The organism is Chryseobacterium sp. CCNWLW53 (assembly GCF_037083525.1).
Lineage (GTDB): Bacteria > Bacteroidota > Bacteroidia > Flavobacteriales > Weeksellaceae > Chryseobacterium > Chryseobacterium lathyri.
The window spans coordinates 1-230,686 of the sequence record NZ_JBAOJR010000003.1 but is presented as its reverse complement, the minus strand read 5'-3'; the positions used below and the strand labels follow the sequence as shown (position 1 = coordinate 230,686).

Sequence of the window (230,686 nt, the reverse complement as noted above, 5' to 3'; positions counted from 1 at the left end):
CAGCATCTCCTGACGACATGCTAAACCCTGCATTAACACCAATTCCTAAGCCAAACCATCTGTCAGACGGACCTTTTAATACCAAGGTTACTGTAGATGTTGTATTGTCAAGAGTAAAATTTGCAGTTATCCCATTATTAGGGGACAAAGGTACATCACCTGTAGTTTTTTGCTGCGAAATGCCCAAAAAACTGATTAATAAGAAAGAAAAAAGTACAATGTTTTTCATATTTTAATTTTTTAGCTGGTTGATAAGTTCTGAATTTTTTGATAAAACGGCATATTCAAAGGCTGTATTTCCCTGTTTATCTTTTACTGTTTTATTTGCTTTATATTTAACAAGAAGTTTCACCATTTCTGTATTTCCCAATTTCGAAGCAAAAATAAGCGGTGTCGTTCCTTGTGAATCTGTTGTATTGATATCCGATTTATGATCTAATAGTTCCTGAGCTAATTTTAAATCACCTTTAAATACTACTGCCATCAGTGCAGTTCCCATTGAAGAGTTATAATTGATATCTTTTACTTTATCCATCAAAAAATCAGCCACTTCGGCATTGCCTCTGTAGCAGGCGAGGATAAGAGGCGAAAAGCCACTTTCATTGGTTTTGTTGATGATATCCGGATCCTGTTTCATGAGCTCCTTCACTTCAGCTACCGTTCCGCTTCTGGCAATATCAAATATTGATTTTACTTTTTCCTGGGCAGACAGTGCAGAAAAACTCAGGAAAATACTTATGATGAAGATAATATTTTTCATTATTTTGTCATTACATAATTGTATTCTACATTGACATTTTCAGCGATCTTTTTAGTTACTACTTTTGGGATAGTCACCTTGTGATCAGCAGGTTTTGCCACAAAGCTTCCCTGCATATAGATCTTCCCGTCTTTGCTGTAAATGGTAGCAGCAGAAGAAACAGCCTTATCTACACCATGAAAATTCAGGGTTCCCTGAACGGTATACTTTTGTGGCGAGGCTGTAAGTTTTGTTTTATCAAAATTCAAAATCTTTCCTTTGAAGGTTGCCTTAGGATATTTTGCTGTTTCAGCATAATTTTCATTAAAATGCTCTTCCATTAGTTTGGTTTTAAAATGAAAGTTTTTCACGGCAGAAACTGAAGCTATTTCCCCGTTATCTGTATTGATGACAACAATATTCTTATCATCTTTAGCATATACGTCTTCGAACAGCGGCACGGATGCCTCAAAGGTTACACTGCCTGTTTTGGAACTGTACTTCTGGGCTGAAGCAAAACCTGTAAAAAACAGGACACTAGTTATTACTATTAATCTTTTCATATCGGATATTTTAATTTTCAGCAAGCCCGTCGGCTTTCCATTTTATAAAGGTGTTAATCTGAGTCTGAGATAAAGATCCGCCCTGCGGCATTTTTCCCGGATCTCCGTTGGGTCTTTGTATCCTGTCTAGAATGCCATCAATATTATTTTTTACGTCTGTATAGGTTGTAAAAGGCTTAAAACTTCCTGCAGAATGGCATCCGATGCAGTTATTATCAACAATTGATTTTACGTCAGAGTTATATTTTACAGTCACTGTAATTGGGGTATTATCCGAAATCTCCTCATAGGTCCTGCTGTCACAAGCAATAAACAGGGCAGCTGATGATAATAGGTATAGTATCTTTTTCATCTTAAAAAACTCTGTAAAGGTTAAACCCAAAGAATATCTGTCCTTTCCCCCACTTTCCTACTGCATTGGAAAGATATCCTATATCTGAATTGATTTGGGAATTGGTAAATAAAAGCTGGAACACATGTCCCCCGGTTTCTATATCCATCCCCAATGAGAGAGGATTTTTATAGAAGCTGTGATCATCGAAATTCACAAAATATTCTGCGTTAATAGAAATTCTTTTAGAAATTTTATAGCGGCCGCCTAATCCGGCCAAAAACTGGTTTTTATCTTCAATAGCGGGATCATAAAGATTTTTATGAATATATGACGGAGTCAGTTGCAAAGAAAATTTATCATTAAATCTTCTTGAGATCAAAGCCTGCGTAAGATAGGAAAGCCTGTCGCTGAATCTGAGATGGGGATAATTGTCCTTATCTAGGTCCGTATTTAAAGCCATTACATTATAGCCTACGATCTCTGCCGGAAAACTTTCAGTCTGCTTTACAAGCTTGTATTTTACAGCGCCTTCGAATGTTTTCATGTTTGTCTCCCTGGAAAGACTGACTGAAATACCGTCTGTAACACCGTAAATAACCCCTAGTTTGGTAGAAGCATCGTCCAGACCGAAAAAATTTTTAAATCCTGTACTGATGTCTCCGAAACGGTGAGCCACCACAATGTACCATTCATTTTTGGCAGAGAGTTTTGTGGATTGTCCTGTGACGATCTGCAGGGCTTTAAAAGCTGGCTGTGAAGTTGATGTGGTTGTTTTGAGAGTGTCAATATCTTTTAGCAGATCTTCCTGTGCTGAGACAAGACCTGAGGCCAATACCGACAAAAATAAGAGAGTTTTTGTCATATACAATTTGAATTAAATTATGATATGACAAACTTATTGAGTTATCGATCTAAAAGTGTGTGATAAAAGTCACCATAAAAATTGTTTTTATCAATGATAAAAACAATTTAATTAAAATATCATATATTAGACAGGTCTAACATTTTCATTAACAAGGATTTTGATTCCTTCCTTAGTCTGAAGAATTTCACCTTCGTTTTCAATCTTTTTAAGAACCCTGCTTATAACTTCTCTGGAGGTACCTAAATTGTTGGCTATTTCACGGTGTGTAATTTTTAAAGGACTGTTTCCTGTGGCTGAAATCTGCTGGCGAATATAGTTCAGAACTCTTTTATCAAGTCTGTGAAATACAGCATCATTTACCATATTCATGACGTCTGAGAAACGTTTATCATATTCATGATAAAATACCTTGTTGATTTCCGGAAAACGGATCAGCCAACTGTGTATAACAGATACAGGAATGAGAATAACTTCAGATTCTTCTTCTGCAACAGCATATACCCTGCTGGTATAATCTGTAAAAATGGACGAAAAAGTCATCAGGCAGCTATCATTGGGTCTTATATAGTAATAGATCAGTTCTCTGCCATCATTGAGGGTAAAGACTTTTATAGAACCTTTAATGAGAAAAGGAACGTATTTATTTTTTTGCCCTTCCCTGATAACTTCTGTTTTTGATTTTATTTCAGTAATAATCGCATTTGCATGCATTTCATTTAAAAAATCATCTCCTAAAAATCCAAATTTATTGAGAATAAATTGATTATTTATCATATCTGTTATATCATATCTAAAAACAAATTTAGAAAAATATAAATATAAGAATGAATAAAATTATTTTAACAATTGATTATTTTAAAAAAACTGCTTCACTTTTGTGAAACAGTCTTTTGTAAAATTTATATTGAGTTCTGAAATAGCGATACAATCATTATTTAACTTCAGATGCACAGACCATCAGAAATCATTACACCTATAAAAAGTATTTGATCTGCATCGGGATTTTTCAGAACTAGTCATTATAATCTGTATTTTAAATTCAAGCCATAAAAGAAATACGATTTGTTTGGACCAGGATTAAGATCCGTGGCGAGTCCTTTTGGGTAACCATTACCTGTATCCGAATCATTAATACTGTTTCCTAAGAACAGGAATGTATAATTGATTTGATTGGTTAAGTTATTTCCCATTATATAAGCATCCACATCAAATTTTCCAAAAGTTTTTTTATAACCTAATTTAGAATTAAGTAAGCCAAAACCTTTTACGAGATTGGTATTTGCAAAATCTGTGTATACATTGCCCAGGTAATTATAAGTATTTACGAGATAAAAGCCAGGTTTTGTATATAAATCCAAACCGACAGCATATTTATTTCTAGGAACCCCGACAACAGTTTTATGATCGTAAGTTTGTTCACCGCCCAATAACCTTGTTTTAAAATCTTTATATTTTGCATCGTAATAAGAAAGATTTACAAAGGGAGCAATTCTGTTAAGGAATGAGTTATCATTTTTATACAGGTAACCAACACTTACTTCCAGACCACTATTTTTCTGACTTCCTGTGTTTGCCCAATAGGTCTGGTTATTAGAATTAGGTATTGTCAGCTGAGTTAATTTATTAGAATAATCTATTCTGAACAAAGAAACCTGATAATCCAGCTTGGTATCTAATAAAAGTCCATGTACACTGAAATCTACCATTTTAGCACGTTCTGCCTGCAGATCATTATTAGCGGTATTCGTATAATTTATAAAAGATGAACTTGCAGTAGGGGCATTGTATCCTTCACTATAGCTTAGATTAAAAATCTGATGTTTCCATTCTTTCTGTAAAGCAAAATGCGGAGTATAAGCCGTCTCATATTGTTTTCCGAAAGACTGATCTTTTTTTCCTGCAATTAATCCGGGAAGCGCATACAAATCTTTTCTGTCATAATTAGTTTTATTTGCGCTTACTCCTGCAAGTAATGTTAAGCCCCAAGGTTTGTATGTTAAATAATCTATTGCAAAATAAGTGGCCTGATTATTATTGTATTTAAAATAAGTGGCTCCGGATATTCCCGTAGTTTCCAGCGGATTTGTAATCAAGCCTGTAAAACGGTAGCTTGATGCAGTAGACATTGAATTCTGAATTTCTGCCCCAAAATCCAGCCTGTTCTCGAAGTCTTTGAATTCATTTTTTAGGGTAAATGTGGAACGCAATCCTACATTTGGTGCGCTTGATACTCCGTAAGCTCCTGCAGAAATACTTTCTGTATTTCCATTATAGTAAAATATCGTCGTGTAATTTCTAAGGTTTGGAAGAATATTAACAGAGTTGCTAAGCCCCACTCTGGTAGATTTTATTTTTGTTCCTGAATTTTTACGAATATAGGCAGGGTTTCCGTTATCGATTCCTGCATAATAATCGTCATAAGAAATCTGTCCCGACGTGTGCTCGTAAGAATAGGCCTGGCTTCCAAAGAAACTTAACTGATCATTTTTTCCAAGCTTTACTGTTCCGTTTACGTTAAAAAAGTTTTTTAACCCACTTCCGTTCGGTCTGTAACCATCAGTTTCAAGATGACCGTAAGCTGCATTAACCGAATAGTTTTCATCAGCAACATTCAGCTGAGTACGGGACTGAAATGTTTTAAAAGCACCTACCAAAACATTTTCGGAAACTGTAATGCCTTTTGTAAAATCAGGACGTGTATAAAACCGAACCACTCCGCCTACTCCGCCACCATACATTGTTGCTGCAGGACCTTTGATAACCTCAACATTATTGACGTACGCAAAATCCAAATCATCCAAAATGGTAATTCCTTCAGCATTTGTTAATGGCATATTATTCCAATAAGCTTTAACCCCCCAGTTGTTAAACTTCTGATCGTTTCCATACCCACGAACAACTAATCTCTGACCTCCAAAATTAGTCCGTTTATCAACTTGTAATCCGGACATTGTAGATAATGTCTGTTCAATTGCAGCAGGATTGTTCCTGTTTAATTCTTCTTCCGAAAGTGTTTCTACAGACTGTGCATGTCTTTTAAATTCTGCACGTTCCTGCTTTATTTTTTTTCTTCCCTGGATAGCAACTTCTTCTATATTACTTCCTGATGATTGTTGGGCATTTGCAATTACACAGCTAAGCAAAGCTGCAATGCATATATATTTTTTCATTGATTAAAAATTAATTATTGGTCGTTTAAATGTTTTTATAACAGGTTAAAAACATCTTCCGGAGGCGGAATTATAATTGACAAACAAGATGTACTTTTTAATCTTTTTAAATATTCTGATCTTTGTTTTAAATGAAATATATTGAAAACCCGCAATTCTCCACCCTCAAAAAAAATAAAAGAGTTGGAAATTTTTACGATCTTCTTCCCTTGTAAAGGCACACCGAAATGTCGCCATGCAACTATTTTCTTGGTAACGAAAAAGGCAGAGAAATTCAATATAGAATTAAGAACGATGTCTTTTTTATCCAGATAACAATAAAAATATTTAGTCCCGTTTATAAAATTAATGTTGATCACATCATAAGAAAAACCATTGAGGATAAATTCTTTTTCCTCTTTCCATTCGGCTTTTACTAAATCTTTTTCAGAAAAACAGATCGTTTCAGACGTATTAAATTTACGTTCTAAAATATGAGATTGTGTTTTTTTGGATACTTCAGTTTTAATATAAGAAATGACAGGATGAATCATATTAAAAAATACAATTACTAAAGGAATAAATAAAAATATAAAGAATAGTTTTTTATGCAAATGAAGAAAATTATTGTCTTTGAGGAATTAATTCTCCCTCAGGTTCTGCCGAAACAAATCCTGATATATATATTCTGTGAATTTTTTTGGAATTGTTTGCCGTGTACTCTATCCAATTATCTTTTGAATCTGGAATAAGAGATTTTTTAGGACTTTCTACAGGTGTTCCGGAAGGTTTATTTTCAAAATTATCTGCCTGATCTGTACTTTGCAAATTACCTTTTATAGTAATTAAATTGCCAGAATTGGTTTGAGTAAAATTGATGGTATTTCCTTCTGCTTTCAAAGATTTAACACGGATATTATCTTTGTTATTTTTTGATTTTAATATAACTGTATAAACCGTTCCTCTCACTCCTGGCCTTCCTCCAAACCAGTCTTTTTTTTCTGCGGAAACTAAAATTACACGATCCTGATATAATGAGGAAACCGGCGCTTTACAGGAAAACGCCAGTATCCAAAATATGATTATAAATAATTGGTTATTCATTTTTAATCGTCTTCTCCATCATCAGTTACTTTGCCTAAAACCAAATAGTTTCCACTGTAAATAACTTCACCTTTGGATTCAGCTTTCAGTACGTAATTTCCAGGAGTTAATCTTTGACCAAATTCTTCATCAGATTTTACATTTTTCTTACTGTAAATCACTCTTCCCGATGCATCAAAAATACTGATGTCTACAAAATTGTATTTAGCAGAATCAAATCGTAAATGCGAAATTCCTTTTGAAGGATTCGGATATACTTTTGTTTCGTCTTTTTTAGATTTTACCTCTCCTGTTGCTAGTGCAACTATTGTGTTTTGAGTAGTCCAAGCCCCTCTTCCGTAAGTAGAAACCAAAACTGTTCTTGTTGCAGGCCGGTAATCTAAATTGGTAATTCTTATATTCCCAATATTTCCGCTAATGGAAGCCCAGGTCGGCGATGCAGAAAGGAAATTGGTTGTTCCCCATACTCCCATTTCTGTTCCTACAATTATTTCATTGGCATCGTCAGGATTTCTTAAAACCGTTCTTACCGGCATATCAGGAAGATTTCCTTCTTTATTCTGCCATGTTACTCCGCCGTCTGCAGAATAGAAGATACTGGTAAGATTATAGTTGGATAATGTTACAATAATTTCGTTTTCATTGGCTCCAAATTCGATATCAGAAATTGTTCCTACCGCTGGTGTTGTTATTGCTGTTGTAACATATGAAGTTGTATTAGCATTTGTTATTTTAAAGATTCTTCCCAGGTTAGTCCCAACAAACAAGGTTGTAGATGCAGTTGTGTAAGGAGAAACCTTCAGCCAGGAAATTTGCTCGTTTGTTTGTGCCGTTCCTACTGTAACAGTGTTATTGGTAAATGTTGTTGCTGTAGCAGATAATCCACTTGTTCTGAATAAAGTTAATCCTGAACGGTAAGAATAGAAAACATTGTTTATCCTGTCTAAAGCAATCTCATTTACAAAGTGCCCGTAAGCATTTCTGTTGGCACTTGAGATAAGATAATAGGCATTGTTTGTCAATAAATAATGATTATTGTAAACATAACTTGCAATTTCATAATTATCCTGATCGTCATATTCTGTGTACATTCCATCTCCGGAAGTTGCAAGTTGGCTCGTTAAGAAATTGTTCGCCTGCGGAACGCCATACAACCACCAAGAACCATTATCCTGAGCACCAGCCAAAATTTCTTCATTAGAAGGAGTTTTAATAGGATTCAACGTTGCACTATAAAACTGTGTAACATTGTATCTTGTATTTCTAGCAGAAAAACCTCCTATTGTTCCAATTGTATTTTTATTACCTGCAAAATAAATTCCGCCGTCATTTCCAAACAACATCTGGTTGGTAGAATAGTTATTAAAAGGATTAAAAACTATTTCATGCTGGTCTGCATGTACCTGAGAAACCTGCAGGGCTGCCATATTGTTATTATTCGACCATTTTGAAATCTGTGTCCAGCTCACACCTCCGTTTGTAGATTTAAACAGATCAATTCCTCCGATATAAACGGTATTGTCATCTAAAGGATCAGCAGCAATCACAAGGTCATAGAACGACTGTCCTCTTGTAAAATCGTTTGCAGCAATACTTGTGTCCGCGGCTGTAGGAAGTGTAATAACCGGTGTTGCATCGTTAGTAGCCTGCCAAGTTGTACCACCATCCATAGATCTTGCAATACGAATTGGCTCCGAAGTATTGTTTACTCCCTGCATGAATGCATAAATCTTATTTGCATCGGTTCTGGAAAGTGTGAAATTTACTCTTGAACCCGTATTTCCCACATTATAAATTTCGCTAAAAGTATTTCCGTCTGTAGATTTGAAAATTCGCCCTCCTGAATCTATATTTGAGAATCGGGAAGATCTGGTAGAAATCCACACTGAATTATCCGCTCCTATTTCTATTTGCTGGATAGAGTATCCTGTTGTACTGGTTGTACCGGTAGTTGTATTAAGGGCAAGCAAGTTGCTGTTCTTGGTAAATGTTGTACCACCATCTGTAGACTTGTATAATCCGGCCTGGCTTAGTCCCTGCCATCCGTCATTAAAAGAAATCCCTACATAAGCACCACTTACTCCGGCATATACTTCCGAAACACCATTATTATTTCTTACTTTAATATCATTAATATAGAAATTACCATTTCTTACTCCTGAAGAGGAATAGGTAACCGGAATGGTGAAGATCTGCGTCCATGTCGTTCCTCCATTAGTCGATTTCCATATTCCCGAGCCTACCGCATCAGTAGTTGAAGATTCTCCAGTTCCAACATAGAAGGTTTGTGGATCATTTGGATCAGAAGCCATACAGGCAATGGAAGTATTTGCCCAAAATGTACTTAACGGCGTCCATTCATTGGTACTTACGGAAGGGTCCTGGTTTACCCAAAGACCACCTGAAACACCGCCTGCAAAGACCCTTTTACCTGTTGGATCATTGGGATCAAACAGTATAGTCCGGGTTCTCCCTCCTACGCTGTAAGGTCCTCTTTCTACCCATGGCTCATTTACTATTTTTGCTGTAGAAGATCCGGATCCGTCTGTAGTGATAAAAGACAGCGGTTTTGTAGGAGCATATCTTCCTTGAGCAATCTCCTGATTCAGTTTGGCAAGCTTATAAAAATTAGTTCCTCCTGTAACCGGATCCATTGTTCTTTTATAATCTTCCTCATTATAAAGATCGGGAGGAATTCCTGCTGTTTTTGAATATTTATGCTGTTTTTTTACACTTTTATCATATTTAGAATATAATTCCTGAAGGTGTTTTTGATTAGCATGAAGTGTATTATCTTGCGCATAAAGACCTCCGGATATGCACAACATAACACCAAAAATAATATATCTTTTCATTTTTTATATATTTCCTACAAATATACTCAAATACAACAACGATTGTATTAATTTGTATAAAAAATTACAAATTACACAAAATAACAGCTTTTAAAGTATAAAAAATTCATTATTATGTTAAATGAAGACATAAAAAAATGCCTCAAATAAATTTAAGGCATTCTGATTTATTTTGAAAAAAAATCTTAAGCTTGTACGTTGTTACCTCCTAATACGAAAGGCTCAACTTCTTTGATTTCTCCAAATTGCTGCTCGTAGTTAGTGATGTTTTGTTGAAGAGCAGAAAGTACTCTTTTAGCGTGAAGCGGAGCAAGAATAATTCTTGATCTTACTTTAGCCTGTTGTACACCTGGCATTAATTGGATGAAATCTACAACGAATTCAGATGGAGAGTGGTTTACTAATGCTAAGTTAGCATATACTCCAGCAGCTACCATTTCGTTTAATTCGATGTTGATGTTTCCATCTTGAGGATTTTGATTGTTGTCCATTGTTATAAATTATGTTTTTTAAATTCGAAATTTGAGATTGTGAAAATATAAAAATAAATCCAAACCTCAAATTTCAAATCATTAATTTTAGTTAAGGTCTTCAAATTCTTTTTTAGAACCTACAATTACATTCTGGTATTCTTTAAGACCTGTACCTGCAGGGATTCTGTGTCCTACAATTACATTTTCTTTAAGACCACTTAAGAAGTCTACTTTACCAGCAACAGCTGCTTCGTTCAGAACTTTAGTGGTTTCCTGGAATGATGCTGCAGACATGAATGACTTAGTCTGAAGAGCTGCTCTTGTAATACCTTGCAATACAGGCGTTGCTGTAGCAGGAAGTGCTTCTCTAACTTCAACTAAAGCTTGATCTTCACGCTTCAACTTAGAGTTCTCATCTCTTAATTCTCTTGCAGTAATCATCTGACCTGGCTTGAATTCTTTAGAATCACCAGCTTCAACTACCACTTTAAGACCGAACACTCTGTTGTTTTCTTCCAAGAAATCAAATTTATGCTCTAATGCACCTTCAAGGAACTGAGTATCACCTCCGTCTACGATAGATACTTTCGTCATCATCTGTCTTACGATAATTTCGAAGTGCTTATCATCAATTTTTACCCCCTGAAGACGGTAAACTTCCTGAATTTCGTTTACTAAATATTCCTGAACTGCAGTTGGGCCTTTAATTCTTAAGATGTCATCCGGAGTAATTGAACCGTCAGAAAGCGGCGAACCAGCTCTTACGAAGTCATTCTCCTGAACAAGGATCTGGTTGGAAAGTTTTACAAGGTAAATCTTTCTTTCTCCAGTTTTAGCCTCAACAATAAGTTCACGGTTACCTCTCTTGATTTTTCCGTAAGAAACTACTCCATCGATTTCAGTAACAACCGCCGGGTTTGAAGGGTTTCTTGCTTCGAATAATTCGGTAACTCTCGGAAGACCTCCGGTGATATCCCCTGCTTTTGCAGATTTTCTTGGGATCTTGATCAAGACTTTACCAGCCTTAATTTTTTCACCATCGTTTACCATTAAGTGGGCTCCTACCGGTAAGTTGTAACCTTTTTGCTCAACTCCTTTAGAATCTACCACTTTCAGAGTAGGTACGGCTTTCTTATTTCTGGATTCAGAGATTACTTTCTCTTCGAATCCTGTCTGTTCGTCAATTTCAAGCTGGAATGAAATACCCTGGATGATATCCTCGTATTCTACTTTACCAGCAGTTTCAGCAATGATTACCGCATTATATGGATCCCATTTCGCAATAAGATCACCTTTCTTCACTTTATCACCAGATTTAACGACTAACTGAGAACCGTAAGGTACGTTAGTAATCATTAATGGTGTTCTCTGCTCATTATCGGTAACCAATCTGAATTCTGTTGTACGGGAAACTACTACTTCCGCAGTATTACCGTTTTCATCTTCAGAAGTAATTGTTCTTACTTCATCCAATTCTACGATACCGTCTCTTCTTGCAACAATAGATGGGTTTTCTGAAACGTTCGTGGATACACCCCCTTGGTGGAAGGTTCTCAACGTAAGCTGAGTACCTGGTTCCCCAATTGATTGAGCTGCAATTACACCTACCGCTTCACCCATGTGGATCATTTTACCTGTTGCTAAGTTTCTACCGTAACATTTCGCACAGATACCTTTCTTAGTTTCACAAGTAAGCGGAGAACGAACTTCAACAAATTCTAACCCTGCTGCTTCAATTCTCTTCGCTAATGCTTCATTAATTACCTGGTCTGCTTCAGTGATTAACTCATCTGTTTCAGGATCATAGATGTTGTGAAGAGAAACTCTACCTAAGATTCTTTCGGAGATCTTTTCAACGATCTCATCATTTTTCTTAAGGGCAGTCACTTCAGTACCTCTTAAAGTACCACAGTCGTCTTCTGTAACGATAACGTCCTGAGCAACGTCTACCAATCTTCTTGTTAAGTAACCGGCATCGGCTGTCTTAAGAGCGGTATCCGCAAGACCTTTACGGGCACCGTGAGTAGAGATAAAGTACTCAAGGATGGAAAGACCTTCTTTAAAGTTTGCCAGGATCGGGTTTTCAATAATTTCCGCACCGGTAGAACCAGCTTTCTGCGGTTTTGCCATCAAACCTCTCATCCCGGATAACTGACGGATCTGTTCTTTGGAACCCCTCGCCCCGGAATCAAGCATCATATATACAGAGTTGAATCCACCTTGATCGGTTTTCATTCTACCCATGATCATTTCAGTTAATCCGGCGTTGGTATTAGTCCAAACGTCGATTACCTGGTTATAACGTTCTGTATCTGTAATCAGACCCATGTTATAGTTGGCTCTAATTTCGTCTACTGCTTCAATGGACTGAGCAATCATTTTTTTCTTCTCAACAGGAACTACAATATCTCCAAGTGAGAAGGAAAGACCTCCTTTAAATGCATTTGAATATCCTAAATCTTTCATTGCATCCAGGAACTTCACGGTTGTAGGGAAGTCGGTATCAGCAAGGATCTTACCGATCACATTTCTTAATGATTTCTTAGTCAGAAGTTCATTGATATATCCTGACTGTTTAGGAACAATCTGGTTGAATAAGATTCTACCTACGGAAGTTTCGATCAATCTTGTTACTAATTCTCCGTTTTCTTTAACAGGCAGTCTACATCTTACTTTAGCGTTTAATGATACTCTTCCTTCAGCATAAGCGATTTCCGCTTCTTCCGGAGAATAGAATGCAAGGCCTTCACCTTTTACTTTCATATCTTCTGTAGAGCTCAATTCTTTGGTCATGAAATAAAGACCAAGAACCATGTCCTGAGAAGGTACAGTAATAGGAGAACCGTTTGCAGGGTTCAAGATGTTCTGAGAACCTAGCATCAATAACTGAGCTTCAAGGATCGCTTCAGGGCCTAACGGTAAGTGTACCGCCATCTGGTCACCATCGAAATCGGCGTTGAATGCTGTTGTTACCAACGGGTGAAGCTGAATTGCCTTACCTTCGATCATCTTAGGCTGGAATGCCTGGATACCCAGTCTGTGAAGAGTAGGTGCTCTGTTCAGTAGAACAGGGTGACCTTTCATCACGTTTTCAAGGATATCATATACTACAGGCTCTTTTCTGTCGATGATTCTCTTTGCAGATTTCACAGTTTTTACAATACCTCTCTCAATCAGTTTTCTGATGATGAACGGTTTGTAAAGTTCTGCTGCCATATCTTTAGGAATACCACATTCGTGAAGCTGTAAGTTTGGACCTACAACAATTACGGAACGCGCAGAGTAGTCTACCCTTTTTCCTAGTAAGTTCTGACGGAAACGACCTTGTTTACCTTTCAATGAATCAGAAAGTGATTTCAATGGTCTGTTTGATTCAGATTTTACGGCAGAAGATTTTCTTGTATTATCGAATAATGAATCTACTGATTCCTGAAGCATACGCTTCTCGTTTCTCAAGATTACTTCCGGAGCTTTGATCTCCAACAGTCTTTTCAGACGGTTGTTTCTGATAATAACTCTTCTGTAAAGGTCATTTAAGTCAGAAGTTGCGAAACGTCCTCCATCCAATGGAACCAATGGTCTTAGCTCTGGTGGTATTACTGGAAGCACACGCATAATCATCCACTCCGGTCTGTTGATCATTCTTGTATTGGCACCTCTTAATGCTTCTACAACGTTCAATCTTTTAAGAGCTTCAGTTCTTCTTTGCTTGGAACCTTCATTGTGAGCTTTGTGTCTTAAATCGAAAGACAATGCATCAAGATCGATTCTTTTTAACAGATCTTCAACAGCTTCAGCACCCATTCTGGCGATGAATTTGTTTGGATCAGAATCATCAAGATACTGGTTTTCCACAGGAAGAGTGTCCATGATATCAAGGTACTCTTCTTCTGTAAGGAACTCCATATTATCGAAGTCAGAACCGTCTAATTTTTTAGCAATACCCTGCTGAATCACTACATATCTTTCGTAGTAGATGATCATGTCTAATTTCTTAGAAGGAATTCCTAAAAGGTAACCGATTTTGTTCGGTAATGAACGGAAATACCAGATGTGCGCAATAGGCACTACAAGGTTGATGTGTCCGATTCTCTCTCTTCTTACTTTTTTCTCAGTAACTTCTACTCCACAACGGTCACAAACGATCCCTTTGTAACGAATTCTCTTGTATTTACCACAAGCACATTCGTAATCCTTTACCGGACCAAAGATTTTTTCACAGAACAAACCGTCTCTTTCAGGTTTATGTGTTCTGTAGTTAATAGTTTCCGGTTTTAAAACTTCCCCTCTTGATTCCTGAAGAATCGATTCCGGTGAAGCTAAACCGATGGTTATTTTATTAAATCTACTTGATTTATTTTTATTTGACATTTTTTAGATTTTAGATTTTGGATTATAAATTTTGGATTATAAATTCTGAATTGATTCAAAATTCAACACTCAAAATTTAAAATTATTCCTCAAGTCTTACATCAAGTCCAAGTCCTTGTAATTCGTGAAGTAATACATTGAATGATTCCGGAATACCTGGTTCAGGCATCGATTCACCTTTTGCAATTGCTTCATAAGTTTTTGCTCTACCAATCACGTCATCCGACTTCACAGTCAGAATCTCTCTCAGGATATTTGATGCTCCAAATGCTTCAAGAGCCCAAACCTCCATCTCTCCGAATCTCTGACCTCCGAATTGAGCTTTACCTCCTAACGGCTGCTGAGTAATCAATGAGTAAGGACCAATAGAACGTGCGTGCATCTTATCATCAACCATGTGTCCTAGTTTCAGCATATAAATAATACCTACTGTAGCAGGCTGAGTAAATCTTTCTCCTGTACCACCATCATAAAGGTGAGTGTTACCGAATTTCGGAAGACCAGCTTTTTCTGTATATTCAGTGATCTGATCAAGGCTTGCCCCATCGAAAATTGGTGTAGCGAACTTCAGACCCAGTTTCTGACCAGCCCATCCAAGAACTGTTTCATAAATCTGTCCGATGTTCATACGGGAAGGTACCCCAAGTGGATTCAATACGATATCTACCGGTGTTCCGTCTTCAAGGAATGGCATATCTTCTTCACGAACGATTCTTGAAACGATACCTTTGTTACCGTGACGTCCTGCCATTTTATCCCCTACATTCAACTTACGTTTTTTAGCGATATACACTTTTGCCAATTTCATGATTCCTGCAGGAAGCTCATCTCCGATAGAAATAGCGAACTTCTCACGGTTTTTAACTCCCTGGATATCATTGAACTTGATTTTATAGTTGTGAATTAACTGTTTTACCAATTCATTCTTATCGTTATCTACAGTCCAGTCTGCACCGCTTACGTTTACGTAATCTTCAACTGAAGTCAATAATTTATGAGTGAACTTCACACCTTTACCGATGATTTCTTCATCAAGGTCATTGGTAACTCCCTGAGAAGTTTTACCGCCTACCAGTGTGTTTAATTTTTCAATTAAAGTGTTTCTCAACTCATCAAACTTAGCCTTGTAAGTGTTTTCAATCTCTTCAAGCTTAAGTTTTTCTTCAGTTCTTTTCTTTTTATCTTTAATATTTCTGGAGAACAATTTTTTATTGATCACAACACCTCTTAATGAAGAATCTGCTTTCAATGAAGCATCTTTCACATCACCAGCTTTGTCACCAAAGATGGCTCTAAGAAGTTTCTCTTCCGGAGTTGGGTCAGATTCACCTTTTGGCGTAATCTTACCGATCATAATATCACCAGGCTTCACTTCAGCTCCGATTCTGATCATACCGTTCTCGTCAAGATCTTTAGTTGCTTCTTCAGAAACGTTAGGAATATCTGCTGTCAGTTCTTCCATACCTAATTTGGTATCACGAACTTCAAGTGAATACTCATCAACGTGGATTGAAGTAAACCAGTCTTCACGTACCACTTTTTCGTTGATTACGATGGCATCCTCAAAGTTATATCCTTTCCAAGGCATGAAGGCTACCACTAAGTTTCTACCAAGAGCTAATTCTCCGTTTTCAGTAGCATAACCGTCGCAAAGTACCTGTCCTTTATGCACTGTTTCACCTACTCTTACGTTTGGTCTCAGTGTAATTGTTGTACTCTGGTTGGTTTTTCTGAACTTAGTAAGGTGGTAAGTTTTAGTAGCAGATTCAAACTGTACTAAATCTTCGTCAGCGCTTCTTTCATATTTGATGGTGATCTTATCAGCATCTACATATTCTACAAGACCTGTACCTTCAGCATTGATCAAGATTCTTGAATCTTTGGCAACCTGCTGTTCCAGACCTGTACCCACGATTGGAGCTTGTGGCTTCAATAGAGGAACTGCCTGACGCATCATGTTGGATCCCATCAATGCACGGTTCGCATCATCATGCTCCAGGAACGGAATCAATGAAGCTGAAATACCAGAGATCTGGTTTGGAGCTACATCGATAAGGTTAACCTGAGATGGCTCAACTACCGGGTAGTCACCATCTAGTCTTGCGATAATCCTGTCTGTTAAGAAATCACCGTTATCAGTCAATTCTACGTTCGCCTGAGCAATTACTTTATCTTCTTCGTCTTCTGCATTCAGATAAATAGGATCTGCAGTAAGGTCTACTTTACTATTTTCTACTTTTCTGTATGGAGTTTCGATGAAACCTAAGGTATTGATTTTAGCATAGATTCCTAGAGATGAAATCAAACCGATGTTTGGTCCTTCCGGAGTTTCAATCGGGCAAATTCTTCCGTAGTGGGTATGGTGAACGTCACGAACCTCGAAACCTGCTCTTTCTCTTGATAAACCACCAGGCCCTAGTGCAGAAAGTCTACGCTTGTGCGTGATCTCTGAAAGCGGGTTGGTCTGGTCCATGAACTGAGAAAGCTGGTTGGTACCAAAGAACGAGTTAATTACTGATGTTAATGTTTTTGCATTTACAAGATCTAGTGGAGTAAAGATTTCGTTATCTCTAACGTTCATTCTTTCCTTGATTGTTCTTGCAATTCTTGAAAGACCTACACCGAACTGTCCTGCCAATTGCTCACCAACAGTTTTAATTCTTCTGTTTGATAAGTGGTCAATATCATCAACCTCAGCTTTAGAGTTAACAAGCTCGATCAAGTGTCTTACAATAGCAATGATATCTTCTTTTGTAAGAACTTCAGTTGTAGTTGGAATATTAAGACCTAACTTTTTGTTTAGCCTGTAACGTCCAACTTCACCAAGAGAATATCTTTGCTCAGAGAAGAATAATTTTTCGATAATTCCTCTTGCTGTTTCCTCATCTGGCGGATCTGCATTTCTTAACTGACGATAGATGTACTCTACCGCTTCTTTTTCAGAGTTGGTAGGGTCTTTCTGTAATGTATTCTGGATGATAGAGAATTCATTGCTGTTTTCTTTGTGAATCAGGATAGATTTCACACCAGCATCAAGAATAAGATCTAAATGTTCTTTTTCAAGAATTGTTTCTCTGTCCAGGATGATTTCGTTTCTTTCGATAGAAACTACTTCACCTGTATCTTCGTCTACGAAATCCTCGAACCAAGTGTTCAATACTCTCGCAGCCAATGTTCTTCCTTCTACTTTCTTAAGGGCCGCTTTAGAAACTTTCACTTCTTCAGCAAGGTCGAAAATCTGAAGGATATCCTTATCAGATTCGTAACCGATCGCTCTTAACAGGGTAGTTAATGGTAACTTTTTCTTACGGTCGATATACGCGTACATAACGCTGTTGATATCGGTCGTAAATTCCATCCAAGATCCTTTGAAAGGGATAATTCTTGAATAGTACAGTTTAGTTCCGTTTGCGTGGTAAGTCTGTCCGAAGAATACACCAGGTGAACGGTGAAGCTGCGTAACAATAACTCTTTCAGCACCATTGATGATGAAAGATCCACTAGGCGTCATATAAGGAACCGGGCCTAAATACACATCCTGAACCACAGTTTGGAAATCCTCGTGCTCAGGGTCTGTACAATACAATTTAAGTCTTGCTTTAAGAGGAACTGAATACGTCAATCCTCTTTCCACACACTCGTTAATTGAATAACGTGGAGAATCTACCAGATAATCAAGGAATTCCAATACGAACTGATTTCTAGAATCGGTGATCGGGAAGTTTTCCTGGAAGGTTCTGTATAAACCTTCGTCTGTTCTGTCTTCTGGAAGGGTATCAAGCTGGAAAAAATCTCTGAAAGACTCTAACTGGATATCCAGGAAGTCAGGAGTGATAATTTTTCCTTTAGCTGATGAGAAGTTAATTCTCTGATTCCCCCTTGTAGTTGCTGTTGTTTTACTCATAAAACTTTTAAGAAAGGGTTAAAAAATATTTTGATTCATTAAAAAATATCAGGAAAGAAAAAGAAAAAGAGAGAAAAGATAAAAGACTTCATAATGTTTGGCGCTATTAGAAATCGTCTTTATTCTTTGTTCTTTATTCTTACAATCTAATCCTAACTGCAACGCTGGTATATCTTTTCACAGCGTAATGCAAAATATTTTTATTTACTTTTGAGGCAGAACTAGCCGCAGTATCTATATACGAGAAATCCCTTTCATTATTTTCCATGAAAGAGTTGATTTTCAATATTTTATAGATTTACAAACAATTATTCGCGCCAAAAGAGGGACAAAGGTACGAAATTACATTCATATAGACAAATAAAACCTCTTCATTTTGAGAGCATTAAAAGTTTTCAAATAAAAAAGGCCGTCCCGAAGGACAGCCTTTCATTTTATAAAATGTGAAAATTATTTTACAATGATCTTATAAGATTTCATTGTTGATTTAGTTTCTATTTTTACAATATAAACACCTGCCGGTAGTGAAGCTGTATTAATTTCAGCATTACCAGAGAATTTATCTGATTTGATTAATTGCCCTTGAGCAGAGAATAGTGTATAAGTTCCTGCTTCTCCAGATTTAACGTTTAAATTTTCACCTGATTTAACCGGGTTAGGATACACACTAATATCACTTGCAGTTGAAGTAACATCTGAATCAGCTATTCCTTTACCTGACTTCGCCAAAGCACTCTTTAACTGAGCAGCGTAAGGAGATAATGGAGAATCAGGTGCTCCTCTCTTTACAAGATCTGTATCCACAACAGCCTGAATACCATCTTTATCCACATCATTGATTCTGGAAATAAATCCTGAACCAAGGTCATCCAGGTTACCTTTACCAATAGCATATAAATCGAAGCTTGCACCGTTTGAGGTAAGATCTACAAAATCAAGATCAGCATCTCCATCAGTATTTTTAGTAGCATATTTCAATACACCTGAATCCGGAGAAGTTTCCAAAATATCAGCAATACCATTAGCACCTACAGCCACACCTAAATCTATAACACCATTATGATCTGCATCAATCTGATCAATTACTGATGTTGGAACACCTGATTCAAATAAATCAAGAATACCATCATTATCAGAATCTAAATCCAAATAATCAGCAATACCATCACCTAAAGTAGGAATAACAAAAAGATCTCCTTCTACGTCATCATTCTCAAATAAGCCATCATGATTCAAATCTTCAACAGCATCCAGAATTCCATCATTATCAGAATCAAGGTCACATGCATCCACAATTCCGTCACCATCTGTATCAATAGTAGGAGATTTGTCATTGACCGCTGTACATCCTTCTGCACAATCCGGAATACCGTTACCGTTATTATCAATACTGTCATTACCGTTAGGACACTGATCGAAGCAGTTTGGCACTCCATCATTATCATCGTCTCTGCTTGCAAATGCATTATAGATATAGTAGTTCTGAGGAATACGCACCCCTGTACCACTATAGAACGTCACTTTAATACGGTTGAAAGGTTTGGTCGCCTTACCTCCTACATAAAATTTATTGGAATCTGTAGTGAAGAAATTTCCACTAATTAGGCTTCCTGTACTTGTGAAAATGTCTGTCTGAGTATTATTATTGTAAAGGGTTACCGTAATATTTTCAAGAACACTCACCCCGATCAGATTCGCAGCTTTTTCCAATGTAAATCCAGCATACGTATTAGCAGGAAGTAAGCTATTGGTACTTACAGTTGCATATGCTGAGAAAATACTTAACAATGAAGCAGCAGGAATAGTTGCTGTAGCATAATTAGATGTATTGGTATCTACAATAGCCGCTGGGTTTACCATTTTCGCTAAAATAAGACCAAAAAGTCCAGGACCGGAAGTCCAGTTAGTTCCTGATACCAGGTTTCCCTGAATTGCAGAACCACTTGTCTGGATTTTATCATTACATTCACAAGATGCAGGCTCCTCAAATGCATAATATACTTTTAAAGATCCCAGATTAACACCTAAAGTCTGCGTAACTTTCAAACGCACTTCGTTAAAAGGCTTAGTTGTTGTCACTGAAACTTTTTGTTTTCCGGTACCAAAGCCCAGAACTTTAATGTTAATTAAACCACCACCATCAGATAATGTCCTAGAATCCTGAAGCTGGCCATATAAATAAGTTTCTACTGTAATATTCTTTAAGAACTCTGCACTTAAAAGTTTTCCTTCATCGTCAGGAGAGATCACAAAACCTGCTTTGTTTCCTGCCGGATAAACCTGATTTTTATCCAATACTCCTACTGAGTAAGATCCAAGAAGTCCAGCCGGCAATACAATTGATCCGTAAGAATTCTTATCTCCGTCCCCTATTCTTTCTCTGTTTTGAACAAAAGAAAGCGGAGCAATGAAGCTGCTGCTTCCTGATACGTTTCCATCTACACCACTTCCCGCAATAATATCATCACAGATTCCATTGTTATCAACAGGAACTTTAGTAGGATCAAATGCAAAGGCATAATATACATTCAGTGCACTGAATATAGACAGTACATTGGTTTGGTATAGTCTTACTTCGTCAAATTCTCTTGTCGTTTTCATATGCAGGAAAATTCTGTTTTTGCTTCCTCCGAACGCAGGAACAGACAATAAGGTACTGCTTGTAGTAGATTCCTGAAGCACTCCATTTTTATAGGTACTGATTCTTAATGAACTTAACAGGTCTACTGTGATAAAACTTGTCCCCAAATCCACATTAAAACCTGTAATGTATCCTGCAGGATAAGTAGTATTTGTGTTTTTCACAGATATACCGTTTCCACTTACTAAAGAAGCAAAGTTCCCCATACTTACACTATTATCCAGATTCGCATCTATTACAGGATTCATACTCCCGTTATAACACGCCAAACAAATACCTGAATTATTTACAGGTTTAGCTTCTACCCCCATCCCTCGGATAGGCTCATAGCCTTTTTGAGCAGATACTGCCGCTGACATCATAAATATCATCAGCATGACTGCAAATTTCTCGAATAATTTTTTTGCCATTTTTTTTGTTTTTGTTTTTATTAAGTTTTGTGTTTATTTTAAATTAGAATGCCTTCCAAATTGTGCCATTGCAGCCTTCATGAGCATGTATAGTAATATTATATCGAATTGCTCCTTCTTCGGCTGAAGTACAAGATGTACCCGCAGCAGCAGCAATTCCTTTCATCTGAATAGCCGCTCCGGTTGAAGATGCCGCTGTAGGAGCCATATTTATTCCTACAACCGTGTTAGTAGCTGTTGATTGCCCGAAAAAAGCATGCTGAGTATTAGCATATATAGTCTGGTTAGCTGTTGTTGCCTGCGCTCCAATACCTATCGCCATAGCCGCACCTCCTGAAGCAGTCACTGTGTTACTATTTCCAAAAGCGTAATTACTACTCGTTACATTATTTGATGATCCCAAAACAAAGCCCGCGAAAGTATTATTATTCCCCAAGGCAATACCAGAAGTACTACCCGCAACAGCCGCATTGAGATTACCCATTGCGAATTGATTGGATCCATTCAGATTATTATTATTACCAATTGCTTTTGCTCCGTTAGTAGTTGTATTACCCGAACCTATAGCAACACCTGGAAAATTAGGCCCCTGTGCGGAAACCGTATTATCTTTGCCCAGAACAACACTAGAAGATAATGTTGTATCTGATATTGTATTGTTTGATCCCCATACAAGAGAAGCATATGGACCGGCAGCTGTGGTATTTCCACCACGTAAAGTACCATCAGTATATAAAATTCCTTTTATTGCACCAGCCGTAGCAATTACCAAATTCTGAGAATCTTTTGTTCCTAAAAAATTTCCGGAAGAAATTGTACTTCCCACTACACCGGCGGCGGCGGTTGTCCCTGAGTTCCCAGTAGTATGCCAGTCTGAAGGCGTAGTAAATATCCATACTGTTCCATCAAAATAATAATATCCCGGAGTTGCTACATTAATCGTTGAACCAGCAGGAGTAGCGTTAATAGATGTAACATATACCAAAGCCCCCGTCTGAGCTGCAGCGTACGTTTTAGCAGCCAATTGGCTCAATGAAAGCCTTGGTGCAATAATTCCATCAGGCTTATTGATATTTGTTGGAAACCCGACTACATCCAATGTAGCCTGGGGAAGACCAGTATTAATTCCAACTTGTGCGTTTATGAGATATCCTGTAAAGGATAAAACAGCAAGTGTTAATAATTTGTTTTTCATTAAATTGATATTTGTTGTTTTTTTATGTTTTATGTTTTTTTTATACTATTGAACTCAAATACTGTATAGCTTAACATGTATTAATTCCAACCTGTGCGTTTATGGGGTGACACTCATAAAGGATAAAGCTATTACTACTAATATTTGTTTTCGTTAAAGCAATTGGAAGATGTACGATTAAGATAATTTATCCGGAAACTTAATGACAAAGTCAAAACCTGCCTCAATTTTAGGATCTTCAACAGAATGTCTAGTGCATTTATACTGTTGCACAATTCCTGCGTCTCTGCATATGAAGCTCAGATGCCTGATACCAGCATACCGCTTACTCATTTCTATAGAAGCCTTACTAAGAACGGGAATCTTATCTTTTTGTGAATATTTTGTAAACTCACCAGTTTTATAAAGAGAGCATGATACAGTAGAATTCTGTACTGCTAAAGATGTGGCGCCGGGTTTTCCTATCTGCCATGCAAACAACATATTGATACAATATGCTATAGCACAGCTATAGAAGATAAAGTAATTTATTTTCAATGATGTATGTGTTTTTTTTCGGTACAAATATAGTAAATTTTCAATTAAAACAACTTTTTAATATTAAATTTTAACAAAAAACAAACATTTAAGCAAATAATAAACATTTAATTATGTTAATTTTTACGATATACACAACAATAATCAATTATCAAAACATACATATCAATAATACTTGATTATTTTAACAAAATACATTGATTTTTAGAATGTTATAAAAACAAAAAAGCCCGGACATTGCTGTCCGGGCTTCTTATTTTATAGTAAATTGAATTATTTCAATTCTACTTCAGCACCAGCTTCTTCTAATTGCTTCTTAAGAGCTTCAGCTTCGTCTTTAGAGATTCCTTGCTTGATAGCAGCAGGAGCTCCGTCTACGATATCTTTAGCTTCTTTAAGACCAGCACCAGTTAAATCTTTTACCAATTTAACGATAGCCAATTTAGAAGCACCTGCAGACTTAAGAATTACATCGAATTCTGTTTTTTCTTCAGCAGCTTCACCTGCACCACCTGCAGCAACTACTACAGCAGCAGCAGCTGGCTCAATTCCGTACTCATCCTTAAGGATAGTAGCTAATTCGTTTACGTCTTTTACTGTTAGGTTTACTAGCGTTTCAGCTAAATTTTTTAAATCTGACATTGTTGTAATGTTTTTGTTGATTATTTATTTAATTTTTTGAGTGTAATTATTCAGCAGCTGGCGTTTCGTCAGTGCTTTCTGCAGCAGGAGCTTCCGGAGCCTCAGCAGCAGGAGTTTCTTCTACAGCAGGTGCAGCTTCTTCAGCCGCAGTTTCTACTGTTTCAGATTTGTTTTGAAGAGCAGAAACAACTCTTTGAATTGGAGACTGAAGCAATCCGATGATTTCACCGATCATTTCTTCTCTAGACTTAATGCTTACTAAGGCATCAAGATTGTTGTCACCAACATAGAAAGTTTCCTGTACAAAAGCAGACTTTAATGCCGGCTTCTCTTCTTTTTTTCTGAAGTCTTTAATTAATTTTGCTGGAGCGTTAGCTGTATCAGCAACCATTAATGCAGAGTTACCTTTGAATGTTTGGAACATTTCAGAGAAATCTACTCCGTCAATCTGCTCCATTGCTTTCTGTAAAAGTGTATTTTTTACTACTTTCACTTTAATATTCTGCTTGAAAGCCTGTCTTCTGAAATCAGAAGATTTAGCAGCGTTCAAACCGTCTAAATCTGCTACATAAACTACTTTCGCATCCTGAAGCAAATCTTTGATCTCTTGTATTGCTACAACTTTTTGGTCTTTTGTCATTGTCTTAAGGATTATTATTAGTTAACAGATTTACTATCAATTGCAATACCCGGGCTCATTGTAGAAGACAAATAAATGCTCTTCACATAAGTACCTTTAGCAGCAGTTGGTTTCATTTTGATCAATGTAGAAATTAATTCCTGAGCATTTTCTTTGATTTTAACAGCATCGAAAGATACTTTACCAATACCAGCATGGATGATACCATACTTGTCTACTTTGAAATCAATTTTACCTGCTTTTACTTCAGTTACTGCTTTACCAATTTCCATAGTTACAGTTCCTGATTTAGGGTTAGGCATAAGACCTCTTGGACCTAATACTCTACCTAATGGACCTAATTTACCCATAACAGCTGGCATAGTAACGATAACGTCAACATCTGTCCAACCTTCTTTTATTTTTTGTAAATATTCGTCAAGACCTACATAATCAGCTCCAGCTTCTTTTGCTTCAGCTTCTTTATCTGGTGTAACCAATGCCAAAACTTTAACATCTTTACCAGTACCGTGAGGAAGAGATACAACACCTCTTACCATTTGGTTTGCTTTTCTTGGATCTACACCCAATCTTACAGCGATATCTACAGAAGCATCAAACTTTGTAGTGTTTACTTCTTTTACAAGAGCAGAACCTTCTTCAAGGTTATAGATTCTTCCTTTTTCTACTTTGCTTAAAGCTTCCTTTTGCTTTTTAGTCAATTTTGCCATTTCTATTAGTTTTAAGCGTTAAAAGTTGGTTTAGTTCCTGTTACTCTTAATCCCATAGATCTAGCAGTACCTGCAACCATAGAAACTGCAGAATCCATTGTAAAGCAGTTAAGGTCAGTCATTTTATCCTCAGCGATTTTCTTTACCTGATCCCAAGATACAGAACCTACTTTGTTTCTGTTTGGTTCTCCGGAACCTCCTTTGATCTTAGCCGCATCCATTAACTGAATTGCTGCAGGTGGAGTTTTAATAACGAATTCAAAAGATTTGTCTTCGTATACTGTAATTACTACAGGTAAAACTTGCCCTGGCTTATCTTGGGTTCTCCCGTTAAATTGCTTACAAAACTCCATGATGTTCACACCTGCAGAACCCAATGCTGGACCTACTGGTGGAGAAGGGTTAGCCGCGCCACCTTTCACCTGAAGCTTTACCATTTTAAAGACTTTCTTAGCCATTTTTAATTTTTTTAGTTTGAATAATTAATGAGTTTGGAAGCATTTATTATTCAGCAGATTACCGACTCACATACAGTAAATCTACTTTTCGGACTGCAAAATTATGAAATATTTTTGAATTAGCAAATGGAAAGTGCTGATTTTTAGAAAAGAATATGAATATTTTTTTATTTACATTTATAAAAGACAAAGCTCCATGGGACTGAAATTTTTTAGTCTTGGGTATATTTTTAGTGTTTTATTGTCTTATTAAAATCTAAAATGAGTTTATTACAATATGGAAACCAAGCAATACAAACTTACTTCCAATATTAAGCATATCCAATCAAATTCTTTTAAAGCCCCTGTGTTTCACCAATCTTTTTCATAACTGCCCTTTTAACAAAAATAAAAGAACAAAAAAAACATAATCATAAAAAAAGACTGCCGAAACAGCAGTCTTTATATATTTTAAAAGTATGAATTATACCTTTTCTACTTGCATATAGCTAAGCTCCATTGGAGTTTTTCTACCGAAGATCAGTACAGAAACTTCAATTTTCTTCTTGTCTTCAAGAATTTTTTCAACAGTTCCGTTGAATCCATTGAAAGGTCCGTCAATTACTTTAACGTTTTCACCTACAATAAACGGAATCTCAACATCGGTTGCAAATTCTGAAAGCTCATCCATTCTTCCCAGCATTCTGTTGACCTCAGATTTTCTCATCGGAACAGGATCACCTCCTTTTGTTAAGCTTAAGAAAGATATTACTCCCGGAATGTTTTTAATTGCGTGAGGAATTTCTCCCATCAGATCAGCTTCGATCATTAAGTATCCAGGATAGTAAGGTTTCTCTTTAGGAACTTTTTTTCCGTTTCTGATCTGAATAACCTTTTCCATAGGAATAACCACTTGAGTAACGTACTGCTCAAACCCTAAACGTTTGATTTCTGTCTCAATATAGTTTTTCACTTTATTTTCCTGTCCGCTGATTGCTTTCAGCACATACCATTTCAATTCGCTCATTATGGGAAAATACTTTTTTAGTTGAACACGTTAATTAGCATTCCAATTATGTTGCTGATTGCTTTTGAAAACAATTCATCAACTCCAAAGGTAAACAATGCCAAAATCACTGTAGCAATAGTTACCACAATAGTAGAAGACTGAAGATCAGCCCACTTTGGCCATTCAACTTTATGTCTGAATTCGTTATAAGAACCTTTTAAAAAATCGACAAATGAACTCATAATTAATATTTGCACGGGCACAAGGATTCGAACCCTGATCAACGGTTTTGGAGACCGGTATCCTACCATTGGACGATGCCCGTAGATAAAAAGCTTCCGAGAGTTTCCTTCCGGAAGCTTTATTTATTTTAAGATGATTAGTCTAAGATTTCAGTTACCTGACCTGAACCAACTGTTCTACCTCCTTCTCTGATCGCAAATCTAAGACCTACGTTAAGAGCGATTGGCTGTAACAATTCTACAGTGATCTCTAAGTTATCACCAGGCATTACCATTTCTACACCTTCTGGTAAGAAGATCTCACCTGTAACGTCAGTAGTTCTTACGTAGAACTGAGGACGGTACTTGTTGTGGAATGGAGTGTGACGTCCACCTTCTTCTTTAGAAAGGATATAAACTGATGCTTTGAATTTTTTGTGTGGCTTAACAGAATCTTTCTTAGCGATTACCATACCTCTCTTGATGTCAGTTTTTTCAATACCTCTCAACAATAGACCTACGTTATCACCAGCTTCACCTCTGTCAAGGATTTTTCTGAACATCTCAACTCCTGTAATAGTAGAAGTTAATTTTTCCTCACCCATACCGATGATATCAACAGGATCACCTGTATTGATAATACCAGCTTCGATTCTACCAGTTGCAACAGTACCTCTACCTGTAATAGAGAATACGTCTTCGATTGGCATCAAGAATGGCTTATCAGTATCTCTTGGTGGCTGCTCGATCCAGTTATCAACAGCATCCATTAATTCTTCAACGCTCTTGAACCACTTGTCTTCAGTATCAGGAGTAGCTGCTGTAGCTGCTGTAAGAGCACCTAATGCAGAACCTTGAATTACTGGAGAGTTATCTCCGTCAAAATCGTAAGTAGATAATAAGTCTCTAAGCTCCATTTCAACAAGCTCTAACAACTCAGCATCATCCACCATGTCAACTTTGTTCATGAAAACAACGATTCTAGGTACATTTACCTGACGGCAAAGTAGGATATGTTCTCTAGTCTGAGGCATTGGACCGTCAGTTGCAGCACATACTACGATAGCTCCGTCCATTTGAGCAGCACCAGTTACCATGTTCTTTACGTAATCCGCGTGACCTGGACAGTCAACGTGAGCATAGTGTCTTTTTTCAGTTTCGTATTCGATGTGAGCAGTATTGATAGTAATACCTCTTTCTTTTTCTTCTGGAGCAGAGTCAATTGCAGAGAAGTCTTTTTTCTCAGCAAGACCTTTGCTAGCTAGTACAGCAGAAATTGCAGCTGTAAGAGTAGTTTTACCATGGTCAACGTGACCAATAGTACCAATGTTCAAGTGTGGTTTGTTACGATTAAACGTTTCCTTTGCCATGATTTAAAATTATTTATTTTATTATTTTTCAATTTTTCGGTGTGCAAATATAATGATTTTTTAAATACTAAAATCTTTTTTATTTAAAAAAGTTTCAATATTCAATCAAAGAAGCACAAACCTTATATTTCAATGTATTGAGACTGCAAATTTACACAAATTTCCGGATTGAAAAAAATCATTATAAACGTTTTTATTTGAAAGCATAAAGTATGTGACTAATTCTGAATAATATAGGAAGTAAAAAAATATTTGCAAATAAAATTACACTATAAAAACCGCCATTAATATTTCCTCGTATATATAATAGAATACAATAATATTATGAGAATCTTTATCCTTCTTTTAGATGTTAATTATTCTAATATTTTTCCGGGCTAACAATTTTTGAAGATAATATAATACCCGAAAATATGGTCCAGGAACTTTTAACAGGATTGTGGCTTAAGAAAACACATGATTATTTTGATGCAAGAAGCGCGGAAAACATAGTTTTCCGCGCCTCACATAATATATAGATAGAAGAAATATTAAATCTGTTGGGACTTTTTCGTCCTGTTGAAGATCCAGAAAATAATCGGGAAGATCAACAATGTTAATATAGTTGCTGTAATTAACCCTCCGATAATCACGATCGCTAAGGGTTTCTGAGATTCCGAACCGATACCTGTGGACAATGCGGCAGGCATCAATCCTATCGAAGCCATCAGAGCTGTCATGATAACAGGGCGGGTTCTGGATTTTACCCCGTTTAATATGGCGTTATCTAAAGTGAGTCCGTTCTTGACATTCTGATGAAACTCAGTAATAAGGATGACTCCATTTTGGATACAGATACCGAGCAAAGCAATCATTCCCACTCCGGCTGAAATTCCGAAATTCATTCTGGTAAGATGCAGGGCAATAATCCCTCCGATCAGTGCAAAAGGTACGTTCGCCAATACCAGCAATGAGTCTTTCATATTTCCAAAAAGGATGAACAGTAAGAAGAAAATCCCCAGAATGCTGATCGGAACCACCTGCGCTAGTCTGTGTGAAGCTCTCTGCTGGTTTTCAAACTGACCTGTCCAGCCAATGGAATAACCGTCCGGAAGATCAATATTGGCCACTCTTTTCTGTGCATCCGCAATGGTACTTCCTAAATCACGGTCACGAATCGAGAATTTCACCCCGATGTATCTTTTAATATCATCTCTGTAAATAAATGCAGCTCCGTTATCTTTTACAATGGTACTGATTTCCTTCAGCGGAATCTTTGCCCCGTCTTGTGTAGGAACCATTAAGGAAGCAATATCATTTTCATCTTTTCTGTATTCCTGGGAATACCTGAGACGAATCGGGAATTTTCTTTCACCGTCAAACATTTCCGATGCTGTTTTTCCTCCAAAAGCCATTTCCAGTACAGACTGTGCGTCGTCGGGCATTACTCCGTAAGCCGCCATTTTATCCCGGTCCAGCACGACACTTACTTCCGGCTGACCGATATTTTTAATGATCCCCGGATCTTTTACTCCGTCTACGTCTTTGATCTGTTTTAAAACCTCATCCGCCAATTTATCCAGGGTTTCCAGATTATCACCATAAATTTTGATTCCGTTCTCCGCTTTGAAACCAGCTACGGCTTCTGCTACATTATCTGAGATGGGTTGGGAATAATTAAAAGTAATTCCCTGGTAGCTTCTGAGCTTTTTATCTATTTCCTCGATCAGTTCTTCGTAGCTGATCTTGCGTTTCCATTCGTCTTTAGGCTGAAGATTGACGGCAAACTGCACAAATCCAAATCCGTTCGGGTCTGTTCCGTCATTACTCCGTCCGGTTTGAGCCAAGACATCGGTAACTTCAGGAAAGCTCATAATGTCTTTCTTTAAAAGGTCTGCGGTTTTCAGAGATTCTTTTAATGATGAACTCATCGGCATTTCTGCAGTAATCCAAAGTGAACCTTCATTCAGCTGGGGCAGGAATTCTGTTCCTAAAAATTTTCCTGAGAATAACGTCACTACCATGAAAGATATGGCAACAATTAAACTCATTCTTTTATGTTGAAAAGTATAGTTGAATCCTTTGAGTACAATTCTATCCCAGAAATTAACAAACGGGTTATTTTTTTCTTTTACATTCTTATTTAATAAAATGTGGGAAAGAACGGGAACCAATGTCAGAGTGAATACCAATGCCCCTATCAAAGCAAATCCTAAGGTAAATGCTAATGGTGAAAACATCTTCCCTTCCACTTTCTGGAAAGAGAAAATAGGGATTAACGATGTAATGATGATTAATTTTGAAAAGAAGATGGCTTTTCCTAAACCTGTTCCAGTCTGCTTGATCCAGCCTCCTTTTGACAGTTTATTGAATTTTTCTGTTCCATATTTAAGCGCTTTATGATCGAGCATGACAAAAAGTCCTTCCACCATGACGACAGCTCCGTCAATAATAATCCCGAAATCTACCGCACCCAGCGAAAGCAGGTTGGCACTCATCCCGGCAAGCTTTAAGCATAAAAATGCGAACAACAGGGACAGTGGAATAATAATGGAAACAATGAGCGTGGTTCTCCAGTCTGCCATAAAGATCAGAACAATCACCGTAACAAGAATGATTCCCTCGATCAGGTTGTGCATCACGGTGTGTGTCGTGAAGTCCATCAGGTTGTCACGGTCGTAGAAGGTTACCATTTTGACATCTTTCGGAAGAACCTTTTCATTAAGCTCTTTGATTTTGGCTTTCACTCCAACCAGAACTTCCCTTGGGTTCTCCCCTTTTCTCATTACAACAATTCCTTCAACGGTGTCTTCATGATTATTCAATCCGGCTTGTCCGACTCTCGGCATTGAACTTTCGTGAACTTCGGCAACATTTTTAACCAAAACAGGATTTCCGTTGTCATTTTGAATGGTAATATTCCCTATATCATTAATGGATTTAACCAAACCGATTCCTCTTACTACATAAGCCTGACCATTTTTCTCAATAACATCACCTCCGACATTTAAATTGCTTTTGGTAACGGCATCATACACCTGAAGCGGCGTCAGATTGTATTTATCCAAAGCTCTCGGATCAATACTTAATTCAAAAACCTTGTCCTGGCCTCCGAAAACATTGATGTCTGCAACTCCCGGAACGCCTCTCAGTGCGCGGTCGACTACCCAGTTCTGTAAAGTCAGCAGTTCTCTGGAATCTTTCGTTTTACTTTCCAGGGTATATCTGAAAATTTCCCCGGTAGGCCCGTAGGGTGGCTGAACTTCCGGATCCACCTCATCAGGAAGGCTTACGGTTCTTAATTGGTTATTCACCTGATTTCTGGCGAAAGTATCATCCACCCCATCGTCGAAAAGAATTTTAACGATAGAGAGACCAAACATCGTGGTACTTCTCACACTCGTTTTCTTCTGCACCGGGCTCATGGCCAATTCAATGGGCGTAGTCACAAAACGTTCCACTTCTTCTGCGCTCCGCCCATTCCATTGGGTTATAATAACAATCTGGGTATTGGTAACATCCGGGAAAGCTTCAATGGGCATATTTTTGAAACTGATAAAACCCGCAATGGCCAAAATAGCAACCCAGATAAAGGTAAAGGCTTTATTTTTTAGCGAGAAAGCAATTATATTTTTAATGAATTTATTCATAGTAGAAATTAGATGTTAGACTTTAGATATTAGACTAATAACTAAATGTTTAATTGTTGGGACAATTTTAAAGATGTTAATTAAAAAAATTGAAGGCTTTTGAACCATTAAGTTTTTATTTTAGGATTTAAGATTATGAAGCAGTCGCAGCCGAATTTGGGTAAGAGGAATGCTTAAGAATATCTTCAGATGTTTTTCTTAATTCAGCTTAACTTCTTCCTTCAACATGAGCAATAACTCTTAATGGTTCAAAATCAATTTTAATTATTCAGAGAGCGGTAAATTAAAAGTTGATTATTAGTGATTACTTCTTCTCCTTCAGACAAACCTTCGGAAACATAAGTGATATCTCCGGTCTGCTTTAAAATCTTTATTTCTTTAACCTTAACATCTGTTCTTGATTTAAAAATCACTACAAAACTTCTGTTATCATCAAAAATCACAGCTTTGGAAGGAACTGTAAGGGCCGTATTATTTTCTGAGCTTGTCACTTTTATGGTTGCCTTACTTTCAGGAATTAATAATCCGTTTGCATTGTCTAAAACAACTCTTGCCTGCATTGCATTGGTTTGCGGATCAATAATTTTAAATATTTTATCAATTTTTCCATCAAAAACTTTGTCCGGATAAGACAATGTGGAAACCTGGGCTTTCATTCCGAGACTTATTTTTTCGATGTCTGATTCGTTAACATTCATGATCGCCCAAACATTGGTCGTATTCGCCACATCAAAAATATTATCACTTCTGTCACTTCTCAACTGCATATCTTTATTGATATTCTTCTGAACGATATAACCGCTGATCGGAGCCACAACACTGTAAATATTTCCTTTCTTTACATTATAAACCGTACTCACCGCACTTGCTCTCTGCATTTGGTCCTGAGCCTTCTGCAATTGGCTCTTGGCTTCCAGTACATCTCTTTCAGTATTCAGTTTTCCCTCGTACATTTCCTTGGCAACACGAAGATTTTTTTGAGCAACAACCAAATCCGTTTTTGCATCGCTTACATCTTTCTGAACTTCCGCCAACTCCGTACTTCTGATGGTCGCCAAAATCTGTCCTTTCGTCACATGATCTCCCAACTCTACATTTACACTTAAAACATTTCCTCCAACCAGCGGATAAACATCGATATAGCTGTTTTTATCTGCGGATATTTTCCCGTAAAAATTATAATCGTCTTCTATATTTTTTTTCTCAACTTTTGCTAAAGAAATCGACTTCAGCATTGTGTTGCTCAGTTCAAAGCCTTTTTTTGCCTGTGGTTTAGCCTCTTCCTCTTTTTTTGAGCAAGACAGGACTGACAAAACCACCATTGTTAGGGTTATATATTTTTTCATGTTTAATAGAAGATTTTCGTTTGTACTAGTTGATTAAGCTGTTCTGCCGATTGTATAATTTCATTCTTCATATCGAAGATCTGGAGAGCCGTTTCTCTGTAACTGTCCATGAAATCTGTAAATTCTATAAGGCTGACATTTCCTTTTCTGAAGTTTTTCAGCATTCCATCGTACACAATCTCCATATTGCTAAGGTCTGTGGTTTTAATTTCTGCAAGCTGGTCGTACTGATTTTTCCATGTTTTGTAGGCAGCCTGAACTTTAGTTTCAAGGTTCAGTTTCTGATAATCTGCATTTTTCTGGTTCTGTTGAATGGCATAATTGGCTTTTTCCACATTTCCCTGATTGGATTTCCATAATGGCAGTGGAATCCCGATCATAAGATTTACCTCATTTTTAAAAGTCCCTCCATTCTGGTCCCATCCTGCTCCTACATTAAGGTCCGGAACATTCAGAGATTTCTGCCACTGTGCATATAATTTGCTGTTGTCAATTAATTTCAGGAAATATTGATAATCAGAATTATGTTCCAGTGCTTTTCTCTTTAGCTCATCTTCGTCTCCGAAGGGCTGGGCTGCAAGAATTCCTTTTGCATCAGCGTCAGAAAGCTGCGGCTCTATTTCATCGGAAATTCCGGTCAGCACTTTTAAATTTTGTTCAAATTCAAGGATGTTTTTATTAATTCCCAGTTTATCATTATTAAGCTGGATCACGAGACTCTGCAGCCTTACTTCGTCTTTAAGGGAAACGTTACCTTTGGCAGACTGTAGGCGGTAAGCATTTAACAGGTCATTCATATACTCCAGCTGCTTATTGGTATTGCCAAGCTTCTGTTTCTCATAATATAAATTGAAATAAGCAGCACGAAGCTGAGCTCTCAGGTCCACTAAAAGCTGCGAAAACTGAAGCTGGGCAAGTTCTTTGTTCGATTTTGCAAAAGCAATTTCATTTTTCTTTTTTCCTCCCATATAGATCAGCTGGGTGATCTCCGCTCCTTTGGCATGGCCTATATCAAAAGCTTTTTTACCTTCAGGATTGTAGGCATTGATCTGACCGCTCAGCTGTGGCAGTTCCCAAATCTTAGCCTGCAGAATATCTGCATCGGCCATATTGATGTTATATTGTTCTGCAAGAAGCTGAAGATTATTTTTCTGAAAAGCCTCTTCACAGTCCAAAAGTGACATCTGCTGCTGTCCTGCCATGAATGAGGAGATGGCAATAAACAGCCCTGCAATTTTGTTCATTCTATCTTTATTTATGATACAAAATTGCCTTTACATGATTAAAAGGGCCTTAAAGAAGCCTTAAAAAAAAATTAAATTTGGTTTAGGAACACGAAATTTATTTAAAAACTTACCCTTTTAAACCATATTAAGGTTGAGAATAGGAATAAGTATGTGTTTTTACAACTATAGATTATAAAAAGCGCAACTAAGGCTGTTTATTAAATATGATGCTGAATTTATTTGTACTTTCAGCCGGAGAAGAATATTTGATTCTTGCGTTGTGATACTCCAGGATTCGTTTAACAATTCGAAGTCCAAGACCCGAACCGGAAATATTTTGAGAATTATTACCTCTCATAAAAGCTTCAAACAGTTTTGCCTGCTCTTCTTCAGGTATGGTATCTCCATGAGAAATAACATCAACCGTAAGCTGATCATTGGTTTCTGTTATCAAAACATCCACTTCTGCATCATCAGAATATACGGCTGCGTTTTTAAAAAGATTGATAAAGACAATGACTAAAAGAGAATGGATGCCACTAATCGTAAGCAGTCCGTTTTCCAAAGTATCTTCAGAGATCAGAAAATCCAGCTTCAAAGTGGGATAACTTTTTTCTACTGCTTCGAAGGCTTCAAAAATAACTTCATCAATCCTTACTTCTTCATAAATGCTCTGAATATTCTCTTTGTCGAATTTTGTAAGCAATAAAAGGGAATTGGTAAGATCCGACAACTGATACACATCCCGTTGAATCTGTTTTAAAGAAGCAAGGGTTTCAGGAGAGTGCTTTTCAAATTTGATCAGGTTTTCCAGCTGAAATGCCATTCTTGTAATAGGAGTCCTGATTTCATGTGATGCACTTGCCGTAAAATCTTTCTGTGACTGAAAGACATCATCCAACCTTGCAATCATGGTATTAAAGGATTTGGCTAAAACATTAATCTCATCATCAGACTCCTGGACCGGGATCTGTGTGGTAAGTTTATGAGCAGTAACTTCGGAAATTTCGGTATTCAGATCTTCCAACGGACGCAGGAACTGCCCCATGAAATAATAACTGAAAAAACCGATGAGAAGGGTACTCATTACATAAGCTGTGATCAGAAGATATTTAAGGTATTCGAGTTTCGATTTCCCATTAGTATCAAAAGCACTGGTAAGAATGTAGTAATTCTCCCCATTGATGTTTCGAAGTGCTGCATAGATCTCCGGAACAGTTTTTTCACTGTATATGATCTTCTTTTCATCCAGCTCTTTGAGAAGCGCATTATCCCAGGTTACATTCCGGTCTTTGATTGTACTGTAGACCAGTTCTTTGTCTGCATTGAAAATTAAGATCGTTTCATTGAGAAGGATATTGTCTGAATTTTCGTTAAAAAAAATAGGTGCTTCTTCTTCGAAATTCCTGGACTTTGAAATGAAGTGTGAAGTAAATTCAAGGCGCTGCCTGAATCTTTCTTTGAACTCATCTCTTCTAAAATCATTAAAAGATAGATAGATCACCGCCATCACCATTGCAAAAAGCAGGGAAAAAGCGATACTTAATGTTAATGCTATCTTTCTTTTTAAAGACATTTATAATGGGCTTAGGTAATATCCGAAACCAGAACGGGTGTGGATAAGTTTAAGTTTAAAATCCTTATCGATCTTTTTTCTCAAAAAATTGATGTAGACTTCTACCGTATTGGTATTCGTATTAAAATTATGTTCCCACACATGTTCCGTGATCTGCTGCTTGGAAACGGTTCTTCCTTGCGCCTCTGCAAGATAGACCAGAAGCTGAAATTCCTTAAGAGTAAGGGCTATTTCATTGCCTGCTCTATAGACTTTCTGTTCAGTTTTATTGATGATAAGGTCGTCTACCCTGATGATATCCTGGTCTGCAGCATCGGACGGGGACTTTCTCCTTAGCAGCGAATTGATTCTCAGCAGCAGCTCTTCAAACTGGAAAGGCTTCACCAGGTAATCATCTGCAAGTCTGGTAAACGCATCTTTTTTATCAGAAATGTCTCCGTAAGCCGAGATAATGATGATGGGAGTATTTTTATCGAAAGAACGGATGGTCTGGCAAACGTCAAGCCCATTTATCTTGGGAACATTGATGTCGAGCAGATACAGGTCATACGTATTGTTCTTGATTTGCCGGAGAAAGGTTTCGCCATCATAGATCTTATCACAGGTGAAGCTGTTCGATTCTAAAAACCGGCAAAGCTCCGCCGAAAGAATGAGGTCGTCTTCCAATAAAAGAATATTCATCAAAATCTTATTTTATACGAATTTAACGAAATTTTTATGTTCCTGTATTATCCATTGAAGGCTGATGGACAGATTTAATTAAATTTTAAGGTAAATTTTTACAAAAAAAGGAGTAATTATTGTTTTTTTTGTTGCTGAAGATTTCTGGGAGGCATACTATAAACCAGACTTAAAACTAGATTTTAGGGTAAAAAAAATCCCGAAAAGATTCGGGAAATATAGAGAGCCAACTACGGGACTTGAACCCGTGACCTCTTCCTTACCAAGGAAGCACTCTACCGCTGAGCTAAGTCGGCATTGAAGCAAAAAAATCACACTAATTAGCGTGATTTTCTTTGAGCGGAAGACGGGGGTCGAACCCGCGACATTCAGCTTGGAAGGCTGACGCTCTACCAACTGAGCTACTTCCGCAATTTTGTTTCCAAAACTATTGGTAACGCTGTGCAAATCTAGGAAAATCCTTTTAAATCTACAAAACTTTTTTTATTAATATAAATGTGGGGAGAGCAGGATTCGAACCTACGAAGCCGAAGCAACTGAGTTACAGTCAGTCCCATTTAGCCACTCTGGAATCTCCCCTCATGTTATATTAAAATTGAGCCTCCAGAGGGATTCGAACCCACGACCCCGAGATTACAAATCACGTGCTCTGGCCAACTGAGCTATGGAGGCAATTTTAAAATGTAAACTGAAGGCTTTAGAGAGAATCTACTCTATGCTTTTCAGCAGTTAAAAAAAAATCACCCTCTAGCAGAGTGATCTATTTTGAGCGGAAGACGGGGGTCGAACCCGCGACATTCAGCTTGGAAGGCTGACGCTCTACCAACTGAGCTACTTCCGCAATTTTGTTTCCAAAACTATTGGTAACGCTGTGCAAACTTAGGAAAAATCCTTTAGATACACAAGTTTTCATCTAATATAAAATGTGGGGAGAGCAGGATTCGAACCTACGAAGCCGAAGCAACTGAGTTACAGTCAGTCCCATTTAGCCACTCTGGAATCTCCCCTCATGTTTATAAAAAGAGCCTCCAGAGGGATTCGAACCCACGACCCCGAGATTACAAATCACGTGCTCTGGCCAACTGAGCTATGGAGGCATATAAAAAAGAATTCAAAAGATCGCTGTTCCCTTTTTGCGAGTGCAAATATAGAACGGATTTTTTGAATTCTCAAACTTTTCTATAACTTTTTTAAACTTTTTTTACTACGCCATTTCTTTTTTCTTGATTAATAGCTTTTTAGCAGTATCAACACATAGGTCTAAACTTTCTTCAAAAGTTTCGGACGTCTTTTTTACAACGATATCGTCGCCTGGGACGGCTAAAATAAGCTCGGCAGTTTTGTTGTTTCTATCAGAGTTATTTTCAACTTTTAAGAACACCTTACACTCATGAATTTTATCATAAAAGGTTTCCAATTTGCTTACTTTTTTGTCAATGTGTGATTCTAATGGTTCGTGTGGAGTTAAACCAATTGATTGAACTGTGATCTTCATAATTCTTCTTTTTTAGATGCTCGAGGATGAGCCTGATTAAACACTTTTTTCAATTGTTCAATATTAGCATTCGTATAGACTTGAGTACTTGCAAGACTGGAATGCCCTAATATTTTTTTTACTTTGGAGATCTCCGCCCCATTATCCAAAACGTGTGTAGCAAAGCTATGCCGAAGGATGTGAGGACTTCTTTTTTCTTTCGTTGTTACAAGACTAAGGTACTTATTAACTACCACATAAACAAATTTTTCATTGAGTTTTTTACCCTTTTTATTAATGAAAAAATAGGTTTTATATTCGGTATCAGGTTTCCTTATTTCCAGGTAACTTCTAAGCAGATTTGAGAGGTCTGCGGAAATGGGAATAAAACGTTCTTTATTTCCTTTTCCTATTACCTTGAGCTCATTTCCTTCTAGGTTAACGTGTTCAAACATCAGGCCACAAAGCTCAGCTTTACGCATTCCGGTCTGGTATAATACCTCTATAATACATTTTTCCAGAATATCGGGTTGATCTATCAGAACACCGTCACTGAGCGCCTGCATTTCTTCCTGTGAGATAGGAATCTGTTTTTCAGCGTAAAACTTAAGGGAAGATATACTTTCTGTGGGAGAGACTTTAATTTCACCGACCTTTAAAAGGAATAAATAAAAACTTCTGAGGGATGATAATTTTCTATTGATGCTTCTTTTTGAAATATTATTTTCGCTCAATTCGACGATAAAATTCCTGATTACTTTTTTATCAGCCTTGGAAATATCTTCAGAAGCTTCTGTTTTAAGGTAGAAATGGGAAAAGTCTTCAAGATCTTTTCGGTAACTTGTAATAGTGTGAGGCGAATACCTCTTTTCGAACTGTAAATATTCTAAATACTTATCTAACATTACATAAGGTATAAAAACAAAAATTCACCTCTCAAATATACGTATTTAAGAAGTGAATTTAGTATGTGGTTAAGAAAAATCTTAAGCCTGCTCTTCCTTGCTAAGTCCTCTTTGTTTGTAAGCGGCCTTTAGTCTAGCTTGTCTTAAAGTTACAGAAGGCTTAATAAACGCTTGTCTAGATCTCAATTGACGAACTGTACCCGTTTTATCAAATTTTCTTTTATATTTTTTTAAAGCTCTGTCGATGGATTCCCCATCTTTTACTGGAATTATTAACATATTTTACATCTCATTTTGGATTGCAAAACTAGACATTTTTTATTAAACTGCAAAATTTAGCTCCACTTTCTTTAAAAAACACATTATAAGTTATCCACAATCAGATACAATAATGTGGACAAGTATACTATTTTTTAAATTTTGAATCCCCTCTATTATCGGTTATACTACTAATAACAGCACTATAAACATACTGGGGATTATCTGAAAAGTATGTCATATTATGAACTATATGTAAACAAAAATTCCTATCTTTGTAGCTACTTTATTCATGGGGTTGACTGGTTTCGACAGCAAGATCAATGGGTAAGTAAGCATGCAGAGAACCGTAGCGCGATCTCTTTAATCCCTTGCTACACAACTTTAACTGGCAACGAAGAGTTCGCTCTTGCAGCTTAATATCGAAGTATAGTAGATCAAGCGTTTTCCTGAAGATAGTAAGGAAGCAAGATATCTCACAAATGCTCTGTTCTGCGGCGTTTGATTCTGGGATATAGGAATGCAGGAATAAGGTTTCAGATGCTTTGGCTGAAACTCGAAAACTTCAGAAGATAAGCTGGAAGTTGGGTGTCTGCCCTCTGCCTCCAGTCCAAAACCAATGGTAGAATAAGCATGTAGAAATCTTATGTATTGCTTGTTTGGACGAGGGTTCGAATCCCTCCAACTCCACTTTTAATAAAAAAGGTCCTTTTCCAAGGTCCTTTTTTTATTTTGTTATACCATATAGATATTAAAACGAAATTTTCAAAATTTCATCATCCAGTTATTGAGGTCTTCATGCGAAGGAATATCCAGTTGTTTCCTTAATCTGTTTTTTTTGGTTTCAATTCCCCGAATAGTCAGGTGATTATAATGAGCAATTTCCTTAGTAGAAAAATTGAGACGGAGCAATGCACAAAATTTAAGCTGTCCTGAAGTGAGAAAAGGATACGTTTCTGATAGTTTTTTATAAAATTCCGGATAAATCTCTTTAAATCTTAAAAGAAAAGCAGGATCATCTGATTTTGCTAATTGAACTACTTCTTCAAAAGCATCATTCATTTTATCTTCCAAATCAGAAATCACCACTTCCTTTTGTTTCTTCTCCTTTCTTTCTTTTCGGTATCTTTTAAAATATCTTACTGCATAATAGACCATGATCAATAAGACACTTAAAATAAGCCCTAAAATAATATAAAATCTACCGGATTGCTGTTTACTTGTTTCGTTATCCCGTATTGATTCTTTATTTACAGCCATTTTTTCGACATTGCGCAAGCTGTCATCAAGTTTTTTATATTTATTTCTGTAAAACAAGGAATTTTTATAATCTTTTTGTTTTTCATAAACAAGAGCAAGATTATCATAAACATCCTTCAATTGATAAGGTCTTGCACTCAATTTTGTAATAGGTAAAGCTTTCTTTAAATAGAAAAGAGCACTATCCTGTTCATCACTCTTATAATAATAAGAACCCATATTACTAAAAATAAAACCCACATTTACCGTATCTTTTCTTGAAATGGAAAGCCTCAATGCTTTGCGGCTATAGTAACGTGCAGAATCAAGTTGATGAACTTCGGAAAAATACATCCCTATATTAGAGTACATTGGAATTAAGGATATTTCTTTTTTATCTTTATCCTGCATTTTATTATACCACTTCAAACTTTCTTTAAGATAAACTAATGTACTTTTATCATAAGATAATCTCATTTCACTTTTGAGGATAACCAGATCACTAAATAATGATCCTTTTCCCGCAAACATCTCATCTCCTTTTAGTTTTGAGGCTTTTTCAAGGGCTTGCTTCAACAAACTTTCCGATTTATTATAAACTCCCAACTTCATATAAGATATTGCCCTCATACGAATAGCCAGCATTTCAAAAAACGGATAACCAAGTTTATGAGCATAATCTTCCAGTCTTAGAGAATATTCTATTAGTTTTTCGTATTCTGCCATATCATAATAAACAGTTAAAGCACGATACATTGCATACATTTCTTCCTTCTCATACCCATTTTCACCAGCAATATCAACGTATTTAAAAAGCAGTTGTAAAGCTTCCTTTTTATTGGTCATACTAAAAGCTGCTATTTTACCAAGACTATCTATTTCTTTTGGGGTATATTTTTGTCCTAAAAGATGTACAGAAACAGAAATTGTGAAAAGCAGAAAAAGTATTTTTTTCAACATAGTATTAATGCATATTTATGATGTAAGTAAAGTTAAAAAAAAGACTTCACTTTAATTAAATAAAACCATATCATTTAATTTGCATTCTAAATAATGTATAGTAAATCATTATAATGAATCTTTCAGAGATTTATTGATTGTATGTAAATTACCCTCTGTCATATACTGTAATACAAAAATTTGGATTACCACTTTTTCGGCGGCTTTACTATTAATAAAAATCAAAAGTTTTTTTGTTGCAAAATCCACTTTGGCAGAATGAATTTCAGTTAAAGGGATTTCTACCTGCCTGTAAAACATCAACAGGGATCCTATACGTATTGGATAAAATTCTTTTATACTGAATACTGCTTCAGAATTTTCTATTTCAATATATCTCAGATTAAGCAGCAGAAACAGAAAAAAAATGATTAATAAACAGATAACAATCTGAATACAATATAAGTATAAGAAACTTACACAAAGTAAATAGGACATTATCAATATAAAGAATTCTAATAAAATACTGAAAAAATAAAAATACATCCAGCGATCAACCTTTTTTTTATTATTTATTCTGATCATAGTTTTGTTTAGAATTTAAAATAGTGGCTGCTGTAGCAGCCACTATTCAAATACACATATGTAAAAAATGAAAAAAAAATCTAGAATTAGTGTACCACTTTTAGAAAATCACCTGTTCTGTACAACGCCCCAATAGGTAACCCAGCTGCAATGGCTGCTGCGTTATCTGGAAGGTCACTACATCCCTCAATAATTGCAGGCGTAAGATCTGAAGCCTGCTTTACTACATGAAGTGGTGCAGCGGGAGCATTAACCCCGATACCTACTCTTCCTTCGAAATAGTTTTTGGTACTCACTCCTTTAGAATATAAGTTGTAACTAGTCGCAGCTGTTCCTCCGGAAAAAGTAAAGTCGTCAATATAAATACCATATGCATTAGCAGGAGTAGCATTCCTAGAAGCTCTATTGATGTGAAGCCCATAAAGATTGGTAAACTTATTATTGGCCGCAGTACCCATCAAATTAATCTGGCTTCTCAATCCTGCTCCATAAGTAATATTTCTGACTCCTGCATCCTGAGTATACAAAGCTCCATCAAGACCAATAGCTTCAAAAGAGGTTATATTACCCGCTCCTGCAAGAGTTACGCGCAATTGTGCACCTTTTATATCTCCGCTTACAGTAAGTGATTTTCCAGCAGAAGCACTTGCAATTAAAATGGTATTATAAGATCTTAAATACGATGCTGTAACATCATTAGTGTTTGCAGTAATAGTTGGCCAAGTACTAAAAGCATACATTTGAGATATATTCCTATCACTAAGGTTAATCGAGTTATTCACACCATAATAAGAAGAAGACCCTGAAGATGCCGGTGATGCAGTAATAGAGTTATTCAATCCATAGGTTGAAAATGATCCGGATGTAGAGCTGTCATAGATTTGATTATTGAATCCAAACTTAAATCCTAACTTGTTACTAATTAATGTATTGTCAACACCTGTTGAATTTCCCGTATCTCCTGAGCTTATAGTTTCCATAATCTGAAGATTAGCAGCCGGAGAAGTTCCGGGATTAACCCCAATTCCTACTTTGCCCATCTGATAAATGTCTTGGGTATTGGCAGAAGCCTGGGTATTGGTTCCAGAAATGTTCCAGGGCTCTTGACCTCCGCTTGTTAAGGCTTTCCATAAACTACCATCAAAATAATAATAACCAACAGCAGTCACATTGGCTGTTTTTGTTGTTGTATCAACAGGGAGTAATGCTTGGGTAACATAAATAATGGTTCCGGTTTGTGGAACATCATAATTGGCATCTTTTGCTTTCAGTTCAGCTCCTGTTAATCTTGGAGCAATAAAACCATCAGCTTTTGTAAGATCTGCAGGCGTGGATGTTACATCCAGCGTTGCTTTAGGTGTTGCCGTATTGATTCCGACCTGTCCATACGCAATAGAGGAGACAGCAATAGTTGCTGCTAATAATAATTTTTTCGTCATAGTGTTTGAAATTAAAAGTTATTAACTAAACTTTTTTGTTTGAATAATTTTTGGCAAAGTAAATTTCAAATCCGGACAACATGCAAAAAAAGCGCTACTTCAAATCTACGCCAGTTCTACAACTATCTGGAAATCAAAACAATTATTCACTAACACACAACATTGACCAACTCATTCAAAATGATAAACTTTTCTTATTATTATTAAAATTGAACTTTAAAAATCTAGAATATAAGATTATTTCAGAAGCTTATATTTTCATTAAAAATGGATTTTTTAAATTAAAAAGCAGATTTACACTACTGCATAAGAAACAGAATAGTATCTTGAATAGTATATAAGTTTTATGGTAAAACAATGCAAGCTTTAGAATTACTGAATAATTTCAATTTAATAAGATGCTGATAAGTAAGGAAAATAGGAGCTTAAAAAATGAATGGAATTATTTTAATCAATGACTTTTCAATTTCGCATCAGCAGACACCCTAACATAACCATCTGAAAACTAAAAGACTAAAACCAAACAAACTAAAATGAAAGCTTCTAGTCCACAAAAAAGACTAAAAAAATGTTTTATCGTGAAGAATTTTATATATTTGCACCATCTAACAATTAAAAAAATAATTTACTATGTCAGACATTGCATCAAGAGTAAAAGCTATCATCGCTGATAAGCTTGACGTTGAAGAAACAGAAGTAACTCCTGAAGCTAGCTTCACTAACGATTTAGGAGCTGACTCATTGGATACAGTTGAGTTAATCATGGAATTTGAAAAAGAATTCAATATTCAAATCCCTGATGACCAGGCTGAAAAAATTACTACTGTAGGGCACGCTATCGCTTACATCGAAGAAGTAGTAAATAAATAATATTCTTCAACAAAAAAGAAAATTTTAAAAGTTTATGGAATTAAAAAGAGTAGTTGTAACCGGTTTTGGCGCAATAACACCGATTGGAAATAATGCAAAAGAATACTGGGAAAATCTTCTTAAAGGTGAGAGCGGTGCTGCTCCGATTACTCTTTTTGATGCCAAAAACTTTAAAACTAAATTCGCTTGCGAGGTGAAAGGCTTCGATCCATTACAGCATTTCGATAAGAAGGAAGCTAAAAAAATGGACCGGAATACCCAGCTTGGGCTGGTAGCTGCAAGAGAAGCGGTAGCACACTCCAGGATTATGGAAGACAATGTAGATAAAAACAGAGTCGGTGTAATTTGGGGGTCAGGAATCGGAGGTTTAGAAACTTTCGAAACTGAGGTTTTAGGATGGGCGAACACGGAAATTCCAAGATTCAACCCATTCTTTATTCCTAAGATGATCGCGGATATCACTCCTGGACATATTTCAATAGAGTATGGCTTTCACGGGCCGAATTATACTACGGTATCTGCCTGTGCATCTTCAGCCAACGCTTTAATTGATTCCAAGATGATTATCCAGCTTGGAAAAGCAGATGTTATTGTATGCGGAGGCTCTGAAGCAGCCGTAACAGCAAGTGGTGTCGGTGGATTTAATGCGATGATGGCACTTTCTACAAGAAATGACGATCCTAAAACAGCTTCAAGACCTTTTGACAAAGACAGAGATGGCTTTGTGTTGGGCGAAGGAGCAGGATGTATCATCCTTGAGGAATATGAGCACGCAGTAAAACGTGGTGCTACAATTTATGCAGAATTACAAGGTGGCGGGATGAGTGCAGATGCACATCACATGACTGCCCCGCATCCTGAAGGACTGGGAGCTTATCTGGTAATGAAAAACTGTTTGGAAGACGCAGGCTTAACTGCTGATGAAGTAGACCATATCAACATGCATGGTACCTCTACTCCATTAGGAGATATTGCAGAATCCAACGCAATTTCAAAATTACTGGGCGAGCACGCTTTTGATATTCAGATTAATTCTACAAAATCAATGACCGGACACCTTCTGGGAGCTGCCGGAGTAATTGAAGCTATCGCTGCATTAGGAACTATTATTCATGGTATTGTTCCGCCTACCATCAACCATTTTACTGATGATGAAAATATTGACAGCAGACTGAATTTCACATTCAACAACGCTGTTAAGAAAGATGTGAAAGTAGCCATGAGCAATACTTTTGGATTTGGCGGGCATAACGCTTGCGTTCTATTTAAGAAAATCTAAATTCAATGAATGGAGTTACAGAAATACTTTTCTAAATTCCTTCTCAAACAAAGAAAAAGAAAATTAACGGAGAGAGACTATTTCCTTAGTACCGAGCTGAAAAAAATGCTGGGTGCGGAGGTTCAGAATATTGCTCTTTACCGTGAAGCTTTTTCTTTAAAAAGTTCTTCTAAAAATCAAGACTGCAATTACGAGAGGCTTGAATTTTTGGGAGATTCTGTTTTGGGTACAATTATTTCCTGTCATCTGTTCCAGACCTATCCTCAGGCTAATGAAGGATATCTGACACAGATGAAATCTAAAATTGTTAATAGGAAGAATCTTAATAAATTAGGAGAAGACCTGAAGCTTATCGATCTTTTGCAGAAGCAAGGATCCGCAGCATTGGGAGAAAACATTTCCGGAAATTTATTTGAGGCACTTATTGGTGCTGTTTATCTGGACTTTCATTATGATGCCTGTAAGAGGATCATCTTGGAAAGATTATTGACTCCTAGTGAAATTAACAAGCTTGAGAATAAAATTGTAAGCTATAAAGGTCTTCTGCTTGAATGGAGCCAGAAGAAAAAAGTAAATATAAAATACGAGACCTGTGAAGAGGTCCAGGCCAATAAAGCGGTGGTATTCAGGTGCCATGTCTGGCTGGGAGAAGAAAAGATCGCCAATGCGACGGAAACTTCCAAAAAGAAAGCGGAAGAAAAGGCAGCACAAAGAGCATTTTATATTTTAAACAAAAAAGAAAACATACTTGGAAATTCAAAAACTTTATGATCTGGATGATATAGAATTTGAAGATATTGCCATAGGATTGGTAAGATTAGCAAAAGATATACCTGCTCATGAGTTTTTCTACAAAATAAATCAAATCAACGGCCTTACCTTTTCCAGAAAGAAAGATGTGATCATTCACGGGGCTTATTATGATTATTATTTCCCGAGATTTGAGGCTTATCATAAGTTTACAAAGACATGTTTTACATTTATTTCGAACCGATCCTCGGAAAGTACGCAAAAAAAACTGCAGACCGAGCTCTTTACAGGAGAAGAAAACATTAAATTTTTATTAAATAATCAGGTAGATGTAGAATATATTCTGCATACTTCGGAACAAATTCCTGATTTTTCCGTAATTTTGCTCCCGGAAAATCTTGTATTTCCGATACAAGACTATACACTAGGTTCTGAAGAAGAACTTTATCAAATTATCCAGTATTATGAATAAGTATTTAAAGAAGACAAAAATTATTGCAACACTAGGGCCTGCTTCATCGTCGAAGGAGGTAATGTTAGGACTCATGAAAGCAGGTGTTGATATTTTCAGAATAAATTTTTCACATGCAGATTACGAATTAGTTCGAAATAATATTGAAATTATCAGAGAGCTTAATCAGGAATACGGTTTTTCTGTGGGTATCCTTGGAGACCTTCAGGGCCCGAAACTGAGAGTAGGTGTCGTAAAAGAAGGTTCTTACCTGAACCCCGGCGATATTCTTACTTTTACGAATGAGAAAATAGAAGGTGATTCCACTAAGGTTTACATGACGTATCAGCAGTTTCCTCAGGATGTAAAAGTTGGGGAGAGAATCCTTATTGATGACGGAAAGCTGATGTTGGAGGTTATTGAAACCAACGAAATAGATACGGTAAAAGCAAAGACTATTCAAGGGGGACCTTTGAGCTCTAAAAAGGGAGTAAACCTGCCGAATACCAATGTATCTCTTCCTGCTCTTACGGAAAAAGACGTTCAGGATGCCAATTTCATGCTTGACATGGAGGTTGACTGGATTGCGCTTTCTTTCGTACGACACGCACAGGACATTATCGACCTGAAAAAGCTGATCGACAGCCATCCAAACGGAAAATTCAAAACTCCGATTATTGCTAAGATCGAAAAGCCTGAAGGTGTTAAAAATATTGACGAAATTTTATTGGAATGTGACGGACTGATGGTTGCCCGTGGTGACCTTGGGGTGGAAGTTCCGATGGAAGAAGTTCCAGCTATCCAGAAAAACCTGGTAGAGAAAGCAAGATTTTACTCAAAACCGGTAATTATTGCTACACAGATGATGGAAACAATGATCAACAGCCTTACGCCGACAAGAGCAGAGGTAAATGACGTTGCCAACTCTGTATTGGACGGCGCGGACGCAGTAATGCTTTCCGGAGAAACTTCTGTAGGAAGATATCCGGTTCAGGTAGTTGAAAACATGTCAAAAATTGTACAGAACATAGAGAAGACACATTTTTATCAGCATAAAAATGAACCTATCGAAAAAGACTATAACTGTATTGATGAAAGATTCATTACCAACAGGGTATGTCTTGCAGCAGTAAGAATTGCTAAAACTACCAATGTTTCTGCTATTGTTACCCTGACGCATTCGGGATATACAGCATTTCAGCTGGCGGCACACAGACCGAATTCCCATATCATTGTATACAGCGGAAACCGAAGAGTGATCACAATGCTGAACCTTCTTTGGGGAGTTCATGCCTTTTATTATGACATGAAAAAATCTACCGATGAAACAATTATCCAGGTAAATATGCTGACACACAACCATGGTTATATTGAAAGCGGAGATTTTGTAATCAACATCAATGCTACGCCATCTTATGAAGGCGGAAAGACAAATACATTAAGACTGACAACAGTTTAGATAATAAGCAATAAGCAAAATTACTTAGCTACTATATAAAAATCCCGGAAATAGATGTTTCCGGGATTTTATTTTTTATATTGTTAACGTAGGTTTACACAAATACATTATACTTTATACTTTATACTTTATACTTTATACTTTATACTTTATACTTTATACTTTATACTTTGTACTTTGTACATTATACAAATCAATTTCCTACAATTGTTCTTGCTGTTACAAACTCTTTTAAAGCCAATAATGATAACTCCGTTCCATATCCTGAAGCCTTGCTTCCACCGAATGGAAAACGCGGGTCAGAGCTTGTCATTCTGTTGATATTTACCGTTCCTGATTCCAGGTTTTCGATGAAAAACAGCTGACGTTCTTTATTTGCAGTCCAAACAGAATTTGAAAGCCCAAAAGGAATATCATTCGCCATTTGTAAAGCCTCTTCATCACTTTTAGCGATCATGATCATCCCAAGAGGTCCGAAAAGTTCTTCTTTTAAAATAGGGTTTCCTTCCTGAACACGAATTAAACCGGGTTTAAATTCATTTTCAGAAATTCTTTCCAAAGGAATAATAATTTCAGCCCCATTTTCCAATGCTCTGTTGAATTGAGCTTCCAGCTCATCGGCCAGGTCCGGTCTTGCCATTCCCGCTAATTTAGTTTCCTTATTTAAAGGATCTCCAACTTCATAAGTTTTATATTCTTCAATGAACTTCGGCAAAAATTCATCCTCAATTTTTTCATCAATAATAAATCTTTTAGCGGCAGTACAAGTCTGTCCGCAATTTTGAAGTCTGGATTTTACTCCTGCTTTTGCTGCATCATCTAAATCTGCATCATCGAAAATAATGAAAGCATCACTTCCACCTAATTCCAATAAAGATTTTTTGATATTCAAACCAGCAATTGAAGCTACTTCTCCACCAGCTTTTCCACTTCCTGTAAGACTTACTCCTTTTACAGCATCATGCTCAAGAATTTCTTTTACGGCTTTATGTCCCACTTCCAGATTCTGAAATACACCTTCCGGAAAACCTGCCTCTAAAAGGACCTCTACAATTGCATTTCCACTTCCAAAACAAATTGAAGCGTGTTTCAGAACTACTGTATTTCCGGCTAAAATGGCTGGAACAGCAAACCTCAATACCTGCCAGAAGGGAAAATTCCAGGGCATTACTCCTAAAATTACCCCTTTCGGAACATAATGAACTTCAGAATAAGCAAATTCAGATTCAACTTTTTCAGGTTTTAAAATATTTTCAGCAACTGCATAGTAATTCATCATTAAAGCGCACTTTTCAACCTCAGCAATCGACTCTGAAATCGGTTTATTCATTTCAGCAGTAATAATTCTTCCGAATTTTTCTGAATTGTTCTTTAAAATTCCTGCCGCTTTTGCGATCAGCTTCTGCTTTTCTTCAAACGGTACTTTTCTCCATTCTGAAAATGTCTTATCTGCTTGAATAAGCTTATTTTCAATTAACTGTTCCATAATATAATTTCTGTTTTAAATTCACAAAATGAATTTATTAATGCCTTTATTCTAAAAGCAGTATGAAAGTAACAAATTCTATTCCTTAAGGCTAAATAAAGTAATGATTTTTCTCTATCGAAATAATATAATTTATTCTCAGACCATAAACCATTCATTCACAAGACATGCGGCCAGCCTGGCTGTTCTGTCCTGAATATCCAGGGAAGGATTAACTTCTGCAGCATCAAGTGCTATCAGTTTTTTATTTTTTAAAATATGTCTGTAAAAATGCATAAAAGGGGTATCTGCAAAGATCCCATTATAAGCGGAAGCGGAAACTCCGGGAGCAATGGATGCATTGAAAACGTCCATGCAGATGGTAAGATAAGCAAAATCTACAGTCTCCATCAGCTCATCGATACGCTGGTAGATGGAAGGAAGATTTTCAAAAAAGAGTTCATCAGCAAGGATATATTTCATCCCGTACTGATGGGCTGTATCAAAAAGCTTCAGAGTATTTGAGTTTCTCTGGATTCCGACATGAAGTGAGTTGATCTGCCCTTCCTGTGCAATTTGCCAGAACCCTGTTCCGGAGCTTGCCCCTACTCCTTTTTCCGGCTGCCTGTTATCAAAATGGGCGTCTATATTGATGATCCCAATTTTCTGTTCCGGAAAAGCCGTTTTCACGCCTAAATAATGCGCATAGGTTACTTCATGGCCTCCTCCTAAAACAAGTGACTTTCCTCCTTTCAGCAAAACTTTTGAAACATTTTTCGCAAGGCTGTTCTGGGCATTTTCAAGATCGCCGTCTTCACAGGTTATATTTCCAAAATCAAGAAGGGAGAAATCCGGACGGATCACAGGGAAATTAGACATATTTTTTCGGATTACATCAGGGGCATCTTTGGCACCCTGCCGTCCTTTATTTCTTCTGACTCCTTCATCTACGGCAAAGCCATGCAGAACAAAATCATCTGCTTTAATATTGTCGTAATTATGTTCTTCCTTAACTCTTTGAAATATTCTGTGGAAAAGAGGTTCTTCTCCGTCTAATCTGCCTTGCCAAGTGTCCTGAAACATAGATCTAAATTAAATTTTAATTACTGCGTTTTATCCAGTAAATCTAAATAATATTGTTTAGATATTAAAACGCTCCTGTGTTCAATTTCAAAAATGCTCCATGACTTCTGTCATTCCTGTAATATGCTGATCTTAAATTATTTTTTTTTTTGATTGGCGTTACTGCTTATGAACATTTCATTTCGCTCTTCTGAAACAATTTCCAGGAATCGTTCATAATGCTTGAGTACATCAGAAATCAGTTCATTCTTTGTAAAGTATTGCACATCATATCCTTCTCTTCCGTCTCCGAAATAGGATCTCGGATAATGGGTTTTCTTATCTTCGAGATCGGGAAGGTTTTCTTCATTGATCATGTATTCCGAAACAGTTTTCACTCTATTTTCAATTCCATAAATAAAATTATTGACGATTCCCTGGTGAATCTCTATTTCTATTCTGGCAGGATTTTCATAATGATTTATTTTGGCTTCAATTCCGTTCGCTGCAAATTCCTGCTGCAGATCTGTAAAGGCTTCTTTTGTTTTGATCTGAATAAAATGATCTACCGAAGAGTTATCTTTAAAGGAAACAATATTTTTTAAACGCTCTTTCCAAAACTCGCCTGACCAGGGAACGGTAGAAGCAGAAAAATTGGTATCATAATATTTCTGATCAATGATAAGCCCTTTCATCAAGCTTACTATAAATAAAAGTATGATGACTGAAAAGGGTAATGCCGTAATTAAAGTCATACTTTGAAGTGCTTTTAATCCCCCGGCGTTTAATAACAAAAGGGAAAGTACAGCGAGCAAAATACCCCAGAATACAATCTGCCATTTGGGAGATTTTTTAGCATTTTTGGTAGCGATACTGTTCATCACAAATATTCCCGAATCGGCGGAGGTCACAAAGAAAATAATAATGATGGCAATAACGAAAAACCCGGTCAGTGTTGATAAGGGCATATATTCTAAAAACCGGAACATCAATGCATCAGGATCGGACGCCAGTTGACTCAATTTTCCATTTGCAATATTTAAATCAAACCAGATAGCACTGTTTCCAAACACAGACATCCAGATAAAATTGAATAATGTAGGAAGTACTAAAACTGCCAGAATAAATTCTCTGATGGTTCTTCCCTTGGAAATCCGGGCGATAAATAATCCTACATAAGGCGACCATGAAATCCACCATGCCCAATATAAAATAGTCCAGTCATAGAACCATGGCAATGCATTTTTTTCGTAAACATGGGTATTGAAAGTAAGATTGAAAAAATTATTGATATAGTTTCCCAATCCATCTGTAAAACTTCCTATCAGATATACCGTCGGGCCCAATATCAGTACAAAAAGTAAGAGTACAATGACGCTCATTACATTGATATTGCTTAAAATCTTTACCCCTTTATCCACTCCGCTAATCGCTGAAAATACAGAAAGAGTAATAAGACTGATCACAATAATCACCTGATTGGTAAAACTGTTTTCCGCGGTAATATGAAGTATATTTAATCCTGAACTGATCTGTACCACTCCAAATCCTAAAGTAGTAGTCAATCCGAAGAAAGTACAGCATAATGCAAATACATCAATTGCATTCCCCCATTTACCATTAATCTTATCTTTCAGCAATGGATAAAAACAGCTTCGTAATGAAAGCGGCAGCCTGTACCGGTAAGCAAAGTACGATAAAGAAAGTCCTACCACTCCGTAAATAGCCCAGGCATGAACTCCCCAGTGAAAAAAGGTATACAATTGTGCCTGCTTGGCTCTGCTAACGTAATGATTATCGGCAAAAACTTCGGAAGAATAATGCTGCATAGGTTCTGCCACACTAAAATAAATCAGCCCGATTCCCATTCCTGCTGCAAACAGCATTGAGATCCATGAGAAAAAGGAGTATTCAGGTTTGCTGTCGTTAGCTCCCAGCTTTATATTCGCATATTTACTGAACAGCAGGTAAACTAAAAAAATCACAAACAGAGTGACCGCCCATACATACACCCAGTTCAGATTAATAAATATAAATTGTTTAATCTCGTTTAAAATATTTTCCGTCGGCTTAGGATAAAGAGCCGAAAGAAAACATGTTCCGATAATAAAAATGAGACTTGGAATAGTAACACCTTTGTTGAAAGTAGACTTTAGATTTTCAAATTTCATCAAGTTTATTTTTTCGTATTAATATTGACAGACACCTGGCATAGCCCTGGCAGAAGTACTCAAAGAATAATATGACTGCGTTATTTTCCTTATCAAGGAGTGTACTTAAGAACTATAGAAAATTACTGTTTTATACAATGAATCAACAGTAATGGGGTCACAATATAAGAAAACTTAAATAAAAAATAAAAGTCTGAGGCTGTATTCCGCCTAATTTGCCTTGTAAAAAAAATGTATCTTCTTTAATTTACATTGTAGTGTTCAAAGCTCTGCCAGTACTTATCTTTATAAATTTCAAGTGAAATTTTATACTGAGGATTGTCTTTTATGATCCGATCAAAAACTTTAGAAGGCTGCCTGAAGTCCTTGCTTGCAAAGTAAATGCTTTTGGAATTGTCTGCGGTTTCCCTGCCGATATACAAATGACCATCTTTTTGGCCAAGAAGTTCTATTGCATAGTCTTCAATGACATTCATTGTATTGTAATCCGTTTCTTCCGGAAAACCATTATTGTTCTTTCCATCGTAAGAAATTTTCAGGGCAGAAATCCACGGATAAGAGGCTTTTGCATCATATTTTAACAGAGAAGCATTGACTGTGGCCATAAGCGGCATTCCGTTTTCCAGAGTGGCTTCAAGAAGAGAAAACTGATCTTCACTTTCCAAAACCTGCCGGTCTTTATACTTTTCTGTAAATTCTCTTTCTCTCCACAGAAGAAATTCTTTTAGTTTTTCTATGGGAATAAGTTCCTGCTCCGCTTCACTTTTACCTATAATGCTGAAAGTATCAATTTGGGTGGCAAAATTCAACTCGCCCAGGAAATTATCCAGAAAAATACAGATTCCCGTCGTGGCCGATTGTCTGTTTTCTTCGTTTAAGTTTTCATAAACAAACGCCAGATCAATCTCATCCGGATAACCTTGTATTTCATTGGAGTAAAAATAGATATTGTTTTTTGTAAATTCTAGGTCCCCCATTCTCAATCCAATATTTTCAATATTCGTTTCGGGTTTGAGGGCTGTAAATTTCCAATGATCAATCTTAGGAGCAGCGGCAATAAGTTCTTCTGCAAAAATTATTTTTTTTACATCACCTTCTACCGTAATGATAAGTTCGGCTGTATCTTCATCACACATTCCTGAGAGGAAATAGTAACCGTCATTTATCTTAGTAAGTTCAGGAGATATGATATCAAAAAACTGTTCTTCAATATGTTCTCTGCCTTTTACAACTTCAAAAAAAGTTTTCTCTTTTATTAAAAACCAGTCCCAAAAGTCCTTATAGGTTTTGGTTTCTTTCTCCGGCTGTTTTTTGCCTAAGATCTTATCAAAAATACCCATTTTCTATTGAATTTGAGTTCCGCTGATATACACATGTTCTGCATTCAGGCTTCCCTGATTGTAAAGAACGTTCTGAAAATTATCGGTTTTAAACGTTACAAAATCTGCTTTTTTACCCGTTTCCAGTTTTCCTATATCTTCAAGACCTAATGCATAAGCAGCACGGAATGTTATTCCCGCTAACACTTCAGCAGTTGTTAATTTTTCAAATGTAGCCAAAATAGAAGCTTGGGTAATTAAGTTTCCCATCGGTGCAGATCCCGGATTCCAGTCGCTGGCAATGGCTACAATAGCTCCGGCATCCAGTAATTTTCTGGCCGGAGTAAATTTTTCACCTAATCCTAAGCTTGCTCCCGGCAATGCAGTAGCAACAGTATTCGACTGTGCTAAAAACTCAATATCTTCATCAATGGTGGCTTCCAGATGATCTGCAGATTTTGCTCCTACTTCTACTGCGATCCTTGAACTTCCTGGTGTAAACTGGTCTGCATGAACCGTTATATCAAAACCTAAATCTTTAGTTTTAAGAAGGAAATCTTTACTTTCTTCAGGCTGAAATGCAGATTTTTCTATAAATATATCTACACGCTGTGCTAGTTCTTCTTCTTTTACTTTTGGCAAAATCTCTGTAAGAATATATTCTAAATATTCCTGATTGGTTCCGTCAAAATCTCTGGGCTTCAAATGAGCAGAAAGACATGTAGGAACCAGTCTGGCTTTTGTCTGTCCCTGTGCTTTTTTAATGATTCTGAGCATTTTCAGTTCATTTTCCATATCTAATCCATAGCCACTTTTTATTTCAATGGTCGTAATTCCTAATGAAACTAAAAAACTGATCCTTTCTACCAATGTTTTTAATAATTCTTCTTCTGAAGCATTTCTCGTGTGCTGTACGGAGCTCCAGATTCCCCCGCCGCTTTCTGCTATTTCAAGATAGGTTTTTCCTGCATTACGCATGGCAAAGTCATTGGCGCGGTTTCCACCGAAACAGATGTGGGTATGGGAATCTACAAATCCGGGAAGAGCAATCTGCTCTCCTTCAATAGATTCCGTTTCTGTATCCGGATTTTCAGTCTTTAGCATCTTAAAGTTCCCAACTTTCTTAATCAAGCCATTATCAACCAAAATTCCTCCGTCTGTAATAATATCCATTTGCTCATCAGATATTTTTCCTCTTAACGGAAGGTCTGCCAACGTAATGATCTGCTTGAAAGGTCCTATTAATTTCATTTGTTTAAGATTAAAGCTACAGCTTGTTTGCAATTAAATTTTCTTCTCAAAAATACTTAAAATATCTCAATATACTAAATTCAAATTGGCTTCAACCTCAGCTATTGTAGTTATCTTTGCCTTTACCTCTGCCTTACAACTCTCCTTTTTGAATCCCTGAATTTTCTCAATCTAAACCTCAACCTTAGTCTAAATTTCCTATCTTTGAAGTAAATGAAATGAATTAATGCCAGACTTTTTACATCCAGATAAGGAAAACTACTCACATGAAGAACTTATGCAGGAGGAGCAGATCCGTCCGCAGAGTTTTAAGGATTTTGCCGGACAGAGAAAAACTTTGGAAAACCTGGAAGTTTTTGTCAGTGCTGCCAAAAGACGTGGTGGTGCTCTTGATCATGTTCTTCTGCATGGTCCGCCGGGTCTGGGTAAAACAACTTTAGCCAATATTATTGCCAATGAGCTTGGTGTTAACTGTAAGATTACTTCTGGTCCTGTTTTGGATAAGCCGGGAAGTTTAGCCGGCCTGCTGACGAATCTGGAAGAAAACGATGTTCTTTTTATTGATGAGATCCACCGGCTATCGCCTGTTGTGGAAGAATATCTGTATTCTGCCATGGAGGATTATAAGATAGATATTATGCTGGAAAGCGGTCCTAATGCGAGAAGTGTCCAGATCAGTCTGAATCCTTTCACGCTGGTAGGAGCAACCACAAGAAGCGGAATGCTTACAAAGCCAATGCTGGCAAGGTTCGGGATTCAAAGCAGGCTTGAATATTATTCGGTTGAGCTTTTATCGATGATCATTCAGCGAAGCTCAAGGGTTTTGGGAAGTAAGATTTATGAAGATGCAGCGATAGAAATTGCCAGAAGAAGCCGCGGAACACCAAGGATTGCCAATGCTTTGCTAAGAAGAGTACGTGATTTTGCCGAGATCAAAGGAAACGGAGAAATTGAGATCAATATCACAAAGTATGCATTGAATTCTCTTAATGTTGATGAGTTTGGCCTGGATGAAATGGATAATAAGATCATGCGGGTCATGATTGAAAACTTCAAAGGAAAACCGGTAGGGATTTCCGCCCTTGCTACCTCAATTGCTGAAAACCCTGAGACCCTGGAAGAGGTGTATGAGCCTTTTCTGATTCAGGAAGGATTTATCATCAGAACACCAAGGGGAAGAGAAGTTACCGACAAAGCTTATCAGCATTTAAAAATATCCCGTCCAAAAAATCCGGGAGAATTATTTTAACAGTCTATGTTTATTCCAAAATTATACAGAAGTGAAGATCTTGATCTGATGAAAGAAATCATCAGAGACAATGCATTTGCCCTGCTTATTTCCTCCGTTGAAAAAATAAGAGCTACCCATTCCATGATGATGCTTAATGATAATGATCCTGAGAATGTCTATGTGGAAACTCATATTTCCAGAGCCAATCCTCAGGCAAAAACATTAAAGGACGGGGATGAAGTCCTTTGCGATTTTCTGGGAGCCCATACTTATATTTCGAGCAGCTGGTATGATCATCTCAATGTTTCGACCTGGAATTATGAAGCTGTTCAGGTGTATGGGAAAGTACAGCTTATGAATCATGACGAACTTTATAAGCATCTTGATAAATTAACTTCAAAATATGAAAATTTCCAGAAGTGTCCTGTCATGGTAAAAGATATGGGAAGGGAATTTGTGGAAAAAGAAATGAAAGGTGCTTTCGGGCTGAAAATAATCCCAACAGAAATATTCATCAAGCAAAAGCTTTCTCAGAACAGAAAAGATCATGATTATCAGAACATTATCTCTGAGCTTGAAAATTCGGATGAGAATGGAAGAAAAATTGCTGAGAAAATGAAATTAATAAAGAAATAATAATCAAAATATATATGAAGCTATATCCAATACAATGTGGAAAATTTAAACTGGACGGCGGTGCCATGTTTGGAGTCGTCCCAAAGAGTCTGTGGGAAAAAACCAATCCTGCAGACGAAAGAAACCTGATTGAACTGGGAACGCGTTCCCTGCTTATAGAAGACGGCAAGAAACTGATTCTTGTAGACTGCGGTCTCGGAAATAAACAAGATGATAAATTCTTCGGGCATTATTCGCTTTGGGGAGATGATAATCTTGATAAGAATTTAAAGAAATTCGGTTTTGTAAAAGAGGATATTACGGATGTATTCCTTACTCACCTTCACTTTGATCATTGCGGAGGTGCTATTGAATGGAATGATGACCGAACGGGATACAGACCAGCTTTTAAAAACGCTCAGTTCTGGACGAACGAAAACCACTGGCAATGGGCTACAGAACCTAATGCAAGAGAAAAAGCCAGCTTTCTGAAAGAGAATATCCTTCCAATGCAGGAAAGCGGACAGCTTAACTTTTTGCCTCTTCCTACAACGGGAAATTACGGTTTTGCTCCAGACTTAAAAATGGATGTGATATTTGTAGACGGACATACAGAAAAACAGATGCTTCCGGTGATTCAATATCAGGAAAAAACAATTGTTTTTGCTGCGGATCTTATTCCTACTGCAGGACATATTAACCAGGTTTATGTAATGGGATATGATACAAGACCTCTTCTGACATTGGAAGAGAAAGGAAAATTCCTGAAACAGTGTGTAGACAATGAATATCTTCTGTTCTTTGAACATGATGCCCACAATGAACTGGCAAGTCTTAAAATGACTGAAAAAGGGGTAAGATTAGACGAGATTCACAGTTTTAATGATGTTTTTGGATATTAATTTTTGATTATGGAAGATTTACATTCAGAAACACAGAAAGCAGAACCGGAACCGGCACCCAAGGTGATCGGACTTACCGGTGGTATAGGTTCAGGAAAGACTACTGTAGCTCATTTTATAGAAGACTTTGGATTTCCTGTTTATTATTCCGATGACAGGGCGAAAGCCATTGTGAATGAAAGTGAGGATTTAAAGGTAAAAATAATAGATTTACTAGGCAATGAAGCTTATGATGCGAACGGACTGTATGACAGAAAATTTGTTGCAGAAAAGGTTTTCAGTAATAAGGAACTGCTTCACGAGTTAAATGAGATTATTCATCCTGCGGTACGTATTGATTTTGAAGAATGGCTTAAAAAACAGACAAAGTATTTGGTCTTTAAAGAGACGGCCTTATTATTCGAATTAAAGCTGAACCGACAATGTTATAAATCTCTACTGGTTACTGCTGAAGATAATATCAGAGCCAAAAGAGTAATGGACAGGGATGGAAAAACCTACCGAGAAGTAGAATCTGTCATGGAAAAGCAAATGCCTGAAAAGGATAAGATAAAACTTGCAGACTGCATTATCTATAATAATACCAACCTAGAAGATCTTAAGGAACAGACCGAACAGATCATCTTTGCTATTGAATAAAAAAAACCTCGTTAGAAAAATTCTAACGAGGTTTTTCAATATAGATTTTCTAAACGAAAAACTTTCAACAATAAATAAGCCCTCATTTCTGAGGGCTTATTTGTATTTGAAATTTAAATATTATTCTTTAATAAATTTCTTTTGAACCGTTACGCCATTGTCATCGATATCTATTACATAAATACCATTGATCAATTTACCAACGTTGATCTGGTTGTTAAGCAGAATACCGTCAGCGATAACCTGTCCTGCAGAATTGTAGATCTTATATTTAGCTTTTTTGCTGATATTCTTCACATACAATACTGAGCTTACCGGGTTAGGGTAAATCATGATCTCGGTCTGGTTAAGAGAGTTTGGTACTCCCGGTTTAGAGATTCTTACTGAGTAATCCTCTACCTCACCATTTGCAAAATTAGTACAGTTCACAGGAATTCCGTCTCTCATCATTGCCACTCTCATTACTACATACTTATAATTCGTCATGCTTATATAAGCATCTACAGGTACGTTGAATGTTCCTGTAACAGGACTTGTAGTGTTCGGAGGTGATGTAAATACTCTCTCATCAAGATCAAAGTATCCGTTTCTGTTGAAATCTATCCATACTGCGATTCCTTCATCATGGTTTGTTCCGTTCCATTTTTTCTCAATCGTGATCTGATTTCCTGTAGATCCCTGAACCATTTCTATGAATGTATCAGGTACTCCTGTATAATTTGTATAGCTAGAAGGTCCTGAAGCATTTTCCATTTTAGGTCTTCCATTTGGAACTACCGTAACTTTGGAAATATGTTCATTAACAGCATTTTGAGAACTCATCTGGCAGTACGTCACTGTAGGTGTTGTGAAATAGTATGGAGGTGTGTATGTACCCGGCGTACCGCTACAAATGTTTACAACCTGCATTTCATATTTCGTTTCTTCCAGTAATCCTGTTATAGTATAAGTATTCGTTGTTAAAGGAACATTTGTCCAGCTCGGAATACCTACTTTTCTATATCTCAGAACATAAGTTGCCCCAGGGAAACCTTCCCATGTAACTTCAGCCGATGTAGGAGTAAGCTGAGTTATAGTTAATCCTGGAGGAGGAAGCTCACATGTTCTTTCCGTAGTAAATACTTTCGGATTTGAGTACGGGTTAAGAGTATTTTCTCCAACACATTTATTTGCAACTCTTACTTCATATTTTGTATACGGATCTAAACCTCCTAATAAATAAGTATTGGTAGGAGGAGCAATGTTAGGAACCTGATTCCAGGTAGGAGCTCCTACTTTTCTCCATTCCAATGTATACGTAGAGCTCGCTGCAAGCGGTGCCCAAGTAATCAGTGCGGAGTTAGTTGTAATATTGCTTACTGTAACATTCGGAGGCGTAGGATCACATCTTGTTACGAATGTTTTGATCGGTGTAAATGTACCTGCAACATCTCCACAAACAGCAGCTACCTGCACTTCATAGATTGTAGCCGGAGTTAAACCGTTCAATACAAGTGGAATATTATTTAGCAATGTTGAAGCATATACTTCTGTCCACGCTCCTGGAGGAGGTCCCTGAGTTCTATATCTTACAAGATAAGTAACGGTATTCGGTACTCCTGAGAAAGTAAGTGTAGCAGAATTATGAGTCGCTGTAATTCCAGGCTGGTTAGGTATACCATTACTACATGGTCTGATTCTTACCGCATAATCTTCAACCTCTCCATTGACTGCATTCTGACACAATACTGGAGCACTGGTACGTTTAAGCACGACTCTCATTGTGGTTGTAAGCGGACCTGTATAAGCTGCTCCCGGAACAGCAAAGGTTGCAGTAACAGGAGTTGCAGTATTCGCTGCTGTATTTAAGATCTGTTCTGAAGTTTCAAAAACTCCGTTTCTGTTGTAGTCTATCCAAACAGATACTGCATCATTACTCGTTGAACCTGTCCATCCCTTTGCTATAGAGATTTTATTATTTGCAGATCCTGCATCAAGAGTGATTAATGTTGCAGGTGTTGTATAGCTTGTATAGTTATTCTGTACAGTAGTATTGCTCATCACCGGAACTCCAGGGTTGGAAGATGTAACGGTTACATTTGAAATGTGGTCGTTAGTTCCTGTACCTGTCATCGGACAGTATGAAAGCGGCGGTGTTGTAAACTGTACTGTTGTAGAATATGGTCCTGTAGAACCTCCACATGTAGTAGAAACCTGTACATCGTATTTAGTCTGCTCAGCAAGCCCAGGAATAGTATAATTATTTACTCCCGGTGCCAAAGTTACAGGTGGGATTGTAAATGTTCCAGCAGTAGCTAACTTCCATCTAATGGTGTAAGTAGCATTCGCAGCACCCATCCAATAAACCGTAGCTGTAGAAGCTGTAAGGTTTGTAACGGTGATATTTGTAGGCGGCGCAGTAGTACAAGCAGGCTGATCAATCAGTTTCACTGCATAATCTTCTACTTCCCCCCAGGTGAAAGTTCCACAAGGAGCTGCTGTAGCGCTTTCTCTTAATGCTACACGCATACGTGTATTCAGATTTCCCGTATACACTCCCCCAGCAACGTTCGGTACGCTGAAAGTTGCAGTAACAGGAGTTGTAGTATTACTTGGTGAATTCAATACCTGTTCAAAAGTTTCAAAAACCCCGTTTCTGTTAAAGTCAATCCATACTCCTGTTCCGAATGACCATTGTGTTCCTGGCCAGGTTTTTTCAATAGTAACAGTATTAGCTCCTAAACCTCTTACTAAAGTAATAAGTCTTGCAGGATCTGTAGTATAATCTGTATAATTACTGAAATCTGAAGTACTGGTCATTGGTATTGCAGCATTCGGAGTTACAACAACTTTACTGATATAACCATCAATAGTGGTACTTGTAGAATTGGAACTACAATAAGAAATAGCAGGAGTCGTAAAGGTAGTGCTTGTAGAGAACGGTCCTTGTGTTCCGCCACAGATTGTAGCAATCTGAACTTCATACTGCGTTTGCTCCGTAAGGTTGTTTATTGTATAACTGCTCGCAAGAGGAGTGGTAATATTTACTGTATTCCACGTTGGTGCAGTTACAGCTTTATATCTCAGTACATAAGTAGCACCTATTGAAGGCATCCAGCTCACAAGAGCTGTAGTCGGTGTAATATTGGACACTGCAATATTACTTGGAGGCGAAGTAGTACATGGTTGTAAAGCGATAACATTTAATGTAAAGTCAACAAAATTACCCCATGCTGCAGGTCCACATGAAGTATTGGCTCCAATAAAGGATGTCGATGTTCTTACTCTGTAATTACCAGGTGCCTGTGTTCCAGGGATGACAATTGTTGCTGTTCCGTTTGTAACATAACCAGGAGTTGCCAGAATGGTTTCACCCGGATCATTAAAACTCATGTTATTATTCCAGTCAACCCAAACATAATAATTATAAGTGCTGGTTCCACTGTTCAAATTCATGGTTATCGTATTGGTTGGTAACCCTGAAAAAACTGTGGCTGAATTATTAACATATGCCGTATAGGAATTAGCTGAATAATTTAAATTGGTAATTCCTCCTGTTGTGGTTATCGTTTTCAGATAATACGAAGTTGAGCTGGAACCTCCCGTAGGTGTACAATATCCTGTAAACACATTCACAGGTCCTATCCATGTACTCTGATTCGTTCCACTGCATTTTGATCTTACCCAAACATAATAAGCAGTATTGGCCGTCAATGGAGAAAGTGTTACACTTGTTCCTGTAGTAACTGTCTGTGAAGGTACGGTTGCAGATGTTGGTGCTGTAGCAGATGTACTGTAATATACATCATAACCTCCTGCAGGCACAGATGAAGGAGCAGTCCAGCTGATTGCCGCACTCGTTGGTGTTACTGTTCCTAACGTTAATCCGGAAGGAGGCAAACACGAAGGAGCAGCTCCAAAAGTCAACTGAACATTGGGTCTGTTGGAGGTAATTGTTCCAGTAGCTGTTGCTGAAGCTGAATTATCTTCTTCGATATACATATGTCTCGATGCAGCATTAGAGTAAGTAAAAGCACTTCCACTTGTACTTCCTGTCCCGGTACCACCATAGCTTACCTCGACTAACACCACTAGATTTTCTGTCCCGTTATAATAAAAAGGGCTTTGCAGGGTGATTGTATTCCATCCTGTAGTTATATTATTGATCGTTCCGGTATACACTAAGCTGGCTCCGGCAGTTGCTGTAGGCCAGTCTTGTGATGTAAGAGTAGTTGTTGCAGCTGGAACAGATTTCAAATAAACCTTTACCGGAGTAGCTGCACTTGTAGCTGTTGTTGCATTCCATGCCACTGACATTACACTTCCGCCAGCAGGCAGATTGATTTCTGCTGCAGTATAAAGTGACGCATCTCTTTGATATCCATAGTAAACTCCCAAAGGATATCTCTGAGTAGCTGTTCCTGCACCAATAGTAATTGTTTGTGCCTGTGAAAACAGTCCGAAGACCATACAAAGCAATGTTATGAGCACCCTAAAGGGCCTGCTCATTTTACAGAGTAAAAATCCACTCATATTTTTTAAATTTAGTTATAATAACAATAGTAATAAGTATAGTATTTCGTATTTGTTGGTGTTCAAATGGATTCTTGAACATCCATTCTACAGATAATCTGTATTGAAAAAAATAGTTTTTTAATTCATACGCTCATATTTTAATAATTACACAAATCTAATAATTTTTTCACTATTAATGTATTCATTCAAATATTTTTTTGTAAAAATTTCACAATAATAACACATTCTATACATTAAAATACAAAATCCTCAGGAGAGCCTGAGGATTTTATATTATTATTAATTACTGTTATTTCTTGATAAATTTGGATCTGAACTGATCTTTTCCTTTTTCATCAATCGTGATGATGTATCCGCCTTTCACAAGAGATGAAACATTGATCTTTCCGTCATTAATATTTCCATTTCCTACCAGCTGACCGGCAGTATTGTAAATTTTATAGGCCGCTTTATCTGAAACTTTAGTTACATTCAGAATGTCGCTTGCAGGGTTAGGATATAATTGAATTCCGTCCTGAGGATTAGCAATGTCTTTTGTTCCTAAAGCAGCTGTAACTACAACATTATAATCTTCAAACTCTCCATAGGTGCCATATGCGCCACAAGCATTTCCAATATATTGATTAGCAGTGGTGGTATACAACATTCCCACACGCATTCTAAGGCCTAAACCTGTAACTGCGGTTGCAGGCACCGTGAACATAGCCGTAACAGGACTTGCAGTAGTGGTTGTAGAAGTCAGAATTCTTTCTGAATCTTCAAAATTTCCATTTCTATTAAAGTCGATCCAGGCTGAAGTTGCCCCAGAATATGGTCCAGTTCCGCTTAACCATCCTTTTCCAACTGACAGAGTATATTGAGTACCTGCTACTAAGTTTACCTGTAATGCAGGATTGGTAGAATAATCTGTGTATAAACTAGCAGAAGAAGTATTATTTAAGTTTGCCAGGGTAACGTTTGCAATATGATCGTCAGTGTCATCATCAGAAGATACTGTACAATAAGTAAGCCCAGGTGTTGTAAAGTTTGAAGAAGCAGAATAAGCTCCAGGAGTTCCTGAACAAACAGCAGCTACCTGAACTTCATAAGCCGTACCATCAGTAAGATTCGGTAATGTTATATTGCTGCTTGGCGTAGTAATTTGTTGCCAAGTAGCTTCTGATACTTTTTTATAACGGACAATATAGGTTGCGCCAGTAATAGGAGCCCAGCTTACACTCGCACTACTTGTCGTCACATTACTAACAGCGACTCCAGTTGGAGCAGAGCCGTCACATGCAGCAAAAGTAGTAACCAAAACAGATTTAATGGCATAGAATACATTCCCGATAGAAGAGATTCTTAATTTAATTGTCTGTCCGTTCAATGAAGAAGGGAAAGTTATACTTTCGGAGCCATCATTAGCAGTAGTAGCCAATAATGTTGTCCACGTTGCACCATTAGGATCTGTAGTGTAATCAATTTTCACATTTGCTACACTGTACGGCGCAGCTGTAGTATTTGCTACATCCCATTCAACTGTAGTAGCTGCATTAGATGCGGCATATTGAGTATTGATTTTAAACGGTCCGTCATTACCTACAACAATAGTTTGTTCAGCAAACTGAGTTTGCTGTTGAGCAGGATCAGGATTATTATCTCTTACCGTTACAGCATATTTACTATTTCTAGGAACCATAGAAACCGACTCCCATCCATTATTTGAGTTATTTAAAACTCCTGCTAATACGGAAGATAATTTAGGGAAATATCTTGTTGGGTTTGTTGTTGGTGCTAAAGACCTGAATGAAGCCCCAGCAGTGGTAGTTCCCAAATTAGTTTTATTAATTGTAGTAGTTGCATTATCAACTTGTTCCCATGTATAAGTCATAGGATTGTTTTCCGCATCTGTAGCTGAAGCTGTTAATACGAATGCAGTTCCTTTAGGAATGTTGTATGTAGGTAAGGCAGCAATTACCGGTGCATTGTTTGCAATTGACGTTTCTATATCACAAGTTTTATTAATCAGATTTGCCTGAACCTGCTTGATACTTGCAATATGGAAATAGGCATCAGAGTGTAGCTGAACATCTGTATTTGCCCCTGTAATACCTGCATATCCCATAATGGTGGATCCTGACCCTGGCTCAACATTTACGCCAGACCCTTCAAGAGCATGAGAGAATGTATGGTTAGCTCCTAATTGATGACCCATCTCGTGAGCTACATAATCAATATCGAAATTATCACCTTGAGGAATACCATCTGCAGGTGACGTATATCCTGAACCTTTAGCTTTAGTAGTATTTGTTGCAGGGTTTACACAAACGCAACCAATACAACCTGCATTACCACCACCACCGGAAGCTCCGAATAAGTGTCCGATATCATAGGCAGCATTTCCTACGTTTGCTGTTAATGTTTGCTGTAATTCCAAATTCCAGGCTCCACCTGCTCCAGTTGATGCTGCCGAATAAGGGTCCGTAGCCGCATCAGTATAAATTACATTCGGAAATTCCTGTAAAATCAGATGTAGTGCAAAATCTTTTTCAAACACACCATTCACTCTCGTTAATGTTGCATTAATAGCTGTAAGTGCACCAGCAACAGTTCCTCCGTGAAAAGCAGTATACTCACCGGTCACTGACATTACCAGCCTCATAGTTCTGTACTTCTTATCAGACATTTTTGAGAAATCAGTTGGCTGATTGGTAAATGTTTTACCATTTTCATACATCTGGTTGATTTGGTTTACAGCAGCTGGGCCCTCTTCAGTACTACAAACAAAGCTCTTTCCTGCTGTTGGTTTTGTCTTAGGATGAACCCCATATACAGTTTTATCTGCATTTTGCGGCTCTATAAACTCATAATTTCCGTCTTTTATAATCATCGACTGGAAGTCATTGTTTGATAAAGAGAATCTCAGATATTTAGAAGGATCATTAATTCCAACTCCCACATAAGATCCCAGTTGATATTTATCAGCTAGTGATTGTACAACAACCGGGGAGCTGTATACTGCAAATTTTTCAATTTTGCCATTCAGTGTTGGTAAAGAAATTTCAACAGGTTTTGCATTTGGACCTGTCTCCTGAGCGCTTTTAAGTTGTTCCTTAATCTTATTAAGATCTAACTTATAATAATTACGTACCAGAGAGAACTTTTCTTTTCCTCTCTCATAGCTAGTGGGCGTCCACTGTGCCAAAGCAGACCCTCCTATCAAGCTACAAAATAAAGCAGTAATGATTTTTTTCATAAAAAAGATTATTTTTAAATTTCTCAAAAATAACCATACATTAACAAATAAACCAAAAAATAATTAATTTATTTTATTTTTTTTCAAAATTTATTTAAGACATAAGGTATAAAAACAGAAAAACAGAATAAAAAAAGCACTAGAAATATTTCTAATGCTTTTTATGATTCTATAGGAATTATAACTAATTTACTCCACTTTTATATAAATTCAATATTTTCAAAATTATCATTTATACAAGGGCTTTACAAACATTAATAAACCTGTTATATTTTAAAATTTATAGGCAATATTCCAGGCAAAGCCCATGTTGAACTTAGCTGAACTTTTACCAAATCCGGGAACAATCATCGGCGTAATATCATCCTGTTTGGAAGTATATACTAAATATCTTGGCTGAAGATTAATATCTATATAAAAATTGGATTCAAACAGCTGTACCCTTCCTCCTAAAGTTCCTTCTACCCAGGCAGAGGTTTGTGACGAAGATGGAAATGCCACAGACGAAGTGCTGCCCCCAAATCCACGGACCGGAACAGCCATATACTCCTGATTGTAGAACGCACCTCCTATTTTACCTCCTGCATAAAAACCATTGAATTCATTTTCAAGATCTTTTGCCAGCATATAAAAAGCACCAAGCTTTACAAAGGGGCCGTTTGCCTTGGCATCGTAACCGTTTTTTTGATATACATTTTTCTCAAAACCGGCTTCTGCAATGGCATGAACATTTCCTTTCACTTTTGATGAAATAAAGCCCTGGTAAAGCATTCTATCCGAGAAAAAGGAAATACCTGTATTAAGAACATCAAAACCTACCATAAAATTAGGTTTGTATTTCTCCTGAACTTTTTTGGCTTCCTGGGTTTCTTTTTTTTCCTGGGCGAACCCGGTTATTCCTATTATGCTAAAAAAGAAGGAAAAGATTAGTCTTGTCTTCATTCTCAATTTGGTTTTGTCCTGCTTCGAGCTGTTGTACAGGATTTGATTGTATTAATTCTGAGCTTAAATTATCGTACGTTTTCTTGATCCCACATCCTGGCGAAACGTATGTACTCTTCGTTGTATAATTAACGCGAACGTGAGACTCTACCCCTTTATCCTCAAGCCTGAAATAAACATCTGTATAAGGTGAATCATCTACTCTTAACGGGATAAGTCTTGAATCTATTTTCTCAGCTTTCCCCAGCTGTACTTTCCCAGCCCCGTAATCTACGGCTACATATAATGAATCCAAAGTAGTTGCTTTTCCGGATGCCAGAGATTTGAATGCTACTTTTATTCTGGGTGTCCCTTCACCACTTTCGCAGATATCGTCATCTCCTCCACAGGAAAAAAGCATTCCAACGAAACAGATCATGACGAGAAATTTAAAATATTTCATCTGCATATTTTGATTTTTTATTTTGATCAGATGGAACTTACGTTTCATATTAAGATTTGAAATTCAAATTTAAATAAATTTATTTTTTAATCAGCAATGCTATATTTTCCACGTGGTGGGTTTGCGGGAACATATCTACCGGCAGAATTTTCACCAACGTATAATGTTCTTTCATCAGGGCAAGATCTCTTGCCTGTGTTGCTGAGTTACAGCTTACATAGACTACTTTTTCCGGAGCAAGTTTCAATATCTGCTCTACCACTTTCTGGTGCATTCCGTCTCTTGGCGGATCGGTAATCAGTACATCTGCTTTCGGATGATTTTCTAAGAATTCATCGTTAAAGACATTTTTCATATCTCCACAATAGAATGTTGTGTTGGTAAGACCATTTAATTCAGCATGTTCAATGGCTGCATCAATGGCTTCCTGAACAGATTCTATCCCTATAACCTGTTTTGCATTTCTGGCAACATACTGGGCAATAGTTCCTGTTCCTGTATAAAGGTCATATACTACTTCATCACCTTTTAAATCAGCAAATTCCAATGTTTTTCTGTAAAGCTCCAAAGCCTGTTTGTAATTGGTCTGAAAGAATGATTTTGGGCCAATTTTAAACTTCAGTCCATCCATTTCTTCCATCAGGAAGCCTTCTCCGAAATAAATATTGATATCCAGATCGTAAATAGAATCATTCTGCTTCGGATTGATAGCGTAAACCAATGTTTTGATCTGTGGGAATTTCTCCAGCAAGAACTGGAAAAGCTTTTCTCTGTTTTCTTTTTCTTCTCTGTAAAGCTGGAATAGTACCATCCATTCGCCTTTAGAGTTCTGTCTCATCATTAAAGTTCTCAAAAACCCTTCCTGATTTCTGACATCAAAGAAATCCAACCCATTGTCTACACCATAGTTTTTTACAGCTAAACGTATAGCATTGGAGGGATCTTCCTGCAGGAAACATTCTTTCAGGTCCAGGATCTTGCTCCACATTCCGGGAATATGGAAACCCAAGGCGTCTTTACTCCCAAAATTCTCTTCAGAGCTTATTTCGTATGGGGTAAGCCATCTCGCATTGGAAAAGGAAAACTCCATTTTATTTCTGTAGAAATACTGTTCTTCGGCGCCTAAGATCGGAACGGTTTCAAAATCATCAATCCCACCGATTCTTTTAATATTATTATAAACCTCTTCCTGTTTGAAATTGAGCTGTTTTTCGTAGCTCATGTTCTGCCATTTGCATCCACCACATGTTCCAAAATGAATACATTTGGGATCTACTCTGAATGGCGATTTTTCCACTATTTCTATGGTTTCTGCCTCATAGTATTTGGATTTGGATTTTTTTACTCTGGCATTAACCACATCTCCGGGAACTGCTCCGGAAATCAGTACGGTTTTTCCTTCTTCGGTTTTCCCTATGGCCACGCCTTTTGCACCTGCACCAAACAGTTTAATATTTTCAAGAATTATATCTTTCTTCTTTCTCATCCCTAAAACTCAATTTCTTTTATGGTCGGACGAACCCTCCGACTCATCCTAAATTTTATTTCTATTTTCTAATACACCGAAAACAATCTTCCGGTTTGATTCCGCAAAAATACAATAAAAAAAACCTTATCCGAAGATAAGGTTTCCATCTATATAAAAGTTTATTATTTTGTTGGGGCAGGCTGAGGATTTACAGGCTGTGCTGAAGGATCCATCGCTCCCGGCTGCATCTGAATATTAGGCTGTACTTTAGGTGCAGAAAGACCTGTAAGTTTATCCAGGATTGTTACTACTTCCTGTTCACCAAGGTTCACAAAAGATCTGCTTGCAATTTTACCGTCTTTATCCACGATCACAAAGCAAGGCAGTTTAAATCCGTAAACGCCATATTTTTTAGCAATATCTGATTCTAATCCTTTTTCTCCGTACACATTTGCTCCCGGAATTCCTTTTAACAATGAACTGCTGGTTTTTACAAACTGATCTTTGGTATCATCTACATTTACAAAAACAAAGTTCATTTTAGATTTATAGAAATTTACAACTTCTTTCAATACAGGAACTGTAGCTTCGCTGATGTAAGGATTCCAAGATGCATAGAAGAACAGCATGTATGGTTTTCCTTTATTTTCAGAAAGCTGGTAAGATTTTCCGTCTGCTTTTACCAGTGATGCTTCCGGAGCAGCCTCTCCTACTTTAAGTCCATTGATTGCCAACTGCATTTTAACTAAATCTGCCTTGATACCTGCGTCTGTAATATCTGTATCAATGATTTTTTTAACCTTTTCAGTATTTTTTGCAGGAGCACCCGGATGAATATCCTGAGCCACCACGAACGCCAATAGGTAATCTTTAGCAGTTTGTGAAACTTCTTTTCTGTCTTTCAGAAACTGTGCAAATACTTCAGAAGTAATCATATCTGTTTTTCCTTTGGTTTTTGCTTCGGCATATTTCTGAAAGTCAGGGCTCATTTTTACAAGAAGGTACTGTCTGTATAATGGAATAGTCTTCACCATTACATCTTTATTACCTTCCAGTTTTGTTTCGTAATCCTGGAATGCTTTTGATACTTTAAATGATGGATTTCCTGACATCTGGCGCTGTGACATTTCATAGTTGGCAAGAAGGTTAAGGATAGTTACTTTCACATCATTCTTTTTCCATTCCAAGATTCCTTTGCTTGGATTATTTTTCTGAGCAAGCTCTTCTACATTTTTATTGATGTCGGCTTCAATTTTCTGAGCTCCTTTTAAGAATGTTTTTTCGTCTCCGGACATTAACTGCTGGATATTGATTTTGCTTCCATACTCACCCAAGAACTTTTGGCTGGCCTGAAGGAAATCATTATTTTTCTTAGCATCTCCTGTAACAACGAACTCATTTGGAAAGGTCATTGCATTTCCGGAAATATTCAGGTTCTGTCCGCCCTCAAGATAGATCAGGTTTTGTCTTCCTGCATAGTTGATTACGTACATCCCATCTTTAGGAGCTTCGAAGCTTCCTGTAAAGTTTCCATTTTTATCTAAACCAATATTGACAAGTGGAAGTGTTGCCACACCAGAAGCTTCAACAAATTCAATTCTTTCGAGTGGTGAACTTCCGGTTATTTTTCCTTTAACTTCAACTTTTTTTGAACAAGACATCACAAAAGCTGTGATGATAAACAATAAAAGATATTTTTTCATTTCGATTTTAATATTACGCAAAAATACGTTTTTTACGGCTTGTTAATTAACACTATTTATTTTTTTTGAAAATTTTATGAGAACCTGTAAAATAGGGACTTTAAGGCCTATCCGTTCTATAAACTTCTTCACCAGAAAAGAGTCTCAAAAAATGCAATTCTTTTCTTACACATCCAAGTGCTCACCAAATATAGACTTATTAAATTAAAGAATATCTTATCTGATCAACACCTTAACAAATTTTAACAGCTAAATTACAGGTATAAAAAAATCGCCTCCATAATGAAGACGATTTTTTATGTATTTGAATAGGTTTTACCCCTGATCTACCATAGCAGCCATATATTCTCTGTTCATTCTGGCGATGTTTTCAAGAGAAATTCCTTTCGGACATTCAACTTCGCAAGCTCCAGTATTCGAACAGTTTCCAAATCCTTCTTCATCCATAGCTTTCACCATGTTCAGAACTCTTCTTTTGGCTTCCACTCTACCTTGAGGAAGTAAAGCAAACTGAGAAACCTTAGCTCCAACGAATAGCATTGCAGATCCGTTTTTACAAGTAGCCACACACGCACCGCATCCGATACATGCTGCAGCATCCATTGCTTTGTCTGCATCTTCTTTAGGAACCGGAATAGCATTGGCATCTAATGTATTACCTGAAGTGTTCACAGAAATGAATCCTCCGGCAGCCATTACTCTGTCGAATGCACTTCTGTCCACCATTAAATCTTTGATAACCGGGAAAGCTGCACTTCTCCAAGGTTCAATAACGATGGTTTCACCGTCTTTGAACATTCTCATGTGAAGCTGGCAAGTCGTGATCCCTGTATCCGGACCATGCGCTCTACCGTTGATATAAAGGGAACACATTCCGCAGATCCCTTCACGACAGTCGTGATCGAAAGCAATTGGCTCTTTTCCTTCGTTAATAAGATTTTCGTTCAGAATGTCCAGCATTTCTAAGAATGAGGAATCTGTAGAAACATCTGATATCTTGTAGGTCTCAAACTGACCTTTAGTTTTGCTATTTTTTTGTCTCCAAATTTTTAGGGTAAGATGAAGGCCTTTTTTTGCACTCATAATTATGTATTTATAGGTTGGAGATTATTTGTAACTTCTTGCTTTAACTTCAATGTTTTCATAGATCAGATCTTCTTTATGCAGCACTTCCGTTGTGATATCATCAGTTTGATATTCCCAAGCTGCTACGTATTTGAAGTTAACATCATCTCTTTCAGCTTCACCTTCAGGAGTAGCATGGTCTTCTCTGAAATGTCCACCACAAGATTCGTTTCTATGTAATGCATCGATGGCCATTAGTTGTCCTAATTCGATGAAATCTGCCACTCTGAAAGCTTTTTCAAGCTCAGTGTTCATTCCATCTGCATCACCAGGAACTTTCACATCGCTCCAGAATTCTTTTTTCACCTGAGCAATTTCAGCAATAGCTTCTCTCAAACCTTCAGGAGTTCTTCCCATTCCTACTTTATTCCACATGATATGTCCTAATTTTTTGTGGAAATGATCTACTGAGTGAGTTCCTTTATTATTTAAGAAGAAATTTACTTTGTCTTTAATTTCTTTTTCAGCCTGATCGAATTCACCAGAAGTTGTAGGAATTGCTCCCGTTCTGATGTCCGCTGAAAGGTAATCTGCAATCGTGTAAGGAAGAACGAAATATCCGTCTGCTAACCCCTGCATCAAAGCAGAAGCTCCCAATCTGTTAGCTCCGTGATCTGAGAAATTGGCTTCACCGATTACGAAACACCCAGGAATGGTAGACTGCAGGTTGTAATCTACCCAAACACCACCCATTGTGTAGTGAACTGCAGGATAGATCTTCATTGGTGTTTTGTAAGGATCATCAGCCGTAATTTTTTCGTACATCACGAATAAGTTACCGTATTTTTCCTCAATCCAAGCTTTTCCTAAATCATAGATCTGCTGATCTGTAGGATTATGGATATGTTTTTCGATAGCGGCTTCTTTACCCTTTTTAATAATCTCTGTAGAGAAATCTAAGTAAACACCTTCTTTAGTATCATTATTTTCGATTCCGTAACCAGCATCACATCTTTCTTTACCAGCTCTCGACGCAACGTCTCTAGGCACTAAGTTTCCGAATGCAGGATATCTTCTTTCTAAATAATAATCTCTATCTTCTTCTTTAATATTTTCAGGTCTAAGCTTTCCTTCTCTGATCGCTACAGAATCTTCAATTTTCTTAGGAACCCAGATTCTTCCTGAGTTTCTTAATGATTCTGACATCAAAGTCAGTTTAGACTGCTGTGTTCCATGAACCGGAATACAAGTCGGGTGAATCTGTACATAACAAGGGTTTGCGAAGTACGCTCCTTTTTTATGGATTTTCCAAGCCGCAGAAACGTTCGATCCCATTGCATTTGTAGAAAGGAAATATACGTTTCCGTAACCTCCTGATGCAATAACAACCGCGTGAGCAGAATGTCTTTCGATTTCACCTGTTACCAGGTTTCTTGCGATGATTCCTCTTGCTTTTCCGTCTACAATTACCAATTCCATCATTTCATGACGGTTGTACATTTTAATTCTTCCTTTACCAATCTGACGGCTCATCGAAGAATAGGCACCTAATAATAACTGTTGACCAGTTTGTCCTTTTGCGTAGAAAGTTCTTTTTACCTGAACCCCACCAAATGAACGGTTATCTAACTGACCGCCGTAATCTCTACCAAAAGGAACACCCTGAGAGACGCATTGGTCGATAATATTGGCAGAAACTTCAGCTAATCTGTAAACGTTGGCCTCTCTTGCTCTATAGTCACCACCTTTGATGGTGTCATAGAATAATCTGTATGTAGAGTCACCATCACCCTGATAGTTTTTAGCAGCATTGATACCTCCTTGTGCAGCAATTGAGTGTGCTCTTCTTGGAGAATCCTGGTAGCAGAACGCTTTTACGTTATATCCCTGCTCTGCTAAAGTAGCAGCTGCAGAACCACCTGCCAAACCTGTTCCAACAACAATAATATCAATCTTATCTCTGTTGTTTGGTGCAACAAGGTTCATATGGTCTTTATGATTTTTCCATTTATCCTTTAAAGGACCTGCCGGAATTTTTGAATCTAATTTACTCATACTATTATACTGATATTATGATTGAGTTACAAAGTGAAAAATTGCGATAAAAATAAACCCTGCAGGAATAAGGATTGAATACCATTTTCCGAAAGCCTTGATTACCGGAGTATATTTTGGATGTCTCGCCCCAATTGACTGGAATGAAGACTGGAAACCGTGTGCAAGGTGTAATCCCAGTAATACAAAAGCAATTACATACAAAGCTACTCTCCAGATATCCGCAAACTTCTCGTGAAGTTCCGGCCAGAAACGTTCTGCATCAGGAGCAATCCCTTCCACATACTTGTAATCGATCTCATGCCACCAAAAATCGTAAAAGTGAAGCGCTAAGAAAGCCAACACCACTGCTCCGGAAATAATCATATTTCTGGACATCCATGATGAGTTCACAGAAGGATTGTTTGCTGCGTACTTTACAGGACGCGCATTTCTATTCTTAATCTCCAGTACAAATCCCATAATGAAATGGAAAAAAACCGCAAAACCAAGAATAGGCTGCATTAAGAACTGCACAAAAGGATTATAGCCCATAAAATCAGATGCTGTATTGAACGCATCACGATTCAGGACTGATAACAAATTGGTCGTCAAATGCAGTATAAGAAAGATCAGCAAAAATAGAGCTGATAATGCCATCGCATATTTTCTACCTATCGTAGAACTCGTTAAACCTGCCATATAAGTTTAAATTTGAATTTCCCACAAAATTAAGAAATGTTAACTATATCAAAAAGTGAGAAATCTCACAATTAGACAGTTTGTAATCTTTCTAAATAAGAATCTAGCACATTATTTAAAGGGAAAAATGAAAAGTACTGTTTATTTTTTCAAATCATAAATTTTGCCATTATAAACTACCTTTTCTGCTATTCCGGGAAAGGTTTTTATTTCCATAGTCTGAATACGTCTTGAAGAGCAGTAAGGGCCGGCTATAAATTTTAAAATTTTCTTTTTATCCGAATTTTTTGTCATCCAAAAGCAAGCCCTACTTCCTTTCTTCACTGATAATACTTTAGTTTTATTAAAATCATGAAGCAGTATTTCTTCTTTCTGATTTTCAAAAATAGTAAACCCAGTTCTGATTATAAAAAAAGCTAAAATCATCCCTGCCACCCTGATTAAATTTTTAAGATTGATATTTAAAAGTAATGGTCTCAACACATAAACGATCAAGGATAAGGATACTACTTCAGCAATATTCATCGCTATATTGGAATAAAATAGCATATCCCTTTCTGAAAACCAGTGGATAAGGTTCAATAAGAGCTGGATAGATCCATCATATACAAAATTGATCCAAGTAAAATCGATCTTTAATCCCACGAGAACCGTCATCAAAAAAGAAAATATGATCAATATTTCTGAAAACGGAACGATCACAATATTAGCAGGAACAGAAATCAACGAAAATTGGTGAAAGTAATAGAGAACCAGCGGAAGTGTCGCCAGTTGTGCGGAAAGAGAAATGGTAATGGTATTGTAGATTAATTTTTTAAAATAACCATTCTGCCGGGGAAAATATTTCAATAGTGGCTGGTTCAGCCAAAAAATCCCCAACACAGCCAGAAAGCTGAGCTGAAAACCGACGTCGAAAAGCTGCTGTGTATCAACAACTAAAATAATTATTGCTGATAAAGAAAGGGAGTGAAGCAGATCCGGTTTTCTCTGGAGAAGGACATAGACAAAATATACCGTCAACATAATGCACGACCGTATTACAGAATTTCCGAAACCGATAAATGCAGCAAACAACCAAATAAAAAAGATACTGGAAATCACTGCATATTTTCTGAATCGTAAAGGACTGAACCGTGTCAATAAAAAATAGATCATCCCAAAAATAACGACAATATGTGTTCCTGAAATAGCCAATAAATGAACCATTCCGGACCTGTTGAAATCCTCTACTGTCCCGGAATCCATTTCTGTTCTGTCTGCCAGAATAATCCCTTTTAGAAATTCCCGGGTTCTGGAAGACATTTCAACGCTGTCGATCTTCTGGAGTATTTCTAATCTGCGCTGCTGAATTCGTTCATTTGGATTTAAATCTGATCTCTCTGCCGAAGAAATATTTTTGGAAATATAACACTGATATTCAATATTTTTCCTTTTTAAATACTTTGCATAATCAAACTGAAAATCATGCTTTGGTGGCTTTGGTTTCGATAGGTAGGCATCGGCCTTATAATAGTGCTCAAAATCAAGTTCTTTACTTATTTTCGGGATATAGACAACGGCATTAAAATTTTCTTTTCCAGCACGAATAACAGCTTCATATTTTTTATTTTTATCTGTAGAATTCAGTTTTTTGGAGATCTTAAAGAATACTGTTGTGTTTTGAGGAACAGAAAGATCATCGGACGAAAAGGTATTGAAAAAATGAAGAATTATTCCGGTTCCGAAAAATATCAATCCCAGCAGTATCGCTCTTGTTTTATGCAGAAAATAAGAATTCAAAAAACACAAAAGGAAAATTGATAAACAGCATGCCGAAACTATATAAATTATAGTTTTATCCAACAGTACTTTATCCTGAAAAAAAATTCCGAGGATAAAACAGATAGACAAAATGAGAAGTGGCTGCTTATTCAAACCGTGTATATTTACAATCAAAAAAGTAATTAATTTATTTGATTATTAAATAACACAGATTTTGCAGAACTGAATGATTACTTCCCATTAAATGAATAATATACGGCTTGATTATTTATTATAAAATCTGGTTTTAAATGAAAAAGTAAAAGCCATCTGTTAAAGATAGCTTTGTATTAAAAAACTGCATACTGTAGCAATTTATTAAAATTTTTAACGCAATATTATCTTTGGTAAATAAAACAGTCTTATAAAAGGTTATTCACCGAATTATTTACCGCTTAAAAACCAGTCTGTCAAGCGTTTAGTTTCTTTTATATAGAACAAGGAATCTTTTCCATAATCTTCATATTTGAAATCTCCTGATTTTTTAGGAATTGCAGGTTCTATCTGTGTTCCTTCATGCCATTCGTTGAAAGAAGTGATCCCGATAAAATCCGGATTTACTTTGGCGGCTGCATCAAACATTCTTTCATAATACTTTCCGCTTTCTCTGCTTTTGAAATTGGCTTCATTCCATGGTCTTATTCTGGTATCGGAATAACCCGGACCTACGCACGGAATAAAAATAAGATGGTGGTCTTTTGCAAATTGGGAAAGATAGCTCCAATTGGATGTTGTGCTTCCGAAAACAAAACCGTCGCTGGCAAAATAGGTATAAAAACCATCAAAACCGGATTCTTCAAAAAAACCTGAATGTTCTTTTTCAACCCATAATCCTATGTAAAGTCCATCCAATTCTGTTTTCCGGACTGTTTTACTTCCGTTTTCAGACAGGAGCTCGGACCATTCTGACGGTGAAATTTTATAGCTATCGTAAACATAGTACAATGGCTTTCCATCTTTTTTATAAAAGGCATGATGGTGGGAATAGGTCTCCACCAGATAAGAAAGCTGTTCTCTAAGTTCTGTTATATTTTTGTAAAACGGCTCTATGTGAAAAGCAACCTTTAAGTTAAATTGGTCTGCTATATCCAGATATTGGGTAATACTTTTATCAACAAACGAATCTTTCCCCAGCCAGCTTAAAACAACCACCCCAACTCCGGCTTCCCGGATCATTTTCATGTGCTTTTTAATGATTGCCGGATCATTGGAACTGTAATTACCCAGGGCAGGATAGAAATTAGCACCAATATCGTCTCCTCCTTTGTGATTTCCCAGGTTGTTCCATTTTGGATTGTTCCAGTGGGGCAAGATATCATGATTCCAATGAGAATACTTTCCATCCACTTCAGGATTTCCGTACCATCCATAATAGAAGATCTGGACCTTATCCCGGGATTTGCTGTTTTGAGCAAAACTTTTCAGTGAAATGCAAGTCAATAAAATGAATACCAGAAAGTTTTTAAAAAAATTCATTGATAAAAATTTAAATCTAAAAATTATTCAGCACAGATGATCTTAGAAGCCTTGACCATTCAGAAAGAGTAAATTAAAGGCTTAAAATTACCTCAGCAGCTTTTTCACTGGCTCCTTTTCCGCCAAGCTTTTTTCTTAAAAGACTGTAATCTGCCAGAACCTGGTTTCTTTTTTCACCTTCTATCATTTTATTGAGCTCTTCCACAAGGTTTTGAGTATTCAGGTCGGTTTGGATCAGTTCTTTTACAACTTCTCTGTCCATGATCAGATTGACCAAGGAAATATATTTAATGTTTTTAACGAGTCTTTTGGCAATGGCGTAAGAAATTTTACTTCCACGATAGCAGACCACCTCCGGAACATTAAGCAAAGCTGTTTCTAAAGTAGCCGTTCCCGAAGTTACCAAAGCAGCTTTCGAGCATCTCAGCAGATCATATGTCCTGTTGGAAACAAAATGAACATTATCATCCACATATTTTTGATAGAATTCTTTCGGAAGGCTTGGTGCACCGGCAATGACAAACTGGTAATTTTTGAAATAAGGTCTCACGGAAAGCATAATTTCAAGCATTTTTTCCACTTCCTGTTTCCTGGAACCGGGAAGAAGTGCAATGATTTCTTTTTCGTTAAGTCCGTTTTCCTTTTTAAATTCTTCAACGCTGATATCATTCAGGCCAGCTATTGCATCAAGGAGCGGATGTCCTACAAAGTGGGAATGAACACCATGCCCTTTATAAAAATCCTCTTCAAAAGGGAGAATGACCATCATTTCGTCTACATATTTTTTAATGATCTCTACCCTGCCTTCTTTCCAGGCCCAGAGTTGCGGAGAAATATAATAGACCACTTTTATCCCGAGCTCCTTTGCAAATTTTGCAATTCTTAAATTAAATCCCGGATAATCAACCAGAATAAGAATATCGGGTTTGTTTTTTCTGATATCTTCTTTACAGAATTTGATATTGTTGAGGATGGTTCTTAAATTCATCGCGACTTCCAGAAAACCCATAAATGCCAGATCACGGTAATGTTTTACCAATGTTCCTCCCTGAGCTTTCATAAGATCGCCACCCCAGAAACGTATTTCTGCCTGCGGATCTTTCTGTTTAAGGGCTTTCATTAAGTTGCTTCCATGCAGATCACCGGACGCTTCTCCTGCAATAATATAATACTTCATTTCTATAGTAAGGATAGAGAACAAATTAAGGTTTACTTGATCTTAATTTGTAAATTTGTCCAAAGATAATGATAAAAAATGTCAGAAGAATTTGAAATCCGAAATAAAGTTGCTGAAAGCGGCCTTGTGAATTTCGACCTATCTACTCTGGTTCCTAAGGGAATAAGAAAGGGTATTGACCTTAAAGATTTCCTTTTCCAGGAACTGATTCTGAAGGAAAAAGATTTCAGGGAAAAGGTAGAGGCCATCGATACTGATGAGTACAAAGACGCTTATATATATATTTACAATTCTGTGGATACTATTGTTCCGCTGTGGGCTTATTTTGTATTAACCGCCAAGCTTACAGATGTTGCTAAAAAAATCGTCTTCGGAGACCGTGAAGATCTGGAAGTGATCCTGATGCACAATGCCATCCAGACTTATGATTTTGAAGATATGAGAGGTAAAAGAGTACTTGTAAAAGGTTGCTCTGATAAAGAAATCCCTGAAAATGCATATATAGAGCTGGTTGAACAACTGAAACCAATGGTTAAATCCCTCATGTTCGGTGAAGCCTGTTCCAATGTTCCTATTGTAAAGAATTAACATGAGGAAATATTTATCCGCCTTATTTTTGTTCTTTATTTTTCTGGTAATTTATTATTCCGGGAGTTTTACAAAAATTCCTTTTGCAGACTGTGTTGGTTTTGTGCTGGATGCCGAGAAAGGTAAATTCATGACAACTGCTACGGCTACTACTCATTTTTTATATATTAATACGGTCATTTTAATTAAAAATGTCACCGGTCTTAATGGAATCGAGGCAAGCCGTTTATTGGTAGTTTTTTCCGGAGCCGCAACCGTTTCCGTGATCTATCTTACTGTTAAAAGTATTACGAAAACAGAATGGGTTTCTCTCACAGCAGCTTTTGTTTTTGGTTTCAGCTTCTCATTCTGGCGAAATGCAGAGATTGTAGAAGTATATACTTATAATACGTTATGGATAAGTCTTTTTTTCTTCTCGATGATTAAGACTTTTATAGAAAACAAAAAACAATATATTGTATGGGCAGGTATCTTTCTAGGCATCAGTCTTTGGGTACACATCCAGAATATTTTACTGATTCCTGCTTTTCTGCTTTTCCTACTTTATTTTAAAGCTGAAAAAAAATATTTCTATTCTTCATTGCTGGTGTTTGTACTGCTGTTTGCTTCATTATTTATTCTGAATATGTCTCAAGGGCTTTCTTTCAAATCGCCATATAGTTCGGATCAGGGAAACTGGGTAGAAGAATCTTTCAGCAAAACCTCCTTGCAGTATGTTAAAGATTTTTTTCAGTCTTTCGCTTACCTCATCTACAATTTCAATCTATTTACTTTTTTCGGAGTAATGGGTGCTGTATTTCTATACAAATCTAACAGAAAAATGTTCTTTGTCTTTTTTGCAGGATCTCTCTGTGTGTATGGCTTTTCTACTTTTTATGCAGTTTCGGATAATTATGTTTTCTTTCTTCCTTTCAATATTATTTTTGCCCTGTCTGTCGGATATGGACTGTCGCACCCGAAATATGCTGCTCTCAAAAAAGTATCATGGGTCTGCCTGCTTATTCCTATAGGATATCTGCTTACTTATAAAGCTGTTTTCCAGACAGAAAAAGGAAAGGCATTCCATAGCTTCAAAAAGTATAAAGGCGGCCTGGATTATTATATCCTTCCCTGGATGAATGACAATGCCGGTATTCTGGAATTTACTATTGATAAAAAGACAGCTCCGGAACCCATTAATTGGATGACCCTGAGTGCTATGGAATATATAGAACTGCTAAAAAGTAAAGGATATACGGAAGAGGAGATCAAAAAACTTTAACAATAATTGTGAGGCAAAAAATTTCGTGAATCACATTTTTTGATATCTTTGATTTACTTAATATTTAAAATAAACACAAACATGAGTTTAATCGACCTACTTACAGGCAGCACCAGCAATCAGGTTGCTGAACAGGCAGAAAACAAATTCGGAATCAGCAAAAATCAGATTATTGCCCTATTGGCAGTAGCTGCACCTTTGGTTATTTCTTACCTTAGAAACAAATCGCAGGACGCTAACGAAGCAGAAGCTTTAAATAGTGCATTAGATAAAGACCACGACGGAAGTATTCTTGACGATGCTTCACAAGCAGAAGCCAGACAGGCTGAAGGAGGATCTATCCTTGATCATGTTTTTGGCGGACAAAAAAGCACTGTAGAAAACCAGCTTTCTCAGAATACAGGGATCTCAATTGATAAAATCGGACCTATCTTAGCGATGCTTGCTCCGGTAATTATGGGATATATCGGTAAAGAGAAACAGCAAAACAATGTAGGAGCCGGAGGTTTAGGAGACCTTTTAGGCGGAATTCTTGGGAATGCATCTAATCAGGCTCAGGCACAGCAATCCAGCCCTTTGAATGACATTTTGGGAAGTGTTTTAGGGGGTGGTCAGGCTCAGTCCGGGGGAAACCCACTTAACGATATCTTAGGAAGCGTACTTGGCGGTGGCGGACAGCAACAGCAAGGAGGCGGATTAGGAAATATCCTTGGGAACCTTTTAGGAGGAAAATAATTTAATTTTGTATATTGAAAAAGGCTGAAGATTAAATCTTCAGCCTTTTTATTTTCAGCTCTTTGCTTTAGCTTCAGAAGAAGCAACTGGCTTGGAAGCCTTTCTGGGTCTTCTTTTGCCATAACTTCCTGCATTGATCTTTCCTCTTCTTGATTTTTTGTCTCCTTTTCCCATAGTGATAAATATTTATTGGTAAATACTAAATTAGAAAATATGGTATACATCAAAAAATTAAGGCTGTTAAAATTTTTATAAAATCGAGACAAAAGAAAGGGAACCTGAGGTCGGAAGATGGAAGTTATTGAGGCCAGAAACGGAAATTTAAAAAACAGTTTTATTAATTTTTACACTTGGAAATCCTTGTCAAGGTTTCGAACCTTGACAAGGATAGCAGGACTTCCGCTAACTTCCACCCTCCCTCTTCCAGCTTCATTTTCGATCACACTTTCACCATCTTCCACTTTCCTTTTTTAAACAAAATGAAAGCAACAATAGTAATCAAAGTTTCTGCAACAGGAATAGAGATGAATACTCCTTTTGGTCCCATCCCGAAATGTTTGGAAAGAAAATAGGCCAGCGGGATCTGAAACAGCCAGAAACCGAAAAAATTTACCCAAGTGGGGGTCCAGGTATCTCCTGCTCCGTTAAAAGCGTTGATAAGCACCATCCCGATTCCATAGAAGATAAACCCAACACTCATAATGTGTAATGCGTTTTTGGCAAACTCTTTAATCTCTGTTTCCTGTGTAAAAAATCCTACAAGAAAATCTCCAAGCAGGAAAAATATGAGGCTTACAGCTAGCATAAAGATCACATTATATTTTACAGTTTTCATCACGGACTGTTCTGCTCTCAGCATTTCGTTAGCTCCCATATTCTGTCCAACCAGTGTAGAAGCTGCATTGCTCAGTCCCCAGGCAGGAAGCATAAAAAACATCATCAGCCTCAAAGCCGTCTGATAGCCTGCAGAAGCATTTTCTCCTCCCGTAGTGGCAACCAGTTGGGCAAGAAAGATCCAACTGCATGAGGCAATTACAAACTGGAAAATTCCAGGAGTAGCAATTTTCACAATGGATTTGATCTGCTTAAAATCAGGGCTGAAATAAGAAAGCGAAATACGGATCTGAGTATCAGCAACCAAAAGATGATACAGCTGGTAAATTACCCCGACACTTCTGCCTATCGTAGTCGCTAAAGCCGCTCCGGTAAGTCCCATCGCAGGAACAGGCCCAAAACCTCTAATAAGAACAGGACAGAGAATAATGTTCACAATATTGGCGATCCAAAGAGATTTCATGGCAATAGCTGCATTTCCTGCTCCCCTGAAGATCCCGTTGATCAAAAACAGAAGCATAATAATTACGCTGCTGCCCATCATTATTCTTGTGAAATCTTTTCCATAAGCCGCAGCTTCAGGCTTTGAACCCATCAGAATCAGAATTTCCTCAGCATAAATGACTCCGAATAAACTAAGAATGAAAGTTATAACAAATGAAACCAATAAAACCTGTGCCGCACTTCTGGAAGCCTGCTCCGGGTTCTTCTCCCCGATTCTCCTCGCTACCAAAGCAGTGGCAGCCATACTCATTCCTATTGCAATAGAATACATTACAGAAAGTACGGATTCCGTTAAACCAACACTCTGGATGGCATAACCGCTTTCTTTCAAATGTCCCACAAAGTACAGATCAACTAAGGCAAAAACCGATTCCATGGCCATTTCCAACATCATAGGAACAGCCAGTAAAAGCACAGCACTTCTTATCGTTATTTTCGTATAATCTACTTCTTCTCCACTAAAGGCTCTTTTCAAAAAGTCTATATATTTTGTCATTTTCTAATCAATAATTATCTGATTTCCAAAAATACAAATTCAATTCTTATAAAAAATTAGTTACCCATATCAAAAAAATAATTTAGATTTGTATATTCTTAAAATGAATCTTATGAAAAAAATAATCTCTACTGCTTTTCTACTTGTAATTTCAGCGTCTGCCAATATGCTTTCTGCTCAGACACTCAGCAAAGCTCAGATGCAGTCTATTCAATCTGATAATGTTGCTTCATTTAAAAAGAATTTCACAAAAGCAGATTACAACAAATGCTTTCCACTTAAAGATGAGACTTTCAGCGCATTAGGCTTCAGCTCGCTTTATGGTAGAAATAATATTGTCAAATTCCTTTTGGACAACCAGGCAGATATTAATAAAGAATGTAACGGAAAAACGCCTCTTGCTTTAGCTAAATTAGGAAACAAAGAAGAAACTGTACAGCTATTGATACAAAAAGGTGCTGCTAATAATTAATTAAAAAGCCCTCAAATAATATACAAGACTTCCGAAAGGAAGTTTTTTTTTGTTTATAGAACCTGCAAAAATCTTATCTTTGCATCCGAAAATTATGGTAGAAAACTTCATGATCTGAAAGCCAAACCATATGTCTTAAACATTGAACCTTAAACAAATAATTATGTTTCGATCACACACGAACGGAGAATTATCTCTGAAAAATCTTAATGAAGAAGTTACACTTTCCGGATGGGTACAGACTATCCGTGACAAAGGATTTATGATTTGGATAGATCTTCGAGATCGTTACGGAATTACTCAACTGGTTTTTGATCAGGACCGATCCACAGCGGAATTGATGGAAAATGCAAAAAAATTGGGACGTGAATTCGTGATTCAGGTTACAGGAAAAGTAATTGAAAGAGTAAGCAAAAACCCCAATATTCCAACAGGAGAGATTGAAATTTTAGTTGAAAAATTAGAAGTTCTTAATGAATCCCAGCTTCCACCTTTCACTATTGAAGATGAAACGGATGGCGGTGAAGAATTAAGAATGAAATACCGTTATCTGGATATCAGAAGAGCTCCGGTAAGAGATAAACTGATCTTCCGTCACAAAATGGCGCAGAAGGTAAGAAATTATCTTTCAGACGAAGGATTTATTGAAGTGGAAACCCCGGTTTTAATTAAATCTACTCCGGAGGGGGCAAGAGACTTTGTCGTTCCGAGCAGAATGAATCCGGGACAATTTTACGCCCTTCCACAATCACCACAGACGTTCAAGCAGCTTCTGATGGTAGGCGGAATGGATAAATATTTCCAGATTGTAAAATGTTTCCGTGATGAAGATTTAAGAGCGGACAGACAGCCGGAATTTACCCAAATCGACTGTGAAATGGCTTTTGTAGAACAGGAAGATATCATGAATGTCTTTGAAGGAATGACAAAAACGCTGATTAAAGACGTTACAGGACAGGAATTCGGAGATTTCCCGAGAATGACCTTCGCAGATGCGATGAGAAAATACGGAAACGACAAACCGGACATCCGTTTTGGGATGGAATTTGTGGAACTTAATGAGCTTGTAAAAGGAAAAGATTTTAAAATATTTGATGACGCTGAATTAGTAGTCGGAATTAATGTTGAAGGATGTGCTGACTATACAAGAAAGCAGATCGATGAACTTGTTGATTGGGTAAAACGCCCACAGATCGGAGCATCCGGAATGGTATGGGCTAAATTCCAGAATGATGGTGTAAAAACATCTTCTGTCAATAAGTTCTACAATGAAGAAGATCTTTCCAAAATAATCGAAAAATTTGGAGCTAAAGAAGGTGACCTAATGCTGATCTTATCCGGAAACGAGAATAAGGTAAGAGCACAGCTTTCTGCTTTGAGAATGGAGCTTGGAAACCGTTTGGGACTAAGAAAAGGAAATGTATTTGCACCACTTTGGGTTGTTGATTTCCCATTGTTGGAATTTGACGAAGAAAGTGGACGTTATCATGCCATGCACCACCCTTTCACTTCTCCTAAGCCTGAAGATATCCACCTTTTAGAAACTGATCCGGGCAAAGCGAGAGCGAATGCCTATGATATGGTTCTGAACGGAAACGAGATCGGAGGCGGTTCTATCAGAATTTTTGACAAAGATCTTCAGTCTAAAATGTTTGATCTTTTAGGGTTCTCAAAAGAAGAAGCAGAAGCTCAGTTCGGATTCTTAATGAATGCCTTCAAATACGGAGCTCCGCCTCACGGTGGTTTGGCTTTCGGATTTGACCGTTTGGTAGCTATTCTTGACGGAAACGAAGTCATCAGAGACTATATTGCTTTCCCTAAAAATAATTCAGGGCGCGACGTGATGATTGATGCACCGGCTGCGATTGCTGATGAACAGCTCGATGAATTAGAATTACAATTGAATTTAAAAGCATAAATTTAGAGCGGAGATTTTTCTCCGCTTTTTTATTATGAATACACTTATCCCGATACTTTCAGCCATTGGATTTATTACTGCAATAATTGGAGCCATATATTTATTAATAAGTTTCGCAAAGAAAATGCTTTATTATCCTGCCAACGTACAGCAAGAAGCTTCAGAGAAAATCTCAAAGAATTTTTATATTGCAGGAACTCTGATTACAGTAAGTACTATTTGTTTTTTAGGTGGAAAACAAATCATAAAATTCGATTTTCATAACACTTTAAAACACAATAAAATTATCAATGCTGAAATAAATGGAATATTCTTTAGTCAAGATGATTTAAATGGTGTTTTCAATAATTTTGAAGGAACAGAGGGACGTTACAGATGTGATCATTTTAAAGGTTTTATAAATTTGGAAAATAATGAAACTATTCCTATTGAAATCATCAGACACTGTTACAAAAAAAACAGATATATCATTATTTCTAAAAAGTATTACATGGATGCCGATATTGGGGATATAAGAACTTCTAAATTCGACTATATCCAAAAAGATAATATTGATTCGCAATAATCATGAAAAATCAGAATTCCTTCAATTTATAGAAAATTTAAGAACAGATTTCATCGAAAATAAAGAACAGTGGGAGAACAAAACCATTGAAGATTATCTGAAAGCCATGTCTCGTTATACTGAAGATATTGACGGATATTATAAAAACACAAATCAGGATATCAATCTAGAAAAAGTTGATTGGAAAGTTTTTGCAAACATTTTGAAAGGAAGTTCCATTTATAAATAATTTTACTTACGTTAAATTATAAACTTAAATACCACATTTGATAAATATTTTTCGCTCGGCACAATCATTGCACACTCTTACACAAAACGTAAGACAATGAAAGCAATTTGGAACGGCGCCATTGGATTCGGTTTAGTCAATATTCCTGTTAAGATCTACTCCGCCACAGAAACCAGCAAACTGGATTTGGATATGCTCGATAAATCTGATTTTTCGAATATCAAATTCAAAAGAGTCAATGAAAAAACAGGCAAAGAAGTCAAGTGGGAAAACATTGTAAAAGGTTATCTTCTGGATGATCAATACATTATTCTCGAAGATGAAGATTATGAAGCAGCAAGCCCCGAAAAAAGCAAAATACTTTCTATAGATCAATTCGTAAAAGAAGTTGAAGTTGACAGCGTTTATTTTGAAAATCCTTATTTTCTTGAACCTCAAAAAAATGGGGAAAATGCTTACAGGCTTCTATTAAAAGCTTTATCACAAACAAAAATGGTGGGTGTGGGAACTTTTGTTCTTCGTGAAAGTGAAGCCATCGGAATGATCCGGCCTTATAATGATGAGGTTTTGGTTCTAAACCGCCTGCGGTTCGCTCAGGAAATCAGGGATTATAAAGATTTAAAAATCCCGGCCAAAAAAGCTCCGAAACCTGCCGAATTAAAAATGGCAGTAAGTCTTATCGAGCAGCTTTCACAAGAATTTGATCCCGAAATGTACGAGGACACTTATTCCGAATCTTTGCTGAAAATCATTAAGCAGAAAGCTAAAGGTAAAGGAGTAAAAGCTAAAAAAGCAGAACCTGCAAAAGAAGGTAAGGTAATAGACCTTATGGCCCAGCTGAAGGCCAGCTTACAAAGTTCCAAATCTAAAAACGCATCATAATGGCTCTGAAAGATTACAACGAAAAACGAAGATTCGATGAAACAAGCGAACCTAAGGGAAAAACAAAAAAGAGTAAAGACAAGCTTATTTTTGTAGTTCAAAGGCACGCCGCATCCCGCCTGCATTATGATTTCCGGTTAGAAATGGAAGGCGTTCTAAAGAGTTGGGCAGTTCCAAAAGGCCCGTCACTGGATCCAAAAGATAAACGTCTGGCCATGGAAGTTGAAGATCATCCTTACGATTACAAAGATTTTGAAGGCAACATTCCCGAAGGAAATTATGGAGCCGGACAGGTGGAGGTCTGGGACAGCGGAACGTATGAGCCGTTAGACGATACGAGCAAACTTTCCGACGAAAAAGAATTGTTGAAAGAGCTAAAAGCCGGCTCAATAAAATTTATTTTGCACGGAAAAAAACTGAAAGGCGAATTTGCCTTAGTTAAAATGAAAAATGCCGAAAATAACGCATGGCTTTTAATTAAACATAAAGATGAATTTGCAGAAGAAAATTATGATGCAGAAGAAAATACATCTAAAAACTCTGCGGTAACAAAATTTTTAGAGGAAAAAAAAAGCCTAAAAAACAGCAAAAAGAAGTCATAACTTCTGAAAGCAAGCCCAGATTTCAACGGTTTAATGCTTTGGTCGACGAAAAAAAGCTAGAGAACTTTATCAGACCTATGCTGGCTAAATCGTTTGAAAATGCTTTTGATGATGAAGATTGGGTTTTTGAAATAAAATGGGACGGATACAGAGCAATTGCTGATCTCAGTGATAAATCTCCTCTGTTTTATTCCCGGAACGGAATTTCTTTCTTATCAAAGTTTGAAAAAGTTACAAAAGATTTTGAGCACCAGAAATATCAAATGATTCTCGACGGAGAAATTGTAGCCTATGATGAACATGGAAAACCCAGTTTCCAACTCTTGCAGCAAATTGGCGACAATCCCAACCTTGCTTTAACCTACCAGGTATTTGATCTTCTGTGGCTGAATGGCCATTCTACAGAAGAACTTCCGCTTTTACAGAGGAAAGAGCTTTTAAAAGAAGCTTTAGTTGAAACTGATGTTATCAAATATTGCGATCATATTCCCGAAAAAGGCATTGCTTTTTTCAACCAAATGAAGAAAATGCAGTTAGAAGGAATGATTGCTAAAAAAGCCGCCAGTTTATATACCGAAAATCACAGAACGAATGACTGGCTTAAAATAAAATTCACCAATACAGAGGAAGCCATTATTTGTGGATTTACGGAGCCCAGAGGATCCAGGAAAAGTTTCGGAGCATTGATCCTTGGAAAATACATGGATGGAAAGCTGGTGTATTGCGGACATACGGGAACAGGTTTTAATAAAGAATCCTTAAGCCAGATGCATGAAAGGTTAAAAGAATTGACTGTAAAAACTTCCCCGTTTGAAAAAAAGCCTAGAACAAATATGCCCGTAACCTGGACAAAACCAGAATTGGTCTGTGAAATCAAATTCTCTGAAATTACCAAAGACGGCATTTACCGGCATCCTGTTTTTGTCGCCCTCCGTGAGGATAAAAATCCTGAAGAAATCAGTGATTCAATCAATAAAATAAGTCCAATTCATGAAAATCCTAAAAAAATGAAAGCTAAAGCTGCCCCTAAGAAAAGTACTAAACCTACTGAAAAAGAAAAGGAGATTACTTTAAACAGACATACAGTAAAACTGACTAATCAGGATAAAATTTATTTTCCGAAAGATGGCATTACAAAAGGTGATGTTATAGAATATTACCAATCGGTCGCGGAATATATTCTTCCTTATTTGAAAAACCGCCCATTATCTCTGAACCGTTTTCCGAACGGCATTGAAGAACAGGGCTTTTATCAGAAAGATGCAGGAGACAATATGCCAGACTGGATCAAAACCACGGAAGTCTATTCAGAATCCAATGATAAGTATATTGATTATGTATACTGTAATGATAAAGCTACGTTAGCTTACCTGAATAATTTAGGTTGTATCGATTTAAATCCCTGGAACAGTGCTCTCCCCGACCTTGAACATCCTGATTATCTGGTACTGGATCTGGATCCGTCAAAGAAAAATACATTTGATGATGTCATTAAAACGGCTCTTCAGGTAAACGAGGTTTTAAATTCAATTCAAATCAAAGGATATTGCAAAACTTCGGGAAGCACAGGAATTCACGTTTATATTCCGATGGGCGGAAAATATGATTTTGACCAGGTGAAAGATTTTGCCCATATTTTGATGAAGCAGGTTCATACACTGCTTCCGGAAATTACCACATTAGAAAGGAGCTTACAGAAAAGGGATGACAATAAAATATATCTGGATTATCTGCAAAACAGGACGGGACAGACTTTAGCAAGTGCTTACAGTTTACGTCCCAAGGAAGGAGCTTCTGTTTCGATGCCTTTAGAATGGGATGAAGTGAAGCCTGGTATGAAACCGACAGATTTTACTATTGATAATGCTTTGGATAGAATTAAGGAAAAAGGCGATTTATTTAAACCTGTTTTAGGGAAAGGAATTGATATGATGAAGGCGTTGGAATTGTTGGAGGATGTTGAATAATTTTGATACATTTGAATATAACTAAGACTAATGAAAATCTTAACTTTAATTTTCTTTTTAATATTTTTCACAAGCTGTTCTAACAAAGAAACAGCGAAAGAAACAAATCTACAGCAAGTAAAATATTCATTTGAAAACATATTAGATTATGGTAACAAAGATACCTTATTTATAAAATCTCAATTTGAAGATTGTGGTGAATGGGGTGGACATAATGAACTTATTAAAATTTATCGTTCAGAAAGAAAAATAAAATTAGCTTATATAAAGTACAAAGTTGATAATTGTGGAGAGAGAAATAATATGGGCTCAATTATTCAAAAAAAAGATATCACTGAAAATCTCATTTTATCGCATTCACAACAGCTTGGTTTAATGAATTATATCAATGCTTTAATGAAATCCAGATTTCTTGACAAAGAAATTTCAAATTCCGGAAACTCTTTTGCTTTAAGCAATGTTAAAGGAGATTTAAGATTCTCTTATTATGGAGATCATTCTCTGCCTTTGAATAACTATAACGATTTAATGGCCATATTGAAGTTTCCAAAAGTAGTTATTCAAAATAGATAGTTACGGCAGTTTCGCCACCAAACTTTCCGGCAAGATTTTCAAAATCATATAAATCATCTTCCACTTAAAATTCGGGACAATGGTAAAAGAATTCCCAGCATTGACAATATGTTTCGCCACATAATCCGGCTCCATAATCAAAGATTCATTGAGTTGAAGACCTTCATTGATCTTAGTTCTGATATAACCGATCACCAGGGCATTAACAATAACCTTTCTTGATGCTAATTCCTGTCGTAACCCTGCTAAATATTGGGTGAAAGCAGCTTTTGTACTTCCATACACAAAGTTGCTTTTTCGACCTCTAACTCCGGAAAGTGAAGAAAGCCCAATGATCCTTTCCAAATTTTTATTGCTTTCATCCATAGAAATGATATTCAGAATAGAAACAGCACCTATATAATTCACCTGTATCATCTGTTGGGTACCTTTGAAGTCTCTCAGTGCTTTTTCATTATCAACCAGAAAGCCCGCTGCATAAACTACAATATGAGGTTTTACCGGCAGGTCAACATAGAATTTCTGATGGGAAGCAAAATCTACAGCGTCAAAATAAAGAATGGTAACCGTTGAAGGAACTAAATGATGTTCTGCCACAAATTTTTCCAGCGAGGCAATATCCCGCGAAGCTGCGATCACAGAAAAACCTTTTCCAACATACTGCTTAATACATTGCTTAGCCACATCTGAATTGGCGCCTAAAATGAGAACGGTTTTGCCTGTATTTTGATTCATGGTGCAAAGATATTTATTTGATTTTATGATCATGAATTTTGAATAGAAATACTTTTAAGCAAATTTCACGAATGAGTTCATGGATAACACTTGAGTCGGTTTTCATGTAAAGCTATTCTTAACATGTATAGGATTAACAAATTGATCTGAACGTTAGGTGAAAATCTATACAATCTGTGGATCTGTAGGAGATTTTCAACGCAAAGTTTCAAGATGATGTGTAATAGTTTTGAGGGAAGCAAAGAATGTGGCTACGCCACTGAATAAGCGTATGTTTACTGTGCTGATAACATATATAAAAACTCGGCGCGGTGAACTTCGTTCACCGCGCCGAGCGATATTTTCAAACTAAAAAATTATTTCTTTTCAGTATCGATTTCTTTTTTCTCCGCCGTCTTGTCTGCAGCAGCTTTCGCTTTATCTCCAAAACGTGCTTCAGTAAATTCTCTGGAAACAGCAGCTTTTTCAAATTTCAGTTTTCCGGATAAAGTTTCGATAACGAATCCATCATCCTGAACCTGAGCAATTCTTCCGTGAAGACCTGAAGTAAGGACCACTCTGGTTCCTACTTTTAAAGTTTCCTGAAAGCTTTTCTCCTGCTTCTGTTTTCTCATCTGTGGTCTTATCATTAAGAAATAAAACCCCACAAACATCACCCCCATCATGATCAGCATCATTGATGAAGATCCTTGTGGCTGTGCCTGTAAAAAGATTGTCAACATATTTTATAATTACGGTTGAATGTTCGCTGTGAACGTTAATTTGATAGGAGCCTTATCTACGTTGGCAAATACATCCGCATACTTCTGAACGTTTCCGTCAAAGCTTGAAGAATCAAAATGCAAAGTGATTTTTCCTTTTTTACCAGGAAGAATAGGTTCTTTTGTGAAATCAGGAGCTGTACATCCGCATCCAGGTTTTACTTCAGAGATCACCAAAGGATTTTTTCCTGTATTGGTAATTTCGTAAACGTGCTCTACTTTATCTCCTTTTTTGATTTTCCCAAAATCGAAGTTGTTTTCAGATAGGGCAACTGATGTTAATGGCTGGTTAGAAACCGGAACTGCTTCTGCTGTATTGGCTGCTGCAGGAGCTGCCGCTGAATTGGTAGGAGCTAAATTGGTTGCACCTGCTGTAGAATCTGTAATATTAGCAGCTTCTGCACCGGCTGCAGCTTGCTGGTTTTCTTTTTTACAAGAAACCAAACCAAGGCCTATAATAGACAAGGCGATAATTGATAACGTCTTTTTCATGTTAAATTCTATTTTGATCTTTACAATATTTATCCAAAATTCCGTTAATGAAGATATTGGAACGGTCTGTTGCAAATACCTTTGCAATCTCAATATATTCATTGATAATAACTCTTGAAGGTGTAAAAGGAAAATTATCCAGTTCTGAAATAGCCGTTGACAAAATTACTTTATCCATCAAAGAAACTCTTTCCAGATCCCAGTTTTCCAGTCTTTCGCTTAGTGTTTTCTCATTAGCTTCCCAGTTGTTCAGGGTATCTCTGAGAAGTTTTCCGGCGAAAACTTTATCCTCTTCATCTTTAATCATTTTAATTAAAGTTCTGCTTTCTTCATCTTCTTTCAGGAAACCGATCGTTTTCTGTACCATTGAATTGGCAATATGAATATCATCATACCATGAAAGTTCTTTATCACTAAGGTACTCCTGGAAGTCATCATTCTCAGCAATATATCTTAAAAACAGTTTCCCGATAAACTTCTGATCTTCTTCAAAAGAATATCCTTCTTCTTTCATGAAATCCTGATAACGCTTTCCTGCCGTAATTCTCTGAAAAGTTTTTACCAATATATCATCATGCATATCCCATTTCAACTGCTTGTGCTGACCTGTGAAAAATAATCTCTCAGGATTTTCTTCCAGCTTGATCAGGACCTGGTTATTGATAAATTTTTGGTTAGGGTTAATTTCAGCATCAGTTTTAAGATATTTGTTCTTCCCAATTTCGATCTGGGTTTCTGCCAATTCTTTCAGAGCCACCAAAAAATTAAGCTGATAGATATAGAGATTATAGATTTTCTCTATTCCAGAGAACATGTTTTTCTCTAAAACATCAAATTTTAAAGGATTCTGATAGTATGAATACACTGTTTGTACTACTTTTTCACGGATTTGTCGTCTTCCTAACATTCAAAGAGCTTTTTATGGGTGCAAAGATACAAAAATTAAAATTGATGAAATTCGTAGTGTGTCTACATTTTTGTAAATTTGTAAAACTTTATGAAAGCGCTAAAAACCTTAAACCCTTACTTTTGGAAGCACAAAATATTATTGTTTTGGGGGTTGTTATTTATCATTGCCAGTAATTTCTTCAATATCTATAAAGTCCAATTTGTAGGAAAATCTGTAGATGAGCTTACAAAAGGCGGAAATCTAGGCTTCAATAAGCAGGTTCTGGTGTATGTTGCCATTATTGTCGGCTGCTCGCTTTTGACTGGATTTTTCACCTTCATGATGCGTCAGACGATCATTGTGGCCTCAAGAAGAATTGAATATGAACTGAAAAATAAGATTTACAGACATTATCAGGATCTTTCTCTTACAGATTACAAACAGACTACCATCGGGGATCTTATGAACAGGTTAAGTGAAGACGTTGTTGCGGTAAGAATGTATCTTGGTCCGGGAGTAATGTATGTGGTGAATCTCGTGATTCTTCTTTTAATCACCAGCATTTATATGGTTAAAACGGATGCTTCCATGACCTTATGGACGTTATTGCCGCTTCCTATTTTATCCTATATTATATTTAAGGTAAGCTCGATTATCAATCAGAAGTCGAAGATTATGCAGAAAAGCCAGTCTGCGATTTCCACTTTCGTACAGGATAGCTTTTCAGGAATCCGCGTTGTAAAGTTTTTTGCTAAAGAAAACTACATTAAAAAGAACTACGGAATAAAAGTAACGGACTATCAGAATAAAGCACTCGACCTAGCAAAAACAGAAGCCTATTTCTTTACCATAATTTTATTTGTAATCGGACTGTTGAATGTTGCCGTTATTTTAATTGGTGGACAGAAATATATTGCAGGGCAGTTAAGTGTCGGTAAAATTGCTGATTTTTTTATGTACATCAATATCCTGATCTGGCCATTCTCAATGGTAGGTTGGGTTACTTCCGTCAATCAGAGAGCTGAAGCTTCGATGCAGAGAATTAATGAATTTCTGGATAAAAAATCTGAAGTCATCAATACCAACTTTGAGGACTATCCTATTAAAGGGGATATTGAATTCAGAAATGTTTCTTATGTGTATCCGAATACAGGAATTAAAGCATTAGATAACTTAAGCTTTAAGATTAAAGCCGGAGAATCTCTTGCTATTATGGGTAAAACAGGAAGCGGAAAATCTACCATTGCCCTTCTGCTTTGCCGACTTATTGATCCTACAGAAGGTGAAATCTTAATTGACGGTAAAAACCTGAAGGAGCATAATCTTACCAATTACAGAAACTTTATCGGATATATTCCCCAGGAAAGCTATTTATTCTCTGATTCAATCGAAAACAATATCGGTTTCGCCATTGACCATCCATCCCACGAAAAAGTGGTGGAATATGCCAAAATTGCAGACGTTGATAAAAATATTGTTGGATTTAAAGAACAGTATAAAACACTTGTAGGTGAACGCGGTGTGATGCTTTCAGGAGGACAGAAGCAAAGAATATGTATCGCCAGAGCCTTAATTAAGGACCCAAATATCATTATTTTTGATGATTCTCTGTCTGCTCTGGATACGGAAACCGAGCAGAATATCCTTGAAAATATTGATCAGAAAATCAGCAATGCTACATCCATAATTATCACACACAGAGAGTCTAGCGCTCAGAGAGCAGATAAAATCATCAACCTCACCGAAATTACCAATTCTGTAACTGCTTAGCGGTTTCGTTCTCAATTGTTAAATAAATCATAAAAAAAATTTTGTGATTAAAAGAATTCTTTTATATTTGTTCTTAACAAGATTAAAAAATATCTAACAATGAGTGAATACAAGGAACGCCATGAAAATGAAATTTTCACGAAGGTGTTAAAAGCAGGAAGAAGAACTTATTTCTTTGATGTGCGCGAGACGAAAGCAGGAGATTATTATCTTACGATTACCGAAAGTAAAAAGAATTTCGGAGAGAATGGTGAAGCTACATTCGAGAAACACAAAATTTATCTTTACAAAGAGGATTTTAAAAGTTTCCAGGAGATGTTTAATGAGTCCACAGATTTCATCATTAATGAAAAGGGTGAGGATGTAATATCAGAAAAGCATGACAAAGACTTTAAAAGCAAATCATTCACAATTGATTCTGACGACGAAGTTTAAAAAAAAGAATATTCTAAAAACACAAGCATCTGAAAAAGATGCTTTTTTTATGAAACCATATTTGCATAAAAAACGGGCTAAAGCCCGTTCCTATTAAAGTATGATGAATATTTTACATTTTATTTCGTCATTACGGATTTTCTTACTTTACCAATACTATTTCTTTCAATTCCTGCTTAATGAAAGACTGAGATTTCATTAAACTGAATAGTTCACTTGGGATGTCATTCTGGCAAGGATCTGCTATTTTACTTGGATTAAAATTAGAAGTACTATTAATAACTTTTGCCGCAGAAAACATTACAATCCCTCCATCTTTTCTAAGGGTAACCAGTTCTTCATTTTTTGAAGCAGGATCAAAATTTCCAAAACACATTATATTATCTTTGGTTTGTAATATAGGAAACCTTTCAACATCCACACTAGCCAGGGCATTTCCATTCAATTTATATAATACATACTCTCCATCATAATTCTTATGAACAAAAATCTCATCTACTCCGTTTGCATCGATATCCCCTACAGCCAGTCCTCTCCATTCTGAAGCCGAGCCCCACCCTGTAGATTGGGTTATTTTTGTCATTACACCATTATCATCTATATCATAAACATGTATTCCGTTATATGCTATGTTTGGAGAATTTACAAGTAATACGATCTCATCTTTATCATTATTATCCAGATTACCTGATGCTACTGCTGCAATTTTAGAATCCGCGGGTAGATTAAGAGCATTAGTATGAACTAGCTCAGGAGTGGTCCCATTAAATTTAAAAACAATTACTTCTTTATTTAAATTCTTGACAGCAATAAAATCATCCTTATCTCCGGTAATAAAGTTTCCAGCTGCGGCTCCTACCCAATCAGATTGTACATCCCATCCTATAGATTTTGTCTGTTCAACAATATTATTGTTTTCAATTTTTAAAATATAAGCTCCATTATTGCCGGGATCGGAATGATTACTTAAAGCTATTATCTCACTTTTGCTATCTCCAAAAAAATCTCCGGCTGCTATACCTCTCCAATTGTACTGTCCACTATAATATTTGTCATTTGTAACGGAATGAAATTTTTTACCATAAGGTTCCATAGTTCCTATCATCCCATCATAATTTCTGATGACAACAAATTCATTAGCACTATCTCTATCAAAATTACCGCTCGCAATTCCTCTCCAATCGGAACCAGATCCCCATCCATGTTCCGTATTGACAGGTACAATTAAGTTTTCATAATAAGCCAAATAAGCAACTACTAAAGGAAAATTTTCAGGTGTCAAAGGTGTATAATAATTTTCTGCCGTTTGCATTTCAGCAAGTAACTGATATATTTTTTCATCATATTCAGATAAGCTCGCCCATTGGAAACATGTATAGGTACTTACGTCTTCGCCAACAGGATGTGGATACTTAAGATCCCAGGGTGAATTAGGATAACTCACTCCATTATTTATATACAAAGGAGCCTTATAGATATCTTTCGTTAAGGTATTAGCATAGGCTTGTATATCGGAATCCGTATAAATAAGCGTTCCACCTCTGGAAATATTATATTTGCGGCATTCATGAGGAAAAGATATGGTTAAACCACCGTGAGAAATATCTTCCCGCAAAGTACTTGTTTTCCAATATGTCCAGCTATTGGACCCCAAATTTGTATTAAAAGAGGTATTTGCTTTTATAAAATTGGCTATCTGGTTAAGTTGTGTAAGATAATCCGGATTATCTGTTGCCAAATACATCTGTACCAATACTCTTCCCATTGCACTTTGCATATTAAACGGTAAAATTTCACCAGCGTTATTTATTGGCGGATTATCATTTCGCTCTTTATAATAACCTATACTATTATTTGTATTAGAATTTGGTTCAGTATACCATTGACCCCCATGATAATCAATAGTTTCTTTTACCTTTTGTTTAAGATCGTCAGAAATAGCTTTAAAACTCATATCATTATAACGCCCTCCCCCAATATATTTTAAATGATGAAGAGTAGAGTCATTCTTAACTATTGTGGCAAACTTAGCCATAGGATAAGTTATGTTAGCACTGTGTACCACATGAGCATAAGTTTTTCCATCATTTGGTATTGTGTTATACTCATCAGTTGACCATGCAGCACCAGAAATATGACGGTAATCATAAATTGTATCCAGACCAGGAACCTGATCTCTAAGATCATCTCTTCTGTCAATCACATTTCCGATAGTCCCTATTAAAACATTAGCATATTTCACGTCATGTGTTTTTTCATACATCATTACCAATGCTTCCATATGGGCAGATACTATCCACGAAAATTCTACTTGGTTTGAGCTGGTTGAATTAAGTGGTACTACAGCATATCCCTTACTATCAAACAGGTTTTTGTAATAGGATTGAGCATAAGACTTTATTACAAATAAGAAAGCAAGAACTGTGAAGAATTTTTTCATATTTTATTTTTGTGATTATTTCAAGTGTATTTTCGAACAACTTTAGTTATTAAAACAAGCCGGGTCCAGGAAGCTAAACAATACTTCCGGCAGCTCATTCTTACATGGATCTGATTGTTTAATAGCATTATGAGGAGTTTTGACAACTTTTGCCGCAGAAAACATTACAATACCTCCATCTTTTCTAAGAGTAACCAGTTCATCATTTTGCGAGCTTGAATCAAAGTTTCCAAAACACATTACATTATCTTTGCAATACAGGAAAACTTTCAATACCAATGTTATCTAAAAATTTAACGCCATTTGATTCCTTCAGTTTAAAAACTTTATAATCTCCATCAAAGTTTCTATGAGCGATAATTTCATCAGCTCCATCATCATCCAGATTTCCAACAGCCAATCCTTTCCAATCTGAAGCTGAACCAAAGCCTATAGACTTATCAATCAGTATCATTATCCCATTATCATCAATATCATAAGCATACACACCATTTTGCATATAATCTCCAGCATCAATCAACAATACAATTTCATCTTTTGGGGTCATCATCAAGATTACCAGCAGCAACCGCTTTAATAAATAGCGGGGTAAGGATTGTAAAGAACTTTTTCATGTTAATAGTTTTGATTTGAGATCATTTTAAGAGAATTAATTCTCATAATTTTGGCAAAACAAATATAAAAGTTTCAATCACCAAACCCTGAATTTATTTTCAAAAACTTAAATAGAACCATTTTTGTGTATTGACTTACAAATTATAAGCGCTGGATGAAAAAAACTTTTAGAAAGGATATGAAAAAAGAAGTATCTGTTATTATTGAAACAGACATAAAATAAAAAAGTACACTTGTAAAAAGTGTACTTTCTTTGGGTGAATGAGGGGTCTCGAACCCCCGACCTTCGGAACCACAATCCGACGCTCTAACCAACTGAGCTACAATCACCGTTTTGTGAGTGCAAATATAGGGAAGATTTTTTAACTACCAAACAATTCCATCAAAATTTTTCATCGCAATGAGCTTCTCAGACGTAAATCCCTCAGCATAAGCAACTCCCGATAAGCGTCCCAAATCCTGAGCACGGTAGGTCAGACTTTCAAAAAAATCTTTTGTTGCAATAGGGGTAACCGGTTCATTAGATGTTGGATCATAGAACTGGGTTTTGAAAGCCATACAGGCTTCAATTTTTTTATCCAAATGCTCTGATATGTCAATAACGAACTCCGGTTTAATGTCTTTCCACTGGATATAATGAAAAATATGTTTCGGTCTCCACACTTCCTGATTTTCTCCTTCTAAAACGGTTTCAATTTTTCTAAGTCCGGATAAAAAGCACGCATCTGACACTAATTTCGCTCCTTTTGCATGATCCGGATGTCTGTCATCAATGGCATTAGCCAAGACGATTTCAGGACGGTATTTGCGGATCATTTTTACGATCTCTATCTGATATTCTTCGGAATTCACTAAAAAGCCATCTTTCATCTTTAAATTTTCTCTGGCAGAAACACCAAGTATTCTGGCAGAATCTCCTGCTTCTACTTTTCGGGTTTCATCGGTTCCTCTGGTTCCGAGCTCGCCTCTTGTAAGATCTACAATAACGCATGTTTTACCTTCCGAAATCATTTTGGCAATAGTTCCGCCACATCCCAGCTCTACATCATCAGGATGTGCTCCAAAAGCAAGTATATCTGTTTTCATCTGTTCTTTTTATTTTTTAATTTGTCAGATGGAACGCCCAATAATTTCCCTCACATTTTCGAATTTTTAACCCCGGGCGTTTCATAGTTTCAAAGATAAGATTTAAAATAAAAACTTCCCAAACATTGAGAATGGGAAGTTTTAATATTTATAATTTAAATTTTAAATTACTTATTGATTTCTGCATTTAATTTTACAGCATCCTGGTAAGTAGGATCAAGCTGTAAAGATTTAGCTATATAATCTTTAGCTTTTGCAAGATCAGTATCTTTATTCATATAGGCTACTGCAAAGTAAGCATAGGCTAAAGTCTGCTTGTTGGCTTCCTGATCTGCAGGTTTTACTGTGCTGATAAATTTTTCATATGCAATTTTCGCAGCATCGTTATTTCCTGCCTGCTGATAGGAATACCCCTGGCTGTAATAAGCCGGAGCCCAATCAGGAAGAAGGGTACTCATTTTTTGCCATGTAAGGATTGCACCGTTCCAGTTTTTAGCATCCTGGTAAGCTGTTGCCAACTTAAACAGGGAATCTGAATCCTGTGGGTTAGCAGCCACTTTCTTTTTCAATGCTTCAATTTCCGGTGTAGAAGGTCCTTTTTCTGCTTCAGCCTGAGAAGCTCCTCCTCCGGCAATGTTTGCAAGCTCCATATCCCACTTCATTGTTTCATCCTTAGCTGCTTTAGCAATAGCAATTTTTTGCTGTGCTTCTGTAGTTAAAGCTGATTTTTTAGCCGCATCTTTTTCAGTTTTTGCCAATCCAGCTGCGATAAGTCCCTGAAGGCCCTGGTCAGCCGGCTGTATTCTTGTTTTTTCAGCCTGAGATACGAAAGTATCCATGTTCTGTTTTGCTTCAGCATAATTTCCGTCTGCATAAGACTGATAAGCTCTTAATTTAAATTTGATAGGATCATCAATTTTATCAAAGATTTTATCTAAAACAGTTTTAGAGTTTGCATAATCTTCGTTTGTGAAGTATAGTTTAGCAATTTCTAATTGGGTATATGGATCTTCATCAGCATATTTTGTATAGTTGATAAGGTCTTGTGTTGCTTTTGCATTTTCCTGGTATCTGATATCGTAAGAAGCTAAAGCTTTGTATGCCGGAGCATAAGTCGGATCTACACCGATCGCTTTATCAATGCTTTGCTTAGCTTGCTGCCATTGCTGTGCAGCCATCCATAACGTAGCCATTCTTGTATAAACAGAAGCTTTATTTTTAGCTAAAGGAAGTGCTTTGTCATAAGCCGACATAGCTTCTCCCGGAGCTCTTTTTATTCTGTAAGCATCTCCAAGGGTATAATAATAGTGAGCAGGAACTCCTTTTTTCTCAGCTTTTTCAATAGCCTTTGTCAGGAACTGAATAGCAGCATCAGGAGCGTTATTTTTCTCAAACAAAGTTAAAGCTTCTGCTGCTCTGAATAATACTTCAGCATCTTTCTCTCTGGAATCCGCTACAATTTTCTGAATTTCCGCAATTGCGCTTTTATCTCCTTTACCCAGCTTTACTGTAGCCAAACCGATTTTGTTAAGGTAGCTTTTGCTATCAGCAGCTAAACCTTTGTTAAAGCTTTCAATTGCTTTAGCATAATCAGGTTCTCCCTGTTTTAAGTAAGTATTTCCTAAATAGAAGTAATTTTCTGCTGTAGGTGCTTTGGCAACCATTTCTGTAAAATTGGTTTTAGCCTGCGCATATTTATCACTGTCTATACTGTTAATACCATCCTGCAATGTCTGTGCAGTGGCAAAACCGGAAAAAAATACTACGGCCGCTCCAAAAGCAATTTTCTTTACATTCATAATCATTATATCTTTCATTTTTATATTTTCTATATTTTGAGTTATATGCTCCACAATTTTCAGACCAAAATAATATTTTTACGGTGGGTATAATATTATTTAATATTATTTAACGCATCTGTACCTCTCTTTTGTATATATTATAGGGCTGCAGACCTTCTTTTTCTACAATCATTTGGCCAAGCTGTGTGCAAGAATATCTGATAAATCCGTTAGCTATATTAAAGTTACCTTCGTTTGTTAAAAAATAAAGAACACGTGTAAAAGGATATTTCATTTCACGAAGACCTGCATTATCAGCAGTATACAGTTTTCCTTTATCCTCTATGGGAAGAATTTTCACCATATCTCTCAGCTTCTCAGAAGTCTTATCATAAGGACGGCTGAAAGTGTTTAACCCTATAACTCCAATTTTATCCGGATATTTCCCTAATTCTTCTACAATATTCTGATTTCCCGGAATAATAGAAAATTTAAGGTCTTTGGGCTGTTTATTCAGTTTTTGGGCAACGAAGTTCAGATTACTTGAATTGGTTCCGTCAAAAATAAAATTTTTAGCATCAGATTCTAATCCACTCTTGATTTCATCCATTGAAATACTTTGTTTCGGCGAATCTTTAGGAACAATAAATACCACTGCATCTGCAGCGAATCTGGCAGGAAGAAACTTCAAATCAACCTGCTCTTCATAAGCTTTTTTCTCTTCGGGAGTCAGATCTCTTGACATGACAGTTATTCTTGCTTTATCTTTCAACAGATCAAGAAAAGCCAAATCTTCTTTTTGGGTTACTATTTTGATATGGGTTTCCGGATAATTGATCATATATCCGTCTGCCAACGCTTCGGTAACACTTTTGAAAGACTCATCCGTAAGTATGGTAAGATCTCCTTTATGATAAGAGGGGGATTTATCTTCTTTTTTACAGCCTACCGCAATGATGCTCATCATAGAAAGCAACACAATTTTTAAACTATTCTTCATTTCCGGAATCTTTAATTCTTGTAACTGCTCTATAGATTCTAAATATTCCATAAAGAATAAGCACTGCACCCATCGCGTAGGCAATGGCAGGCTCCAAAATCGTGAAGAAAAACTTGTAGATAATAACTACAATTCCCAATACGATATAAAATAATCCTGTAACTAAGGATAACCAATTGAACATCATGTAACAAAAATACCAAAAAAAATAAAAAGAGAAGCATATGCTTCTCTTTTTATTTATAAGTTGAATAAATAAGTATTATTCAAAGTTCATAGTAAATGGTACGCTATAGTAAGATCTTACGCTCTCCCCGTTTCTTTTCGCAGGAGTCCATTTTTTAAGTTTCTTAACTACACGAATTGCTTCATTGTTGAAGTCGCTATTTGGAGATTTCTCTTCAATAGTAACTGCTGAAACTGTTCCGTCTTTTTCTACAACGAACTTAAGCTTAGCTTTAAGTGTACCTTCACCTCCTTCCATTAAAGAAGTATCAAAATTTTCCCCAAGGAATTTTCTTAATGCACCCATACCTCCAGGATATTCTGCAGACTGGTCTACATCTTTGTAGATCTCATTAGGATTATTTGTTTTTACTTCCGCTGTAGTGGCTTTAGTACCAGTAGATGGCGGTGGTGGCGGTGGTGTATAAGCCGGAGCTTTTACCCCTTCCTGATTATTTAAACCAGTCGTCGTTTCTAACTGCTTAGAAATTGGTGGCGGTGGTGTTTCAATCTTCGGAGCTTTTACAGGCTCAGGAACTACGTTCTGAATCACCTCAATTTTTTCCTCTTCTTTTGGAGGAGGTGGTGGAGGTGGTTCTTCTTCTTTTGGTTGCTCAATGATCGGGTCTTCTTCAATAATGTTTACTAAATCCGCCTTCACTTCTTGCTTAGGCGGCGCAGTAAGTCTCTTAATGGTAAGATAAATAAAAGGAGACAAAGCCGCAACCAGGAATAATGCCGTTCCGACAATAAAAGATTTTGTCAGAAGTCTTGGATACTGATGTCTCAGATCATAGGCACCATATTCCTTGTTTCTATTTTCAAATACAATCTCATCTAAAGTAAGATTCTGATTGTATACATTTTCATCTGCCATAGATATACAATTTTATGGTTAAATTACTTTGTAGCTGGTGCAGCCGCAGCTCCATTATTCCCAACTCTCTTATCATAAATAGCTTTTTCCCAAGGCTTCACATCGGTTACCCCGTACTGCTCACTTTTGGTAATGGCCATTTCGTCAAGAATATCTACAAAGTTCTTATATACAGCATCGTCAGTCGGCTTGATAATAACAGTAAATTTTGTTTTATCTGCTGCCCCTGCTTTTGCTTTCTCAATTATTTTTCTAATCCCTTCTCTATCGTAAGTAGTTTCGTTAAGATTCTGATCAGTTAAAGATGTAGGATCCTGCTGATGCCAGAAAATCTTATTGTCTTTACCCAATAATAAAGAAATTGAGTTAGAAAGTTTAATTTCTGTTGGAGGTGGTTTCGGCTGATCCTCTTTAGGTTTTGCCGGAAGTCCCAAATCCATTACATTTGGTTTACTAAATGTGGTTGTGAACATAAAGAAGGTTATCAATAGAAACCCCAAGTCCACCATAGGAGTCATATCGACTCTGGTATTCTGCTTCTTGGAACGTACCTTGCCGCCTTTGCCGCCTTTTTCCTGTACTTGTACTTCTGCCATTTCTAAATGATATTATTGTTTACCTTCTTGTGATGTAATCAACCAGAATTTAAGAAAATCAATATCTCTTAAACCTTCAAATAGGCTTTTAACTTTAGGATATTCAGTCGTAACGTCACCCTTGATTGCTAATTTGTAATCAGGATTTACGCTCAAACTTTGTTTTACCCATTCTACTAACTGCTTATTTGTACTATCCATAGGAATCCCGGTAGGACTCTTAAAGCTTTTCTGCTCCTCATCTGACAAATCGAGATAGCCTTTCAATTGGTTCATAGGAACCCCAATTGCTTGTACTTTTTGAAAGGCAGCTTTTTCCTGGTTGGTAAAAGTCATATTATACTTTTGACCCATTTTTTCTAAAAGCTGTAATCTCTCTGATGCATTCTCCACCGGTTGGAAATAGAATTTCCCGTCCGGAGTCGCGTTGATGGTCATCAAACTTGCATCAGGAAGTAACTTCTCTGATATTGAAGATGGCGGTTTAATCTGCTCCACGTCAGGTTTTTTAAACTGAGTGGTCAATATAAAGAACGTAAGTAGTAGGAAGGCAACGTCACACATTGCCGTCATATCCGTCACTACTCCATGTCTTTTTGGTTTGACTCTCGCCATTGTTTTTGAATTATTTAAATTAAACTTCTTTTAATTGGAATGCAAATTCCTTGCTACAAATTCAATTCTTAGTTGAATTCAGCGAAAGACTGCTGGATGCTCATAGCGATCTCGTCGATCTTATAAGTTAATCCGTCAATTTTAGATGTAAAGAAGTTATAAAGGATAATCGCGATAGCTGAAGTACCAATACCTAATGCCGTGTTGATCAAGGCTTCAGAGATACCTGTAGAAAGTGCAGCAGCATCTGGAGTACCACCACCTGAACCTAATGCGAAGAATGCTTTGATCATCCCGATTACAGTTCCTAAAAGTGCGATTAGCGTAGCTACAGTACCTAAAGTAGAAAGAATCATCATGTTCTTTTCAAGCATTGGCATTTCAAGAGTTGTAGCTTCTTCGATAGCTTTGTTAAGAGCTACCATTTTCTGCTCTTTATTTAAAGTAGTATCGTGAGAAAGTGCTTTGTAAGTAGTAAGACCTTCTTTCACTACGTTACCTACAGATCCTTGCTGTCTGTCACACTCTTCTAAAGCTTCATCAATTTTGTTTTGATTCAATAAGCTTCTTACTTGTACTACGAAGTTGTCTAAGTTTCCTTTTCCAGCAGCTTTACCTAGTACGAAATATCTTTCAAAAGAGAAAACGATTACTGTGATCATGAAAGTAATCAAGATTGGTACGATAACCCCTCCTTTGTAGATAATACCTAAAAACGATTCTGGGTGAATGTCTTTTCCTTCAACACTTGAGAAAGCTACAGATCCGCCACCTAGCTTTTCTGCGTCTTTAAAGTTTCCTGGGTTCCCAAGAACAAATAAATAAATACAAACTCCTATAACGAATAAAATAGGAATAATAACAGCCGGGTTTAAACCTCCTGCTTTTCTAGCAACTACTTGCTCATCATTTTTTGAAACATTCATTTCCATATTTAACTAAATTATATTGTTTTAAAATTTTACAGGGTGTAAATTAAAGGCAAAATTAATTAAAATGCAAGAGTCTTAAATAAACATTTTGCATTTTTCTGATAAAGAAAATTTAATACGATTTCGATATAATAATTATTTTAAATTATTTTATTTATTTTTCTCAATTTTAACATTTGAGTTAGAAATTTAAAAAAATAAGACCTTCATTTTTTTTAATTTGCCAATGTTAACTTTTTTTTAAATTACGATATTCACAATACGGTGATGCACGACGATGATTTTTTTAGGTGTTTTACCTTCTAAAAACGGTTGCATTCTTTCATCCGAAATCACCAAATCTTCCACTTCCTTGGCCGATAACTGAGCAGAAAGTGAAATTTTGAACTTCATTTTACCGTTTACACTTACCGGATATTCTATTTCGTCTTCAACCAGGTATTCCTCGTTCAATACAGGGAATTTCTCGAATTCCACGGATTCTTTATGTCCCAGCAGGCTCCAAAGCTCTTCACAGATGTGTGGCGCATATGGAGAGATGATAACGGCTAACGGTTCTAAAATATTGCGTTTGTTGCATTTTATTTTTTGCAGCTCGTTGACAGCAATCATAAATGAAGATACAGAGGTATTGAATGAGAAGTTCTCAATATCATATACCACCTTCTTTATTAAGATATGTAAAACTTTGTATTCTGCTTTTGTAGGCTCTTCATCGGAAATTTCAAATGTGTCACCGTTGAAATACAGGTTCCAGAATTTCTTAAGGAAACCATACACTCCGCTTAACCCTTGTGTATTCCATGGTTTAGATTGCTCCAAAGGACCTAAGAACATTTCGTACAGCCTTAATCCGTCTGCTCCATATTCTTCACAGATATCATCAGGATTTACAACGTTGTATTTAGATTTGGACATTTTTTCCACTTCACGAACACATATATACTTTCCTTCTTCCTCAGTTACAAAAGAGGCATCATCAAACATTTCTCTCCAATTCTTGAATTTTTCAATATCTAGCTCATTTGTTGTCCCTTTTAATAAAGAAATATCGACATGTGTAGTCATTATATTTCCATTTATTTGTTTAGTACAAACTAAATCGAAGGAATTTGTCTCTCTAGAAGAAATTAATTTATCCATGACTTCAGAATTAAACTTTCTCAATTCTTTATCAAAAGAAACTTCATCGTGAATTAAATCTGTTTCTATTACAAATATTTTATCTATACTAATATTTTCAGTTGAAATAATTTCTCCATTAATATCCTTATAATTAATATCAAATTCAAATTCTACTTTTTGCCAATTTACAAATGCACTCATCCCAAGAATCATCCCCTGGTTAATCAGTTTTTGGAAAGGTTCATCCTGATTAATATAGCCTCTGTCTTTTAGGAACATATTCCAGAATCGGGAATATAATAAGTGTCCGGTTGCATGCTCGCTTCCTCCGATGTATAAATCTACCTGTCCCCAATAATCCGCCAATTCTTTTTTAACAAAAACCTCCTGATCATTCGGATCCATATATCTAAGGAAATACCATGAGCTTCCCGCCCAACCCGGCATGGTAGATAATTCTAACGGAAATATGGTTTTATCATCAATAAGGTCTGTAGAAACCACTTTCTGATTGGCTTCATCCCATGCAAATACTTTTGCATTTCCTAGTGGCGGATCTCCGTCTTCAGTCGGTAAATATTTTTCAACCTCCGGAAGTTCCAGCGGCAAAGCAGAAACCGGAAGTGTGTAAGGCATTCCTTCCCTATAATATATAGGAACCGGCTCGCCCCAGTAACGCTGTCTTGAGAAAATAGCATCACGCTGTCTGTAGTTCGTGGTTCCGTGACCAATTCCTTTGTTTTCTATTTCAGAAATTATTTTTGATTTGGCATCATTATAATTCAATCCGTTTAAGAAATCAGAATTCACACAGACCGAATCTTTAGCATCGAAAGATTTTTCCTGAACATCTTCATCGGTATCCACTACCTTTTTAATAGTAAGGTTAAATTTCTTCGCAAATCTGTGATCACGCTCATCATGTGCAGGAACGGCCATTACAGCTCCTGTTCCATAACCCATCAATACATAATCTGAAATATAGATTGGCATTTTTTCTCCACTGAAAGGATTGACAGCATAACTTCCCGTAAAAGCACCGCTCACGTTTTTCACGTCAGCCATTCTATCTCTTTCCGTTTTCTTGGAAGTTTCTTCAATATAAGAATCTACTTCCACTTTCTGAGCTTCTGTAGTAATAGCTTCCACTAAAGGGTTTTCAGGAGCCAGCACCATAAATGTTGTCCCGAAAATAGTGTCAGGTCTTGTTGTAAATACCTCAACGATCTCGTCATGACCTTCTATCTGAAACTTAACCTGTGCTCCCTGGGATTTCCCAATCCAGTATTCCTGGGCATCTTTAAGAGGTTGCGGCCAGTCTAATGTGTTCAATCCCTGTAATAATCTTTCAGAGTAGGCAGAAATTCTCATGCTCCACTGCATCATTTTCTTTTGGAATACAGGAAATCCCCCTCTTTCAGATTTTCCGTCTTTTACCTCATCATTCGCTAATACAGTTCCCAAGGCCGGACACCAGTTTACGGTAGTTTCCGCCCTGTAAGCCAGGCGATAGTTGAGTAAAATATCTTCTTTATCAAGGTCTGAGGAATCTTTCCATTCTTCTGCTGTGAAATTTAATTCATCATTTTGATTGGCATTTAATCCTTCAGTTCCTTTTTCTTCAAAATGCTGAATCAAAGTCTGGATAGGTTCTGCCTTATCAGTATTTTTATTATACCATGAATGATACAGCTCGATAAAGATCCACTGCGTCCATTTATAATAGGATGCATCAGAAGTTCTCACCTCTCTGCTCCAGTCGAATGAAAAACCGATCTTTTTCAGCTGCTCTTCATATCTGTTAATATTTTCCTCAGTTGTGATCGCAGGATGCTGCCCTGTCTGGATGGCATATTGCTCAGCAGGAAGACCGAAGCTGTCGTATCCTACCGGGTGAAGAACATTAAACCCCTGGTGTCTTTTATATCTCGCATAAATATCTGATGCAATATACCCCAGCGGGTGCCCCACATGAAGTCCTGCTCCGGATGGATACGGAAACATATCGAGAACATAAAATTTAGGTTTGTCTGTGTTATTAGAGGTTTTGTAGGTCTGATTTTCCTCCCAGTACTTCTGCCACTTTTTTTCTATCTGCTGATGATCGTAAAACACTTTTTATAATAGATGTTAGATGTTAGACTTTAGATATTAGATTTAATTCTTATCATTAATTCTAAATCAAGATTCACAAAAATAATGATTTTAAAAGAAATGGAAATTTTAATTTTGATTAATTCACAAATGCCCTTCAACAAAAAATCTCATCCGGAGATGAGATCTGTATTTAGGTATAAAATGTATATTTTATTTATTGAGGAATTCTCTTCATTGTAAATGTTCTCGTTTTATATACAGTCGGATCCTGGGTCTCTTCTCTGAATGCTATATTTAAGGTAGCATCATTGAGCGTAATTATTTTACCATTGGATGGTTCTACGGTACCCTGATACTTAACTATTACCGTTTTTGCACTTTTATCATAGGTATAAGTAAAGTTTCTGTCTGACGTAATAGCACATTGTGGAGTTGTACCAATTTCTCCCCATTCAGTTCTTTTTCCCGATGCCTCAGTATTGAATCTCCATCTGCCCTCTTTCTGGCAGTCGGTATACGTAATAAGATCGGAAACAGGCTCCTCACCTACTTCTACGGTAGTAACCACTTCTTTAAGCGGCTGCCAGACACCTACAAGAGGATATTCCATCTCATTATCGCCATCATCATTACATCCTGTAGCTACAAATAATGATAAACCTGCAAATAGTAATGCTAATTTCTTCATATATAAAATTTTCAAGGGCTAAAATTATAATTTTTTTGATTTATAACCTCATTTTTTGTGAAAAATTATTTTGATAATCTATATTTCTGAAAATTTTAAAGTATTATCCTTTAAAACAGCCTTTATTTAACAAAATATTGAATCTCAGTTTTTCCCCTATCTATTAAAAAAACTATTTTTGCAGAAAGAAACAAAAATGCAGAGTATAACGAAAAATAATTTTGACTTCATCCGTGTTCTCCTTGCTTTCATTGTCTTTGTAGGACATTTGGGAGCTTTAAGTGACTCCAGCCAGCTTACTTTTTTAACACACAGTCCTGTAGAAGTTGCCGTTTTTTCGTTTTTTATTGTTAGTGGATTCCTTATTGCAAGGAGTTATGAAAGATCTTCCAGCCTGAAAAGCTACGTAAAGAAAAGAATCTCCAGAATTGTTCCCGCTTATCTCTTGGTTGTTTTACTCTGTACTGTCCTGCTGAGTCTGGTAAGTACGTTGCCTCTTTCCGATTATTTCGGAAACGTTCAGGTTTATAAATATTTCTTCTGGAATTCTATTTTCATGAATTTCATGGCTCCTTCTCTTCCCGGGGTCTTCGGGAATGAAGCAGTCAACGGTGCTCTATGGACGCTTAAGATTGAAATGTGCTTTTATTTTGTTGTTCCCCTAATCTTTTTATTATTCGGAAAAAATAATAAGTACAGGAATATCAGCCTGATCATTCTGTATTTTCTTTCTCTAGTTTTCCTTAATTATTTTGAAATGGCCGGAAAAATCTCCATATCCAAACAGTTGCCCGGCTCGCTATGTTATTTTATAGGCGGGATGCTGGGCTATTTTTATTTTGATCAGTTTATCAAATATAAAAACACGCTCTTCATCATTGCTATTATTACGGTTTGGATAGATCTGATCTTACATATCAAATTATTTTCTCCTATCATGATCAGTATTATTGTTCTGTATATTGCCTATTCATTCAAATTTCTGAACAATTTTGGAAAATACGGAGATTTCACTTACGGTATTTATATCTTCCACTTTCCTATTATCAGGGTATTTGCTACGCTTGGACTGTTTGCCAACTACAATCCTTTTTTCATGAGCTTTTTGTGTATGCTGGTCGTTATCGGAGTAGGAATTGCATCGTGGCATCTTTATGAGAAAAAATTTTTATAATTTTACCCCAGTAAAAATGCAAATGAAAGACCTGGTCTCCATCATCACTCCCTGTTACAATTCTGCCGAATTCATCGAAGAAACGATACAATCTGTTCTAAACCAGACCTATGACAATTGGGAATGGCTGATCACCGATGACCTTTCCAAAGATAATACCGTAGAAATCATAAGAAAATACAATGATCCCAGGATAAAATTACAGGTCCTGGAGAAAAACGGCGGTGCCGGAAATGCCAGAAATAATAGTCTGGAAAGAGCCACTGGGCGATATATTGCTTTTCTGGATTCTGATGATTTCTGGTATCCTGAATATCTGGAAACGATGACAGATTATATGCAGGAAAATAATGCGGAACTGGTCTACTGCAATTATTCAAGATGTAATGAGCAGTTACAGCCTGTTTTAAAAGATTTCCTGGCAGATAAGGTGGTAACCTTCTCCAATCTTCTGAAAACCTGCAGACTGGCCCCGGTTTCTACCATGTACGATACCAAAAGGGTTGGGAAATTCTTATTTCCTATAAAAAGCAAGCGTGAAGATCACGTGATGTGGCTAAACCTATTAAAGGTAATTCCTGAAGGAATGCCTATCAATAAGACACTGGCAAAATACAGGATGCGTGAGAACAGTGTTTCCCGAAAGAAAAAAAACATCATCAAGGATCAGTATCTGGTCTACAAAGACTTTATGGGGTTTTCTACTGTAAAATCCTTTTATTATACGGCCAATTGGGCCATAAACGGATTTCTGAAATATTCTAAAATTTTCAATTAATGGAATATTCAAAAGAGTTTAAAGCTGCCTTAAGTGCTTTTTCCAGCATAGAAAAAGACCGGCTTATTTTCAGATTGCTGAAAAAAGATAAGCTTCTATCTAAAAAACTGTATTTTGAACTGATCGATCAGGAAACTACGGATGATAAGAGAAATGCGATGGAAGAGAATGTTGCAGAACAGGTTCTTCTGGCCTCAAAATATTTTGGAAACGCCAAATATTTTCTTACTATTATCCGAAAGCTGAGTGCAGAAATAACAGAGCACATCAAAATTACAACGGATAAATTCGGGGAAGTTTCTCTGAATCTTTTGCTGGTGAACAGAATTCTGGATTCCAACAGTGATTTCAGCAGACAGCGATTTGATAATGTGTACAAGCTCTACATTTATATCATTAATAAAGTGTTTAAGGCATTAGTATTAACAAAAAAGCTGGACGAAGATTACTGGATGGAAATTGATGAGCTCCTGAGAGAAACACGAAATAAAATCTCTGAAAATCATTATTTGCAGAAACTTTGCATCAATAATGGTCTGGATATTAACTGGCTTGAATCTGATAATATTCCGGAAAACATAGAGCAGATCATGAAAGACACCAAAAGCCAGGGATTTTTACGATAATATCTTCTGCAGGATAAGATTTGTGGCATCAGGCTTTTCTTTTATAAATTTTCTTGCATTTCCGGACATTTCCTCTAACTCTTCTTCATTATTAAGAAGAAACAATACAAAATCTGCTGCGGCATATTCTTCTGAAAAAGATTTTCCTCCGCCGGCTGCAATCAGATCGTCTGCCTCAGGATTCTTTTTATAATGATCCCCAAAAATCACAGGAGTTCCAAACGTAGCTGCTTCCAGAATATTATGCAGACCTGCATCATGAAAGCCTCCGCCTACTACCGCCACATCTGCATAAGAATATAGCTTTGACAACAAACCGATGCTGTCGATGATTAAAATCTGATGTCCGGAAACGGAAAGCTCCGGATTTCGTATTTTGCTGTATAATAGGGCTTCGGGGAAAATATTCTTTAAATGCTCCACTCTTTTCAGATCATGGGGAGCAATAATCAGTTTCAAATCAGCATTCATTCTGAAAACTGTGGCAGCAATCTTTTCTTCAGCCTGCCACGAGCTTCCGAATATAACAGATTGATGCTCTCCTATAAAATCTGCAATAAATTCAACATGATTATCTCTTGCCCGGAGTTGTTTTACCCTGTCAAACCTTGTATCTCCTGCGACTGAAGAATTGACCAATCCAATACTCTTAGCTAATGCATAAGAAAAGGTGGTCTGATGAAAAAACCAGTCTACCTCTTTTTTGAGCTGCTTTACAAACCATTTTCCATAAGATGTGAAGAAAGCCTGGCTTTCATAAAACAAGGCAGAAATTACATAAATCTTAGCTCCATGCTCTTTAAGCTCTGCCAGGAGATGATACCAGTAGTCATATTTAACGGTGAAAAATAATTCGGGCTCAAACTGGGAAATAAATTCTTTTACCTTACTTTTTTTATCGAAAGGCAAATAGCAGATCACATCTGCGATATGTTTCTTTTTTACAACATTTTCGTAGCCTGAAGGGGAAAAAAAAGTGATAAGAATCTTATGCTCCGGAAATTTTTCTTTCAACTTTTCCAAAACAGGAAGCCCCTGCTCATATTCGCCGAGACTGGCCGCATGCATCCAGATCACCTTGTCTGAGGGCGAAAATGCAGCTTTTACTTTGTGTAAAGACTGCTTTCTTCCTTCAACTCCTTTTTTAGTTTTATCATTAAACAAAGAGAAAACTTTCATTCCGAAAATGAGCAGGCTGACAAATATGTTGTATAAGAAAGACATTTAATTATTTTTCAATTTCAATTCGGTCGTTATGGGTAGATGGGCTGGAGATAACAAGAAACTCCACTTCATCCTGAGATTCGTTGGAAATAAAATGCTCTGATTTAGGTTGAATGGAAATACTTTCTCCCGCCTTTACAGAAAACTTTTCATTATTGATATACAATATGGCTTCCCCTTTTAAAATATAAAAAACCTGTTCTGCCATTTCATGGAAATGCAGTTTTTCAGCAGTTCCGGCAGGCATTTTTTCCTGCTTTACGGAAAGCTTGTGGGAATCATTCAGGATCCAGCTGTCACAGCCGTTTCCCCAGGTATAGTGTACTGAATTATCTTTAGAATATATCATTTGAATATCGCTACAAAAATAAAAACCACGATCAGGCTTCCTATTACCGATAAAATAGCTGTAGATAATGGAACTCTAGGCTTCACGCTTTCATCAAAGGAATAACGGAACATATAATCCTGACTATTCATAAAAATAAACATTATTAATACAAATAGCCATCTTATAAAAACTTCCATGATCAGGAATTGGGCATCCTTATTCTGGTCTGTGATTTCTACAGGAAAATTAGCGGTTTCAGGATGCCTTAAGGTGTATACAAACATGAAATAGAAAGCCGTTCCCAGAATCGGTGTTAAAAAAGAAAAGGCTTTGTTTCCAAAATTATCAGCCTTTCCGTCAAAATCGAAATGTACCGGAATTCGTTTAGGAAGGGTTTTGTAATGTTTCAGGGTAAACCACCAGAAAAAAACCACCAATCCGAAATTAAAAATATCAAAAGCTGTGAAAATAATATTCTCCATTCAGACCGTATTTAGGGTTAGAGTACGTTTTTGATCACTCTCAGCTTATGGGTGTGCTTATTCATTTCTTTGTTAAAGATGCCGGTAGAATCCAGGATATCTATTCTCACTTTTCCCGAAGCATGAATAATCTTCTGATTCTCCAGCATAATTCCCACGTGAATAATTTTGCCTTCAGGGTTTTCAAAAAATGCTAAATCACCTGGCTGGCTTTCTTCAACGAAAGTTAAAGGGACACCTACTTCTGCCTGCTGATAAGTATCTCTAGGTAATTTAATATCATGGATCTTATATACCAGCTGTGTAAAACCGGAACAGTCTACTGCAAAAAAACTCTTTCCGCCCCACAGGTAAGGAACGTTAAGGAATTCTCTGGCAGCTAAAGCTATACTCTCACGGAGATCATGACTTCTTCTTGAAGCCACCGCAGGAAATTCTACTTCGGAACCCATTGACAGAAGGGTTTTTCCGTCATTCATTAACACTGAGGAAAAATCTTCAGTCACCACGGTAACCTTTCTTTTTGCCAGCTCTTCCTCTGTTACAGGTTTCAGCTGTTTGGTATCCATCCATCCTTCATAGCCATCATAATGCATTTTTATTCTGGTCCAGTTTTTATTCACTTCCAGAATATCAGCGCTTTCCCCAAACAGTATTTCCGTAACAATTTCCGCTTTGTCAGAATTCTCTGCACGAACCGGTGCTACAGTAACATTACAAATTCCTTTATTCATTCATTCTAAATTAAAAGATTCAATGATTTAAAAATTAAAGAATTAGATTCCGTAAAATCTTTTATTTTTTTAATTTTTAAATCTTTTGCCTATTTTCTTCTCAGAAAATTCACTCCGTCACGCAAAGGTAAAATAAGATTTTCAAAATCATCGTCTTTTGCAATCAAATCATTGAGTTCCTTGATAACCTGCGTAGATCTCTGTTTCGGATTTTCCTCCAGCACTTTTCCGTACCATAAAACGTTATCAAACATCACTACCGAACCTGTTTTTGTTCTGGGCTTGATCAGTCTGAAGTATTCTGCATAATTTTCTTTATCAGCATCTATGAAAACAAGGTCAAAAACCTCATCAGTATCTCTTAAAAATTCTTTGGCATCCTGAAGCTTAAAATCGATCTGTCCGGCATATTCACTTTCTTCAAAATATTTTTTTGGAAGGTAAGCAAGATCTTCGTTCACATCCAGTGTGGTAATTTTCCCATCTTTGGTCAGTCCTGCTGTCAGGCATAGTGTGGCATATCCTGTAAAGGTTCCTATTTCCAGCACATTCTTAGGCTGTATCATTTGAGAAATAATAGTTAAAAGTCTTCCCTGCTGATATCCTGATATCATATGCGGCTGTGTAGTTTTCTGATAGGTCTCTCTTCTCAGTTTTTTCAGAATTTCAGGTTCCGAGGAAGCATGCGTTTCCAGATACCTGTCCATTTCAGGATTTTTTTCTTCAAAAAAGCTCATACTGCAATTCTTTTTATGTTATTCAAAAGTACTTAAATATAAAGAAAAAATTATTATTGGTCGGCATTTTTCATCCGTTTCTCCGTAAAAAGCCCATTGAAAATACCGTGAAAATACGGATATGTTTGCCTGAAAGATAGTAATACATTTGCACAGAACAAGGGGTAAAAACACTAAGACAAAACAATGAATGCAGGAGGAAAACTAATTAACACAGAGAATCAGAAGACCGCAAGGCCAAATGGCAGTGCGGGTTCTTCGTCCAAAAAAACTAAGACAGAAATATCCAACTCATTTTTTCAACGAATTATTTCATTATTGAAAAAAGAAGAATTAATTTGATTAAAAAAAATCCCGAATGACTTCGGGATTTTTTTATGGGTATGTATGTTCAATTACTTCTTAGGAGCAATATCCATTAATTTCATGAATTCATCCAGCTTAGGCATAATGATAATTTCCGTTCTTCTGTTTTCCGCTCTTCCTGAAACACTCATATTGGTTGCTTTAGGATTGTATTCGGAACGTCCTCCCGCAGTAATTCTTGCTGGATCTACTCCGAACTGCGTCTGAAGAACCTTCGCAATTGCTGTACCTCTCAATGCAGAAAGGTCCCAGTTATCTCTTGGCAGATTAGGTGAGCTTAATGGTGCATTATCTGTATTACCTTCAATCAATACAGAATATTTATCATAATCATTAATTACCTTAGCTACTTTTCCTAATACTTCCTGAGCAGCAGGCAGTACGTTATAATCTCCTGTTTTGTATAGCATTTTATCAGAAAGCGAGATCATTACCACTCCTTTCAACACTTTCACCTGTACATCATCATCCGCTACATTGTCAAGAGATCTTTTAAGCTTGTTGGACAGTGCCATATTCAGACTGTCATTTTTAGCATTGTTTGAAATCAGCTGTTTGATATATGAATTGGAAGCATTGATCTCACCAACCAGTTTGTCAATATTAGCTGAACTTTTTCCTGTATTTGAAAGACATGCATCCAGAGATGATTTCAAAGCATCGTGCTGGCTTTTTAAAAGATTATTCTCACCTGACAATGCAGAATTCTGAGACTTTAAATCCTGGATCTCTCTTTGTCTTTCACCAATATTTTCAATACACTGCTTATAATTGGAGCTTAATGCATCATACTGTTTTTTACTGACACAAGAGGTCAATCCCAACGCCATTACAGTTACTCCTAAAATTTTAATAATCTTCATATGTAATCATTTTTAGACGAATCAAAGTTAGGAAAATTGAATTGAATTTTATGGATTATCTTTGCATAAAAGAAATCTTCAACATACCCTTTGGAAAAATTTAGTTTTAAAAATCAGCTTGAAAACCTTGTCAGAAATCCGGAAACTCACAGCTATCTTCTGGCTGTAAGCGGAGGTGCCGATTCTATGGTCCTGGCCTCTCTTTTTAAGGGTTTGGGTCTTAATTTCCAGATAGCTCATATCAACTATAAACTTCGGGGTGAAGATTCTGATCTGGATCAGAAAACGGTTCAGGATTTTTGTGAGAAAAATCATATTCGTTTTCACCTGTATGAAGTTTCGGAAAAAGACAATAAACCGGAAAATTCTATCCAGCTTTGGGCGAGAGAAATCCGCTACCGCTTTTTCAGGGAAATTCAGGAGCAGGAAAACCTTGAATTTCTTGTTACCGCCCATCATCTGAATGACCAGCTGGAAACTTTCATCATCAATCTTTCTAAAGCTTCTGGCATTAGTGGGCTGAGTGGTATTCCAGCAAATAAAAACAAAATAATCCGGCCTCTTCTCAACTTTTCAAAAAAAGAAATTTATGGGTACGCTGAGGAAAACAGAATTGACTTCCGGGAAGATCTCTCTAATAAAAAAAGTGATTATTTAAGAAACAAAATCAGAAATGAGATCGCTCCCAAGCTTTTGGAAATCAATGAGCACTTTCTGGAAAATTTCAGAAAAAGCTCTTCTTATCTGAACCAAACCAGAGATTTTGTAGAAAAACGGATCGAGGAAATCGAAAATAAACTTACGGTATTTAACTCTGAGCACAAAATCTTATCCAAGGAAAAGCTGGATCAGGAAAGTGCTTTCGTACAGTTTGAGATTTTAAAGAAATACGGATTCGACAAGGAAGAAGAAATCTCCAAAATTTTTACAGCGGAAAACGGCAGTTCTTTTTTTTCAAAAGATTATCAGCTTATGATCAGCCGCGATGAATTAATTTTCATCAGTAAAAACCAAAGGCAAGAAACCAAAGATGAAATTATTTTGGTGGAAAATTTTGATTTTTCTGAAATCCAAATGGATATCAGTCTTGAAGATACAATTGAAAACATTGACGGAATCAATAACAGTTTTGAATGGGATTTTGATGCTGCAAAACTTCAGTTTCCATTACGTTTAAGAAAACAGCAGGACGGTGACGAGTTTTATCCGGCGGATTTTTCAGGCAAAAAGAAAGTTTCTAAGTTTTTTAGGGACGAAAAATTATCTATTTTAGCGAGGCCAAAAATTTGGATCCTGTGTGACAGTTACAATTCCGTACTTGGAATTATACCTCTCAGACAGGACAGACGATATGCAAGTGATGAGAAAACGCAAAGTATTCTCAAAATTTTTAATGAAAAGAAAAAATGAAATTTAGAAACTGGTTTTTAGCCGTACTACTGTTTTTAGCGGCAGGAATTAATGCACAGATCAAGAACCCTGTAAAGTTTAAGTTCACTGTCAACGATCTAGGGAACAACCAATATGAAGCAGTTTTAAATGCTACTATGGAAAACGGCTGGCATATCTATTCCAAAGATCTTCCTGAAGATACAGGAATTCCTACCGAGTATAAAGTTTCAGGGAAAAACATCGAACTGATCGGAAAGTTCACTGAAGTTGGTAAGAAACACGAAGAGTTTTCAGAAGCTTTTGGAGGGACGATTGTTTTTTATTCCAATTCTGCCGGTTTCAAGCAGAAATTTAAATTAAAAGACCCTACAAAACCAGCAGAGGTTATTTCTGAAATTACCTATCAGACTTGTGACGACAGAGTTTGTCTGGCTCCAAATACTTTAGAATTTAATCAAAAAGTAACTCCAAAAGGTGCTGTTGAGGAAACTGCAGAGGAAAAGACGGATGTTATAAAAGATTCTGCAAAAACTATAGAAACAGTTGCGGTAACGCCTGTGAAAGGAGAATTACCCGTTGCAGAAACATCAAAACTGGATCCAAAACAGCTAAAAATAGCAACCTTTGATTTCCAGAAACCCTTGACCGATTGCGGAACAGCCGTGGAAGAAGTCGGAGAAAATTACTGGACTTATTTATTCTTAGGATTTGTAGGTGGTCTGATCGCTTTGCTGACACCTTGTGTTTTTCCTATGATCCCGCTGACGGTTTCTTTCTTTACAAAAGGGAATAAAAACAAAGCAAAGGGTAAAAGAGATGCACTGATCTATGGATTTTTCATCCTTATCATCTTTGTCCTTCTGAGCCTTCCTTTCCATCTGATCGATGGAATTGCCGGAAATATCTTCAATGAAATATCTACAAGTGTATGGCTGAATATTGCCTTCTTTATCATATTCATCTTCTTTGCAGGCAGCTTCTTCGGATACTATGATATCACGTTGCCGAGCTCCATTGCCAATAAGTCTTCGAAAGCAGAAGAAGCGGGAGGAATTATCGGTATTTTCTTCATGGCACTGACGCTGGTTATCGTTTCGTTCTCATGTACCGGACCTATTCTGGGAAGCTTACTGGGAAGCGCAGTGACAGGCTCTACCAATGTTCCTATGCTGCTGACATTCGCATTGGCAGGATTCGGACTGGCATGGGCCATCGTTTTTGGATTGCTGGCTTTATTCCCGCAGGCTTTACAGAGTCTTCCAAAATCCGGAGGATGGATGAATACCGTGAAAGTGGTTCTTGGTTTTGTAGAACTGGCTTTAGCTTTAAAATTCTTATCTAAGGCAGATTTAGTTTCTAAAACATTCTTATTAAAAAGAGAACTTTTCATTGCCATCTGGATCGTTATTGCTTTGGGACTGGCTCTTTATTTATTCGGAGTTATAAGATTTCCGCACGATGATAAAAAACCGAAGATTTCTATTACAAGAAAGATATTAGGCGCTTTGGGAATAGGTTTTGTGATCTATCTGATCCAGGGATTAATTCCGGCAGAACGTCCAAAACTACAGCTGTTAAGCGGAATTCTGCCTCCTTTGAATGTAAGTTATCTTCATGATGAAAAAGACGGAATTCTGGGAATGCATCCCGAGCATGATTTCTTTAAAGCTATTGAACTGGCTAAAAAGGAAAACAAACCAATTTTGATTGACTTCACAGGTTATGGCTGCGAAAACTGCCGAAAAATGGAGGAATTCGTATGGAGCGAGCCGGATATCCTTCCGATTTTACAGAATGATGTTGTATTGGCATCCCTATACGTAGATGATAAGGAAGAGCTTCCTGAAGATCAGAAAACAAAAATAGATCTTGGAGACGGACAGGTGAAAAAGGTAAAAACGATTGGTGACCGATGGAGTTTATTCCAGCAGGTGAATTTTAATAATAATTCCCAACCTCACTACGTTTTGATAACACCGGATGGAAAAGTAATCAATACACCGGTATCCGGATATATGCCGAAAGAAGATTTCAAAAAGTTCTTAGAATGCGGAGTTAATTACTATAAAACGACGAAGTAATTCTTAATTTAAACATATAAAAAGCCTTATCATTATTTTGATAGGGCTTTTTTGATATTTATAAAAATAATCATATTCTTAAAAAGTCACAAAAGCTTGCGAATATAAAATATTGTACAGCTATTTTATGTCAACCATTCTATAAATTTTAAATTTTATTGACATTTATCAATTTTAGGTACAAACTTTGTATAGATTCCTTCAGATAAGTATTAATACTTTACTTTTTTAACCAAAACCGTTTAACATTTAAAAATATGAATTATGGCTGAAGTAATTGCACAAGAAAAAAAGGGAGGAAGCAAACAAAGAAAAAAATTAATCCGGGTGGATATGACTCCAATGGTAGATTTAGGATTTCTATTGATCACCTTCTTTATGTTTACCACCAATTTTACAAAACCCAATGTAATGGATCTGGGGCTTCCGGCAAAGGATCCTAATCCACATCCAATAAACATCCCTCATATTGGAGACAAAAACCAGGTTACCTTTATTCTTGGAAAAGACAACAGAGTTTTTTACCACCAGAGCAACGAGAAAGAGCTGAATGCAGGAAACCTGAAAGAAACCGATTTCAGCGGGGTAAAAATTTCCAAGATCATTTATGAAGCTTATAAAAACGCTCCGGTGCCTGAAAATTTCACCGTCATTGTAAAGCCCACCGATGATGCCAACTATAAAAACTTCGTAGACATCCTGGACAATATCGCGATCTCTAAAAAAGAAAGATATGGCATTACTGATATAAAACCATGGGAAAAGAAAATTTATACCGAATTAACCCAATAGAATCGAAGAGCATTTTTACAATGCTCTTTTTTATTTAAATTTGAAGAAACAACTAAGATTATGCTGAATTTTGAAAGAAAAGGAAACGGGAAAGAAACTTTGGTACTGCTTCACGGCTTTATGGAAAACATCTCCATCTGGAGTGATATGGAGCCACATCTTTCGCGAGATTTTTCACTGTTGAAAATAGATCTTCCGGGCCATGGACAATCTGATATTCTGGCCGAAGTTCACACCATGGAACTGATGGCTGATGAAGTGAAAAAAGTTTTAGATCATGAGAAGCTGGATAAAGTACATCTTTTGGGGCATTCCATGGGAGGGTACACCTCACTGGCTTTCGCAGAAAAATATCCTGAGACTCTCAAAAGCCTGACCTTATTCTTTTCCACCTATTTTCCTGACGATGAAGAGAAAAAACAGCAGCGGATTAAAAGCTATAGAATCATCAAGGATGCATTTCCCCATTATGTACGGGCTGGAATTCCGAATCTTTTCAACCCCAATGAAAGAGACATCCTGGAAGGCAAAATTGAAGCCGCGCTTGAAACTGCACTTTCTACCAACAATATGGGAGCTCTTGCCTGTGTAAAGGGTATGGTAGAAAGAACAGACAAAAAACATGTCATGGAAAGCCTGGAAGCGAAAATTTTAGTATTGGCAGGAAAGCATGACAACGCTGTAAAAACAGATATGATGATCAAACATCTTCCTGACAGAACGAATATAAAATCCTACATCCTGGACTGTGGGCATAACGGGCACTGGGAAAAGCCCGGCATCTGCGCAGAAATTATCAATACGGAACTTCTTCATAATCTTCCAAAAAAATTAGTCCTGTAATACCCGGCAATAGCTTTATTGCCCGGTCTATATCAAAATTTCTTGTATCTTAGTAAGGAATTATTACTTTCGATGGGTTTATTCTCTTTCAAAAAAAAGAAACCGCCGGTTATCGGCCTTACACTTTCCGGTGGAGGAATGCGTGGAATTGCCCATATCGCAGTACTGAAAGCACTGGAAGAATATAATCTGAGACCGCATATCATTTCAGGGACCAGCGCCGGCTCTATTGTGGGAGCATTTTATTCCTTCGGAAAATCACCGGATGAGATGATGGATATTGTAAAACAAACAACATTCTTTTCAAGATCTTATCTGAAACTTTCTAAAAACGGTATTTTCAGCTCAAATTTCATCCTGAAACTTTTTAATGATCATTTTCCTGAGAATGATTTTAAAATCTTAAAAATCCCTGTTTACGTTACTGCCACGGAAATGACCCACGGAATTGTGGATTTCTTTTCGGAAGGTGAGCTTTTCGGTCCGCTTCTGGCTTCGTCAAGCGTTCCGTTTATTTTACCTCCTGTGAGAATGGGTGAAAAAATATATGTTGATGGAGGTGTTTTAGATAATCTTCCTATAGAGCCGATCATTGACAAATGTGATTTTTTAATTGCTTCTCACGTCAATTCTATAAGTTATGATGAATTAAGGAAAATGAGCCTGATGAAGGAATTTGACCGTATTCTCCATTTAGCCATTGCAAAATCGGTTTACTCCAAAGCAAAGTCCTGCGACATTTTTTTAGACCCTCCTAAAATGACAAAATTCAGCTTATTCAGTAAGAAAAACCTTGATGTCATGTTTCAGGAAGTTTACGAGTATACCTGTGAAGAACTCGAAAGCAAGGGATATACTAAAAATTTGAGTACCGAAGTGTAAGTGTTTGAATGTATAAGCTTACTGTCCGAAAAATAGTCATGTACTAATTCCTTTACAGCTCTTCCTGCTCCAGTCTTTTCTTGAATGTTTCGATGGTATCCGGAAGAGATTCATCAGATTTTCCACCCGCAGCATTGATGTGTCCGCCACCACTGAAATATTTTCTGGAAAACTGGTTCACGTCCACATCATCCTTACTTCTGAAAGAGATCTTGATAAAATCATCGTACAGGTCTTCCATAAAGAAAGCTGCCATTTTTACTCCTGCAATGCTCAGTCCATAATTGACAAAACCTTCTGTATCTCCTTTCTGGAAACCAAATTCCTTCAGCTCGTTTCTTGTAAGTGACAGCACAGCTACTTTGCCATCATTCACGACTTCTATCCTTCCCAGCACGAGAGCAAGAAGGTGAAGACGGGAAACTGTGTTGGTATCCCATGTGTTCGAGGTTATAACAGAAGGATCAGCTCCTTTTTCTATCAGATTAGCAATAATCCTGTGAGTTGTTGCGCTTGTGGAACGAAAACGGAAACCGCCTGTATCCGTCATGATCCCAGTATAGAGGCATTCTGCAATATCCTGATTGACCAGCCTTTCATCTTCCATTGCTTCAATAAAATGATAAATCATCTGTGAAGTAGCGGGAATCACTGTGTCAGAATATACAAAGTCAAAATTTTCCGGCTGCTGGTGATGGTCGATAAGTATTTTTTTAGCTTTAGATTTAATCAGCCATTCTCCCAATAATCCTATTCTTGAAGGCGAGTTAAAATCAAGACAAAAAATAACATCTGCCCCACTGATCAGATCAGATGCATACTTTCTTTTATACTCCCCGATGACCACCTTTTTGGATTCCGGCATCCATTTCAGAAATTTCGGAAAATCATTGGGAACAATCACCTCCACCGGAATTCCCTTTGCCCCAAGATAATGCTTTAATCCCAGACTGGAGCCTATAGCATCGCCATCCGGATTATAATGGGTAAGGATAATTATTTTATTTTCAGGCGTAAGTAATGTGTTGATATCTAAAAGTTCTGCTGGTGTAAACATCGTGTGTTTATTTTTCTTTAAATTTGAGTTTTCAAAGATAGAGCTTTTAAATAAATCAGCTAAATATTATTTCTTTGCACAAAATTTCGTTTCTTAATGCAGTTTGTCAATATTGGTATAAAAAGCATTGTCAAATAATTTCTAAAAAAAGATAAGTAAAATTTGTAACTTTTAAAAATTTCTATATCTTTGCAACCTGAAAATTAATAGATTAATTACGATTTAAATATATAGTAATGAGTAAAAGAACATTCCAGCCATCAGAAAGAAAGAAAAGAAACAAACACGGTTTCAGAGAAAGAATGTCTACGCCAAATGGTAGAAGAGTTTTGGCAGCAAGAAGAGCTAAAGGCAGAAAGAGTTTAACTGTTAGTGCAGCCCGCGCTAAGAGATAATATCTCGAATTATCATATACAAATCATGCTTGAAAAGAAGTTTTTCAGGCATTTTTTGTTGTTAAAATTTCCTAAAGTTTAGGGTTTTTAAGCTTCTTTTCTCTATTTTTAAGATCTGAAAAAATATTTTAGAAATAGCACTATAAAATTGAATTATGCCGCATACACATATCTCCGGAGATAATATTATAAGCTTACAGCACGCAAAAATTGCGCAAAAAAACTTTACTGTTCTTTCTGACGTTAATCTTAACATCAAAAAGGGCAGATTCTGTTACCTTATCGGAAAAACAGGTTCCGGAAAAAGCTCGCTTCTGAAAACACTTTACGGACACATTCCTTTAGCATCAGGACATGGAGCTGTGGTAGGTTTTGAACTTGCCAAACTGAGACCATCTGATATTCCTAACTTGAGAAGAAAACTAGGGATTGTATTCCAGGATTTCCAGCTACTTTCTGACAGAACAGTTGAGAAAAATCTGAAATTCGTTCTTGAAGCAACAGGATGGAGTGATAAAATAAAAATGGAAGACCGCATCAATGAAGTTCTGGGAAGTGTAAACATGAAAAGCAAAAAGCACAAGATGCCGCATGAACTTTCAGGTGGAGAGCAGCAGCGTATCGCTATTGCAAGGGCTTTACTTAATCATCCGGATCTTATCCTTGCCGATGAGCCTACAGGAAACCTTGACCCGGAAACATCCAATGAAATCATGACGCTTCTGAAGCAGGTAGCCCTTGAAAACGGAGCCGCAGTAGTAATGGCGACACACGATTACCATATGATCCAGAACTTCCCTGGAGAAGCGATCAGGTGTGAAGACGGAAAAGTTTCCGTGTTGGATACTGCAGAATTATTTGAATAAGATATAAGATAAAGAATTGCAAATTGGAGGTACAGACTGAATATGACCATCTAACTTCTAACCTCTAGTTTCTAGCTTCTAGCTTCTACTTTTAAAGACATGAAACTCCTTCGTGAGTTCAAGATATTGGTCCGAGTATTGTCTCGGACTTTTTTCTATGACAAAATCAGATTCTTCAATAGCTCTTTCTATGAACGAAAATTCCAGAACTAATCTTTTCGTTTTTGAATTCTCAATCCCTTTAATATTAACTTTTCGTTTTAAGAACAATCGGTTTTCTGATGCTATATCAATAAAAACACTGCCGGCCTCAACAGGAATAATAACCGACAAAACACCATGATCAGACAGAAGTTTTGCAGAAACAGAAATAAGCTGCTGGAAATTCAGTTCTACAGTCTGACGTGCTATTTTATCTTTATCAGATCCGGATTCTTCAAAATAAGGCGGATTTGAAACAATAAGATCAAATTTATTTTCTGTATGAAAAGTTTTAAGATCCTGATGGATATTTTTCAGCCTTGAATGAAAAGGAGATTGTTCAAAATTCGTTTTAGTCAGCAGAGCAGCGTCCGCATTGATATCAAGACCCAGAAAAGAAGCGTGATCATTTCTCTGAGCAAGCATTAACGAAATCAGGCCGGTTCCGGTTCCTATCTCCAAAACTTCCGAGGCATTCTTTACATCAGCCAGAATACCCAGCAAAACGCCGTCTGTTCCTACACGAAAGACCTCTTTCGACTGTTGGATTTCAAAATATTTAAATTTAAAAGGCTTCACTATAGGTTCGTAGGTAGTGTAATGGTAAATGTAGACCCCTTTCCTACTTCTGATTTCACTGCAATCTCCCCTTTATAGTCTTCGATCATTTTTCTTACCATAGAAAGTCCAAGTCCCATACCGCTGTTTTTAGAGGTGAAATTAGGCTCAAATATTCTTTCATACATATTTTCAGGAATCCCGATTCCGTTATCCTGTATGGAAATCATTACCCTTCTCTGATGCTGTTCCACATCTACGTTGATGATCAGCTTACGTTCATCGCTTTGGGCCTGTTTTGCATTGGTTACAAGATTAGTAATGATCCTGGAAAGGTAAATCCTGTCCATATTGATCATAATATTACCTTTATTGGAATGCATAAAAATGCTGTCATCATTGAAAACACGCAGAATATCTTCCACTTCAGTATTAAGATTGATGACTTCATTATTTTTTTCAGGAAGTTTTGCAAATTCTGAGAAAGCTGAGGCAACAGTCGCAATCAGGTCAATCTGATCTACCATCGTCTTGCTCATCTGTTTTACTCTTTCTCTGATATTCGGGTCTTCAGGATCAAATTTTCTTTCAAAATTCTGAATGGTAAGCTTCATTGGAGTAAGAGGATTTTTAACCTCATGAGCCACCTGTTTTGCCATTTCTCTCCAGGCTTCTTCAGAGGCTTTAAACCGCAGCCTTTCTTTCTGATCCTGGATCTGCAGGATCATCCTGTTATAAGCCCTTGCCAATGCATTAAGCTCATCATTTTTATAGTACCTGATAGGCCGCATTTCATTTTCAAACAATGTAATACGGGTGATCATATCAGAAAATTTAGTAATATTTTTCGCCAGACTGTTGGACGTTACCCAACTTATCCAGACACTGAACAAAATAAGAAAAATATCTACCAGCAAAATATATTTTATATACTGATGAAGGACATCCAGATAGGCGGATTCATTATGATATAAAGGAATATATACAATTCCTATGGGTTCAAGCTCATTATTTTTTAAAAGGAGATACGATGAAGTACGTCCTGCGTCTTTGGTTTTGTCATACCCTTTAATATCAACTCTTGAATCGGTAGCCAGAATTTTATTGACAATATTGAGTGGGATGGTTTTCTGGTCAATAAGGCTTTCATCTTTATTGGAAAGAAGATAGCTTCCTTTCAGATCATAAATCACAATATCATGCTGATTGATATCTGCTATTTCAAAAATCTTATTCCCCAAAACCTGTGGCAGATCCTTTGTCTCAACGAGGGTGCGGCTCACAGCATAATCCAGATATCTCATCACGGCATTGGTCTTCTCCTGCATGTCGATATTACTCTGCTGCAGGGAATTATTCCTTAAAACAAAATAGGGAACCAGCGAGGTAGCAACAACACTTAAAAAACATACGAGTAAGAACCCGAAAAACACCCGGTTCCTTAAACTGTATCCTTTGTATTTACTTATTGGCATCCTACTTTTTAATTAATCTAGCAATATACTTACCAATGATGTCAAATTCTAAATTAACTTTATCTCCGATTTTAAGATGCTGCATATTCGTAAACTCCCACGTATATGGAATAATAGCTACAGAAAACTGTGTATCTTCACTTTTTGCTACCGTGAGGCTTATTCCGTTTACCGTAATGGACCCCTGCGGAACAGTTACAAAACTACCGTTGTCTTCATATTTAATGGTAATAAAATAGCTTCCGTCTTTATTTTCAATTCCTGCTACCTCACCGGTTTTGTCAACATGTCCCTGTACAATATGTCCGTCTAATCTTCCGTCCATCTTCATGCATCGCTCAAGATTTACCACAGTACCCACGTCCCATTTTCCAAGATTGGTCTTTTCCAGTGTTTCGTTGATTGCCGTTACTACATACTGATCCTCTTTAATCTCAACAACTGTAAGACAGCATCCGTTATGGGCAAGGCTTTGATCTATTTTTAGCTCGTTCGTAAAAGGGCATGTTAATGTAAAATCTATGTTGCTTCCTTTTTCTTCAATCTTTTCAATAATGCCAACTGCTTCAATAATTCCTGTGAACATATTATTTTTTGCTAAATTTGTAAATTATAATCTTCAAAGATAATCAAAATGAGCCCAAAAAACCATAAAGTACGAGTAGGAATTTCAATCGGTGATTTTAACGGCATCGGTCCGGAGATCATCATGAAATCCCTGAGTGACAAAACCATTACGGATTTTTTCACTCCGGTGATTTTTGGCTCGGGAAAGTTATTTACCTTTCAGAAAAATATTTTCAAACTGAATCTGAACTTCAACTACATTAATGAAGCATCGCAGGCTCAGGCAGGAAAACTGAATATGGTGAACCTCACCAAAGATAATGTGAATGTAGAACTAGGTGTTCCTACAGAAGAATCTACCAAAATGGCTATTGATTCTCTGGAACTGGCCACCGAAGCTTTAATGAAAGGAGAGATTGATGTGCTTGTTACAGCGCCTATCAATAAAGATGAAATGGTAAAAATGGGCTTTAAACATGCAGGACACACAGGATATTTCGAGGAAAAATTCAGTAAAAAAGGACTGATGTTCCTGGTTACAGAAGATCTGAAAGTAGCTGTTTCTACCCATCACATCCCCATTGCCAGTGTTGCAGAAAATATTTCCAAAGAAAAAATAAAAAAACAGATCAGAGCCCTGAACCAGACATTAATAGAAGATTTCTGCATACAAAAACCAAAAATTGCAGTATTGGGGCTAAACCCTCACGCTGGAGACGGAGGTGTGATCGGAAAAGAAGAGATTGAGATTATAGAGCCAGCAATAAAAGAGCTTTCTGATAATGGAATACTAGCGTTTGGACCTTATCCTGCAGACAGTTTCTTCCAGCCTAATAAATACAAAAGCTTTGATGCTGTTTTAGCTATGTACCATGATCAGGGACTTGCCCCATTCAAAACATTAGCCTATGAAGAAGGCGTAAACTATACAGCAGGACTTCCGTTTATCAGGACTTCTCCGGACCACGGAGTGGCCTACGATATTGCAGGAAAAAACATTGCTGATGAGCAGAGTTTTACTGAAGCTATCTTCACCGCTATTAAGATTTTTAAGAACAGAAGCGAATATAATGACCTGATGAGCAATCGTATGCAGCCGAGAAAAATGGCTGTGGATAACGGAGTAGATGAGGATCTTCCTGATGAAAACGAAGGATAAATTGTTAAAACAAATTTTAAATTAATTTGTTATGTATTTTATTTGTTATTATAAAAAAATTGCATATTTTTGCACACTCATTTTATGGACAAGTTAAGAAACTATGACGTAAGCTTTTCCGGACTTAAAAACGGGAAGCACGTGTTCAAATTTGAGATAGATAAAACGTTCTTTCAATTATTTGACACTGAACAGGAATTTACAAATCCTAAAATAACAGCTGATGTTTTTCTTGAAAAGCATACTACATTTTTAGAATTTGAGATCAAAGTACATGGAACAGTAGAGCTTATTTGTGATATCACAAATGATGAATTCGACTACCCTATTGAAAACGAGATCGGAATTTTAGTGCATTTTGGCGAAGAATACGACGACAGCAATGAAGATGTCATTACCATCCCAGCCTCAGATCACGCATTCAATGTGGCACAACTGATCTATGAAAATGTACAGCTTGCTATACCGATGAAGAAAATTTCACCGAATGTAAGCGATGAAGATCTGGAAATTCTGAACAGGTTCAGTCCAAAAGATATTGAGGAACCCGAAGAGGAAAATCATGAGAGCGATCCCAGATGGGATGCACTGAGAAAATTAAAAGACAATAATTAAATAAAATAATTTAAATATGATGAGATGATGAATCTCATCGCTCATCAATTAAAAAAGTTATTCAAAATGGCACATCCTAAGAGAAGACAGTCGTCCACAAGAAGAGATAAGAGAAGAACTCATTATAAAGCAGTAGTTCCTCAATTAGCGAAAGATGCAACAACTGGTGAACTTCACCTTTACCACAGAGCTCACTGGCATGAAGGAAAACTTTACTACAGAGGTAAAGTAGTATTGGAAAAAGAAGTAGCAACTACAGAAGAAAACTAAGAGTCGCTTTTCACTGAAAAAGCCTCATTTTAATACAAAAACCGCCCAATTTTGATAAAATTAGGCGGTTTTTTGTTGTTTTTTGTGTTTTTTTGGTATCTTTGGGACAAAATCAAATATCAAATTTATGGACATTAAAGACATACAAAATCTTATCAAGTTTGTATCTAAAGCTGAAGTTTCAGAAGTAAAATACAAAACTAAAGATTTCGAAATCACTATTAAAACTCCATTAGCCGGTAGCGATGCGGTTTATGCACAACCAGCAGTTTACCATACAGCTCCTCAGGCTGCAGCGGCTCCTGCTCCTGTAGCAGCTCAGGCAGCGGCTCCTGCTGAAAAAGCAGAAGCAGTATCTGATGACAGCAAATATGTGGCTATCAAATCTCCTATGATCGGTACTTTCTACAGAAAGCCTTCACCAGATAAAGATGTATTTGTAAATGTCGGTGACGAAGTTTCTGCAGGAAAAGTAGTTTGTGTAATCGAAGCAATGAAGTTATTCAACCAGATCGATTCTGAGATCAGCGGAAAAATCGTGAAGATCCTGGTAGACGATGCTACTCCGGTAGAATACGACCAGCCTTTATTCTTAGTAGATCCATCTTAATTTAGAAGTTAGATGTTAGACATTAGATGTTAGACTTAATTCTGCATTCAAAATAACATTACCTAATTTTCAAATTATCTAATTTTCAAATTGAAGAAGATGTTCAAAAAAATATTAATAGCCAATCGTGGCGAAATTGCAATGCGTATTTTACGTACATGCAAAGAAATGGGGATCAAAACCGTTGCAGTATATTCTACTGCCGACAAAGACAGTCTTCACGTAAGATTTGCTGATGAAGCGGTTTGTATAGGTCCTCCTATGAGTAAGGACTCTTACCTTAAAATCCCTAATATTATTGCTGCAGCAGAAATCACTAATGCTGACGCCATTCATCCAGGTTACGGATTCTTGTCTGAAAATGCTAATTTCTCAAGAATCTGCCAGAAAAATAACATCAAGTTTATTGGTGCTTCTCCTGAACAGATTGAAAAAATGGGCGATAAGGCAAACGCTAAAGCAACGATGAAAGCAGCAGGAGTACCATGTGTACCTGGTTCTGACGGATTAATTGAATCTTACGAGCATGCCGTAAAAGTGGCTGAAGAAACAGGATATCCTGTCATGATCAAAGCTACCGCAGGCGGTGGTGGAAAAGGAATGAGAGCTGTATGGAAAGCTGAAGATCTTAAAGACCACTGGGAATCTGCGATTCAGGAAGCTGTAGCGGCCTTCGGGAATGGAGGAATGTACATGGAGAAACTGATTGAAGAGCCAAGACATATCGAGATTCAGGTTGCAGGTGACCAATTTGGTAAAGCATGCCACCTTTCTGAAAGAGATTGTTCCGTACAGAGAAGAAACCAGAAGTTAACTGAAGAAACACCTTCTCCATTTATGACTGACGAACTTCGTGAGAAAATGGGTGAAGCTGCTGTAAAAGCTGCAGAATTTATTGGGTATGAAGGAGTGGGAACTATTGAATTCCTTGTAGACAAGCACAGAAATTTCTATTTCATGGAGATGAATACAAGAATCCAGGTAGAACATCCTATCACTGAGCAGGTAATTGATTATGACCTGATCAGAGAGCAGATTCTTCTTGCTGCAGGAACGCCTATCTCGGGAATCAACTACTACCCGAAATTACACTCAATTGAGTGCAGAATCAATGCTGAAGATCCATATGCAGACTTCAGACCTTCTCCGGGGAAAATCACAGGATTAAATATCCCTGGTGGACACGGGATCAGAGTAGATACTCACGTATATTCAGGATACACAATTCCTTCCAACTATGACTCAATGATCGCTAAGCTTATCACTACGGCTCAAACCCGTGAGGAAGCTATCGCTAAAATGAGACGTGCATTAGAAGAATTCTATATTGAAGGGGTAAAAACAACTATTCCGTTCCACAGACAGCTGATGGATAATGAAGATTATCTGGCCGGAAACTATACGACAAAATTCATGGAAGATTTTGTAATGGATAGAAAATATGATAATCACTAAGATTATTGATCTATAAATTTTAAACTGCCTCAAACGAGGCAGTTTTTTTATACCCAATTTTGCAAAACTTCATTTTTTGAGAAAAATATCGATCTGCATTTCAAAATCCTTCCACTCGTCCTGTCTATCGGAAGTTAACAAACTCTTAATGTAAAAACCTATAAGCAACTGATTACCAATAAACAAATCACCTAACAACTGTTAGTCGAAGAATTACGACACTTTTTAAAATTCTTTTAAAAATTTTTTCCTGATAATATAATTACTTCTAAATTTGGTGACATAAGATATCCAATCACACAATATTAACATTTAAAATTTACTAATCATGGCAGAAAGAAATTCAAGAGGAATTCTAAAATTCAATGGCGGTGAAGGACAGAAGTTATTAAAACTTAACTACAGTGTATCCCGTTCTACAGACGTATCAGGAAGAGTAGCATCAGATCCTTCCAATGCTCTCATCAAAATCACAGTTGAAGCTACAGAAAAATCAGATATTCTGGAAAGTCTTCTGAACGGAAAATACAAACCTACAACCGGAGAAGTAACGTTCAACAAATCTCACGAAGAAGGAACACTGACTACTCTGAAATGGGAAAACGGATATGTAATTCAGCACGAAGTAGATTTTGACGCGGTAGATGACAACAGTATGTACATCAGCTTCGTCGTGAGTGCCGAGCATATTGATCTGGGTAATTCTTCTTATAGAGCAGAATGGCCTACATCTTAAGAATATAATTTCTATATCAAAAAACAACAGACAGAATGGTAACCCGAAGTGAGGGATACTGTTCTGTCTTTTTTGTTGTATTGACGGTCACTATTTTAACCTAAAAAATATAACCAAAAAATGGTTAAGCTTATTTATAAAAACAAATAATGGTCGCTAATATTTCTTTTAAATGAGTTCCTGCAATATGATCCGAAAACTTCCCGTACTTTATTAATATGATAATAACAACATCCTAAAAATAATAGAACCCATTCCGGAAAGATATAAAACCTACACCCCTTGATCAGGAAAAGAAATATTTTCTAGAGGAGCATAACATAGCCTTAAAATACACTTTAAATCCCCAGTTGTACTGTATTACGTTTTTGTTCATGCATCTCATTAATAATGCTTAAATTTGTCAAAAACCGAAACATATGTCAACAGCAGCAACAGCAAAAAACTCACAGTATTTTATTGACCTTGAAGACAAACATGGAGCCCATAACTATCACCCTCTTCCAGTGGTTCTTGACCGCGGCGAAGGCGTTTTTGTATGGGACGTGGAAGGCAAAAAATATTATGATTTTCTTTCAGCATATTCTGCTGTGAACCAAGGACATTCCCATCCTAAAATTGTGGCAGCTTTGGTAGATCAGGCCCAGAAGCTGGCCCTGACATCAAGAGCATTTTACAATTCAAAATTAGGCGAGTATGAGCAAAAAATCACTTCCCTTTTTGGATTTGATAAGGTACTTCCTATGAATTCCGGAGCTGAAGCCGTAGAAACAGCCGTAAAATTAGCCAGAAAATGGAGTTACGAAGTAAAAGGAATTTCAGAAAATGCAGCCAAGATCATCGTATGCGAAAATAATTTCCACGGAAGAACAACTACCATTGTTTCTTTCTCCAATGATCCTGATGCCAACCAGAACTATGGACCTTTCACACCCGGATTCATAAAAATCCCTTACAATGATACTGCAGCATTAGAAGAAGTTCTGAACAGAGAAGTAGGAAATATCGCTGCATTTTTAGTGGAGCCTATCCAGGGTGAAGCCGGTGTTTACGTTCCGGATGAAGGTTTCCTGAAAAACGCTTCTGAATTATGTAAAAAACATAACGTACTGTTTATTGCAGATGAGGTGCAGACCGGTATCGCAAGAACAGGACAGCTTATTGCATGCCACCATGAAAATGTACAGCCTGATATTCTTATCTTAGGAAAGGCCCTTTCCGGAGGGATGTATCCTGTTTCTGCAGTATTGGCTAATGACAGCATTATGAATGTAATCAAGCCGGGACAGCACGGTTCTACCTTTGGAGGAAATCCTATTGCATGCGCCGTAGCCGTAGCAGCATTGGATGTGGTTGCCGATGAGAAACTGTCCGAAAGAGCCGAACAGCTGGGACAACTTTTCAGAGCCGAAATCGAAAAAATTATCGAAAACAACAGTCTTATTACCAAAGTAAGGGGAAAAGGCCTTTTGAATGCTATTTTAATTAATGATACTCCGGACAGCTCTACAGCATGGAACCTTTGCCTACAGTTAAAAGAAAATGGACTTTTGGCCAAACCTACCCACGGAAATATCATCAGACTGGCACCACCTTTGGTTATTACAGAAGAGCAGCTTTTAGACTGTGTCAGAATCATTGAAAAAACTATTACAGAATTTCGTTAATGAAGTTATCAGTCTGTTATATTGTTTTAAATGGAGAAAGAGTCATTGAAAAAAGCATCAGCAGCGTCTACGAGATTGCTGATGAGATAATAGTCGTTGATTCTTTTTCCACAGACAAAACTGAGGAAATCTGTATGGGGTTTCCGAAGGTAAAATTTATCAGAAAAAAATTTCACGGCTTCGGCTGTCAGAAAAACTATACCCTGTCTGAAGCTTCCGGAGAGTGGATCCTGTTTTTGGATTCCGATGAAGTTCCGGATAAAACGGCTGTTGATGCTATCAAAGAAATTTTAACCAGTTCCAATCCTTCCTATAACGTCTATGAGATCCACTTCAACAATATTCTGCTGAAGAAAACCATACAATATGGCGGCTGGGGTAATGTGTGGAGAGAAAGATTCTTCAGAAAAGGGCACGGAAAATATTCTGACGATTTGGTACATGAATGCTTTATTACACAGGATAAAAAAGGAAGGCTTCCCGGAAATATTGATCACTACACCTATAAAAGCATTGCCCATCATATTGAAAAGATCAATAATTACACACAGCTGATGGCAGAAAAAAAGGTTTTGAACGGGAAATCAGTGTCTCTTTTTAAAATTATATTTTCTCCTTTTTATGACTTCATGAAAACCTATTTTTTTAAACTGGGCTTTCTGGATGGCGTCGCCGGATTTTATATCTCAATCACCGGAGCATTTTACACCTTTCTGAAGTATATAAAAATTAACGAAATCCATAAATTCAAATAATTTCTTCGGATTAAAACTAAACAGCCGGCTCAATTCTATTGCAGCCGGCTGTTCTGCTATATAATGCCATAGATTTAATCATCTAATGCAGATTGTTATAAATAGCCGGATGACCTCTATTTATCGCTTTACTGTCCTTGCTTAATACTTCTTACTTAACTTTGTGTTCAAGTTGTTTGCTAGCTTAAATCTTATTTTAAGCTATTTTTAAGTTAATGCGTTCAATATTTAATTAATTTTGAATCTTGTAACAGATGTCTTTTTTTGTAGACTCATACATTATTCAATCAGTTAGTCAGTAATAAACAATAGAATTATATAAACCGTAAATAATTTTATAGACAGCATTATATAAAACACGGTTTATACATTCATATAGCCATGCTCAGATTTATTAAAAGAACATTCGGATTCTCAGGAACAGAAAGTGTTCGCATTCTCATGTATCATAAAGTTTTGCCGGAGAAAAAAATTTCCGGCAAAGATTTGCTGACCGTTTCGGCAGAAGATCTGGAACAGCAGTTTAAATACATTAAAAATAATTATAACACCTTATTTTTTAATGAACTGAAAACCAACAGCCAGTTGAAAAACAAACTCATTCTCACTTTTGATGATGGCTACCTCAACAATCTTCAATACTTAGTTCCTTTGCTGGAAAAATACTGTTTGAAAGCCACCATCTTCATTCCAACCGAACTTATCCAGAAAAGCGAAGCGGATGAAAACCGCCAGCTCATGACATTTGACGAGATCAGATCGTTAAATCCTGAAATCGTTGAAATTGCGCTTCATAGCCACTCTCATAAGAACTTTTCTCAGATCTCACTTCAGGAAGCAGCAGATGATATTCATAAAAACATCCGTACCCTGGAGGAAAAAGCAATCCCTTTCACCAAGGTACTCGCCTACCCTTATGGCAAATTCCCTAAGAAAGGGGAACAAAAAAAAGAATTTTTCTCCCTACTCGAAAAAGCAGGAATTATTTCTGCAGTACGCATCGGTAACAATATTGCCTATTATCCCTGGAAAAATAAATTTGAGATTAAAAGAATTGATATCAGGGGAGGTGACAGTTTCGATGTATTTAAGTGGAAATTAAGGCTCGGAAAGATTAAACTTTAATTCAGTAGTTCATGGTAAAGCTTTTCATAAGCTCCTGCCATTTCCAGGTATCCGAATTTTAGGGCTCTCTGCTTTAACTGTACAGCATATTCATCCGTTCCGGAGCTATAAGCCTGCATTCCGGATGCATAAACCTGCTGCATATGTTCCGCTGAAAAATCATCAAAATAAAAAGCCAAATCTCCCCCTATCTCAGGAAGGCTTGTTAATGTGCTTAAAAAAACAGGTTTTCCAAAATACATGGCTTCCACGGGAGGAATTCCAAAACCTTCTGCCAATGAAGGATGGCAATATGATTCGCAATGCTGAAGAAGAAAATATTTTTCGTTATTATCTATATTTTCCAGGATGTGCACTTTATCTTCCAGTCCCAGGTTTTTTATTTTCTCCAAAAATTTCTCTTTATAGGCAGATTTTGCAGATGAAGTTACCAATACCAGGTCTCTGTCATTTTTTGAAATAAGATCCAGAAGTACATCCTGATTTTTTTTTGGGAAAAGCACTCCGATATTTAAAATATATTTCTTCCCGATGAAACTGTACCTGTTCTTAGAAGTGAACTCCGTGGTTTCGGGAAAAATGAGTCCGTTATAGACTACTGTTACTTTAACGTCATTTTTTAAAGTAAAAAGCTTCCTGTTCTTAAGAAAATCTTCTTTTACAAATTCTGAGATACAAACGATGGCATCTGCATTACCTATATTTTTCTGAACGAGTTTTGTGTCTTTTTTCACTTTTTGTTCCAGGCTTCCATCGTGAAGAAAATTAAGATCATGAAGCGTTACTACCTTTTTTTGTCCTTTTTTTACGGTATGAAAATATTTGGAAAGCTGATGAGCGGTATGAATCAGGGAAAAAGGCTGAGTATTTATAGAAAATTTCTTCTGCCAGAACTTCCAGTCGATAATATTAAATTTTTTTTTCGTCTGTAGAATATTTTTTTTTGGTCCGTAAAAAGTATACTCAAAATCAGAGGTTTTCTCGTCCAGACCCTTTATTAATGAAACACATACGTTGGCAATCCCCGACTTCGGGTACTTTAATCTTTCGACATCAATAAGAATTTTCTTTTGCATTCCGGTCAGGCTTTTCATCAAAAATATAAATTTAAATATGAAATTTTTATTTTTGCAGTATGAAAATTTGTTTAATCAGCTTCGATTTCTGGAATTATGATGAACACATAGTGGAAAAACTGAGTGATAAAGGCATTGAAGCATGCCACATCAACATCGGAGCCTTTACCCACAAAAATACCGGAGAGCGTATAAAAAACACGTTCAGCAAGATTTTTCTGGGCAAAAATCCAAAATATCACAAAAGACAAAGTTTCATACTGGAGTCTCTGGAAAAAATAGGACGACAGGATCAAATCCTGGTCATCAATCCTGAGGCTATTGACGAAAGCATCCATCAGAAGATCAGGGAATATACGGACCGGAACATTGCCTATCTGTATGACAGCATGGCGCGGAACCCGGCTACCCATCTTCTACATTATTTTGATACGATATTTTCTTTTGATGATGAAGATGTAAAGAACTTCGGATTCGAAAAGATTACCAATTATAATTACCTGGACCATATTCCGGCATCCAATCAGCGTCCGAAGCTGGACCTGTTTTACATCACATCGTATGACCAAAAAAGGCTTTCTGCCTTAAATATGTTAATCAACCGTATACATCCAATGAAAATAAAATTCGAGGTCTATATGGTTGGAAAAAAGGGCTGGAAAAATAAACTGAACCAGATCATTGATAAAAAGAATATTGATATTTTAAAGTTCGGAAGAAAAAAGATACCTCATCACGTACTTCCCGCCTATTATAAGAATACTAAAGTTATCCTTGACCTGATGCGGGCCGACCAGACCGGACTCAGCTTCAGAATATTTGAAGCCATGGCTCTGGAAAAGAAAATTATTACTGATAACCCCACCATCAAAACGTATGATTTTTATAATCCCAATAATATTCTAATTTTAGATAAAAATTTTAGTAATATTAAAAAAAGCTTTTTTGAAACTCCATATGAAATACTTCCGACAGATATTTATTATAAATATACTTTGGATAATTGGATAAACACCATTTTTAAATTAAATAAATAATGAAAGTCTCTGTTGCACTCTGTACATATAATGGTGAAAAATTTTTAAGAGAACAACTAGATTCTATTCTTCATCAAACTAATTATGTAAATGAAATTGTGGTTTGTGATGATGGATCTACTGATCAAACAAAAAATATTCTATTAGAATATCAAAATAAATTCCCGAAAGTTTTTAAAATCCATAGTAACGAAAAAAATTTAAGAAGTGTAAAGAATTTTGAGAAAGCCATATCACTTTGTACAGGTGATATCATTTTTCTAAGTGATCAAGATGATAGATGGAGAAAAGATAAGGTTGAAAAAATTTTAAATTATTTTCAAGAAAATCCTGACATATCAATAATTGCGACAAATGGCTTTGCCATTGATGAAAAAGGAAATTTGATTGAAAGGTATTCCCTTTGGGATGCTAGCGAATTCTTGAAGGAGAAAAACTTGAAAGTAGATTACTTTAAAATTATCTCTTATATTTCAAATATTGCAACAGGAGCAAGTATGGCAGTAAAGAAAGATTATTTGAAAAATATATTGCCATTTCCTACCTTAGATGGACTTCACCATGACGAATGGATTGCCTTAGTTTCTTCTTATGAAAATAAATTTGAATTGCTAAACGAAAAATTATTTTACTATAGAGAGCACTCTTCTCAACAAGTAGGAGGAGTTTTTTTTGATAAAACACCAAAAAATAAGTTATTTTTATTACAGTTTTTTGATTTAAGTCTTGAGCATCAAAGCTTTTCCTCTCTAAAAAGAATCATTAAAAAGTTATCCATATCATACGAAAAATCAAAAAAACTTCTTTCAAAAATAGATGACACAGAAAAACTATATTTTATAAAAAATAATATTCCTATAATTGAAAAGGAATACCTTACTGCAAAAAAAATTATGATAAAAAAATATCCTGTACGTGGATTTCTTCTCAATTTCACGGATAAAATTTTCAATAAAAGACAGCTGAATAAATGAAGATAGTTAATAATAAAAATATTCTCTTAGCGGTTCCTTCTGACTTTGAAATAAATATAAGGATACAAAATGAGTTAAAAAAAATGGGTTTCAAGGTTTATTTATATCATTATGAATTTACATGGAAAGTTCCATTAAAGCATATTATTATTCACAATTATTATAAAATTTTCAAAAGAGATAGGAGCTATAAAACAAACATTAGACCTATTGTTAATAAGAAACGAGAAAAAAAATATCAAAAAAAATTTTTAGATTTACCTCAACTTGATTATTCTTTAATAATACGTCCCGATAATTATCCTATTGATTTTTTAGAGCAAATTAATAACAAATCCAAAGTTACCGCTGTATATCAATGGGATGGAATGAATAGATTTCCTGAAGTAAAAAAAATTGTAGATATTTTCGACAGATTTTTTATTTTTGATAAAAATGACCTTAAAGAATTTCCCAGTTCCATTCCTCTAACCAATTTTTATTTTGAAGAAGAAGTACTTCCTAAAACCGAACAAGATATTTTTTTCATAGGAAGCTATCTTCCTGAAAGAATGGACCTTATCAATACTATCGCAAAAAGGTTCAATGAAATTGGTTTTAACAGTAACATTAATATTCTTTGTCCTCATAAGGAAATATTGAATAGAAAAGATGAATATCATTTTAATCTTATAGAGACTGCTTACACATTCAAAGAGAATCATAAAAATATTCTAAAATCAAATTACATTCTTGATCTAGCCAATCCTATCCATAACGGATTGTCCTTTAGAACTTTTGAAAGTTTAGGATATCGCAAAAAACTTATTACAAATAATATTTTGGTAAAAGAATACGACTTTTATCATCCTGATAATATTTTTATATTTGAAGACAACAAAATGACTGGCCTTGAAGCATTTATAAAGAAACCATATAAAGAATTATCTCCGGAAATCTATGAAAAATATTCTTTTTCAAACTGGATTAAATACGTTTTAAATATTTCTCCTTTCATACAAATTAATTTACCATGAGTATAGAGATACAAAAAGATTCTATCATTTATATACTGTGTCCTGCACATTTTGCGACTGGCGGACCCGAAGCTTTACATCAGCTTGGAAAAGCATTATCGGATTTTGGATATAATGTTTTTATGCATTATTTAGATAATGAAATGGGCTCCATAGATAATCCCGTAAATCCAAACTATGAACAATATGGAGTCAAATACAGCCAGATTTTGAACAATTCATCAAAAAATATAATAATATTTCCAGAAACATATTGCATACATCTCTGGGATAAAAAATATTCAAACTTAAAAAAGCATGTATGGTGGCTAAGCGTTACTAATTTTTTTATTGTGCTAAAAGATTACACTGCTTTTTATGAAAGTAAAAAGAATTTTAAAATTCGTAATTTTTTTAGCCCTTTTCCCATTCCAACTGTTAAGAGAGTGAGAAAAAGCAAGGCAAAACATATTGCTCACTCTTTTTATTCTTTGGAGTTTCTTAAAGAAAACAAGTTTGATATTGAAGGTCAAATTTCTGATTATATGAGCGAAAGTTTTCGTAAAGGAGAAAATTATAGAGGCTTTAAAGAAGATATTATCATTTATAATCCGAAGAAAAACGGAGAATTTCTTGAAAAAATAAGAAGGCAAAACCAACAATATAAATGGATTCCTTTGGAGAACATGACTCCAGAACAAGTTTCTCAAAATATGAAAAAAGCAAAAGTTTATATTGATTTCGGATATCATCCGGGCAAAGAAAGAATGCCCAGAGAAGCATGTATGATGGATTGTTGCTTGATAATTGGTAAGAAGGGTTCTGCTGCCTATAAGGAAGACATGCCTATCCTTGAAAAATATAGATATGATTTTGAAGACGAATGTATTCCTACAATAACTGAAACAATTAAAGAATGTATGGAAAACTATATTTCTTCTTCGGGAGATTTTCAAGATTATAAAGCTATTTTGTTAAAGGAAAAAGAGACTTTTGAAAATGCCGTACAATTATTATTTAAAAAAATATAAAAGCCAAGAGACAAGCTTTCGAGACAATCTCTAGTTTTTTATAATCTCAAATCTATTTCAGTTCTTTTTAATTGTAATCCAAGCCATCTACCAATACAAAATATTTCCCCGAGGCTATTATTCCTATTAATTTCTAAATAATTTATTCCTATTAATTTTTAATTTATAGAAATTAAAAATTCAAAAAAACGAATAACGGAAGTGTAAATAATCCTTAAAACGTATAATTTTAAGTAAATTTGCACAAAATTTTTATTGAAATGGGGAAAGTAAGAGTTCGTTTTGCTCCAAGTCCTACCGGACCATTGCATTTGGGAGGCGTAAGAACCGCATTATATGATTATCTTTTTGCCAAAAACCAAGGTGGTGAATTTGTACTTCGAATCGAAGATACAGATACGGCTAGATATGTAGAAGGAGCTGAAGACTATATCGAAGAAGCTTTAGAATGGTGCGGAATCGTTCCTGATGAAAGTCCTAAGAAAGGAGGGAAGTTTGCCCCTTACAGACAGTCTGAAAGAAGAGACATCTACGACAGATACACAGCGCAGATCCTGAAAACAGATTATGCCTATATCGCTTTTGATACTCCTGAAGAACTGGATGCCATCCGTGCTGAATTTGAAGCCAACGGTGAGGTTTTCTCTTATGATAATAAAACCAGAAACCGTCTCAGAAACAGTGTTGCACTTTCCGAAGAGGAAGTTCAGAAGTTACTGGATGAAAAAACACCTTATGTGGTAAGATTCAAAATGCCGGTTGACAGAACATTAAACCTTCAGGATATCATCCGAGGAAATTCTTCTGTGAACACCAATACACTGGATGATAAAGTTCTTGTAAAGAACGATGGAATGCCTACTTATCATTTTGCCAACATCATTGATGACCACGAAATGGAAATTTCCCACGTGATCCGTGGTGAAGAATGGCTGCCATCTTTAGGACTTCACACTTTATTATACGAAGCGATGGGATGGGAAGCACCTCAGTTTGCCCACCTTTCTTTAATCCTGAAGCCTGATGTATCAACTTTAATTAATAAAGATAATATTGACAGCATCACAAAATCTTTTGCAGAAGAATTCGTTTTGAAAAACAGCCAGTTTTCTTTTGATGAATCAGCAGAGCTTATTAAATCTTTCTTTGCAGAAGTAAAAAGCCCGAGATTTAAATCAATGCTGGGCGAAAATGATAAAGATAATCCGTTAACCGCCTCTGTAAAACAGTTTTTAAAGAAGGGCCTTTCCGGGAAATTAAGCAAAAGAGACGGTGATAAATTCGGATTCCCTGTGTTTCCCTTAAACTTTACGGATCCTAAAACAGGAAATGTTTCAAAAGGCTATAGAGAAAGTGGTTATCTTCCTGAGGCATTTATTAATATGGTCGCTTTGTTAGGCTGGACTCCTTCAGATGATAAAGAAATCTTATCACTGGAAGAAATGGGTAAAGAATTTGATCTTCATAAAGTACATAAAGCAGGTGCCAGATTCAGCAAGGAGAAATCCGAGTGGTTCAACCATCAGTATATCCAGATGAAATCGGACGACGAGCTTCTGCAGCTGTTAAAAAATACAGACATTGACCTTTCCGGTGTTTCTGATGAAAAGTTAGTAAAGATCATCGGTTTGATGAAAGAAAGAGCTACCTTTCCTAAAGATATTTATGAAAACGGAAAATTTTTCTTTAAAGCTCCGGTTTCTTACGATGAAAAAGCATCAAAAAAAGCATGGAACGAGGAGACTTCAGCTGTTTTAGGGGAATTATCCGAAAATCTTACTGCCACTGAATTTAGCTCAGAAATCCTGAAGCAGGCAGTTCACGATTTCGCGGAAAACAAAGGCCTGGGGATGGGAAAAGTAATGATGCCGCTGCGTTTGGCTCTGGTAGGAGAACTGAAAGGCCCGGATGTTCCGGATATCATGGAACTGATTGGAAAAGAGGAAACTACCTCCCGAATAAACAATGCTATCAATAATTTTAAATAGTTTTTCATAATTTTTCATAAATTTGAAAGATTTAATTTACTTCAAGAAATGGAATATTTAAGTTTCGAACTTCCTATAAAAGATCTGATGGATCAACTTCAGACTTGTTCTTTAGTAGGAGAAGAAAGTGGTGTTGATGTAAAATTAGCATGCAGCCAGATTGAGGACAAGATTTTGGAAAAGAAAAAAGAAATCTACGAAAATCTTACCCCTTGGCAAAGAGTACAACTATCCCGCCATCCTGATCGTCCTTATACAATTGACTATATCAACGGAATGGTAGATAAAGGGAGTTTTCTGGAGCTTCACGGTGACAGAAATTTCGCAGATGACCCTGCAATGATCGGCGGTTTAGCAACATTGGATGACCAGAAAATAATGATCATAGGAACCCAGAAAGGGAGAACCACTAAAGAAAGACAGTACAGAAGATTCGGAATGCCAAATCCTGAAGGATACAGAAAAGCTTTACGACTAATGAAGCTTGCTGAAAAATTCAAAATCCCTGTAGTGACTTTAGTAGATACACCGGGAGCTTATCCTGGATTAGAAGCTGAAGAAAGAGGACAGGGAGAAGCGATTGCCAGAAATATTTTTGAAATGGTTCAGCTTAAAACTCCGATTTTCACTTATATTATTGGTGAAGGAGCAAGTGGCGGAGCTTTGGGAATAGGAGTCGGAAATAAAGTATACATGCTTGAAAATACATGGTATACTGTAATCGCGCCGGAAAGCTGCTCTTCTATTTTATGGAGAAACTGGGATCATAAGGAAGATGCAGCCAATGCATTAAACCTTACCCCGAAAGATGCTTTAAGAGAAAAATTCATCGACGGTATTATTGAAGAACCCCTTGGAGGTGCCCAATATGATCCTGAAGTAGCTTATCTGAACCTTAAGCATTCTATTTTACAGAATATTAAAGCTTTTTCAAAGTTCTCAGGACAGGAACTTGAAACCCAGAGGCAGGAGAAATTCATTGCAATGGGACAGTTTAAAGGATAAAATAAAAAACGGTTAAGAAAATTTCTTAACCGTTTTTACTTATAGTTTAGTTTTAATTGATCTTAATCAGCTACGTTGAGTGCAATTTCAATATCCTGAGTAACTTTCTTGATCGAAGAATATTTTGCATCACACACCATTGTAGTCAGTACATACTCCCCTTTATCTATCAGAATAAAATTCTGTCCCTTGGCGGGAACCGTTAGATTATAATATTTTTTTCCACTTATTTTTACGATCAGATTACAGCTTGATCTGTTCTTGATATTGACATAAGCCTCATTCTTATTCATATCATTATTAAAAATATGGGTAAGCATTGCTGCCGTTTTTTTATGGGCTTCACTAGCTTCTGATTTGGCAACCCCGGCAGTTTTGGCGGAACTTGCGGAACCAACACTTGCCAGTCTCTCTTCTTTCAAAGCATTTATAGCATCATTTATCTTATCCGTGTTCTTATTTTCAACAGATGTTTTATTATTGGCTGCTATCACTTTACCGCTGTTAAGCTCATTATTCTGAACAATTTTTTCTATTTTCTCTTTACTGATCGGCTTAATCGTAGGTTTGGCTTCAGGAGAATTATCGGCCATAATCATTTCAATCAATTTTCTTTTAAAATAATCAGTTTTGGCATGTCCGGGGTTTTGTTTCAGAAAACCGGCGATCACTCTGGCCTCTTTAGAAGCTTCGGCATCCTGCTCTGTATAGATGATTACCGTTTCTTTTTCTACAACAGCCTTAGATTTCGATTTTTTCTTTTTTTGGGAGAAACCTAAGGTAAAAATGCATAGAAATATAAGTAGAAAGATTTTTTTCATTAATCAGGTCTTTAAAATAGTATTAAATATATCAATAACGTGAAAAGTCATTTTTTAGTTTATCATTAAAATCATTATCTTTGCACTGCTTTAAAATTAAGCTAAAAATTAATACTAATCTTAAATAAAAAAATAATACATATTATGTCTTATACACCAGCTGCTGCAGACGTAGCAAAATTAAGAAACCAAACAGGTGCAGGTATGATGGACTGCAAGAAAGCTTTAGTTGAAGCAGAAGGAGACTTCGAAAAAGCAGTAGATATCCTTAGAAAAAAAGGACAGAAAGTTGCTGCAAACAGAGCTGACAGAGAATCTTCTGAAGGTGCAGTAATCGCCAGAGTAAACGAGGATAACACTTTAGGGGTGATCATCTCTTTAAACTGCGAAACTGACTTCGTTGCTAAAAACGAAGCTTTCATCGAGCTTGCTTACGAATTAGCTGAAATGGCTATTTTCGCAGCTACTAAAGAAGAACTTTTAGCTACAGATTTCCACGGACTTACTGTTGCTGATAAATTAATCGAGCAGACAGGAGTTATCGGTGAGAAAATCGAGATCGGAGCATTCGAAAGAATTGAAGGGCCTTACCTTGGAGCTTACATCCACGCTGGAAACAAAATCGCTGCTATCACTGCCCTTTCTGCTAAGGTAGACGGAGCTGACGAAGTGGCTAAAGCTGTTTCTATGCAGGCTGCTGCTATGAACCCAATCGCTCTTGACGAAACCAGAGTTTCTCAGGAAACTATCGACAAAGAATTGGAAATCGAAAGACATAAACTTACTGAAGAAGGTAAGCCTGCAAACATTATCGACAATATCCTGAAAGGTAAAATGCAGAGATTCTACAAAGACAACACTTTGGTACACCAAGATTTCATCAAAGACAGCTCTATCTCTGTAGCTGACTATGTAAAATCTGTAAATGCAGACCTTAAAGTAACAGGTTTTGTAAGAGTAAGCTTAGCTTAATCATCTTTCAAAGAATAATACAGATCCCGGTGAAATTCACCGGGATTTTTTATGTGTTATGCCAGTTAAAACAATAGAGAGAAAAGTAAACGGAAGAAATATTCCGCTGATATTTATTGGTATCTGATTATCTGTACAGAGGCTGATACGAAATTAGCAGTTTTATATTACGGATGGCTTTTAATTAAAAATCATGATTAATTTTTTAACTTTTGTTATATTTATTTAACACTATTTCAAATATTATTTTAAATTTGTATAAATCCTAATTCCAGACACATGAAAAGATTTCTACTCAGCTTAGTATTAGTTCTTTTATCAATTAACACGCTCTTTGCACAAAGAGATACAGAGCACTGGTTTGCGCCTATGGCAGCAAAACCCTCCGCTTTGCTCAGTCCTAAACAGGCTTTATATTTTTCTACAGACTCAGTAACGCCTTTCCCTGTAGAAATTTACAGCAATGGTGCACTGCTTGGAACAGTAACCATTATGAAAGGTGATCCTAAAGTGTATGAGCTTACAACGGATAAAATGATCACTTCTGCTCCGTCTGAAATGTTCACCCCCATTGGTAAAGGAATTTACACTAAAGGGACAAAACCATATTATGTAAATTTCAGATTTAGTGTTACCAGCCATGGAGAAATATTAACCTCTAAGGGGAAAGCAGGAATCGGGAAGAAATTCTATGCTGCTTCTACTCCAATGACCGGACAGTCTATTACTTATGTAAATTTCACTGCAGGGGTTCTAGCTACTGAGGACAATACTCACGTTACAGTTTCAGGCTATAATGCAGGCCTTCAGTTTACCAACGGTACTACAGGAACCACAAATCCAACAATGACATTTACCCTTAATAAAGGGCAGGCATATATTATCGAAGGCCGGGACAATACGGGTGCTAATGCCACTGGCTTTATCGGTGCCAAAATAGAATCCGACAAACCTATATCACTTACAAACGGAAATTTTAATGGTCAGTTTGCCCTGCCTCCAAGCGCAGGATCCGGAGGTTCTGATATTATTATGGACCAATCCGTTCCTGTAGATAGGCTAGGAAATGAATTCGTTCTTGTAAAAGGAAACGGAGACAACAATGACGGGGATGAAGACGCAATGATTATCGCAACTGAAAATGATACTCAGGTTTTTCTTAACGGATCTACCACTCCTATCCAAACCCTGAATGAAGGAGAATGGGTAAGAGTAGGCCAGGGACCAAACAATACCTATGTATTCCCATACATTGATCAGGGAAATTCCCACTTCAATATGCACATCAAAACCTCTAAAAATGCATATGTTTATCAGCTTTTGGCTGGTCTTCCAAACAGTACAGCCACAGAAGGATTCAATTACATCCCGCCTTTGAACTGTTTCCTTCCAAAAAAAATCGATGAGATAGGATTGATCAATGAACTCCCTGAAACTTTTTCCAGTGGTACAAAAAACGTGAAACTAAACATACTTACTGAGACAGGAGCGACTGTAACAGTAAATGGAGTCATCCCTCCAACTACACAGGGTCCTTTCTCCGCAACAGGAACTACAGCATGGGTATCTTATTCTATTCCTAATATTACAGGGAACGTTACTGTTATTTCAACAAAAGCAGTTACCGCAGGTATTTCTGCAGGAAGTGGTGCTGTAGGATATGGTGGGTATTTTGCGGGATTCTCTTCAATTCCGGTAATTACCAAGCGTTCCGGAGAATGTGCTCCCGGTATTGTACTTGAAGTGGATGATACTTATGAAGGGTACCAGTGGTTCCTGAACGGAACAGCTATCGCGGGGGCAACGACCAATACATTTTCCCCTACAACTTCTGGAAACTATACGGTAAAAGTAACAATGGGTACATGTCCTCCTGTTACTACCCCAATCTATAAGGTATTTACCTGTTTAAAACTTACGACACAAACACTGAATGCATGTTCTACGAAGGTTATTACACCGGCATTCACATCTTCAACACAGACCCCTGTACCAGGTACACTGGTGATTATTACTCCGCCAGCACATGGTACAGCTGTAATAAATTCAAACGGAACGATTACCTACACTCCTACGGCCAACTATTATGGTGCAGATCAGATCGTTTATAAATTCTGTGGTAATGCTACTGAATTTATAGATTGTGAGCAGGTTACTTTAAATCTTACCGTAGTCCCTTTCGTAGTGAGAGATGCAATACTCAAGGCATGTCAATATGATGTAGATCCATATGCTTATTTTGATCTTACTAAAGCCAGCGTTACTGACTATAATGCAGTAGTTAAAAAATACTATCCTACATTGGCCGATCTTACTGCAGGAACTAACGAGATCACAGTCCCTCAGAACTATCCGTCTGCTGGAGGATTTGTGTATGTAAAAGTTACCACTAACGAAGGGTGTACAGCGAATGCAAAAATTCAGCTGATTGCTCTTCCTATAAAAAAATCGCCAATTCTTGTTGACCAGTATATCTGTGCGGACGGAACAACAAATCTGGATGCAGGTCCTGGATATGACTCTTATCTATGGAGTACCGGAGCAACAACGCCCTCCATTCAAAATGTAGGTATTGGAGAATATACTGTAGTTCTGGGCAAAAACGGATGCCTGCTGCCACAGATTGTAAGAGTAAAAAAAGCTGAAGATCCGGTAATTACCAAGATCGAAATTTCTAACACTACAGCAACAGTGGTTATAAACGGAGGAAAAGCCCCATACAAATTTGCAGTAGATTCGCCATCCAACTGGCAGGATTCTAATGTGTTCACAGGACTAACAAGAGGCCAACATACTTTCTATGTGAAGGACGCTTACAATTGCGATCCTACATCAGTAGAAGTAACGGTTCCTAATTTATTAAACGCCATTACTCCTAATGGTGATAATAAAAATGACTTTATTGACTATAGTGATTTAGCTTATAAGGAAAACCTTTCTTTTGTAATTTATGACAGATACGGAAATATGGTATTTACCGGAAACAAATTCAATAATTACAAATGGGATGGAAAACATTATGACAAAAAGCTGGTAACAGGAACCTATTGGTATCATATCAACTGGAATGAAACCAACAAAGAAAAAACTCCTATTCACTATACAGGATGGATTTTAGTTAAAAACATTGAATAAACCATTTTAAACAATAAATAATTAACCGCGATTTGAAATCGCGGTTTTTTTTGATTAAAAATCAATATTTTATACATATTTTATAATTCCAAATGAAATATTCTCCTATTTTTGCGACAATCCTAATTCCCATATAAATGAAAATATTTTTACTAACTTTTCTATTGCTGTTTATAACAGCTAATCCACTTTTTGCACAAAGAGATACGGAGCATTGGTTTGCTCCGATGGCGGCACGGAGCACCAATGTTGTCAATCCACAGCAGGCTTTATATTTCTCCACGGATTCTACCACTCCATTTCCTGTGGAAATTTACAGTAATAACGTCCTGCTGGGAACAGTAACGGTTTCCAAAGGGGGCCCTCAGACATTTATCATTCCTTTAGGGAGCATTATTACCAGCAATACTTCTGAACTTTTCGTTCCGGTAAGCAAAGGGATATATACAAAAGGTACAAAACCTTATTTCGCCACCTTAAGGTTTTCCGTAAGCAGTCATGGAGAAATCCTGACATCTAAAGGAAAAGCAGGGATCGGCAAGAAGTTTTATGCGGTAGTTTCGCCCATAGAAAATCCTATAGTTGCACTGAATTTTACTACCGGTGTGATGGCTACAGAGGATAATACTATCGTTACTGTTTCAGATTACTCTCCCGACGTTATATTTACTAACGGATGGACGGGTGTAAGCAATCCAACTCTGACTTTTACCCTCAATAAAGGCCAGTCTTATATCATTGAAGGGATTGGCGATAGAGCCGGAAATAAAGAAGGTTTTATCGGTGCCAAAATAGAGGCTGATAAACCGATTTCTGTAACTAACGGAAATTTTAATGGCCAATTCGCTATTATTCCGCCAGGTGGCTTTTTTGATGGAGCAGATATTGTCATGGACCAATCTGTTCCTACAGACAGACTGGGAAATGAATTCGTTCTTGTAAAAGGAAACGGAGATATCAGTGAAAGAATGGAGGATGCGTTAATTGTTGCTACAGAAGGCGGTACCCAGGTATTCATTAACAATGGCGCAACTCCGGTAATCACATTGAATGAAGGAGAAAGCTACAGAGTGAATAAGTTATCCAATACCAATTACATCAATCAGGGTAATAACCACTACAATATGTACATTAAAACAACAAAAAATGTTTACGTGTACCAGCTATTAGCAGGTGTTGCAACAAGTAACGCAACAATTGGATTCAATTATATCCCACCTTTGAACTGCTATCTTCCAAGAAGAATTGATGAAATAGGAAATATTAACATCCTTCCCCCTACAACCAACAATGTTAAATTAAATATCCTGACAGAAACAGGAGCCGCAGTTACTGTTAACGGTGCTACCCCTCCTGCTGCTCAGGGACCCTATCCTGTCTCTGGAACTTCATCATGGGTATCTTATTCTGTACCGAATGTTACAGGAAACGTAACAATAACCTCTTCAAAAGCTGTAACAGCAGGAATCTCCGGAGGAAGTGGCGTGGTAGGATATGGTGGATATTTCGCAGGATTTTCCTCCATTCCGGTTATTGCCAAACAGACCGGCGACTGTATTCCTGGAATTGTTCTGGAAGTGGATGACAGCTTTGATTCTTACCAGTGGTACAGAGATAGCACTCCCATTACCGGAGCTGTAGCCAACTCTTATATTCCGACACAATCGGGTAACTATACTGTAAAGATCACGGTAGGCTCATGTCCGCCAATAACTACTCCCGTGTATAAAGTATTTACTTGCCTTACGGAAACTACATTGAACGAAACGGTGTGCGACGGCGTTAAGCTGATTGTTCCAACATTTACAAATTCAACACAATCTGTGGTACCGGGCAGTGTAATCATCGTTACACCTCCTGTTAATGGTAATGCTGTAGTTGACCCCGTGACAGGGGTGATAAGCTATGCCCCTGCCTATACTTATGTAGGACCGGACTCATTTGTTTATAAGTTTTGTGGAAATAATCCTGACTTTACAGATTGTGAGGAGGTAACATTAAATTTAACAGTTTCTGAGAGTCCTATTGTTAATAATGCTTCTTTAAGAACCTGTTATCTGGAAGCGAATCCAGCGACAGGATTATTTAACCTTACTAACGCTTCAGTAACTGTACAGCCGGGAGTAACCAAGAAATATTATCCTTCTCCTACAGATGCGGACAACAGTACGAATGAAATCTTAAATCCAGCAACTTATATTGCTCCTACCGGAGTTGTGTATGTAAAAGTAATCAATGCAAACGGCTGCTACAGAATTGCAGAGGTTTCACTTACCGTTCTTCCCCCTGTAAAGTCTACTGTTCTTGTTGATAAGATTATTTGTATAGAAGACAAAACAACATTGGATGCCGGACCTGGTTTCAATGGTTACGAATGGAGCACAGGTGCTACAACACAGTCCATCCAGAATGTTGGTGTAGGAACTTATTGGGTAAAATTGAAAACGGGCGATTGTGTAACGCTTCAGACTGTGAAGGTATATGCTTCCGAACAGCCGGTTGTTTCCAATATTGATATTTCAAATACCACTGTTACCGTTTATGCAATAGGCGGAACTCCTCCATACCAGTACTCACTGGACAATATCCAATGGCAGGATGCCAACATATTCACAGATGTGGCAAGAGGAACACCTGCAGTATATGTGAAAGACAGTTATAACTGCGATCCAATAAAAGTAGAAATTACCATTCCTAACCTGATCAATGCTATTACCCCTAATGAAGACGGGGTCAATGATGTCCTCGATTATTCATTATTATCAGGCAAAAAGAATTTGGAATTCACCATTTTTGACCGATATGGAAGCAAAATATTCCAGGGAGATAAATCAAATGGCTATAAATGGAACGGAACTTTAGGCGGAAGCAAAAGAGTTTCTACCGGAAATTACTGGTTTGAGATCCATTGGAATGAACCTGCTGGTAAACAGACTGCTGTAAAATATACAGGTTGGATTCTTGTCAAAAGCAGAGAGTAAACGCTGAAAAATACAACTTCCCAAACCGCGGTTTTATCATCGCGGTTTTTTTATTACTTTTTCGACGTATAAATCCATTTTATTATTAAATTTGTGTTAAACTCCCTCTGCTGAATGAAAAAAAATTTATCTTTTTTGTTTATATTTTGTTTTTTCGCCTTTTCCTTCGCACAGTTGGACAGGGAACATTGGTTTGCACCCATGATGGATAGAAGCATAAGTTCTAATCCATATCAGAAATTATACTTATCGACAAACAGAACAACTCCTTTCCCGGTAAACATTTATAATAACAATGTACTTATCGGTACGGTAACCATCAGTAAAAATAATCCCCAGAAATTTGATGTATTAAGGAAATATATTATCACTACCCTTCAGGCAGATCTGTTTACTCCTACAACGAAAGGACTATATCTAAAAGCAGAATTTCCTTTTTATGCTAATCTCAGGTTTTCTGTATTCAACCATGCTGAAATTATTACTTCTAAAGGAATACCTTCTACAGGAAAAAATTTTTACGTGGCAAATGCTCCTATTACAGTCAGTAATTATATCTTAAACTTTATGGCCAGCGTCCTTGCAACAGAGGACAATACAATAGTTACAGTCAGTGGATATAAGCCAACCGTACAGTTCTCGAACGGTACTACCGGAACCACAAACCCTACAATGACTTTTACTCTTAATAAAGGACAGTCATACATTATAGACGGGGTGGGTACAATAAACACTGACGGTTTCATTGGAGCTAAGATCACTGCCAATAAACCAGTCAATATTACCAACGGAAATTTCAACGGTCAATATGCAGGAAACTACCCTTCAAGCTCTGATATTTTAATGGATCAGGCTGTTCCTGTCGAAAGGCTTGGAACTGAGTTTGCTTTGGTAAAGGGAAACGGCAGAATTGGGTCCCATATGGAAGGAGCTATTGTTATTGCTACTGAGAATAATACACAGATCTTTGTCAATGATGAAATTCCTCCCCTTACTACTATAAATGCAGGACAATATTTTATTATTCCTGATTCAAAGTTTAAACTACAGGCAGGCGTCCATTATAACCTTTACCTTAAAACATCCAAAAATGCTTATGTCTATCAGATTCTTGCCGGAGATTCCGTTTCAGGAAGTGAAGTAGCAACCGGCGGATTCAATTTTATTCCGGCACTGAACTGCTATCTTCCCAAACAGATTAATGAATTAGGTTTTATTGATGAGAATTTTGTTCATTCAACCGCCAACCCTTCAGGAATCCTTAATATTCCAACAAAGCTGAATCTTATTACAGAAAAAGGAGCCAATGTCACGGTAAACGGCGCTATTCCACCGGCAACAACAGGTCCATTTAATATGACAGGCACCGCCAACTGGGTTACATACGGTATTCCTAATGTTACCGGCACAATCACTATAGTTTCCGACAAGGCAATCACCGCGGGAATTAATGCAGGGAGTAATGCTGTAGGATATGGAGGTTTTTTTGCAGGCTTTCCTACACAGCCCGTTATTTTAAGCTCAGGAGGAGGCTGTGCTCCCGGCATTGTACTTACGGTAGATCCTGTTATTTACGATACTTATCAGTGGTATGTAAACGGAACTCTTATTCCCGGAGCCACAGGATCATCCATTAGCCCCACACAGTCCGGATATTACACCTGTTCTGTGACGATGGGGAAATGTGCACCTTTGGTGACAGAACAGTTTAAAGTACTTAATTGCACCAAATTGACTGCCACCACCTATAATGTCTGCAGCACAAAAACGATAACCCCTACATTCAGCAGCTCTGCACAAACTCCCGTCCCTTCTACGGTAGCCATTGTGAATGCTCCTACACTGGGAACAGCTGTAATCGATCCTGTAACCGGAATCATTACTTATACTGTTAATACTCCAGGAAGTACGGGGACAGATACTTTCACCTATACTTTCTGCGGAGATGATCCTGTTTTTACGGACTGTGAAACAGTAACCGTCACCGTTAATGTTCTGGCTCTTATCGTAACAAATGCTACATTACATGCCTGTAATATTAATGGTCAGGGAACTTTTAACCTTACTTCTGCCAATGTAACCAATAACTCACCGGTAACTATTACCTATTACCCTACCTTAGCTGATGCGCAGACAGAAAACCCGGGAGCCCTTATCACCTCGACGAATGCCTATACCGCACCAGACGGCACCATTGTATATGCTGTCGTAAAAAATAATCTGGGCTGTAAAAGTATTGCCCAAATCACCCTTTCTTTATATAACGTAGCTATTGTACCGAACAATTATAACGGTATTTTCTGTGATGACAATATGGACGGAACCGTCACCGTTACTTTATCCAGTATAACAGGCATTGTACTGAATAATCCCAGTTACTTTACCAACGTAAGATATTACGCATCTCTTGCTGATGCCAATGCAGGAAACAACAATACCCTTCCTAATAACTGGAGCTATACAGCCACAACAACCATTTACATCAGGGTTGAATCTCCTGATGGCTGTGCTGTTGTTGTGAAACCTTTACAGTTCAGCATAGGAGCCCGTATTCCTTTATTAACACATACAGCCGTAACAAGCATTTGTGATGATGATCTTGACGGAATAAAGGCGATTGATCTTGCACAGTTTATTCCACAGTTTACAGCAGACCCAAATGTAACTTATACTTTCCATGGAAGTTTAGCTGATGCCCAGAATGACACTAATCCTATATCAGCAACCGTTAATAGTACAGGTACCCAGACCTTTTATATCAGATTTGAAAAAAATGGGGTCTGTCCTGAGGTTGGTTCTATTAAAATCACCGTTAAAGCCCCTAAGAAATCTGATATTTTAAAAGACAAGATCATCTGTCTTAAAGCTACCACTACATTAGATGCAGGTCCCGGGTTTGAAAAATACCTCTGGAGTACGGGAGCCACTTCTCCTTCTATTTCCAATGTTCCTGTGGGGAACTACTGGGTGGAGCTTACATTCAATGGTTGTGTTTACAAGCAATATGTTAATGTTATAGAATCACCTCTCCCGGTTATTACCTCTCTTGAAATCAACGGATCTACAGTAACGGTGGGTGTAAGCGGCGGTGTACCTCCATATGAATATTCTCTGGACGGAGTAAGCTGGCAGAGCTCAAATGTGTTCAACAATGTGCCAAGAGGAGCCCACAAGGTCTTTGTAAGAGACTCTAAGCTGTGTGGTGAAGTAGAAAAAGCATTTGCCATCATCAATCTCATCAATACCATTACTCCTAACAGTGACGGACACAATGATGTGATAGACTATTCCGCTTTAATGAGTAATACGAACCTGGAATTCAGAATATTTGACCGCTATGGGGCAGAAATCTTCAGAGGAAGCCCAAGCAACCGATATACCTGGGACGGAACCATGGGCGGAAGGCCTGTACCAACCGCTACCTACTGGTATTTCATATCCTGGACAGAATTTGGCACCTCTATTCCTATAAAATATACAAGCTGGCTACTGGTAAAACGTAAATAACGAAATGATTTTAGTTCAAATTTCATGATATCGTTTTTATTTATGATTATTTATAACATTCATTAACAGTTAAGTATTAAAGTTTAATATAACTTTAACCTGTAATCACTATCTTAATAGGTATAAATTGCCGTATTTCTACGTAATTTTGCCCTAATTATATGAAGAAGCTAATTACCCTATTGATGCTGGTTTTTCTGGCAAAAATCAATGCACAGACATATTCCGGAGAGGTATTTTTAAGAGACAACTCGATCTTGTATCTTAACCAGGTTTACGTAACCAATCTGAATACCCAGAAAACGGTACTTACTGATTATAACGGTACTTATAATATACCTGCCGTTCCCGGAGATGTGATCCGTTTTACTTCTATCGTTACAGAACGAAAAGATGTAAAGCTTACTCCCCAGATGATTCAGCAGAAAAATTTAATTGAATTGAAAATTGCTTATTACGAGATACAGGAAATTGTATTGAGCAGGTTCAAGCCTACGGGAAATCTTAGGTATGACGTAAATTCTATAAGAAAAGAAGATAAAGGACTGGCTATCAAAAAAGTGATTGGACTGCCTGAACCTAAGGGTGACGGAACCTCTCCTGAACTTCCGGTTGCGGGATTAAGAGACGGCGGACTTACTTTCAGCCTGGAAAGCATCTATGATATCCTTTCGGGAGACAGAAAGAAAAAACAACGTTATATGGCCTATGAAAGAATGAATAATTCTGTGGCTCAAATTAAGAATTATCTCGGTAAAGATTATTTTGCCAAGTTCAAAATCCCTGACAACCTTATTGATAATTTCCTTCAGTTTGTTTATACTTCAGAAAATATTGAAGCGTATGTCCTGTCCGGTAATTTTGAGGCGATAAAAATTCCTATCGAAAAGTACCTCCCGATCTATCAGAAAAGGCTTAAGACTTCAAATCTTCAGGAAGTCATTAAATAAACTTTTATATTTTAGGAAATGTATACTATTTAATAATTTATAGTATACATTTCTTTTTTTATTTAAAAATATGTTTAATTTTATCTCACAATGACGTATCTAAAATAAAAACAATTGTATTTCGTTATTGTAATAAACTAATGACCCAAAAACACAAATTAAGAAAGAACATCAGCTTTTAACTTAATATTTGTTAATGAAAAAATTACTTTTACTATTTGTTTCTGTTCTGTTTTTTAACTTATCTGCCCAAAAAAGAGGGAAAGACTACACGAATATTTTAAAAAGTAAAAACATCTATGAGATCAATGCTTTTCTCAGAGATGCCCACCCCGATGATCCCCGCCGGTCTGTATTGAAACCCAGAGTGATGGAAATGATGACGCAATACATTAAAGATGCTCATCCTGCAGACCAAAAAGTAAAAGACATGCAGGAAATGCTTGCTTTGCTGAAAAGAAGACCGTCTACAAAGATCAGTTTTGATGAAATGAACGCCATTATCAAACAGAAACAGATCGCCAAATATAAAGCAGAACTTGCTGCCAAACAATCTACGGTGGTGTATACGCCAAGTACCACTCAAAATGCTTTTGTCGTTAATACATCCGCCAATGTCGCTGTTCCGAATGCCGAAGCTGAGGAGTTTAATCTACTGATGGCTGTAAATCCGGTGGAGCACAAAAATAAAACGGTCAAAATATTAAATTCCCTGTTCGACAACGATCCAAACAGCAAAACAAGTATAGTTCTGATCAAAAACAATTCTGACTGTAATATCATTGTGAGAATGGAAGGTGTTGGAACTACCAAATACAGGCTTGCCGTTCCTGCCCATGATGACAGTACGATTGTTATAGATAAGGGCCAGTATCTTTTCACAAGTCTCGTTTGTGGCGCTCAGTATGCTTCTCAAAAAACAATCGAAAAAGCTATAATGGTTACATTGGGAAGTTCTCCAACTCAGTAAGCATTCCTAAAATCTGTCGAGACCTGCCTTTTATGTCTAAAAGGCAAGGTAATCTATGTAAAAATTGCTATTTTTGCAGGATTTTATAAATGACTCGATGGGCAAAAATAAATTAGCAAGATTCGCTGAAAACAAGATTTTACCAAATGTTATCCAACCTACAAGAGAGGATGCACTCAATGGTTTTCCGCTTAAAGGCAACTGGAGAAAGGATTTCTTTAAGAACGAAAATCCAATCGTACTTGAGTTGGGTTGCGGAAAAGGAGAATATTCTGTAGGGCTTGCTAAAACATTCCCTGAAAAAAACTTCATCGGAATAGATATTAAAGGAGCCAGATTCTGGTTCGGAGCCAAGGAAGCTGTGGATAGCGGAATGAATAATGTGGCATTTCTCAGAACACAAATTGAGCTTGTAGATCATTTTTTTGCAGAAAATGAGGTTGACGAAATATGGATCACGTTCCCTGATCCTCAGATCAAATACAAACGTACAAAGCACAGGCTTACTCATCCTGACTTTTTAGAACGATACAAAAAATTCCTGAAGCCAGGTGGAATCATCCATCTGAAAACGGATTCAGAATTTCTGCATGGCTATACATTAGGCTATTTGCAGGGTGCCGGTTATGAAATCATTACAGCCCACCACGACATTTATGGCGCTCCTGAGTACGATCCGAATACGGAACATCTCAGAGATATAAAAACCTACTATGAAGAGCTTTTCTCTGCTAAAGGAAAAACAATAACTTATATAAAATTCCGGATAAGCTAATGGAATAACACAACAAATTGATGAAAAAAATTTTAACGACCCTCCTCTTCTTTTTCCTGGTTTCGGGTTTCGCTTCGGCGCAGAAAAAACACAAGGATATCCTAAAAAGCACAAATACAAAGGAAATTGAAGACTACCTTAAGAATGCACACCCTGATGACCCTAAAAGATATGTGCTAAAACCTAAACTTATTGCCTTAAAGAATTCCAACTGGACAAAAGGGGCTAAAACCGCAAAGCCAATGGAAGCCAGGCCGGTAATGACTGATATTCCGAACAGATTTTTGAGAAACTCCAACTCTAATGATGCGGAAGAGTTTAAAAGGCTCATCGCCGAAACTTCTGATCAGCATAAAGATAAAACGGTAAAACTTCTGAATGCTATGTTTGATGAAGATATTACCAGTAAAGAGGCTGTGCTTCTATTTAGAAATAATTCGGACTGCAATATCATCCTGAGAATTGAAGGAAAAAATTTCTACAACCTGGCAGTTCCTGCACATGGTGAGAATTTTATCATTCTCAATAAGGGTTCTTATACCCTGAACAGTAATGTCTGTGATGTAAAATACTCCTCTCAGAAAGACATAAAAAAAAGTATATTTGTAGTGATTGAAAATCCCGGTACACCCAGGCCTGATGCCAATAAAGATGCAGCAAAAGATCAAAAGGAAACTGTACCTGTGAAACCTTCAAAAAAGAAAAGATCAAAAAAATAAACTGAATGAAAAAGCTTGCCACTTTCTCCGGAATTTCACTTATCCTTATAAGCTGCAGTGCCAGCTACAGCAGTTATCCCAGCTATCCTATAAGAACTCCTTCAAGTCCGGGAAGTACTGTGATGAGTACGGAAAGAGAATATGCAGAGCTTATTAAGACCTATAAACCTGAAACAGCAGATGTTTTAACAGACCTTCTTAATGAGGATTCTCCCAGCAATCCCAGAACTTCTATTTCGGTGGAAAATAAATCTCCCTGCAATATGGTCCTTACTGTGAGCAGCACCGGCTTCCTTAAAAAGATCCCGATAGGCTCCGGTAAAGTGGGTTATACAATGGTGCCTAAAAACCGGAACTACAGACTCTCCGGAATGCTCTGTAACTCCTCTTATGATTCTACAAAGTATATTACCACATCTTATGCTATAAAGATCAGCAATTAAAATAAACCCCTCTCAAGTTGAGAGGGGTTATCTTATATATCAGGATATGAAAACACAAAAAACGCTGGATAGAAATCCAGCGTTTTTCCTATATTAAAGAAAATCTTTAATTATTCAGCATCGAAATCAGTATCTGTTTCAGCAGATACTTTTTCTCCTTCTTCTTTAGATTTTTCTTTATCAGCTTTTCTTTGAGACTGTCCTTCTTTGATAGAATCAGAAACAATGTTCAGGATCATATCGATAGATTTAGAAGCATCATCGTTTCCTGGGATAACGAAGTCTACTTTTCTAGGATCAGAGTTTGTATCAACAATACCGAAAACTGGAATACCTAATTTCTTAGCTTCAGTTACAGCGATGTGTTCTCTCATGATATCTACAACGAAGATTGCAGAAGGAAGACGAACCATGTCAGAGATAGAACCTAAGTTTTTCTCTAGGTTAGCTCTTTGTCTGTCAACCTGTAATCTTTCTTTTTTAGATAAAGTTTCGAACGTACCGTCTTTTTTCATTTTGTCGATATGGTTCATCTTCTTTACAGCCTTTCTGATTGTAACGAAGTTCGTTAGCATACCTCCAGGCCATCTTTCTGTAATATAAGGCATATTAAGTTCAGAAGCGTGTTTTGCAACCACTTCTTTCGCTTGCTTCTTAGTAGCTACGAAAAGAACTTTTTTACCTGCAGAAGTTAATTTTTCTAAAGCACTACAAGCTTCATCTAATTTAACTGCTGTTTTATGTAAGTCTACAATGTGAATACCGTTTTTCTCCATAAAAATGTATGGAGCCATATTTGGATTCCACTTTCTGGTCATGTGACCGAAGTGTACGCCAGCCTCTAAAAGGTCTTTTACATTTGCTTTTGCCATGTTTTCTGTTTTTGTTAGTTTACTTTCCGTCTTTTAAACAATCAACAACTTCTTTAGATGGGAGAAGTGTTTGGATGCTAAACGTAACGGGCAATTTTTTTGTTTTGATAAATAGATATTAGATACAAGACCACAAACCGAATATATTCTGAAATTTGAAATCTTGAATCTGAAGTCTGAAAATTAACGTTTTGAGAATTGGAATCTCTTTCTTGCTTTTTTCTGACCTGGCTTCTTTCTTTCCACCATTCTTGCGTCTCTTGTAAGTAAACCAGCTGGCTTCAAAGCTAATCTGAATTCAGCATTGATTTCACATAAAGCTCTTGAAATACCTAATCTGATAGCTTCTGCCTGACCTGTATTACCACCACCGAAAACATTTACGGTAACGTCATACTGACCAACAGTTTCAGAAAGGATAAACGGCTGGTTCAACTTGTAAACCATCACGTCTGTAGAGAAATAAGTTGCAGCATCTTTACCGTTTACTGTAATAACACCAGAACCTGGTCTTACATAAACTCTTGCTACAGAAGTTTTTCTTCTTCCGATTTTGTGAACTATAGACATAATTAATTATTTAAATTCGTTAACATTAATTGTTTTAGGCTGTTGAGCTTCATGTTTGTGCTCAGTTCCTTCATATAGATAAAGGTTCTTCAATAAAGCAGATCCTAATCTGTTCTTTGGCAACATACCTTTTACAGATTTTTCCAATACTTTTAAAGAATCTTTCTTCTGAAGTTCAGCCGCAGTCATAGACTTCTGTCCACCAGGGTAACCTGTATGCCAGATGTAAGTCTTATCAGCCCACTTATTTCCGGAAAGCGTAATTTTCCCAGCATTCAAAACGATCACGTTATCACCACAATCTACGTGAGGTGTAAAGTTCGTTTTGTGCTTACCTCTCAAAATCTTTGCAACCGTAGAAGCTAGTCTTCCTAACGGCTGTCCTTCAGCGTCTACCACAACCCATTCTTTATTAGCAGTAGCTTTGTTCGCTGAAACAGTTTTGTAACTTAATGTATTCACACGTTTTAGTTAAAGATTAAACATAATTTTCCCCTAAAAGGGTGTGCAAAGGTACAAATTATTTTCGTAACCCAAAAACATATTTTATTTAATCTGTACTATCTCTGGATTTCAATTCCTTTTAATTGATTATCAACCATTGACTTGATATATGACTTGTAAAATGATGATTAATTAAAAACATTTCAAAATTCTAAAAACACACATAAGAACACAAAGAGTTTGAATATTAAACTCGGACTTTATTAACTTTACTTTAAAGATTTCCTTTAAAGCTTATTAATGTGATTATTTTATGTGACGAAATATTTATATTTGTGTCCAAATCATAGTCCCAAACTATCCATGAGCCACGGAAAAATAAGAGAAGATAAAACCTGCCTGAACTGCGGGCACCAGGTTGAAGAAAAATTCTGCCCGCACTGCGGACAGCAAAATATAGAAAGCCGCCATCCTTTTTACTATCTGTTCACTCACTTTTTTGAAGACTTCACACATTATGACGGCCAGTTTTGGGGAACTATGAAAAATCTGCTTTTTAAGCCTGGAAGACTTACAAAGGTGTATCTCGAAGGAAAAAGACAGCAGTTTGTCCCGCCGGTGAAGCTTTACATCTTTATCAGTTTTATAACATTTCTCCTTATTTCATTTCAGATAACAGATTTAAATTTCGGAAAGGAAAATTCCCACCAGGCAAAAGAAATCAATAAAGAGATTCAAAAAGAAGCCGCTAAAAATAAAGCTGTAAATGAGGCTTTACAGTCTCCGGAAGCACTAAAGGCGGATTCCCTTACCGGCGGAATGCTGACTCGTGCATTAGATTCCAGCCAAGTTAAAAATACAGCTCAAGATGATGTAGATGTTGAAAATATATTTAAAGAGAATAAGAGCATTACAAAATCTTTAGGACTGCAGTCTATGAAGGATTTTGATAAGAAAGATCAAAAGAACGGACACAAATATCAGACTTTTCGCCCTTTCGTAGCTAAAATCTTTGAATTGGAAGAAAAAGGCCATTCTCCTAGTGAGATTATCAATCTTTTTATTAAGAGTTCGGTTCACAATTTACCAAAAGCTCTTTTCATATACCTTCCTCTGTTTGCTTTTCTGCTATGGATATTTCACAGTAAAAAAAAGTGGTGGTATTTTGACCATGGTGTTTTTACTCTCCATTATTTTTCCTTTTTATTATTGCTGACCCTTCTTCTTTTTGTACTGAATAAGGTGTTTAGCTATTTTGATGAAACAAGCAGCTTTGCCATTATTATGAAATGGTTGCTGACTACAGGAGCTACTGTTTATGCAGGATGTTATTTTTTTGTAGCTCATTATAAGACCTACCGCACGCACCCTGCCCTGACTATTTTAGTAGGTGCTATTCTATTCTTTATCAACACCGTTTTATTTACATTCTTATTAATGGGCTTGGGAATCGTTAGCTTTTTATTAATGCATTAACTACGCAGGGACTTGTTTGCCCTAAAACTAGCAATAAGATAATAGGCTACAAAAACCGTGGAAAACTTCAGGATAGACGGAATCGCAAGCTCCAGGTTGAATATGAATGTTCCGATGAGCACCAAAATGCCCATTGCAACAAAGGAAATACCTAATTTTTGCGGCAATGTAAAATTGGGCGTATCCAGATAATAAGCAATTCCCCATGCTATCCCAAAAGACAGGGCATAATATATATCAAGACCTACATTATCAGAACTGTAAAAAAAATAATTGATCAGGAAACTAAGAACAGTTCCTAAAGCAAAGTACATCAAAGCCTTTTTCATACTCTATATATTAATGGTGCAAAAATAAAGAATTTACTTGTCATTATTAAGCGAATGATTGTTAAGTTGGGAAAATAACAACCCGCCACCTACAAACAACTCTCTTAAAATCAAACCATTAAACAAAACCAAAAGGTTCTTATTTTATTATTATATTTGAAAATTCAGAAATTTTCTAGATTTTTTTATGGAAACCCAAAAATATACTCCAACCAACAAAGTGAGAATCGTAACAGCGGCGTCATTATTTGACGGACACGATGCTGCGATCAATATCATGCGCCGCGTGATCCAGGGAACAGGATGTGAAGTGATCCACCTGGGACACGACAAATCAGCTGAGGAAGTTGTTAACACAGCGATCCAGGAAGATGCCAATGCTATTGCATTAACCTCATACCAAGGCGGCCACAATGAATATTTCAAATATATCTACGACCTTTTAAGAGAAAAAAACTCTCCGCAGATCAAAATTTTTGGCGGTGGCGGCGGTGTAATTCTGCCGGAAGAAATTGAGGATATCATGTCTTACGGAATCGACAGGATTTATTCTCCGGATGACGGCCGTGAACTTGGCCTGCAGGGCATGATCGATGATTTGGTTAAAAGATCGGATTTCGCAACAGGAAAAGATATAACCGCTGGTGATCTGGATTCAATCAGTTTTGAAAATTCCACAAGCATCGCTAAAGTTATTTCCGCCGTCGAAAACTTCTCAGAAGAAAAACCTGAACTGGTAAAAGCAATTGACGAAAAATCAAAAGATCTAAATATTCCTATCATTGGTATCACAGGTACTGGTGGAGCGGGAAAATCTTCATTAACAGATGAACTGGTAAGACGTTTTATCCGTTCAAATCCTGATAAAAAAATCGCCATCATTTCCATTGACCCTTCTAAAAAGAAAACAGGAGGTGCTCTTTTGGGAGACAGAATCCGTATGAATGCGATCAATGATCCTAGAGTTTATATGCGTTCGATGGCCACAAGAGAAAACAATGTTTCCGTTTCACCGTTCATTCATTCTGCACTGAATGTTTTGAAACTGGCTCATCCTGATGTTATCATTCTGGAAACATCAGGTATCGGACAGTCCGGTTCTGAAGTGTCTGATTTTGCGGATGTTTCAATGTACGTCATGACTCCTGAATACGGAGCTTCTACGCAGTTGGAGAAGATTGACATGCTAGATTATGCTGATTTAGTGGCATTAAATAAATCTGATAAACGTGGGGCTCTTGATGCCCTCCAAGCCGTTAGAAAACAGTTTCAGAGAAACCATCTGTTATGGGAACAGCAGTTGGATGATATGCCTGTTTATGCAACAAAAGCATCTCAGTTCAATGATCATGGAACAACTGAACTATACAATAGATTAGTTGCAAAAGTAAATGATAAATTCTCCGGTTTAAACTTACAAGGTTTTGTTGAGCAGGAAATTACAGACGAAGTAACCATCATTCCTCCAAAAAGAGTTCGTTATTTATCTGAAATCGTTGAAAACAACAGACAATATGACGCCAATGTTGAAAAGCAGGCTGAATTAGCCAGAAAAATGTATCATATTGAAGGGGTAAAAAGCTTCCTTTCGAATGAGACCCTGGACGCTGAATATCAAAAAGCAGAAAAAGATCTTCAGCAGGAAAATATCGACTTCTTAAAAACCTGGGATGATACGAAAAAAGCTTTTCACGAAGAGTTTTATTCTTATTTTGTAAGAGGAAAGGAAATTAAAGTGGAAACTTCAACGGAATCTTTATCCCACTTAAGAATTCCAAAGATTGCTTTACCAAAATACACAGACTGGGGTGATCTGATCAAATGGAAGGGTCAGGAAAATCTTCCCGGAGGATTCCCGTACACTGCAGGAATTTATCCTTTCAAAAGAACAGGAGAAGATCCGACAAGAATGTTTGCAGGAGAAGGAGGTCCTGAAAGAACCAACAGAAGATTCCATTATGTTTCTGCGGAAATGGATGCAAAACGTCTATCTACAGCGTTTGACTCTGTAACTTTATACGGACAAGATCCAGCTTTACCACCAGATATTTATGGTAAAATCGGAAATGCGGGAGTTTCTATCGCAACATTAGATGATGCAAAAAAATTGTATTCCGGATTTGATCTGGTAAATGCGATGACTTCGGTTTCTATGACCATCAACGGTCCTGCTCCAATGCTGCTGGCTTTCTTTATGAATGCAGCCATCGATCAGAATGTTGAAAAATATATTGCCGAACATAATCTTGAGGCGAATGTTGAAAAAGCTCTAAAAGCAAAATTTGATGATAGAGGCTTAGAAAGACCAAAATACAACGGTGAACTTCCTCCTTCCAACAATGGTTTAGGATTAAAATTATTAGGAATTACAGGAGATGAAGTGATTCCTGCTGAAGCTTATGCCGAAATTAAGGCTAAAACCATTGCGACAGTTCGTGGAACGGTTCAGGCTGATATTTTAAAAGAAGACCAGGCTCAGAATACCTGTATTTTCTCTACTGAATTTGCCCTTCGTTTGATGGGTGACGTTCAGGAATATTTTATCACGGAAAAAGTTAGGAACTTCTACTCCGTTTCTATTTCAGGATATCACATTGCAGAAGCGGGCGCGAACCCGGTTTCTCAGCTGGCATTTACTTTGGCAAATGGTTTCACGTACGTGGAATATTATTTGTCAAGAGGAATGGATATCAATGATTTTGCCCCGAATTTGTCATTCTTTTTCTCTAACGGTATCGACCCTGAATATTCAGTGATCGGCCGTGTAGCAAGAAGAATATGGGCAAAAGCTATGAAGCTGAAATACGGAGCAGACGAAAGAAGCCAGATGCTGAAATACCACATCCAGACTTCAGGACGTTCGCTGCATGCGCAGGAAATTGATTTCAATGATATCAGAACGACGCTGCAGGCACTTTACGCAATCTATGATAACTGTAATTCTCTTCACACCAATGCTTACGACGAGGCTATTACAACGCCGACTGAGCAGTCTGTAAGAAGAGCGATGGCGATCCAGTTAATTATTAATAAAGAATTAGGGTTAGCTAAGAATGAAAACCCTCTTCAAGGATCATTTATTATTGAAGAGCTTACGGATCTTGTGGAAGAAGCAGTTTACGCAGAATTCGACAGAATTACGGAAAGAGGCGGTGTGCTTGGCGCCATGGAAACCATGTACCAGCGTTCAAAAATTCAGGAAGAATCGATGCATTATGAATGGTTGAAACACACAGGAGAATATCCGATTATCGGAGTGAATACGTTCCTTGGAAAAGATGGTTCACCAACAGTACGTCCGGGGGAAGTTATCCGTTCTACTGAGGAAGAAAAGCAGGTTCAGATCGAAACTTTACATAATTTCCAGAAATCTAATGAAGACAGATCTGCAGAAGCTTTAAAACAATTACAATATGCAGCCATCAACCAGCAAAACTTATTTGCCGTGATGATGGATGCTGTTAAATACTGTTCTCTTGGACAGATTACCAATGCTTTATTTGAAGTGGGTGGTAAATACAGAAGAAATATGTAAACCCAGACAATTTTAAACATTGTTGAGCAATATTCAACTTATAAATTAAACCTCAAGGAGATTTCTTTGAGGTTTTTTGTATTTTTACACAACAGCAACATTTTAACTAATGAAATATATTTTATTCCTGATTGGAATTATTTCCTCCGGACTCTTCAATGCTCAAGAAGCTGATAACAACCTCCAGGGTTATTTTATGACCAATTCTAAAGAAACGTTATACCCATATTTTGCTTTTGATGGTAACGGAAAGGTTGATATTGCAGGATATGGAAAAGGAGATTATTTTGTGAAAAATGACTCCGTGGTTGTTTTTCCGGATAAGGATATTTTTATTTTTAAAATGTCTAAAAACCGCTTGACCGGTAATTCAACCTGGGTTAAGGGCACCAAGTGGGAACTAAAGAAAGACAGCCTTGCCGAAAACAACAGAAAAGATGATGCCCTGGCTAAGAAAAATGCACAGCTTCTTTATGAATATTACCGTAAAACAAGAGCCAAATCCAATGATCTTGACAAATTATTTGATGAAAACGCAATGACAAATTATACAAAAACCATTGACGATTTATGTACCAGAGGTCTTGCAAAGGCATGCATGGAGAAATTTGGATTGATGATCATGAACGATGTCGGCGGAATGGAAGCCGTTTTAAAAAACAAACTGAAAAAGCCTAAACAGAATCCTGAAATCATCAAGTTAGGACAAAAAATAATCAGCATGGGCGAGGTTGAAGGCCATACGGTTTTAGGAAGCTATTATTATAGTCTGGGTGACAAAACCAAAGCAAAAAAAGAATGGCAAACAGCAACTGATAAAGGAAGCACAAAAGCCGGATTGGCACAATTTGAAGCGGAAATGAATGATGCAGCAAAATAAAACGCAGAATGAATTAATGAAACCAAAAGCCGTATTCAACTGGAGTAGTGGAAAAGATTCTGCCCTTGCATTTTATAAAATCCAACAGGAAAATCAGACTGAAGTTACAACTCTGCTTACCAGTATCAATAAAGAGTTTCAGAGGATTTCCATGCATGGTGTTCATGTCTCACTTTTAGAAAAGCAGGCTGAAAATATAGGACTGCCTTTGATTAAAATGGAGCTCCCCAAGGAACCATCCATGGAAGAATACCGTGAGATTATGGGTAAAACGATGTCAGACATTCAAGCTATGGGCATTACGCAGTCTGTTTTTGGGGATATTTTCCTGGAAGACCTCCGGAAATACCGTGAAGACCAGCTGAATTCCATAGGAATGGAAGCTATATTTCCACTTTGGAAGCAGGATACAACCGACCTCATCCACGAATTTCTTAATCTTGGCTTCAAAACGATTGTGACCTGTGTGAATGAAACTTATCTGGACAAAAGTTTTGCAGGAAGAATCATTGACCAGGATTTCATCAATGATCTTCCTGAAAATGTTGATCCATGTGGAGAAAACGGGGAATTCCACACATTTACTTTTGATGGGCCTATCTTTAAACATCCTGTTCAGTTTGAAATAGGAGAAACAGTAAAGAAAACCTACCCTAAACCTCAAGTAAATCCTGAAGATGAAGACGGTGAGTATGTTTTCTGGTTCTGCGATCTTATTTTGAAATAAGATTCTATTAGTTACTAGGGTTTTTAATTTAATCTGAATTCAGAGATTAAAAATTAACGCAATGATAAACAAGTTTTATTACTTTACTCTAGCGTTGCTATTATGTTTTTCATCACATTAAATATCAGCTCGACATCCTTTTCGGTGGTTTGCCAGTTAACAAAAGCAGCTCTGATTCCTTTATGCTTATTATAAAAAGTTGGAGTCATGAAGACTTTTCCGGTGTCATTCAGTGCTTCCAGAAATCTGTTGACCTGATCCTGTTTTGCTTCCTCTTTTAAAGTAAAACATACTGTATTTAGCCTTACGGGAGCCAATAATTTGAAATCCTTACTGTCTTCAATCAGTTGGGCAAGTTGTTTAGACAGCGTTATATTGCTTTCTACAATATCCTGATATCCTTCTCTGCCATATGCCATGATAGAAAACCATGCAGGAAGCGCTTTTAATCTTCTTGAATTCTCAGGAAGAAAATTCAAATAATTAAAATTCTCCAACGGGTCTCCCAGATAAGGAGCATTGGAATTCTGAAAGGTTTCCATCTGTAAAATTTTGTATTGTTCTTTTACAAAAAATACCGCACTTTCATAGGGAACGTTTAACCATTTATGACAGTCTACTGTAATACTGTCTGCGTATTCCCAGCCGTCAACAAGATGTTTATAAGCATTTGAACAGGCTGCAAAACCTCCGAATGCTGCATCTATATGCCACCAAAATTTATATTTTCCTTTCAGCTTTCTGATCTCTGTAAAATTATCAAAATCAACCGTATTCACGGTTCCTCCACTGGAAATTAAGATGAACGGTTCTCCATTAAGCTGTATGATATGATCTTCAAGATCCTGTATGTTAATCGCTTCGCGATCTTCTGCAGCAGTTTTTATCTTTATAATATTATTGCTTCCTATCCCTAAAAGTGACAGCGATTTTATGGATGATGAATGGGGTGTAGCTGTCAGTATTTTAACAGTTCCTGACATTCCTTCTTTAGCAATATCCCTTCCCTGCTCTTTTCCCAGCCATTGCCTTGCGACAGCCAGACATGTAAAATTAGACATTGTGGCTCCGGTTACAAAACCTCCCAGAAAACTTTGCGGCAGGCTAAGTAGATCCAGCAGCATCTTTATGGTTTCCATTTCTACATTGCCCGAGATATCTCCCTGGCCTGTTGTAGTTTGAGTATTCTGATCGTAGACTGTTGCCAGCCAATCTCCCGCAATGGAAGCTGGAGTAGTGCCTCCGGTTACAAACCCAAGGTACCGCGGCCCTGATGATCCTACTATGATGGGTTCAAATCTTTCATTGAATATTTTTAAAGTCTCTTCAGTTCCAAAACCGGACTCCGGCAATCTTATGTTTTCAGGTGCCCGATTATTATTTACAGAGGTGGGCCTTTCTGCCAGGGTATTCAAGTATTGAGTTCCTTGCTGCTTTATGATTTCAAGTATATGATCTATTTGCACTGAATCGCTTTTCAAATATTCTTTCATTATGATATATTGTAAAATAATTTATTCAAAAATATTAAATACTTGTAAGATTCTACCCTGGCTTAGCACAAATTTTGCTTCTTTTTGAGACTTCAAAGGATTTTCTTACATTTAAATATGTATCAGTCCTAAAGTCAGTAACTTTTAATATAAAACACCTGTGATAAAAAACGTTTCCTTTCTTCTGCTTTTCTGCTTTTTGTTTTCATGTAAAACTGAAACTCTCCAAAAACCGGTTGACAAAAATGTAATTATTGATTCCACAATTACAGCTTTTCAAAAAACACTTTTGGAGCAGCAGATTGATTCTGTATTTAAAAAATATAATTTCAACGGAAGTATTGCCGTATTTAAAGATTCTCTGCAACTGTACAGGAAAGAAAACGGCTATTCCGATTTCAAGAATAAAGTAAAGATCGACAGCAATACGGTTTTTGCCATTGGATCTGTAAGCAAACAGTTCACTGCGGCCCTTGTTCTTCTTCAGATGGAACAGGGAAAACTGAACGTTAGTGATAAAGCATCCAAATACCTGAAATCATTTCAAATCAAAGAGTATGAAAATATTACTATTCACCAGCTTTTAAATCACACTTCAGGATTAAATACTTTCGGAGGAAAGCTGATGTTCAAAAGCGGTTCGGATTTTTTCTATTCTAATGATGGCTTTAATGCTCTGGGCCAAATTATAGAAGTTGTTTCAGGAAAATCATATGATGAAAATGTCATGGAGCTGTTCAAAAAAGCAGGAATGAAAAATTCTTCCACGGGGAATATCTTTGAGGGTAAGAATTTTGCAGGTGCTTATTTGGGAAATGCTACAAAATTTACAGCCGTTCCGAATATGCCAAAAAGATTGGGAGGAAAGGATATAGGAACTCCGGCGGGTGGCATTCTTTCGACCATAGAAGATCTCCACATCTGGAATAATGCGATCTATAGCGGAAAAATCCTCAAAGCTGAAACTTTAAAGCAGTTTGTTTCTAAAAGTTCGGAAAGACATCATGCCATTTTAGGGAAAATGGGCTATGGCTACGGCATCATGATCAATATCGGAAGCCCTGAAAGTTATTTTCACAGCGGCTATGTGAAGGGCTCCCCTTCGCTGAATATTTATTATCCTCAAACCAAAACCTCTGTTATTATTTTATCTAATATTGCGGATGAAGAAAAGGGAAAAAGTTCAACTTTCAGACCTCATGTGGAAGTTAAAAAGATTACGGACCATCTTGAGAACACTTTGCTACAGCTCAAAGCAAAACACTAATTTATTTAACCTGAATTCAGATAAGAAAATTAAGCCTAATGTACTGTAAGCTACTATTGGACTTATAGCTATTGCCTAATATCAATTGCCCGCAGGCTGAAGAAAATCCTGCATTCTTTTCAGGGTCTTTTTATGTTCAAAAAAATTGAACAGGGTGAAAATTACAAAGGTCTGCATAACAAAGGGAACAAGCAATGTAATAAGTGTCCCGGCTATTTCAGATGTATTTTGCATTCTGAAAAACTGGTAAGCATAATGCCCGGTTTTTCCAACAATCTGCAACATGGAAATCGTACATATTACCATCAAACCCGTATTCTGCTGGTATGAGGTGTAAAAACACTTTCCTTTGTATTTAAAATCTGTTCTCATATATTTCCAGATTTTAATATTTAATAGCCATACCGTCCCCATTATCAGTAAAAACAGTCCATTCAGTACTCTGAAAAATATTGTGTATTCTTCCTGATCTTTTGAAAAATAAATCAGTAGCAGGTTAATTCCAAAGAAAGCAAGACCTATTATAAAAGACTTTTTCAGGAGTATATTAAATTTTTCTTTAATGATCTTTTTTACAATTAGTGGAATCTCTACAGGAGAAAATAAAAAGTAACTTACCATTTTAAATTCTCCGTCCCATGATTTTTTTACGTTCAGAAACGCGTCTTCAAAATTCAGATTTTTGCGAAGCTGAACATCTGCAATCTGGGAGATCATATGGTCCTTTATTTCCACTAAAATATCAAGAGGAAGTTCCTGAAAAATAAGATAATCTGTAACCTGTTTTTCCTGTGCTTTGGTCATCATATGTTAAAAATAGTATTGAGGTTTAACAAATAACTTTTCATTTCGTTTTCCTGAACAGCCTGGTGTTTCTTTCCCTTTTCTGTCAGGAGGTAATATTTACGGTCCCTACCGTTGATCTTTTGGATCTCTGAGGTGATCATCCCGTCATTCTCCAATTTATGCAGCAGCGGATACAGCGCACCTTCCGTCATCTCAAGCTCCCCTTCCGTAAGTTCTTTGGCACGCTGGGTAATCTGATAGCCATACATTTTTACTTCTTTAGAAAGCAGTTTTAGAATAATGTTCTGGAGTGTTCCTTTGTAAAGACTATTCTTTTTCAAAAACCTTGTTTTTATACCTTGTAAATCTATGCATAATTTTCTTATGCATTAAGTTTTTTCTGAAAAATATCTATTTTGCGGTATGAAAAAAATGTATTTCATCGCTATTTATCCTCCACAGGGCATCATTGATGAAGTAAAGGTGTTCAAACAAGATCTTGCTGTGAATTATGATAATTCAAAGGCATTAACCAATGATGCACATATTACTTTATTATCACCTTTTGAAAGAGAACTTGAACTGGAAAGTGATATTCATACTGCTTTCCAGAAGATAGATACGGATATTCCTCCCTTTGAAATACTACTGAATGGTTTCGGAAGTTTCCCTAATCCAAAAAATCCGGTCATTTTTGTACAGCCTGAAGCCAACGAAAATTTAAATTTACTTCATCAAAGGGTAAGACAGCATTTCAGTTTTGGCAAGAAATCTTTTACGCCTCACATGACCGTTGGTTACAGAAACCTTAGTTTTGACAACTATCTGAAAGCGTGGGAGATTTACAAGAGCAAAGAATATAAAACTAAATTTTTAGTCGAAAAAATTCTACTTCTCCGTCATGACGGAAGATGGATTCCCATTGCTGAAAAACATTTAAAATAAGGCTCAATCAAACTTTATCACAATTCAGTAAAAAAGATTTATAAACCCTATCTTTGAACCATGATTTCAGAGAAGATAATTTTAGGGATTGATCCCGGAACAGCGATTATGGGTTTCGGCATTATTTCCGTGACCAAAAGTAAAATGGAAATGATTTCCATCCACGAGCTGATCCTGAAAAAATATCCGAACCACGAAACAAAACTGAAATATATCTTTGATAAGACATTAGCTCTGATCGATGAATATCATCCTGATGAAGTGGCCCTGGAAGCTCCATTTTACGGTAAAAATGTGCAGAGTATGCTTAAACTGGGCCGGGCACAAGGCGTTGCAATGGCCGCAAGCCTATACAGAAATATTCCCATCACGGAATATTCTCCCAAAAAGATCAAAATGGCCATCACCGGAAACGGAAATGCCAGCAAGGAACAGGTAGCCGGAATGCTTCAAAATCTTTTAAAACTGAAAGAATTTCCTACCAAATACCTGGATGCATCTGATGGTCTGGCTGTTGCAGTTTGTCATCATTTTAATTCCGGGACTATTGCAGATACAAAATCCTACAGCGGATGGGATAGTTTTTTGAAGCAGAATCCGGGGAGGGTGAAGTAGAAATATAAGCTACTTTCTGAATTTCCTTATCTTGATATTTTGTATAATATTATATAATGTCATTTAACTTTCTATTTCGTGGAGAGATACTGTTTATTTACCTTATAAAGTATTTATATTTGCTTATTATTAGTAAAATACAGTGGTTTAATACCTTAAAAGATATAAGCAATGGATACTTTCGGCAAAAAATTAAGAGAATGCAGGGAAGCTAAAAACCTTTCCCAAAAGGATGTGGCAGGGCTTTTAAATACTTCTTACTCTGTAATCGGGAAGTATGAACGTGATGAGATGATTCCTTCTATTGAAGTAGCCAAAAATATTGCTAAGATTTTAGATACTACAGTTGGTTATCTTTTGGGGGAAACAGAAGGAGTAAACATCTTTAAAGATCCTGCAATGCTGAACCGTTTCAACGACATTGAAAAACTAGATCCTGAAAATAAAAAACATCTGCTGTCTGTTGTAGACGGTTTTATTCAGGCACTTAAATTTAAAAATATTGCGGCGCTATGAAAAAATATATTCTGATACTAATTACCTTTATTCTTGTAAGTTGCAACTTTAATAAAATATACCAAAATAGAGAAGAGGATAAAAAAGAAGAGGCATTTAAATTATTTGGAGATGGATTTTTTCAAGTAACAAGCAAGAAACAATTAGAGCAAATGCTTGACAGAATAGATAAGGACTGTGGTGATAATATAAAAAAAAACTAAAATAATTAAATGGGAAACATTTATTTCTGAAGGAACAAATCCTAAATCCCAATATATATTATTGTATAAAGTAGATAGAAACATCAAAAATACGGAAGAAAAAATTACTTTACTAAAGATTAATGATAGTATTAAAATTGTAGGATACGACGTTAAAGCAATTCTATAAGTTAAGTAAAAAAAGCCAACTTTAAAGTTGGCTTTTTTTACTTAACTCTTTACACCTACATGGTGGTGGAGCACCTTTAAAATTAGTGCTGTCAAAATGTAGATAACTTTTTTTATTATTTCTTTCAATTAATAATGTTAAACTATCCTTTTTTTTAGAAACATAATCCCCTAACTCAATTTTGTTTTTCCATTGATCAAGCATAGGTAAACAAATCTCACCAAAACTCATATAAGCATTCATATGATTTAAGGAATCAGCAACTTCTCCTAAGTATTTTTGTTTTTGTATTTCAATAGGAGAAAATTCAGATACAAAAGAATCTGTTTCTGATTTAAAAAGGCCAGACAATCCTTTTTCATAATTAAAATAAATAAATAAATAAATAAATAAATAAAATTAGGAATCCAATTAAAGAAATGAAAAATGGAACTTTATTACTCTTTAACATTTATATTATTTTTTAGAAGGTTTAGTCCCAAATAGCTTTGTTGTACCATATTGGTATGATGATCCAAAACCAATTGGATTTGTTCCTATACCAAAAGTTGTATATCCTTTAGCCCCATTATTATTTAATCCAAAATTACTAGGTTTCATATCTCTAAATTGAAACTTCCCATCATAATCCGTTCCTCCATAGGAGGCATTTAGAAAAGGGACTCCTCCCGAATAGCTCATGCCATTTCCTGCGAAGCCTTCAACTTTAAAATCATGACCAGCAGCAGGGGTAACGCTATACATACTTAAAGACGGTCCTAGATCATAACCCACTCCATAATTTATGTTAAAATAAAAAGAACTTCCATTATTATTATCTGCCGAAACATAACCTAATGCACCAGACCACCCTTGACCAACTATACAACTATACCTAAATTCAGCTCCCATTCCTCCAAATCCGGCTAATGGTAGCTGACTAATTATTGCTAACATTTGACTATCTGGATTAACTCCAATTTGAGTTCCTGCTCCAGTAGTGAAGGATTCGGTCATTACCTTTCCACTAGAATCGGTTGCCACACCTGAAGCATCTAAAGTATATTGATAATTTTGTTGTCCATTACTTGTCCCTGTTATTGTCAAAGCATCTTGATATTCTGTAACACCAGTATATTTTTTATCTTTTGCATCTTGTAACGAATGAACATCTTTGTCATAAGTCCAAGATGTTTGCCCATCAACAACTGATTTAATCCATCCTGTTCCTTCTCTACCATCAGGATCAATAAAGTTAATAGGATTGCTAAATGCATAGTTATAAGGACTATATCTTCTCATCTTTTCAGCCAACGGATCTATTACACCCCATCTTCCCAGATCTGGCATATACATCCTAGCTCCATAATCATACATCCCCGTCTCTTGCAACTCCTTACCATTGTACTTATAATTATAAGTAACCTCATAAAATACGATGTACTTATTATCTACCACACGATGCAATCGTGCGGAGCTACGGGTTTATTTGTTTATTATCTGAGAACGAACGAGACGCTCGTACTAGCGGGGTCTTTGCTCAGTGTTTTTTTTGTTCTATAATCTTTTTATAACAATTCTCCCCATCATGGTAACCAAAGCAAAGTACAATATTCTTATTTTTTTTTTCAAAAAAAGTAGTATAGGTCATATCAGTATCATTCACATCTTCTGGAAAGGCAATTAAATCTTTATCAAAATTTAAATAAAAATCATTAAACTCTATTGTGTTACCTTCTAATTTGTATTTCGAATTGTAATTCAATAATTTCTTCCCTTTTATATTGTAAATCACTCTGTTATAAATCCCATCCTTGTTAATTGTCAGAGTGTCATATGTATTCTTGTATGATATGGGTGAATATTTTCCATATATATCTTCATTACTAATATTTTGGCACGAAAATAAAAAAGGTAATAAAATTAAACTTATACTTTTTTTCATATTTATTAAATTTAAGATGTTCAATTTAAAATCTAGGTCTTGTTAATATAGATGGCGGTGTTATAGTTTGTTTAAAAACGTTCTTTAAGGTTGGGTTAACTGCTTTCTGTTGAACTTCGTATTTGCTTTCAGTCCATATATAAGTCTGATATGTATTGCCAAAGCTATTTACCCTTCCTTCGGTTCTTTCAAAATTATTTACTGGTAATCTATAAAACAATGACTCTTGTGATTTAGAATCAGTCATTAGAAAGAGTGTTTCATCTCCTAATTTATACCAAGATATATTTGATCTTCCCCACATTTGTTCATAAAAATCAAAATTTGCTGTTATGGGGTTAGCTTGAAGATAATCCATTTTGACGACTCCTTTTGAATTTTTTGAATTTAGTACACCCTGTCTTGCTAAAGAAGAATATGGAGACGATGACTTATCTAGAGAAGCAAAAGGTCCATCATTAAAATCACTAAATAGACTGCGAGCAGGTCCACTTCCTCCAAAATATTCAGCTGTTATAGTTCCCCATCCTACATCTTTTCCTCTATGAGTATAACCACGAATAATAGATTCTCCGCCTTTAATAATATTTGAAGCTCCAGTTTCTCGACTAACTACTTTAGTATCTCCATTTCTTTGATGGTAAAAATCTATTTTATTTCCACCTAAATTACTAATCATCTTGCCATTCTTATCATACTCATTAAATGGTTCTCTTCCATCAGGATCAGTATATTTTACTGGATTATCAAAGGTATAGTTATACGGCGACCAGCTTGGCATTTTCTCCGCTAAAGGATCCACAACACCCCATCTTCCAAGATCTGGCATATAGAATCTTGCGCCATAGTCATACATTCCCATCTCCTTAGTTCCTTGCCATTATACTTGACTGATAAATACCTGCAACACAGGGTTGTTTTAGTTATCTACCACACGATGTAATCGTGCGGGAGCGAGGGGGCCTCATCCTGATAATCAACTACTGCATCAAGAGTAGCCCATCCTGTAGAAGCTAGAAGATTACTTCCACCCATTAGGAAAGCTCCCATGGTAAAAGCCAGATTCTTTCAAATTTTTCTGTAGCAAGAGCGGGTTTTTGTGTTATATGAATTTATTTTTGCAATAAAATATCTAATTTATTCAATTCTTCGGTTTCCCAGTTTTGTTTTTTACATAATGTACTACATAAGTTTGCAATTTGAAAAACTTCGTTAACTAAAATCTCAAATTTTATTTGCACAGTAGATAAAATATTTTTTGATCTATGATCTTCAAAAAACTCAATTATACAATCTTCTTCATTTAACATTTTAACTTTTATAAAAAAAGGACCATCAAAAAATAACAGTTCAGCGTGTTCGGAAACTTTATATTTAATATCTCTTAATGACTTAACCCAATTATTCATCATCACAATGATAAGATCATTCCAATTTTTTTCAGGAAATAAAAAATCATTAATTTCCAAATAAATAATTCCCGTAATAGTTTCCTTGTATTTTCTGAAAGAATTTTTGTCTATATGTAATTTTATTTTATTCATTTTTGTTTATTTGACAATAGGGCATGCGGTTTCTATCGTTTTAGTGGATTTATTTACCCACATTTCTATCCCGTTTCCTTGAAAGAGAACTCTTTCTCCTTGAGTTTTTACTAATTTACTATTCTTATAAGCGTTTATAACTAATTTTTTAACTTGAGATTTGCTGAAAATAAAGTTTTTAAAGAAGAAACTCTTTCACCTCCAATCATATGGCCTGAAGCAATATGTTCTATCAACAGCAATTTTTTTCCATGAAGGGAAATTTACTGCTTTATTTAATGCAGAAACATTACCATGCTTCACTTGAACAGCAATTGCTGCCAATTGAACAACTTGAATAGCTTCCTGATCTTCAGGGCCTTGATAATCAACCACCGCATCAAGAGTAGCCCATCCTGCAGAAGCTAGAAGATTACTTCCACCCATTAGGAAAGTTCCCATGGTAAAAGCCAGAGTTCTTTCAAATTTTTCTGTAGCAAGAGCTGCTTTACTATTTCTGATACCAAAAGCTAATCTATCCTGAGAACCATGATAAGCACTTAAACTTTGGATTCCCATAAATGATAGCTTAGAATCAGTTACATTTTTTGTCAATATAATCTCTCCAATTTCAATAGGATTATTAGGAGTAGAACCTTTCTTTGGTGGATCTTCCTCTCCAATCATTCCTGTTGGGTCGTTAAATCTTATAGGGTTTCCATAAACATATGAATATGGATTGTAAGCAAATTGTAATTCACTCAACGGTTCCACCACACCCCATCTTCTTATCTGCCACACGATGCAATCGTGCGGTAGCGGGGGGGGGATAATAGTTGTTGGCATCTGTTACTTCAAGAGCTCCTTCGCTGTTTTTGGCAAAACTTCTTTTAGCATTATCATCAGTATGTGCGAATTGGTAAATACTGATAATAAGTAACTTACATTCTTAACACCCTACTAATAAAGGCTTTCTTTATCCACAGATGTTTCTTATCTCAAAATCTATTTCGTGAGAGGGAGCCTCACTAATCTACCCCTATATCTCTTATAAAAACAGCATAAAAAAGCATTAAAAAAATATATAAATAAAGTAGACCTATTAAACAAATGGGAATAAGAGAAACTCTCATATTTTTTTTATTTTCTAATTTTTTATTTGTGCTGAAATTAAGTATTGAAATAACGAAAAAAATAAAAGTACCCGGGAAGAAACAAACAATGTTATATAATTGCACACTTCTAGTATAGACATATTTGTCATCCAATGGGATAAATTTTTCCCCTAAATAGTTTACAGATATGAATATTAATATAAATATTATAAAAAATATTAAAATATAATAAGGACTAAATATTTTTTTTATGTTCATTGTTGTTATTTTCCAGTAGTTAAAAATTTTCTTCCATTAAAAATTGCACGTTGATCGGCTTTACTGTCAAAGTGACCATATCTAATTTCATTTGCATTACTTCCTGCTTTTACTTCAGCTGCAGTTAAGCCAATAAATTTCGACCAACCTCCCCACATAAAATTGCCTGCATCCATTAAACTGTACATTGTATTGGTATTTCCAAATCTAAAATGATAAGAAGAATCGTTGCATAAACATTATTTCCTATATCTAATTTCCTTGATAAATAATGTGCTGAAAAATCTGCTTCTCCTTGTGTGGATTCGTAACCAATCAAAGCATAAGCAGCAGCAAGGAGACTTGGAGCAAGGATTAAGTGTTTTTTTATATTCATGATTTTTATTTTCCTGTTGTTAAAAATTTCTCCACAACTAAATATAAATCTTTAATCAGCTAGAATAACAACTTACTCTTATCATCAAATTTTAATTTTATCCCATTTGATTTTCAACCCCTAACCACTGACATATTACGGCATATAGTACCATAAAAAAAATGTACAAAAAATACAAAATAATTAAAATTAAAGGAATAATTGAAATTATTTTATTTTTTAAATTATTCTCTTTATTACTTTTCTTTATATTATAAATAAGCACTGGAATAAAGATAAATAAACCTGGGATAAAATATAAAAAAATTAAACCAGCTCTTATCTGTTTATACTTGTAAGAGTCTATTTGATAAATACAAACAACACTAATAATAAATAATATAAATATTGATAATATTTTTGTAGGATTTAAGAAATTAAGTATTTTTTTCATAACTAATTAAATTATTTTGATAAAAGAAATGCACGTCCATTAAATATAGATTTTGAATCCGCATTGGTATCTGCTCTACCGTTATAAATATATTCGTAAGTATTAACTCCACCGGTTACTTCATGATTAAACAATCCAATAAATTTTGACCATCCTCCCCACATAAAGTTGCCAGCATCCATTAGGCTATAAATAGTATTCGTATTTCCAAATCTCACATGGTAAAAAGTATCATTTTGATTAACATTATTACCAACATCCAGTTTTCGAGATAAATAATGTGCTGAAAAATCTGCTTCTCCATAAGTAGATTCATAACCAATCATAGCATAAGCCGAGAGTTGGGCACTTGGAGATATTACAGTATTTCCGAGTCTTCCCTGCGCTAGCAAAGTTCTAATTTTGTTAGTATGGGGAACACTTGCTATTGCCTTCAAAAATTCATTGTAATCAATTGGATAATACACTTGATCTCCTATATTTTATATTTTCCCTTGAGCAAGTTTGTCTACATTCCCTGGATCATTGAAGAACAGTTCCTGATTTCCATTACCTGCATCAAAAAATCTATTCGGCTTTGAATTTCTGAATACTGTAGAAACTTTCCCATTTTTATTTAAGTATATATCGTCTTTAGGTTTCTGCGAATTCATAGAACTTTGCAATAAACTAAAAGCGGCTTGAGCATCGGCCCCGGTATAAGTAACATCCAATGTTTGATTAGCATACACCTTTTCAGTCCATGGAGAAGATTTTCTACCATCAGGATCAATAAATCTTATCGGATTATTAAATGCATAATTATAAGGGCTATATTTCGTCATCTTTTCCGTTAGCGGATCAATAACTCCCCATCTTCCCAAATCTGGCATATACATCCTCGCTCCATAATCATACATACCAGTTTCTTGCAGCTCTTTGCCGTTGTACTTGTATTATTATATGAACCCCATGAAACTTATTTAAAACTTCCTGTCCTATATTATGGTTTGATGTTGTACCTGTTTAAATTTGTACTTACATTCGTAATAACACGATTAATTTGGTTGCCATTTTTTGACTCCCCATATACAAGTCTACCACGTATATAGATATGGGCAGATACTTTTGTTTTATTTAATAAAAAATTCTTTAAGTTCTCCTTTCTTTATTAAATCGATATTGTTAGGAGTTATCATTTTATAAATATATCCGTATTGCACATCCTCGTCAGATGACCCTCTATTTTTTTTATCCTTTATAAAATCATTATCAAGAGCATTGTTTTTTTTAACAATATTATATTTGGGGTTATAAGATTCTGCTATAATAACTTTATTGTCTTTATATTTAAATGCTCCTAACTTACTAAGTCGATCAATAGGAAAAACTTCATTTTCTCTTGACGTAGCTAAAACAACTAATGTATCGTGTTTTGTAAAAATGTAAAAAAAATTTAAGTTTTTATTTTCTTTATTTTCTTTCTGAATACTTCCTAATATAATAGTATATATTTCATCCGATACAAAAAATTGATTGCTGTTTTCTTTACAAGAATAGAGAAATAAGAATAGTATAATTAGAGTGATTTTTTTCATCTTTCTAATGATTTAAGATTTAAATTACCAGTGATAATCATTCCTTTATTTTTAGAGTTAATTTAAAAAAAAGTGTCGAAATTAACGCTATTTTTATTATCAATATGTTTGGAACATGATCCAGACTTCTTATAACAGGGGATTAATCAATTATTCTGATAAGCTCCCCTAAGTATAGTTTTTTATTACTCAAATTATAATTTGAAGGAACATTTAATAAATATTCTTTTTTATTTTTTAATTTTCCTTTTCTCAAAACTGTGGCTGTGTTTTCTATTCCATTATAATTCTTAATAAAATCAGATACAGGAAGGCTATCTTTATCAACAACATACAATGTATCATTAGTATGGATATCTTTTACAAGATAAAAATTTGATTGCTTTTTATCTTTTGCTGGATAATAGTACAATAGCTCAATATAAATATTTTTTTGTGGTTCAGTTAAATTTGAAAAAAATATTTTTTTTTCAGTTAAATTATCTTTTTCTTTACAAGAAAAAGCAATTAAAAATAGTGTTAAAATTATGTTTTTCATTTTCCTGAGTCAGAGTTTTCCAGGATACTTCAGCTATACTTTGCCTTTACTTTCAGTCCACTGTCAGAAGCATCAGGAACTTCCAGCCCTTCAACCTGATTGTAATTAATTTTATATCCAAACAAATCGGTTCCCAGGTTTGCCAGATCATTGATATTGGTCATCCATCCTTTAATAAAAATATTGTAGCAATGTAAAAAAATACCCCTCCCGAAGCGAGGGGGTACAAATCTAATTATTTAGCATATTTATAATCTTGTAAAACTAAAACACTATAGCCTTTGTAACCATAAATATCAGAATAATTAATTTTTATTATTAAAAATTTTTGGCTCTTCTCCAATATTTCTATTGACTTAATTCTTTCAAAATGACTTGGATATGATCCAGTTGCTGACACAGCCTCAAAAAGCCTGTCATTTTTCTTAATTAAATTAAAAGATCTAAAAACACCAAAATTATTTTTAGTAGAAACAATTTCTTTATTCTTTTTATTCAAAAATAAAGATGGCTTATATGAATTAGATTCAGAATCGTATAATTTTAATGCATTTGAATCTGAACTGTACTGTAGAACTTCCTTTCGCATCTCGTTAAGATCTGGATTAAAATAATCAACTACTGCCTGATTATTCATTTCCCCATTTATTATTATTGATTTTATGTTACTAATTAAGATTGGAGAAAAAAGTTTTAAATCTTGACCTCGAACAAAATTTGCACATATTAATACTAAGAAAAATAAAATTTTATTTTTTTTCATTATATTTTTTTCATTTAGAGTTCTCAAAACTTTAGTTAATTGATTTTCAAGTTTATCCATAGGAGAATTAGGCCTCACATATCCTTTAAAAGTCGATTCACCAAAATTTTTATGATCTTTATCGGCATCTCCAGTTCTATCTTCTATATGTACTTTAAATTCGTGATAAACAATTTTTGTTAAGTCTGATAAATTATACTCTGATGTTACTGTTTTTCCTGAAGACGTTACTTCTGATTTTGAATAACTATCTGAGGCTTCATTTGGAAAAAAAAGATTCATTAATTGCCATCAAATGAACTTGTTTATCGCCTGATTTTGATATATTTACTCCATCAAAACTTTCCATTGCTGAATAAGTTTTTCCAATATCATTTACTTTAACAAAACTCTCATCACCTGCCAAACTATATGTTTCTGCGCCAGTCCTTGAATCTTTAGAAGAAAAAGTACTTGATTTTATGTAAACATCATCCGTTTTACTAGTTCCATACTTATCCCGTATCCTTTTTCCCTCTTCTGTTTTATACATTAAATCTTTTGAAGCTTTAAAAGAGCCATTTTCGGTTAAGATAATAATATCTACTCCTTGTCTTCCGTCAGGATCTATAAACCTAATCGGATTATTGAAAGTATAATTATAAGGAGTATGTCTTGTCATCTTCTCCGCTAGTGGATCCACCACATACCATCTTCCAATATCCGCCATATACATTCTCGCGCCATAATCATACATACCCGTCTCTTGCAGCTCCTTTCCATTGTACTTATATTGATAAGCAACCTCGCAAATTGCGAGTTTCTTTTTTTAATCTGTCACACGATAAAATTGTAGGGCGAAAAGGATTATTTTGGATGTGTATGAAACTTATATTGTGAATCCTTTTTGATTGTTCCGTTATATTTTATCTGACTAACCGGAATTTCTTTTGCATCTAAGCCGTACCATACTTCCATAAAAGTTTTTAAATCAAACGTATTTACTCGAACGGGAGTAAATTTATCGGTTTTCCTTTCTAAAGAAATAAAATTTTCAACAACATCTAACGTAGCTTTATTACCTTTTTCATATTTAAAAAATTCTGATTTCATAAGATTTTCTTTACTAATATGAATTTCTTTTGATAATTCTTTCATTTGTTCCTTATCCAGATATTGGGATCCCTTAAAAAAAATAAATACAATATTTTTCGAATAATTATAATATAAAATATCATTCTGAGAACTAGTTGTAAATTCTCCTTTCATATTTAAAACAGAGTATTTATTTGGTAAATATGTTGAATAATTAATACCTATAATTTCTGTTTGTGATTCATCAAAAATATCATCAAAATCAAAAGTAATAAAAACAACCTTGTTCTTAATTTCAGTAGGAATAGCCTTAGTCTTATTTAAATATTCTATACTTTTTTTGACCTCTTCTTTAAATTCATTATTTTTCAAAAATGATAATCTTTCTTGTGCATAAAAAATGCTACATACAAAAAATGCTATAACTAAATATATTATCTTCATTTGTTATTTAATTAGATTAGGTAATTTAACTTGTTGTCTTTGGTTCAATTTCGGAGAAGCTATTGATTTGCCATTTGCATCCTTTATAATACTGAAAGGAACAAAATAATTTTCTCTTCCTCCTTTATAACCTGCTCCTGTATAGTATATAAAATTATAGGCATCTGGATTAGATATTCCTACATCATGAAGTTGTGGCATTGTAGAATATGGATGAGTGTGTCCAGCATATATATTATTCTCATATGTTAGTCCTTTCTCTCCAAATGCCCAAGGTGCAATTGTTTTATCAGCAACATGAGAAGTTCCAACTAAAAATTCATTCCCTTCTCCGGTTCTAAATCCGCCTATTGTCCATTCTTTAAAAGAATTATCTGCTGCAAACTGAAATACTTTTCTTGCATCTGTAAAGTTATTTGTTGTACCATGACTCAATCCACTGCTATCTTTACCTGAAAGCTGACTGATAAGTGTTCCACTTTCTTTGTTTTCTTTATTCACTTTCACATAGTCCTTATTTTCTTTTCCTTCTCCACCTATTACTTTTTGTGCATTACCTTTGGAATCTAATTCAGCATTTCCATCAGAACCACTTTTAGCTACATAAAAGCCTATCAAAGTTATCTTCAGTTTTTTGAATTAAGGTGACATTTCCATTATTATCAACTCCATAATCATCATAGTTCATTCCATTAGAATCTACATAAAAAATTGGATTGTTTCCAGACATATGATATGGAGACATTGGCTGATATTTCTCCGCCAACGGATCCACAACTCCCCATCTTCCTAAATCCGGCATATAAAATCTCGCACCATAATCATACATCCCTGTTTCCTGCAACTCTTTTCCATTATATTTATACTGATAAGCATTTTGAGTAGTAGCAGTATAATTGTGCATTAATCCAAAAGGATAATAATTGTTTACTTCTACAATTTCACCTGGCGTCCAGTAATCTATGCAGTTGGGTGGATTCCAAGGATCCCAAGGTCCATCACATTGCTGTACACGGTATTGCCTCGGCTGTATAATTCCATCTTTATTAGTGTCAGTATAACTCAATCTAACATTTCTTAAATGATCTGTATAATTATAAATATATAATCCACTAAACGCTCATATAGAGTTTTCTCATTTGTTTTTATTTTTAAATTTTGCAAATGTAAAGTCTTTTAATGGAGATTAAATTCCCATTAAAGAGACTTAATATGAGTTTTATAACTTGTTAATATCCGGGGTTCACTTGTCAATCTTCATATCCTGAAAATCACCTTTGGAATAGTTAGATAGGTTTGAGATTGATTAGAATGAGATGTATTTTGATATAAATTTGTTATATTTATTGGTGATATTGGAATTTAACTAATTCAGATATGATAAAAATATAAGTTCCAAACATTATATTGCCAATAATATTGACCCTCATAAAAATGAGGGTCGATTGTTATCTTATTAAAATCTTATTTAGGTGCCTTTGGTATATTAGGATAACCAGTTGAACCATTATGATGGGGTACAGAATGATATAGTTTATTATCAAAACTTTTTTTATACAATTGTACATAATCAGCATTATTTAATACAATATAATCTATTTTTATTGATTCAGTATTAAATGGGACTTTATATTTAACAGAGCTTCTAAAATATAAACTTAATGTATCATTAGAAAAACTATATATAAAAGGATCTAAACCTTCCAAGCTATTAGTTTTATCAAAATCTTTTACATCCATTATTTTTTTATTGGTTATTACTGTAAATTGTTTGTCTCCAGTCATACCCAAGTTAATTGTCGAGATATAAATACGCTCTCCTTTACTGGAAATTATTTCGCTTTGATTTAATTGCTGATTTCCTAATTCATTATTACAAGATACTAAAATCAATGAAAGTAATGATACTATATAAATGTAACTTTTCATAATATTATTTATTGTTAGCTTTTTCCCCTCCTTTTATTCCTTCTAAAATTCGTCTTCCAGAGTATGGCTCTTCTCCATAGTAGGGAGCAGGTCCATAGCTTGGTCCAAATACAACAATATTACCAGCCGTAAAAGTATCTAACAATCCTCTTTGATAAGCTCCCGCCAATTTCATATAAGTTATGCCACTTATTTTAAATCCATATAATTGTGAAGTTACTCCATTTAATCCTGCTAAATAATTACCTGCAGATCTTCCAGTAGCATATTTACCATTTAACAAGCGTCCTGTCATTGGACCTTCTGGTGCCCAATCTTTATTATTCTTAATATCAAGCGGCTTATTTAATTTAGATTCTTCCATTGTTTGCATCAGACCACTCTTTTTGGAATGTTCATTGGCATCTAATATTAAAGGATCCCAGCTCTGTTCCATTCCAAAGTGTATTGTTCCTTCTGCTATGTTGGTATCAGGATTAACAAATTCATCCCAATATTCAGTTTCTCCCATTTTTTCTCCTCCTGCTGCAGTATTGCTTTCCGAATTATAAGATTTACCTAATTCTTCTAATGTCTCTTGGGTATCTCCAGAGTGCTTATAAACGCCATTATCTCCATCGTTGGCAACCATAACAACGTTGCCAAATTTATCTGTATGAGTGCTTTCTATACCTCTTCCATCCGGATCAATAAATCTTATAGGATTATTCACAGCATAGTTGTATGTAGAATGGCTTCGATATTGCTCAGCCAATGGGTCAACCGTACCCCATCTTCCAATATCTGGCATATAGAATCTTGCGCCATAATCATACATTCCGGTTTCCTGAAGCTCCTTTCCATTATACTTGTACTGATAAGCATTCTTCGTGGTAGCAGTATAATTGTGCAGCAATCCAAAAGGATAATAATTGTTTACTTCTACAATTTCTCCAGGTTTCCATCCATCAATACAATTAACGGGTACCCATGGGCCTGATGGTTCATCACATTGTTTCCAATAATATTGTCTTGGCTGTATAATTCCATCTTTATTAGTGTCGGTATAACTCAGCCTTATATTTCCTAAATGATCTGTAAAATTATAGATATATGCATTGTTTATTGCATCATAATATCCTTCTGATGTAGGAATAATTCTCAGCTTTACTTCTGGAATTTCATTAGGGTCTGAATGATAAATTCCTTCACCATTCCAGGATTCTACTTGAAATGTTGACTTGTATTGGAATCCGTCCAGATAATTGGTTTCTATATCTCCAAAGAGCTTTTTCACTTTTACACCGTCTGCTCTGTATACGTAATTTGTTACCTGAGCATTCTGGGTAATCTGTTTGGGTAAATTTAAATAATTATATTGAATTGATGAAATGCCTTTATCTTTATGATTCAGCATGTTTCCGTTCAGATCATACCCTATGGCTGTGGGAGCTGCTACATAGGGATATCCCTTGCTGTTTCCAATCTGTTCTTCAGTAACTTTTGTAAGCTGGTTTCCAACATAGTCATATTTAAGATTGTCTATCATCAGTGCTGTAGTACTACCTGGCAGTAATCCCTCTGATCTTTTTAATCGGGTGATGTTTCCATTAAGATCATATTCCAGCTTTTCAAAATATTCCCTTCCTGTCTCATTTCCTGAGCTCTGATAAAAACCTGCTGTCAGCCTGTTTATAGGATCATATACATAACCATATCTTTTCAAAGGCTCATTTTCCTGAGTCAGAGTTTTCCAAGATACTTCAGCTATATTCCCATTGTATTTGGGTTTTACCATGAGTCCACTGTCAGAAGCATCCGGAACTTCCAGCCCTTCAACCTGGTTGTAATTAATTTTATATCCAAACAAATCGGTTCCCAGGTTTGCCGGATCATTGATATTGGTCATCCATCCACGGATATTGTACTTGTAATCGATAATCTGTAAAGGGGACGCTAATGATACTCCGCCAACTTTTTTGGATTCCAGCTGGGAGAGTTCATTATACTTATTCTGAGCAAGAATTTCTTCAGGATTAGTATCTACCTGATGCTTGTGTACGAGCAGCCTGTTCTGGTGGTCATAGGTGAAGTTTTCTGTGATAACTCTTTCCGTGTCTGTATTCAATCTTTTATGTCTGGTAACAACAATCTGGGGAACACCTGCAAAATCCAGTTTGGATTCTGTTTTGGTATAACCATCCAAGTGGTTGATAGAATAGGTTCCTACGGATCTTCCTTTGGTATCGTAATAGGTGTAATTTTTTGTCCAGTTATCGTCTTCGATGTTCTTAACCAGACTCATTATAGGAAATCCTTTAGTGCTTCTTCCTTCGGCTGAAGAAGTTTCGGTTAACACGGGCTCTCCCTGAATTGTGGAAGGAAAAGAAGGATTGAAGCTGTACCCAGGATAAGAATCATAATAATTGATGGTTAAGACCCTTCCTACATTTACAGGAGTAGCCACATTGGAATAATATATAGGCATTCCATTCATTGTAAAGGTAGTTGTACTTCTGGATTCATATACATTGGCACTGGCGTTTGCATTGGTTTGTAATGCCTGCCTTGTAAGGGAAGTTATTGAAATACCCGTATAAGCGACTCTTCCAAATTTATCATATTTAGTAAACATCCAATTCGAAGATGTCCTCATATTGGCATCTTGGCTCATAATGAGTTTATCAGCCTTATTATACACCATGAATTCCCAGCCTTTTCCAGGAAGTTTCTTTTCTACGAGTCTGCCCCTGCCATCGTAGCGGTACTGATAACACAAATCATTCAACACTGTTTCTGTAATAGGCCCTGCTAATGCTTTGGGAGGGATAACAAATGCCAGCTGGTTATACTCATTATATACATAATAAGTATCTATATTCCCTCCATCATTAACCTTTCTTACCAATATAGCTTGCCCCTGTCCATTTTTAAATTCTATAGTAACATTACCATCTTCATCAGTTACTGTATTTTTATACAGTTGGTTAGCAGGAAAATATTCCAGAACTAATGCTGATGATGTGGCATTATTTACCCAGGTGGTATTGGTTGTAAATTTATAAACTTCATTTTGAGCATTGGTGCCATACTGAAAAGCTACGGGTTTGTTCGCCCAGTCATTTCCAACCTGAACCTGCAGTTGGATTCGATCCAGTGGAGAGTTTTCCAGAACCTTTTCTGCATAGATCTTTTCTGAACCATATACCGATGGAGCATTGGCTAATGGAGTTGGAACAATAGCACCATTCAGGGTTCCTGACTGAGGAATAGGAAGAAAATCCTTCACTTGTCTTCCGAACCCATCGTATTCTATATGGGTAACCATATCTTTTCCTAATGGTGAAGCTTTGACATTCACTACCTGTTTTGGTCTTCCTAAGCCATCAAAATACTGAACGGTTTCTGAGGTTTTTGGAGTTGAAAGGGTAGGGTCTGAAAGATATGTTTTTGAATAGACGTAATTTTCTGTCGGTGAAAGCTGTGCATGAGCTAAACCCGTTATAAATAATGCACTGATCGGGATAATTATTTTTTTCATCGTGTGTTAGTTTTTGTAGTTGTATTTGAATTCTTTCAATACTTTTCCATTGATGTCGATCACCTTTTCAAGACGGTTGGCTGTATCGTATTTATAAAGTTCCCTGATTCCTGATGGCGGGGTAATGCTTTTTACTCCAATCAATGGATCGTAAGTATAAGTACTGATCTGATAACCTGCTAACGCAGAATTATTTCTGAACACATCTAAAGCAGAGATCAGTGACTGTTCTGACGTATCAGTACTCAACTGTCCATCATTGTCTGAAGCATTTACGATACTGTCAATCAATGACTGGTTGATATCTGAAAGTTTTGCCCCTTCTATTTTAGCTATTGGTTGGGTATTGCTATACCCCCAGATGATCGTTGTTGAAATACCATTTTTTGCTGTGTACTGCTGGAGATTGCCTTTTGAATCATATTTTTGATATTCAATTTCTTTAGTGCTTATATTAAGCAAATCCGTGGATTGTATTTCATAAGGTAAAGCTAATCCTGATGTTTTGGTATCCGCTTCTGATTGAGATGATGGATAAAGTATTTCAGTTTTTGAAACTCTTTTTCCTGTATCCTGAATATCTTTTTTATTAGTTATTACAGTTTCTAAAGGAATTCCAACAATATTTTTATCAACAAGATATTGATTTCCTTTTTCCTGAGAATATTTATAGGTTGTTTCAATTACTTTTTTATCAGTATCTGTTGTTATTTGTGAAATAGGTTGATAGTGATAATTACTATTATATAAAAAAGTATTTTCAGAGGTTAAGATCTTATCATTCAGATGATCAAAGCTTGTCGTTTTATACTTTTCTATTTTACCACTGTTAAAATAATAGGGTTTATAATATATTTTAAGATTATCAGAATAGTCAGCTATTAAAAAATTACTGTGCGGCAGAGGTTTGTTAACAAGATGAGAAAGATTCTGATAAATATGAGCCAATGGGACAACATAATAATTTCTATTTTTAGTGTAGTTGTTAATTACTCCGTCTGCAAACTCAAACCCCATTGCTGGACTGATCTCATAAGGTGTATCAAAACCACCAAACTTATATTCATTGGACTCTTCTCTTAAAAGTTTGTATGAAGTATTAATATTCTCAAAATATTTTTTTGAGATTAATAACCCTCTAGTCCATTGATTATCTGTTGGCAGAGTAAAAGGATACTTTAAAAAATTGCTTCCGTCGGAAAAGTTTGTAAATTCATAATCGATACGTCCTTTATTTTCAACAGAATCACCTACATATTCCTTTACATACCTGTATCCCATACTGTTAGATTCCAAAGAGGAATTCACTGAACCAGCGACAACTCCTTTTGGATCTAAAATCGGAATATTATTAGCATTCATACCTACCACACCCACATATTCTTTCATACCAAACAAATCTCCACTGTTTTGTCCGGTAGGTCCCTTATATTCAAATGTTTTTTTTACTTTTAACTGATCCTTATCCCAATATTTAATTTGTTTAATTCTGTTTCCAGGTCCATAATAAAGAGTTTCATTAGTACTCGCTACTTTATAATCCAAAATTAATGATACACTTTCAGAAGGGTTAGAAATTACATCTTCTAATGAACAGCCGTATGCTGTTATGCCTAATCTGTAAGAGGAGCCTGCGGCGAGTGCTTGGGTGCTGGAAGTACCTTTTACAATGGTCTTACTAGCTCCTATATTGGGAAAAAGGGTGACCCTGACACCATTTTTTTCAACCCATCCCGTATAATAGCTGCATTCTGTAGGTATATTAGGATCCGTAAATGAATGATAGTCAAAAGTTATTTTTATTTCTGAATCATACATTAGAGGGTCTATCGTAATGTCTTTATAATATGAATTAGTAGCTGCATCATAATTGGGTAGTATGTCTCCTGCTTTTAAAAGAAGCTCAGATTTAGTCTCATAAGGAGAATTTACGGTTCCAAGTATTTCGTTCATACTAAAAGTAGGCTTCAGAAGATTATTTTCATAAATAAATTCTGTTTTTAAGCCTGTAGAATAGCTTACAGATTCCAGAATTCCTGCTTTTGATTTCTCCTCATCACTCTCCCTATTACTGGATAAATGCCCATTATAATCAAAAAAATGCAAATAACTGCCATTAGAAGCATTGTTATAATATCCCCACATATCCTGAGATGTTGAAAATCTGTTCGGAAGCAGAGTGGAATTGTAATTGTAACGGTATTTTTCAATAACGGTATTCTCTTTTGAATAACGAATTGCTTCATTAAGAAACATCCTTTTACTTGAGGAGACATCTAATGAGGTTAGTAAAGGATTTGTATTAGGATTCTGGATAGATTCCTGAATATTATAATTGAGTTGGAAGTATTCAAGCAAATGATTTTTACTATCATAGATCTGAATCTTATCCAGCGACTTTCCACCTAAAATATCTGTTCGATTGGAAGAAGATGGTAAAAATTTGATTTTACCCTCAGGAAACTCAATAGATTCCAGGATATATTTATTTTCATTGATCTTGGAAAAGTATGTATAGACTCCTAAGTTTGTAGGCTGATCACAAGGTGTTGAAATACAAGGATAAACAATCTTATCATAATCTTTTTTATAATAGTAAGATTCATCCGGAGTATAGTTATATTTGATAAGCTCTCCACTAACAGTTTCAATTTGAATTAAATACCAAGTATCTACATAAGGATCTTCCGAATTCTCCCCATTTAAGGCGTAGGTAAGAGAAGGTGTATTATTTTGAATATAACCTTGTACTTGAAGTGAGCTTTTGAAAGATTGTGTTCCTAAATTTCCATAGTAAAACTTATTCCCTCTTTCATCTACTATCGTCCAACTATTTAGTAATGAATTTTGAGTTGCAGTTGAAGATATTTTATAATCACTAAAAGGCTGCTGAACAATTTTTTTATCAAACTGATCAAAAATAAATTTTCCAGAATAGCTAGGAGTTGAAAAGTAAAACTGATCAGGCACTAAATCTCTAGTAGGTGAAGACATCATTTGGTTATAAACTGCTGCTCTTTTCTGGATATCAGTAAAAAAATTAGTATAGCTGTCTGTAATCAGATAACCGTTTGATGAATCATCTGGTCTGTCTCTTGCTTGCCTGCTGATCATTCCTCCATAGCTCAGACTCCAGCCTATTCCAACTGTTGAGGCTATATCTTCCACCCTCACTCCTCTTGAATGGTAATCCAACTGAACAGGAATAACTAGGTCCTTTGTCCTTATTATATATATCGGTAAATTTATATTAACCAACCCATTGTTTAGAGAAACCGGAGTTTCTGTAAATTTAAACACCGACGACGCATCCAAATTTGGTGACTTTACATTTACCTGGGCAGAGATAGTTAATATAAAATGAACTACCATCAATAAAATAATTTTATTCTTCATCATTTATTTTTTAATCAATTTAGCATTTGCCGTTTTATTCGTATCCGTTTTAATGGTAACCAGATAAGCCCCCTGTATCAAATTCTGAGTATTAATCTTAGTAACCTTATTCTTAGTCTTTAAACTCTGAAGCTGTCTTCCGCCCATATCATACAGCATAATATCAGCTTCTTTAAATTGGGAGCCTATTTCTACATACGCATAGTCTGAAACCGGATTAGGATAAATTTTGATGTCCTGCTTTTCAATCAACTGATCAAGCTGTTTATCTCCCAGCTTCACAATCTTCCAGTTCTCTTTTCCAAGTTCTTCTGCACTGGTTCCTGCTAGGATAATGGAGCCATCTCTGTTCAGCTTTATATCTGAAAGTCTTTCCTCACGTTTTCTGGATTCTCCTTTTACATGTTTTCTCCACTGCTCATTGCCATCCTGGTTCAGATACAGCATCCAGAAAGTTTCATCATTGGCTTCAATCCTTCCTTCTGCCTGAGTGTAACCTCCCAAAAGAATTCCTTTTGTGACATCTTGGTTCTTGGCTCTTGAATCTTGACTCTGGATTACACTCGTTCCCATTAGAATATCCCTGTTTCCAAAATTGTAAGACTTCTGCCAGATTTCCTCACCTCTTTCGTTTAAAGAAATCAGCCATAGATCGGTGCCTTCTTCTATACCTGCGGTTTTATTTCCTGATCTTTCGGATCTGGATTCGCCGCCAATTAAATAGCCTGAAGCAGTTAAGGCGAGTGTTCTTAAATGGTCATCTGCTTTGCCCCCAAAATTCTTTTCCCATTCTGTTTTTCCGGTTTTATCAAGCTTGATCACCCAATAATCTCCTTCACCAAAGTTTTCGGTTTTCTTTGAGCCGCCTGTAGCACTTCTGGAATAGATTCCTAGCAAAGCTCCGCCGTCTTTGGTAGGGATCATTTTCTCCACTTCATCCAAACCTTTTCCACCTAAAACTGACTGAGAGAGTTCTTTTCCATCCTTATCGAGTTTTACAATCAAAACATCTTTTGAACCATAACCCTTAGCTGAATTTTGAACATTCCCAGCTACAAAAAAACCTAAATCTGTCGTCTGAATGACTGACCTTGCTTCTTCATCGGATGCTGATCCTAAAGTTTTCTGCCACAATTCGTCTCCAAATTCATTCAATCTGATCAGCCAAATATCAGATCCACCTTTGGAATCTTCTTTTTTATCCAGACCCTTTCCTGAATATGAGGTACCAGAAATCAAAAATCCACCATCTTGTGTAGCAACGGTTGCAGATAAATAATCATGGTTGTTTCCGGCAAAGAACTTTTCCCAGACCTCTTGACCTTGCTGGTTCAGTTTTATCGCATGAAAATCGTAGCCATTATTTTGCTTTTGACTTGAGGTCCCTGAGCCTATTGAAGGGTTGGATTGAATTGAGCTTCCTGTGATCAGATACTGTTGATCTATTGTTGTAGTAACCTGGCTTAGAAAATCCTGTGTAGAGGATTTGATGTCTTTCTGCCATAATATTTCCTGGGCCGACAGACCCAGGATTGTGCACATCGTAAATGCACTCATGTAGAGCTTTCTCATCTATTTATGTATATTAGTTCGTATAATTTTGCAAATTTAACGTTTTTTAACACAATCAAGTCATGTTAATGTGATTTAATATAATTTCTTCACTTTAAAGTGTTTTTTTATCACTTTGCTGATTGTATTAGGCAAAGATATCTGGGCAAAACGACAGAACGTGGCGTATTAAAATCATAGATAATATTTTAAATTGATTATTGAACGTTCTTATTTGGCAACAATTAGTATAATGTAAATCAATCAATTAAATCAAAACGCTTAATTACTTGGCAAAACATAATACTATCTTTTACATTGGTATGATTTTTAGTGCTACATTTGTATAAATTTTCACTAATGAAAACAAACCAACAAACTATAAATCAAGCGAATCATAAAATAAACTGGTTCCAGAAGTTTCTTATGGTATGCTCCGGAGGAAACATTCATATTTTAAGAAAGACTCCGAGTGAATGGAATAAATTTTCAGGAATTGGAGGAATTGTATTATTTACTGCCGTTTTTGCCACTTTATCTGCAGGTTATGCCATGTATACTGTATTTGACAATATATGGACTTCAGTGGGTTTCGGAATTCTGTGGGGATTAATGATCTTCAACTTAGACCGTTACATCGTTTCCTCCATCAAAAAAACAGGAACATGGGGAAATCAGATTTTAATGGCTATTCCCCGTCTTGTGCTGGCAACATTTTTAGGAATTATTATTTCTAAGCCTCTGGAGCTTAAAATTTTTGAAAAAGAGGTTAACAAACAACTCAATACCATCATTCAAAGAAATAAAAAACAGCTTGAGGGCGAAATGAGCGGCAGAATCCTGAAACAGAGCGGTCCTTTTGAAACTGAAAAAAAACAGATTGCAGAAAAAGCCGTACAGTATCAGAAAGCTTATGATTCGGCAGCTGTAGAGCTTGAAAAAGAAATCCTTGGAAAACAGTCCGGGCTTACGAGTGGAAAAGAAGGTTATGGTCCTAACGCAAAACGTAAGCAGGAATTGAAGGAACAGCGTCGTCAGGATCTGGAAAATTTCCAGAAGCAGAATGCCCCCAGAGTCGAATATTTAGATAAAGAGATCTCTAAAGTTTATACGAACCTGGAAACAGAAAGGAAATCTTCGGAAACCTTTGAGGATAAATTCAATGGTTTTGCTGCAAGACTCCAGGCTTTGGATGAATTGGGCAAAAACTCAGCAATTATAGGCTTGGCGGCCGCTTTTATCATGGGGCTTTTCATATGTCTTGAAATCTCTCCGGTTCTGGTAAAATTAATTTCCCATGTCGGGCCTTATGATTACCTGTTAGAAAAAACAGAAAATGATTTCAGGCTTTACTCTAAGGAAAAAATTGAAAAGGGAAATGCCCTGACAGATTTCAGAATTGATGATTTTAAGGATAATTTAAAAAAATAGCGTATTTTTCACGCATGATTATTGATAAAGAAGAGATCCAGAAGAAAAAGAAAAAGCTGGACGACTGTAAAGCATTCCTGAAAAAAGAATTCATCGGAATTGATAAGATTATTGATGATTTAATGGAATACATCCAGATCTGGTATCTGATGCCCGAAATCCTAACCCGTCCCGTAGTGATTAATCTGTGGGGAATGACGGGCGTAGGAAAGACAGATCTTGTAAGAAAAACCGTCCGGTTCCTGGAATTTCAAAATCGTTTTGTAGAAATAGAGCTCAGCAACAGCGATGAAACTTCATGGAGTAAAAGTGTATCCGATATTTTCCAGAGTAACCGCCTCAGTGATGAAAAACCGAGCATCGTTCTTTTTGATGAAATCCAGCGTTTTAATACAATCGATCCCGACGGCACTCCGGTACCACAGACAAAGTTTACTGATTTTTGGGAACTTTTAAGTGACGGAAGGTTAAGCAAAAGGGAACGGGATGATCTTGAACATTATCTGTTCTCCTATCTTTTGCGTAAAAAAGAAAATGAACGGCGAAAGATAAACGGCGAAACGGAAATGGATGAAAATCCTTATCTGAATCTTTGGGACGCCAAGGAACTGAAAAAGTACCTCAGCATGGAAGATGATGTGATGAGTATCATCGATATGAAAGAGGAAGATATGATCAAGCTGATTCTGAAGAAGCAGAAAGAGAAAAAAATCTATGAGCCGGTAGATTACAGCAAAATGCTGATCATTATCAGCGGAAACCTGGATGAAGCTTTTCAGATGTCCCGTGAAACCAGCGAAGCAGATATAGATGCGAATATATATCATGCATTCACAAAGAAAATAACTGTTGTTGATATAAAAAATGCTTTGTCAAGAAAATTCCGTCCGGAGCAGGTAGCACGATTTGGAAATATCCATTTGATCTATTTTTCATTAAAGACAGAAGATTTTCAGCAACTTATCCAAAGGGAAATAAACAATCTTAAAACTAAGACAAAAACAAAATTTGGGATCAGCTTAAAAATCAGCAAAAGCATCAATGAGCTGATCTATAGAAACGGAGTATTTCCTGTACAGGGTGTGCGCCCGGTATTCAGCAGTGTAGTTGATATCCTTGACACAAACCTCAGCAAATTTCTATTTGAAGCCATTATCAATGATGACAAAACCATTGAAATTGATTATCTGGTGAAGCAGAAAACAATCACCGGTAAAGTAGGAAAACGTATCATTGAAATTCCTTATACCGGAAGAATCGACAGTATACGGCAATCCAGCCAGCAGGATGCAGTAGCCAATATCAGTGTTCATGAATGTGGCCACGCAGTATGTTATATGCTTTATACAGGTTTTGCCCCTTTACAGCTGAAAAGCAAAGTAGCCAGCAGTTATGCTGCAGGATTTACCTTTCCGCACCAGATCCATGATACAAAGGAGAGCCTGCTTGACAGGATTAAAATTTATCTGGCCGGTGGTATTGCTGAAGAAATCATTTTTGGAGAAAATAATGCAAGCATAGGAAGAAGCCACGACAGGGAGCAGGCTACCATACTTGCCACCGATTATATCAGAAAATACGGATTTGATGAAGAATATCAGGCAACATATAGCCTGGAGGATTATCCGCATCGTATGCAGCATGATATTACGGATAAAAAAATTGAAAGACTGATGCAGGATCTCGCTGTAAAAACGAGGGAAGATCTGCTTCTTCATTTAGATCTTTTGAAAGATATGAGCATTGAGCTCAGCAAAAAAGGTAGTATGCTGCCTAAAGAAATCTACCTGACCGCAAAAAAACATAAACTTGAGGTGAGCATTAAAGAAGAAGGACATCTGCATATTGCAACGTATCATAAGATGCTCGGCCAGTAGAGAAAAAATCCAGAAAAATAGAAATTAAAATTAATAACATCTTACCTTTCAGTCAATTCTGAGAGGTTTTTTCTATATATGATTATTTTATCCGAATATTTTATAATTTTACTCTACTAAACTAATCCATCATGAAAAACTCAATTTTAGCATTCACGCTTTTCATAAGCGTTGCATTCATTTCTACTTTAAAAGCACAATATGAACCTTTTCTTGGACAGATTGCTTTTGTACCCTACAACAGGGCACCAAACGGATGGGCAGACTGCAATGGACAACTCCTGCCTATAGCTCAAAACCAGGCTCTTTTCTCCTTATTGGGAACCACTTATGGAGGAAACGGAACAACTAATTTTGCGCTGCCTGATATGAGAGGAAGAGTTTTAGTTTCCCAGGGACAGGGACCAGGCATTTCGCAGAATTATTTAATAGGCGAAATTGGCGGCAGTGAAACTGTTACACTGACGCAGCAACAGATGCCTATTCATAGTCATACCATAAATGCTGTAACAGCTGAAGGAAATCAAAACACACCTACAGGGAATCTCCCTGCAGATACTAAACTTTTAGACAAGGAATATTCAGACGCCAATGCAAATACAACAATGAAGGCTACCATGGTGAATCCAGCCGGAGGATCTCAACCCCATGAAAACAGACCTCCCTTTGTTACAATGAGATGTATCATAGCTTTACAGGGTATTTATCCATCTTTTAATTAATAAGTTATGAAAATTCTATACTTATTAGCAATAGCTCTTGGAAGTACGATGGCCGCACAGACCATTACTTTCAATGGGTGTCATAACCTATTTGACAACCAGAATTTTATATTCACGAAAACCGGAGTTGATGCATTCAACAAAAATATTTACATTACAACACCTGTTGATGGTCAGCCATGTGGTGGGTTGGGGACCTGCGAATTTAAAATTCAATGGAACAATGCCCTTACCAGGTGGGAATTTCTCGCTGATGAAGGAAACGGAACCTTTACTGCTCCTTCACTTATTTATTACAATTCAACAGGAAATAACGCCAGTATGAATCCACCAAGCAATACGTTTGGAACCTGGGTGGAAAATTCAGCCGTAACGAGTGGGCAATGCGGAGGAAACCTTACTGGCACCAATTCTACAATGACAGGGGATGTACACAGCTCACCATTGGGAACATCGGAGGTCACAAAATCTAAAATTCAGATTTTTCCGAACCCAGTTTCAGATGTTATCCGTATTTCGGGAATTGATACCGGGCAGACGACACAAATCTATAACTTGGATGGGCAGCTGGTAGGGTCTGAACCGTTTGATCAGAAAATCGATGTATCTCATCTTTCTGCAGGAGTATATCTTTTAAAAATTACTACTAAAAATTTTGAATCTCATGAATTTAAATTCGTGAAAAAATAAAACCTATAATGTCTTATAGCATTACTTGATTATTGATATAGCCTTCGGAATTTCTGAGGGCTATTTTGGGGAATATTTTTTGCAGGTTATATTCCATGCCTTCAAGTGTTGTCAACAGCTATACTTATTTTCCTGAGACTGAAATATTAAGAATTGTATATCAGTCCGGGGCTGTTTATGATTACCTTAAGGTTCCGGTATCTATATCTGAAAAATTCAGAGAAGCCCAATCGAAGGGAAGATTCCTGAATAATGTTATCAAGCGAAGATTTAAATATATTAAAATCAACTGAACCAATCATAATAAAAAATGCCTCCGGTACCGGAGGCATTTATATTTTGTATGACCAACTTTTATTTAATGATCAGTTTAGAAGTTTTGCTATCTTTCCCATTGGAAATCTGAACCATATAAACTCCTTTTTCAAGCTGTTGGTTATTTGTAGGTTTAAATAAAATTGGCCGTACAAATTATGTACAGCCAGTTTTATAATATATCTTTAAATATCCTAAAAAGAATAATTCGGAGCTTCCTGAGTAATAATTACATCATGTGGATGAGATTCCTTCAAACCGCTTCCGGTGATCATAACCATTTTAGTATCTTTCTGTAAAGCTTCAATATCTTTAGCCCCACAGTATCCCATACCTGCTCTTAAACCTCCGGTCAGCTGGAATATCACATCTTCTAACTTTCCTTTGTGTGGTACTCTTCCTTCAATTCCTTCCGGAACAAATTTTTTAGCCTCACTCTGGAAATATCTTTCTTTTCCTCCTCTCTTCATAGCGGAAAGACTTCCCATTCCCTGGTAAGATTTGAATTTTCTTCCCTGGAAAATAATTTCTTCTCCCGGAGCCTCATCAGTTCCGGCTAAAAGGGAACCAAGCATTACTGCTCCTGCCCCACTTGCGATCGCTTTTACAATATCTCCGGAAAGCTTGATCCCTCCATCGGCAATTACTGTTACGTTTTTGGAAGCTGCATATTCGTATACATTGTAGATCGCAGATAACTGGGGAACCCCAACGCCGGCAACCACTCTCGTTGTACAGATAGAGCCGGGTCCTACTCCAACTTTAAGAACGTTAGCTCCAGCTTCAATAAGGTCTTTTGCTGCTTCAGCAGTTACAATATTTCCTCCTACGATATCTAAATCCGGATATGCCTTTCTGATTTCTGAAATTTTATCCAAAACTCCTTTGGAGTGTCCGTGTGCAGAGTCAATAGCCACGATATCAACGCCAGCATTTACTAATGCTGCAATTCTGTCCATCGTGTCTTCTCCAACTCCAACACCTGCTCCTACGATAAGACGCCCTTTGTGATCTTTATTGGAATTCGGATATTCCAACTGGTTATCAATATCTTTAATGGTAATTAATCCCACCAGCTTATTGTCTTTATCCACGATCGGAAGCTTTTCAACTCTGCTTTTAAGAAGAATTTCTTTAGCCTGCTCAAGGTTGGTATTTTTATCAGAAGTGATCAGATTTTCCTTGGTCATGATCTCTTCAACCTTCATATCAAGGTTTTCCTGATATTTTACATCCCTGTTGGTAATGATTCCTATCAGTACATTATCTGCATCCACTACAGGAAGGCCAGAAATTTTATATTTGGCCATAGTTTCCTTAGCTTCAGCTAAGGTGTGATCTTTAGAAAGGGTAACAGGGTCAGAAATCATTCCGTTTTCTGAACGTTTTACACGGTTCACCTGTGCAGCCTGCTCAGCGATCGTCATGTTTTTATGGATAAAACCCAAACCTCCGACTCTTGCCAGAGCAATAGCCAGATCTCCTTCAGTAACTGTGTCCATCGCAGCAGAAACTATCGGAACATTCAGCGTAATTTTGTCGGTAAGTCTTGATTTTAATGATACCTGGTTAGGTAAAACTTCTGAATAAGAAGGGACTAGAAGAACGTCATCGAAAGTGATGGCTGTCTCTACAATTTTGTTATGAATAGACATCTTTACTTTCTTTGCAAAATTAGGTTATTTTGACGAGATATGAAAATCCTTTTCAATAGTTTAAATAAAATTTAATAATCAATAACTTAAATGAAAAAACCGCTCTTATTAAGAACGGCCTTTCTGTACAAAATAATTAGTATAGTATGAAACTACTTGTTATATCTTTAATGATGCATACTTATGAACAGTGGTTACTTATCTGTAGCGGCATTAATTACGTTTGAAATATCATCTGCTGTAAAGTTTCCCTTCACATCCACGAAAACCAGTTCTTTATCTGAATTGACAGTAATCATCATATTTTTAATGGTTTCCCCATTCTGCTTTACCCTTACATTGACATTTTCACCGTTATGCTTTATGGTTGCCCATTCTTCAAAGTTATTGTCATTCAGATACCTGGAATATTCGTTCAGCATTTCTTTACTCCCGTTATCTACAGTCATGACTTTTATTTTTGAGACCTTTTTAACCAGAGCAATTACTTCTTCACTTTCACCATCTTCTCTCAAAGCTTTCTTGATAAAAGGTTTTGCCATAAATACAGGTACATTGAAGCTGGCAAATCTTGCTCCTTTAAAATCATACCCGGACTGCTTAAAGAAGTCCATATTAGGTTTTCCTGAAACAATACATGACTGAAGCGTAAGTAATGTAAGGATTCCTAAAAAAATGTTTTTTAAAGTTTTCATGGTTATCATTTTTTAATCGATAGGTTTCAGATTACCTCCGGACATTTTACTGATATTGGATTCTATTTCAGGTCTTCCTCTATATTTCACCATTCCTCCTGAAGAAGCTTTTACTTTCAGTTTTGTGGAAACATTTACCGAAAGGTTTGCCCCGGATGTAGCCTCCACTTCAAGGTTACCCAGCCTCAGATCGTCAGCTTTACAAAGAGCGCCGCTGCTGATATCTATTATTCCGGAATCTGCTTTTCCTTCAAAGGCTGTATTGGACCCGCTTGATGCTTTTATCATGATAGTTCCCGCCGTAATTCCTGCTCTTATCACTGCTCCTGATGAAGTTCCAACATCCAGTGTGTTAGAGACCTTAAAGTCTCCTTTCACATTAGCTCCGGATGATGCATCAATAACCAGGTTATTTTCTTTTAAGGAGTTCACTACATTAAAGTTAGCTCCTGAAGAAGCTTTAATATTGTCCATTCTTGGAGAGGAAATGTTAACGCTTAGGTTTTTAAACTTTAAATTCTTTGTTCCCTTATTGTCTACGTAGACTTTCAAAACTCCATTTTCCACTTTTGTAATGATATACTGAAGTTTATCAGAATCAGCGATTACCTTTACATTGGCAGGACTTTCCTGTTTGAAAACCACATTCACTCCGTCACTTACCTGAATTCCTGAGAACTCGCCTACATTTCTTGCTTCCCCGTTAAGATAAGAGGAATTGTTTTCAGAGGTAAGGCTGTTCCTTGTATTGGTCTTGGTATTGGTCTTGGTTTCGCTGGAATTAATGATTTTATTCACATCATCCATAGAAAGCTTTCCATCCAGCATGACCAGGATATTTTCTCCTTTTCCTCCATCAATGCTAAGCAGGAGATCATCCAACATTCCGTCTTTTGCATCAGAAGAAAGAAATTTTATCTTTGATCCGGAATTATTGACAGACATGATCTCATTGTAATTAAGGTTTTTTAAATACATGGAAACATCTTTGCTGAGCCTGGAAAGATTATCCTGAACTTTGCGTCCTTCTGTTGTATTAATATTTTCCGGATTTTCTGTAATAAGGATTTTCAATCCGTTAATTTTCGAAAGCAGAGGCTTGATCTGATCCAGCTGGGAATCATCAATATCAAGGCTGCTCAGCATACTGAACATTGGCTTTGCAATTTTAATAGAGGTTACACCTTCTACCTCCTGGTACCTGTCAAAAAGCATGTCGAACTTATCCCGTTGCCCATACACTGTAAAGAAATGGGAAAAAGCGAGTGCGAATACTATAAATATTTTTTTCATGAGTCAATTTTTATTTTCTTAAGCTGATTATTGTTACCTGATCAGAGCATAATCTATTGTTGTTGTTAATAATCGTCGTCTACTACTGTAGGCTGAGCTAACTTTTCACTAACGTTATTGGCAAATATCTGGAATGAATATTTAGTTACATTGATAGCTTCATCTACATTATCGATCCTTTTACCGTTAACTATGACATAAGAATCCTTATATCCGGTAGAATCTTTTAAAGCTTTATTATTTTTGAATGAAGAGTTACTGACGAACTTCGGTTTTGTTTCTTTTTTCAATCTTCCTCTTTTTGGCAATATCTCATCCAGCACATCCTTTTCCGCTACTGAATTTTCCTGGAAGATAGAATCTTTTCTCGCTCCGGAAATGGAATCGGTATGGTTAACCGCTACCTGCTCCTGATGGTCATTATTCTCTTCAATAAATTTTGATTTCTGCTTCAAAACCTCATCTTTAACCAGCTTTTCTCTTTCCATAACCCCTGTACGGTAATCATTAAAGAAAAAACCAACACTGAAAAGAAGCACTAATCCTGCTGCCATCCAAAACCATTTCGGAAATGAAGGCTTATTTTTTTGGAGCGGAATGATGGGCGCCTCGTTCGTTTCGGAGCCTTCAGCCCCACCTTCTGCTTTCTGAAGAAAATCTTCAAAACTCCAGTTCATCTTTTCTTCCTTTATATCGTGGAAGATCTCATCGTATTTATTCTGAAATTGATCTTTGTTCATAGCTCATCAGTTGTGATATTTGTTCTTTTACTTTTTGTCTCGCCCGCATCAGGTTTACTCTTACTGCGTTTTCTTCCATTTCCAGCATTTCGGAAATTTCCGAGACCTCATATTCTTCTACATCTTTCAGATGGATCACCATTTTCTGCTTTTCCGGGAGCTGGTTGATAAAACCTATAATATGCTCCTTCAGGTTATTGATGTCCATGCTGTACAATTCTGAGCGGTGAAGCTGCAAATCTGCAAATCCCAACTTCACATCATGGTGCTTCAGCCGATTCAGACATTCGTTCCGGACAGATTTCAAAGCATAGGATTTTAAATTTCCAAACTTCTCCAGCTCTTCTTTCTTCTGCCAGAATTTAATCATCAGGTCCTGCACCACATCTTCTGCCTCATCACTGCTCATAACGAATCTTTTCGCAAAACGATACATCTCGTCTTTGAGAATAAACACCGTATTCTTGAAAGTTTCTTGGGTCATGAGTTTTGTTTCTATTAGTAAGACAATTAAAATCTTAATTCTATTACATCATAAATAAAAAAAACTTCAAAATTTTGAAGTTTTAATTTTTATCGATAAGTTTTCGGAGATAAGCAATCTCTGTGTCTTTATCTTTTAGTCTTTGTTCATACTGTTCTATTAATTTTTCAGAAGCATTAATTGTTGCATAATTCTGTGCTATTGCAACATCATTATTATTTTGATTTACAGTAATACTGTCCCCACTTAAAAAATCTAAAACACTTACATCCAGGATTTTTGCAATTTCTTCTACCTGCGAAAAGCCAGGTTTGCTTTTATCATTCTCAAAATTAGAATATGTTTTCTGAGATACACGTGGAACTTCCGCAAGATATTCCTGTGTAAAGTTTTTGTTGATCCTCGCTTTTTTCAGCTTTTCACCTAAAGTCATAGCACAAAGTATTTTCATCAAAATTACATATTTTTTTCTTTTAGAAAAATAATACGGATATCAGTAATTTTTGACTGCATTTTCTCCAATTGTTTTTCACACATTTGTAGAGTTATAAAAAAGAATTATATTTAATAACCTAAAAAACAAATGAAAAATGGGGAAAAAAATTATTCTCAGGTTGCTTTTTCTGACAGCCTTTATGGCTCTTCTATGGTCCTGCCGCAGCGAAGATCTATTTCCACAGGAAAGCCCTGTCGCATCTACTGAAAATCTTAGTGCTGCCAAATATGCTTCCCAGAGCTTATGGAAGGAAGACGAGGTCTATATAGACAAAGTACAGCAGGTTTTCCTGAAGCATGCCAACCTAGAACATGTAAGGACTCAATATGGTGAAATGAATTGGGATTATGCCATGACTTTTGGTAATTTTAATGAAACATATGCATTAGTTCCTATTATTAAAGACAATAAGGTTGTACTTTTAATGGAGGCGGTGCGAACAGGAGATAAAGTGTTTTTTTACGAAAAAGCTGATAAGGACCTGATTGAATTTTTTAATCTTGCCGTCTATTCTAATGTCACTAAATATGATGAAGTAATCAATACAAATAAAAGTATATCATCTAAAGTATCTGCTTTTGTATGTACTACAAGGTGGTTATCAATAGGATGTTCCGATAATGAGCCGAATTGTGTCCCTTATGTAAAATCAGTTACCAATTGTGAATTCCAGGGAGGTGGAGGTATCCCGCCAAAGACATTTGATCCTATTGGAATGGATGGTGGTGGAGATGGAAATAATGGGTATGAATATCCTGATCCGCCCGAAGAACAGGATCCTTGTTCGAAATTGAAAGTAATAACAATCAATCCTACTTTCAAAAATAATATTATAGACCTGGAAGGAAAAACAGGAAATGGATATGAAAGTGGGTATAGAATTGACATTAATCCTGATGGGTCATTACAAAATCAAATGCTTCAAAACAAACCCGGAACCAGCCAGGTAGATATGAAAATATTTTCAAATACCACTACTTTAATGCATTCTCATTACGATACATTATACCCGATGTTTTCACCAGGAGATATCATTTTATTTAATCAATGGATTGTTTGGGCACAAGGCTGGAATGCTGTAGCAACAAATACTCCTAAAATCCCTTTAAATAATCTTACGCTTACTGTAGTAACAAGCAATGGAAATTATTCATTTAATTTTGACGGATCATCTGCAACTGCTTTCCCTAATTATACGCAACAGCAATATGATGATTTAAATGATTTATATGCAAAAAAGTTAAATGAAGCAAGAAGTGTAGCTAATGTAAGTGGTAATGTAACCTATGATATGCAAAAATTAGAAAAACAATTTTTAAACTTTATGGAAACTAAAATGAATATGACCGGACTTGTATTATTTAGAACCACAGATACTGGAAATACAAAACTTGGTCTTAATACTAATGGAACTTTAAACGAATCAAATTGTCCTTAGAATAAAAACATAAAATTATGAAACAAATATTTTTAATCATACTTTCAATCATTACAATTTCTTGTAAAGCACAAATTTATCCTTTAAATACTAGTTTGGATAATCTTCCTGATAACGCGTACCTAAAAGATACTAATAATGAACTTGATCAATATGTAGGCCTTTGGAAAGGAAATTGGGGCGGTAAAACAATTTATTTAGAATTAAAGAAAGTGAAATATTATTATAGTGGGAATAAACCATTTTATGAAGATAAAATATTTGGTGAAAGAAAAATAATCGCATCAAATGGAACGATAGAAATAGATAGGATTACAAATTTTGATGATCAATCTCCTGAATTTAGAGGTATTGGAAATAGTTTAGTAAACGAAAACTGGAAAAGAATATACTTTTCCCCAAAAAATATGTGTAATAAAAAAGCTTTTCTTGATATTACAAGTTTTACAGGAAACCAAATGACTTTACATTTTGAATATCTTCCAAGTTTTATTGATGAAAATTGCCAACATAATGCATATGTAGAGCAGTATGGTGATTTCCCTATCAATTTTCCAAAAGATATTGTGCTAACGAAGCAATAAATGAAAAGTTTTTTATTAATAATCTGTTCGTTAGTTCTGTTGGCTTCGTGTACAGTAAAGAATGTCAATTCTGAGTTCATTCAGTTTAATCATATGAATGCTGTTGTAATAGGAGGAGATAAATTAACAATTACATTGATTCCTACTTATAAAAAGAGAACAAGACCTGTAATAGTAAAAATCTTTAGAAGAGGAGAGTACTTTGATAATAAAAGGATTTCTTATGAGCAGTATCAGCAAATTTCTGATATTATTTTAAACATAAAACAAGAAGAACTAGAATTGCCAAAAAAACAAAATTATCTTATTGGAATCTTAGATGGAGGTAGTAATTCGATTTACTTTAAGAAAGATAATACGGAGAAGAAATTCTATACTCATGGAATTTCAAAAGAATATCACGGGAAATTTTATGAAGTAACAGAACTTATTTTAAAGGCTGCAAACCTTGAAATTAAAAATATTAATTAGACAACAAAAGTCATAATGAAAAAGTAATACAAAACCTCCAAATGGAGGTTTTTATCATTTAATACGTATTAAAAATATGTTTCAGTATAGCTTTATCGTCATCCGTTAAAACAACTTTTCTTCTTGCCATTGCTCTTTCTGCCACTTCATAGGCTTTATCTAGCTTGAACCTTTCATCATCTTTACTTCCGCCCCATGAGAAATTCTCCACAAGGTTTGGCGGAAAACCAGGCTTAAATATATTAGAAGCGACCCCTATTACTGTTCCGGTATTCAATTGGGTATTGATCGCTGTTTTAGAGTGGTCACCCATAATAAGACCCGCAAACTGAAGCCCAGTGTCTTCAAAAGCTTTCGTTCTGTAGCTCCACAATTTGACCTGGCTATAATTGTTTTTAAGATTGGAAGAATTCGTATCTGCCCCGAAATTACACCATTCGCCGATCACGGAATTTCCAACAAAGCCTTCATGTCCTTTACTTGAATATCCGAATATAATGATATTATTCACTTCGCCTCCCACTTTGCAGTGAGGACCAACAGTCGTGGCACCATAAATTTTCGATCCTAAATTAAACTTGGAATCCTCTCCGAGAGAGATCGGTCCACGGAGATTACAGCCTTCCATCACCTCAGCATTTTTCCCGATATAGATTTTTCCTGTTTTTGTATTGATGGTAGAAAATTCCACCTGGGCACCTTCTTCAATGAAAAGATCTTTTTTATCCCCTAAAAATCCATTGGTGGAAGATAATTCCTGTGAAGTTCTTCCTTCAGTCAGCAAATTGAAATCAAAATCGATGGCAAGATGATTATACGTAAATAAGTCTGCAGGCTTTTTAAAGAAAGTCAGTTTCTCTTTTATATCCGTCATCTTTTCGATTTGGTTCAGGGAAAAACCTTTCATATTGATCCTGGCGGCAATCAGTTCATCTTCGTAAACTAAGGCTTCCCCTTGCTTAAGATCTTTAATCTGCTGGATGACTGTTTCGGTCGGCAGAAAATTAGTGACTAGAAATAAGCTTTCTATATCTTCAGGGGATTTAAATTTATTCTGAAGATAATTTTCGGTAAAGTAAGACACCTCAGTATTTCCTAAGACCTTCTGCCACCGCTCGGAAAAGGTAAGGATTCCGCATCGCATAGCGGCAACAGGACGGGTAAAAGTTAACGGAAGAAAATCTTCCCAATACTGGGCATCTGAAAATACTAATTGCATTGTAATATAGAAGTTAGAGATTAGAAGTTAGAAGTTAGAGATCCAAAGTTGAGATAATGATTTGCTAACAATTCGGAGCATCTAATTTCTGTTCAAAACAAAAATACGAAAATAGCTGGAAATAGAATTTGAAATTTAGATTTCAGAATTCAGGATCAATATGTGCCTTCCAAATATACCTTACCGTTATTCTAATTTCTAAAATAAAAAAAGTCTCCCAATAAATTGGAAGACTTCAGTATGTTTGGTAACAAAAAATTACTTAGCGAATTTTTTGTATTTGTTCATAAACTTATCAACTCTACCTGCAGTGTCAACTAGTTTCACTTTACCAGTGTAGAAAGGGTGAGAAGTTGAAGAGATTTCCATTTTGATTAATGGGTATTCTTGTCCTTCATATTCGATACTGTCTTTTGTTTCTGCAGTAGATTTGCAAAGAAACACCTCGTCGTTACTCATATCTTTGAAAACAACAAGTCTATAATTTTCTGGGTGGATTCCTTTTTTCATAATACAATTTTTAAAAAATTAAAGTTTGCTTCCGAAATAGTAATGGTATTTCTCTGCTAATTTTAGGTTGCAAAAGTACAACATTTTTTCAAATATACAAATACCAGATTCAATATTTTTTATAGATAAGAAATTCAAAGTATTTTCGTTAAATTTGAAATCTTAAACTTAAATTTCGATGAAAATCAAACTATTACTGGCTTTTTCTTTTTGGATACTTCTTGTAGCAGTATCGTGCAATAAAGATGATATTACTTTTGATGCTCCATCACAGCAGTTAAGTTTTTCAAAGGACACTGTATTCTGTGATACGGTCTATCACCAGGTACGTTCTGAAACATATTTTGTAAAAGTATATAATAATGAGGATAAGGATGTTTTAATCCCAAGGATCAATCTGGAAAAAGGAAGTGCATCATTATATAGGATCAATGTAGATGGGAAACCAGGCTATGATTTCAAGGATGTACCATTGAGAAAGAAAGACAGTATGTATATTTTTGTGGAAATCGCACCTGAAGCTACCGGACCCGAGGCTATAGCTGAAGACAAGATCCTTTTCAGCAGTGGTGCTGGACAGCAACATGTGACTTTATTTTCCGTTGTTCAGGATGCGGAATTTTTCATCGAAACACCAGGCAATCCTAATGTAATTGCTACCCATACAACATGGAATAATAATAATAAGGCCAAGATCATCTATGGAGATTTAACCATCAATCCCAATATCACACTGGATATCCAGGCGGGAACTAAAGTTTACTTTCACAAAAACAGCGGTATGAAGGTGTCATCTGGTGCAACCTTAAACATCAACGGAGCTTTTGATAATGAAGTGATCCTGCGTGGAGACAGAAATGACCCATATTATGATACAATTCCCAAGAACTGGAATTCTATCCGAATGGAACCCAATTCTATCCTCAATATGAATTTTGCAAGACTTTTCGGAGGAATAAGAGGACTGGATATGAAACAAAATACGGCAAATATCAAAAACTCATTCATCCATACTTTCTTTGAATATGGTATTTATGCAGTGGGTTCAACGGTTACGGCTAATAATTTAGTGATGAACAACTGTGGAGAATCGTGTATCGGGATTTTCAGAGGTGGAAATCACAGCTATACCCATGCTACAATTGCGAATTATTCTAAAACAATGGGATCTTTTAACAGGAATGGAATTATGGCAGCCAATGAATGGAAAAATGCCGCAGGAACTACAGAACAGGGAGCGCTTCAACGACTTGATATAAAAAACAGTATCGTCTTTTCAGACAGGGATAATTCGGTTAATTTTGAGCAGACACCGGGACAGCAGTTTGAATTCCTTATTCAAAACTCCCTCATCAAATATTCAGGAGTACCCGAAGCCGGATTTAATTTTGACACCAGTCCTAATGTAATACAAAGTATTAAAAATCAGGATCCTCAGTTCCTCAATTATTTTGCAGCGAAGATGAACCTACGGGTAAAAACAACATCTCCCGCAAGAGGAAAAGGCAACGTCACTGTAGCCGGAACTGTACCTTTTGATATTGTGAATGTGTCAAGAACAACTAACCCTACCCTTGGAGCCTATCAATAATGGAAATCACAAAGTTGCAGGAACAGGTTGACGAATGGATAAAAACCATAGGAGTCCGCTATTTTAATGAACTGACCAATATGGCTATGCTGACCGAAGAAGTAGGTGAAGTAGCCCGCATCATCGCCAGAAGATATGGTGAACAAAGCGAAAAGGAAAGCGATAAAAACAAAGATCTCGGTGAAGAGCTGGCAGATGTACTGTTTGTTACCTTATGTTTAGCCAATCAGACCGGAGTGAACTTACAGGAAGCTTTCGACAAGAAAATGAAAATCAAAACAGACCGTGATAAAGAACGGCATCAGAACAACGAGAAGTTGAAATAATAAATAGATATGAGATGTCAGATATCAGACTTTAAAACAATCTGATATCTGACGCCTGTTATCTAAATATCTTTTAAATTGCAGAAATAATGAAGTTAGAAAAATCAAAATTAGCATCAGATAAAACAGTTCAGATCAGCGGTTCGAAAAGTATTTCGAATCGTTTGTTGATTTTAGAAAGTTTATTCAAGAATATACAGATCGGGAATCTGTCTAATTCCCAGGACACCCAGCTGCTGAAAAAAGCACTGTCTGAAAATACAGAAACCGTAGACATCCACCACGCAGGAACAGCCATGCGTTTCCTTACTTCTTATTATTCTATCTTTGAAGGGAAAACCACTGTTCTTACAGGATCCAAAAGGATGAAGGAAAGACCCATTAAAAATCTAGTCAACGCATTAAAAGACCTGGGTGTTGAAATTGAATATCTGGAAAATGAAGGCTTCCCACCGCTAAAGATCACAGGAAAGAAAATCACTCAAAAACAGGTCAATGTTCCGGCCAATATATCCAGTCAGTTCATTACTTCCTTGCTTCTGATTGCCGGGAAACTTGAAAACGGACTGGAGATTAACCTGGTGGGTGAAGTTACTTCGAGATCCTATATAGAAATGACGCTGGATATCCTGACAAGATTCGGAATAAAAAACAGCTTTGAAGGAAACACCATTAAAGTGGAGCCGTTTGATGTGAATGGCAAATTGTCCGCCACAAGTTACGAAGTGGAAAGTGACTGGAGCTCGGCTTCGTACTTCTACTCGATCTGTGCACTGGGAAGAAAAACCATCCATCTGAAAAGCTTTTACAAAGAATCCACCCAGGGAGATTCTGCCATTGCCAAGATCTATAAAGACTTTTTCGGTATTGATACGATTTTTACTGAAGACGAACATAAGATTACCCTTCAGCCGGAACCTGATTTTATTTTCCCGGAAAAAATCGTCCTGGATATGAATAACTGCCCGGATATTGCCCAGACACTTTGTGTAACAGCAGCAGCCTTAAAAACTCCTTTTGAAATTTCCGGATTGGGCACTTTAAGAGTAAAAGAGACCGACAGGCTGCAAGCTTTATATAATGAACTGAAAAAACTGGGCACTGAAACAGAAATTACAGACCTTACCATCAAATCTGTGAGTTTCGGGGAACCGGAAGAAAATATTTCTATTGCCACTTACCAGGATCATAGAATGGCGATGAGTTTTGCTCCTTTCTGCCTTATTAAAGAACTTACTATTGAAGAGGAGGATGTCGTGGAAAAGTCTTATCCGATGTTCTGGAAAGACCTGAATGACATAATGATTAAAGGATAGTAAGCTTTGAAAAATTCTAATATGATAAAAAAGCATGTATTCTTTTTTTCTCTGTTGATCCCTATGTTTTCATGGGCACAGTATCTGTTGCCTAATGAGGAGACTATTTTTTCATTTCAGACGAAAAATGGTAAGACCATGTCTTTGGTTAAAGATAAAAAGAACAGTTACATTCAATATCGGTTTGGAAGTAAAGACCGTGTAGAAATGGAATTTCCAGCCACAAGAACCAAAGAAAGCTGGAAGCAGTTTACATACAGCTCTTACCATAGAGGTGGCGGAAAACAAAATGCAGGCATGGACCTCAGCTATCTGACATTTACCAAAAACAACTACAAATATCAACTGTTCAGAACCTACACTGCAGAAGATGAATCGTTTTCTACCGGCATTACTGTCACTGACAGCAAAGGAAAAGAAACTGATATTACAGGAGTGTATAAAACCATCAAAGGCTGCATGTGTAATCTGGAAAAGACAGATGTTAAGAAAGAGGATTTTGGTTCATAATTTAATCCTGTTAAAATGAAACAACTTTTTTCTCTTGCTGCGTCTTTATTAATTGTAGAATTGTATGCCCAGAACCTGAAAGATTTTACAGCACCGAAAGGTTATCAAAAAATTGCCGAAGCCAAAGGAGATCTGGACAAAGACGGACAAGATGAAACGGTAATTATTTTCAATACCTATAAAAAAATTAATACGGATGACCACGATGATTTCCTGAGAACATTCTTTATTCTAAAAAATATAGACGGAAAACTTAAGATCTGGAAACAAAACAATACGGTTCTTTTTTCCAGCGGAATGGGGTTTTATTCAGAAGATAATACGCCACCGGAACTATCTATTAAAAATAACACGCTCTCTATTACCCAAATATTCAATACCAATTCGAGACATACACAGACTTATCAACATACTTTCAGATTTCAGAATGGTGATTTCTACCTCATTGGTTCTCATGACAGATTTGAAGACACCTGTGAGTTCAATTACCTGACAGAGATCAATTTTTCAACAGGGAAAGTAATTACAGATGAAGAATATTCCTCCTGTGATGATGAAGAAAAGGATATTCCGAAAGATGTTCACAAAGAATTTGTCCATCCATTTAAAACTTTGATCAAAATGAACAATTTCAGGATTGGGGAAAACAAATTTAAAGTAGCCGGCTTAAAAAAAGAATTGAATTACTGAAAATCAACCAGATAAATAAGCAGAATTTTTATTCTGCTTATTTCTTTTTTACGTTGTCCACATACTTATCCACAGAGTTATCCACATTTATAAATACCTTTTCACTTACCTATTCAGAAAAATAAGATGATAGCTGATGATTTTGTTTCTGAACAATTATACCGTAATAAATAATAGAGTTCCTGTTTCTTTTTTTACATTTGCTGAAAATACGGTTTGTGCTGAGACACAGCAGCCGGAAGAAAAACAAAAGTCTAAAATTATAAACAATCCAATGACTATTATCATCACTGGAACCTCATCAGGAATAGGTTTTGTACTGGCCGAATATTTCGGAAAAAAAGGCCATAAAGTATACGGTTTAAGCCGGAAACATACGGAAAGTCAGTATTTCAGGTCTATTCCGACAGATGTTACCGATAATACGGCCGTTCAGAATGCTATTGCTGAAGTTTTAAAAACAGAATCAAAGATCGATATACTGATCAACAATGCAGGAATGGGAATGGTAGGGGCTGTGGAAGATTCTACTAAGGAAGACATTTTAAAACTGTTCAACCTGAATCTTGTAGGAGCTGTCCAGATGATGAGTGCCGTTCTTCCGACAATGCGTGAAAATAAGTTCGGAAAAATCATCAATATTTCAAGTATAGGAAGTGAAATGGGACTTCCGTTCCGGGGCTTTTATTCTGCCTCCAAATCAGCTTTGGATAAGGTAACTGAAGCCATGAGGTATGAGGTGTATCCATGGAACATCGATGTATGCTCACTTCATCTTGGCGATATCAAAACAAATATCGCAGAGAACAGAGTAAAAACACAGGTTTCCGAACCGTACAAAAGCATATTTGATAAAGTTTATACCTTGATGAACTCGCATGTAGGAGACGGAACCGAACCTCTTGAAGTGGCAGCTTATGTCGAAAAGCTTTTGGATAAAAATAAATGGAAAGCTCATTATTATTTTGGTAAATTCGGACAAAAGATTGGTGTTCCGCTGAAATGGATTCTTCCTCAGGGAACCTATGAAAATCTGATGAAAAAATATAATAAACTGGATTAATTTCAGTTATTAAAAAATTATTGAAACTGCTTTTAAACCGTTAAGATATATTGAGTTATTAAGAACTATAAGCATGCTCTGTTAATGGTTTATATAAATTGAACATTGAAGTTATTTCTAAAAATATTTTTTATCCTGTTCTGCGTTTTTGTACAAGCGCAGAAGAAGCAGTATTGGCTTATTGATACAGAAACCAATATCAGAAAAAAGGTAAATGATTCTGTTTCAGCAGTGAAATTTCTGGATTCCCTATCCCAAAGCAATTACTTCTTCACTAAGCTGAAAGAGGTGAAAGTGAAAGGTGACAGTACAGAAATTTTCTATGATAAAGGAAAAAATTTTAATGAAACCTATGTAGACCTTTCTGATTCTGTTGCCTTGAAATTAAAGATCCAGAAGGATTTTTTTACTAAAAATTTAGATTCAACCAAGAAAAGCATCAACAAAAGATATATTGATGACGGATATTCTTTCAGCCGTCTTAAATCTAAATATAAAGGCCAGAAAAACGGTTATCCTGTCATAGAACTGGATATTAACAAAAATGATAAGCGGAAGATTGACAATTTTGTAGTCAAAGGTTACGAAAGGGTTCCTAAAAGGTTTATGAAAAACCTGGAAAAAGAATTCAAAGGAAAGACATATGATGACAAAAATCTTCTGGCCATCAGCAAAAATTTTCAGAGCCATGCTTTTGTAACCCTTGAACGGCCTCCCCAAACCTTATTCACTAAAGACTCCACAAGCATTTACCTGTTTATGGAAAAGAAAAAGACCAATACGTTTGATGGGGTGATCGGTTTCGGGAACGATAAAACAGAAAAATTCACATTGAACGGAACCCTGAACGTCAACTTCAGGAATATGTTCAACGGCTTTGAAACTGTCAATCTTTACTGGCAGAGAAACCCGGATAAAGGGCAGACTTTTGATCTTCAGACTGACATTCCTTATCTTCTAAAATCTAATGTAGGGATGAACCTGAAAGTCAATATTTTCAGACAGGATTCTACTTTTGCGAATGTAAAATTCCTTCCTGCTTTCTATTATCATATCAATAACCGCAACAAGATCGGACTCAGAGGCACCCTGGAATCCTCCAGTATCATAGACACTTTATATGTTCAGGGTAAGGATTATAATAAAAAAGGGCTCGGAATCTGGTTTGAAATGACAGAACCTACAGATATTGATCTTTTCCTTTACAAGACAAGGATCAATGCCGGCTATGATTACCTGACAACGACCTATACCAAAGATAATATTAAGGCTAACCAGAATCAGTTTTATTTCTTCGGCGAACATAATTATCATATTTCCGGAAACCATTTTCTCAATATAAAGGCAGAAGGTGCCATGATGGATTCCAAGGTTGAATTCTCTGCCAATGAACTGTATCGTTTCGGGGGCTGGAATTCTATGCGCGGGTTCAATGAGAAATCCCTTGCCGCTGACTTCTATTATTACGCAGGCCTGGAATACCGGTACCTCATTGGAAGTCAGGCATTCTTTGATTTCTTTGGGCAGTACGGACAGCTTAACAACAAATCCTTAAATGTTAAACCTAAACTTTACAGTGTAGGGCTTGGATTCAACTTCTTTATCCCGATCGGATTGATGAGTTTCCAGCTTTCAAACGGTAATGAGTTTGGAAATCCGTTTAAGTTTAACGATATTAAAATCCATTGGGGGATCCTGAGTAGATTTTAAAAAGATCTTCATTCTTATTTATCCACAATCTTCGGCAAATCAATTTTTAATTGATTACTGGTCTGCATTCTTAAATAAAGCATCACAAAACTCGAACTTTGCGTTAAATCATATGTTTTTTTTAATGCAAAGTTTAAAGAAGTGTGTTCTATTTCTAGATAAGCAAAGAAGTGGGGTTGCATCACTGAATAAGCATTCGTTTTCAGTTAGTAAGAAATTTTGATGAAAATGCAATGATTTTTAAAGGCATAATATATAGTATAATAAAAGGAAATATTAAAGTATAACATCCTTTTCAGTTTTATTATTATGTTAAATATTCCTGTTAAAAAATATTAAAATAGTATTTTTATTTTAATACCACATTAAAATACTGGTAACACTGCACCGCTAAATTTGTCCTCAAAAAAAATGAAGAAGACTTTAGCTACTTTTGCTGTTTTTTTACTCCCCCTTTACCTTACTGCCCAAGAAATTAACATTTCCGGAAATGTAAAATCCGAAAACGGTTCCAGTGTTTCCGGAGTAAGCATTACCGACAAAAACACCGGGAAAACGACGGTGACGGATGAAAGCGGTAATTTTACAATCTCTGCCAATCCTAAAGACGTCCTTGAATTTTATGCTCCTGATTTTTCAATGTATACTGTGGAGGTTTCTTCCAAAAGACAGTATGCTGTTGTTTTGAAAAAAGCGGATGAGAAACAAATTGAAGGTATCGTTATTACCGCCTTAGGAATTGCCAAAAAGAAAGAAAAGATAGGCTATGCCACCCAGGAAGTCGGCACCAAACAGTTTGAAACCATTACCACTCCGAGTATAGGAAATTTATTCTCAGGACAGGTGGCCGGCCTTAATGTATCCAACCCTACAGGAATGCAGCAGGCTCCGCAATTTACGTTGAGAGGAAACTCCAATCTGGTTTTCGTGATCGATGGGGTAATTGTTGAGAGAGAAGTTTTTCAGAACCTGGATCCCAACAATATTGAAAACATCAATGTTCTGAAAGGAGCAACCGCTTCTGCACTGTATGGTTCAAGAGGAAGATATGGAGCTGTTTTAATCACCACTAAAAGTGCCAGGAAAAAAGGTTTTTCTGTAGAATTTTCACAAAATACGATGGTGACGGCAGGATTTACCAATCTTCCGAAAACCCAAAACGAGTACGGAAACGGATCACATGGAAAATATGAATTCTGGGACGGAGCTGACGGTGGTGTGAATGATGGTGACATGATCTGGGGTCCGAAATTTGTTCCCGGACTGAAAATTGCGCAGTGGAACAGCCCGATCAGAGATAAGATGACAGGACAGGTGATTCCGTGGTACGGTGCGGTAGCAGGAACTCAGTACAATGACAAATCAAGATATGAAAGAGTGCCTATCGATTGGAAGTATCATGATAACTTAGATACCTTTTTAAAGCCTGCGGTGATCAATAATAACAGTTTTGCAGTAAGCTATAGAAACAATAAAGATATCTACAGGCTATCCGGAAATTTTATGAATTATGACGACAGAATTCCCGGTTCCTATCTTCAGCGCTATGGTGTGAACTTTTCTTCTGAAAATCATTTGGGAGAAAAATTAACCTTCGATACCAAATTCAATTTCAACCAAACATTCACGCCCAATATTCCCAACTACGATTATAACCCAAGCGGGCACATGTACACCATCCTGATCTGGATGGGAGCGGATGTAGACGGAAGAGACCTTAAAAACCACATGTGGATCCCGGGGAAAGAAGGTACTGCACAGGCTAACTGGAATTATGCATGGTACAATAATCCATGGTTCGGAGCCGAATATTACAAGAATAAAAACAGGACCAACATCATTAATGCACAGACCGGTCTGGAATATAAAGCCACTGAAGATTTCTCAGTAAAAGGGAAAATATCCATTGTTGAAAATCACAACAAACAGGAAATATTAAGTCCTTATTCTTACTTCAACTACAGTGCTCCAAGAAGTGGAGGTTATCTCCTTAATGATTCCAAAACATGGAATATGAACTCCGATATCTTAGCCACCTACAAGAAAAAGATATCAGATAACTTCGATTTTACAATCAATGCCGGAGGATCAACATTCTATTATAAGAACGATATCGACAATGCTTCAACAGACGGGCTGAAAATTCCGGAACTGTATACCCTGGAAAACTCTACCGGAGCTATAAAGTATTATGATTATCTTAAGGAAAAGCTGATCTACAGTGCCTATTCAACGATTGATATTGGATTGTACAATGCTTTTTTCATCAATGTTTCAGGACGTAATGACTGGTCCTCTACCCTTCCGAAAGCCAACAGATCTTATTTTTATCCTTCTGCATCGGTAAGTGCGGTTATTTCGAACCTTGTTAAAATGCCGGAAGCTGTTAATCTTTTAAAACTTTCAGCTTCGTGGGCCAAGGTAGCTTATGATTTCCAGCCCTATTCGATAAGGAATTATTATCTGAATAATAAAGGAGCCACCTTTAACGGAAATCCGATGTTCAACTATCCAACCATACTCAATGTGGAAAATTCTTTAAAGCCGGAGCAGACCAAATCTTATGAATTGGGCTTAAGCGCAGGCTTATTCAAGAACAGAGTTACTTTAGATGTTACTTATTTCAGTACATTGGATTATAACAATATCCTGGAATTCCCGGCTGCTCCATCATCAGGTTTTACTTCTCAATATGTAAACGGAAACGAGTATACAACAAAAGGTTTAGAGATCTCTTTAGGCCTGGTTCCTGTAAAAACAGCCAATTTTACCTGGAGATCTTTAATCAACTGGAGTACGTATGAACAGAAGCTTACTTCTATTTATGGCGATATGCCGAACTACAACAATATCCAGCTTGGCGAAAGAATGGACAGCTACTACGATTATACCTGGAAGAAATCCCCGGACGGAAAAGTAATTCTGAATGCTGCCACAGGAATGCCTACAAGAGCGGATACCCAAAATAACCTGGGCCACTTCAACCCGGATTGGACTTTTGGTTTCAATAATACTTTTAAATATAAAAAGTTATCCCTGAATATCGGAATTGACGGAAGCATAGGGGGTGTCATGAGATCCCAGGTCGTAGAAAAAATGTGGTGGGGCGGAAAACATCCGAACTCAACAGCTTACAGAGACCTTGAATATGCCAATCCGGGAACGTATTATTTTGTACCGGACGGTGTTAATTATAATGCGGCTACCGGAACCTATACCCCACACACAAAGCCGATCAGCTTTCAGGACTGGGCACAGAATTATCCTTATCAGGCAAGGGTAACAGAGGATGAAAGTGAATTGTTTGCAAATGTTTTCGACAGAACTTTTATCAAACTGAGATCTGTAGTCCTGGAATATGATTTTTCTTATCTCCTTAATCCAAAAGGAATGATCAAAAATTTCACAGCCAATATTTCAGCTTACAATCTGGCCATGTGGAAAAAGTCTAAGAATCTTTATTCCGACCCGGATTACCAGCTCAAGAAAGATAACAATGATATCCAGGATCCTTCCAGCAGATGGTTAGGCATCGGGTTTAATCTTAAATTTTAATTAAAAAGTATCCTGAACAATGAAAAAGACTATCAATTTTATAGCGAAACCGCAAAATAATACAATGATCAAATGGCTAAAGTCGGCAGCTTTTGCAGGACTGCTGATTCTCACTTCATGCGAGACCGATCTTGACAAAATCAACGAAAACCCTAATGATCAGGCCAGTGTAGATCCTAAAGTTCTCCTGACGTATGTTTCAAAAGATGCTTTCCAGATCAACGGCGACAATATGTATGCCTCAAGAATGATGATCGGTACAGACGGAGAAAACACTTATCAGTACATGAAATGGAACGACGCCTCTTTCGAAGTATACACCAAAGGGCTTCTGAACACAGTAAAAATGATGCAGGAAGCTGAGAAAATTAATAATAAGAACTACACTGCTATTGGTAAATTCTACAGAGCCTATTATTTTTTTAATTTAAGTTTAAAATTCGGAAGTATCCCATACACAGAAGCTGCCAAAGGTGAATCCGGAATTACCCAGCCGAAATACGACAGCCAGGAAACAGTAATGGCCGGCATTTTATCAGAACTGAAAGAAGCCAATGATCTCATCAATACCAATGATAAAATTGAAGGCGATATTATCTATAACGGTGATGCTTCAAAATGGAAAAAGCTGATCAACTCTTTCCGATTGAAGATCTTAATAACCATGTCTAAAAAATCTACCCTGGGAAGCTATAATGTAGCCACTGAATTTGCGTCTATTGCAGGAAGCCAGGCATTAATGACATCTATTTCAGATAATGGAGAGCTTAAATTTGCTGATGTGGCAGACAGCAGATATACTATGTTCAATAACAGTGGTTACGGATCAAGTTTATACATGGCTGATTATTTTATTAACCTTTTTAAGGCCAGACAAGACCCACGTCTGTTCACTTTTGCAGCTCAAACTACAGGCGCGAAAGAGGCAGGAAAACCCGTGACAGATTTTACAGGATACAATGGAGGTAACCCAACGTCTTCCTATTCTGACAATGCAGCACTGATTACAGCAAAAAATATCTCTAAGGTAAATGACCGTTTTTATAAAGATCCTACCAATGAGCCTTCTTCTGTTTTAAGTTATTCCGAACTGGAATTTATCCTTGCTGAAGCAGCAGCCAGAGGATGGATCCCGGGACCGGCAAAAACACATTATGACAATGCCATAAAAGCGAGCTTTAGTTTTTATCAGACTTATGTAAAAAATCCGGGACAATATTTCTCAGGCTTTAATGTGAATCAGTATCTGGCAACCCCATTAGTCGTTTACAATGAGGCTGATCCTCTTCAAACCTCTTTGGAAAAGATCATGACTCAAAAATATATGACGATGTTCCATCAGAGCCAATGGACCTCTTATTATGATTATTTAAGAACAGGCTATCCAAATTACCCTCTGCAGACAGGAGTTTCTGCGCCATTCAGATTCAGGTATCCGCAAGCCGAGTACAGCTATAACAGCACCAATTTAAAAGCCGCACTGGCTTCCCAGTACGGAGGAAATGATAATATCAATTCTAAACCATGGTGGCTGCAGTAAGAACTTAATATTTATATAAAAAACAGATAAACCGCAGGAAAATCCAATAACTTGCGGTTTATTTCTTATTTTGATTGAACATGAACAGAAGAGAATTTTTAGAAAAGTCAAGCCTTTTGCTGGCCGGGCTGGGAACTTCAAGCGTTCTTCACCCTGCTATTTTAAAAGCACTGGCCATTGAACCGGCAGCACTGTCTACTTTTTATGATGCGGAACATGTAGTGATCCTGATGCAGGAAAACCGTTCTTTTGACCATGCTTTCGGAGCATTGAAAGGAGTAAGGGGCTTCCTTGACAAAAGAGCTTTCATTAAAGAGGATGGACATTCCGTTTTTTTTCAAAAGGATGATGCAGGAAAATATGCTGCTCCTGCAAGATTAGATCTCAGAAATACTAAATCTACGTGGATGAGCTCTCTGCCCCATTCCTGGTCGGATCAGCAGAAAGCATTAAACAAAAGAAAATACGACAAGTGGCTGCAGTTTAAAGCCTCCGGAAATAAAGACTACAAAAGTATTCCGCTTACTTTGGGCTATTATAATCGGGAAGATCTTCCATTTTATTATCAGCTGGCAGATGCATTCACCATATTTGATCAATATTTTTGCTCTTCACTTACAGGAACCACTCCGAACAGACTTTTTCACTGGTCCGGTACTCTCAGGGAGCAACAGAACGGTAAAGTAAAAGCAAATGTCTACAATGAAAACATTGATTATGATAAAGCCAGACAGGCACGCTGGAAAAGCTTTCCTGAATTATTGGAGGAACAGAATGTTTCGTGGAAAATCTACCAGAACGAGATCAGTCTTCCCAAAGGAATGTCCGGAGAACAGGAAGCGTGGCTGAGTAATTTCACCGATAATCCCATTGAATGGTTTTCAAAATTCAATGTCAAGTTTTCAAAAGGTTATCATCAGAATATTCCTAAAATTATTGCTTACCTGAAAGAGGAAACCGGAAAAAAACCGGATCAGAAGAAAAAACTGGAAGCAATGATTGCTGAGCTTGAAGAAGACCAGATCAAATATGCTCCCGAAAATTATTCCAAACTTTCACAGCAGGAAAAAAACCTTCACGAAAAAGCCTTTACAACTAATAGTAATAATCCTGACTATTGGAACTTAGAAATCGGAAGTGACGAAAACGGAGAAAGGCTGGTCGTTCCAAAAGGAGATGTACTGTTCCAGTTCCGAAAAGATGTGGAAGAGAAAAAACTTCCGCTGGTTTCATGGCTGGTGGCTCCTGAACATTTTTCTGACCATCCGGGATCACCGTGGTATGGTGCCTGGTATATTTCAGAAGTTTTAAATATTCTTACCAAAGATCCTGAAACCTGGAAAAAAACCATTTTCATGATCAATTATGATGAAAACGACGGCTATTTTGACCACGTTCTTCCATTTGCCCCACCACTCAACCCGAGCCAACCGGTTGATATGAATGGTAAAGAAGGGGTGGAATATGTGGATAAATCCCAGGAATACATGTCTGTTCTTCCATTGAAAGACCATGAAAGAATAGAAGGCACTGTTGGTTTAGGCTACAGGGTTCCGATGATCATTGCATCACCCTGGACGAAAGGCGGCTTTGTCAATTCTGAGGTTTCCGATCATACTTCCGTTCTGCAGTTTCTGGAGAAATTTATTCAGAAAAAATACCGGAAAGATGTTAAAGTTGACACTATCAGCGACTGGAGAAGGGCGATTTGCGGCGATCTGACTTCTGCCTTTAATTCTTCCAACACACAGGCTCCACAGATGGATTATCTGGATCAAAAAGATTATGCAAAGACCATCAATGCTGCCAAAAGCAAGCCTGTTCCGGATCTTAAATGGTATAAAGAAAATGAAATCAGCGACAGTCTTCTTGAAATTCAGGAAAGGGGGATCAAACCTTCCCATCCGCTTCCTTATCATTACCATGTCAATCTGGAAAACAGCAAGATCAAAATGACCAATTTAAAAGAAGCCGGAGTTCCTTTGTTAGTTTATGACAGAATGCAATTGAATAGCAATAATTACCACTTCTCTTATGCCCTTTATTCTAGACAGGAGCTGTCACATACTGTAAATTCCGGAAAATATGATTATGAAGTTTTCGGGCCCAATGGTTTTTTCCGGAAATTCAGCGGAAATAATCCTGACATAGAAGTACAGCTGATTGATAACGGTTTGAAGAATCAGGCAGAATTGGTTTTCAGAAAGAAAAAGGCAAACGTATCTGTTGTTTTGGAAGATCTGTATGAAAAGAAGAAAAAAACAATCGCCTTACATCAAACAGAAGAAAAAATAACAGTTGATCTCAATAAAAATAAAGGCTGGTATGATCTAAAAGTAATATTTGACGATCATATCTGGCATTTTGCCGGAAGAACGGAAACCGGAAAAGTTTCCATTTCAGATCCTCACTGGGCATAACCAAAAAATGATAAGAAGTAAAGCCTTGCACAAATTGTGTAAGGCTTTTGTTATGATTACAATCATAGATTAAGATGCTGGTTTTATATAATTTACATGTAATTATTTTGATGAATAATAGAATATTGTAATGAAATAGTTAATAATATTTAAACAAGATAATTTTATTGATATTATTGACTGATTTTGATTAAATTCACCTAACTAATTAACAGCGTCATGAAAAAATCAACATTAAGCCTTGCAGTATGTTTTATTACTGCTGCAATTTCCGGCAACTTACAAGCGCAGGATACCAATACTGACAATCACACCATCACAATTTCTATTCCTGAAGTTGCATTGGTAGATATTGAGCCAGCTGCAACGAAGAACATTACATTGGGATTTACAGCTCCAACAGAAGCAGGTAATCCTATTACTCCGACTACTTCCAATAACACCCTTTGGCTGAATTATTCATCTATCAAATCTGTGGCAGACCCTACACGTAATGTATCTGTGAAGGTAAATGCTCTTATTCCCGGAATTGACATCAATGTAACTGCAGCAGCGGCTACAGGTAGTGGTGGAGGTACATTAGGCACACCAGCAGCTCAGCTTACACTGAGTGCAGCAGACCAAACTATTATTTCAGGGATTGGAAGTGCTTACACAGGAAACGGGGCCAATAATGGCCACAACCTTACGTATGCCCTAGCTGCAGGAAGCGGACCTGGAGGAGTAGCGGTATATGCAGATCTGCAGGCAACAGCTAGTACTGTGGCTACGGTAACTTATACGATCGCAGATAACTAATATCATTTCAATTTAAGATAAAACAAGAAGAAGTCGTTTATCAGCTTCTTCTCGGTTTTATATGGTCAACGATTAAATTCTAAACTTTTACATGATTATGATAAAGCGTATTTTTTTTCTGATGTTCCTGATGCTGCAATTTAGCTTTCTACATGCGGGTATCGTGGTCCTGAACGGTCTTACCCATACTTACAAAGTGGAAAACGGAAAAGTATATAAAGGAAAAATTGGGATTGAAAATACAGGAAGCACTCCGCAAAATGTAAAATTATTCTTACAGGATTTCACCTATAAGGCTGACGGATCTATACATTATACCGAAATACGTACTAATAACAGAAGTAATGGCGACTGGATAAAGCTTAATACCAATCTGATCACTCTGAAGGCTAAGGAAAAAACCGAAGTATTTTATGAAATTACCGTTCCCAACCAGCCTGCCGATCCCGGAAGCTATTGGAGCGTTATTATTGTAGAACCTGTAGAAGAGATTAAGCCCAGCAATGATAAAGCAGGAGTAAATATTACTTCTGTGATACGCTACGCTATCCAGGTGATCACTGACTATGAATCTGAAAAAGCAAAACCTGACCTTAAATTTGAAAGTGTAAAAGTAGAGAAAGAAGACGGAAGACAAACCGCAAAAATTGCCATAGCTAATAACGGCGATCTCTATTGTAAATCCTCTGTAGCCATTGAAATCTACAACCGTAAAACCGGAGAACGATTGGGAAGCTACTCGAGCATTGCAATGGGATTGTTACCCCATACCTCCAAATCATTCCATATTGATATCAGTCAAGTTCCGGCAGATCAATACAAAGCAGTCCTGATTGCCACCGATGAAGAAGAGAATGCATTTGCTCTCAATGTGGAATTAGAAGTTAAGAATGATTAAAACCTGGATTTTATATATCGTCCTACTATCACTATTCCCGGCACATATTTTTTCTCAGCAGCTGCCCAATGCATTGGTCAGTAAAAAAGATAGCCTAATGCCGGGCATGTCTACTTCTATTTCCTTTGCCTTAGAAAAAACGTCAGCTGAAAACAAGATATATGATATTACTGCTACTGCTTCAAGTCCTTTCCTCACCCCTATTTTAGAAAAAGCGGAACTCAAAATACCAGCCAACGAAAAAACAGTTTATATTGTTCCTATCCGAATTGCAGCGGAAGCAGCACAAGGCATATATTCGGTTATTCTACACGGAAGAGATCAATATGACGGAACGGTTTTTACCAAAATCTCCCAGGTTCATATTTCCGGAAACAGAAAGCTTAGTCTGACTTCATTAAATTCGCCGGAGTTCATCAGAGCCGGTGAAACAATCCGGGCATCCTTTCTTTTAAAAAACAACGGAAATATAACTGAACGACTCATTCTGGAAAGTAAAAATGCCGTAGTTGACCATGATGCATCTATAACTTTAGCCCCGAACGAATCAAAAATAATTAATATCTATAAAATCACGAATGCAGAACTTGGTCAAAATGAATTTCAGAATCTCAACCTTTCCGTTTACTCTCCGGACAATCTTAAAGAAAATCAGACAGCCTATGTCAGCGTAAAAGTGATATCGGTAAAACCTGTAGAAGACGATATTTACCACAGGCTTCCTGTTTCCGCTTCCTTATCATTTATCGGGATGAAAAATATGGGCATTTACAATGACGGATTTCAAGGTGAAATATATGGAAAGGGAAGTCTGGACAAAGAAAATAAAAACCAGATCGAATTTCGCGCTGTATCTCACAATCCTGTAGAATTTAATTCTTTTACTCAGTATGAAGAATATTTTGTTAATTACAAAAGAAATAACTTCTTTGTTCATCTGGGTGATAAAATGTATTCAGCTTCTTTTTTAACTGAATTTGCAAGATACGGCCGTGGAGCAGAAATTCGTTATGATTTAAAAAAAATCAGCTTTGGTGGCTTTTATAATCATCCCAGGTTTTTTCGGGATATTAAGGATGAGTTCAATATTTACTCGACCTTTAAAATCCACAAGGAGTCTGAAATCACTGCAGGATATCTTTACAAAATTCCGCGGAAGGGAGAAATTAATTTCGGAAATATCAGACTGAATTCTGAAACTCATCTTCCCTACACTGCAGGGAAATTCAAAATTTCAAAAAATATAAGTTTTTCCGGAGAGGCTGCATACAGCAAAAATGAACAATTAGAAGGAACAGCATATATGGCTCAGGCTCAGGCTTCTTTTGAAAAGCTTAACGGCAATGTAATGTACATGCGGACCAGTCCTGAATTTGCAGGCTACTTTACCAACACCAGCACGTTTAACGGAAACCTGCAGTATAATGTTTCTAAGAAAATTAATGTATTCGCCAATTATGTACAGGATGCCAAAAATTTTCAACGGGATACTTTATTTCTTGCAGCGCCATACAGAAGCTTTCTTCAGTATGGGATACAGTACAAATATCTTCCAACCGGTCTGGTAACGTTTTATAACGGGTTTCAAAAGTATCAGGACCGTCTGGAGCCTAAACAGTTTGATTATTATGAACAATATTTTAAAGTAAGTATTGATCAAAAGGTAGGAATGTTTCAGGTAAACCTTCAGGGACAGCTTGGAAAGACCAATAATTACCTGAGTGGATTTAATGGAAATTCCAGTTTCTATACTACCAATATATCCTTTGAAAAGTTTAGAACTTCCTTCAATCTCTATGCAAGCTATGCCATTACTTCAAGATATCAGTTGCAGAATCAGAAGCAGATTTATTATGGGGCCAGAATCTTCAGCAGGTTTACTGATAAGACCAGTTTAAGTCTTTTTTACCAGAATAACTATATGCCGGAAGAATATTTCAGGGACAGGAATCTTTTTGAAGTATTATTTCATCAGCAGGTTTTTCCTGGCAGCGATATTGATCTTTCGGGCAGGTATTCATTACAGCGCGGTGAGCTGGGTAATAAGGATTTTGTATTTTCTTTACGCTATACTCTGCGCCTTAATGTACCGGTAGAAAAAACTGCCGAGTATACTTCTTTGGCAGGAAACATCAGTAACCTGGGGGTGAAAAAGACAGAAGGAATCAAATTAATGCTTGGAAGCCATTTATCCATTACAGACAAAGAAGGGAATTATCTTTTTAAAAATATTGTTCCTGGAGATTATTTTCTTGAAATAGACCGTTCTACAACAGAAATTAATGATATCCCAGATATTTCTTTGCCTGCATCATTGCATCTCATTAATAAAGAGAATTCTTTCAATTTCGGACTCACTACTGCATCTACTATTAAAGGGATTATCCTACTTTCTGAAGATGATGAAAAAAATAAATACAGCTTTGTACAGCTTCAGTCTAAAACAGAAAAAAAGAAGAGACAAAGCATCATTATTGAAGTATCAGATGGTGAGCAGACTTACCGCAAAATAGCATTTATTGGAGAAACATTTGATTTTACTTATCTGCGGCCAGGTGAATGGAAAGTGAAACTTTACAGAAACGGTTTGGACAAACGGTATAAAATAGCTGCTGACTCATTTCAATGCAGTCTTAAGCCGTCACAAACACAGAATATAGCTATTCATATCGTCAAGCAGCAAAGTGAAATTAAATATCAACAGGAAACAATTAAGGTGGGCTACAATGAAATAAAAAAGAAAAAATGAAATTAAAAGAACCTATAATATATCTGACTTTCTTTATGATCCCCTGCGCAATATTTTCTCAGAGCACTATCGCTGTGACACTTCCTCTTGTGACCTTAATGGATATAGAACCTGCCGGAACATTTACTCTGAATTTTACGGCACCTACTGAGGCTGGCCAGGCTTTAACGGTCCCCCCAGCCAATACTACCAAATGGGTTAATTATACTTCAGCTATTGCATCGGGAGGACTTACGAGAAGAATTACAGCCTCTATAAATCAGTTAATCCCCGGAGTCAGCATAAGAATACAGGCAGCTGCAGCTTCTGGTGCCGGTGGCGGAGTATTAGGGACATCATCCGGGCTAGTTACCCTTTCTACAACTGCTACAAATATCATTACAGGAATAGGTGGTGCATTTACCGGAACCGGAGCTAATAATGGCCACAGATTAACAATCAGTCTTGCTGTAAGCACTTATGCTAATCTTTCTGCCCATACCAATACACCTATTGTTATAACTTATACTATCACGGAATAAAATGAAAAAAGGAATCAACCCTATTGCTATTATAGCTCATCGCAAAATATTTTCTATAAAGTATTATATCTGCTTTACTTTCTTTTTCATATTCTGTTCTTACAGTAAAGCACAATCTGTAACAGTTCCTGTTACCAACTGGAATGCTACCATTCCCGCAATTACAGAAGCGGGAAGTGACTATAGCGGGACTTATAGCAGCCCGACGAACCAGGCTAGCATTAATGTTGGTTTACCGGCATTACTTGGAAGTGTCAAAGTATATGTACATTATGAAGGTAACCCTACCTGGAACAGTTCTTTGGTTTTATCTGCAAAAAGAACAAGCAATGGATCCACACTTTGTGTAGGATGTGCTATATCGGGTGGAACTAATTATATTACCGTTCCTCTTACTGCTGTTGAATTATTCAGAATATCCACTATTTTATCGGTTACATCTTATACTGGTATTAATATACAATACCAGGTAAGCGGTGTATCTGTAACGCTTCCTGCAGCAACTTATAACAGTAGAATAGTTTTTACCGTAAGTAATTAATGAGTGATAAGTTATTAATGATGAATTCCCTAAGATATAGAACAAAAAAAAGTCTCATACAAACTGTGTTGTATGAGACTTTTAATAAAAACTGGCGGCGGCCTACTCTCCCGCTTTCGCA

The 230,686-nt window shown here is 36.5% G+C and carries 205 protein-coding genes, 9 tRNA genes, 1 other RNA gene and 3 pseudogenes (1 of these 218 cut by a window edge); 89 read left to right on the top strand and 129 right to left on the bottom strand.

All coding sequences use genetic code 11. The features are described 5' to 3' along the window. The 39 genes from V6R96_RS10070 to rpsU all read right to left on the bottom strand — a co-directional run. On the bottom strand, positions 1-229 hold the beginning of the coding sequence (locus V6R96_RS10070) for a T9SS type A sorting domain-containing protein (RefSeq protein ID WP_223560308.1). 557 nt of this gene lie to the left of the window's left edge; 229 of the gene's 786 nt are visible here — the first part of the coding sequence; the start codon lies at positions 227-229; its stop codon lies beyond the left edge, outside the window. Between the two features lie 3 nt (positions 230-232). Then, positions 233-760, bottom strand: a complete 528-nt coding sequence (locus tag V6R96_RS10065; protein WP_223560309.1) for an ankyrin repeat domain-containing protein — start codon at positions 758-760, stop codon at positions 233-235. Next, entirely contained in the window at positions 760-1,302 is a 543-nt protein-coding gene (locus tag V6R96_RS10060; protein WP_336379032.1) for a YceI family protein, read from the bottom strand. The genes V6R96_RS10065 and V6R96_RS10060 overlap by 1 nt, the downstream gene beginning before the upstream one ends. 10 nt (positions 1,303-1,312) lie before the next feature. Then, positions 1,313-1,654 (bottom strand): hypothetical protein, encoded by a 342-nt coding sequence (locus tag V6R96_RS10055; protein WP_167409407.1) that lies wholly within the window; start codon positions 1,652-1,654, stop codon positions 1,313-1,315. Position 1,655: 1 nt separating this feature from the next. Beyond that, a complete protein-coding gene (locus V6R96_RS10050) occupies positions 1,656-2,498 on the bottom strand; it encodes a DUF5777 family beta-barrel protein (RefSeq protein ID WP_223560311.1) in 843 nt (280 codons plus the stop codon). A gap of 126 nt (positions 2,499-2,624) precedes the next feature. Further along, complete coding sequence (locus V6R96_RS10045; protein WP_111955351.1) at positions 2,625-3,275, bottom strand: Crp/Fnr family transcriptional regulator; 651 nt, start codon at positions 3,273-3,275, stop codon at positions 2,625-2,627. 245 nt (positions 3,276-3,520) lie between these two features. Then, positions 3,521-5,671 carry a TonB-dependent receptor gene (locus tag V6R96_RS10040; protein ID WP_336379033.1) on the bottom strand — a complete coding sequence of 717 codons (2,151 nt, stop codon included), beginning with the start codon at positions 5,669-5,671 and terminating at the stop codon, positions 3,521-3,523. Between the two features lie 35 nt (positions 5,672-5,706). After that, positions 5,707-6,204 (bottom strand): hypothetical protein, encoded by a 498-nt coding sequence (locus tag V6R96_RS10035; protein ID WP_336379034.1) that lies wholly within the window; start codon positions 6,202-6,204, stop codon positions 5,707-5,709. 70 nt (positions 6,205-6,274) lie between these two features. Next, positions 6,275-6,619 carry a hypothetical protein gene (locus tag V6R96_RS10030; protein WP_336389750.1) on the bottom strand — a complete coding sequence of 115 codons (345 nt, stop codon included), beginning with the start codon at positions 6,617-6,619 and terminating at the stop codon, positions 6,275-6,277. Positions 6,620-6,756: 137 nt separating this feature from the next. Continuing rightward, on the bottom strand, positions 6,757-9,609 hold the full coding sequence (locus V6R96_RS10025; protein ID WP_336379035.1) for a T9SS type A sorting domain-containing protein: 2,853 nt from the start codon (positions 9,607-9,609) through the stop codon (positions 6,757-6,759). Between the two features lie 185 nt (positions 9,610-9,794). Next, on the bottom strand, positions 9,795-10,100 hold the full coding sequence (locus V6R96_RS10020; protein ID WP_034702050.1) for a DUF3467 domain-containing protein: 306 nt from the start codon (positions 10,098-10,100) through the stop codon (positions 9,795-9,797). Positions 10,101-10,187: 87 nt separating this feature from the next. Further along, positions 10,188-14,453, bottom strand: a complete 4,266-nt coding sequence (rpoC, locus tag V6R96_RS10015) for a DNA-directed RNA polymerase subunit beta' (RefSeq protein ID WP_111955359.1) — start codon at positions 14,451-14,453, stop codon at positions 10,188-10,190. Between the two features lie 82 nt (positions 14,454-14,535). Continuing rightward, on the bottom strand, positions 14,536-18,357 hold the full coding sequence (gene rpoB, locus V6R96_RS10010; protein WP_111955361.1) for a DNA-directed RNA polymerase subunit beta: 3,822 nt from the start codon (positions 18,355-18,357) through the stop codon (positions 14,536-14,538). 450 nt (positions 18,358-18,807) lie between these two features. Then, a complete protein-coding gene (locus tag V6R96_RS10005) occupies positions 18,808-21,408 on the bottom strand; it encodes a T9SS type A sorting domain-containing protein (RefSeq protein ID WP_146897138.1) in 2,601 nt (866 codons plus the stop codon). Between the two features lie 43 nt (positions 21,409-21,451). After that, positions 21,452-22,603 (bottom strand): hypothetical protein, encoded by a 1,152-nt coding sequence (locus tag V6R96_RS10000; protein ID WP_336379036.1) that lies wholly within the window; start codon positions 22,601-22,603, stop codon positions 21,452-21,454. 177 nt (positions 22,604-22,780) lie between these two features. After that, a complete protein-coding gene (locus tag V6R96_RS09995; protein WP_336379037.1) occupies positions 22,781-23,140 on the bottom strand; it encodes a hypothetical protein in 360 nt (119 codons plus the stop codon). A 273-nt stretch (positions 23,141-23,413) separates the two neighbouring features. Then, a complete protein-coding gene (gene rplL, locus V6R96_RS09990; protein ID WP_034723387.1) occupies positions 23,414-23,782 on the bottom strand; it encodes a 50S ribosomal protein L7/L12 in 369 nt (122 codons plus the stop codon). A 46-nt stretch (positions 23,783-23,828) separates the two neighbouring features. After that, complete coding sequence (gene rplJ, locus V6R96_RS09985; RefSeq protein WP_111955368.1) at positions 23,829-24,422, bottom strand: 50S ribosomal protein L10; 594 nt, start codon at positions 24,420-24,422, stop codon at positions 23,829-23,831. 17 nt (positions 24,423-24,439) lie between these two features. Beyond that, positions 24,440-25,132, bottom strand: a complete 693-nt coding sequence (gene rplA, locus V6R96_RS09980) for a 50S ribosomal protein L1 (RefSeq protein ID WP_111955369.1) — start codon at positions 25,130-25,132, stop codon at positions 24,440-24,442. Between the two features lie 11 nt (positions 25,133-25,143). Then, complete coding sequence (rplK, locus tag V6R96_RS09975; protein WP_034702033.1) at positions 25,144-25,590, bottom strand: 50S ribosomal protein L11; 447 nt, start codon at positions 25,588-25,590, stop codon at positions 25,144-25,146. A 463-nt stretch (positions 25,591-26,053) separates the two neighbouring features. Further along, complete coding sequence (gene nusG, locus V6R96_RS09970; protein ID WP_111955370.1) at positions 26,054-26,596, bottom strand: transcription termination/antitermination protein NusG; 543 nt, start codon at positions 26,594-26,596, stop codon at positions 26,054-26,056. Positions 26,597-26,613: 17 nt separating this feature from the next. Then, positions 26,614-26,820 (bottom strand): preprotein translocase subunit SecE, encoded by a 207-nt coding sequence (gene secE, locus V6R96_RS09965; protein ID WP_034702507.1) that lies wholly within the window; start codon positions 26,818-26,820, stop codon positions 26,614-26,616. A gap of 12 nt (positions 26,821-26,832) precedes the next feature. Further along, positions 26,833-26,903: transfer RNA gene (locus V6R96_RS09960), tRNA-Trp, on the bottom strand. A gap of 54 nt (positions 26,904-26,957) precedes the next feature. Next, positions 26,958-28,169 (bottom strand): elongation factor Tu, encoded by a 1,212-nt coding sequence (gene tuf, locus V6R96_RS09955; protein WP_034749673.1) that lies wholly within the window; start codon positions 28,167-28,169, stop codon positions 26,958-26,960. Positions 28,170-28,699: 530 nt separating this feature from the next. Next, the gene (locus V6R96_RS09950; protein ID WP_336379038.1) at positions 28,700-31,798 is read right to left on the bottom strand and encodes a CusA/CzcA family heavy metal efflux RND transporter; all 3,099 of its coding nucleotides are present in this window, start codon (positions 31,796-31,798) and stop codon (positions 28,700-28,702) included. A gap of 260 nt (positions 31,799-32,058) precedes the next feature. After that, positions 32,059-33,144, bottom strand: coding sequence for an efflux RND transporter periplasmic adaptor subunit (locus tag V6R96_RS09945; protein ID WP_336379039.1), 1,086 nt, complete (start codon positions 33,142-33,144; stop codon positions 32,059-32,061). Between the two features lie 2 nt (positions 33,145-33,146). Further along, positions 33,147-34,388, bottom strand: a complete 1,242-nt coding sequence (locus V6R96_RS09940) for a TolC family protein (RefSeq protein ID WP_336379040.1) — start codon at positions 34,386-34,388, stop codon at positions 33,147-33,149. 187 nt (positions 34,389-34,575) lie between these two features. Further along, entirely contained in the window at positions 34,576-35,946 is a 1,371-nt protein-coding gene (locus V6R96_RS09935; RefSeq protein ID WP_336379041.1) for an ATP-binding protein, read from the bottom strand. Continuing rightward, positions 35,947-36,627: a response regulator transcription factor gene (locus V6R96_RS09930; protein ID WP_111955376.1), complete on the bottom strand. Its 681-nt coding sequence runs from the start codon at positions 36,625-36,627 to the stop codon at positions 35,947-35,949. 224 nt (positions 36,628-36,851) lie between these two features. Then, positions 36,852-36,923 (bottom strand) — tRNA-Thr (locus V6R96_RS09925). A 42-nt stretch (positions 36,924-36,965) separates the two neighbouring features. Further along, a tRNA-Gly gene (locus V6R96_RS09920) sits at positions 36,966-37,038 on the bottom strand. An 87-nt stretch (positions 37,039-37,125) separates the two neighbouring features. Then, positions 37,126-37,206, bottom strand: a tRNA-Tyr gene (locus V6R96_RS09915). A gap of 19 nt (positions 37,207-37,225) precedes the next feature. After that, positions 37,226-37,299, bottom strand: a tRNA-Thr gene (locus V6R96_RS09910). Positions 37,300-37,395: 96 nt separating this feature from the next. Further along, a tRNA-Gly gene (locus V6R96_RS09905) sits at positions 37,396-37,468 on the bottom strand. An 85-nt stretch (positions 37,469-37,553) separates the two neighbouring features. Next, a tRNA-Tyr gene (locus V6R96_RS09900) sits at positions 37,554-37,634 on the bottom strand. Between the two features lie 16 nt (positions 37,635-37,650). Next, a tRNA-Thr gene (locus tag V6R96_RS09895) sits at positions 37,651-37,724 on the bottom strand. 107 nt (positions 37,725-37,831) lie between these two features. Beyond that, positions 37,832-38,122: an HPF/RaiA family ribosome-associated protein gene (locus V6R96_RS09890; protein WP_111955378.1), complete on the bottom strand. Its 291-nt coding sequence runs from the start codon at positions 38,120-38,122 to the stop codon at positions 37,832-37,834. After that, positions 38,119-39,006, bottom strand: a complete 888-nt coding sequence (locus V6R96_RS09885; RefSeq protein ID WP_306845198.1) for a tyrosine-type recombinase/integrase — start codon at positions 39,004-39,006, stop codon at positions 38,119-38,121. The genes V6R96_RS09890 and V6R96_RS09885 overlap by 4 nt, the downstream gene beginning before the upstream one ends. Positions 39,007-39,087: 81 nt before the next feature. Next, a complete protein-coding gene (gene rpsU / locus V6R96_RS09880; protein WP_034702010.1) occupies positions 39,088-39,285 on the bottom strand; it encodes a 30S ribosomal protein S21 in 198 nt (65 codons plus the stop codon). A gap of 273 nt (positions 39,286-39,558) precedes the next feature. Between rpsU and ssrA the strand changes: the two genes are divergently transcribed. Then, positions 39,559-39,957, top strand: a transfer-messenger RNA (tmRNA) gene (gene ssrA / locus V6R96_RS09875). Positions 39,958-40,029: 72 nt separating this feature from the next. Here ssrA and V6R96_RS09870 read toward each other — a convergent pair. Next, complete coding sequence (locus V6R96_RS09870; protein WP_336380191.1) at positions 40,030-41,463, bottom strand: tetratricopeptide repeat protein; 1,434 nt, start codon at positions 41,461-41,463, stop codon at positions 40,030-40,032. 650 nt (positions 41,464-42,113) lie between these two features. Then, positions 42,114-43,466, bottom strand: coding sequence for a hypothetical protein (locus V6R96_RS09865; protein ID WP_336379043.1), 1,353 nt, complete (start codon positions 43,464-43,466; stop codon positions 42,114-42,116). 630 nt (positions 43,467-44,096) lie between these two features. Between V6R96_RS09865 and V6R96_RS09860 the strand changes: the two genes are divergently transcribed. From V6R96_RS09860 to pyk, 5 genes are read left to right on the top strand one after another with little or no spacing between them, the layout of a single operon-like run. After that, a complete protein-coding gene (locus tag V6R96_RS09860; protein WP_002976354.1) occupies positions 44,097-44,336 on the top strand; it encodes an acyl carrier protein in 240 nt (79 codons plus the stop codon). 34 nt (positions 44,337-44,370) lie between these two features. Further along, on the top strand, positions 44,371-45,615 hold the full coding sequence (fabF, locus tag V6R96_RS09855) for a beta-ketoacyl-ACP synthase II (protein WP_111955414.1): 1,245 nt from the start codon (positions 44,371-44,373) through the stop codon (positions 45,613-45,615). Positions 45,616-45,624: 9 nt separating this feature from the next. Further along, on the top strand, positions 45,625-46,386 hold the full coding sequence (rnc, locus tag V6R96_RS09850; RefSeq protein WP_111955416.1) for a ribonuclease III: 762 nt from the start codon (positions 45,625-45,627) through the stop codon (positions 46,384-46,386). Beyond that, positions 46,364-46,837 (top strand): IPExxxVDY family protein, encoded by a 474-nt coding sequence (locus tag V6R96_RS09845; RefSeq protein WP_111955418.1) that lies wholly within the window; start codon positions 46,364-46,366, stop codon positions 46,835-46,837. The genes rnc and V6R96_RS09845 overlap by 23 nt, the downstream gene beginning before the upstream one ends. Beyond that, complete coding sequence (pyk, locus tag V6R96_RS09840) at positions 46,830-48,275, top strand: pyruvate kinase (RefSeq protein ID WP_111955420.1); 1,446 nt, start codon at positions 46,830-46,832, stop codon at positions 48,273-48,275. Before V6R96_RS09845 ends, pyk begins: the two co-directional genes overlap by 8 nt. 193 nt (positions 48,276-48,468) lie before the next feature. Here pyk and V6R96_RS09835 read toward each other — a convergent pair whose 3' ends face one another. The 5 genes from V6R96_RS09835 to hutI form a co-directional block, all read right to left on the bottom strand. Further along, complete coding sequence (locus tag V6R96_RS09835; protein WP_111955422.1) at positions 48,469-49,761, bottom strand: aldehyde dehydrogenase family protein; 1,293 nt, start codon at positions 49,759-49,761, stop codon at positions 48,469-48,471. A gap of 138 nt (positions 49,762-49,899) precedes the next feature. Continuing rightward, positions 49,900-50,823, bottom strand: a complete 924-nt coding sequence (gene hutG, locus V6R96_RS09830; RefSeq protein WP_336379044.1) for a formimidoylglutamase — start codon at positions 50,821-50,823, stop codon at positions 49,900-49,902. Positions 50,824-50,960: 137 nt separating this feature from the next. Then, positions 50,961-52,973 (bottom strand): BCCT family transporter, encoded by a 2,013-nt coding sequence (locus V6R96_RS09825; RefSeq protein ID WP_336379045.1) that lies wholly within the window; start codon positions 52,971-52,973, stop codon positions 50,961-50,963. 242 nt (positions 52,974-53,215) lie between these two features. Next, complete coding sequence (locus V6R96_RS09820; RefSeq protein ID WP_336379046.1) at positions 53,216-54,313, bottom strand: DUF695 domain-containing protein; 1,098 nt, start codon at positions 54,311-54,313, stop codon at positions 53,216-53,218. Positions 54,314-54,316: 3 nt separating this feature from the next. Beyond that, complete coding sequence (hutI, locus tag V6R96_RS09815; protein WP_336379047.1) at positions 54,317-55,543, bottom strand: imidazolonepropionase; 1,227 nt, start codon at positions 55,541-55,543, stop codon at positions 54,317-54,319. A 226-nt stretch (positions 55,544-55,769) separates the two neighbouring features. On the opposite strand from hutI, the gene ruvB reads away from it, so the two are divergent. Genes ruvB through coaE form a run of 4 tightly spaced genes read left to right on the top strand, consistent with a single transcriptional unit; the run spans position 55,770 to position 58,930 of the window. Beyond that, positions 55,770-56,792 carry a Holliday junction branch migration DNA helicase RuvB gene (gene ruvB / locus V6R96_RS09810; RefSeq protein ID WP_111955432.1) on the top strand — a complete coding sequence of 341 codons (1,023 nt, stop codon included), beginning with the start codon at positions 55,770-55,772 and terminating at the stop codon, positions 56,790-56,792. A 6-nt stretch (positions 56,793-56,798) separates the two neighbouring features. Beyond that, complete coding sequence (locus V6R96_RS09805) at positions 56,799-57,410, top strand: FMN-binding negative transcriptional regulator (RefSeq protein WP_336379048.1); 612 nt, start codon at positions 56,799-56,801, stop codon at positions 57,408-57,410. Between the two features lie 14 nt (positions 57,411-57,424). After that, on the top strand, positions 57,425-58,291 hold the full coding sequence (locus tag V6R96_RS09800; protein WP_223560327.1) for an MBL fold metallo-hydrolase: 867 nt from the start codon (positions 57,425-57,427) through the stop codon (positions 58,289-58,291). 9 nt (positions 58,292-58,300) lie between these two features. After that, entirely contained in the window at positions 58,301-58,930 is a 630-nt protein-coding gene (coaE, locus tag V6R96_RS09795; RefSeq protein ID WP_111955438.1) for a dephospho-CoA kinase, read from the top strand. Positions 58,931-59,050: 120 nt separating this feature from the next. Here coaE and V6R96_RS09790 read toward each other — a convergent pair whose 3' ends face one another. The 12 genes from V6R96_RS09790 to lpxB all read right to left on the bottom strand — a co-directional run bounded on the left by V6R96_RS09790 (position 59,051) and on the right by lpxB (position 79,489). Continuing rightward, complete coding sequence (locus tag V6R96_RS09790; RefSeq protein WP_336379049.1) at positions 59,051-63,442, bottom strand: GEVED domain-containing protein; 4,392 nt, start codon at positions 63,440-63,442, stop codon at positions 59,051-59,053. 292 nt (positions 63,443-63,734) lie between these two features. Continuing rightward, positions 63,735-66,680 (bottom strand): reprolysin-like metallopeptidase, encoded by a 2,946-nt coding sequence (locus V6R96_RS09785; RefSeq protein WP_336379050.1) that lies wholly within the window; start codon positions 66,678-66,680, stop codon positions 63,735-63,737. A gap of 273 nt (positions 66,681-66,953) precedes the next feature. Next, positions 66,954-67,622, bottom strand: a complete 669-nt coding sequence (locus V6R96_RS09780; protein WP_336379051.1) for a DUF6048 family protein — start codon at positions 67,620-67,622, stop codon at positions 66,954-66,956. Next, positions 67,588-68,064 carry a DUF6452 family protein gene (locus V6R96_RS09775; RefSeq protein WP_336379052.1) on the bottom strand — a complete coding sequence of 159 codons (477 nt, stop codon included), beginning with the start codon at positions 68,062-68,064 and terminating at the stop codon, positions 67,588-67,590. The genes V6R96_RS09780 and V6R96_RS09775 overlap by 35 nt, the downstream gene beginning before the upstream one ends. A 79-nt stretch (positions 68,065-68,143) precedes the next feature. Next, positions 68,144-69,550, bottom strand: coding sequence for a 23S rRNA (uracil(1939)-C(5))-methyltransferase RlmD (gene rlmD / locus V6R96_RS09770; protein ID WP_336379053.1), 1,407 nt, complete (start codon positions 69,548-69,550; stop codon positions 68,144-68,146). 164 nt (positions 69,551-69,714) lie between these two features. Then, positions 69,715-71,235, bottom strand: coding sequence for a TlpA disulfide reductase family protein (locus V6R96_RS09765; protein WP_223560343.1), 1,521 nt, complete (start codon positions 71,233-71,235; stop codon positions 69,715-69,717). 315 nt (positions 71,236-71,550) lie between these two features. Beyond that, a complete protein-coding gene (locus V6R96_RS09760; protein WP_040997496.1) occupies positions 71,551-72,318 on the bottom strand; it encodes a succinate dehydrogenase/fumarate reductase iron-sulfur subunit in 768 nt (255 codons plus the stop codon). 24 nt (positions 72,319-72,342) lie between these two features. Continuing rightward, positions 72,343-74,355: a fumarate reductase/succinate dehydrogenase flavoprotein subunit gene (locus V6R96_RS09755; RefSeq protein WP_111955450.1), complete on the bottom strand. Its 2,013-nt coding sequence runs from the start codon at positions 74,353-74,355 to the stop codon at positions 72,343-72,345. 15 nt (positions 74,356-74,370) lie between these two features. Further along, on the bottom strand, positions 74,371-75,036 hold the full coding sequence (locus V6R96_RS09750) for a succinate dehydrogenase cytochrome b subunit (protein WP_111955452.1): 666 nt from the start codon (positions 75,034-75,036) through the stop codon (positions 74,371-74,373). A gap of 141 nt (positions 75,037-75,177) precedes the next feature. After that, entirely contained in the window at positions 75,178-76,926 is a 1,749-nt protein-coding gene (locus tag V6R96_RS09745) for a ComEC/Rec2 family competence protein (protein WP_336380196.1), read from the bottom strand. A gap of 294 nt (positions 76,927-77,220) precedes the next feature. Then, positions 77,221-78,312, bottom strand: a complete 1,092-nt coding sequence (locus tag V6R96_RS09740; RefSeq protein WP_336379055.1) for a glycoside hydrolase family 99 protein — start codon at positions 78,310-78,312, stop codon at positions 77,221-77,223. A gap of 73 nt (positions 78,313-78,385) precedes the next feature. Beyond that, positions 78,386-79,489, bottom strand: coding sequence for a lipid-A-disaccharide synthase (gene lpxB / locus V6R96_RS09735; protein ID WP_336379056.1), 1,104 nt, complete (start codon positions 79,487-79,489; stop codon positions 78,386-78,388). 78 nt (positions 79,490-79,567) lie between these two features. Between lpxB and V6R96_RS09730 the strand changes: the two genes are divergently transcribed. The 3 genes from V6R96_RS09730 (at position 79,568) to V6R96_RS09720 (ending at position 82,073) form a co-directional block, all read left to right on the top strand. Continuing rightward, positions 79,568-80,077, top strand: coding sequence for a DUF2480 family protein (locus tag V6R96_RS09730; protein ID WP_336379057.1), 510 nt, complete (start codon positions 79,568-79,570; stop codon positions 80,075-80,077). Between the two features lies 1 nt (position 80,078). Beyond that, positions 80,079-81,338: a protein O-mannosyl-transferase family gene (locus V6R96_RS09725; protein ID WP_336379058.1), complete on the top strand. Its 1,260-nt coding sequence runs from the start codon at positions 80,079-80,081 to the stop codon at positions 81,336-81,338. An 81-nt stretch (positions 81,339-81,419) separates the two neighbouring features. Beyond that, positions 81,420-82,073, top strand: a complete 654-nt coding sequence (locus V6R96_RS09720; protein ID WP_111955464.1) for a DUF937 domain-containing protein — start codon at positions 81,420-81,422, stop codon at positions 82,071-82,073. A gap of 54 nt (positions 82,074-82,127) precedes the next feature. On the opposite strand, the gene V6R96_RS09715 is transcribed toward V6R96_RS09720, so the two are convergent. Then, positions 82,128-82,247 carry a 30S ribosomal protein THX gene (locus tag V6R96_RS09715; protein ID WP_111955466.1) on the bottom strand — a complete coding sequence of 40 codons (120 nt, stop codon included), beginning with the start codon at positions 82,245-82,247 and terminating at the stop codon, positions 82,128-82,130. 265 nt (positions 82,248-82,512) lie between these two features. After that, positions 82,513-83,907: an MATE family efflux transporter gene (locus V6R96_RS09710; RefSeq protein WP_111955470.1), complete on the bottom strand. Its 1,395-nt coding sequence runs from the start codon at positions 83,905-83,907 to the stop codon at positions 82,513-82,515. A gap of 112 nt (positions 83,908-84,019) precedes the next feature. Between V6R96_RS09710 and V6R96_RS09705 the strand changes: the two genes are divergently transcribed. The 8 genes from V6R96_RS09705 to V6R96_RS09670 all read left to right on the top strand — a co-directional run bounded on the left by V6R96_RS09705 (position 84,020) and on the right by V6R96_RS09670 (position 91,115). After that, complete coding sequence (locus V6R96_RS09705) at positions 84,020-84,379, top strand: ankyrin repeat domain-containing protein (protein ID WP_157963370.1); 360 nt, start codon at positions 84,020-84,022, stop codon at positions 84,377-84,379. Positions 84,380-84,542: 163 nt separating this feature from the next. Then, positions 84,543-86,297: an aspartate--tRNA ligase gene (gene aspS, locus V6R96_RS09700; protein WP_336379059.1), complete on the top strand. Its 1,755-nt coding sequence runs from the start codon at positions 84,543-84,545 to the stop codon at positions 86,295-86,297. 34 nt (positions 86,298-86,331) lie between these two features. Then, complete coding sequence (locus V6R96_RS09695) at positions 86,332-86,862, top strand: hypothetical protein (protein WP_336379060.1); 531 nt, start codon at positions 86,332-86,334, stop codon at positions 86,860-86,862. Then, positions 86,849-87,091, top strand: coding sequence for a hypothetical protein (locus tag V6R96_RS09690; RefSeq protein ID WP_336379061.1), 243 nt, complete (start codon positions 86,849-86,851; stop codon positions 87,089-87,091). The genes V6R96_RS09695 and V6R96_RS09690 overlap by 14 nt, the downstream gene beginning before the upstream one ends. 96 nt (positions 87,092-87,187) lie before the next feature. Beyond that, positions 87,188-87,973 carry a Ku protein gene (locus V6R96_RS09685; RefSeq protein ID WP_111955480.1) on the top strand — a complete coding sequence of 262 codons (786 nt, stop codon included), beginning with the start codon at positions 87,188-87,190 and terminating at the stop codon, positions 87,971-87,973. Continuing rightward, complete coding sequence (locus V6R96_RS09680) at positions 87,973-88,575, top strand: DNA polymerase ligase N-terminal domain-containing protein (protein ID WP_111955482.1); 603 nt, start codon at positions 87,973-87,975, stop codon at positions 88,573-88,575. The genes V6R96_RS09685 and V6R96_RS09680 overlap by 1 nt, the downstream gene beginning before the upstream one ends. A 77-nt stretch (positions 88,576-88,652) precedes the next feature. After that, the gene (gene ligD, locus V6R96_RS09675; protein ID WP_336379062.1) at positions 88,653-90,542 is read left to right on the top strand and encodes a DNA ligase D; all 1,890 of its coding nucleotides are present in this window, start codon (positions 88,653-88,655) and stop codon (positions 90,540-90,542) included. A 30-nt stretch (positions 90,543-90,572) separates the two neighbouring features. After that, positions 90,573-91,115: a hypothetical protein gene (locus tag V6R96_RS09670; protein WP_111955486.1), complete on the top strand. Its 543-nt coding sequence runs from the start codon at positions 90,573-90,575 to the stop codon at positions 91,113-91,115. On the opposite strand, the gene V6R96_RS09665 is transcribed toward V6R96_RS09670, so the two are convergent. The 4 genes from V6R96_RS09665 to V6R96_RS09650 form a co-directional block, all read right to left on the bottom strand. Further along, positions 91,116-91,850 (bottom strand): SDR family NAD(P)-dependent oxidoreductase, encoded by a 735-nt coding sequence (locus V6R96_RS09665; protein WP_336379063.1) that lies wholly within the window; start codon positions 91,848-91,850, stop codon positions 91,116-91,118. It lies immediately after the preceding gene. A 356-nt stretch (positions 91,851-92,206) separates the two neighbouring features. Continuing rightward, on the bottom strand, positions 92,207-92,572 hold the full coding sequence (yajC, locus tag V6R96_RS09660; protein ID WP_111955490.1) for a preprotein translocase subunit YajC: 366 nt from the start codon (positions 92,570-92,572) through the stop codon (positions 92,207-92,209). 9 nt (positions 92,573-92,581) lie between these two features. Next, on the bottom strand, positions 92,582-93,103 hold the full coding sequence (locus V6R96_RS09655) for a DUF1573 domain-containing protein (protein WP_336379064.1): 522 nt from the start codon (positions 93,101-93,103) through the stop codon (positions 92,582-92,584). A gap of 1 nt (position 93,104) precedes the next feature. Further along, positions 93,105-94,010 carry a transcription antitermination protein NusB gene (locus V6R96_RS09650; protein WP_111955492.1) on the bottom strand — a complete coding sequence of 302 codons (906 nt, stop codon included), beginning with the start codon at positions 94,008-94,010 and terminating at the stop codon, positions 93,105-93,107. A 90-nt stretch (positions 94,011-94,100) separates the two neighbouring features. On the opposite strand from V6R96_RS09650, the gene V6R96_RS09645 reads away from it, so the two are divergent. Continuing rightward, entirely contained in the window at positions 94,101-95,762 is a 1,662-nt protein-coding gene (locus tag V6R96_RS09645; RefSeq protein WP_111955494.1) for an ABC transporter ATP-binding protein, read from the top strand. 99 nt (positions 95,763-95,861) lie between these two features. Beyond that, positions 95,862-96,197, top strand: a complete 336-nt coding sequence (locus V6R96_RS09640) for a DUF3276 family protein (RefSeq protein ID WP_034701927.1) — start codon at positions 95,862-95,864, stop codon at positions 96,195-96,197. A 142-nt stretch (positions 96,198-96,339) separates the two neighbouring features. Here the strand turns inward: V6R96_RS09640 and V6R96_RS09635 are convergent, their stop codons facing one another. The 14 genes from V6R96_RS09635 to V6R96_RS09570 all read right to left on the bottom strand — a co-directional run bounded on the left by V6R96_RS09635 (position 96,340) and on the right by V6R96_RS09570 (position 110,274). Further along, positions 96,340-98,637, bottom strand: a complete 2,298-nt coding sequence (locus V6R96_RS09635; protein ID WP_336379065.1) for a hypothetical protein — start codon at positions 98,635-98,637, stop codon at positions 96,340-96,342. 42 nt (positions 98,638-98,679) lie between these two features. Further along, positions 98,680-98,877, bottom strand: a complete 198-nt coding sequence (locus tag V6R96_RS09630) for a hypothetical protein (RefSeq protein ID WP_111955498.1) — start codon at positions 98,875-98,877, stop codon at positions 98,680-98,682. 4 nt (positions 98,878-98,881) lie between these two features. Then, entirely contained in the window at positions 98,882-99,187 is a 306-nt protein-coding gene (locus tag V6R96_RS09625; protein WP_336379066.1) for a hypothetical protein, read from the bottom strand. Between the two features lie 320 nt (positions 99,188-99,507). Continuing rightward, positions 99,508-99,583 (bottom strand) — tRNA-His (locus V6R96_RS09620). Between the two features lie 35 nt (positions 99,584-99,618). Next, positions 99,619-100,338 (bottom strand): bacillithiol biosynthesis deacetylase BshB1, encoded by a 720-nt coding sequence (bshB1, locus tag V6R96_RS09615; RefSeq protein ID WP_111955502.1) that lies wholly within the window; start codon positions 100,336-100,338, stop codon positions 99,619-99,621. A gap of 167 nt (positions 100,339-100,505) precedes the next feature. Further along, positions 100,506-102,155, bottom strand: coding sequence for a tetratricopeptide repeat protein (locus tag V6R96_RS09610; protein ID WP_111955504.1), 1,650 nt, complete (start codon positions 102,153-102,155; stop codon positions 100,506-100,508). 91 nt (positions 102,156-102,246) lie between these two features. Then, positions 102,247-103,119, bottom strand: a complete 873-nt coding sequence (locus V6R96_RS09605) for a substrate-binding domain-containing protein (RefSeq protein ID WP_336379067.1) — start codon at positions 103,117-103,119, stop codon at positions 102,247-102,249. Next, positions 103,109-103,306: a DUF308 domain-containing protein gene (locus tag V6R96_RS09600; RefSeq protein WP_111955508.1), complete on the bottom strand. Its 198-nt coding sequence runs from the start codon at positions 103,304-103,306 to the stop codon at positions 103,109-103,111. The genes V6R96_RS09605 and V6R96_RS09600 overlap by 11 nt, the downstream gene beginning before the upstream one ends. Before the next feature lie 75 nt (positions 103,307-103,381). Next, entirely contained in the window at positions 103,382-104,221 is an 840-nt protein-coding gene (locus V6R96_RS09595) for a TonB family protein (RefSeq protein WP_336379068.1), read from the bottom strand. A 23-nt stretch (positions 104,222-104,244) separates the two neighbouring features. Next, positions 104,245-104,817: a biopolymer transporter ExbD gene (locus tag V6R96_RS09590; RefSeq protein ID WP_223560361.1), complete on the bottom strand. Its 573-nt coding sequence runs from the start codon at positions 104,815-104,817 to the stop codon at positions 104,245-104,247. Positions 104,818-104,829: 12 nt separating this feature from the next. Further along, on the bottom strand, positions 104,830-105,432 hold the full coding sequence (locus tag V6R96_RS09585; protein ID WP_223560362.1) for a biopolymer transporter ExbD: 603 nt from the start codon (positions 105,430-105,432) through the stop codon (positions 104,830-104,832). A gap of 68 nt (positions 105,433-105,500) precedes the next feature. After that, entirely contained in the window at positions 105,501-106,364 is an 864-nt protein-coding gene (locus V6R96_RS09580; RefSeq protein WP_034723277.1) for a MotA/TolQ/ExbB proton channel family protein, read from the bottom strand. 240 nt (positions 106,365-106,604) lie between these two features. Continuing rightward, on the bottom strand, positions 106,605-109,604 hold the full coding sequence (locus V6R96_RS09575; RefSeq protein WP_336379069.1) for a class I tRNA ligase family protein: 3,000 nt from the start codon (positions 109,602-109,604) through the stop codon (positions 106,605-106,607). A 196-nt stretch (positions 109,605-109,800) separates the two neighbouring features. Next, positions 109,801-110,274, bottom strand: a complete 474-nt coding sequence (locus V6R96_RS09570) for a lipocalin family protein (RefSeq protein WP_111955518.1) — start codon at positions 110,272-110,274, stop codon at positions 109,801-109,803. A gap of 178 nt (positions 110,275-110,452) precedes the next feature. On the opposite strand from V6R96_RS09570, the gene V6R96_RS09565 reads away from it, so the two are divergent. Genes V6R96_RS09565 through V6R96_RS09555 form a run of 3 tightly spaced genes read left to right on the top strand, consistent with a single transcriptional unit; the run spans position 110,453 to position 112,852 of the window. After that, complete coding sequence (locus V6R96_RS09565; RefSeq protein WP_146897169.1) at positions 110,453-111,448, top strand: acyltransferase; 996 nt, start codon at positions 110,453-110,455, stop codon at positions 111,446-111,448. Between the two features lie 22 nt (positions 111,449-111,470). Continuing rightward, positions 111,471-112,226 carry a glycosyltransferase gene (locus V6R96_RS09560; protein ID WP_223560434.1) on the top strand — a complete coding sequence of 252 codons (756 nt, stop codon included), beginning with the start codon at positions 111,471-111,473 and terminating at the stop codon, positions 112,224-112,226. Then, the gene (locus V6R96_RS09555; protein ID WP_336379070.1) at positions 112,226-112,852 is read left to right on the top strand and encodes a deoxyuridine 5'-triphosphate nucleotidohydrolase; all 627 of its coding nucleotides are present in this window, start codon (positions 112,226-112,228) and stop codon (positions 112,850-112,852) included. Before V6R96_RS09560 ends, V6R96_RS09555 begins: the two co-directional genes overlap by 1 nt. Here V6R96_RS09555 and V6R96_RS09550 read toward each other — a convergent pair. From V6R96_RS09550 to V6R96_RS09525, 6 genes are all read right to left on the bottom strand, one after another. Further along, on the bottom strand, positions 112,844-114,076 hold the full coding sequence (locus tag V6R96_RS09550) for a glycosyltransferase N-terminal domain-containing protein (protein WP_336379071.1): 1,233 nt from the start codon (positions 114,074-114,076) through the stop codon (positions 112,844-112,846). The genes V6R96_RS09555 and V6R96_RS09550 overlap by 9 nt on opposite strands. 4 nt (positions 114,077-114,080) lie before the next feature. Further along, on the bottom strand, positions 114,081-114,425 hold the full coding sequence (locus V6R96_RS09545; RefSeq protein ID WP_336379072.1) for a cupin domain-containing protein: 345 nt from the start codon (positions 114,423-114,425) through the stop codon (positions 114,081-114,083). Continuing rightward, positions 114,422-114,889: a DUF1648 domain-containing protein gene (locus tag V6R96_RS09540; protein WP_336379073.1), complete on the bottom strand. Its 468-nt coding sequence runs from the start codon at positions 114,887-114,889 to the stop codon at positions 114,422-114,424. The genes V6R96_RS09545 and V6R96_RS09540 overlap by 4 nt, the downstream gene beginning before the upstream one ends. 17 nt (positions 114,890-114,906) lie before the next feature. Next, the gene (locus V6R96_RS09535) at positions 114,907-115,623 is read right to left on the bottom strand and encodes a C40 family peptidase (RefSeq protein WP_111955530.1); all 717 of its coding nucleotides are present in this window, start codon (positions 115,621-115,623) and stop codon (positions 114,907-114,909) included. Between the two features lie 89 nt (positions 115,624-115,712). Next, positions 115,713-116,360 (bottom strand): O-methyltransferase, encoded by a 648-nt coding sequence (locus V6R96_RS09530; RefSeq protein ID WP_336379074.1) that lies wholly within the window; start codon positions 116,358-116,360, stop codon positions 115,713-115,715. 395 nt (positions 116,361-116,755) lie between these two features. Then, the gene (locus V6R96_RS09525; RefSeq protein WP_223560367.1) at positions 116,756-117,589 is read right to left on the bottom strand and encodes an OmpA family protein; all 834 of its coding nucleotides are present in this window, start codon (positions 117,587-117,589) and stop codon (positions 116,756-116,758) included. A 90-nt stretch (positions 117,590-117,679) separates the two neighbouring features. Between V6R96_RS09525 and tilS the strand changes: the two genes are divergently transcribed. From tilS to V6R96_RS09500, 5 genes are all read left to right on the top strand, one after another. After that, complete coding sequence (tilS, locus tag V6R96_RS09520) at positions 117,680-118,999, top strand: tRNA lysidine(34) synthetase TilS (protein WP_336379075.1); 1,320 nt, start codon at positions 117,680-117,682, stop codon at positions 118,997-118,999. Continuing rightward, complete coding sequence (locus tag V6R96_RS09515) at positions 118,996-121,062, top strand: cytochrome c biogenesis protein CcdA (RefSeq protein WP_336379076.1); 2,067 nt, start codon at positions 118,996-118,998, stop codon at positions 121,060-121,062. The genes tilS and V6R96_RS09515 overlap by 4 nt, the downstream gene beginning before the upstream one ends. Before the next feature lie 264 nt (positions 121,063-121,326). Beyond that, the gene (locus tag V6R96_RS09510) at positions 121,327-121,854 is read left to right on the top strand and encodes a biopolymer transporter ExbD (protein ID WP_336379077.1); all 528 of its coding nucleotides are present in this window, start codon (positions 121,327-121,329) and stop codon (positions 121,852-121,854) included. Between the two features lie 60 nt (positions 121,855-121,914). Continuing rightward, entirely contained in the window at positions 121,915-122,697 is a 783-nt protein-coding gene (locus tag V6R96_RS09505; protein ID WP_111955542.1) for an alpha/beta fold hydrolase, read from the top strand. Between the two features lie 42 nt (positions 122,698-122,739). Further along, positions 122,740-123,579 carry a patatin-like phospholipase family protein gene (locus tag V6R96_RS09500; protein ID WP_228452689.1) on the top strand — a complete coding sequence of 280 codons (840 nt, stop codon included), beginning with the start codon at positions 122,740-122,742 and terminating at the stop codon, positions 123,577-123,579. A gap of 52 nt (positions 123,580-123,631) precedes the next feature. Here V6R96_RS09500 and V6R96_RS09495 read toward each other — a convergent pair whose 3' ends face one another. Next, entirely contained in the window at positions 123,632-124,636 is a 1,005-nt protein-coding gene (locus V6R96_RS09495) for a bifunctional oligoribonuclease/PAP phosphatase NrnA (RefSeq protein WP_111955546.1), read from the bottom strand. 236 nt (positions 124,637-124,872) lie between these two features. Here V6R96_RS09495 and rpmH point away from each other — a divergent pair, with 236 nt between their 5' ends. Next, the gene (gene rpmH, locus V6R96_RS09490) at positions 124,873-125,031 is read left to right on the top strand and encodes a 50S ribosomal protein L34 (protein ID WP_034701860.1); all 159 of its coding nucleotides are present in this window, start codon (positions 124,873-124,875) and stop codon (positions 125,029-125,031) included. Positions 125,032-125,186: 155 nt separating this feature from the next. After that, positions 125,187-125,897, top strand: a complete 711-nt coding sequence (locus tag V6R96_RS09485; RefSeq protein WP_111955548.1) for a cell division ATP-binding protein FtsE — start codon at positions 125,187-125,189, stop codon at positions 125,895-125,897. A 78-nt stretch (positions 125,898-125,975) separates the two neighbouring features. Here the strand turns inward: V6R96_RS09485 and V6R96_RS09480 are convergent, their stop codons facing one another. Genes V6R96_RS09480 through V6R96_RS09470 form a run of 3 tightly spaced genes read right to left on the bottom strand, consistent with a single transcriptional unit; the run spans position 125,976 to position 128,717 of the window. After that, complete coding sequence (locus V6R96_RS09480; protein WP_336379078.1) at positions 125,976-126,677, bottom strand: methyltransferase; 702 nt, start codon at positions 126,675-126,677, stop codon at positions 125,976-125,978. Next, entirely contained in the window at positions 126,677-128,131 is a 1,455-nt protein-coding gene (locus V6R96_RS09475) for a HAMP domain-containing sensor histidine kinase (RefSeq protein ID WP_111955552.1), read from the bottom strand. Before V6R96_RS09475 ends, V6R96_RS09480 begins: the two co-directional genes overlap by 1 nt. A gap of 1 nt (position 128,132) precedes the next feature. Next, on the bottom strand, positions 128,133-128,717 hold the full coding sequence (locus tag V6R96_RS09470; protein ID WP_111955554.1) for a riboflavin synthase: 585 nt from the start codon (positions 128,715-128,717) through the stop codon (positions 128,133-128,135). Between the two features lie 48 nt (positions 128,718-128,765). Here V6R96_RS09470 and pdxA point away from each other — a divergent pair, with 48 nt between their 5' ends. From pdxA to V6R96_RS09425, 9 genes are all read left to right on the top strand, one after another. Continuing rightward, positions 128,766-129,857 carry a 4-hydroxythreonine-4-phosphate dehydrogenase PdxA gene (pdxA, locus tag V6R96_RS09465; RefSeq protein ID WP_111955556.1) on the top strand — a complete coding sequence of 364 codons (1,092 nt, stop codon included), beginning with the start codon at positions 128,766-128,768 and terminating at the stop codon, positions 129,855-129,857. A gap of 84 nt (positions 129,858-129,941) precedes the next feature. Then, positions 129,942-130,472 (top strand): DUF177 domain-containing protein, encoded by a 531-nt coding sequence (locus tag V6R96_RS09460; protein WP_336379079.1) that lies wholly within the window; start codon positions 129,942-129,944, stop codon positions 130,470-130,472. 66 nt (positions 130,473-130,538) lie between these two features. Next, on the top strand, positions 130,539-130,742 hold the full coding sequence (rpmF, locus tag V6R96_RS09455; RefSeq protein ID WP_007843326.1) for a 50S ribosomal protein L32: 204 nt from the start codon (positions 130,539-130,541) through the stop codon (positions 130,740-130,742). A 127-nt stretch (positions 130,743-130,869) separates the two neighbouring features. Next, a complete protein-coding gene (gene accB, locus V6R96_RS09450) occupies positions 130,870-131,352 on the top strand; it encodes an acetyl-CoA carboxylase biotin carboxyl carrier protein (protein ID WP_111955560.1) in 483 nt (160 codons plus the stop codon). A gap of 99 nt (positions 131,353-131,451) precedes the next feature. After that, on the top strand, positions 131,452-132,807 hold the full coding sequence (gene accC / locus V6R96_RS09445; protein ID WP_111955562.1) for an acetyl-CoA carboxylase biotin carboxylase subunit: 1,356 nt from the start codon (positions 131,452-131,454) through the stop codon (positions 132,805-132,807). Positions 132,808-133,135: 328 nt separating this feature from the next. After that, a complete protein-coding gene (gene tssD / locus V6R96_RS09440; protein WP_111955564.1) occupies positions 133,136-133,543 on the top strand; it encodes a type VI secretion system tube protein TssD in 408 nt (135 codons plus the stop codon). A 419-nt stretch (positions 133,544-133,962) separates the two neighbouring features. Beyond that, positions 133,963-135,210 carry an ornithine--oxo-acid transaminase gene (rocD, locus tag V6R96_RS09435; RefSeq protein ID WP_336379080.1) on the top strand — a complete coding sequence of 416 codons (1,248 nt, stop codon included), beginning with the start codon at positions 133,963-133,965 and terminating at the stop codon, positions 135,208-135,210. Continuing rightward, positions 135,210-135,965, top strand: coding sequence for a glycosyltransferase family 2 protein (locus tag V6R96_RS09430; protein ID WP_223560379.1), 756 nt, complete (start codon positions 135,210-135,212; stop codon positions 135,963-135,965). Before rocD ends, V6R96_RS09430 begins: the two co-directional genes overlap by 1 nt. A gap of 381 nt (positions 135,966-136,346) precedes the next feature. After that, entirely contained in the window at positions 136,347-137,090 is a 744-nt protein-coding gene (locus V6R96_RS09425) for a polysaccharide deacetylase family protein (protein ID WP_111955570.1), read from the top strand. Here the strand turns inward: V6R96_RS09425 and V6R96_RS09420 are convergent. Next, positions 137,087-138,184, bottom strand: a complete 1,098-nt coding sequence (locus V6R96_RS09420; RefSeq protein ID WP_336379081.1) for a glycosyltransferase family 1 protein — start codon at positions 138,182-138,184, stop codon at positions 137,087-137,089. The genes V6R96_RS09425 and V6R96_RS09420 overlap by 4 nt on opposite strands. A gap of 41 nt (positions 138,185-138,225) precedes the next feature. On the opposite strand from V6R96_RS09420, the gene V6R96_RS09415 reads away from it, so the two are divergent. The 6 genes from V6R96_RS09415 (at position 138,226) to V6R96_RS09390 (ending at position 145,196) form a co-directional block, all read left to right on the top strand. Further along, positions 138,226-139,203: a hypothetical protein gene (locus V6R96_RS09415; RefSeq protein WP_336379082.1), complete on the top strand. Its 978-nt coding sequence runs from the start codon at positions 138,226-138,228 to the stop codon at positions 139,201-139,203. Next, positions 139,203-140,177 carry a glycosyltransferase family 2 protein gene (locus V6R96_RS09410; protein ID WP_336379083.1) on the top strand — a complete coding sequence of 325 codons (975 nt, stop codon included), beginning with the start codon at positions 139,203-139,205 and terminating at the stop codon, positions 140,175-140,177. Before V6R96_RS09415 ends, V6R96_RS09410 begins: the two co-directional genes overlap by 1 nt. After that, a complete protein-coding gene (locus V6R96_RS09405) occupies positions 140,174-141,193 on the top strand; it encodes a hypothetical protein (protein ID WP_336379084.1) in 1,020 nt (339 codons plus the stop codon). Before V6R96_RS09410 ends, V6R96_RS09405 begins: the two co-directional genes overlap by 4 nt. Further along, positions 141,190-142,203 carry a hypothetical protein gene (locus V6R96_RS09400; protein ID WP_336379085.1) on the top strand — a complete coding sequence of 338 codons (1,014 nt, stop codon included), beginning with the start codon at positions 141,190-141,192 and terminating at the stop codon, positions 142,201-142,203. Before V6R96_RS09405 ends, V6R96_RS09400 begins: the two co-directional genes overlap by 4 nt. Before the next feature lie 260 nt (positions 142,204-142,463). Continuing rightward, positions 142,464-144,191, top strand: a complete 1,728-nt coding sequence (gltX, locus tag V6R96_RS09395; protein ID WP_336379086.1) for a glutamate--tRNA ligase — start codon at positions 142,464-142,466, stop codon at positions 144,189-144,191. A gap of 48 nt (positions 144,192-144,239) precedes the next feature. Continuing rightward, on the top strand, positions 144,240-145,196 hold the full coding sequence (locus tag V6R96_RS09390) for an acetyl-CoA carboxylase carboxyltransferase subunit alpha (protein WP_336379087.1): 957 nt from the start codon (positions 144,240-144,242) through the stop codon (positions 145,194-145,196). A gap of 62 nt (positions 145,197-145,258) precedes the next feature. On the opposite strand, the gene V6R96_RS09385 is transcribed toward V6R96_RS09390, so the two are convergent. Further along, positions 145,259-146,017 carry a DUF6759 domain-containing protein gene (locus tag V6R96_RS09385; protein ID WP_111955586.1) on the bottom strand — a complete coding sequence of 253 codons (759 nt, stop codon included), beginning with the start codon at positions 146,015-146,017 and terminating at the stop codon, positions 145,259-145,261. A 144-nt stretch (positions 146,018-146,161) separates the two neighbouring features. Here V6R96_RS09385 and tsf point away from each other — a divergent pair, with 144 nt between their 5' ends. The 9 genes from tsf to V6R96_RS09340 all read left to right on the top strand — a co-directional run bounded on the left by tsf (position 146,162) and on the right by V6R96_RS09340 (position 160,469). Continuing rightward, complete coding sequence (tsf, locus tag V6R96_RS09380; RefSeq protein ID WP_111955588.1) at positions 146,162-146,989, top strand: translation elongation factor Ts; 828 nt, start codon at positions 146,162-146,164, stop codon at positions 146,987-146,989. A gap of 279 nt (positions 146,990-147,268) precedes the next feature. Beyond that, positions 147,269-150,124, top strand: coding sequence for a gliding motility-associated C-terminal domain-containing protein (locus V6R96_RS09375; protein ID WP_336379088.1), 2,856 nt, complete (start codon positions 147,269-147,271; stop codon positions 150,122-150,124). 137 nt (positions 150,125-150,261) lie between these two features. Further along, on the top strand, positions 150,262-153,105 hold the full coding sequence (locus V6R96_RS09370) for a T9SS type B sorting domain-containing protein (protein WP_336379089.1): 2,844 nt from the start codon (positions 150,262-150,264) through the stop codon (positions 153,103-153,105). A gap of 114 nt (positions 153,106-153,219) precedes the next feature. Next, complete coding sequence (locus tag V6R96_RS09365) at positions 153,220-156,612, top strand: T9SS type B sorting domain-containing protein (protein WP_336379090.1); 3,393 nt, start codon at positions 153,220-153,222, stop codon at positions 156,610-156,612. 161 nt (positions 156,613-156,773) lie between these two features. Continuing rightward, complete coding sequence (locus V6R96_RS09360) at positions 156,774-157,562, top strand: hypothetical protein (RefSeq protein WP_336379091.1); 789 nt, start codon at positions 156,774-156,776, stop codon at positions 157,560-157,562. Positions 157,563-157,758: 196 nt separating this feature from the next. Beyond that, entirely contained in the window at positions 157,759-158,532 is a 774-nt protein-coding gene (locus V6R96_RS09355; RefSeq protein ID WP_111955598.1) for a DUF6759 domain-containing protein, read from the top strand. A gap of 97 nt (positions 158,533-158,629) precedes the next feature. Next, positions 158,630-159,307, top strand: coding sequence for a tRNA (guanosine(46)-N7)-methyltransferase TrmB (gene trmB / locus V6R96_RS09350; RefSeq protein ID WP_111955600.1), 678 nt, complete (start codon positions 158,630-158,632; stop codon positions 159,305-159,307). Between the two features lie 20 nt (positions 159,308-159,327). Further along, complete coding sequence (locus V6R96_RS09345) at positions 159,328-160,026, top strand: DUF6759 domain-containing protein (RefSeq protein ID WP_336379092.1); 699 nt, start codon at positions 159,328-159,330, stop codon at positions 160,024-160,026. 5 nt (positions 160,027-160,031) lie between these two features. Further along, positions 160,032-160,469, top strand: coding sequence for a DUF6759 domain-containing protein (locus tag V6R96_RS09340; protein WP_111955602.1), 438 nt, complete (start codon positions 160,032-160,034; stop codon positions 160,467-160,469). A 110-nt stretch (positions 160,470-160,579) separates the two neighbouring features. Here V6R96_RS09340 and rpsB read toward each other — a convergent pair whose 3' ends face one another. The 3 genes from rpsB to rplM all read right to left on the bottom strand — a co-directional run bounded on the left by rpsB (position 160,580) and on the right by rplM (position 162,373). After that, entirely contained in the window at positions 160,580-161,341 is a 762-nt protein-coding gene (gene rpsB, locus V6R96_RS09335) for a 30S ribosomal protein S2 (RefSeq protein WP_111955604.1), read from the bottom strand. 183 nt (positions 161,342-161,524) lie between these two features. Continuing rightward, positions 161,525-161,911 carry a 30S ribosomal protein S9 gene (gene rpsI / locus V6R96_RS09330; protein ID WP_045501218.1) on the bottom strand — a complete coding sequence of 129 codons (387 nt, stop codon included), beginning with the start codon at positions 161,909-161,911 and terminating at the stop codon, positions 161,525-161,527. Between the two features lie 6 nt (positions 161,912-161,917). Continuing rightward, positions 161,918-162,373, bottom strand: a complete 456-nt coding sequence (gene rplM / locus V6R96_RS09325) for a 50S ribosomal protein L13 (RefSeq protein WP_034706094.1) — start codon at positions 162,371-162,373, stop codon at positions 161,918-161,920. Between the two features lie 345 nt (positions 162,374-162,718). Here rplM and V6R96_RS09320 point away from each other — a divergent pair, with 345 nt between their 5' ends. Then, complete coding sequence (locus V6R96_RS09320; protein ID WP_336379093.1) at positions 162,719-163,831, top strand: DUF3667 domain-containing protein; 1,113 nt, start codon at positions 162,719-162,721, stop codon at positions 163,829-163,831. Here V6R96_RS09320 and V6R96_RS09315 read toward each other — a convergent pair. After that, a complete protein-coding gene (locus V6R96_RS09315; protein WP_111955608.1) occupies positions 163,828-164,160 on the bottom strand; it encodes a hypothetical protein in 333 nt (110 codons plus the stop codon). The genes V6R96_RS09320 and V6R96_RS09315 overlap by 4 nt on opposite strands. A 187-nt stretch (positions 164,161-164,347) precedes the next feature. On the opposite strand from V6R96_RS09315, the gene V6R96_RS09310 reads away from it, so the two are divergent. The 3 genes from V6R96_RS09310 (at position 164,348) to V6R96_RS09300 (ending at position 169,302) form a co-directional block, all read left to right on the top strand. Next, positions 164,348-167,695 carry a methylmalonyl-CoA mutase family protein gene (locus V6R96_RS09310; RefSeq protein ID WP_111955610.1) on the top strand — a complete coding sequence of 1,116 codons (3,348 nt, stop codon included), beginning with the start codon at positions 164,348-164,350 and terminating at the stop codon, positions 167,693-167,695. A 109-nt stretch (positions 167,696-167,804) separates the two neighbouring features. Then, positions 167,805-168,575, top strand: a complete 771-nt coding sequence (locus V6R96_RS09305; RefSeq protein WP_336379094.1) for a hypothetical protein — start codon at positions 167,805-167,807, stop codon at positions 168,573-168,575. Between the two features lie 16 nt (positions 168,576-168,591). Continuing rightward, entirely contained in the window at positions 168,592-169,302 is a 711-nt protein-coding gene (locus V6R96_RS09300; protein WP_111955656.1) for a diphthine--ammonia ligase, read from the top strand. An 83-nt stretch (positions 169,303-169,385) separates the two neighbouring features. Here V6R96_RS09300 and V6R96_RS09295 read toward each other — a convergent pair whose 3' ends face one another. Continuing rightward, a complete protein-coding gene (locus V6R96_RS09295) occupies positions 169,386-170,795 on the bottom strand; it encodes a pyridoxal-dependent decarboxylase (RefSeq protein WP_336379095.1) in 1,410 nt (469 codons plus the stop codon). A gap of 289 nt (positions 170,796-171,084) precedes the next feature. Here V6R96_RS09295 and V6R96_RS09290 point away from each other — a divergent pair, with 289 nt between their 5' ends. Next, a complete protein-coding gene (locus V6R96_RS09290) occupies positions 171,085-172,062 on the top strand; it encodes a serine hydrolase domain-containing protein (RefSeq protein ID WP_336379096.1) in 978 nt (325 codons plus the stop codon). Between the two features lie 81 nt (positions 172,063-172,143). Here the strand turns inward: V6R96_RS09290 and V6R96_RS09285 are convergent, their stop codons facing one another. After that, the gene (locus V6R96_RS09285; RefSeq protein WP_336379097.1) at positions 172,144-172,869 is read right to left on the bottom strand and encodes a hypothetical protein; all 726 of its coding nucleotides are present in this window, start codon (positions 172,867-172,869) and stop codon (positions 172,144-172,146) included. After that, positions 172,866-173,189: a PadR family transcriptional regulator gene (locus tag V6R96_RS09280; RefSeq protein ID WP_034746505.1), complete on the bottom strand. Its 324-nt coding sequence runs from the start codon at positions 173,187-173,189 to the stop codon at positions 172,866-172,868. Before V6R96_RS09280 ends, V6R96_RS09285 begins: the two co-directional genes overlap by 4 nt. 82 nt (positions 173,190-173,271) lie before the next feature. Here V6R96_RS09280 and V6R96_RS09275 point away from each other — a divergent pair, with 82 nt between their 5' ends. From V6R96_RS09275 to V6R96_RS09260, 4 genes are all read left to right on the top strand, one after another. After that, complete coding sequence (locus V6R96_RS09275; RefSeq protein ID WP_336379098.1) at positions 173,272-173,793, top strand: 2'-5' RNA ligase family protein; 522 nt, start codon at positions 173,272-173,274, stop codon at positions 173,791-173,793. Between the two features lie 60 nt (positions 173,794-173,853). Next, on the top strand, positions 173,854-174,408 hold the full coding sequence (ruvC, locus tag V6R96_RS09270; RefSeq protein ID WP_040997663.1) for a crossover junction endodeoxyribonuclease RuvC: 555 nt from the start codon (positions 173,854-173,856) through the stop codon (positions 174,406-174,408). Between the two features lie 171 nt (positions 174,409-174,579). Beyond that, entirely contained in the window at positions 174,580-174,924 is a 345-nt protein-coding gene (locus tag V6R96_RS09265; RefSeq protein WP_336379099.1) for a helix-turn-helix transcriptional regulator, read from the top strand. Beyond that, entirely contained in the window at positions 174,921-175,127 is a 207-nt protein-coding gene (locus tag V6R96_RS09260) for a hypothetical protein (protein ID WP_336379100.1), read from the top strand. Before V6R96_RS09265 ends, V6R96_RS09260 begins: the two co-directional genes overlap by 4 nt. Before the next feature lie 190 nt (positions 175,128-175,317). On the opposite strand, the gene V6R96_RS09255 is transcribed toward V6R96_RS09260, so the two are convergent. From V6R96_RS09255 to V6R96_RS09145, 23 genes and pseudogenes are all read right to left on the bottom strand, one after another. Continuing rightward, positions 175,318-175,647, bottom strand: coding sequence for a hypothetical protein (locus V6R96_RS09255; protein ID WP_336379101.1), 330 nt, complete (start codon positions 175,645-175,647; stop codon positions 175,318-175,320). Between the two features lie 855 nt (positions 175,648-176,502). Then, positions 176,503-176,694, bottom strand: a pseudogene (locus V6R96_RS20775) (RHS repeat-associated core domain-containing protein); the annotation flags it as partial. A 121-nt stretch (positions 176,695-176,815) separates the two neighbouring features. Next, complete coding sequence (locus V6R96_RS09245) at positions 176,816-177,220, bottom strand: hypothetical protein (protein ID WP_336379103.1); 405 nt, start codon at positions 177,218-177,220, stop codon at positions 176,816-176,818. Between the two features lie 25 nt (positions 177,221-177,245). Further along, on the bottom strand, positions 177,246-178,082 hold the full coding sequence (locus V6R96_RS09240; RefSeq protein WP_336379104.1) for an RHS repeat-associated core domain-containing protein: 837 nt from the start codon (positions 178,080-178,082) through the stop codon (positions 177,246-177,248). 250 nt (positions 178,083-178,332) lie between these two features. Further along, positions 178,333-178,764, bottom strand: coding sequence for a hypothetical protein (locus V6R96_RS09235; protein ID WP_336379105.1), 432 nt, complete (start codon positions 178,762-178,764; stop codon positions 178,333-178,335). Positions 178,765-178,959: 195 nt separating this feature from the next. Next, on the bottom strand, positions 178,960-179,589 hold the full coding sequence (locus tag V6R96_RS09230; protein ID WP_336379106.1) for a hypothetical protein: 630 nt from the start codon (positions 179,587-179,589) through the stop codon (positions 178,960-178,962). 532 nt (positions 179,590-180,121) lie between these two features. Beyond that, complete coding sequence (locus tag V6R96_RS09225; protein ID WP_336380190.1) at positions 180,122-180,292, bottom strand: hypothetical protein; 171 nt, start codon at positions 180,290-180,292, stop codon at positions 180,122-180,124. Beyond that, on the bottom strand, positions 180,292-180,492 hold the full coding sequence (locus V6R96_RS09220) for a hypothetical protein (protein WP_336379108.1): 201 nt from the start codon (positions 180,490-180,492) through the stop codon (positions 180,292-180,294). Before V6R96_RS09220 ends, V6R96_RS09225 begins: the two co-directional genes overlap by 1 nt. A gap of 97 nt (positions 180,493-180,589) precedes the next feature. Continuing rightward, positions 180,590-180,925, bottom strand: coding sequence for a hypothetical protein (locus V6R96_RS09215; protein ID WP_336379109.1), 336 nt, complete (start codon positions 180,923-180,925; stop codon positions 180,590-180,592). 11 nt (positions 180,926-180,936) lie between these two features. Then, positions 180,937-181,362, bottom strand: coding sequence for a hypothetical protein (locus tag V6R96_RS09210; RefSeq protein WP_336379110.1), 426 nt, complete (start codon positions 181,360-181,362; stop codon positions 180,937-180,939). 45 nt (positions 181,363-181,407) lie between these two features. Continuing rightward, entirely contained in the window at positions 181,408-181,824 is a 417-nt protein-coding gene (locus tag V6R96_RS09205) for an RHS repeat-associated core domain-containing protein (protein WP_407934755.1), read from the bottom strand. A gap of 213 nt (positions 181,825-182,037) precedes the next feature. Beyond that, positions 182,038-182,502, bottom strand: coding sequence for a hypothetical protein (locus V6R96_RS09200; protein ID WP_336379111.1), 465 nt, complete (start codon positions 182,500-182,502; stop codon positions 182,038-182,040). Positions 182,503-182,644: 142 nt separating this feature from the next. After that, positions 182,645-183,040, bottom strand: a complete 396-nt coding sequence (locus tag V6R96_RS09195) for a hypothetical protein (RefSeq protein ID WP_336379112.1) — start codon at positions 183,038-183,040, stop codon at positions 182,645-182,647. 29 nt (positions 183,041-183,069) lie between these two features. Next, complete coding sequence (locus V6R96_RS09190) at positions 183,070-183,204, bottom strand: hypothetical protein (RefSeq protein WP_336379113.1); 135 nt, start codon at positions 183,202-183,204, stop codon at positions 183,070-183,072. A gap of 71 nt (positions 183,205-183,275) precedes the next feature. After that, positions 183,276-184,085, bottom strand: a complete 810-nt coding sequence (locus V6R96_RS09185) for a hypothetical protein (RefSeq protein WP_336379114.1) — start codon at positions 184,083-184,085, stop codon at positions 183,276-183,278. Between the two features lie 304 nt (positions 184,086-184,389). Beyond that, positions 184,390-184,584: pseudogene (locus tag V6R96_RS20770) on the bottom strand (RHS repeat-associated core domain-containing protein); the annotation flags it as partial. Between the two features lie 65 nt (positions 184,585-184,649). Further along, positions 184,650-185,321: a hypothetical protein gene (locus V6R96_RS09175; RefSeq protein WP_336379115.1), complete on the bottom strand. Its 672-nt coding sequence runs from the start codon at positions 185,319-185,321 to the stop codon at positions 184,650-184,652. A gap of 3 nt (positions 185,322-185,324) precedes the next feature. Beyond that, positions 185,325-185,939, bottom strand: a complete 615-nt coding sequence (locus tag V6R96_RS09170) for a JAB-like toxin 1 domain-containing protein (RefSeq protein ID WP_336379116.1) — start codon at positions 185,937-185,939, stop codon at positions 185,325-185,327. Positions 185,940-186,006: 67 nt separating this feature from the next. Next, positions 186,007-186,426 (bottom strand): annotated as a pseudogene (locus tag V6R96_RS09165) (RHS repeat-associated core domain-containing protein); the annotation flags it as partial. Between the two features lie 359 nt (positions 186,427-186,785). Next, positions 186,786-187,250: a hypothetical protein gene (locus V6R96_RS09160; protein WP_336379117.1), complete on the bottom strand. Its 465-nt coding sequence runs from the start codon at positions 187,248-187,250 to the stop codon at positions 186,786-186,788. 4 nt (positions 187,251-187,254) lie between these two features. Continuing rightward, complete coding sequence (locus V6R96_RS09155) at positions 187,255-190,770, bottom strand: DUF6443 domain-containing protein (RefSeq protein ID WP_336379118.1); 3,516 nt, start codon at positions 190,768-190,770, stop codon at positions 187,255-187,257. A 6-nt stretch (positions 190,771-190,776) separates the two neighbouring features. Continuing rightward, positions 190,777-194,169 carry a hypothetical protein gene (locus tag V6R96_RS09150; RefSeq protein ID WP_336379119.1) on the bottom strand — a complete coding sequence of 1,131 codons (3,393 nt, stop codon included), beginning with the start codon at positions 194,167-194,169 and terminating at the stop codon, positions 190,777-190,779. After that, positions 194,170-195,738 (bottom strand): T9SS type A sorting domain-containing protein, encoded by a 1,569-nt coding sequence (locus V6R96_RS09145; RefSeq protein WP_336379120.1) that lies wholly within the window; start codon positions 195,736-195,738, stop codon positions 194,170-194,172. Between the two features lie 339 nt (positions 195,739-196,077). Here V6R96_RS09145 and V6R96_RS09140 point away from each other — a divergent pair, with 339 nt between their 5' ends. The 5 genes from V6R96_RS09140 to V6R96_RS09120 all read left to right on the top strand — a co-directional run bounded on the left by V6R96_RS09140 (position 196,078) and on the right by V6R96_RS09120 (position 200,730). Continuing rightward, on the top strand, positions 196,078-197,148 hold the full coding sequence (locus V6R96_RS09140; RefSeq protein WP_336379121.1) for a DUF4407 domain-containing protein: 1,071 nt from the start codon (positions 196,078-196,080) through the stop codon (positions 197,146-197,148). Positions 197,149-197,162: 14 nt separating this feature from the next. Further along, positions 197,163-199,025, top strand: a complete 1,863-nt coding sequence (locus V6R96_RS09135) for an AAA family ATPase (protein ID WP_336379122.1) — start codon at positions 197,163-197,165, stop codon at positions 199,023-199,025. A 131-nt stretch (positions 199,026-199,156) separates the two neighbouring features. Then, complete coding sequence (locus V6R96_RS09130; RefSeq protein ID WP_336379123.1) at positions 199,157-199,747, top strand: tail fiber protein; 591 nt, start codon at positions 199,157-199,159, stop codon at positions 199,745-199,747. Between the two features lie 6 nt (positions 199,748-199,753). After that, positions 199,754-200,437, top strand: a complete 684-nt coding sequence (locus V6R96_RS09125) for a T9SS type A sorting domain-containing protein (RefSeq protein WP_336379124.1) — start codon at positions 199,754-199,756, stop codon at positions 200,435-200,437. A gap of 95 nt (positions 200,438-200,532) precedes the next feature. Continuing rightward, entirely contained in the window at positions 200,533-200,730 is a 198-nt protein-coding gene (locus V6R96_RS09120) for a KTSC domain-containing protein (protein ID WP_111960868.1), read from the top strand. A gap of 61 nt (positions 200,731-200,791) precedes the next feature. Here the strand turns inward: V6R96_RS09120 and V6R96_RS20765 are convergent, their stop codons facing one another. The 7 genes from V6R96_RS20765 to V6R96_RS09090 all read right to left on the bottom strand — a co-directional run bounded on the left by V6R96_RS20765 (position 200,792) and on the right by V6R96_RS09090 (position 206,070). Next, the gene (locus V6R96_RS20765) at positions 200,792-200,896 is read right to left on the bottom strand and encodes a T9SS type A sorting domain-containing protein (protein WP_407934758.1); all 105 of its coding nucleotides are present in this window, start codon (positions 200,894-200,896) and stop codon (positions 200,792-200,794) included. Between the two features lie 50 nt (positions 200,897-200,946). Then, on the bottom strand, positions 200,947-202,407 hold the full coding sequence (gene guaB, locus V6R96_RS09115) for an IMP dehydrogenase (RefSeq protein ID WP_111960872.1): 1,461 nt from the start codon (positions 202,405-202,407) through the stop codon (positions 200,947-200,949). Between the two features lie 194 nt (positions 202,408-202,601). Then, positions 202,602-203,102 carry a DUF4252 domain-containing protein gene (locus V6R96_RS09110; protein ID WP_223560413.1) on the bottom strand — a complete coding sequence of 167 codons (501 nt, stop codon included), beginning with the start codon at positions 203,100-203,102 and terminating at the stop codon, positions 202,602-202,604. A 12-nt stretch (positions 203,103-203,114) separates the two neighbouring features. Then, complete coding sequence (locus V6R96_RS09105; protein ID WP_111960875.1) at positions 203,115-204,395, bottom strand: DUF4252 domain-containing protein; 1,281 nt, start codon at positions 204,393-204,395, stop codon at positions 203,115-203,117. A gap of 65 nt (positions 204,396-204,460) precedes the next feature. Continuing rightward, on the bottom strand, positions 204,461-205,135 hold the full coding sequence (locus V6R96_RS09100; protein ID WP_336379125.1) for a hypothetical protein: 675 nt from the start codon (positions 205,133-205,135) through the stop codon (positions 204,461-204,463). Continuing rightward, positions 205,110-205,619 carry an RNA polymerase sigma factor gene (locus V6R96_RS09095; protein WP_111960876.1) on the bottom strand — a complete coding sequence of 170 codons (510 nt, stop codon included), beginning with the start codon at positions 205,617-205,619 and terminating at the stop codon, positions 205,110-205,112. Before V6R96_RS09095 ends, V6R96_RS09100 begins: the two co-directional genes overlap by 26 nt. Positions 205,620-205,701: 82 nt before the next feature. Beyond that, entirely contained in the window at positions 205,702-206,070 is a 369-nt protein-coding gene (locus V6R96_RS09090; RefSeq protein ID WP_336379145.1) for a helix-turn-helix transcriptional regulator, read from the bottom strand. A 139-nt stretch (positions 206,071-206,209) separates the two neighbouring features. Between V6R96_RS09090 and V6R96_RS09085 the strand changes: the two genes are divergently transcribed. The 3 genes from V6R96_RS09085 to V6R96_RS09075 all read left to right on the top strand — a co-directional run bounded on the left by V6R96_RS09085 (position 206,210) and on the right by V6R96_RS09075 (position 208,608). Then, positions 206,210-207,553 carry a hypothetical protein gene (locus V6R96_RS09085; RefSeq protein ID WP_336379126.1) on the top strand — a complete coding sequence of 448 codons (1,344 nt, stop codon included), beginning with the start codon at positions 206,210-206,212 and terminating at the stop codon, positions 207,551-207,553. A 17-nt stretch (positions 207,554-207,570) separates the two neighbouring features. Then, positions 207,571-208,137, top strand: a complete 567-nt coding sequence (locus V6R96_RS09080) for a DUF6705 family protein (protein ID WP_336379127.1) — start codon at positions 207,571-207,573, stop codon at positions 208,135-208,137. Positions 208,138-208,230: 93 nt separating this feature from the next. Then, the gene (locus tag V6R96_RS09075; RefSeq protein ID WP_223560418.1) at positions 208,231-208,608 is read left to right on the top strand and encodes a hypothetical protein; all 378 of its coding nucleotides are present in this window, start codon (positions 208,231-208,233) and stop codon (positions 208,606-208,608) included. 58 nt (positions 208,609-208,666) lie between these two features. Here V6R96_RS09075 and V6R96_RS09070 read toward each other — a convergent pair whose 3' ends face one another. Both V6R96_RS09070 and V6R96_RS09065 read right to left on the bottom strand, forming a co-directional pair. Next, positions 208,667-209,827 (bottom strand): GlmU family protein, encoded by a 1,161-nt coding sequence (locus V6R96_RS09070; RefSeq protein ID WP_336379128.1) that lies wholly within the window; start codon positions 209,825-209,827, stop codon positions 208,667-208,669. A 258-nt stretch (positions 209,828-210,085) separates the two neighbouring features. Next, a complete protein-coding gene (locus tag V6R96_RS09065) occupies positions 210,086-210,337 on the bottom strand; it encodes a type B 50S ribosomal protein L31 (protein ID WP_111960878.1) in 252 nt (83 codons plus the stop codon). A 178-nt stretch (positions 210,338-210,515) separates the two neighbouring features. Here V6R96_RS09065 and V6R96_RS09060 point away from each other — a divergent pair, with 178 nt between their 5' ends. The 15 genes from V6R96_RS09060 to V6R96_RS08990 all read left to right on the top strand — a co-directional run bounded on the left by V6R96_RS09060 (position 210,516) and on the right by V6R96_RS08990 (position 230,565). Then, complete coding sequence (locus V6R96_RS09060) at positions 210,516-211,928, top strand: hypothetical protein (protein ID WP_336379129.1); 1,413 nt, start codon at positions 210,516-210,518, stop codon at positions 211,926-211,928. Then, positions 211,928-212,254: a nucleotide pyrophosphohydrolase gene (locus tag V6R96_RS09055; protein ID WP_111960880.1), complete on the top strand. Its 327-nt coding sequence runs from the start codon at positions 211,928-211,930 to the stop codon at positions 212,252-212,254. Before V6R96_RS09060 ends, V6R96_RS09055 begins: the two co-directional genes overlap by 1 nt. Before the next feature lie 89 nt (positions 212,255-212,343). Further along, a complete protein-coding gene (locus V6R96_RS09050; RefSeq protein ID WP_336379130.1) occupies positions 212,344-213,570 on the top strand; it encodes a 3-phosphoshikimate 1-carboxyvinyltransferase in 1,227 nt (408 codons plus the stop codon). 21 nt (positions 213,571-213,591) lie between these two features. Continuing rightward, on the top strand, positions 213,592-214,080 hold the full coding sequence (locus V6R96_RS09045) for a hypothetical protein (protein WP_336379131.1): 489 nt from the start codon (positions 213,592-213,594) through the stop codon (positions 214,078-214,080). A gap of 15 nt (positions 214,081-214,095) precedes the next feature. Further along, positions 214,096-214,770, top strand: coding sequence for a hypothetical protein (locus V6R96_RS09040; RefSeq protein ID WP_336379132.1), 675 nt, complete (start codon positions 214,096-214,098; stop codon positions 214,768-214,770). Between the two features lie 274 nt (positions 214,771-215,044). Beyond that, complete coding sequence (locus V6R96_RS09035) at positions 215,045-215,833, top strand: SDR family oxidoreductase (RefSeq protein WP_111960891.1); 789 nt, start codon at positions 215,045-215,047, stop codon at positions 215,831-215,833. Positions 215,834-215,938: 105 nt separating this feature from the next. Then, on the top strand, positions 215,939-217,543 hold the full coding sequence (locus V6R96_RS09030) for a hypothetical protein (RefSeq protein WP_111960884.1): 1,605 nt from the start codon (positions 215,939-215,941) through the stop codon (positions 217,541-217,543). 411 nt (positions 217,544-217,954) lie between these two features. After that, on the top strand, positions 217,955-221,098 hold the full coding sequence (locus V6R96_RS09025; protein WP_336379133.1) for a SusC/RagA family TonB-linked outer membrane protein: 3,144 nt from the start codon (positions 217,955-217,957) through the stop codon (positions 221,096-221,098). A gap of 64 nt (positions 221,099-221,162) precedes the next feature. Next, complete coding sequence (locus V6R96_RS09020; protein WP_336379146.1) at positions 221,163-222,638, top strand: SusD/RagB family nutrient-binding outer membrane lipoprotein; 1,476 nt, start codon at positions 221,163-221,165, stop codon at positions 222,636-222,638. Positions 222,639-222,718: 80 nt separating this feature from the next. Continuing rightward, positions 222,719-225,058: a phosphocholine-specific phospholipase C gene (locus V6R96_RS09015; protein WP_336379134.1), complete on the top strand. Its 2,340-nt coding sequence runs from the start codon at positions 222,719-222,721 to the stop codon at positions 225,056-225,058. Positions 225,059-225,277: 219 nt separating this feature from the next. After that, positions 225,278-225,856, top strand: a complete 579-nt coding sequence (locus tag V6R96_RS09010; RefSeq protein WP_111960887.1) for a hypothetical protein — start codon at positions 225,278-225,280, stop codon at positions 225,854-225,856. 97 nt (positions 225,857-225,953) lie between these two features. Beyond that, on the top strand, positions 225,954-226,754 hold the full coding sequence (locus V6R96_RS09005; RefSeq protein ID WP_336379135.1) for a WxL protein host-binding domain-containing protein: 801 nt from the start codon (positions 225,954-225,956) through the stop codon (positions 226,752-226,754). Beyond that, positions 226,747-229,503 carry a hypothetical protein gene (locus V6R96_RS09000; protein ID WP_336379136.1) on the top strand — a complete coding sequence of 919 codons (2,757 nt, stop codon included), beginning with the start codon at positions 226,747-226,749 and terminating at the stop codon, positions 229,501-229,503. The genes V6R96_RS09005 and V6R96_RS09000 overlap by 8 nt, the downstream gene beginning before the upstream one ends. After that, positions 229,500-230,024: a hypothetical protein gene (locus V6R96_RS08995; protein WP_111960889.1), complete on the top strand. Its 525-nt coding sequence runs from the start codon at positions 229,500-229,502 to the stop codon at positions 230,022-230,024. Before V6R96_RS09000 ends, V6R96_RS08995 begins: the two co-directional genes overlap by 4 nt. Position 230,025: 1 nt before the next feature. After that, positions 230,026-230,565, top strand: a complete 540-nt coding sequence (locus V6R96_RS08990) for a hypothetical protein (protein WP_336379137.1) — start codon at positions 230,026-230,028, stop codon at positions 230,563-230,565. The last annotated feature ends 121 nt before the right edge of the window (positions 230,566-230,686 follow it).

Excerpts from the sequence above, each read along its gene's own strand:
- V6R96_RS09740 (WP_336379055.1), bottom strand. The coding sequence starts at position 78,312 with ATGAATTTTTTTAAAAACTTTCTGGTATTCATTTTATTGACTTGCATT.
- V6R96_RS09075 (WP_223560418.1), top strand. The coding sequence starts at position 208,231 with ATGAATGCTGTTGTAATAGGAGGAGATAAATTAACAATTACATTGATT.
- V6R96_RS10045 (WP_111955351.1), bottom strand. The coding sequence starts at position 3,275 with ATGATAAATAATCAATTTATTCTCAATAAATTTGGATTTTTAGGAGAT.
- V6R96_RS08990 (WP_336379137.1), top strand. The coding sequence starts at position 230,026 with ATGAAAAAAGGAATCAACCCTATTGCTATTATAGCTCATCGCAAAATA.
- V6R96_RS09080 (WP_336379127.1), top strand. The coding sequence starts at position 207,571 with ATGAAACAAATATTTTTAATCATACTTTCAATCATTACAATTTCTTGT.
- V6R96_RS10005 (WP_146897138.1), bottom strand. The coding sequence starts at position 21,408 with ATGGCAAAAAAATTATTCGAGAAATTTGCAGTCATGCTGATGATATTT.
- V6R96_RS09590 (WP_223560361.1), bottom strand. The coding sequence starts at position 104,817 with ATGGCAGAAGTACAAGTACAGGAAAAAGGCGGCAAAGGCGGCAAGGTA.
- V6R96_RS09390 (WP_336379087.1), top strand. The coding sequence starts at position 144,240 with ATGGAATATTTAAGTTTCGAACTTCCTATAAAAGATCTGATGGATCAA.
- V6R96_RS09005 (WP_336379135.1), top strand. The coding sequence starts at position 225,954 with ATGATAAAGCGTATTTTTTTTCTGATGTTCCTGATGCTGCAATTTAGC.
- V6R96_RS09300 (WP_111955656.1), top strand. The coding sequence starts at position 168,592 with ATGAAACCAAAAGCCGTATTCAACTGGAGTAGTGGAAAAGATTCTGCC.
- V6R96_RS09275 (WP_336379098.1), top strand. The coding sequence starts at position 173,272 with ATGAAAAAAATGTATTTCATCGCTATTTATCCTCCACAGGGCATCATT.
- V6R96_RS09365 (WP_336379090.1), top strand. The coding sequence starts at position 153,220 with ATGAAAAAAAATTTATCTTTTTTGTTTATATTTTGTTTTTTCGCCTTT.
- V6R96_RS08995 (WP_111960889.1), top strand. The coding sequence starts at position 229,500 with ATGAAATTAAAAGAACCTATAATATATCTGACTTTCTTTATGATCCCC.
- V6R96_RS09940 (WP_336379040.1), bottom strand. The coding sequence starts at position 34,388 with ATGAACAAAATTGCAGGGCTGTTTATTGCCATCTCCTCATTCATGGCA.
- V6R96_RS10035 (WP_336379034.1), bottom strand. The coding sequence starts at position 6,204 with ATGATTCATCCTGTCATTTCTTATATTAAAACTGAAGTATCCAAAAAA.
- rnc (WP_111955416.1), top strand. The coding sequence starts at position 45,625 with ATGGAGTTACAGAAATACTTTTCTAAATTCCTTCTCAAACAAAGAAAA.
- V6R96_RS09760 (WP_040997496.1), bottom strand. The coding sequence starts at position 72,318 with ATGAGTGCAAAAAAAGGCCTTCATCTTACCCTAAAAATTTGGAGACAA.
- V6R96_RS09405 (WP_336379084.1), top strand. The coding sequence starts at position 140,174 with ATGAAGATAGTTAATAATAAAAATATTCTCTTAGCGGTTCCTTCTGAC.
- V6R96_RS10050 (WP_223560311.1), bottom strand. The coding sequence starts at position 2,498 with ATGACAAAAACTCTCTTATTTTTGTCGGTATTGGCCTCAGGTCTTGTC.
- V6R96_RS09625 (WP_336379066.1), bottom strand. The coding sequence starts at position 99,187 with ATGATGACCCCAAAAGATGAAATTGTATTGTTGATTGATGCTGGAGAT.
- V6R96_RS09885 (WP_306845198.1), bottom strand. The coding sequence starts at position 39,006 with ATGTTAGATAAGTATTTAGAATATTTACAGTTCGAAAAGAGGTATTCG.
- V6R96_RS09540 (WP_336379073.1), bottom strand. The coding sequence starts at position 114,889 with ATGGAGAATATTATTTTCACAGCTTTTGATATTTTTAATTTCGGATTG.
- V6R96_RS09720 (WP_111955464.1), top strand. The coding sequence starts at position 81,420 with ATGAGTTTAATCGACCTACTTACAGGCAGCACCAGCAATCAGGTTGCT.
- V6R96_RS10020 (WP_034702050.1), bottom strand. The coding sequence starts at position 10,100 with ATGGACAACAATCAAAATCCTCAAGATGGAAACATCAACATCGAATTA.
- hutG (WP_336379044.1), bottom strand. The coding sequence starts at position 50,823 with ATGTTTCAGGACACTTGGCAAGGCAGATTAGACGGAGAAGAACCTCTT.
- bshB1 (WP_111955502.1), bottom strand. The coding sequence starts at position 100,338 with ATGAAAACAGATATACTTGCTTTTGGAGCACATCCTGATGATGTAGAG.
- V6R96_RS09340 (WP_111955602.1), top strand. The coding sequence starts at position 160,032 with ATGAAAAAGCTTGCCACTTTCTCCGGAATTTCACTTATCCTTATAAGC.
- V6R96_RS09265 (WP_336379099.1), top strand. The coding sequence starts at position 174,580 with ATGGATACTTTCGGCAAAAAATTAAGAGAATGCAGGGAAGCTAAAAAC.
- V6R96_RS09240 (WP_336379104.1), bottom strand. The coding sequence starts at position 178,082 with ATGGGAATGTATGACTATGGCGCAAGATTCTATATGCCAGATCTTGGA.
- V6R96_RS09410 (WP_336379083.1), top strand. The coding sequence starts at position 139,203 with ATGAAAGTCTCTGTTGCACTCTGTACATATAATGGTGAAAAATTTTTA.
- V6R96_RS09110 (WP_223560413.1), bottom strand. The coding sequence starts at position 203,102 with ATGAAAACTTTAAAAAACATTTTTTTAGGAATCCTTACATTACTTACG.
- V6R96_RS09040 (WP_336379132.1), top strand. The coding sequence starts at position 214,096 with ATGAAACAACTTTTTTCTCTTGCTGCGTCTTTATTAATTGTAGAATTG.
- rlmD (WP_336379053.1), bottom strand. The coding sequence starts at position 69,550 with ATGAGAAAGAAGAAAGATATAATTCTTGAAAATATTAAACTGTTTGGT.
- V6R96_RS09560 (WP_223560434.1), top strand. The coding sequence starts at position 111,471 with ATGAAAGACCTGGTCTCCATCATCACTCCCTGTTACAATTCTGCCGAA.
- V6R96_RS09155 (WP_336379118.1), bottom strand. The coding sequence starts at position 190,770 with ATGAAAAAAATAATTATCCCGATCAGTGCATTATTTATAACGGGTTTA.
- fabF (WP_111955414.1), top strand. The coding sequence starts at position 44,371 with ATGGAATTAAAAAGAGTAGTTGTAACCGGTTTTGGCGCAATAACACCG.
- V6R96_RS09415 (WP_336379082.1), top strand. The coding sequence starts at position 138,226 with ATGAAAATTTGTTTAATCAGCTTCGATTTCTGGAATTATGATGAACAC.
- V6R96_RS09345 (WP_336379092.1), top strand. The coding sequence starts at position 159,328 with ATGAAAAAAATTTTAACGACCCTCCTCTTCTTTTTCCTGGTTTCGGGT.
- pyk (WP_111955420.1), top strand. The coding sequence starts at position 46,830 with ATGAATAAGTATTTAAAGAAGACAAAAATTATTGCAACACTAGGGCCT.
- rplA (WP_111955369.1), bottom strand. The coding sequence starts at position 25,132 with ATGGCAAAATTGACTAAAAAGCAAAAGGAAGCTTTAAGCAAAGTAGAA.
- V6R96_RS09000 (WP_336379136.1), top strand. The coding sequence starts at position 226,747 with ATGATTAAAACCTGGATTTTATATATCGTCCTACTATCACTATTCCCG.
- rpmF (WP_007843326.1), top strand. The coding sequence starts at position 130,539 with ATGGCACATCCTAAGAGAAGACAGTCGTCCACAAGAAGAGATAAGAGA.
- V6R96_RS09015 (WP_336379134.1), top strand. The coding sequence starts at position 222,719 with ATGAACAGAAGAGAATTTTTAGAAAAGTCAAGCCTTTTGCTGGCCGGG.
- V6R96_RS09175 (WP_336379115.1), bottom strand. The coding sequence starts at position 185,321 with ATGAAGATAATATATTTAGTTATAGCATTTTTTGTATGTAGCATTTTT.
- V6R96_RS09785 (WP_336379050.1), bottom strand. The coding sequence starts at position 66,680 with ATGAAAAAAATCATTACTGCTTTATTTTGTAGCTTGATAGGAGGGTCT.
- V6R96_RS09555 (WP_336379070.1), top strand. The coding sequence starts at position 112,226 with ATGGAATATTCAAAAGAGTTTAAAGCTGCCTTAAGTGCTTTTTCCAGC.
- V6R96_RS09205 (WP_407934755.1), bottom strand. The coding sequence starts at position 181,824 with ATGTATGATTATGGAGCGAGGATGTATATGCCAGATTTGGGAAGATGG.
- V6R96_RS09375 (WP_336379088.1), top strand. The coding sequence starts at position 147,269 with ATGAAAAGATTTCTACTCAGCTTAGTATTAGTTCTTTTATCAATTAAC.
- V6R96_RS09295 (WP_336379095.1), bottom strand. The coding sequence starts at position 170,795 with ATGAAAGAATATTTGAAAAGCGATTCAGTGCAAATAGATCATATACTT.
- V6R96_RS09095 (WP_111960876.1), bottom strand. The coding sequence starts at position 205,619 with ATGACCCAAGAAACTTTCAAGAATACGGTGTTTATTCTCAAAGACGAG.
- V6R96_RS09765 (WP_223560343.1), bottom strand. The coding sequence starts at position 71,235 with ATGAAAAAATATCTTTTATTGTTTATCATCACAGCTTTTGTGATGTCT.
- ligD (WP_336379062.1), top strand. The coding sequence starts at position 88,653 with ATGCTGGCTAAATCGTTTGAAAATGCTTTTGATGATGAAGATTGGGTT.
- V6R96_RS09645 (WP_111955494.1), top strand. The coding sequence starts at position 94,101 with ATGAAAGCGCTAAAAACCTTAAACCCTTACTTTTGGAAGCACAAAATA.
- V6R96_RS09310 (WP_111955610.1), top strand. The coding sequence starts at position 164,348 with ATGGAAACCCAAAAATATACTCCAACCAACAAAGTGAGAATCGTAACA.
- V6R96_RS09580 (WP_034723277.1), bottom strand. The coding sequence starts at position 106,364 with ATGGAAATGAATGTTTCAAAAAATGATGAGCAAGTAGTTGCTAGAAAA.
- V6R96_RS09835 (WP_111955422.1), bottom strand. The coding sequence starts at position 49,761 with ATGGAACAGTTAATTGAAAATAAGCTTATTCAAGCAGATAAGACATTT.
- V6R96_RS09870 (WP_336380191.1), bottom strand. The coding sequence starts at position 41,463 with ATGTTGAAAAAAATACTTTTTCTGCTTTTCACAATTTCTGTTTCTGTA.
- V6R96_RS09630 (WP_111955498.1), bottom strand. The coding sequence starts at position 98,877 with ATGTGTTTTGGAAACTTTGATTCAAGCTCGCAAAATGATGAACTGGTT.
- V6R96_RS09145 (WP_336379120.1), bottom strand. The coding sequence starts at position 195,738 with ATGAGAAAGCTCTACATGAGTGCATTTACGATGTGCACAATCCTGGGT.
- aspS (WP_336379059.1), top strand. The coding sequence starts at position 84,543 with ATGTTTCGATCACACACGAACGGAGAATTATCTCTGAAAAATCTTAAT.
- V6R96_RS09655 (WP_336379064.1), bottom strand. The coding sequence starts at position 93,103 with ATGAAAAAGACGTTATCAATTATCGCCTTGTCTATTATAGGCCTTGGT.
- V6R96_RS09100 (WP_336379125.1), bottom strand. The coding sequence starts at position 205,135 with ATGAACAAAGATCAATTTCAGAATAAATACGATGAGATCTTCCACGAT.
- V6R96_RS09800 (WP_223560327.1), top strand. The coding sequence starts at position 57,425 with ATGAAGCTATATCCAATACAATGTGGAAAATTTAAACTGGACGGCGGT.
- V6R96_RS09050 (WP_336379130.1), top strand. The coding sequence starts at position 212,344 with ATGAAGTTAGAAAAATCAAAATTAGCATCAGATAAAACAGTTCAGATC.
- V6R96_RS09605 (WP_336379067.1), bottom strand. The coding sequence starts at position 103,119 with ATGAAGAATAGTTTAAAAATTGTGTTGCTTTCTATGATGAGCATCATT.
- V6R96_RS09600 (WP_111955508.1), bottom strand. The coding sequence starts at position 103,306 with ATGATGTTCAATTGGTTATCCTTAGTTACAGGATTATTTTATATCGTA.
- hutI (WP_336379047.1), bottom strand. The coding sequence starts at position 55,543 with ATGAAATTAATAGGACCTTTCAAGCAGATCATTACGTTGGCAGACCTT.
- ruvC (WP_040997663.1), top strand. The coding sequence starts at position 173,854 with ATGATTTCAGAGAAGATAATTTTAGGGATTGATCCCGGAACAGCGATT.
- V6R96_RS09120 (WP_111960868.1), top strand. The coding sequence starts at position 200,533 with ATGCCTTCAAGTGTTGTCAACAGCTATACTTATTTTCCTGAGACTGAA.
- V6R96_RS09545 (WP_336379072.1), bottom strand. The coding sequence starts at position 114,425 with ATGATATATTCTAAAGATAATTCAGTACACTATACCTGGGGAAACGGC.
- V6R96_RS09505 (WP_111955542.1), top strand. The coding sequence starts at position 121,915 with ATGCTGAATTTTGAAAGAAAAGGAAACGGGAAAGAAACTTTGGTACTG.
- V6R96_RS10040 (WP_336379033.1), bottom strand. The coding sequence starts at position 5,671 with ATGAAAAAATATATATGCATTGCAGCTTTGCTTAGCTGTGTAATTGCA.
- V6R96_RS09650 (WP_111955492.1), bottom strand. The coding sequence starts at position 94,010 with ATGTTAGGAAGACGACAAATCCGTGAAAAAGTAGTACAAACAGTGTAT.
- pdxA (WP_111955556.1), top strand. The coding sequence starts at position 128,766 with ATGAGCCCAAAAAACCATAAAGTACGAGTAGGAATTTCAATCGGTGAT.
- V6R96_RS09495 (WP_111955546.1), bottom strand. The coding sequence starts at position 124,636 with ATGTTTACACCAGCAGAACTTTTAGATATCAACACATTACTTACGCCT.
- V6R96_RS09385 (WP_111955586.1), bottom strand. The coding sequence starts at position 146,017 with ATGAAAAAAATCTTTCTACTTATATTTCTATGCATTTTTACCTTAGGT.
- V6R96_RS09355 (WP_111955598.1), top strand. The coding sequence starts at position 157,759 with ATGAAAAAATTACTTTTACTATTTGTTTCTGTTCTGTTTTTTAACTTA.
- V6R96_RS09235 (WP_336379105.1), bottom strand. The coding sequence starts at position 178,764 with ATGAATAAAATAAAATTACATATAGACAAAAATTCTTTCAGAAAATAC.
- secE (WP_034702507.1), bottom strand. The coding sequence starts at position 26,820 with ATGAGTTCATTTGTCGATTTTTTAAAAGGTTCTTATAACGAATTCAGA.
- V6R96_RS09945 (WP_336379039.1), bottom strand. The coding sequence starts at position 33,144 with ATGAAAAAATATATAACCCTAACAATGGTGGTTTTGTCAGTCCTGTCT.
- V6R96_RS09020 (WP_336379146.1), top strand. The coding sequence starts at position 221,163 with ATGATCAAATGGCTAAAGTCGGCAGCTTTTGCAGGACTGCTGATTCTC.
- rpsU (WP_034702010.1), bottom strand. The coding sequence starts at position 39,285 with ATGTTAATAATTCCAGTAAAAGATGGGGAATCCATCGACAGAGCTTTA.
- V6R96_RS09245 (WP_336379103.1), bottom strand. The coding sequence starts at position 177,220 with ATGAAAAAAAGTATAAGTTTAATTTTATTACCTTTTTTATTTTCGTGC.
- coaE (WP_111955438.1), top strand. The coding sequence starts at position 58,301 with ATGGAAGATTTACATTCAGAAACACAGAAAGCAGAACCGGAACCGGCA.
- V6R96_RS09790 (WP_336379049.1), bottom strand. The coding sequence starts at position 63,442 with ATGAGTGGATTTTTACTCTGTAAAATGAGCAGGCCCTTTAGGGTGCTC.
- rpoB (WP_111955361.1), bottom strand. The coding sequence starts at position 18,357 with ATGAGTAAAACAACAGCAACTACAAGGGGGAATCAGAGAATTAACTTC.
- V6R96_RS09425 (WP_111955570.1), top strand. The coding sequence starts at position 136,347 with ATGCTCAGATTTATTAAAAGAACATTCGGATTCTCAGGAACAGAAAGT.
- V6R96_RS09055 (WP_111960880.1), top strand. The coding sequence starts at position 211,928 with ATGGAAATCACAAAGTTGCAGGAACAGGTTGACGAATGGATAAAAACC.
- V6R96_RS09515 (WP_336379076.1), top strand. The coding sequence starts at position 118,996 with ATGAAATTTAGAAACTGGTTTTTAGCCGTACTACTGTTTTTAGCGGCA.
- V6R96_RS09420 (WP_336379081.1), bottom strand. The coding sequence starts at position 138,184 with ATGAAAAGCCTGACCGGAATGCAAAAGAAAATTCTTATTGATGTCGAA.
- V6R96_RS10065 (WP_223560309.1), bottom strand. The coding sequence starts at position 760 with ATGAAAAATATTATCTTCATCATAAGTATTTTCCTGAGTTTTTCTGCA.
- yajC (WP_111955490.1), bottom strand. The coding sequence starts at position 92,572 with ATGTTGACAATCTTTTTACAGGCACAGCCACAAGGATCTTCATCAATG.
- V6R96_RS10000 (WP_336379036.1), bottom strand. The coding sequence starts at position 22,603 with ATGAAAAACAAATTATTAACACTTGCTGTTTTATCCTTTACAGGATAT.
- V6R96_RS09485 (WP_111955548.1), top strand. The coding sequence starts at position 125,187 with ATGCCGCATACACATATCTCCGGAGATAATATTATAAGCTTACAGCAC.
- tsf (WP_111955588.1), top strand. The coding sequence starts at position 146,162 with ATGTCTTATACACCAGCTGCTGCAGACGTAGCAAAATTAAGAAACCAA.
- V6R96_RS09510 (WP_336379077.1), top strand. The coding sequence starts at position 121,327 with ATGGCTGAAGTAATTGCACAAGAAAAAAAGGGAGGAAGCAAACAAAGA.
- V6R96_RS09715 (WP_111955466.1), bottom strand. The coding sequence starts at position 82,247 with ATGGGAAAAGGAGACAAAAAATCAAGAAGAGGAAAGATCAATGCAGGA.
- V6R96_RS09135 (WP_336379122.1), top strand. The coding sequence starts at position 197,163 with ATGATTATTGATAAAGAAGAGATCCAGAAGAAAAAGAAAAAGCTGGAC.
- rpsB (WP_111955604.1), bottom strand. The coding sequence starts at position 161,341 with ATGGCAAAAGCAAATGTAAAAGACCTTTTAGAGGCTGGCGTACACTTC.
- rpoC (WP_111955359.1), bottom strand. The coding sequence starts at position 14,453 with ATGTCAAATAAAAATAAATCAAGTAGATTTAATAAAATAACCATCGGT.
- V6R96_RS09230 (WP_336379106.1), bottom strand. The coding sequence starts at position 179,589 with ATGCCAACAACTATTATCCCCCCCCCGCTACCGCACGATTGCATCGTG.
- V6R96_RS09935 (WP_336379041.1), bottom strand. The coding sequence starts at position 35,946 with ATGTCTTTAAAAAGAAAGATAGCATTAACATTAAGTATCGCTTTTTCC.
- V6R96_RS09105 (WP_111960875.1), bottom strand. The coding sequence starts at position 204,395 with ATGAAAAAAATATTTATAGTATTCGCACTCGCTTTTTCCCATTTCTTT.
- V6R96_RS09090 (WP_336379145.1), bottom strand. The coding sequence starts at position 206,070 with ATGAAAATACTTTGTGCTATGACTTTAGGTGAAAAGCTGAAAAAAGCG.
- V6R96_RS09220 (WP_336379108.1), bottom strand. The coding sequence starts at position 180,492 with ATGAATATAAAAAAACACTTAATCCTTGCTCCAAGTCTCCTTGCTGCT.
- rplJ (WP_111955368.1), bottom strand. The coding sequence starts at position 24,422 with ATGACAAAAGACCAAAAAGTTGTAGCAATACAAGAGATCAAAGATTTG.
- V6R96_RS09930 (WP_111955376.1), bottom strand. The coding sequence starts at position 36,627 with ATGAATATTCTTTTATTGGAAGACGACCTCATTCTTTCGGCGGAGCTT.
- V6R96_RS09525 (WP_223560367.1), bottom strand. The coding sequence starts at position 117,589 with ATGAAGATTATTAAAATTTTAGGAGTAACTGTAATGGCGTTGGGATTG.
- V6R96_RS09200 (WP_336379111.1), bottom strand. The coding sequence starts at position 182,502 with ATGAAAAAAATCACTCTAATTATACTATTCTTATTTCTCTATTCTTGT.
- V6R96_RS09825 (WP_336379045.1), bottom strand. The coding sequence starts at position 52,973 with ATGAAATTTGAAAATCTAAAGTCTACTTTCAACAAAGGTGTTACTATT.
- V6R96_RS09610 (WP_111955504.1), bottom strand. The coding sequence starts at position 102,155 with ATGAAAGATATAATGATTATGAATGTAAAGAAAATTGCTTTTGGAGCG.
- V6R96_RS09535 (WP_111955530.1), bottom strand. The coding sequence starts at position 115,623 with ATGAATAAAGGAATTTGTAATGTTACTGTAGCACCGGTTCGTGCAGAG.
- guaB (WP_111960872.1), bottom strand. The coding sequence starts at position 202,407 with ATGTCTATTCATAACAAAATTGTAGAGACAGCCATCACTTTCGATGAC.
- rplK (WP_034702033.1), bottom strand. The coding sequence starts at position 25,590 with ATGGCTAAGAAAGTCTTTAAAATGGTAAAGCTTCAGGTGAAAGGTGGC.
- V6R96_RS09705 (WP_157963370.1), top strand. The coding sequence starts at position 84,020 with ATGAAAAAAATAATCTCTACTGCTTTTCTACTTGTAATTTCAGCGTCT.
- gltX (WP_336379086.1), top strand. The coding sequence starts at position 142,464 with ATGGGGAAAGTAAGAGTTCGTTTTGCTCCAAGTCCTACCGGACCATTG.
- V6R96_RS09640 (WP_034701927.1), top strand. The coding sequence starts at position 95,862 with ATGAGTGAATACAAGGAACGCCATGAAAATGAAATTTTCACGAAGGTG.
- V6R96_RS09585 (WP_223560362.1), bottom strand. The coding sequence starts at position 105,432 with ATGGCGAGAGTCAAACCAAAAAGACATGGAGTAGTGACGGATATGACG.
- V6R96_RS09550 (WP_336379071.1), bottom strand. The coding sequence starts at position 114,076 with ATGTCTTTCTTATACAACATATTTGTCAGCCTGCTCATTTTCGGAATG.
- V6R96_RS09595 (WP_336379068.1), bottom strand. The coding sequence starts at position 104,221 with ATGGCAGATGAAAATGTATACAATCAGAATCTTACTTTAGATGAGATT.
- V6R96_RS09635 (WP_336379065.1), bottom strand. The coding sequence starts at position 98,637 with ATGAAAAAATTCTTCACAGTTCTTGCTTTCTTATTTGTAATAAAGTCT.
- tssD (WP_111955564.1), top strand. The coding sequence starts at position 133,136 with ATGGCAGAAAGAAATTCAAGAGGAATTCTAAAATTCAATGGCGGTGAA.
- V6R96_RS09695 (WP_336379060.1), top strand. The coding sequence starts at position 86,332 with ATGAATACACTTATCCCGATACTTTCAGCCATTGGATTTATTACTGCA.
- V6R96_RS09430 (WP_223560379.1), top strand. The coding sequence starts at position 135,210 with ATGAAGTTATCAGTCTGTTATATTGTTTTAAATGGAGAAAGAGTCATT.
- V6R96_RS09060 (WP_336379129.1), top strand. The coding sequence starts at position 210,516 with ATGAAAATCAAACTATTACTGGCTTTTTCTTTTTGGATACTTCTTGTA.
- trmB (WP_111955600.1), top strand. The coding sequence starts at position 158,630 with ATGGGCAAAAATAAATTAGCAAGATTCGCTGAAAACAAGATTTTACCA.
- V6R96_RS09710 (WP_111955470.1), bottom strand. The coding sequence starts at position 83,907 with ATGACAAAATATATAGACTTTTTGAAAAGAGCCTTTAGTGGAGAAGAA.
- V6R96_RS09025 (WP_336379133.1), top strand. The coding sequence starts at position 217,955 with ATGAAGAAGACTTTAGCTACTTTTGCTGTTTTTTTACTCCCCCTTTAC.
- V6R96_RS09305 (WP_336379094.1), top strand. The coding sequence starts at position 167,805 with ATGAAATATATTTTATTCCTGATTGGAATTATTTCCTCCGGACTCTTC.
- V6R96_RS10025 (WP_336379035.1), bottom strand. The coding sequence starts at position 9,609 with ATGAAAAGATATATTATTTTTGGTGTTATGTTGTGCATATCCGGAGGT.
- V6R96_RS09285 (WP_336379097.1), bottom strand. The coding sequence starts at position 172,869 with ATGATGACCAAAGCACAGGAAAAACAGGTTACAGATTATCTTATTTTT.
- V6R96_RS09190 (WP_336379113.1), bottom strand. The coding sequence starts at position 183,204 with ATGACCAATATCAATGATCTGGCAAACCTGGGAACCGATTTGTTTGGA.
- V6R96_RS09665 (WP_336379063.1), bottom strand. The coding sequence starts at position 91,850 with ATGAATCAAAATACAGGCAAAACCGTTCTCATTTTAGGCGCCAATTCA.
- V6R96_RS09225 (WP_336380190.1), bottom strand. The coding sequence starts at position 180,292 with ATGGATGCAGGCAATTTTATGTGGGGAGGTTGGTCGAAATTTATTGGC.
- accB (WP_111955560.1), top strand. The coding sequence starts at position 130,870 with ATGGACATTAAAGACATACAAAATCTTATCAAGTTTGTATCTAAAGCT.
- V6R96_RS09260 (WP_336379100.1), top strand. The coding sequence starts at position 174,921 with ATGAAAAAATATATTCTGATACTAATTACCTTTATTCTTGTAAGTTGC.
- V6R96_RS09400 (WP_336379085.1), top strand. The coding sequence starts at position 141,190 with ATGAGTATAGAGATACAAAAAGATTCTATCATTTATATACTGTGTCCT.
- V6R96_RS09530 (WP_336379074.1), bottom strand. The coding sequence starts at position 116,360 with ATGAGCTTTTTTGAAGAAAAAAATCCTGAAATGGACAGGTATCTGGAA.
- V6R96_RS09065 (WP_111960878.1), bottom strand. The coding sequence starts at position 210,337 with ATGAAAAAAGGAATCCACCCAGAAAATTATAGACTTGTTGTTTTCAAA.
- V6R96_RS09755 (WP_111955450.1), bottom strand. The coding sequence starts at position 74,355 with ATGAGTAAATTAGATTCAAAAATTCCGGCAGGTCCTTTAAAGGATAAA.
- V6R96_RS09460 (WP_336379079.1), top strand. The coding sequence starts at position 129,942 with ATGGACAAGTTAAGAAACTATGACGTAAGCTTTTCCGGACTTAAAAAC.
- V6R96_RS09035 (WP_111960891.1), top strand. The coding sequence starts at position 215,045 with ATGACTATTATCATCACTGGAACCTCATCAGGAATAGGTTTTGTACTG.
- rocD (WP_336379080.1), top strand. The coding sequence starts at position 133,963 with ATGTCAACAGCAGCAACAGCAAAAAACTCACAGTATTTTATTGACCTT.
- V6R96_RS09780 (WP_336379051.1), bottom strand. The coding sequence starts at position 67,622 with ATGAAGACAAGACTAATCTTTTCCTTCTTTTTTAGCATAATAGGAATA.
- V6R96_RS09680 (WP_111955482.1), top strand. The coding sequence starts at position 87,973 with ATGGCTCTGAAAGATTACAACGAAAAACGAAGATTCGATGAAACAAGC.
- nusG (WP_111955370.1), bottom strand. The coding sequence starts at position 26,596 with ATGAGCGAATTGAAATGGTATGTGCTGAAAGCAATCAGCGGACAGGAA.
- rpmH (WP_034701860.1), top strand. The coding sequence starts at position 124,873 with ATGAGTAAAAGAACATTCCAGCCATCAGAAAGAAAGAAAAGAAACAAA.
- V6R96_RS09730 (WP_336379057.1), top strand. The coding sequence starts at position 79,568 with ATGTCAGAAGAATTTGAAATCCGAAATAAAGTTGCTGAAAGCGGCCTT.
- V6R96_RS09775 (WP_336379052.1), bottom strand. The coding sequence starts at position 68,064 with ATGAAATATTTTAAATTTCTCGTCATGATCTGTTTCGTTGGAATGCTT.
- V6R96_RS09750 (WP_111955452.1), bottom strand. The coding sequence starts at position 75,036 with ATGGCAGGTTTAACGAGTTCTACGATAGGTAGAAAATATGCGATGGCA.
- V6R96_RS09685 (WP_111955480.1), top strand. The coding sequence starts at position 87,188 with ATGAAAGCAATTTGGAACGGCGCCATTGGATTCGGTTTAGTCAATATT.
- rpsI (WP_045501218.1), bottom strand. The coding sequence starts at position 161,911 with ATGTCTATAGTTCACAAAATCGGAAGAAGAAAAACTTCTGTAGCAAGA.
- V6R96_RS09125 (WP_336379124.1), top strand. The coding sequence starts at position 199,754 with ATGAAAATTCTATACTTATTAGCAATAGCTCTTGGAAGTACGATGGCC.
- V6R96_RS09805 (WP_336379048.1), top strand. The coding sequence starts at position 56,799 with ATGTTTATTCCAAAATTATACAGAAGTGAAGATCTTGATCTGATGAAA.
- V6R96_RS09570 (WP_111955518.1), bottom strand. The coding sequence starts at position 110,274 with ATGAAGAAATTAGCATTACTATTTGCAGGTTTATCATTATTTGTAGCT.
- V6R96_RS09085 (WP_336379126.1), top strand. The coding sequence starts at position 206,210 with ATGGGGAAAAAAATTATTCTCAGGTTGCTTTTTCTGACAGCCTTTATG.
- V6R96_RS10060 (WP_336379032.1), bottom strand. The coding sequence starts at position 1,302 with ATGAAAAGATTAATAGTAATAACTAGTGTCCTGTTTTTTACAGGTTTT.
- V6R96_RS09160 (WP_336379117.1), bottom strand. The coding sequence starts at position 187,250 with ATGAAAAGTTACATTTATATAGTATCATTACTTTCATTGATTTTAGTA.
- V6R96_RS09865 (WP_336379043.1), bottom strand. The coding sequence starts at position 43,466 with ATGACGAAAAAATTATTATTAGCAGCAACTATTGCTGTCTCCTCTATT.
- V6R96_RS09140 (WP_336379121.1), top strand. The coding sequence starts at position 196,078 with ATGAAAACAAACCAACAAACTATAAATCAAGCGAATCATAAAATAAAC.
- tuf (WP_034749673.1), bottom strand. The coding sequence starts at position 28,169 with ATGGCAAAGGAAACGTTTAATCGTAACAAACCACACTTGAACATTGGT.
- lpxB (WP_336379056.1), bottom strand. The coding sequence starts at position 79,489 with ATGAAGTATTATATTATTGCAGGAGAAGCGTCCGGTGATCTGCATGGA.
- V6R96_RS09130 (WP_336379123.1), top strand. The coding sequence starts at position 199,157 with ATGAAAAACTCAATTTTAGCATTCACGCTTTTCATAAGCGTTGCATTC.
- V6R96_RS09475 (WP_111955552.1), bottom strand. The coding sequence starts at position 128,131 with ATGCCAATAAGTAAATACAAAGGATACAGTTTAAGGAACCGGGTGTTT.
- V6R96_RS09215 (WP_336379109.1), bottom strand. The coding sequence starts at position 180,925 with ATGAAAAAAATACTTAATTTCTTAAATCCTACAAAAATATTATCAATA.
- V6R96_RS09195 (WP_336379112.1), bottom strand. The coding sequence starts at position 183,040 with ATGAAAAACATAATTTTAACACTATTTTTAATTGCTTTTTCTTGTAAA.
- ruvB (WP_111955432.1), top strand. The coding sequence starts at position 55,770 with ATGCCAGACTTTTTACATCCAGATAAGGAAAACTACTCACATGAAGAA.
- V6R96_RS09950 (WP_336379038.1), bottom strand. The coding sequence starts at position 31,798 with ATGAATAAATTCATTAAAAATATAATTGCTTTCTCGCTAAAAAATAAA.
- V6R96_RS09860 (WP_002976354.1), top strand. The coding sequence starts at position 44,097 with ATGTCAGACATTGCATCAAGAGTAAAAGCTATCATCGCTGATAAGCTT.
- V6R96_RS09070 (WP_336379128.1), bottom strand. The coding sequence starts at position 209,827 with ATGCAATTAGTATTTTCAGATGCCCAGTATTGGGAAGATTTTCTTCCG.
- V6R96_RS09150 (WP_336379119.1), bottom strand. The coding sequence starts at position 194,169 with ATGATGAAGAATAAAATTATTTTATTGATGGTAGTTCATTTTATATTA.
- V6R96_RS09670 (WP_111955486.1), top strand. The coding sequence starts at position 90,573 with ATGAAAATCTTAACTTTAATTTTCTTTTTAATATTTTTCACAAGCTGT.
- V6R96_RS09370 (WP_336379089.1), top strand. The coding sequence starts at position 150,262 with ATGAAAATATTTTTACTAACTTTTCTATTGCTGTTTATAACAGCTAAT.
- V6R96_RS09185 (WP_336379114.1), bottom strand. The coding sequence starts at position 184,085 with ATGAATCTTTTTTTTCCAAATGAAGCCTCAGATAGTTATTCAAAATCA.
- V6R96_RS09360 (WP_336379091.1), top strand. The coding sequence starts at position 156,774 with ATGAAGAAGCTAATTACCCTATTGATGCTGGTTTTTCTGGCAAAAATC.
- V6R96_RS09890 (WP_111955378.1), bottom strand. The coding sequence starts at position 38,122 with ATGAAGATCACAGTTCAATCAATTGGTTTAACTCCACACGAACCATTA.
- V6R96_RS09320 (WP_336379093.1), top strand. The coding sequence starts at position 162,719 with ATGAGCCACGGAAAAATAAGAGAAGATAAAACCTGCCTGAACTGCGGG.
- rplL (WP_034723387.1), bottom strand. The coding sequence starts at position 23,782 with ATGTCAGATTTAAAAAATTTAGCTGAAACGCTAGTAAACCTAACAGTA.
- V6R96_RS10055 (WP_167409407.1), bottom strand. The coding sequence starts at position 1,654 with ATGAAAAAGATACTATACCTATTATCATCAGCTGCCCTGTTTATTGCT.
- V6R96_RS09315 (WP_111955608.1), bottom strand. The coding sequence starts at position 164,160 with ATGAAAAAGGCTTTGATGTACTTTGCTTTAGGAACTGTTCTTAGTTTC.
- V6R96_RS09010 (WP_111960887.1), top strand. The coding sequence starts at position 225,278 with ATGAAAAAATCAACATTAAGCCTTGCAGTATGTTTTATTACTGCTGCA.
- V6R96_RS09470 (WP_111955554.1), bottom strand. The coding sequence starts at position 128,717 with ATGTTCACAGGAATTATTGAAGCAGTTGGCATTATTGAAAAGATTGAA.
- V6R96_RS09820 (WP_336379046.1), bottom strand. The coding sequence starts at position 54,313 with ATGGGTATTTTTGATAAGATCTTAGGCAAAAAACAGCCGGAGAAAGAA.
- accC (WP_111955562.1), top strand. The coding sequence starts at position 131,452 with ATGTTCAAAAAAATATTAATAGCCAATCGTGGCGAAATTGCAATGCGT.
- V6R96_RS09725 (WP_336379058.1), top strand. The coding sequence starts at position 80,079 with ATGAGGAAATATTTATCCGCCTTATTTTTGTTCTTTATTTTTCTGGTA.
- V6R96_RS09045 (WP_336379131.1), top strand. The coding sequence starts at position 213,592 with ATGATAAAAAAGCATGTATTCTTTTTTTCTCTGTTGATCCCTATGTTT.